The sequence below is a fragment of the Polaromonas sp. P1_A2 genome (assembly GCF_056406895.1).
The window spans coordinates 224,324-453,372 of the sequence record NZ_JBFTZI010000002.1; the positions used below are offsets into that span (position 1 = coordinate 224,324).

The following is a 229,049-nucleotide window of genomic DNA, read 5'->3' on the forward strand; positions in this document are numbered from 1 at the left end:
CGCCGTTTTGCGAGGGGAATTCGACGGAGAGGTTTTCTATTTCTAACAATGCCATACGAAATCTTTCAGCGCTTCAGCTTGGGGTCGAACGCGTCGCGCAGTCCGTCGCCCAGCAAATTGAAGGCCAGCACAGTGATCAAAATTGCGAGGCCGGGGAAGGTGACAACCCACCAGGCGCGCAGCACGAATTCGCGGGCATCGGCCAGCATGGTGCCCCATTCGGGGGAGGGCGGCTGCGCGCCCAGGCCCAGGAAGCCCAGGGCGGCCGCGTCCAGGATGGCGGTGGACACGCCCAGCGAGGCCTGCACGATCAGCGGCGCCGTGCAGTTGGGCAGGATTTCGCTGAACATCAGGCGGATGCGGCTGGCACCGCTCATGCGCGCGGCGGTCACGTAGTCGCGCGAGGTCTCGGCGATCACCGCGGCGCGCGTGATGCGCACGTAGTGCGGCAGCACCACGATGGCCACGGCCAGCATGGCGTTCATCAGGCCGGGGCCGAGGATGGCGACGATCACGATGGCCAGCAGCAGGCTGGGCAGGGTCAGGATGATGTCCATCAGGCGCATCACCGCGATCTCGAAGATGCCGCGGAAAAAACCCGCGAGCAGGCCCAGCACCGTGCCGACGATGACCGACAGCGCCACCACGGCCAGGCCTATGACCAGCGAGAGGCGGGCGCCGTACATCAGGCGCGAGAGGATGTCGCGGCCTATGGCGTCGGTGCCCAGGGGGTAGGTCCAGGAGCCGCCCGCCTGCCAGGCCGGCGGCTTGAGGAACACCGAGTTGTCGGTGATGTTGGGCGCGTGCGGCGCCAGCAGCGGCGCGAACAGCGCGACCAGCAGCACGCCGACGACGATGGCCAGGCCGATCACGGCGCCGTTGTTGGCGCTGAAGTAGTTCCAGAATTCGCGCAGCGGATGCGGCGGCGCGGGCGCGGTAGCGGGTTTCAAGGTGGCCGTGCTCATCGCTGGTGCCTGATGCGTGGGTTAATGATGCCGTAGGTGATGTCCACCAGCAGGTTGACGGCCATGACGATGGCGCCCAGCAGCAGGATGCCGCCCTGCAGCACGGGGTAGTCGCGGCGGCTGATGGCTTCGATCAGCCACTTGCCGACGCCCGGCCAGGAAAAAATGGTTTCGGTCAGGATGGCGCCGGTGAACAGCACGCCGACCTGCAGGCCGATCACGGTGACCACCGGGATCAGCGCGTTGCGCAGCGCATGCAGGGCCACCACTCGCAGGTTGGACAGCCCCTTGGCGCGCGCGGTACGGATGTAGTCCTCCCCCAGCACCTCCAGCATGGCCGAGCGCGTCATGCGCGCGATCACCGCCAGCGGGTTGGTGCCCAGCACGATCATGGGCAATATCAGGTGCGAGGCCGCCGACCAGAACGCGCCCTTGTCGTCCGAGAGCAGCGAGTCGATCAGCAAAAAGCCGGTGGTGGGCTCGATGAAGTACTGCACCGACAGCCGGCCCGAAACCGGCGTCCAGCCCAGTTGCACCGAGAACAGCAGGATCAGCAGCAGGCCCCACCAGAAAATCGGCATGGAGTAGCCCGTGAGGGACACCCCCATGACGCCGTGGTCGAGTATGGAGTTTCGCTTGACCGCCGCCAGGATGCCGGCCGGTATGCCGATCAGCAGCGCGAACAGGATGGCGCACAGGGCCAGCTCGATGGTGGCCGGAAACAGCGTGAGGAACTCGCGCAGCACGGGCTCCTGCGTGATCAGCGATTTGCCGAGGTCGCCCTTGAGCACGCGGCCGATGTAAATGCCGTACTGCACCATAACGGGCTGGTCCAGGCCGTATTCCTTGAGCAGCTGGGCATGGCGCACCGGATCGATGCCGCGTTCGCCCGCCATGGTTTCAATCGGGTCTCCCGGCACCATGCGGATCAGGAAAAAAGCCAGCAGTGTCATCCCCAGGAAGGTGGGAATGATCAGGCTCAGACGGGTAAAGATGAAGCGCAGCATTATCGCGAGATGGAAAAACGCGGGATGCTAAAGCAGCGTGCAACGCATGCAGGGAAATTTGCGTCGCGAAGGCGACAGGTGGGGCGCGCGGAAATATCCGCCGCCCCGGTCTTCAAATGCAGTGGCATCAACATGGGGAATCTTGTCTTGTCTAGTCAGGCCCGGGGCAGTGCCGCGGGGAATTTTTTATCTTAGCAACATTAGCTTCATTTTTCGGCACTGCCGCCGCCGGCGGGCTACCGAGTAACCCTATGGCATCAGCATGCCTACAGTGGCGCTTGCGGCGCTAATGAAGCCTGCCTGGAAGGCGAAAAGAGTAATGCAGGATGCGTGCCAGAGGGCATGTGCCGCGCCTTGATGCAGGAAGAAGCGGGCACAAAAAAAGGCCGGTGAAACCGGCCTTTTCGAAATCGGCAAAAGCCGATTACTTGACGTGCTTGCCGATCAGGCCAGCCATCTCGAACATCGACACTTGCGCCTTGCCGAAAACGGCGCGCAGTTTTTCGTCGGCGTTGATCATGCGCTTGTTGATCTTGTCCTGCAGGCCCTTGGATTTGATGTAAACCCACAGCTTGCTGACAATCTCGGTGCGTGGCAGAGGCTTGTCGCCCACCACGGCTGCCAGTGCGGGGCTCAAGGTCAGCGCTTTCATGAACGCTGCATTGGGCGTGCGCTTTTTGGCGGGCGCTTTTTTCGCTGCTGGCTTTTTGGCCGCAACCTTCTTGGCGGGAGCTGCTTTCTTCGCGGCTACCTTTTTCGCGGGCGCTGCCTTTTTCGCAGGAGCCTTCTTCGCTGGAGCTGCTTTCTTCGCAGCTACTTTCTTTGCCGGAGCAGCCTTTTTAGCAGGCGCTTTTTTAGCCGGAGCTTTTTTTGCAGTTGCCATGATTGATTTTCCTTCTAGAAGTTGATAAATCACCACCCGGATAACTACTTCCTTGTGGCAATGCGGATGCTACTGGAGAAAAACGCAGTTTCCTAGCGAAAAACCACTTTATTTGCGCCTGGATGTTGCAGATTTACCTCTGAAAATCAGGAAAACGCCCATGAGAATCACGCCGCAGGCGGCCCATTCGCCCCCTGTGACCCGCTCTCCGGCGAAAAAAGCACCCAGGAAAATCGCGATCAAGGGGTTCACAAAGGCGTAGCTGGTGGCCACCGCGGGGGAGGCATTGGCCAGCAAATACAGGTAGGCGCTGAAGGCGATCAGCGAGCCGAACACCACGAGGTAGAGCCAGGCGAGCAGCGCCTCGGGCTGCGCCGGCCAGTTCGCGGCGGCCTCGCGGTGCTCACCCAGTGCAAGAGAAATCAGCATCAACACCGCGCCGCCGCACAACATTTCGCTGGCAAAACCCGCGGGACCGGAGGCCAGCGGCAGGCGCGTGGCGGACAGCACCGAGCCCAGCGACCACAGCAGCGTGGCCCCCGCGATGCAGGCCAGGCCCACCGGCGCCGCACCGAAACTCGCGCCCCGCACCAGCATCAGCACGCCGGCCAAGCCCACCGCCATGCCGATGAACTCCAGCCGGCTGGGCCGCTGGCCCAGCAGCAGGCCCCAGGCCGACACCAGCATGGGCACGATGGCGATGAAGGTGGCGATCAGGCCGGAGCCGATGTGGACCTCGGCCGAGGCCGTCAGCCCCATGCCGCCGCCCAGCATCAGCGTGCCGATGACGGCCGCGTGGACCCATTCGCGCCGGCTGGGCAGCTTGTGGCCGCGCGCCAGCACCCAGGCCATCAGCAGCACACCGGCCGCCAGGAAGCGTGTGCCCATCTGGAAAAACGGCGGAAAGCTGAGCAGCGCGAAGCGTATCGCCAGGTAGGTCGAGCCCCAGACCAGGTAGCAGGCGAGCAGGGCAGGGATCAGCAGCGCCGGCGCCTTGCCGGCGGCGGGGGAGGAGAGGGTGGTGGAAGTCATGCCGGGATGTTAGGTTGCCCTGCGCGCCCGGGCCATGCAAAATTAACGGCAAAACCGCAAGCGGCCTTTGAATTTAAAGCTTGAAACCCACTATGACCGAAACCACCGAATGGGACCACTACGACAGCCGCATCCTCGGCGAGCTGCAGCGCGATGCGCGCATCACCATGGCCGAGCTGGGCCGCCGCGTGCACCTGAGCCAGCCGGCGGTGACCGAGCGCGTGCGCAAGCTCGAGCTCGGCGGCGTGATCAAGGGCTACCGGGCCGAGGTCGACCTGGCCCGCCTGGGTTACGGCATACGCGCCATCGCCCGCGTGGGGCGGGTCGAATACGCCCGCGTGGTCAAGCTGATCGAGCAGACGCCCGAGGTCATCAATGCCTACAACGTCACCGGCGAGGACAGCTGGGTGCTGGAAATCGCGGTGATCGACGTCGCCCACCTGGACGCGGTGGTGACCAAGTTCTGCATCCTCACCGAGACCTCAACGTCCATCGTGCTCAATGCCCCGCGCGAAAACGCCGTCGTGCTGCCGGCGCGGCGTGAAGACATCAAGCCCGTGATCAAGAAGGTTACGGGGAAATAGGCCCATCGGCCAAGCCGCCACCCATACCAGCCAGGGCCGCGGAACCGGCTTTGCCGGGCCGCAGGCGCAGCGCCCCCTCGGGGGGCAGCGCATTACACGGAGCCGAAGGCGAAGTGAAAAGCGTGGGGGCTAACCCCTTATGCCTTTGTAGAGCATGTAGGCCGCCAGGACGTAGAGGATGCTCGCAAACACCCGCTTGAGCTTGCCCACGGGCAGGTTGTGCGCGGCCTTGGCGCCCAGCGGTGCCGTGAGGAAGCTGCACACGGCGATCACCAGCAGCGCCGGCAGCCAGATGTAGCCGAAAGAGTTGGCCGGCAGGTCCTGCACGCTCTGGCCGCTGATCACATAACCCAGCACATTGGCCACGGCGATCGGAAAGCCCAGCGCCGCCGAGGTGGCCACCGCGCTGTGGATGGCCACGTTGCACCAGGTCATGAAGGGTACGCTGATGAAGCCGCCGCCCGCGCCGACCAGGCCCGACAGAAAGCCGATAAAGCCGCCGGCCGCGAACTGGCCCGCCGTGCCCGGCATCTGCCGCGTCGGTTTGGGTTTTTTGTCCAGGAACATCTGCGTGGCGGAGAAACTCACGAACAGGCCGAAGAAGATCGCCAGGTAGGAGCCCTTGAGCAGCGCGAACACGCCCAGGCTGCCGATGATGCTGCCGATCACGATGCCGGGCGCCAGCCGCTTGACGATGTCCCAGCGCACCGCGCCGCGCTTGTGGTGCGCGCGCACGCTGGAGATCGAGGTGAAGATGATGGTGGCCATCGAGGTGGCGATCGCCATCTTGACGGCCAGGTCCGGCGCCACGCCGCGGTTGGACATGATGATGGTGATGAAGGGCACCATCAGCATGCCCCCGCCTATGCCCAGCAGTCCGGCGAGAAACCCGGTGCCCACGCCCAGCAAGGCCAGTTCAACAATCAGGAGGGGTTCAAGCATCATGGGGCGTCAGGCATGTGGCCGCGGGCCTGCCGCGCTTCGCGGGAAGCGCTGCGGCACACGGTGGGGTTGGAGGGGGGACGGAGGGCGCAAGGCGATGGCGGGAATAAGGTGTCTGCGAGTGCCACTGGACCGTCATCCTGAACCGGGGTTCAGGTGGGCGAGGGCAGTCGGGTTTCGGGTTCGTCTGACGCGAGACGATCACACCTGCCGGACAATTTACCAAGCCCGTGCTCGTAGAGCATTGGTTCAAGGAAATATAAAGCCCAATACGCATCGCAGACGTCTTCATTGTAGGCCTTCGCGGCCTCGCGCGGGGCGATGTGAAGAGATCCGCGGCGGGATGCGGGGGCAAGCACCGCTGCCGGCTTCAAAGCAGGCGGCCGTCTATGCCCAGGGCGGTGTCCAGACGCTGCAGCAGGGCCGCGAGCTGCGGGCTCTCGGCATTACCGGCAGCGGCCGGCGCTGCCGCCGGCACGGGAGCGGCGCCCGGCGTGCGCTCGGGAAGCTCGAAGGCCAGGTTCAGCGCCGCCAGCACGGCGATGCGGTCGCGCGCCTTGATTTTTCCGGCGTCGCGGATCCGGCACATGGCCATGTCGACGCGGTTGACCGCGTCCAGCATGCGGGCGTCGCCGTTTTCGGGGCAGCCCAGCAAATAGCTTTGGCCCATGATCTGTACTTCGAGCTGCTTCATGACTCGCTTCCCGCGGTGGTTTTATGGCCGTGGCCGCTGCTTTCGGGCAGGCGTTCGAGCAGGGCATCGACACGGGCGCGGGCCGCGCCCAGGCGCGACTTGAGGGAGTCGCGCTCCTGCGTCAGCAGGCCGACCTGTTCGGCCAGCAGCTCGTTGGTGCGCTGCAATTCCTCGTAGCGCAGCAACAGGCGCTCGACGCGTTCGGTGATCTGGTCGATTTGGGTTTGGTTCGCCATGGCAAGCCCGATTGTAGGGTTTGCGGCCTGAACTGGGGAAGGGCCGCGTAGAATCGCCCCTGTTGGTGCCCGCAGTGTGGTTCACATGCTGCAGTTCAACGGGAAGCAGGAGAGCGTCAAAGCCAGGCATACCGGGTCAAGCCCGAAGGCCGGCGCCCAGACCTTCAACCTGCGCTGCCCCCGCAACGGTAAAACGGACGAATGCGCTTTCCCGGCCTCACGGCCAGGGCGCATTCAGCTTTCATCATCAGCCACTGAGCGCCTTGAACAAGCGTTTGGGAAGGCGATGGAGGCGGTTCCGTCAGCCCGGATACCGGCCAACAAGGTGAACGCGCACGTCCAGTCCCTGGACTGGGTGTTTGTAACGCTCACACACCGGCGGGGAAGCCGGTGAGGGCCCATTGCTGACTGTTGATTCATGAAAATTGCTCCCCACGCACGCCTGGCCGTGCTCCCGACGGCGCTGGCCGCCGCATTCCCGCTGGCCTCTCTGGCTTTTCTGGCGGCTTCTCCCGCCCTGTCGCAGACCACCCCAGCCGCGCAAACCGTTGTTGCGCCGCAGCTCAAGGAAATGGTGGTGAGCGCCACGCGCAGCGCCCAGCCCATCGGCGACGTCGTTGCCGACGTCACCGTCATAGACCGCGAAACCATTGAACGCGCCGGCCCGGTCGGGCTGGCCGACATCCTGGTGCGTGTGCCGGGCATACAGATCACCCGCAACGGCGGCACTGGCGCGAACACCAGTGTGTTTGTGCGCGGCGGGGAAAGCCGCCACACCCCCGTCTTCATCGACGGCGTGCGGGTGGAGTCGCAGGCGACGGCCGGCGGCGCCTCCTGGAGCAACATTCCGCTGTCGCTGATCGACCGCATCGAGGTCTTGCGCGGCCCCAGCAGCGCCATCTATGGCTCGGACGCCGTGGCCGGCGTGATCCAGATCTTCACCAAGCGGGGCGAAGGCCCTTTCTCGCCCTCCGTGTCGGTGGGCTACGGCTCCTACAACACTAGCCGGGTCGAGCTTGCCGCCAGCGGCTCGGCGGGCGCTTTCGACTACGCGCTGGGCCTGAGCCAGGGCCAGAGCGACGGCTTCAACGCGCGGACCATCGCCGGCCAGAACCCCGATGCCGATGGCTACAAAAGCCTGGGCGCCAACGCCAAGCTGGGTTTGCAAGTCAATACCGACCACCGCATTGAAGCCAACCTGATGCAAAGCCACACGGACTCCCAGTACGACGGCGGCCCCACCCGCGACTACCGCCGCATCGCCGACCTGCAGACCCTGGGCCTGCAGTGGGAGGCCAAATGGTCCGACCGCTACAGCACCAAGCTGGCCCTGACCCAGGGCACCGACTCCGGCGAAGAGGGCCTGAACGGCTCGACGCCCCAGATTTCCTACGACAAGAGCACCATCAGCACGCTGCTGTTCCAGAACGAATACCGCCTGGGCGCCCACCTGCTGAGTGCCGCGCTGGAAAGCCGTCGGGACGTGTTCCGCCTGGTCGGCTCCGCGGTCATACCGGGGGGCGCGAGTGTGCTCAACAAGAACCGTTCCCTGGACGGCGTGAGCCTGGGCTACGGCTGGAGCGGCGGCGCGCACACCGTGCAGCTCAACGCCCGCCACGACAGGGACAGCGAATTCGGCGGCAAGACCACCGGCTCCGCGGCCTATGCCTTCGCGCTCACGCCGCAGTGGAAGGTGTCCGCCTCCGCGGGGACGTCTTTCCGCGTCCCCACGCTGTACCAGCGCTTCAGCATTTACGGCACCTCGACCCTCAAGCCCGAGTCCGGCCGCAGCGTGGAGGCAGCGCTCAAATACAGCCAGGGCACATCGCAGTACGGCATCACGGTGTACCGCAACCGCCTGACCAACCTGCTGAGCTTTGTCACGGGCAACGGCCCTTGCGTGAACGGCGGGCCGCCGACGGTGCTGGCCAACCGCGGCTGCTATGCCAATACCGCGCAGGCCCAGTACACCGGGCTGACGCTCACGGCGGCCGAGACCGTCGGCAATGTCCGCATCCACGGCTCACTCGATTTGCAGAATCCCAAGAACCGGATCACCAACCGCACCCTGCAGCGCCGCTCGCGCCAGTACGGCACGCTGGGCGCCGAAATGCCGCTGGGCGGCTGGCAGCTGGCGACCGACCTGGTGATGGCCTCGCACGCCTTCGACAGCGAGACCAGCAACGTGGTGCTGCCCGGCTACTCGGTCATGAACCTCAGCGCTACGACGGCGCTGTCCCCCGACTGGAAACTGGTGGCCAAGCTGGAGAATCTGACCGACAAGATTTACCAGACCGCCAACACCTATGCCACCGCCCGGCGTAATCTCTACGTCGGTGTGACCTGGGCACCCCGCTAAACCTTTATCCCTCCATCCATGCCACAAACCGTCCGCTGTCCCGCCATCCTCGTTGCCGCCCCGGCCTCCGGCCAGGGCAAGACGACGGTGGCCTGCGCGCTGGCACGGCTGCATACGCGCCAGGGGCGGCGCGTGCGGGTCTTCAAGTGCGGGCCGGATTTCCTGGACCCGTGCTGGCACGCCCTGGCCAGCGGCGCGCCGGTGTACCAGATGGACCTGTGGATGACCGGCGAGGCCGATTGCCGGGCGCGCCTGCATGAGGCCGCGCAGGAGGTGGACCTGATCATTGTGGAAGGCGTGATGGGCCTCTTTGACGGCGAGCCCAGCGCGGCSGACCTGGCGCAGCGCTTCGGCCTGCCGGTGCTGGCGGTGGTGGATGCCTCCGGCATGGTGGCGACCTTTGGCGCGCTGGCCTTCGGCCTGCAGCACTACCGCCCCCACATGCCCTGGGCCGGGGTGCTGGCCAACCGCGTGGCCAATGCGCGCCATGCGGCCATGCTGCAGGCCAGCGTGGCGCCCGAGCAGTGGCTGGGCGCGGTGCTGCGCGATGCCGCCATGAGCCTGCCCAAGCGCCACCTGGGCCTGACCGTGGCCGCCGAGGTGACGGATGCCATGGAGCGCCTGGATGCCGCGGCCGACGCGCTGGCCGACACGCCGCTGGGCCGGATGACGCTGGAGGATTTGCAGCGCTGGGCGGTGGACTTCGCGGCCCCCGAGACCCCTGCGCCCATAAATCTGGCGCTGAGCGGCAAGACGATTGCCGTCGCGCGCGACGCCGCCTTTTGTTTTATCTACGCCGCCAACCTCGACACCCTGCGCGCGCTGGGCGCCGAGCTGGTGTTTTTCTCGCCGCTGGCCGACGCGGCGCTGCCCGCCTGCGACGCGCTGTGGCTTCCCGGCGGCTACCCCGAGCTGCATGCGGAGACGATTGCCGCCAACACCGCGCTGCGGGACAGCCTGGTCGCGCACGTCGCTGCGGGCAAGCCCGTCTGGGCCGAGTGCGGCGGCATGATGGCGCTGTTTGACACCCTGGTCACGCTGGACGGCCGGCGCCATGCGCAGTGGGGCGTGCTGGCCGGTGAGGTGAGCATGCAAAAGCTGCTGGCCGGCCTGGGCCCGCAGCAGCTGCAACTGGCCGGCGGCACCTTGCGCGGCCATACCTTCCATTACTCGACCACGGCCACGCCTTTGCAGCCCGTGGGCCGTACCTCGCGGCCCGGCACTACCCCGGCGCCCGACGCGGGCGAGGCCGTGTGGCAGCATGGCGCGGTGCGCGCCAGTTATTTCCACGCCTGGTTTCCCTCTTGCCCCGAAGCCGTGGTGGAACTGTTTACCGCGCCTGCCGGAGTGCCCGCATGAGCGCCGACCTGCTGCATTTCAACCCCGGCCCGCAGCGCATCGTCTGCCTGACCGAGGAGACCACCGAGTGGCTCTACCTGCTGGGCCAGGAGCGGCGCATCGTGGGCATCTCGGGCTACACCGTGCGGCCCAAACGCGCGCGCGACGAGAAGCCGCGCGTCAGCGCCTTCCTGAGCGCCAAGCTGGACAAGATCATGGAGCTGCAGCCCGACTGCGTGCTGGGCTTTTCGGACCTGCAGGCCGATATCGCGGCCGACCTGGTCAAACGCGGCGTGCAGGTCACCATCTTCAACCAGCGCAGCGTGGCCGAAATTTTTTCCATGCTGTTCCAGCTCGCGGCCATGGTGGGCGAAGCGGAGCAGGGCGCCCGGCGCATCGCGCAGATGCAGGACGGCCTGCGCGTCATGCAGGCGGCCGTGGCGGCCAGGGTGGCCGCCGGCGCGCGCCGCCCCAAGGTGTTTTTTGAAGAGTGGGACAGCCCGCACATCAGCGCGATCCGCTGGGTGTCCGAGCTGCTGGGCATCGCCGGGGGCGACGATTGTTTCCCCGAACTGGCGGCGCAGTCTCTCGGCAAGAACCGCATCATCGCGGATGGCGCCGAGATCGTTCGCCGCAACCCCGACATCATCCTGGGCTCCTGGTGCGGCAAGAAATTCCGGCCCGAGAACGTGGTGGCGCGCGAGGGCTGGAGCGCCGTGAACGCCGTGCGCCACCAGCAGCTGTTTGAAATCAAGTCGCCCGACATCCTGCAGCCCGGCCCGGCCGCGCTGACCGACGGCGTGGCCAAGATGCACCAGATCATCCTGCAGTGGATGGATGCGGACCAGTCCGGAGCGTTCAAGCCGTGAGCGAATTGCACATCGCCCGCAGCGAACTGGTCCTGGGCGGCCAGAAAAGCGGCAAGTCGCGCCGGGCCGAATTGCTGGCTGGGCAGTGGCTCGCGCAGTCTCCCGGCCACCGTGCGGTCTTTATCGCCACCGCCAGGCCCTGGGACGAAGAGATGCGCGAACGTATACGCCGCCACCAGCAGGACCGCGCCGAGCGTCTGCCCGGCATGGCGACCGTGGAAGAGCCGGTTCAGCTGGCCCACGCCCTTGCCCGGCACAGCGCCGCCGATACCCTGGTCGTTGTCGATTGCCTGACGCTGTGGCTCACCAACCTGCTGATGCCCGCGCCGGGCCTGGAACTCAAGGACCCCGCCCAGGCCGCGCGTGAGCAGGCGGCCCTGCTGGTCAAGGTCGTCGCCTCCGCCCCCGGGCCACTGGTGCTGGTCGGCAATGAAATCGGCCTGGGCGTCATTCCCCTGGGCCGCGAAACCCGTGCCTTTGTCGATGCGCTGGGCCTGCTGAACCAGCAGGTGGCAGCCGCCTGCGAGCGTGTGACCCTGATGGCCGCCGGTCTGCCGCTGACCTTGAAAGCCCCTTTGTGAATTTTGTGAAACGCATCGCCTTTCTTTTGTTGTTGCTCAGCCTTGCCCTGGCATCGCCCGCGCGCGCGCTGCAGCTGACCGACGACCGCGGCGCGACCATCACGCTGCCCCGGGCGCCGCAGCGCATCGTCAGCCTGCTGCCTTCGCTGACCGAGACCGTCTGCGAGCTGGGCCGCTGCCAGAACCTGGTCGGGGTGGACCGTTATTCCAACTTCCCCGCCAGCGTGCAAAAGCTGCCCCAGGTCGGCGGCGGGCTGGACCCCAACATCGAGATGATCGTCGCGCTCAAACCCGATGTGGTGCTGCTGGCCACCTCTTCGCGCGCGGGCGACAGGCTGCGGGCCCTGGGCCTCAAGGTGGTGGCGCTGGAGCCCCGCAGCCATGCCGACGTGCAGCGCGTGATGCTCAAGCTGGGCCAGTTGCTCGAAGTGCCCGATGCCGCGCGCATCTGGCGCGCGGTCGATGCCGGTGTCTCGGCCGCGGCCCAGTCGCTGCCGCCCAGCGTGCGCGGCACGCGGGTCTACTTCGAGGTCAACCAGGGCCCGTATGCGGCGGGGGAGTCGTCTTTCATCGGCGAGACGCTGGCGCGCCTGGGCGTCAAAAACATCGTGCCGGCCAGGCTCGGGCCCTTTCCCAAACTCAACCCCGAATACATAGTCCGCGCCAATCCCGACCTGATCATGGTCGGCCAGCGCAGCGCCGACGGCCTGCAGGCACGGCCCGGCTGGCAAGGCATGCGCGCGCTGCGTGAGCAAAGGATTTGCATCTTCCCGACCGAAGAGGCCGATGTGCTGGTGCGCCCCGGCCCGCGCATGGCCGAGGGCGCGCGCCTGATGGCCCGCTGTTTAGCCGATAAAGCACCCAAGGGGGCCAAACCATGATGCAGGCCCGCGTGTGGTGGCTGGTCTGGGCCGGTGTGCTGGGCGCGCTGGCCCTGGTGGCGCTGGGCATCTGCGTGGGCAGCGCCGGGCTGGAGAACCTGATCGGGCCGCTGCTCAATCCCGCGCAGGATCCGCCGCAAACCGCGATGGCGCAGCAAATCATCTGGCAGATCCGCTTGCCGCGCACCCTGGGCGCCTGGGCTGCCGGCGCCTTGCTGGGCCTGGCCGGTGCGGTGGCGCAAGGCCTGTTCCGCAACCCGCTGGCCGATCCCTACCTGCTGGGCAGCGCCTCGGGCGCCTCGCTCGGTGTGGCACTGGCCTTGGCCGCCCTGGGCGGCGGCGCCGGCATGTTGGGAGGATCGGCGGGTGCAAGCATGATGAACGGCGGCGTGGCCGTCAGCGTCTTCTCCAGCAGCCTGTGGGTGCGCCTGGGCCTGACCGGCGCGGCCTTCCTGGGCGCGGTGTTCGCGGTGATGCTCACGCTGGTGCTCTCGCGCGGCGTGGGCCATACCCTGCGCCTGCTGCTGGCCGGTGTGGTGGTGGGCGTGGTGCTGGGCGCCATGACACACCTGGTGCTGCTGTTTTCGCCCGAATCGCTGCAGGCCATGCAGGCCTTCATGCTGGGCTCGACCGCTTTTGTCGGCTGGACCTCCTGCATCCTCATGGCCAGCGTGTGGGGCGTGTGTGTGCTGGCCGCCTGGCTGCTGGCGCGCGTGCTCGACGGCCTGAGCCTGGGCGATGCCACGGCCATCAGCCTGGGCCTGCCGGTGGCGCCCATGCGCGCGGCGCTGGTCGCGGTGCTGGCGCTGGCCACGGGCACCGCCGTGGCGCAGACCGGGCTGATCGCTTTTGTCGGCCTGGCCGCGCCGCACCTGGTGCGTTCCGTGGTCAAGACCACGCATGCCCACCTGATGCTGCTGTCCAGCCTGATGGGCGGCGTGCTGCTGATGGCCGCCGACACGCTGGCGCGCGGGCTGATGGCGCCGCAGGAACTGCCCGTGGGCATGCTCACCGCGGTGCTGGGCGGCGGCTACCTGCTGTGGCTGATGCACCGCAGCAGCAGCCTGGGCGGAGGGCGCGCGGCATGAGCACGGTGACGACTCCCATCGCCCTTGGCGCGCAGTCCATCGCGGCCAGCCTGGGCCATGGCGTGCAACGGCAGCAGGTGCTGCACGGCATAGACCTGGACATCGCCGCGGCGCGCTGGACCAGCATTGTGGGTCCCAACGGCGCGGGCAAGTCCACCTTGCTCAAGGCCCTGGCCGGCGTGCTGCCGCACAGCGGCAGCGTCGCGCTGCTGGGCCAGCCCCTGCAGCAGCTGCCGCACCGCGAGCGCGCCCGCCAGCTGGCCTGGCTGGGCCAGAATGAAACCTCGGCCGATGATTTGACCGTGTGGGACGTGGCCATGCTGGGCCGGCTGCCGCACCAGGCCTGGCTGGCGCCGCCCAGCGCGGCCGACCGTGCGGCGGTGGAGCAGGCCTTGCGCGCCACCCGCGCCTGGGACTGGCGCCAGCGCGCCCTGGGCCAGCTGTCGGGCGGCGAGCGCCAGCGCGTGCTGCTGGCCCGTGCCCTGGCGGTGCAGGCCCAGGTGCTGCTGATGGACGAGCCGCTGGCCAACCTGGACCCGCCGCACCAGGCCGACTGGCTGGATGTGGTGCGGGCCCTGGTGGCCGAGGGCAAGACCGTGGTCAGCGTGCTGCACGAGATCACCATGGCGCTGCAGGCTGACAGCCTGGTGGTGATGGCCGGAGGCCGCGTCACCCACCAGGGTCCCTGTGCCGACCTGGCGACCCACCGGGCCCTGGAAGATGTCTTCGACGGGCGCATTGCCGTCCACCCCTTGCAAGGGCAGTGGATCGCATTGCCCAAAGTTACCCAACCTCCCAAGAGGGCTCCCATGCAAATTGAAACCCCACCTTCGGCCACCCCCTACGAAAAACCCACCGGCGAGCGCCGCGGCCTGGTCCTCATCAACACCGGCCACGGCAAGGGCAAAAGCACGGCCGCCTTCGGCCTGGCCCTGCGCGCCCACGGCCGCGGCAAGGCCGTCAAGGTCTACCAGTTCATGAAGGTGCCCAGCGCGCGTTTTGGCGAGCACCGGCTGTTTGAGCAACTGGGCATCCCGATTGAAGGCCTGGGCGACGGCTTCAGCTGGAAGAGCCGCGACCTTGAGCATTCGGCCCAGCTGGCGCTGGACGGCTGGGCCCGGGCCGAAGCCACGATACGCGCGGGCGAGCACTTCATGGTGGTGCTGGACGAAATCATGTACCCGCTACGCTACGGCTGGGTTCCGCTGGAAGCCGTGCTCACCTGCCTGCGCGAGCGCCCGCCGCATGTGCACGTGGTGCTGACCGGCCGCAATGCGCCGGCCGAGTTGGTGGATTTGGCGGATACCGTTACCGAGATGACGCTCATCAAACACCACTTCAAAGCCGGCGTGCCGGCCCAACGCGGTATAGAGGATTAAGGCCTTGTTTTCTTCCGCTTCCCATTCGGTCATGCGCCTGCTGCCTTCGGTGTCGGCCCTGGCAACCCTGGGGCTGCTTTCCGGCTTCGCGGTGGCGCAGGGCACGCAGCCGGTATCGCGCATCGTCACGCTGGCGCCCTCGCTGACCGAGGCCGTGTGCGCGCTGGGCCACTGCGCGCAGCTGGTGGGCACGGACCGCCATTCGACATGGCCCAATTCGGTGCTGGTGCTGCCCAAGGTGGGCGGCCTGGAAGACGCGCAGATTGAACGCATCGTGACCCTTCGCCCCAACATGGTCCTGCTGGGCCCGCGCAGCCGCGCCGGTGAAAGGCTTAAGGCCCTGGGCGTGCCGGTCATGACGTTTGATGCCCGCACCCATGCCGATCTCAAGCGCATGCTGCTCAAGCTGGGCGACACGCTGGGCGAGCCGGCGCGTGCCACTGAACTGCTGGCGCGTATGGAAACCGAACTCGACGCCGCGGCTGCCCGCATGCCCGCCGCCCTACGCGGGCGCAGCGTGTATGTGGAAGTCGGGGCGGGCTCGTCCGCCGCCAGCGACAAGAGTTTTATCGGCGAGACCGTCGCCAGGCTGGGCCTGGTCAACGTCGTGAGCGGCGATCTGGGCCTGTTCCCCCGGATCAACCCCGAGTTGTTGCTGCGCCGCCCGCCCGACATCATCATCGGCCCGCGCGCCACGCTGTCCAACCTGTCGGACCGCCCCGGCTGGAGCACGCTGCCCGCGGTGCGCCAGCAGCAGCTGTGCCTGCTGGACACCGATCGCATGGACCTGCTGTCGCGCCCCGGCCCGCGCCTGGGCGAGGCCGCGCAAATGCTGGTGGAGTGCCTGAGCGCATTGCCGCCCCGTTAATTCGTCCTGTCAATTTTTTAACCGAGACACATCATGCAAACCCGAAAAATCCCCGCCACCATCGTCACCGGCTTTCTGGGCAGCGGCAAGACCACGCTCTTGCGGCATCTGCTGGCCAATGCGCAGGGCCGCCGCATCGCGGTCATCGTCAACGAGTTCGGCGAGCTCGGCATAGACGGCGAACTGCTGCGCGGCTGCGGCATAGGCTGCGACGAGAACGGCGAAGAAAACGGCCAACTCTATGAACTGGCCAACGGCTGCCTGTGCTGCACCGTGCAGGAAGAGTTCGCGCCGGTCATGGAAAAACTGGCCGCGCGCCGCGACCAGATCGACCACCTGATCATCGAGACCTCGGGCCTGGCCCTGCCCAAGCCGCTGGTGCAGGCTTTCCAGTGGCCCACGCTGCGCAACACCTTTACCGTCGATGCGGTGGTGACCGTGGTCGACGCACCCGCGGTCGCCGCCGGCGACTTTGCCGACGACCCGGTGGCCGTGGATGCCCAGCGCCGCGCCGACGACAACCTGGACCATGAGTCGCCGCTGCACGAGCTGTTTGAAGACCAGCTGGCCACAGCCGACCTGGTGGTGGTGCACAAGACCGACGGCTTGACGGCCGAGCAACTGGCCGGTGTGGAAACCGCGATCCGTGCCGAGACCGCGCCCGGCGTCAAGCTGGTGCAGGCCCAGCACGGCCGCATTGACATCGGCGTGCTGCTGGGCCTGGAGCGCGCGGTGGAAGACGTCATCGACCAGCGCAAGACTCACCACGACGAGGAGGAAGACCACGACCATGACGCCTTCGACTCGGTGCAGGTGGCGCTGGACGTGCCCGGCCGCGATGCGTTGCTGGCGGCGCTGCGCGGCGTGGTGGAGCGCCATGAAATTTACCGCGCCAAGGGCTTTGTGGCCTTGCCCGGTTCGGCCATGCGCCTGGTGGTGCAGGGCGTGGGCAGCCGTTTCGACAGCTACTTTGACCGCCCCTGGCGTGAGGGCGAAGCGCGGCAATCGCGGCTGGTGCTGATCGGCTCCGGGCTTGATGCCGCGGTGTTGCAGGCCGAACTGGGCGCGGCACTGGCGGCGCCTGTCGCGGCATAACGGCAAATAACACGCCATGCATCTGCTCTCCACCCGCCCCGGCGGCCACGTTGAAGACGGTGGCCAGGGTGTGGTGCGCGTGGAGCAGACGCCGGGCGACATTGTGGTGCTCAGCGCGGCCGACACCACGCTGTCCCTGCTGGCCGGTGCGGCGCAGCAGTTGCCCGCCGGCTTTCCCGCGGTGCGCCTGGCCAACCTGATGTGGCTGCGCCAGCCCGCCTCGGCCGATATGTATGTGGACGAGGTGTTGCAGCATGCGCGTGTGGTGGTGATAGACCACCTGGGGGCCGCCAGCGACTGGGCTTATGTGGTGGAACGGGTGCGCGAGCTGGCGAGTGCGCGCGGCCAGTGGCTGGCCCTGTTCTCGGGCGATGCCGCCGAAGACCTGCAACTGCTGCTGCGCAGCACCGCCCCGCATGAAGACTGCCGCGAGCTCTGGCGCTGCCTGCGCGAAGGCGGCCGCGACAACGCCCGCACGTTTTTTGACCTGATAGGCCATGCCGCCTTCGGCCTGGGCGCGCGCCCCGCGCCGCCCGAAGTGCTGCCGCCCGCCGTGGTTTACCAGCCGCTGGAGAGCTCTCCTTGGCGAGACGGCGCCCCCGCGGCGCTGCTGGTGTTTTACCGCGCCCACTTGCAGGCCGGCAACACGGCAGTCTTTGATGCCATGCTGGCCGCACTGAGCGCTGAGGGCCTCAACACCGTGGCCGTGGCGGTCGATTCGCTCAAGAACCCGGCCAGCCTGGCGCTGCTGCGTTCGCTGGCCGCTCAACACGGCGTGGGCGTGGTGCTCAACGCCACCAGCTTCGCGATTACCGCACTCGATGGCGATGACCAGGACAGCGTGCAGGGTGCGCAGATGGAAGCCCTGGCCGGCGATGCCCCGGTGCTGCAGCTGATCACCGCGGGCTGCTCGCAGGAGCAGTGGCAGGCCGACCCGCACGGCCTGGCGCCGCGCGACCTTGCGATGCAGGTGGTGCTGCCCGAGGTGGACGGCCGCATAGGCACACGCGCCATCAGCTTCAAAGGCCTGGCCTGGCGCTGCGAGCGCACCGAGGTGGACGTGGTGCGCTACCAGCCCGAGCCCGAACGCATGGCTTTTGTGGCCGAACTGGCGCGCCGCTGGTGCGCGCTGCAAAACAAACCCAACGACACCAAGCGCGTGGCGCTGGTGCTGGCCAACTACCCCAACGACGACGCCCGACTGGCCAACGGTGTGGGCTTGGACACCCCGGCTTCCACCGTGGCCTTGCTGCGCGCCATGCGGGAGGCAGGCTACGCGACGGGCGAATTGCCCGAAGGCGGTGACGCCTTGATTGCCGCGCTGGTGGCCGGTGTCACCAACAACCTGGACGCCAACCCCCTGCGTCCCGCCGGGCAAAGCCTGGCCATGGCCGACTACCTGCAGGATTTCAATTGCCTGGACGCGGCCAGCCGGGATGCCGTCAATGCACTATGGGGCCCGCCCGAACAGGACCCGATGGTGCGCGGCGGCCGTTTTATGGTCTCCGGCCTGCGCCTGGGCCATGTGTTTGTCGGCATACAGCCCGCACGCGGGCGCGACCTGGACCTGGTGGCGACTTACCACGATGCCGACCTGGTGCCCACGCACAACTACCTGGCCTTCTACTTCTGGCTGCGCCGCCAGTTCGCGGTCGACGCGGTGGTGCACGTGGGCAAACACGGCAACCTCGAATGGCTGCCCGGCAAAAGCGTGGCCTTGGGCGCGGCCTGCTGGCCCGATGCCATCCTGGGACCGCTGCCGCACCTCTATCCCTTTATCGTCAACGACCCCGGCGAGGGCAGCCAGGCCAAGCGCCGCACGCAGGCCGTCATCATCGACCACCTGATGCCGGCGCTCACGCGCGCGGAGACCTACGGCCCGCTGCAAAAGCTGGAGCGGCAGATGGACGAGTACTACGAGGCCCTGTCGCTGGATCCGCGGCGCGCGCGGCGCCTGCGCGAGGACATCCTCGCGCATGTGCTCGCCGAAGGCCTGCATGCCGACCTGGGCTTTGCCAAACCCGCCGACGACGCGGGCCGCGAGGCGCTGCTGCAGCGGCTGGACGCTTACCTCTGCGAGATCAAGGAATCCCAGATCCGCGACGGCCTGCACATCCTGGGCGCATCGCCACAGGGCCGTCAGCAGGTCGACACGCTGGTGGCGCTGGCGCGGTTTCCGGGCGGCGCGGCCGCCGGCCAGCGCAGCCTGCTCGCGGCGCTGGCCCAGGACCTGAAACTGGAGGGCGTGGACGGCTTTAACGCACTGAGCCCCGAGTGGGCCGCGCCCTGGAACGGCCCACGCCCCGCCTTGCTGCAGGCGCAAAGCGAGGAGGCCTGGCGCCATGCCGGCCACACACGCGAGCGCTTGGAGTTGCTGGCCCGGCAGCTGGTGGCCGGCCATGTGGTGGCCGGTGCGGCATGGGATGAAGCCGCCTGGCCGCAGGGCACGCCGGTGCTGCGGCGCATGCGCGAGGTCCTGCGCCCGCGCCTGGACGCCTGCGGCCCACAGGAGATTGCCCAGTGCCTTCGCGGCCTGGCCGGCCGTTTTGTGCCGGCCGGCCCCAGCGGCGCGCCGTCTCGCGGCCGGCCCGACGTGCTGCCCACGGGGCGCAACTTTTATTCGGTGGACACACGCGCTGTGCCCACGCAGACCGCCTATGCCATGGGCGCGGCCGCCGCCGAACGTGTGGTCGAGCGCCACCTGCAGGACCACGGCGAGATGCTGCGCTGCCTGGGCCTGTCGGTCTGGGGCACCAGCACCATGCGCACCGGCGGCGAGGACATCGCCCAGGCCTTTGCCTTGCTGGGCGTGCGGCCCAAGTGGGCCGAGGGCAGCAGCCGTGTGGTGGACATCGAAGTGCTGCCCATGGCCATGAAGCACCGGCCGCGTGTGGACGTGACCTTGCGTGTGTCGGGTTTCTTCCGCGACGCCTTTCCCAATGTGATAGACCTGTTCGACACCGCGGTGCGGGCCGTGGCCGCGATCAGCGAAGAGGACGAACCCGACGAGGTCAATCCGATCCGCGCCCGCGTGCGGCGCGAAACCCAGGAGGCGCAAGCCAGGGGCCTGGGCGCCGAGGCGGCCGAGCGCGAAGCCAGCTGGCGCGTGTTCGGCCCGCGTCCTGGCGGCTATGGCGCCGGCTTGCAGGAAGTCATGGCCAGCGGCCGCTGGAATGATGGCGCCGACCTGGCCCAGGCCTATCTGCGCGCCGGCGCTTTTGCCTACGGCCAGGGCGGGCATGGCGTGGCCGCGCGCGGCAGTTTTGAACAGCGCCTGGCCGGCCTGGACGCCGTGCTGCACAACCAGGACAACCGCGAGCACGATGTGCTCGATTCGGACGACTACTACCAGTTCCAGGGCGGCATGGCTGTGGCCGTCGAGGCCCTGACCGGCGAGCCCGCCGCGCTTTACCACGGCGATTTCAGCGTGCCGGGCGCGCCGCGCATACGCACGCTGGGCGAAGAGGTGGCGCGCGTGGTGCGTTCGCGCGCCGTCAACCCCAAGTGGCTGGAGGGCGTGCGCCGCCACGGCTACAAGGGCGCGTTCGAGATGGCGGCCACGGTGGACTACCTGTTCGCCTTTGACGCCACCACCGGCGTGGTGGGCGACCACCAGTACGCGCTGGTGGCCCAGGCCTACCTGCACGACGACACCAACCGCGAATTTTTGCGGCAGCACAACCCGCTGGCCTTGCGCAGCATCGGCGAGCGCCTGCTCGAGGCCATGCGGCGCGGCCTCTGGGAAGAGCCGGGTGAGCACCGCGACCGCATTGAAGAGCATTTGCTGGCGCTGGAGCGCCGGCTTGAAGAATACGGAGAAGGACCCCTGGCATGAATACTCCCGAACTGAACATCACTGTCGAGCCCGCCGAGCGCGCGGCCTTTCCGTTTACCGCGCTGGTCGGCCAGCCGCAATTGCAGCGCGCGTTGCAGCTCGCGGCCATAGACCCGGGCATAGGCGGTGTGCTGATCAGCGGCCCGCGCGGCACGGCCAAATCCACCGCGGCGCGCGCGCTGGCGGCGCTCTTGCCCGGCGCACCCTTTGTCACCTTGCCGCTGGCCGCCAGCCTCGAGCAGCTGGTGGGCACGCTCAATGTGGAAGACGTTCTGCGCGACGGCCGGGTGCGCCTGGCGCCTGGCCTCTTGGCGCGCGCCCACGGCGGCGTGCTCTATGTGGACGAGGTCAACCTGCTGCCCGACGCGCTGGTCGACGCCTTGCTCGACGCGGCCGCCAGCGGCGTGAACACGGTGGAGCGCGACGGCATTTCGCGCCAGCATGCCGCGCGTTTTGTGCTCGTGGGCACCATGAACCCGGAGGAGGGCGAACTGCGCCCGCAACTGCTGGACCGCTTCGGCCTGTCGCTGGTGCTGGCCAATCCGGTGGATGCCGCGCAGCGCACCGCCATCCTGCGCGCGCGCCTGGGCTTTGACGAAGATCCCGCCGCCCTGGCGCATCAACATGCGCAGGAGCAGGCCGCCTTGAGCGCCGCGCTGGTGGCCGCCCGCGCCGCGCTACCGAGCCTGGCCTGGTCCGACGAGGTGCTGCAGCATGCGGCGGCTTGCGCGATCGCCGCCGGTGTGGACGGCATGCGCGCCGACCTGGTGATGCTGCGCGCCGCGCGCGCGCTGGCGGCGCTGCAAGGGCGCGGCGAAGTCACGCCGGCCGATGTGGATGCGGTGGCCGAATTGGCGCTGGCGCACCGCCGGCCCGAGGGCCGTGCGGCCCAGCCGCCCGGTGCAAGCGGCCAGGCGCCACAAACCCCGCAAGCCCCCGAGCGCCCGCAAGAAAAGCCGCCTGCGGCATCCGTACCGCAAGGCGACTGGGGCGCGCTGCCGGCCCAGCCCGAAGGCACGGCCAAGGTCCAGGCGATCGCGGGGTGGCCGCCAAAAAAAGCCTAGGCCACCGCAGCCGCCGCCCGCGCAAAGGGCCCGGCAGCTGGCGGTGGCCTCCCTCGCACACGCCTCTCACAACAGCCGCGACGCCCGGTGCCAGGCAGCGCAGCGCCGCCATCGCCTGGCTGCCCACGGTTGTGGCCAAGGGGCAGTCGCCGCTCAAGCGCGAGCACCTGCGCCGCCAGCCCGTGGCGCTGCGCCCTGGCCGGCTGCATTGCATCGTGCTCGACACCTCGGGCTCCATGCGCCGGCACGGCCGCCTGGCCCTGGCCAAGGGCCATGCCGCGTTCATGATCGAGCAGGCCGCACGCCTGGGCGACGAGGTGGCGCTGCTGCGCTTTGGCGGGCAGGGCGTGGAACTGCTGCTGCCGCCCGGCCCCGCACGTGCCGCCGGCAGCCAGCGCCTGCGCCCCGTGGGCGGCGGCGGCGGCACGCCGCTGGCCGAGGCCTTGGCGCAGGCCGGCCGCCTGTTGCAGCGCAGGCTTCAGCGCAACGGTCCCATCGAATGCTGGCTGTGGCTGCTGACCGATGGCCGCACGCTGGAGCAGCCGCTGGCGCCGGCTGCGCAGCATCTGGTGATCGTGGATTTTGACGATGCCAGCAAACCCCTGGGCCGCTGCGCCGCCTGGGCGGCCCGCTGGGGCGCGGAGCACCGCCTGGCGCTGCCCGCCGCATGAATCACTGACCGACTTGAACCTTTCCACACCGATGCCCGATACCGAAATCATTGTCTGCACCACCTGCCGCCCGGCTGGCGCATCGCGCGAGCTGCCCGCCCATGGCCTGGCGCTGTTCGAAGCCGTGCAGGAGGCGCTGCTGGTCTGCGAACTCGACACTGGGCAGCACAAAGGCCTGCAGCTGCGCGGCCTGGCCTGCATGAGCGGCTGCTCGCGCGCCTGCACCGTGACGCTGCAGGCGCAGGGCAAATTCAGCTATTACTTCGGCGACCTGGTTCCCGACGCCGAAACCGCGGCCCAGGTGATTGCCTGCGCGCAGTTGCACAAGCACAGCACCGACGGCAACCTGGCCCGCAACACGCGGCCCGAGCGCCTGCGCGGCGGCATACTCGCGCGCTTGCCCCCCGTCGGCCTGGGCTCGACATGACGGGCCGAATCCATTACGTTTGCACCAATCAAGTTTCTTTTTTCACCCACCAACCCTAGCAACCCAAGGAGATCGCCATGACCGAACCGACAACGCTGACCCACAGCCCTTCCGACGTCCTGAACCCCGGCCTGGCCGTGCTGCGCCCGCTGTTGGGCGCCGCCGCGCTCGGCCTGGTCGTCCTGTACGGCGTGGCTTTTGCCGAAAGCCCGCTCGCGCATAACGCCGCGCACGACGTGCGCCACATCACCGTCAAACCCTGCCATTGAGCAGCCCCCGGGAGACATCCATGATTTTTCAACGACTGATCTGGGCGGCCCTGGCCACCGCGGTGGTGGTGGGCAGCCTGCAAACCGGCGTGCAGCGCTGGCAGGCCGCTCCGCTGATTCTGGCGGCCGAGGTGTATGAGGAACAAAAGGCCGAGGCGCCCAAGCCGGCCGAAGCGCCAGCGGCCCATGTGCACGCCGCGGGCACCGCGCCTCATGACCATGAGCATCCGCAAGGCGCGGCCAAGGAATGGGAGCCCGCCAACGGCGCCGAGCGCACCGGCTGGACCTGGGTGGCCAATATGCTGCACGCCTTCAGCATGGCGCTGCTGCTGTTCGCGGTCATGGGTGTATGGCTTTACCAGCGCGGTGCCACGGTGGCCTCGCTGCGCCTGGCCGGCGTGGTGGCGGCGGCCGGCTGGCTGAGCTTTCACTTCTGGCCCTCGCTGGGCCTGCACGCGGAAGTGCCCGGCATGGAAGCTGCGCCGCTGCAGGCCCGCCAGCTCTGGTGGGTGCTGGCGGTGGCCAGCGCGTCCGGCGCCTGCGCCGTGGCCGGCTTCTCGCGCACGTCCTGGCGCTGGCTGGTGGCCGCGGCCCTGCTGGCGCTGCCTTTTGTGGTGGGCGCGCCCAAGCTGCAGGGCGATGCCCTGGCCGGCTTCGGCCCTGAAGCCCACGCCGCGCTCGAACAACTGGGTGCGCAGTTCATCTGGGCCACCACCTGGGTGTCCCTGTCGTTCTGGGTGAGCCTGGGGCTGGCGGGCGGATGGGCTTTCCAGCGCTGGGTGCGCCCGGCTTTGCTGGCGGCGCTGCAGCGCGCCGATGCGCCCGCCGTGGTCGCCGTGCAAGCTCCGCAGTGAGTGCTCCGGCGGGTTCTGTGTCCACCGTCGGGGCTGGCCCGGTCGATCCGGCCGTGCCCGCTCACGCCTTTAGCGCCGCCGAGCAGCAGGCGGTGTACCGGGCCATCCACGAGCGGCGCGACATGCGCCACTTCAGCGGCGGCACGGTGGCCGACGAGCTGCTGCAGCGCCTGCTGTCGGCCGCGCACCATGCGCCCAGCGTGGGCTTCATGCAGCCCTGGCGCTTTATCCGTGTGCGCAGCCGGCCCCTGCGCGAGGGCGTGCATGCGCTGGTTGAGCAGGAACGTGTGCTCACGGCCAAAGCCCTGGGCGAGCGCGAAGAGGAGTTCATGAAACTCAAGGTACAGGGCGTGCTGGACGCCGCCGAGGTGTTGGTGGTGGCCCTGCCGCCGGGCCGCGAGCAGCATGTGTTCGGCCGCCGCACCCTGCCCGAGATGGACCTGGCCTCGGCGGCCTGCGCCATCCAGAACCTCTGGCTTGCGGCCCGTGCCGAAGGGCTGGGCATGGGCTGGGTGTCCATCTTTGATCCGCAACAGCTGGCCGCGCTTTTGCGCATGCCCGAAGGCAGCAAGCCGGTGGCCGTGCTGTGCCTGGGGCCGGTGCAGGCCTTTTACGAGCAGCCTATGCTGCAGGCCGAAAAGTGGGCGCGCCGCGCGCCGCTGGCCGACATGGTGTTTGAGGACCTTTGGGGTGCCGCGCCTTCCTCCCAAGAATCCCAAAAAGCGCCATGATGGCCTGGACCGGCCTCTACCTTTTGCACAGCCTGCCTTATGTCGCCGGCTGCATGGTGCTGGCCCTGGGCCTGGCGCTGTGGATAGACAAGTACATGGGTGAGCCGCCTTCGCCCGTCCACCCGGTGGTCTGGATGGGCAATTACCTCAAGGCCTGCGGCAGCGTGACGGTGCGCCGCGCGCCGCCGGCGGCATTTGTGCTGGGCGCGCTGGCCTGGTGGCTGGGCGCGGCCCTGGTGGGCGCCATCGCCTGGGGCGCGCAGGCGCTGGTGTTCTGGCAACTGGCCGGTTATGCCGCGGCGCCGGCCTGGCAGGCCGCCATCGACACCGCGCTGCTGGTGGTGCTGATGGCCTGGCTGCTCAAGTGCATGCTGTCCTGGCGCATGCTGCGCGAAGAGGTCGGCGCGGTGGAACTGGCACTGGGCCAGTCGCTGGAGGCCGGGCGCGAGCGCCTCTCGTGGCTGGTGAGCCGCGACACTACGCAACTCAGTGCCAGCCAGGTGCGCGAAAGCGCGATTGAATCGCTGGCCGAAAACCTCAACGACTCGGTGGTCGCGCCCATCTTCTGGTTTGTGCTGCTGGGCCTGCCGGGGGCCGCCGTCTACCGCTTTGCCAACACCGCCGATGCCATGTGGGGTTACCGCGGCATTTACCGGGGCAAGAACTGGGAGTGGGCCGGCAAATGGGCCGCGCGCGCGGACGATGTGCTGTCCTGGCTGCCGGCGCGCCTCACGGCCTTGCTGCTGGCGCTGGCGGCACGCGGCCTGCCTTTTCACGCCTTGTGCCGCGAAGCGCGCAGGACGCCTTCGCCCAACAGCGGCTGGCCCATGGCGGCCATGGCGCTGGCGCTCGGTGTTTCGCTGGGCAAGCCGGGCGTCTACATATTAAATCCCCGGGGGCGGGCGCCCGAGGCGGCGGACACCGCGCTGGCCCAGGGCCTGGCCGCCCAGGCGGTGTTTGCGCAGGTCTTTCTTGCCATGGCGGCGATGCTGCTGGTGGCGATGGCGGCGGCATGAGCGCCAAGCCATCGCGCATCCACGGTGGGCCTGACGGCCTGGGTGTGCCGCTGCATGATTTTTCGACCAACAGCAATGCCTGCGGGCCATACCCCGCGGCGCTGGCCGCCGTGCGGCAGGCCGACGCCACGCGTTATCCCGATGCCGGCTACACGGCCTTGCGCGCGCGGCTGGCGGCCTTTCATGGCGTGGATGAGGCGCGTGTGCTGCCGGCCGCGAGCGCCAGCGAATTTATCTTTCGCATCACGGCCCTGGCGGCGGGGCAGGGCGCGCGCGCTGTCTGGCTGCCGCCCCTCAGTTATGGCGATTACGCGCAGGCGGCTGCCGCGCATGGCCTTGCCATCACCAGCAAGCCCGGCAATGCGCAACTGCTCTGGGCCTGTGAGCCTTCCAGTCCGCTCGGGGCTGCGCAGGATGGTTTGAGCGCGCTGGCCGATGGCCGCCAGGAACAGGCGTTGCTGGTGCTGGACCGTGCTTACGAACCCCTGCGGCTCAGCGCCGCGCCCACATTAACGAAGCGGCAACTCGACAGCGTCTGGCAGCTCTGGACACCCAACAAGGCGCTGGGCCTGACGGGCGTGCGCGCGGCCTACGCGATTGCGCCACTGGAGCAAGAGGGCAGCGCCGCCGCACTGGAGCAACTGTGCCCCTCCTGGCCCGTGGGCGCACATGGCGAGGCCATGCTGCAGGCCTGGGTCGGTCATGAGGCGCAGGACTGGCTGGCTGCCAGCCTCAAGACTTTGCGCGAATGGAAGGCCAGGCAAATCGCCGTCTGCGAATCCCTGGGCTGGCACTGCCTGCCCAGCGAGGCGAATTTTTTCTGCGCGCAGCCGGCCTTGCCTGAGGGCCTGGGCCTGCAAGAGGCGCTGGCCGCGCTGCGCATCCAGGGCATCAAGCTGCGCGACACCACCTCCTTTGGCCTGCCCGGCCATGTGCGCCTGGGCGTGCAGCCGCCCGCCGTGCAGGATGCGCTGCACAATGCATGGCAACAACTCTCTTCTCAAACCCGTTCATGAGCGCAAAAAGTGTGATGGTGCTGGGCACCACCAGCGGCGCCGGCAAAAGCTGGCTGACCACCGCGCTGTGCCGTTACTACGCGCGCCAGGGGCTCAAGGTCGCGCCCTTCAAGGCGCAGAACATGAGCAATAACGCCAGGGTGGTGTCTGAAGGTGAAATCGGCAGCGCCCAATACTTCCAGGCGCTCGCGGCCAGGGCCGTGCCAGACGTGCGTATGAATCCGCTGCTGCTCAAGCCCGAAAAAGACACCCAAAGCCAGGTTGTGCTGATGGGCCAGGTCAATGCCGAGCTCTCGCGCATGGAGTGGCGCGGCCGCAGCGCCTCGGTCTGGCCCGTGGTGTCACGCGCGCTCGATGAGCTGATCACCGAGAACGATGTGGTGGTGATGGAGGGCGCGGGCTCGCCCGCCGAGATCAACCTCAAGGCCAGCGACATCGTCAATATGCGCGCGGCCCAGCATGCCCATGCATCCTGCTTGCTGGTGACCGATATAGACCGCGGCGGTGCCTTTGCGCACCTCTACGGCACCTGGGCCATGCTGGACGAAGCCGAGCGAAAACTCATCAAGGGTTTTGTGCTCAACAAATTCAGGGGCGACGCCAAACTGCTGGCGCCCGGCCCGCAGATGCTGCAGGACATGACGGGTGTGCCCACGGTGGCCACCTTGCCGATGTGGTGGCAGCACGGCCTGCCCGAGGAAGACGGTGTGTTTGATGACCGCAGCGTGGCCAGCGGCGCTGTGACCCGAACCGTTGCGGTGATTGCCTATCCGCGCATCAGCAACCTCGACGAATTCCAGCCGCTCAAAAACGTGCCCGGCCTGCGCCTCAAGTGGGTGCGCAGCCCGGCCGATCTTATGGGCGCCGATTGGGTCATATTGCCCGGCTCCAAACACACCAGCGGTGACCTGGCCTGGCTGCGCGCCCAGGGGCTGGACCAGGCCGTGGCCGCGCACGCGGGGCGCGGCGGCGCCGTGCTGGGCATTTGCGGCGGCCTGCAGATGCTGGGCGAGGCGCTGATAGACCCGCACGGCATAGACGGCAATGCGCCCGGCCTGGGCCTGCTGCCGGTGGTCACGGTGTTTGACGAAGCCAAGACCGTGCGGCACCGGCAGGCCGCTTTCACGCCGCTGCGCGGGCTGTGGGCCGGCTTGTCGGGTGTGGGTGTGCAGGGTTATGAAATCCACCACGGCCAGACCGCGCCGCATTCGGCCATGGCGGCGGCCGGTGATATCGCGCATGCGGTGATGCCCGAAGGCCTGGCCTGGCAGAACCAGGCCGGCAATGTGCTGGGCCTGTACCTGCACGGCATGTTCGAGGACCCGCGCGTACTGCAAGCCTTGTTCGGCGCGGCCGTGCCCACGCTGGACTCGGTGTTTGAGGGGCTGGCCGACTACATCGCCGGGCATTTCGCGCCCGGCGTCTTGCAGTCACTGATCAGCGACTGCTGATCACTGCACCCGCTTGAGCGGCCCGAAGCAGGCCTCGAGTGACGCGGCCTTGCAGACGATGAACTGGTCCTGTTTGGGGCTGAACTGGATAAAACGAATCACGCTTTCGTCACCGTCCGCATGCAGGTCGCCCGAGCAGTCGTGCTTGCCGTTGCTGCTGGTCACGGTTTCGGTCAGCGGGTAAAAGCCCGTCGTTGTGGGCTTGGCCGGCACCTGGTAGTCGCCCTGGGTGACTTCCTCACCGCTGGTGCCCAGGCGCCTGCCGTCAGTGCGGTATTGCCAGGTTTCGGTGCAGGTCTTGCCGGGCAGGGTCCAGCTCCAGGTGCCCACAATCGGATGGGCTGTGGCGGGGCCAGGGCTGGCAGGCTGGGCCTGCGCGAAGGCGCAGCACAGCAGGGCGGAAAGAATGCTTGATCGCAAAAAAAGGTTCATGGCGGCGTGTGGGCTCCAAAGGCTATTCCGCGATTATGAAGACGCGGTGTAAAGCGCCGGCGGGCCGCGCAGCCAAAGCCCTTGCCCGCTACGGGCGTTTTTCCGGCAGCCTCAGCGTCAGCGTGGTGCCCGCGGCCGAGGAGTGCAGCAAGAGCTCCGCGCCTATGGCCTGGGCGCGGCGCTGCTGGTTGGCCAGGCCCTTGCCGCCGCCGGCCAGCGCCTCGCTGATGGAAAAGCCGCCGCCGTTGTCGGCGATGATGACGCTGACATAACCGTCTTCGGCGCCCGTCATCACCCTGATCTGCGTGGCGCGGGTGTGCTTGAGGGTGTTGGTGAAGGCCTCCTGCAGGATGCGCAGTATGTGCAGCGCGTTGCGCGGGTTCAGCCAGTCCAGCGGCGGCACATCGGAAACCTCCCAGCGCAGCGAGATGCCGGCGCCCGCCAGGCGTGGGCCCAGGCGAAAGCGCAGCGTGGCCAGCAGGAGCAGCAAATCGGCCTCGACCGGCTCCATCGAATCTATGGTCAGCTTGAGGTCGTCTATGCAGCCCTTGAGGACCTCGGCCACCTCGGCCTCGCCGAGCCTGCCTCCCTCGACCACGCGCAGCGCGCTGACCAGCGAGGAGCCCAGGCCGTCGTGCATGTCCTGCGTGAGGCGCTGGCGCTCCTGGCTCAGCAGCTCGCGCTGCTCGACCTCGCGTAGCCTCTCGTAACTCGCTGCGAGTTCGGTCTCGCGGTTCTTGAGGCTTTCTTCCAGCCCGGTATTGAGCTGCTCCACGGTGGCCAGGGCGCCCACATACTGGCGGAACATGATCACCACAAACACGCCGAACAGCAGCATGGCCGCGTAAGGCGTGAGGTAGTAGCTTTCCAGGTCGACCACGTACTTGAGGCGGGCCCAGTCGTAGACGCCGAACACATAGTTGACCAAAAAGGCGGTCGACAGCATCTTCGCGTCCAGCGAGCGGCTGCGCCATGAATGCCACAGCCCGATGACCGCGATGACCGTGGCCATGCTGATCAGCAGCAGGTGGGCATAGGGCCGCAGCGCCAGCAGGCTGGGGAAGACGGAGGCAAAGGGCAGCGTGACGATGGAAAACACCACAGCCATTGCCAGCATCACGCGGCTGGTCCGGGGCATGGCGCGGCTGTGCAGGAACTGCAGGAAATAGTGGGTGACCAGCGACTGCCACATCAAGGCATTGAGGGTCAGCCAGATAAACCAGGCGTCGCTGACGATGAGTTTTTCGGGGCCCAGCTGGAAATGCCAGCGGCGCGTGGCGTTCAGCACCGCCATGGCGAACAGGTAAAGGCTGGCGGGCTGGCGGCGCACCACCCAGACCGCCAGCGAAAACAGCCCCACTGCGAGGAAGGCCGCGCTGCACATAAAGGGCAGCTGGTTGGCCAGCCAGTCGCGCCTGCCGGCCATTTCGACCAGGCTGTCGGAGTCTCCCGCATAGAAGGAAGAAATCCCGGCCTCGGGCGAGGGCAGGCTGTCCAGGCGTATCAACAGGGTTTTCGGCGGCGGGCTGTCGGCGGTCAGGTTCAGCGGCAGCAGCAGCGCGGGGTGGCTGAAGAGGTTCCAGACCGGGCTGCCGGTGGAGCGGTAGCGCAGCCGGCCGTCGGCATACACCGCGATCTGGCCGGCCGCGAGCCAGCGTATCAGGTAGAAATGCTGGGGGCCCTTGCTGCCTTGCAGCTCATCGAGGTGTATGCGCAGCCAGGTGGTGACCACCGGCCGTTTGCCGGTGTCCGAAGCCGCCGGTGTTTCAATCACGCGCGGCAATGCCACCTGTGTCCAGCTTCCGGGCAGGGCGCTGTCGTCGACCGTGGCCGCCAGCGGCTTGAAGCTTGCCGCTTCTTCACGCAGCATCTCGGCCTGGGTGTAGTGCACGACAGTCCCCGCGGCCCAGGCGGCGGAGCCGCAGGCCAGCAGCCAGGCGCACAGCAACAGCCAGCGAAGCATGCCCCCGCGCACCTCAGGCCGCCAGAATGCCCTGGTTCCTGGCTTCATAAATCGCTTCGGCTCGCGAATTCACATTGAGCTTGCTGTAAATGCGCCGCACATAGGTCTGCACCGTGTGCTGCGACACCTGCATCAGGCGGGCGATCTCGTCGGCGGTAAAGCCTTTGGTGATCAGTTCCAGCACTTCCTTTTCGCGGCTGGACAGAACGGCCTGCTCGCCGGCGGCTGGGGCCGGCGCGGTTGCCGGCACCACTGGAGGCGCGGCACGAAAGCGCATCAGGATCTGCCGGGCGATCAGCGGGCTGATCGGGCTGCCGCCGCCGTGCAGGCTGCGGATCTCGTGCAGCATGTTCTCGGGCTCGCTGTCTTTGAGCAGGTAGCCCGATGCGCCGGCTTCTATGGACTGCAGCACATGCGCTTCGTCGCCGAAGGCCGTGCACACCATCACCGCGCAGGTCGGCCATTGCGCGTGCGCCGCGCGTATCACGTCGATGCCCGAGCCGTCGGGCAGGCCCAGGTCCACCAGCAGCACATCGGCGGGCGCGCCCTGCAGCGACTGCAGGCCTTGCGCGCGCGTGCTGGCCAGGCTCATCAGGCGTATGTCGGGCGAAGCCGAGATGGCGGTCACGATGGCGTTCTGGAAAAGGACGTCATCCTCCACGAGCGCCACGTGGATGGGTGACGGGGCTGGACTGGGCTGCATATCGGTTCCTGCGTTGGCGCATGCCTTGTGCATGCATGGACGTGCTACCCGCGGGACGGGAAGCGGACGGCCGGAAATATTGCCATTTTGCTTCAAGGCCGGGCCGGCGCGTGTCCCCATATCTAGGGACAGTTTGGATGCCTTGCGGCGCGGAATTCCGGCCTTGTCGCCGGAAAGAGGGACAACAGCGTATCGGCGGATGACGGTGTTAACGCTTTTGTTGCAATCGGCGGAATCACATGGTTGCGGGGCGCTTTTCCGGCAGGCGCAAGGTCAGCCGTGTGCCGCTGGCTGAAGATTCCCAGTTCACCTCGCCGCTTATGGCCCGGGCGCGGCGCTGCTGGTTGGACAAACCTTTGCCGCCGCTTTGCAGCGCCTGGTCAACCGCGAAGCCCTTGCCGTTGTCGGTAATACTGACGCTGACCCAGCCGTCGGCCGCGCTGGTGGCCACGCGTATCTCGCTGGCCTGGGCGTGCTTGAGTATGTTGGCGAAAGCCTCCTGCAGGGTGCGCAAAATGTGCAGCGCGCTTGAAGGGTCCAGCCAGTCCAGCGCGGGGAGTTCCTGAACTTCCCAGAGCAGCGTGATGCCGGTGCCTTCCAGCCGGGGCTCGAGCCGGAAACGCAGTGTGGCCAGCAGCAGCAACAGGTCGGCTTCAACCGGCTCCATCGAGTCGATGGCGAGCTTCAGGTCGTCCATGCAGTCCTTGAGGGTCTGCTTCACGCGTTCGTCGCTCATGCCGCCGACTTCGACGGAGCGGATGGCGCTGATCAGCGTCGAGCCCAAGCCGTCGTGCATGTCCTGCATCATGCGCTGGCGTTCGTGGCTCAGCATCTGCTGCTGGGCGATCTCGCGCAGGCTGCGGTGGCTGGCTTCAAGTTCGGCTTCGCGCACCCGCAGGCGCTCGGCCAGGCTGGCGTTGACCTGCTCGACCTCCGCAATGGCGCCGGTGTAACGGCGGTACATCACGTAACCGAAGACGCTGAAGGTGATCGCGTTGGTATGCGGGCCCAGATACCAGTTTTCGGGGCTGATGAAATTGTTCTGTACCAACCAGTCGGTCGCGCTAAAGAGCGTGGCCAGCACCGTCCCGATGGCCACTACCATGGCGTCGCGCGAGCGCCCCCAGGCGTTGACGATGCCCGCCACGCTGACGCTCACGCCCATCAGTGCGGCCACCACGTACAGCATGGGCGTGGTCCTCGGCGTGTTGGGCAGGGCCGGCCACAGGGGCAGGGTCAGCAGGGCCATCAGCACGGACGCGGTAATCAGTGCCCGCGTCAGCCACAGTTGCCGGCGCCGGTGCAGCAGGCCGATTGAAAAGTGCACCACCGTGACCAGCCAGAACAGCGAGTTGACGGTGAACCAGGCAAACCAGTCGTTGGCAATCGGGAAGTTCACATAAAAATGCAGGCCCCGGATGAAGGACATGGCCGCCAACACAAAAAACAGCAGGTAGCCCGGCTCATGCCGGCGCCGCAGCCACACCAGCAAGGCGAAGATGCCGACAGCGAGGAAAGCCGAGCTGAACATGCCCGGCAATTCCTGCTGCAGCCATTGGCGGCCGTGGTAGCGCCAGCTGATGGCATCCACCGGGCCCAGCCACAGTGACGACAGCGCCACCTGCGTCGCAGCCGTGTGCTCGATGCGCAGCGTGATCTCGCGCGGCGGGCGGCCATCGGGTGATTTCTCCAGCAGCACCCACAGCGGCGTGTGCGGGCTGTTCCATAACGGGCCTTGCTGCTGTGCGGTGTGTATCAGGTGACCGTCGGCGTACACCGCGAGGGTGCCGTCGGTGCGCACGCGGGCCGCATACAGCGCCAGCGGCGCGGACGATGCCGGGACCGGCGGCACGGTCAGTCGAAACCAGCTGGTGCGTGTGACGGGTGCCACGCCGGCGGATGCTGCAGCCCGGGCCTGTCCCAGCACCGAGACGGGCAAGGCGTGCGGCAGCGCAACGGGTTGCCAGTGGTCCAGCAGGGTTTGGCCGTCGAGGGTGAGCGGTGGCGAGGTGAAGCCCGCATCGGTTTGCACCTGCCAGTCAGCCTGGGTGAGATGCAGGGCCGCCGCGCTGGGGGAAGCACCCGCGCGGGTGTCCGCGGAGCCACAGGCGACAAGACCCGTCAGCACCGCGGCTGCTGCCAGCAGCGCTACGCGGGGCAAAAAACGCAGGAGCCGGTGGTTATGAAAGGGCATGCGCACGGGCAACTACTGCGACAGAATGCCCTGGTGCCTGGCTTCGTAGATCGCTTCCGCCTTGGAGGTGACCTTGAGTTTGCTGTAGATGCGCCGCACAAAAGTGCGCACCGTGAAGGGCGACAACTCCATCAGCCTGGCAATTTCCACCGCGGTGAAACCTTTGGTGATGTAGTCCAGCACTTCCTTTTCACGCGCCGACAGCAGCGAGGACGCGTCGATATCGGCGGGCGTCGTGCCGGCGCCCGCTGCGGTGCTGCGGCGAAAGCGCGCCAGCACCTGCCGGGCGATGATGGGGCTGATCGGGCTGCCGCCGCTGGCCAGGCTGCGGATCTCGGCCACCATCTTCAGCGGTGAGCTGTCTTTCAGCAGGTAGCCGGCAGCGCCGGATTCGATCGACTGCATCACATGCGTCTCGTCGCCAAAATTGGTACTCACCATGATGCTGCAGGCCGGCCACTGCTGGGAAGCCGCGCGGATCACGTCGATGCCTGAGCCATCGGGCAGGCCCAAATCAACCAGCAGCACATCGGCCGGCGGTTGCTTGAGCATCTGCAAGCCTTCGGCGCGGGTGCCCGCCGCGCCCACCAGGCGCATGTCAGAAGCGCCCTGCACCACGCGACTCAGCGCTCCGCGAAAGCCCGGATCGTCCTCGACGATGGCGACGTGGATTACGGGCAGGTCTTGTTCAGCGGGAGGTGCATTCATCAGGCGACATTTTGCGACGGTTTCGGTCGCACGACTCGCTATTCGTGTAGATTGTTTGTTCTACATGCAAGCCGGTAACCGGTGGCTGGTCACCGGCAAGGCCTGTTCGCTGTCCCGTCGGTGCCGGGATCAAGCCACCCGGACGACCCATGTGCTATTGTTTTGATAGCTATTGGCGCCCATTTCTGCTGCTCTTAGGTCCAATATTGTGTCCGGGAGCGGCCCCTGAAGATATCTGGGTGTAGCGAATATGTGCGACAGACAGCGGCTTTCGTGTTTCGTACGATGACGGCCGGTCAGGCAGGCGTTCCACAACAGCGGGTGGCGCTGGCCCGACTGATTGGCGAGCAACCTGGTTCGCTGCAAGTCCCGCCCGTCAACGAAAGCTTCCATGAAAAGCCACGCCAGCATGAACCGTATTTACCGCCTCGTCTGGAACACCGCCCTGAGCCTGTGGGTGGCTGTGGCTGAGAACGTCAGAGGCAAAAGCAAGGGCGGCTCGGTTCGCTCAAGTGTGGATTGCAGTTCGGTTCATCAAGGTGATGGCGGGCATGGAGGCGAAGGTGGTAGCGGGTTCACGCTTAACGCCGTCTGCAAGGCGGCTCTTGGTGTTCTGTTTTCTCTCATCCTTATGGTTCCCCAGGCGCACGCTGCAGATGCGGCCAATGCGGCCGTCGTCGCAGGCGCAGGCACCGTCGCCACCGCGGGCAACGTCACCACGATCAACCAGGCGACGCAGAGGCTGGCGATTGACTGGACTTCACTGTCCACCCGTGCCAATGAGGCTTTGGTATTCAACCAGCCCAACGCGCAGGCGATTGCACTGAACCGCATCACCGGCAGCAGCCCCAGCGAGCTGCTCGGCAGCCTCACGGCCAATGGCCAGGTGTTTATCCTGAACCCGAACGGCGTGCTGTTTGGCGCCGGCTCCCAGGTCAATGTCGGTGGCCTTGTTGCATCGACCTTGAACATGAGCAATGCCGACTTCATGGCTGGCAACAACGTGTTCACGGGCTCCGGCGGCTCGGTGGTGAATCAGGGCACGCTGAACGCAGGGCAGGGCGGCTACCTGGCGTTGCTGGCCCCCGAAGTGCGCAACGAAGGTGTGATGACCGCCACGCTGGGCACTGCGCTGCTTGCCGCTGGCAACAAGGTCACGTTGAACCTCGACAACGGCAGCCTGCTGGGCTACAGCATTGACCAGGGCGCGATCAATGCCCTGGCCGAGAACAAACATTTGATCCAGGCCAACGGCGGGCAGGTGCTGCTCTCGGCCAGGGCCCTGGACAGCCTGACCACCGGCACCGTGAACAACACCGGCATCATTGAAGCGAAGACCCTTGCCAACAAGGCCGGCCGCATCATGCTGATCGGCGACATGGAACACGGCATGGTCCATATCGGCGGCACGCTGGATGCCTCGGCCCCCGATGGCGGTGACGGCGGCTTTATCGAAACCAGTGCCGCGAACTTCAAGATCCTGCCGGGCTTCAGGGTCAATACGCGGGCGCCGCAAGGCAAGAACGGCAACTGGCTGCTGGACCCGGCCACGATGACCATCGCGGGCGGCTCCGGTGCGGCGGCCAACACCATTTACGAGGACACGCTTGAAGCCGCGGGTTCCGACATGACCATCCAGGCCACGGATTCGATCAACACGACGGGCAACTTCAGCAATGCCGATGTGGAAATGCCCAGTGGCCTGAACCTCATCATCAAGACCACCGGGGCCAGCGGCACCGGCATCGACCTCACGGGCAGCGGGGACGGCACCGCCCTGACCTTCAAGGTCTCCGGCGGCGGCACGATTAACGTGAACACAGCCTCGGCCACCCAGGCCATCAAGAGCTCCGGGCTCGCCGTGACCGGCGGCTCCGGCACGATCACCGTCAACTCCGCAGGCGCGCTGGATATCAGCAACGCGGCTGTGCAGACTGCCGGAGGGGCGATCTCGCTGACCGGGGCGGGCCAGGCCGGAAACTCGGGCGTGCTGGTGTCCCAGAGCACCGTGAACGCAGGCACCGGCGCCCTCGCCATCAATGGCATCACGGCGGACACGGCGCAGTACGGCGTCCTGCTGGACCGTGCCACCCTCATCAGCGGCAATGCCAACATCAGCAGCGCCAGTTCAGCCATCAAGCTGGCCGGCAGCAGTTTGACCAGCAGCGGAAACATCAGCATTGACGCATCCAATACCAATTCAGACAATCACGCGGTCGAGCTGGTCAACAGCGGGGCCACACAAACCAACGTCAGCACCACCGGCAGCGGCACCATAGGCATCACCGGCAAGCTCAAGAGCGGCGGCGCCGCTGCTGTCGCCGCCAGCGGCTCGGCGGCAGGCGTGGCCATCACCAACTCCAACGTCGCAGGCGGCGCCGGCACCGTCACCATCCTCGGCGAGTCGGGCTGGGGCACAACCATTGCCCAGGCGGCCCGCGGGGTGCGGCTGGACTCACTGGCCAAGGTCACGGGTACGGGCAACATCGCCGTCACCGGCAATGCACAGACCACTGCGTCGGCCCTCAACGTCGCCGTTGAGCTGGGCACCGGCTCCGAGGTGTCCAGCACCGGCGGCAACGTGGAGGTCAGGGGCCAGATCCTCAGTGCCCTCGCCGCCGCCACGGATACCAGGGGCATCATTGCAAAAGGCAAGCTGCAGTCCGGCGCGGCCAGTCGCATCTTGCTCGACGTCGTCGCTGATATGGACGCTGGCACGACCGGCATCGGCATCCTGGTCGATGCCGGCGCCGACCTGATCGCGGGCACGGGCGGGCTCTCCGTTTCAGGTGCTGGGGTGGGCCTCTCGACGACGGCAACGTTCACGGGCATCTCCATGGCGGGCGGCAGCCTCAGCTCGACCGGCGCGATTAGCATGGACGGCCGCGGGAATTCGGCGGTGGTACACGCCGCCGGTTCCCAGGGCCTGAGCCTGACCGGCGGCAGCATCAACTCCAACGGCGCGGCCATGTCGCTGCTCGGGTCGGGTACGGCGCCGGCCTCGCCGGCCACCAACTTTGACCTGAACATCAACGGCACTGGCATCAACAGCGGGGGCGGGGATATCGCGCTGCAGGGTGACCGTGTCAACATCGGCAGTGCCGTCAACGCGGGCGCGGGCAGGGTGACGATCAATACGAACAGCAGCTTCCGGGCGATCACGCTTGGCGGGGCGTCTGAAACCGCCGCCATGAACCTGCGCAATGACGAGCTCAACCGGATCACCGCTTCGGGGATCGTGATCGGAAGCACCATCAACACCGGCGGCATCGTGATCGGCAACACCGGGGGCGATATCAACCTGGCCAGCTCGCCGACCCTGAGCCTGATCAACAACAACATCACGGGCGCGATCAGCCAGACGGGGCCGACGGCCTTCACCGTCGCCAACCTGAAAGCCGATGCACGAAGCGTCATTCTGGCCAACGCTATCAACCAGATCAGCCAGGTCAGCGGGCGCGCCTACGGCACGGGCAATTTCCAGGTCCGCTCCGGCTCTGCGCTGTCTGTGGGAACGGTGGACGGAACGGCCGGCATCACCCACTCCGGAACCGGTATGGTGATTCTGAACAGCAGCGGCGCCCTGTCACAAACCCAGGCCATCGTCGCGAACACCTTGCAGGCCACCAGCACCGGCGGCATGACGCTGGCCAACGCAGGCAACCAGATCCAGAATTTCAGCAGCCTGCGCAACAATACATCAGGCGACCTCACCATTCGCAACACCGCCGCCACTGCCAGCTTCCTGAACTTCAACCTCAACGCCGGCCCCGGCCGCGTCGACATTGCCAACACAGGCGATATCTCCCTGGCTGCGAATCTCTTCCAGAATGGAAGTAACGCCACGGGTACCACTGCGGGCACCGCCGCCATGAGCATCGTGGCCACGGGCGGCATCAGTGTGCAAGGACCCTCGACGCACATCCTCAACATCGGCTCTGGCTCGGTCTACCTGGAGGCAGGCAACGGCAGCATAGGCGTCAACCCGGCCGGCGCAATCGGCATCAACAACACCACCCCGGTCGTGGCAGTGGCGAGCGGCGCCGGTTCACAGGTCAACCTGCGATTTGTTATGGACGGCGGCATCCTGGAAAACATCAGCGCGACGGGCGCGGTGAACATCACAGCTCTCAGCGACCTGACGGTCAAGGCGGTGGCCGGCAGCTCGGTCACCCTCAGCAGCAGCTTTGGTGCCATCCTTGATGCCAACGGCGCGGCCAACAACGTCACCGCCACCACACTCAACGCAACTGCCGCAAACGGCATCACGCTGGGCACCAATGTGACCGGCCTGCAAACGCTGGCGACCACAGAAGCTGGCGCTGCGGGCGATATCAGCCTCACCGCCGCCAACGCGCTGAGCACCAGCAACCTCGCCATCAGCACCGCCGCCGGGTCCGCGCAGACGGTCAGCGTGTCATCCGCCGCCGGCATCACGGTCGACAACGCCTTCGGCAATGCGCAGGACAAGCTCAAGCTGACCACGACCGCCGGTAACATCGCCATCAACGGTGCGCTGACGGCCAGTGAACTCACGCTGAACACCGCCGGCACCAGCACTCAAACCGCGGCCATCACCGCGACTGGCCTGGAACTGCTGGGCGCGGGAACGCACACCCTCAACAACGCGGGCAATGCGGTGACGACGCTGGCCGGCAACACCGGCAATGCCGAGTACTCGCAAGCCGGCGCGCTGACTGTCGGCACGGTCAACACCGCAGGCCTCACGGCCAGCGGCAAGGTGCTGGTGCGCACCACGGGGGCGGCCAGCGACCTTACTTTGAACAACGGCGTGAGCTCCGGCAGCGCGGCCAACGATTCGCTGGTGCTGGCCGCCGGGCGCAACTTTGTGAACAACGCGGGCGCCGGCGCGCTCAACCCAGGAGCGGGCCGCTTCCTTGTCTATTCGACCAGTCCTGTTGCCAGCACCCTGGGCGGCCTGGTTTCCACCGGCAACGCCTTTGGCCGCACCTTTGCGGGCAACCTGCCGTCGGACGCCTCCATGACTTCGCTGAGCGGCAACCGCTTTGTCTACAGCGTTGTGCCTACGCTCAATGTGAGCGGCGACAACCAGAGCAAGGCATATGGCGGCGCCGACCCGGTACTGACCTACACCGTCAACAGCGGCCTGGTGGCGGGCGACACCGCGGCCAGCGCGCTGAGCGGCGCCTTGTCGGCGCCCACAGGCGCCGCCGCGACCGGCCCCGCACATGCGATTACGCAGGGCACGCTGGCATCGGCCCTGGGTTACAGCATCGCCTATACCAGCGGCACCTTGACGGTGACGGGTGTGCCGTCCCCCGCACCTTCACCGACGACGCCTTCTCCCGGCGTGGGCGCGGCGCTGGAGGGGGCTTATATGACCGCGCTCAACACCATTGCCGGCACGGACAAACTCCTGGGCAACAGCATCGACAGCGAATCGAAGGTGCTGGATGACGCCGCGCTTATCAAGGCGCTGAATACGGCTGCTGCCGAGGCCGAGGGGCAGGACAAAGCCGAATAGGCCGCGCCGTTTTTGAGGGCCGCTGGCCCCCATCCCAACCTTCCCCCAGAGGGGGAAGGAGTACATGCAGCTCTTGCTCCCTCCCCCCGCTGGGGGAGGCTAGGGTGGGGGCTTGCCGCAGTGTCACCAGAACTGGGGACAGACAGTTCAGCGGCCCTTTGCCACAGTAGGGCAGTCATCAAGTCCGGCGCCGGGCCGTGTCCTTGTTGCCCAGGCCTGGAGAAGCTGGATTGAACTGCTGCCCCACCACCGTCTTGCTTGCCGGAGGCGACGCGCTGATGCGTGACGGCCTCAGGATGCTTTTGTCCGGCCAGGCCGGCTTTGAGGTCGTCGCCGAGACCGGCGACGGCGAGGCCGTGCAGGCGCTGGTGCACCGGCTGTTGCCCCAGCTGGTGCTGTTGGACATGGACCTTCCCGGCGCGCCAGGCCTGGAAATCGTGGCCGCCATCAGGGCCGGCTTCGGCGGTGCCGTCAAGGTGCTGCTGCTGACCGGCGAGCTGCAGCCCGCTATCCTCAGGCGGGCGCTATTGGCGGATGCCGACGGCTATGCGCACAAAAGCGAGGACGGCGACGAGTTGCTGTGCGCGGTGCACGCCGTGCTGGCCGGCCACCAGCATGTCAGCCGCGGCATCGCGGCGGTCTTTTTGCCGCGCTCCCTTCGCATGGAGAGGGCCGGTGAAGCGCAGACGGCCACGCCGCGCCAGCGCGAGATCATGTCGCTGGTGGCGCACGGCCTGGGCAACCGCGAGATCGCGAAGCTGCTGGCCATCAGCGTGCTCACGGTGCGCACCCACCGGCAAAACCTGATGGAGAAATTCCGGCTGCACAACGCGGCCGAAATAACCGCCTGCGCTGTGCGGCGCGGCTATTACACGCCGCACTGAAGGGGGCCTGCCGGAGCAAGACCCGGCAGATCAAGCCGGAACGTAATAACCCCTCTGCACCGCATAGGCAGTAATCTCCGCCGCATTCCGCAAAGAAAACTTCTCCATCAAGTTCTGCCGATGCGTCCGTACTGTCAGCACACTGATCGTCAGCAACTCGGCAATCTCGCGGTTGCTCAGGCCGCGCGCCACCAGCGACATGATCTCGCGTTCGCGAGGTGTCGCGACCAGCTTGTCGCCGGCGTAGTCCACCAGCCGCGCGCGCGGCGAAAAGGCCGCGGCGATATTGCGGCTCACATACTGCCGACCGGCCAGCACGGCATGCACAGCCAGCAACAGCTCGGCGCTGTCCTCGCTCTTGTGCACATAGCCGTCGGCACCTGCCGCCAGTGCCTGCCTGACGGAGTCGGCCTGCAGGTCGCCGGTGAGCACCAGCACCTTGACGGCTTCACCCAATTCGGCCTTGATGCTGGCGGCGATCTTCACGCCGTGCTGGCCGGGCAGTCCCAGGTCCAGCAGCAGGAGCTGGGGATTGAACTGCCTCACCAGTGCTTCAACTGCCATGCCGTCGCCGGTTTCCGCGACAACCTCAAAACCTGGCTGGGTGCCCAGCAGCATCTTCAGGCCGTCGCGCATCAGCACATGGTCTTCCGCAAGAAGGATTCTGGTGGTCGCGATGGTGGAGGGGGTGGAGAGGATGGATGTCATGGTGATGCTCATTGAATGCTTTTCATCAACGCGGCCAGCACGCGCGGCTCCACCGGCTTGTAGAGCAGGCGCAAGCCGTTGCGGGCCGCCTCGGCAACCGTTTCGGCGGAAGTATCGCCGGTGATGATGACGGCGGACACCTGCCGGCCCAGGCGGCGCTCCACCGCCTCGACGATCTCGGTGCCGGTGACGCCATTGCCCAGGTGGTAATCCGTAAGCACCAGTGCCAGCGAGTCCGCCAGATCGGCCGCGGCGTTGATCGCCTCCCCCAGCGTGGCGGCCACACGCACCGGGTGGCCCCATTCGGTCAACAGGCGCTGCATGGACTCGCGCACCTCGGGATCGTCGTCAACCACCAGCACGCTGCCGGTGAAATGGTCGCGCAGGTCCGCGGGGACCGTGGTCGCGAGCTCGGGCGCCGCCGCGCGCGGCAGCATGACGGAAAACACCGAGCCCTTGCCGGGCGTGGAGCACACATCGACCTGCCCGCCCAGCAAGCGCACCGAGCGCAACACAATGGCCAGGCCCAGGCCCAGGCCGTGCTCGCGGTCGCGCGCCACATTGGGCACCTGGTAGAACTCGCCGAAGATGCGTGCGCGCTCCTCGTCGGCGATGCCTATGCCGGTGTCAAACACCTGGAACTCCAGCATGTTGCCGCGCGGCCTGCATCCGACCAGGATGCGGCCCTGCTCGGTGTAGCGCACCGCGTTGGCGACCAGGTTGGACAGCACACGCGCGAACACCAGCGGGTCGGTGTCGACCCAGAGGCCACGCGGCGCAAAGACCTTGAAACCCAGGCCCTTGGCCCCGGCCGGCCCGGCGAAGGCGTTGTTCAGTTCCGCCAGCAGTTGCGCCACCTCCACCGGCCGCCGCGCCACTTCCACCGTGCCGCTGTCCAGCCGCGACAAATCAAACAGGCCGTTGAGCAAGCGGCCCAGCCCGTTGAGCGCCAGCTGCAGGCGCTGCGCGATGTGGCTCACTTCCGTGCCGGGGATCTGCGCGCGCCCGGCCATGGCCTGCAGCGTGGCCACGAACAGGCTCAGCGCCTGTATGGGCTGGCGCAGGTCGTGGCTGGCGACCGCCAGGAACTGCGACTTGGCGCGGCTGGCCGCTTCGGCATGCTCCTTGGCGCTGCGCAGGTTTTCAGCGGCGCTGAGCGCGCGCAGGCGGCGGCGCAGCAAAACCCAGGTCAGCAGCGCCGCCATCACGCTGGCCGCGGCGCCCAGGCGGGCCACCAGCTGCAGCTTGCTGATGGCGATGGCGGTGGTGAAATTGGGCAGGGAGCGCGCCGTCAGCGTCCAGCCGTAGCCGCCCACCTCCACCTGCTGCGTCGCGTAAAACAGCTTGACGGCCGACTCGCCGCCCACGCGGTCGCTGTAGGTGTCTATCAACTGGTCATCGTCCTGCCCCGCGCCGTCGTAGACCTCGACGGTGATGTTGGCGCGCTCGCCCAGGATGTTGTCCATCAGGCCGTCCATGCTGAAGGCGGCGTAAATCCAGCCCACGATGTTCGCGCGGCGCTCGGCCAGCGTGCCCTGCGGTTTGCCGTTTTTATAGACCGGCAAATACATGCGGTAGCCGGCCTGGACCTGGGCCGCGTCCTCCTCGGGCAGCCTGACCTTGTTGGACACCGCGATGCCGCCGCTGTCGCGCGCGGCCTCCATCGCGGGCCTGCGCGAGGGCTCGGCGAAATAGTCCGTGCCCAGCGTGCTCAGGAAGGAGGAGCCGGTGGGCTCGAAGTACAGCGCCGAGGTGCTGGCGCCGCTGTCGCCGGGTGCTTGCACCGTGTAGGCCGGGAAGCCCTGGCTGCGCACCGCGGCGATGTGGCGCTCGCGCTCGCTGGGCGGCACGATGAGCGCGAAACCCATGCCCTGCAGGCCCGGGTGGTTCTGGATGCGCAGGTTGGCGACAAAAGACTGGAAGTCGCCGCGCTGCACCTGGTCGGAGGTGGCGAACAGGCCGTGCGTGGCGCGCAGCGCCTGCTCATAGGCCAGCATGCGCTCGCGGAAAAGGCTGGTGGTCTCGCGCACCCGCGCATCGAACTCGCCCTGCAGCACCTGCTCGATCTCCCGGCGCTCGCGCTCCCAGAAATACCAGGCGGCGGCCAGCGCCAGGCCCAGCACCACACAGGGCAGCAGGTAGCTGAAAAAGCGCAGCCGCCTGAGCGCCGCGGGCCGGGCTTTGGGCACGCCGGGTGAAGAAAGCACTTGATCTGCCATGGGTTAACGCTGTTAACGTTGGTAGGGCAGCAGGATGCGCTCGGCCTCGGCCTGCGCGTCCTTCAGGGCCTGTTGCGGCGTCTTGGCGCCGGTAAGCGCCGCCGCCAGGCCGGCGTTGAGCGCGCGCGTCACACGCTGGTTCTCATGCGTGGAAAGCTCGGCCACGGCCTGCTGCAGCTGGTCGCGCGCGATGGCCGCCTTCGGGAAGTCCATCACATGGTCCCTCATGGTGCGTGTCTCCCAGGCGGCCGGGCTGACGGCGATATAGCCCGAATCAATGCTCCAGCGCGCGGTGCGCTCGGGCGCGACCATCCACTGGATGAAGCGGAACGCGGCTTTTTGCCGCTCCGGCGTGGTTTTGCGGAACACATAAAAATTGCCGCCGCCCGTGGGCGAGCCGCGGCGCGTGTTGCCGGGCAACATGCCCACGCCGAAGTCAAAACCGGCTTTGGCCTTGAGGTTGCCCAGGTTGCCGCTGGTGGTCCAGATCATCGCGGCCTTGCCGCCCAGGAAGTCGTTGGGCGTGCCGCCCCATTCGACGATGCCCGGCGGGTGCACCTTGCGCTCGCGCGACAGGCCTACCCAGTATTGGAGCGCCTCCACCACGGCGGGCTTGTCGAAATAGGTGCGGGTGCCGGCCGCGTTCATGAGTTCGGCGCCGTTGCCCGTGGCCAGCCCCTGGAACAGCCAATAAGGAAATCCCGAGGACGGTATCTGCACGCCCCACTGCGTGGTGTTGCCCTGCGCATCGCGCCGGGTCAGCTTGCGGGCGTAGTCGGCCATCTCGGCCCAGTCGGCGGGCGGCCGCTCCGGGTCCAGGCCGGCCTGTTTGAAAAGCTCCTTGTTCCAGTAGAGCAGTATGGTCGAGCGCTGGAAGGGAATGCCCCAGGTCTGGCCGGCGGCACGGCTGTTGTTCATCAAGGCCGGGTAAAAACCGCGCAGCCAGGCCACATCGTCGGCGTTGGCGACCAGGTCGTCGAACGCCACGATGGCATTGGCGTCGATCAGCGTGTACATGTCGACGGCAAACAGCACGGCCGCGTCGGGGGGCGTGCCGCTCTTGTGCGCCGTCAGCGCCTTGACGATGGAGTCCTTGTAGGTGCCGGTGTAGACGGGCTTGACACGGATGTCGGGATGGCTGTTTTCAAAATCGGCCGCCAGCGCCGAAATGCTTTTGGCGACGGGACCGCCCACCGCGATGGGGAAATAAAAAGAGATCTCCGTCGGCTCGGCACGGCCGGCGCCCGCAACAGCCAGCGCCGCCAGCAGCAGCGCGGCTTTCAGAATATTCGACATAGCGCTTCCCGGCCCTCGTTATTGTCTGCCCGCGACTTCCCGCCGGCTTGCCTCGGCGGTGCATGGCTGCCGCCGTTGCCACACAGCATACACAGCACCGTGCAAGCACCATGCCAACAATCATGCGCGTACACCCTCCGGGTCGCAGGCATGGTATGCCGGGCTGGCGTTGCTGTCTGTCCCCAGTTTTGGGGACAAGCCATAGCACTCTCCCCACTATCTCCACCCATCAACCCACCACTACTGCATCGGCAGTATTGCCGCCAACAAGCTTGTTACACAGAATCGCCCGCATGTGATCAGAGTCCATGCCTCCCGCCATCCGGTGAAGAGTTGAAGAGGTGATGAAAGTGCGCGGCCCGAAAGGGAAATTTTCACATGGGCGCGGCCGCGGTGTCCCCATAACTAGGGACATACAGGCGGGGAGTGGACTTTTACGATTTGCACGTTTTGTCACAGGCGTGCGCCTCGCGCGCGCCTGGCCAGTAGTCGCCTTGGTCCTATTTTTTCGGAAGTCCTCATCATGAAAAGCCACGCCAGCATGAACCGCATCTACCGTCTTGTCTGGAACGCCGCCCTGAGCTTGTGGGTGGCTGTGGCGGAGAACGCCAAGGGGCGCAGCAAGGGCGGTTCGGCGCGCGGCAGCGTGCAGTGGGATGACGTAGAGGCGCAAGGAGGAAGTGATGGCGGCGGCGCGGGCTTCAGGCTCAATACCGCCTGCCGGGCGGCATTGGTACTGCTGGCTTCGCTGGCGGTGCTCACGCATGAAGCGCATGCGGCCGATGCGGCCAATGCCAGTGTGTCGGCTGGTAGCGGCAGTGTCTCCACGCTGGGTAACACCACCACGATCAATCAGGCCAGCCAGCGGCTGGCGATTGACTGGACCTCGCTGTCCACCGCGGCCAATGAAGCACTGCGATTTAACCAGCCGAATGCGGCGGCCATTGCGCTGAATCGCATCACCGGCAGCAGCCCGAGTGAATTGCTGGGCAGCCTCACGGCCAACGGCCAGGTGTTTATCCTGAACCCCAACGGCGTGCTATTTGGCGCGGGCTCGCAGGTCAACGTCGGCGGGCTGGTGGCTTCGACGCTGTCCATGAGCAATGCCGACTTTATGGCCGGCAACCATGTGTTCAGCAACAACGGCGCGAGCGGTTCCGTGGTGAACCAGGGCACGCTGACGGCGGCCAACGGCGGCTATATCGCCTTGTTGGCGCCCGAGGTGCGCAACGAGGGCGTGATAGGCGCGACGCTGGGCACGGCCCTGCTGGCGGCCGGCAACAAGGTCACGCTCAATATCGACAACGGCAGCCTGCTGGGCTACAGCATCGACCAGGGTGCAGTCAATGCGCTGGCCGAGAACAGGCAGCTCATCAAGGCCGACGGTGGGCAGGTGCTGCTCTCGGCCAAGGCCATGGACAGCCTGACCACGGCCACAGTGAACAACACCGGCGTCATTGAAGCCAAAACGATTCAGAACAAGGCCGGCCGCATTTTGCTGATGGGCGACATGGAGGCCGGAACGGTCCATGTGGGCGGCACGCTGGATGCGAGCGCCCCCAATGGCGGCGACGGCGGGTTTGTTGAAACGTCTGCCGCGCATGTCAAGGTGGCCGACAGCGCCAGGGTCACTACGCTGGCCGCTGAAGGCAGTGGCGGCCGCACCGGAAAATGGCTGATAGACCCGAACGACTTCACCATCTCCGCCACGGGCGACATGTCTGCCACGGCCGTCCAGGCCGCCCTGACCGGCGGCAATTTTGAAATCGCCACCGCCACCATGGGCACGGCCGGCGGCAACGGCGACATCCATGTCAACCAGGCCATCAACCGGACGGACAGCAACACCTTCACCTTGACCGCTGAGCGCGACATCAATATCAACCAGGCTATCGGGAAAAGCGCTGGAGGCGCGGCTGGTTTGACAATGACCGCCGCGGGCAATATCGGTTTTAACGCCAATGTCGCTTCCTCCTCCGGCGCCCTGGCGCTGACGGCCAACGCCGGCGGCGACATCACCGGCGGCGGAACCCTGAACACGAACACCGGCGCGATAGACATGACGGCCGGCGGCAGTATCGGCGACCTGGGGCAGATCAATGCAGGCAGTTTGAAGCTGAAAGCCACCACGGGTGAACTGATCGTGAATAGCGGCGTGGACTGGCGAGCCAGCTCCTTCGACCTGTACGCGGGCACGAACATCCGGGGAAGCGACCCCAACTCCGCCGCCAACGTCATGGTCTTGGGCAACGGCAACTTCACTGCGTCAGCGGGCAACACGGGCACCGGCCGAATACGCGTGAACGCCTCCAGCGGCGCCATAGGCACGCTCAACCTGACTTCGCAGGGAACGGGCGGCGGCGGGCAGATCGATTTCAGCAGCGACTCGGCCGTCGGCAACCCGCTCATCACCGCCGCCCATGACGTGAGCGTCAGCGTGAGCGGCAACCTTGACTTCAACGCCCTGACCCTGACGGGCGTCAACCAGAACGTCAACATGGCGGCCAACGGCGGCACTCTGACGCTGGGTGCCTTTAATGCCGGAACGGGCAACCTGACTTTGTCGGGCGGCTCCATTGCCATGGGCGGCGCCCTGAGCGCCAAAGACCTCAGCCTGAGCGCGACCAACGGCCTGAACATCAACCAGGACCTCACGGCGACCGGCAACCTGGCGCTCGCCGCGAGCAATGCGGCCATCCAGCAAACCGCCGGTGCCCTGGTGGTAGGCGGTGCGACCAGCGTCAACGCCGGCGCGGGCCAGGTCAGCCTGACCGGCGCCAACAGTTTCACCGGCGCGGTCAGCGTCAGCAACCTTGGCGCGAACAATGTCGCCATCAACGCCGGCAGCGGCTCGCTTACGCTGGGCGCCTCATCGGTCGGCAGTGGCACGCTGGCTCTGAGTGCGACCGACGCCGCCGCGGGCGACATCACCATCGCCAACGGCGCAACCGTCAGCGCCAATGGCGGCAATGTGCAGCTCACCGGCCGCGACATCACCTTCAACGGTACAGGCGCTGTCACCACCACGGGCGACGTCTATCTGGCCGGGCGGAACATCCGGCAGGGCGGCACCGGCGTTGCCGTCACGGCCAACAACCTGGCGATACGCTCCAGCGGCTACGTCGGCAACAGCGGCGCTGCGGACAAGCTCAATACCCAGGTGAACAAGCTCTCTGCCGTGGCGCCGGGCGCGATCTCGGTGAGCAACACCGGCGCGCTGACGGTTGACACCGCCACTTTCGCGGGTTCGACGGTTCCGGGCGGCGCCATCGCCGGCGTGAGCAGCACGGGCGGTGCGATCTCGCTGGCTACCGTCGATACCGGCGGGACGACGGACAACCTGACACTCAACCAGGCCGTCACCACCATCGGCGGCAGCGCCAACACCATCACGCTGGCAGCCGACGACCACTATGCGCAAAACGCGCTGACGGTGTCCACCGTGGGTGCGAACGTGGCCATCAGTGCGGGCCGTACCCTGACGGCCACGGGCAGCGGAGGCGCCGCCATCAGGACTTCGGGCGCGGCCAGCAGCATGGACACCAACGGCTCGGACGCCGGCAACATCCAGCTCAGCACCAGTGGTGCCAATGGCGGCTCGATCACCGTGACTGGCGACCTCGCCGCGCAAGGCACCAGCGGAAATGCGGGCAGCACCACGGCCAGCAACAACGCCACTTCCGGTGGCAAGGGCGGCAATGTGAGCGTGACCACGGCCACCGCCGGCGCCGGCATCGCCATCTCGGGCAATGTGCTGGCCAATGGCGGCAATGGCAGCGGTGGCGGCACCAACTTTGCCTGGATGTTCGGCACGGGCGGCAACGGCGGCAACATCACGCTGAGGAACACGGGCAACAGCGGCGCCGGCAGCATCAGTGTGGGCAATCTCTCCGCCCAGGGCGGCCAGGCGGGATACATCGGCAATGGCGGCAGCGGCGGCACCGTCCTGGTGACAACGGCCGGCACGGGCGCGGCTTCCATCACCACGGGGACCATAGGCACCTGGGGCGGCAAGTACGTCGCCAACTCCCAGCCCGGCAGCAATGGCGGCAATGCCGGCAATGTCACGCTGGGCACGGTGGGCGCGGGCGCCACCATCCAGTTCAGCAACCTCGATGCCCACGGCGGCGCGGGCTCGCTCAACCGGGTCAACACCAACTATGGCAGCGCGACCATTGTGTCGGGCACCGGCGGCACTGTCAGCATCACCACCACGGGCGCCAATTCCGACATCACCGGCAGCGGCAATGTTTCCAGTTATGTCGAAAATGCCGGTTGCAGCAACGGCGCCACTTGCTCCATAGGCGCCGCGGGCAACATCACCCTGAACGCCAGCAACGGCAGCGTGAGCCTGGCCGGTAACGCCAATGCCAAGGGCGGCAATGCCCTGGGTGGCGCCGCCGTGGCCAACAACGGCGGCGCGGGCGGCAGCGTGACCGTGATTGCCGGCAACGCCAACCACAATGTCTCGATTGGCGGCATTGACGCGACGGGTGGCACCGCCCTGGCCGGCGGCACCGCAGGCGCCGGCAAGGCGGTGGTCGTGACCGCCGCGGACGGCTATGTACAGCAGGTGCCCGGCAGCTGGTTCAACGGCTCCTCGGTGGCCGTGTCGGCCAACCGCGGCATAGGCGCCGGCACGGGGGCGGGCGACCTGAGCCAGCGCCTGGGCATCATCCCGGTGACGGGAACGGCGCGCAATGCGATCAGCGGCGTCTTCACGGCCACACGCCAGGGCAACACGCGCGTCATCTACGGCGGCGGCAACGTGTCTTTGGCCGGCACCCAGGTGCAGAACCTGTTCACGACGGGCGACATCGACATTGCCACCAGCAATGGCTCGCTCACGGTGAACGGCCTGGGCCGCAACGGCGCCGGCAACATCAGCCTGAGCGCGGGTGGCGGAAACGACCTGACCATCAACACCAGCGGCACGCTGTCGGCCGTCAACGGCAATATCCGGCTTGAAGCCGGGCGTGACGTCATCTTCTCGAACAACGCAAGCGCCCAGACCACGACCGGCGACATTTACGTTTCTGCCGGCGCGAACGTCCAGCAGGCCGGTACCTCCACGGCGTTGACCGCCAACAACCTGGCGGTCCGCGCCGGCGGCTACATCGGTGACGGCGCGGGCGGTGACAACGCGCTCAATACCAGTGTCAATGCGCTCTCGGCCGTGGCCGGCAGCAACATTGGCATCAGCAACAACAATGCGCTGGTAATCGACCAGGTGACGTTTGGCGGTGGCACCGTTCCCGGCGGCGCGATCAACGGTGTGTCGACCACGGGCACCGGCAATGTCGCCGTCGGCACCACGGGCGGCGCGCTGACGGTGACGGCACCTGTTTCCGTGGCCGATGGCACGCTGGCCCTCAGCGGAACGACTGACCTGGCACTCAACAACACCGTCAGCAACCCTACACGCGCGGTGCAGCTCACCGCCGGCAGCGGCAGCATCAGCGGCACGGGCCAGGTGACGGCTGGCGCGCTGACGGCCACCGCGGCCACCGGCATCAGCCTCGGAGCCGATGCGGCGGCACTGACCGCCACCAGCACTACAGGGCCTATCGCCGTGACTTTGGCCAACGGTGGCGGTATCGAAAATGTCGCCACCACCGGCACGGTGGACCTGACGGCCACGGCCGGCAGCCTGGATGTGAAGACTGTTTCCGGTTCAGACGTGACGCTGACCGCTTCGGCCGGTGCGATCACCGATGCCAACGGCGGCACCAACAACATCACGGCCACGACGCTGACCGCCTCGTCGCGGGACGGCATCGCGCTGGGCGCCAACACCACCGGCCTGCAGAGCTTTACCACCACGGGTGCCAGCGGCGACATCGCCGTGGCCACCGACAATGCGCTGGACACCGCCAACTACAGCATCAGCACCGACAGCGGCTCCGTGCAAAACGTCAGCCTGACGTCCAACTCCACCTCGGGCATCACGGTGGGCAATGCCTTTGCCTCCACCAACGACAACATCAGCCTGACCGCCACGGCGGGCGACATCAGCCTGGGCAGCGCCATCGGCGCCGCGGGACTGGCGCTCCATGCCCAGGGCAGCATCAACGCGCCGGCGGCCATCAACGTCAGCGGTGTGTTTGAACTCAAGGGCGGCACTTTCAGCCAGGTTGGCACCTTGCCCACATTCTCCGCAGGTGACTTCCGCATCAGCGGCGGAACCTTTGTGCGCGCGCTGGGCGGTGACGGCCTGAGCACCAACACGGCCTACCGGATTGCCGACATCTACGGCCTGCAGGGCGCGGGCTCCGACGGCATGCTGGACAAGAACTTCAAGCTGGCCAACAACATTGATGCCAGCGGCACCGTGAACTGGAATGCGAGTGCGGGCGTCAAGCCGATAGCCGCCGGTACGCTATTTACCGGCAGCCTGGACGGTGGCGGCCATGTGGTCGACCAACTGGTCATCAACAGGCCTGGCGACAGCAACGTTGGTTTAGTCAGTTACCTGGATGGCGGGACGGTCTCCAACCTGGGGCTGACGGGCGGCAGCGTCACCGGCAACGGCGCTGTAGGCGCGTTGGTGGGCAGCAGCGCTACTGGGACGATCACCAACAGCCATAGCTCTGCGGCTGTGAACGGCATGCAGCTCACGGGCGGGTTGGTCGGTGTGAACAATGGGACCATCAGCAACAGCTATGCAAGCGGCAATGTGACCGCCGGGAATGATGTGGGGGGCTTGGCGGGAGTCAACAACGGAACCGTGAGCGGCAGCTACGCCACCGGCACCGTGGTCGGTACCAATGCCAATGCCGGCGGGCTGGTGGGATCCAACAACAACGGCGGCACCATCGCCAACAGCTATGCCAGTGGCGCTGTGAGCACCAGCAGCGACAATACGACGGGTGGCCTTGTGGGCACCAACAGCGGCACCATCACCAACAGCTATGCCACCGGTGCTGTGGCGGGAACCTCCAGCGCAGGCGGCTTGGTGGGCTTGGACAACAGCGGCACGGTGACCGGCAGTTTCTGGGACACCCAGACCACGGGCCAGGCCACCACCGCGGGCGGCGGTACCGGCATACTCACGGCGGACATGATGAAGGCCCAGACCTTTATCGACGCCGGCTGGAACGCCAGCAACGTGGGCGGCGACGGAACCATCTGGCGCATCTATGAAGGCAACACCGGCCCGCTGCTGCGCAGCTTCCTGACTGCGCTGAACCTGGGCGACACCAGCTTGACTTACAACGGCGGCACGCAGACGGGCCCCGTCATCGCCGTCGTTGGCGTGTCGGGCAGCAACGCCAGCGGGCGCAATGCGGGCAGCTACCGCACGGGCTATTACTCGAACCAGCAGGGTTACGACATCATCGGCGGCGGGCTGAGCATCGCCAAAGCCGACCTGACGCTGAGCAGCAGCAATGTGACCAAGACCTACGACGGCACGCTCTCAGCCGCCGGCACGGCGGTGGCCGCGGCGGGCACGGCACTGCTGGGCGGCGACACCGCCAGCGGCGGCAGCTTTGCCTTTGCCGACAAGAATGCGGGCACGGGCAACAAGACGGTGACAACGGCCGGCGTGACGGTCAATGACGGCAATGGCGGCAACAACTACAACGTCAGCTATGCCGACAACACGACCAGCACCATCAACAAGGCCAACCTGACGCTGTCCACCAGCAACGTCACCAAGACCTACGACGGCACGACCAGCGCGACGGGTGCAGTTGTGGTGACGGCCGGTACGGTGTTCGCCGGCGACAGTGCCACGGGCGGAACCTTTGCCTTTACCGACAAGAATGCCGGCAGCGGCAACAAGACGGTGACCACGACGGGCGTGACGGTAGGCGATGGCGTGAACAACGCCAACTACAACGTCAGCTATGCCGACAACACCACCAGCACGATCAACAAGGCCAACCTGACGCTGTCCACCAGCGACGTCACCAAGACCTATGACGGTACGACAGGCGCCACAGGCGCGGTGGTGGTAACGGCTGGCACGGTGTTCGCAGGTGATAGCGCCACGGGCGGAACGTTTGCCTTTACCGACAAGAATGCCGGCAGCGGCAACAAGACGGTGACCACGACGGGCGTGACGGTGGGCGATGGCGTGAACAACGCCAACTACAACGTCAGCTATGCCGACAACACCACGAGCACCATCAACAAGGCCAATGTGACGCTGTCTACCAGTGACGTCACCAAGACTTATGACGGTACGACAGGCGCCACAGGCGTGGTGGTGGTAACGGCCGGCACGGTGTTCACCGGCGACAGTGCCACGGGCGGAACCTTTGCCTTTACCGACAAGAATGCGGGTACCGGCAACAAGACGGTGACCACGACGGGCGTGACGGTGGGCGATGGCGTGAACAACGCCAACTACAACGTCAGCTATGCCGACAACACCACCAGCACCATCAACAAGGCCAACCTGACGCTGTCCACCAGCAACGTCACCAAGACCTACGACGGCACGACTGGCGCGACAGGCGCGGTGGTGGTGACGGCCGGCACGGTGTTCGCAGGTGACAGCACCACCGGCGGAACCTTTGCCTTCACCGACAAGAATGCCGGCAGCGGCAACAAGACGGTGACGACCAGCGGCGTGACGGTGGGTGACGGCGTGAACAACGCCAACTACAACGTCAGCTATGCAGACAACACGACCAGCACCATCAACAGGGCCAACCTGACGCTGTCCACCAGCAACGTCACCAGGACCTACGACGGTACCACCGGCGCGACAGGCGCGGTGGTGGTAACGGCCGGAACGGTGTTCGCCGGCGACAGCACCACCGGCGGAACCTTTGCCTTTACCGACAAGAATGCGGGTACCGGCAACAAGACGGTGACGACCAGCGGCGTGACGGTGGGTGACGGCGTGAACAACGCCAACTACAACGTCAGCTATGCCGACAACACCACCAGCACGATCAACAGGGCAAACGTGACGCTGTCCACCAGCGACGTCACCAAGACTTATGACGGCACGACCAGCGCGACGGGCGCGGTGGTGGTAACGGCCGGCACGGTGTTTGCAGGTGATAGCGCCACGGGCGGAACCTTTGCCTTTACCGACAAGAATGCGGGTACCGGCAACAAGACGGTGACGACCAGCGGCGTGACGGTGGGTGACGGCGTAAACAACGCCAACTACAACGTCAGCTATGCCGACAACACCACGAGCACCATCAACAAGGCCAATGTGACGCTGTCCACCAGCGACGTCACCAAGACCTACGACGGCACGACCAGCGCGACGGGTGCAGTTGTAGTGACGGCCGGTACGGTGTTCGCCGGCGATAGCGCCACGGGCGGAACCTTTGCCTTTACCGACAAGAATGCGGGTACCGGCAACAAGACGGTGACGACAACAGGCGTGACGGTGGGCGATGGCGTGAACAATGCCAACTACAACGTCAGCTATGCCGACAACACGACCAGCACCATCAACAAGGCCAACCTGACGGTGACGGCCAATGCGGTGACCAGGACCTATGACGGCACGCTGAGCGCCACGGGTACCGGTACTGTCGCTACCCTGGCAGGTGCCGGAGCGGGTGAGGTCGTGAATGCCGCTGGTAGCCAGGCTTTCCTCGACAAGAACGCCGGCACGGGCAACAAGACGGTGCGCGCCAGCGGCGTGACGATCAAGGACAGCGGCAATGCCGACGTGACCGGCAATTACAACATTGCCTATGTTGACAACACGACCAGCACCATCAACAAGGCGAACCTGACGGTGACGGCCAATGTGGTGACCAAGACCTATGACGGCACCACCAGCGCCACGGGTACAGGCACGGTGGCCGCGCTGGCCGGGGCTGGCGCGGGTGAGGTGGTCGATGCCGCCGGCAGCCAGGCCTTCCTGGACAAGAACGCTGGTGCTGGCAACAAGACGGTGCGCGCCAGCGGCGTGACCATCAAGGACAGCGGCAATGCCGACGTGACGGGCAACTACAACATTACCTATGCCGACAACACTACGAGCACCATCGACAAGGCCAACCTGACGCTGTCCACCAGTGACGTCACCAAGACTTATGACGGCACGACCAGCGCGACGGGCGCGGTGGTGGTAACGGCCGGCACGGTGTTCGCAGGTGACAGCACCACCGGTGGAACCTTTGCCTTTACCGACAAGAATGCGGGTACCGGCAACAAGACGGTGACGACCAGTGGCGTGACGGTGGGTGACGGCGTGAACAACGCCAACTACAACGTCAGCTACGCCAACAACACGACCAGCACCATCAACAAGGCCAACCTGACGCTGACGACCAGCGACGTCACCAAGACCTATGACGGCACTCTGGCCGCTTCCGGCACCGCAGCGGTAGCCAGCGGCACCGTGTTCAGCGGCGACAGCATCTCGGGCGGCAGCTTCGCCTTTACCGACAAGAACGCCGGTGCGGGCAACAAGACCGTGACGACCAGCGGGGTGGCGGTCAACGACGGCAATGGCGGCAACAACTACAACGTCAGCTACGCCGACAACACCACGAGCACCATCAACAAGGCCAACCTCACGGTGACGGCCAATGCGGTGACCAAGACCTATGACGGCACCTTGAGCGCCACGGGAACGGGCTCGGTCGGTGTGCTGGCGGGCGCCGGTGCGGGCGAAGTGGTCAACACCGCCGCCACGCAGGTCTTTACCGACAAGAACGCGGGCAGCGGCAACAAGACGGTGCAAGCCAGCGGCCTGACCATCAAGGACAGCGGCAACGTGGATGTCACGGGTAACTACAACATCGCCTATGTCGACAACACGAGCAGCACCATCAACAAGGCCAACCTGACCTTGTCGACCTCCGACGTCACCAAGACCTATGACGGCACGACCGGCGCAGCGGGCATGGTGGTGGTGACGGCCGGCACGGTGTTCGCCGGCGATAACGCCACGGGCGGTACCTTTGCCTTCACCGACAAGAACGCCGGCACGGGCAACAAGACGGTGACGACCAGCGGCGTGACGGTGGGTGACGGCGTGAACAACGCCAACTACAACGTCAGCTATGCCAACAATACGAGCAGCACCATCAGCCAGGCCAACCTGACGGTATCCAGCGCCAACGTCACCAAGACCTATGACGGCAACACGACCGCGGCAGGCAGCGCGACCGTGACCGGCGGCACCCTGTTCAGTGGCGACAGCCTGACGGGCGGCAGCTTTGCCTTTACCGACAAGAACGCCGGCAATGGCAACAAGACGGTGACGACGGTGGGCGTGACGGTGGGCGATGGCGTGAACAACGGCAACTACAACGTCAGCTACGCCGACAACACCACCAGCACCATCAATCCCTTTGCGGTGAGTGTTTCGGGCACGCGCAGCTATGACGGCACGGCCAACGTGGCGGCCGGCGTGCTGAATATCGGCCCGCTGGTGGGCAGCGAAACCCTGGGCCTCACGGGCACCGCCACCATGGCCGACAAGAATGTGGGCGCCAACAAGGCGCTGACGGTCGCCGGCCTGAACCTGGTGGATGGCAGCGGCCTGGCCAGCAACTACACCTTCACCGGCGGCACGCAGCAGGCCAGCATCACCCAGGCCAGCCTCACGGTGGGCAGCAGCAACGTCACCAAGACCTATGACGGCAACCTGTCGGCGGCAGGCACCGCCACCGTCACGGCGGGCACGCTGTTCAGCGGCGATAGCCTGACCGGCGGCAGCTTTGCCTTTACCGACAAGAACGCCGGTACCGGCAATAAGACCGTGAGAACCAGCGGCGTGACGGTGGGCGATGGCGTCAACAACGGCAACTACGCCGTGAGCTACGCCAACAACACGACCAGCACCATCAACAAAGCCGACCTGACTGTGACAGCCACGGGCGTGAACAAGGTGTACGACGGCAGCACGGTGGCCGCAGTCACGTATGGCGACAACCGCGTGGCCGGCGATGTGGTCGGCATCACGGGAACCGCCACCTTCGCCGACAAGAATGCCGGCACAGGCAAGGCCGTCGGCGTGAACGGCATCAGCACTTCAGGCACCGACGCCGGCAACTACAACCTGCTGAACACCAGCACAAGCACCACGGCCAGCATCACACCCAAGGCGCTGACCGTGACGGCCAACGGCGACACCAAGCTGTATGACGGCTCGGCTTACCGAGGCGGCAACGGCGTGAGCTACAACGGCTTTGTGGCGGGCGACACCTCGGCTGACATCGGTGGTGCGCTGGCCTATGGCGGCTCCTCGCAGGGGGCCGTGGCCGCGGGCAACTATGTGATCACGCCAGGCGGGTTGAGCTCGATCTCGGGCAACTATGCGCTGGGCTTTGTGGATGGCGCGCTCAGCATCACGACTTCCAATGCCAGCACCGCGGCGCTGGGGAATGCGGCGCTGGTCAGCTCCTATGACGCGGCCTTGCAAGCCGTTGCCGGCCTTGGCGGCTCGTCGGGTGGCGGCTTTGGCGGTGGCGCTGGTGGTTTTGGTGGCGGTGGTTTCGGCGGTGGCGACGCCGCTGCCGATGCGTTGGCGGCGGCTGCTGCTGAAGCCGGCAGGACTGGCGAGGAGTAAAGGTGGGGGCCGGGTCTTGCTCCGGTCTTGCGCGCTTTTCCTTCTCATCCTCCTCCTTCCTCTTCTTGGTTCAGCTGGCCGGGTCTCGCCCCGGCGGGCGACCTACTTTCTTTTGCTTCGCCAAAAGAAAGTAGGCAAAGAAAAGGCGACCCGCAGTCTGGGTCCCTCCGCTGCGCTACGGGCAACCTGTGGTGCTCGAGCCAAGCGGGGTCCGGCTAAACTCGCTTCGCTCAGACAACGCCGGCCCTGATCCGCTTGTCTCTGCGCTCCTCGGCCCAGCCAGGACGGGGCAATCGGGAGCGGGGACAGAAGACAAATACCAAAGAACAAACCAAGACAAACAAGGACTCGCCACGGCGAGTCCTTGTCTCTTCAGGTATTGGTATTCCTTCCCCACCCCTTCTGGATGCGCCGAGGAGCGGAGGTCCAGACGGATCAGGGATCGCGTTGTTTGAGCGAAGCGCAGCGTAGCGAGTTTAGCGAGACCCCGGCTGGATCGAGCACCGCAGGTTGCCCGTAGCGAAGCGAAGGGACGCAGCAAGTAGGGTCGCCTTTTCTTTTGCTTACTTTTGGTGTTTGCGTAACTTCGCTGCGCGAAGTGAGCAAACCCCGCGCGCGTAGCGCGCCTTTTGGCGAACAAAGAAAACCCGCTTTGCGGGTTTCGCTAAAAGTGAGTTGCCGCCGGGCAACCCCCGGCCAACCGCCCTCAGCAGAGAGAGATAAAAAGAGAACAAGAGAAGGAGGGGGAGGAGGGGAGGCGCGCCCGCCGGAGCAAGACCCGGCTCAATTTCATTTGTAATGTTCCCCCTCTGGGCGAGCAGCACCAAGAGGCATACCATCGCTGGCAGGCAAGGAGGAATCATGAAAAGCCACGCCAGCATCAACCGCATTTACCGCCTGGTCTGGAGCCCGGCCACCAATAGCTGCGTTGCCGTGGCGGAGAACACCAGGGGCCATGGCAAGACGGCTATTTCCCTGGGGATGGCCGGTCTGGTGCTTGCGCTGGCATGCCTTGCGCCGCAGGCCAGGGCCGCCGATGCGGCCAATGCCACGGTGTCGGCCGGTGCGGCCGGCATTGCGACTGTGGGCAACACCACGACGATCAACCAAAGCAGCCAGCGTGTGGCGATCGACTGGACCCGCCTGTCAACCCGCGCCAACGAGGCGCTGGTCTTTAACCAGCCAAATGCCTCGGCCATCGCCCTGAACCGCATCATCGGCAGCAGCCCCAGCGAGCTGCTCGGAAGCCTGACGGCCAACGGCCAGGTGTTTATCCTGAACCCCAACGGTGTGCTGTTTGGCGCGGGCAGCCAGGTCAACGTCGGCGGCCTGGTGGCTTCGACGCTCGGCATGGGCAATGCCGACTTTATGGCGGGCAGGCATGTCTTCACGGGTTCGGGCGGCTCGGTTGTCAACAAGGGAAACTTGAACGCGGGGCAGGGCGGTTACCTGGCGCTGCTGGCGCCTGAAGTGCGCAACGAAGGCGTGATGACGGCCTCGCTGGGCACAGCACTGCTGGCGGCCGGCAACAAGGTCACGCTCAAGCTCGATAACGGCAGCCTGCTGGGTTACAGCATTGACCAGGGCGCCATCAATGCACTGGCTGAGAACAAACAGCTGATCCAGGCCAATGGCGGCCAGGTGCTGCTGTCGGCCAGGGCCATGGACAGCCTGACGACCGCCACGGTCAACAACACCGGCGTGATTGAAGCCAGGACGATACAGAACAAGGCCGGCCGCATTTTGCTGATGGGCGATATGGAGAGCGGCACGGTCAATGTGGGTGGGACGCTGGATGCATCGGCACCCACGGGGGGCAGCGGCGGCTTTGTCGAAACCAGCGCGGCCCACGTGAAGGTGGCCGACGGCGCCGTCATCACCACGCTGGCCGCAAGCGGCACGCACGGCACCTGGCTGATTGACCCGACAGACTTCAGCATCGCGGCGGGCAGCGGCGGCCTGACCGGCAGCGGCATAGGCGCGACGACGCTGGGCAACAACCTCAACCTGGGCAACGTCGCGCTGGCAACCAACAATGCGGGCGGCAGCGAGGCCGGCGACATCCATGTCAACGCCGCCGTAACCTGGAGCGCCGGCACCACGCTGACCCTGAGTGCCTGGCGCAACATCAACATCAATGCCTCCATCACCTCGCAGCATGCCAACGGCAAGCTGGCACTGGAGTACGGACTGGGCGCGCTCAATGCGGGCAACACGGCGACTTACAACGTGCGCGCACAGGTCAACCTGCGGGCCGGCGACAACTTCAGCACCCGGCTGGGCAGCGATGGCGTGACCGTGCCGTACAAAGTCATCACCAGCCTGGGCGCGGCCGGCAGTACCACCGGCACCGACCTGCAAGGCATCAACGGCAACCCCACGGGCAACTATGTGCTGGGCGCCGACATCGACGCGAGTGCCACGGTGAACTGGAACGCCGGCGCGGGCTTTGACACCCTGGGCGGCGTGGGCGCGCCCGGCATTTTCGAGGGGCGTTTTGACGGCCTGAACCACAGGATCAGCAACCTGTTCATCAACCGCCCTGGCGACAACTTTGTCGGCCTCTTTGGCCTCACACAAAGCACCAGCATCCAGAACCTGGGGCTGGTGGGCGGCAGCATCACCGGCGGTGACTTTGTGGGTGCCATCGCGGGGCAGGGCTGCTGCACCACCTTCCGCAATGTCTACAGCACGGCAACGGTGCGGGGCAGCGACTATGTCGGCGGCCTGGTGGGCGAACTCAGCGACGGCGGCATCACCGACGCCTACGCCGGCGGCGCCGTGACGGGCAATGACAGGGTCGGCGGGCTGGTGGGCAGCTCGCTGGACGGCACCATCACACGCGCCTACAGCACCGGTCGCGTCAGCGCCACCGGCATGGTGGGCGGGCTGGTGGGCGAGGAGTTCGGCACCGCGGTGACCCGCGACAGCTATTGGGACATCGACAGCTCGGGCCAGACCGGCAGCGCGGGCGGCACGGGCAGGGCCAGCGGCCAGATGCTGCAGGCCGCCACCTTCAGCGGCTGGGACATCGCCACGCAGGGCGGCACCACGGCCACCTGGCGTATTTACGAAGGCCAGACCGGCCCGCTGCTGCGCAGCTTTTTGCAGCCGCTCACGCTGCCCGATACCAGCGTGGTCTTTAACGGCGCGCGGCAGTCGGGCGTTGGCGCGCCGGGCGTCGCGGCCGCCAGCGGCGTCAACCTCGGCATCTACAGCCCCTGGTCCGGCCAGCAAGGGTTTGACATCACGGACGGCAGGCTGATCATCCGGCCCGCGGAGCCGGGGCCTGTCTTCGTGATGGACGAGGCCTACCGCAGCGCCATGGTTTACCTGGCCGGCGTGGGCCGCCCGGCAAATGCCCAGGCCGGCCGGGACCCCTGCGCCATGGCCGATGCCTTGTCCGCCGCCGGGGTGGAGGCGGGCGACGAGGCCGGCCAACAGGCCCTGGCCGTGCTGCAAGGGGCTTGCCGTGGTGCAAGGCCTCGAGGCTCCTGATGCGCCTGCGCCAGTGCGCTTTCCACGCCAAAGCCCTGGGCGTTGTCGTCTATGTCGCTAAAAATAGGGACATACAGGCCGGCCGCGCTCTGCGACAGTGCGGGAGCGGCGCATCTGCTGCATTTGCAGTATGGCGGCGCGGTTCGGGAATACAGAAAATCGTGGGATGCCGGGAGGACATGGCTGGCGGCCCTGGGGTGGCGGCCGTTGCCGTGTGAAGCCGCGTGAGCGTTCAATCGAAATGACAAAGATGAAATTCAATTCCTTGCCTCTTTCCACCCTGGCTTCGGCGGTCCTGCTGGCAACGCATGGCGGCGCCTGGGCCCAGACGCCGCCCGATGCCGGCCAGGTGCTGCGCGACTTGCGCCAGGCGCCGGGCCTGCCGCCGCAGCAGGCGGCGCCGCTGCAGCGCATCGAGGAATCGCCCGACCTGAGCCAGCAGGGCCAGGCCAAGGTGCTGGTCAAGTCCATCGCCATCACCGGCAACCAGGAAATCCCCACGGCGGAGCTGCAGCCCCTGGTGGCCAGCCTGGTGGGCGCCGAGCAGTCGCTGAGCCAGCTCAATGCCGCCGCGCGCCGCATCACCGCCTACTACCGCAGCAAGGGTTTTGCCGTGGCCCGGGCGTTTCTGCCCGCGCAGGACATCACCGACGGCGCCGTCACCATCCGCGTCATCGAAGGCCGCATCTCCAGCCACAAGATCAACAACCAGTCGCTGCTCAGCGATGAGCGCGCCCAGGCCTACCTGGGCCAGGTCAAGGATGGCGACGTCATCAAGAGCGACCAGATAGACCGCGGCCTGCTGCTGCTGCAGGACACGCCCGGCGTGAGCACCTCGCGCGCCACCTTGCAGCCCGGCGCCAGCGTGGGCACCTCCGAGCTGCTGATTGAAGTCAACCCGGCCCAGCCCTACAGCGGCAGCGTGGTGGCCGACAACTATGGCAGCCGCTACACCGGCGAGTTCCGCCTGGCCGGCACCTTCAACCTGGTGAGCCCGCTCAGGATAGGCGACCAGCTCACGGCCAATGTGCTGACCGCCGGTTCGGGCCTCAGTTTTGCGCGCCTGGCCTACCAGCTGCCCGTGGGCAGCGACGGCCTCAAGGTGGGCGCGGCCTATTCCGACATCCACTACAAGCTCGGCAAGGAATTTGAAGCCCTGCAGGCCCACGGCACGGCCACCAGCAGCAGCGTGTTCGCGAGCTACCCCTTTATCCGCAGCCAGTTCAAAAACCTCAGCGGCACGGCCTCGTACGAAGACAAGAGCCTGAAGGACTATGTGGACGGCACCGCCACCTTCACGCCCAAAAAAGTCCGCGTCACCAGCCTGGGCCTGTCGGGCAGCCTGCAGGACGCGCTGGGCGGCGGCGGCATCACCAGCCTGGACCTCAGCATCGCCTTCGGCAACCTGAGCATCAACTCGCCCACTGCCCTGGCCATAGACGCGGCCTCGGCCCAGTCCAACGGCAGCTACACACGTTTCAGCTACGGCGCCAATCGCCTGCAGCGCTTTACCGACAGCACCTTTCTGGCGCTCTCGGTGGCCGGCCAGACCGCCAGCAAAAACCTGGACTCGTCGGAAAAATTCTCGCTGGGCGGCATCAATGGTGTGCGCGCCTATCCGCAGGGCGAGGCCAGCGGCGACGAAGGCTACCGCGCCACGGTGGAACTGCGTCACAACGTCATGCCCAATGTGCAGGCCACGCTCTTCTACGACGTGGGCAAGGTCACCATCAACCGCAATCCCTTCGGCGCGCCGGCCTCCAACAGCCGCAACCTGGCCGGTGTGGGTGTGGGCGTGAATGCCGCCCTGGGCCCGGTGCAACTGCGCTCGTCACTGGCCTGGCGCACCGACGGCGGTTTGCCTACGTCGATCCCCGCATCGGCGGCCAAGCGGCCTACGCTGTGGATGCAGGCCTCGGTCGCTTTCTGATTTAGTTCCCTCCCCCGCTGGGGGAGGGTAGGGTGGGGGCCAGCGGCGTTCCAATCACGCACGGCCAAGCATCAAGCATCGCCAGCCCCCATCCCAACCTTCCCCCAGCGGGGGAAGGAGCAGAAACCAAACTCCCTGACTTCACTCCCTTTCCCTCTGGGACAGGCCAGGGGTGAGGGCTGGCGGCGGCGCTGAAAAGTAGCGCGCGGAAGTCTCCAGCACACGCCGCGCATTGAGCTCCATATCAAAACAGGGCGGCCGCGGCGCCTGCACATAAAAAGGCCAAGGCGCCGCGAGCGCGCGGCCTGTTTGCGGGCGGGCCGGCGGCGTGGCGGCCCGGGGCTGGGGTGGGTGGGAAAGCTGCATGTCTGTCTGTCCTTGGCCCCGGGTGCAGGGCAGTTTTGTTGTTCTCCAAGAGCCTTCATCGTACTGTATGAACATACAGTTATAGCCCCTGATTTACCCCTGGAAACAATGACCCGAGCGCCCGCGGATGGCGCCGGGCGCGCAGCTCCGTTCAGCGCTGCCGGGGTGCCATCCCTTTAAGTCAGTTTTGTGAAAAATTCACAAAAAATCGTTACCACTTTGTCCGCCAAAACACAAAGTGGCCCCCTGATTTTTCCTCGCCTGCCTATTCTTGGTTCATATGAGTAGAACTTAAAAGCTAATAACAAATAGAACCATGGCTTTTGAGTAATGGAAAAGGCGTCTCAATTAAGGATTTGTACAACTTAAGAATGAGATGGGTATTGACCAGGCAGCAAGGAGACCGGCATGAGTACTTTGTTAATACCTCTCTTCTCTGGGGGCCGGTGCTTTCCCCTCCATGCATGGCACGGCGCCTCTGCCGCCCGCCCATCTTCCTGAAGGAGGCCGGCCATGAGCACGCCCCACACCTTCCCCGCGCCCGCCGCTGACAAATTTGCCATCCTCGGCAAGCTGGCCTGGCTCTGGATGAACTCCCCCCTGCACCGCGACTGGACGGTGGACCTGCTCAGCCGCTTCGCCCTGCCGCCCATCGAGCTGGGCCAGTACCTGCTGCTCGAGCGCGGCGGCATGCCCGTAGCCTATTGCAGCTGGGCCCACTTGAGCAGCCGCGCCGAGGCCGCCTACATGCTGGACGCCGGCAATATCCCCCTGGCCGACTGGAATGGTGGCGACCACCTGTGGTTCGTCGACTGGGTCGCGCCTTTCGGCAAGGCCGACTCCTGGGACATGAAAAAGCGGCTGGAAGAAAAATTCCCGACCTCGGTGGCGCGCGCCCTACGCGTCAAGCGGGGCAGCCGCAGCGGACGCGTCATGGAGTTCCGCGGCCGGCACATCGAGCCCCAGGCCGCGCGGCAAATCCTGGCGCGGCATTTTCAGGACTTCCTCGCGCATTTTGATAAAGCGCGAAAGCTGCAGGCAAAAAAACCGGGCGCGGAGGCGCTGCATCCCGACAAAACGGCGGCCTGAGCAGGCCTTGAAACCCGTCATCCATTTGAAACCCGTCATCCCCATCCGGAGGCCGCCATGCCACTGACCAATGCCGAACTGACAGAGCTTCTTCGCAGCGGCCGCTTGCCGCAACTTGGCGAGCACACTGCTCTTGAAATTTTCGCGAAGTTGATGGAGGGGAGCAATCCCTACGGGACCTACAGCATGGTGGATCGCGTGGCGAATGTGTGGGTCCGGACTTATTCAGTGATAGGCCTTGACAGGTTCAGGGCGCGCCTGGACAGGACTGTAGAAAGGCCACCCGGGTTTATTGGTCCCTTGGAGCCCCTGGTGCCGACGAGCTTGCGCGAGGGTTTGAAATATCTATTCGAAATGCAAAAACGATGCGACGGTCGGCAACTGGGACAGGCTGCGTTTCGGCAACTACATTAACGCCGACCAGTTGTGGTTCCGCCACAGCGGCAACGACCTGGAGGTCAGCGTCATAGGCACCAGCGACAAGGTGACAGTGAGCAACTGGTACCTGGGGGACGCTTATCACGTCGAGGAACTGGATGTCTTTGAGTTTGATCGCGGCACGTACACAGGGGCGAAGTACCTGCATCATGCCGACGTCGACAAGCTGGTGCAGGCCATGGCCGCCTTCACACCGCCGCCCGCAGGGCGGACCACGTTGCCGTCGGAGTATCAGGCTGCACTCGCCCCCGTGATCGCAGCCAACTGGCATTCATATTGATAAGGTGGTTGGGCCGCGGCGCGTGAGCCGCGGCCTTTTTTTTCTTCTTCTTCTTCTTTATCCTGCCTGCGTTTTATTTCTTCATCGCATCCTTGCCCATGGCATCTTTCTGCATGCCGTCCTTGGCCATCGCGTCTTTTTTCATCTTGTCTTTTTTGGCCATGGCCATCTTGTCGCCGTCATGCTTCATGCCGTCTTTCGCCATGGCATCTTTTTTGGCCATCGCGTCTTTCGCCATGGCGTCCTTCTTCATGCCGTCCTTGGCCATGGCGTCCTTGCTGGCCATCGCATCCTTGCCCATGGCGTCTTTTTTCATGGCGTCCTGCGCCAGGGCGCTGCCGCCGGCGGCGAGCAGGCAGGCGGAGAGAATGGCGGCGGTCAAAGTTTGGGTGTTCATGATGGTGTTGTCCTTGATGAAAGAGTGTTGGAAAAGTTGTTGAAGAAAAACGGCGGGCACCCTGAGCTGAATGCCTTATCGCCGGTGTTGGGGGGCACCTGAGCGGGCTCAGCTGCCTCCGAACCAGTTGTAGCCCTGGTCTTCCCAGTAGCCGCCAGGGTAGGTGTTGGTGACAAAAATCGCCTGGATGTGTTTGGGGTTCTTGTAGCCGAGCTTGGTGGGCATGCGCAGCTTCATCGGGAAACCGTATTTGGGCGGCAGCACCTGGCCGTCGTAAGTCAGCGCCAGCAGGGTTTGCGGGTGCAGGGCGGTGGCCATGTCTATGCTGGTGAAGTAGTCGTCGGCGCACTTGAAGCCGACGTATTTGGCCGTGGTGTCGGCGCCCACCTTGCGCAGGAAATGAAAGAAGGGCACGCCACCCCATTTGCCGATGGCGCTCCAGCCCTCGACGCAGATATGGCGTGTGACCTGGTCGGCCTGGGGCATGGCGCGCAGCTCGGGCAGTGACCATTTGCGCCTGTCGGCGACCAGGCCGGCGACCTCGAGGCGATAGCTTTCTTCGTCCACCTCGCGCACCTCGTCTTCGCCGTAGTAGGCGTTGAAGGGAAAGGGCCGCGTGATCATGGAGTCGGGGTAGGTGGGCGCCAGCCGGTTCGGGTCGAACAGTGATGCCTGCACGTCGTCGTTGAGGCGCGAGATGCGGCTCAGCGCGGTGTTGACGGATTCGCTGTCGTCGAGCATGCAGCCGCTCAGCATGGCCAGGCCGCCCAGGCTGAGCGAGCCGCGCAAAAAGTTGCGGCGGGCGGTCGAGAGCTTGTGGGCCGAGGCGATGCGGTCCACCGCTTCTTTGAGGACGTCGTCGCCGTCTATGTGGTGAAGGCGCCTGGGGCGTTGGATGTTCATGGTTGGTTCCTTGAGGTATGCGGGCCGGTGTTCAGCGGCCGCGCAGCATGTAGACCAGGGTCTTGGGCACCAGGGCCACCATGACCAGGTGCACGGCGACAAAGCCGGCCAGCGCGGCCATGGTGAAAAAGTGGACCAGGCGCGCGCCTTCATAACCGCCCATGAGTTCACGCAGCAGCGGGAATTGCACGGACTTCCAGAGCACCAGGCCAGAGAGCACGATGAGCACGCTGTCGGCCATCACAAAAAGATAGGCCAGGCGCTGCACCATGTTGTAGTGGCGCGGGTCTTCATGGGCCAGCTTGCCTTTGAGGGCGGCCAGCAGGTCGGCCGTGATGCCTTTGATGGACAGCGGAAAAAACTTGCGGAACAGCCGCCGCGTGAAGAGGTTGAAAGCCAGGTAAAGCATGCCGTTGAAGAAGAGCAGCCACATGGCGGCAAAGTGCCACTGCAGCGCGCCGCCCAGCCAGCCGCCCAGGGTCAGCTCTTTGGGAATCGTGAAGCCGAGGAAGGCGGTGGCGTTGTAGATGCGCCAGCCGCTCATCATGAGCAGCACAACGGCCAGTGCATTGAGCCAGTGCATGGCGCGCAGCCAGCCGGGGTGTATGGCGTTCGGTCTTGTTTTCATCAGGTGCTCCTCGGGGTGCCGCAAGGCCCGGCTGCCTGGGAAGAAGCAGGAAGCCGGGATTTCCGCCGCAGTTTTGCTGCGTGTTGGGCTTTGGTCGGGCGAGCTTGGCGTTTCTTACACGATGGCGAAATTTATTTACCTGCCGGCTGCGGTAGCCGCTCTTCAGCGTTCGCGCTGCACGGCGAAGTCAAACGAATGGGCCTGGCGCACCAGCACCGTGGTCTTGGCGGGCTCGCGCAGGACCGGGCCCCAGGGCAGGGGAATGTTGTCGGGTGAGACTTCGATGAGGTGTTCGCCGGCCGCGACCGCCGGGAATTCATAGCGGCCCTGGGCGTCGGTTTGCGCGGCGTAGCGGCGGTCCAGGACGACGGTGACGCCGGGCACGCCGGCTTCGGAGGCTTCGCGGCTGCCGTTGGCGTCGGCGTCAAAAAAGACGGTGCCGGCCAGGCTGCCGGCGCCTGTCCCGGGCAAGCCGCCCAGCGGGGCGCTCGCCATGCCGGCATGGTCCTGGTAGCGCAGCAGCAGCTGCAGGCTGCGGTTGGCCTGGGGGTTGATGGGTGCTTGCAGTGTCGCGGCGGTCAGGGCCGATACGACCAGGGCCTGCGGGGCTTCCTCGCCGCGCGACTCGGTGTAACGCAGGCTGAGCGACCAGTTGCGGGCCGCCTGCCAATTGAGGCCTATGTTGGTATTGAGCGATTCGCCGCCGCCGCTGCGCGTGCCGCGCAGGGAAGCGTCCATGGACCACTGGGGCCAGGGCGACAGGGTGGCGAGCAGGCCCCAGACCAGGCCGGTGCCGGGGTTGCTGCCTCCGCCTAAACGCTCCAGGGCCAGGGAGGTGCTGAGCAGGGTGGTCCACAGCGCCGGCCAGCTGTGGTCCACGCCCAGCCGCAGGCTGCGGCTGCCGGATGTTTTGGCGAGGTCGGCGCGCCATTGGGTCTGGCCCCAGTCGCCGCTGCGGTTCCATGAGAGCTGCAGGGCCTGCCCGGGGCTGCTGATGGCGCGAAAGCTCAGGGCCGCGCCCAGGGCGTTGTGGGTGTCCAGCAGGTAGCGGCCGTTGAGGTTGACGAAGGCGCTGCCGCCGGAAGCGATGCTGCCCGCCTGGCCGCCGCTGACGCTGTCGCTCAGCTCGGCGGCAAAACCGGCCTGCCACCTTCGTGTGGAAGTGTCGGCCTGCCAGTAAAGGCCTTGCAGGTCGCCGGCCAGGCCCGTCGTGCCCCAGCGCAGCTTGGGTTCGAAGCGAAAGAGGCCGGCCGCCTGGCGCCAGCGTTCGCTGCGCCAGGTGGCGTCCAGCCAGAGGCCGGTGGCGCCGCCGCTGCGGGTGCTGCTGCTTTGCACGAGGTTGCCTTGCAGGCGCAGGCCGCCCACACGCTCGTTGGCCGCGCCATAGCCAGGGGCGAGGCCGGACCCCCAGGGGGAGGGGCCTTCCCAGGACGCGGCGGCGAACCAGGCGCGTGTGTCCTGGCTCAGGCCGGAGGTGGCGCTGTCGGGGATGTTTTTGCCCTGGATGAGCTGAAATGCGATGTCGCTGCGTCCAGCGGCTGCGAATGCCGCGCGGGTGGGCAGGCGAAACTGCGCGCCGGCCGAGGTGATGCTGCTGGCGGAGGTTTCAAAGCCGGCGCCGTCCATCCCGCTGAACAGGCCCGCGCGCCCGCTGGCGGCGTTCAGGTCCAGGCTGTCCTGCAGGTACCACTGGCCGCTGAGGCCGTGGATGGGCGTTGTCGGCAGGGACACCCGGCCGGTGCCGCGCGCCAGCCGGGTGGCGATGGTGTTGACGTTGCCCGCGTGGTGGTTGGCGAACCACCCGCCGTCCAGCGGCAATGCGCGCTGGTCCATGCGCCAGTCGTGTTGGCCTCCCGCGGCCTGGGAGGCGTAGCCGCCCGAGCCCTGCTGCGCGAGCCCTGCATGGAATGAGAGGGCGCCGTGGTTGGGGGTGTCCAGGTATCCGCCGAGGTCGATGGCGCGGGTGGCGGTATTCCCGCCCGATTGCTTGAAGACCGAGTAGTCGGCATGCCAGCTGCGCGGCCAGCCGCTTTCGTTGTAGCTGCTGGTCTTGAGCTGCAGGCCGCCGTCGAGTTCGGGCTGCCCGTCCATGACGCGGTCAAGGTAGGGAGCGGGAGAGTGCGAGGCCGCGGCGGGTGTGGCGGCCGTCTGGCCTTGCGCCGCCGCTGTCGCCGCCGCCAGGCCGGCGCAGATTGCCGCAAGCGCGCGGCGGCAGCATGGGGGACAAGAATAGAGGAGGGCGGCCGGCGTCTGCGCCTGCCGTGTCATGGCGCGAAGCGCTGTTCGAAGTCCTGCACCTGGCCTTTACCCCATTCAAGCTTGCCGCGCACGGTGACGGGATAGCGGACGGCCGCGGCGCTGTCCGGGTCGCCGGGGCGTGTGGCGCTCAGGGCCACGCTGCGTGTCTCCCCGGGCAGTATCGGCGTGTTGGCGGGGGAAAATTCGAGCGAGGTGTTGGCGGCGTCGGTGCCGGTCAGGAAGCCGCCGATGCGGCCGTGGGCCGCGCCGCTGTTGCGCACCTGCAGGACCGGCGTGGGCTGGCCGTTCAGGGTCTGGACGCCGGCGCCGGCGATGCTCAATTGCGGCGCGGCGCCTGCGATGGCCGCATAGACCACGATGCCCAGGCGGGCCGAAAAGGGAATGGGCGGGCCCGATGCCATGCGCGTGAGCTGCTCCTGGCCTTCGAGCAGGATGGCGAAACGGCACTCGCCGGCCGGCGCATCGGCAGGCACGCTGACTTCAAAACGGAAGCGGTAGGGGCGCCCGCCCGCCATGATGAGTTCGCGCCGCTCGATGGCAACCCAGGGCCGGCAACTGCCGGGCTGCAGTTCGTCGAGAAAGGTGACGGCATTGTCCATGCCCAGGCGCCAGTCGGCGGTCTTGATGGCCAGGCTGGTGGAGGCGGGCGATGCGTTGGTGATTTCAATGACTTGCCGGCTTCGCTCGCCGGGCTTGAGTTCGAGTTCAAAACGCGGGGGCGACACCGCCAGCGCGAATTCGCCGGCCGCGGCGCAGGATGCGGCCAACACCAGGGCCAGGTAAAAAAGGCCTGCCGCGCAGTGCCGGGCAAGCGCCAACCGGGGACTGTTCATGGGGTATCCACCTCGAAATAAAACTGCAGGGCCTGCGCTGAAACCAGGGCCCTGCCGTCGGTGCTGAGCGTGAGCTCTATGGTTTCTTCCAGTGATGCCGCACTGGCGAGGCCTTCAAACACCAGCGCGCGCGCGCCGCTTCGCAGGTTGCCCGGCAGCAGACGGCCCTGGGTGCGCCAGCTGGCATGCACGGGCTCACCGGCCACGGGCGCCAGGCCCATATACAGCTTGACGGGCTGGTTCAGCCAGCGCGAGAGGTTCAGGCGCAGGGCCACGCGCAGGCTGGCTTCCACCGAGTTGTCGGCCGCGCGGCCCGGCACCAGCTGCCGCCAGCGCATGGGAACGACACCCTGGCTGACGACGGTGCCGCTGTCATCCACGCGCGCCGTGCCGGCCGCCGTTGATTGCGCGGCACACAGGCAGGCCGCCAGCAGGCAAGGCGCGAGAACGGTGCCCGCCAGGCGCGGCGGCCGGGCCATCATGGCGCCGTCAGGGTGTAGCTGACCCTGCCGGTGAAACTGCCGGATCCCACCAGCTGGGTGTTCGCGTAGCTGAACTGCAGGCAGCTTTCAAACCAGGTGTTGCGCGAGATGCCCAGCAGGGTTTGCGATGCGCCGCCGACAAATGTGCCGTTGGCAATCGTGGTTCCCGAGTCGGCGATGCCGGCGGAAACCCAGGACACCGTGCTGAAAGCAATGGTGTTGCCGCTGGCGTTGGTCAGTGAGGCCGGAGCCGTCGCGGTAAGAGCGGCGCTGGAGGCCCCCATACCCGGTGCGCGGTAGAAGCCGCCCACATACACCTGCGCGGGCACCGTGCAGAACGCACGCCCGTTGTAGGGGCTGGCCGTCACGGTGCTGTCGCTGCTCATGGCAAGGGAGCCGCCCCCCAGGCTGGCCGCGGGAACGGTGACGCTCACGCGGTTGATGGTGGTGTTGTTGCCGGGCGTGCCGCCGGAACTGAAGTTGCCCCCTGTCATGGTGCCGGCACCCACTTGCAGAAACAGTGAGCGGGTGCCGGGCGTGATGCTGACGGAAAAGGCCTGGGCACCGGTGCACATCAGCGCGCTGCATAGATAGATGAGCCCGCTCCAGCGGGACTGGCTGGCGCAGCAAGGGGAATGTGCAAAGGCAAGTAGGGCTCGCATGCGCATCGCTTTACGCCGGCCTGTCAGCCGGCAAAAGAATGGCCTCGTGAATGGAGGCCATTGGAAGAGGTGGCGAAAACTCAGAGCTGGGTGGCGGTGTAGGTCACGCGGCCGTTTTTGGCGACCGTGCCGCCGTAGGTGCCGGCGGCGGGAATGCCTGTGTTGAGGTAGCTGTAGGTCCACTTGCCTTCGACACGGACCAGGCGGTTGGTGGCGGTCAGGGTGGAGGCCGTGCCTGCACCGCCGGAAGCGCCGGTGTTGAAGGCGGGATGGGTGATGGCCGCGTTGGTGAAGCCAGCGGTGGTGGCGGCCAGGGCGCCGCCCGTGACGCCGATCTGGCTCCAGGGAATGGTCTCGCCGGCGGTACCGGTGGTCAGCGGGCCGGTGGTGGTGGAGTTCAGGCTGACGTTGCCGCCGTTGCCGTAGACCCGCACCGTTACGGCGCCGGCCGTCAGGTCGCCACCGACGCCGGCGATGGCGCCGGCGTCGCCCACATTGGCCGCGGGCACCGTGAATGTCGTTGAATCAATGGTGCCGTCGGTCGCCGTGTTGCCGGAACTGGTGCCGACGCGCAGAAACAGGACTTGCGGAATGACGATGCTGAAGTCCACCCGCCCCGTGGCGGTCGAGCCGGTGGTTGCCGGCGCGGTGTAGGTGGATTCAGCGTGGGCGAGGGCCGCCAGCGATGCGGCGAGGCCCAGGGCGCTGAGGGGAAGCAGTATTTTTTTCATGAAGGCTCCTGTTGTTGATGCTTAGAGTTGGGTGGCGGTGTAGGTCACGCGGCCGTTTTTGGCGACCGTGCCGCCGTAGGTGCCGGCGGCGGGAATGCCTGTGTTGAGGTAGCTGTAGGTCCACTTGCCTTCGACACGGACCAGGCGGTTGGTGGCGGTCAGCGTCGTGGCCGTGCCGTTGCCGCCGGAGGCGCCGGTATTGAAGGCCGGATGGGTAATCGCCGCATTGGTGAAGCCCGAGGTCGTGGCGGCCAGGGCCGCGCCCGTGACGCCGATCTGGCTCCAGGGAATGGTTTCGCCGGCCGTGCCGGTGGTCAGGGGACCGGTGGTCGCCGAATTGAGGCTGATGTTGCCGCCGTTGCCGTAGACCCGCACGGTCACGGCGCCGGCCGTCAGGTCGCCGCCGACACCGGCGATGGCGCTGGCGTCGCCCACGTTGGCCGCGGGCACGGTGAAGGTGGTGGCGTCAATGGTGGCGGTGGTCGAGGTGTTGCCGGCGCTGGTGCCGACCCGCAGAAACAGGACTTGCGGAATGACGATGCTGAAGTCCAGGCGTGCCGTCGCGGTCGAGCCGGTGCTTGCGGGACTGGTGAAGGTGGATTCGGCATGGGCCGGCATCGCGATCAGGCCGGCGAGGCTCAGGCTGCTGAGTCCAATGATTTTTTTCATGAAGATTCCTCGGGAGGAATGGAAGGCAAACGGGGATGGCACAACTGAAAAAACACGGAATCGAGATTAGCGATATTTGTTGCGAAGTTGTAAGCAATGGTCCGTGGAAAGACAATCTTTGCTTTTTGGGGCGCGAGTTTTGCGGCTCGTAGAGCCCGGCTGCGGGGATGGGGGGCGCCTAGAATCGGCTGGAAACTTCCGGCCAACGCGACAAACCCTCCCCAGATGCACCGCTTCAAACGCCTCGTTGCCGTGCTGGCCTTCCTGGGCCTGTTGCTGGCGCTGTTCCAGCTCTCGGGGCTGCGGGACAACTTCAGCCTGGTGTTTTTGCACCAGAAGTTTCTGGACAACGAGGCCAGCGGGCTGCTGATCTTTATTGCGCTGTTCGCGCTGGGCAACCTGGTCCAGATCCCGGGCTGGATATTCCTGGCGGCCGCGGTGCTGGCGCTGGGCGAAGCCTGGGGCGGCGTGGCGACCTATCTCGCGGCGGTGGTGTCCTGCGCTTTCACCTTCTGGCTGATACGCCTGCTGGGCGGTGATGCCCTGCGGCAGATCAAAGGCCGCTGGGTGCAGGGCGTGCTCGCGCAACTCGACGCGCGGCCTGTGGCCGGCATTGTGCTGCTGCGCACCTTGCTGCAGACGGCGCCGGCGCTGAACTATGCGCTGGCGATGTCGGGTGTGAAGTTTCGCGACTATCTATTAGGGACCCTGCTGGGCCTGCCGCTGCCGATCGCGCTGTATTGCGTGTTTTTTGACTACCTGGCGCGGCTGCTCAAGGTGCCGGGGTATTGAGGGGCTTGCGGGGAGCCCGCCGGCGGATGAAGCGAAGCAGAATGGCCAGCGCCAGGACCAGCAAAATCCCGGCGAGGATGAATTTTCCCACCGCCGCGGCGACAGCCGCCGTGGTGACAAACCCGAAGCCGACCACCATCTCGAGCAGGTACAGCCCGCTTTCAAAGAGCTTGCCTAGCCAGCTTTTAGACCAGAACATGTTGTTTGTGCGTTGCGGCAAGCTCAAGCCGCCGCACCCGCAAGCAGGCGCTCATAAACCGCGAGGTCCTGCGCCGAGAAGCAGCAGAACACCACTTCTTCCACGCAGGAGGGTTGTTGCAGGGCTTCGCGCACGCTGGCCACAGCGACCTGGGCGGCCAGTTCGATGGGATAGCCGTAAATGCCGGTGCTGATGCTGGGGAAGGCCAGCGAAGCGACACCTTCGGCGGCCGCGATCTGCATGGAGCGCCTGTAGCAGGAGGCCAGCAATTCAGGCTCGCCGTTGTTGCCGCCGCGCCAGACCGGGCCCACGGTGTGGATGATGTATTTGGCGGGGAGGCGATAACCTTTCGTGAGCTTGGCCTCACCGGTTTTGCAGCCGCCCAGCAGCCGGCACTCATGGACCAGTTCGGGGCCTGCGGCGCGGTGGATCGCGCCGTCGACACCGCCGCCGCCCAGCAGCGATGAATTGGCGGCGTTGACGATGGCGTCAAGCTGCAATTTGGTGATGTCGGCCTGGACGGCCCTGAGGGGGGCGGGCATCGCGCGTCTTCCGGCTGCTTTGTCTGAAGATGCGCGCGAGCCGTCCGCCGGCTTACAAGACCTTGCTCAAAAAGCGCTGGGTGCGCTCTTCCCTGGGGTTGTCGAAGATTTCGGCCGGCGAGCCTTCCTCGATCACCAGGCCTTCGTCGATGAACATCACGCGGTCGGCCACCTGGCGGGCAAAACCCATTTCGTGGGTGACGACCACCATGGTCATGCCTTCTTCGGCCAGGGCCTGCATGACGGCCAGCACCTCGCCGACCATTTCGGGGTCCAGCGCGGAAGTGGGTTCGTCGAACAGCATGATGCGCGGCTGCATGGCCAGCGCGCGGGCGATCGCCACGCGCTGCTGCTGCCCGCCGGAGAGCTGGTTGGGATAGGCGTCTATCTTGTCGAGCAGCCCGACCTTGATGAGCAGCTCGCTGGCGCGGTTGCGCGCTTCCAGGGCGGTGAGCTTGCGCACCTTGGTCGGGGCCAGCGTGATGTTTTCCAGCACGGTCTTGTGCGGGAACAGGTTGAAGCGCTGGAACACCATGCCGATTTCGGAGCGCAGGGCGTCGACGTCGGTCTTGGGTTCATGCACCGAGACGCCGTGCACCAGCACCTCGCCGCCGCTGGCCTCTTCCAGGCCGTTGAGGCAGCGCAAAAAAGTGCTCTTGCCAGAGCCGGACGGGCCTATGACGCAAACAACTTCGGTGGCCTTGATGGCGCAGTCGATGCCGCGCAGCACCGGCGTGTGGCCAAACTGCTTGGTCAGCCGGTTAACGCGAATCACCTCGTCCATAACGAGCCTCCAGTTTCTTGACAAGGTAAGCCAGGCCCAGCGTCAGCACCCAGTACATGACGGAGATGGTGAGGTAGGGTTCCCAGTAGCGTGAGTAGGCGCCGGCGACGGTGCGCGCGGCGTAGGCGAGTTCGGCAAGGCCGATGGCCGAAATCAGCGACGAGTCTTTCAGCAGCGAGATCGCGTTGTTGCCCAGGGGCGGCAGCATGCGGCGAAAGGCCTGCGGCAGCACCACGTGGTACATGGTGCGCGGGAAGGACATGCCCAGCGAACGCGAGGCCTCGACCTGGCCCTTGTCGATGGACTGGATGCCGGCGCGGAAGATCTCGGAGATATAGGCGCCGGCATTGAGCGTGAGGGCCACGATGCCGGAGAGGAAGGCGCCGTAGTTCTGCTTGATGTTGCGCGCGGCTTCACCCGAGATGACCAGGCCGTCGGACGGGTTGATGAACAGCGGCAGCACGGCGAAGTGGATCAGCAGGATCTGCACGAACAGCGGGGTGCCGCGGAAAAAACTGACGTAGACGGTGGCCGGCCAGCGCAGCGCGTATTTGCAGATCGCGCGCGCGGGCGAATGGCGGGACTCCGCCACGCGCGCCATGCCGATGGCCAGGCCCAGCAGCGTGCCCTGCACGATGCAGATCAGCGTGACCATGATGGTCATCTGCAGGCCGCGCCAGAACAGCACGCCGTATTCCGCGATGATGTCGGCCCGAAACCAGCCGAACCAGAGGACTTGCTCCATAGCGGGGAGGTCTCAGCGGTTTATTGCGCGGGCAACGCGGGTGCGTCGGCCTGGAACCATTTTTTGTAGATGGTGGCGTAGCTGCCGTCGGCCTTGACGGCGGCCAGGCCCGCGTTGAGCTTGGCCAGCAAGTCCTTGTTGCCCTGCTTCACGACGATGCCGAAGTATTCCTTGGGAAAGCTCGCGTCGCTGACGGTCTTGAGCTGCTTGTGCTCCTGGGTGCGGAAGGCGATCACGCCGTTGTCGCCGATGGCGGCGTCCAGTCCGTTGTTGGCCAGCTCGGAGATCACCACGGGGGTGCTTTCAAAGCGGCGGATGTCGGGGTTGGTCTTGCCGAACTCGCGGGAAGCCATGTCGTCGCCGGTGCTGCCGGTGACCACGCCGATTTTTTTGCCGGCCAGGTCCTTCAGGCCCTTGGCGGTGCTGTTGCTGTGCACGGCGATCAGCTGACGCGCTTCGAAGTAGGGGGTGGTGAAGTCGTAGGACTGCTTGCGCTTGTCGTTGATGGTGACGCCGGAGATGACCAGGTCCACGTCGCCGTTGTTCAGGGCCGCGAAGATGCCGGTCCAGGGGGTGTTGACGATCTTGATCTGCAGGCCGGCTTTCTGGGCGATGGCCTTGATCATGTCCACGTCGTAGCCGACGATTTCCTTGGTCGGGCTTTCATAGGCAAAGGGGCGGTAGGTGGCGCTGGAGCCGACGACCAGCTCCTTGTTCTGTGCGTGGACAGTACCGAGCGCGAGGGTGAGCAGGCCGGCGGTGGCGGCGATCTTGTGCAGGAAATTCATAGTCAGTGTCCAGAAAAGGAAGGGGAAAAGTGCTTGCCGGCCCGTGGGGGGCGGCGAAAAGCGAAAGTAGCCAATGGTAACGCCTGCAAAAGCCGTGCCCGGCGGCCGGCGGGCAGGGTTTTCGCGAAGAGGGGGACGGGCGGCGGGGAAAAAGCGCCTAAAGGAGCGCCTCCGCGGGTCAGGCCCTGAGTTGACGGTTGAAAAACGCGATGGTGCGCTCCCAGGCCAGCTTGGCGGCGGCCGCGTCGTAGCGCGGCGTGGTGTCGTTGTTGAAGCCGTGCTGGGTGCCGGGGTACTGGTAGGCGGTGTAGCTGGCGCCGGCCGCCTTCAGGGCCGCCTCGTAGGTCGGCCAGGAGGCGTTGATGCGCTCGTCGACCGCCGCGAAATGGATCAGCAGCGGGGTTTTGACCTTGGCGGCGTCTTCTGCCGGGGGCTGGTTGCCGTAAAAAGGCACGGCGGCGTTGAGTTCGGGCAGGCGGGTGGTCAGGGTGTGCGTCATGCCGCCGCCGTAGCAGAAGCCGACCACGCCCAGCTTGCCGCTGCAGTCGTCCCTGGCCTTGAGCCAGGTGACGGCGGCCACGAAGTCCTCGACGCACTTACGCTGGTCTAGTTTGGCGAACAGCTCGCGTGCCTTGTCCTCGTCGCCGGGGTAGCCGCCCAGCGGCGTCAGGGCGTCGGGCGCGAAGGCGAGAAAGTTGTCCAGCGCCAGGCGGCGTGTGATGTCTTCTATATGGGGGTTGAGGCCGCGGTTCTCGTGGATGACCAGCACGGCGGGCAGCTTTCCAGTGGCGTTGGCCGGTTTCGCGAGGTAGCCCTTGACGGTGCCGGTGCCGGCGGAAGAGGGGTAGCTGACGGTCTCGGTCTTGATGCGCCGGTCGCCCCTGGCGACCTGCTGCCCCGCGGCAAAGTTGGGGCTCAAGGCGGCCAGCAGGGCCGTGGCCGTCATGCCGGCGGTGGCGAACTTCTGGGCGCGCTCCAGGAAGCCGCGGCGGTCCAGGGTGCCGTGCACATAGGCGTCAAACAGAATCAGCAGTTCCTGGTCAAAGTCCTGGGCGGTCTTCATCGGCATGGCTCCCGCAAAAAAGCCCAGCATAGCGATTCAGGCGCCGCCTGGCAAAGGGTGCCGCGCGCGCGACACGGCGGCGGTGTTGTGCACGGGCCGGTTTGCTATGAAACAGATAGCTGCCGGCGCCCGCGCCGGCTGGGCCGGGAAGCCCTGTTGTGCGCCCGGCCGGTGGAAAGCCGGGAAAAACCTGCTTTAATAGCGGCTTGGGCCGCCGTGGCTTCAATTGACACGGCGGGCTTTCTGTGACTCACTGGGCCGACCGGGGCCACCCAGCCGCGACTGCCTTCAGGCGGCCGCGCCCCAAAATCACGAGGAGAACCGCATCTTGAACCTGATTTCATGGCTGATGGCATTGCTGGGCGTGGCCGTGGGCGCGCTGGCCGGCATCCTTCTGTACGCCCGCTGGTTGCGGCAACAGGCGAGTGAAAGGCTGCGTATCCCCAAAAAATGGCCGCTGGCCGCGCGCGGGATCGTGACCGACGACGAGCTTGAGGTCTGGAAATGGCTGCGCAGCGCTTTTCCCGAGCATGCGGTCATGCTCAAGCTGCCGGTGCTGCGCTTCACCATCCCGACCGAAAAAGACAAGGACAAGGAAAAAAACAAGGAAAAGAAGGAGCGCCTGCTTGAATTGCTCAACGGCGTGTACACCAGCTTCACCATTTGCACGCTGGATGGCACGGTGGTGGGCTGCGTCGACCTGCGCGGCAAGCGCGACGTGAGCCGCGCCAGCCGGGAGCTCAAGGAGACCCTGCTGTCCGATTGCGGCATCGCCTACACCACCATCAAGGCCGGTCGGCCGCCCACCGTGAGCGCCATGCGCGCGGCTTTCCTGGGCGAAATCCCCGAGGAACTGATGGAGGAGCACCAGGAAACGCGCGGCGGCGACAGCAGCTTCCACGCCGACCTGGAGTCTTTCACCCGCGAGCGCAAGCGGGCCGCCAAAGACGCCGCGCTCAAGGAACTCAACAAGGAAACCAAGCAGGAGGCCGCCCAGGCGGCCGCCAACCGCGACATCGGTTTCAACCCGGACGGCACAGGCGGCCTTCGCATCGACAAGAACAACCGCTTTTCGACCAACTGGGAGGACTCCTTCATCGAGCCTGCGGACGCGCGGCCGGCCAAGCTCGAATAGGCAGGGGGTTCATGAGATCGGCCTTCCAGCGGGCGTCGGCCCCGGCACGCCCCCGGCCCCCGCGACCCGTCGCCATGAAAACACCATCGTGAGCAGGCTGGGCCATACCCGGGACAAGATCTACAAGACCGTGGCGCGGCAGCTGCACGGCGTGGTGCCCTGCTGGGTCTGCGGCGAACATGTCACGCCCCAGGCCGCCACGCTGGAACACATCAAGCCCTTGAGTGAAGGCGGCAACAGCCACGTGGAAAACCTCGCCATCAGCCACGAAGTCTGCAACGGCCAGCGGCACGCCGCCGGTGCGGTGCCGGCTTCGGCGGCCGTGCCGGGGCGGGTGCTCAGGCGCGCCGACTCTGGCGTTTCCGCATGAGGCGAGCCTGGTTGCGCGGTGCGTGGCTGCTGCCGGCCGTGCTGCTGGCCAGCCTGGTATTTCCAGCCGCCGCGCAGAAGCCGAAAGCGCCGGCAACGGCAACAGCAAAGGCGCAAGCGCCCGCCGCCACTGTGGCGCAGGCCGACACCCCTGCAGATACCGGCCATGAACTCGCCATAGGCCGCGAAGGCCGCTATGTGCTGTCGCGTTCTTTCTCCTACCTGGAGGATGCCGGCGGCGAACTGGTGCTGGCCGACTTGCTCAAACCCGAGGCCCAGGCGCGCTTCCAGCCGGTGCCGCAAACCGGCCCGGCCACCAATTTCGGCCTGACCCGCTCGGCCATCTGGCTGCGCGTGACGCTGCGCCCTGAGCGCGACGCGCCGGCCGACTGGATGCTGGAGCTGGCCTACCCGCCGCTGGACCGGCTGGAGCTGTATGCGCCTGACGGCAAGGGCGGCTTCAGCCGGCAGGTGGGCGGCGACCTTTCACCCTTCGCTGAGCGGGCTGTGGTGCATCGCAACCACGTGATGCCTGTGCGCCTCAAGCCCGGCGCCGCTTCCACGCTTTACCTGCGCGTGAGTTCGGGCGGCACGGTGTCGGCCCCGGTGAACCTGTGGCAGCCCGCGGCGCTGTGGCGGCACGACCAGGCGGAGTACGCCACCATCAGCCTGTACTTCGGCCTGCTGATAGGCCTGCTGCTGTACAACCTGCTGCTGTTTTTTTCGGTGCGCGACCGGGCCTACCTGATTTACGTCGCCTTTGTGGCCTGCATGGCCGTCGCGCAGGCGGCGTTGACCGGTTTCGGCGCGCAGTTTTTGTGGCCGGGCCAGCTTTGGTGGAACAGCGTGTCCCCGCCCACCGGCATGGCCGCGACGGCGGTCTTCGGCCTGCTGTTCGCGCGCAGCTTTCTGTCCAGCGCGCTCAGGATGCCGCGCCTGGACCGGCTGATGCAGGCCCTGGTGGCGGGCTGGCTGCTGACCTTGCTGGCGGCGCTGACGCTGCCGTATATCGTGTCGTCGCTGATGGTGACGGTGCTGGCGGTCTTCAGCGTCGTCACCCTGGTGGTCGTGGGTGTGCTGAGCGTGCGCTCCGGCCACCCGGGCGCCAAATACTTCCTGGCGGCCTGGGCGCTGCTGCTGGTGGGCGTGGTGACGCTGGCGCTGCACAACACCGGCGCGCTGCCGTCCCATGCGCTGACGGCCAACTCCCTGCTGATCGGTTCGGCCCTGGAGATGGTGGTGCTGTCTTTCGCGCTGGCCGACCGCATCAACGTCACGCGCCGCGAGAAGGAGCAGGCGCAGGCGCGCATCATGGCCGAGCACGCCATGGTCGAAGCCCTGAGCGTCTCGCAGGAAAATTTCCGCACGCAGCTCAAGGAGCGCGAGATGATCCTGGAAAACTCCATCGTCGGGATCGCCTTCCTGACGCCGGACGGCCGCTTTCGCTGGGCCAACCAGGCCATGCTGGAGGTCTTCGGCGTGGGCAGCGATCAGCTGACCTCGATGGAGCCTTTCTACCTTTCGCGCGAGGAGTACCTGCGGGTGGGCGGCGAGGTGGCCGCCTGCGTGAGCCGCGGCGAGAACTACGAGGCCGAGATCCAGGTCAAGCAGCACGACGGCACGCTGATCTGGGTGTCGCTGTCGGGCAAGGCGGTGAGCGAGCGCGACCTGAGCCAGGGCACGGTCTGGGTCATCATCAACATCACGCGGCGCAAGGAACTGGAAGCGCAACTGGTGCGCACCTCGTCGGAGCGTGAAGCCATCCTCAACAGCGCGCTGGTGGGCATCGTGCTGTCGGTGAACCGCCGCCACGAATGGGTCAACGAGAAATTCGCGCAGATGATGGGCAGCCCGCGCGAGGCGCTGATGGGCCAGCCCTCGAGCTACATCCACCCCGACCTGGCCACCTGGGAGCAGTTCGGCAAGGAGGCGCGCGAGGCGCTGATCGCCACCGGCAGCTATATCAGCGAGCGCCAGCTGAGGCGCCGCGACGGCCAGCTCTTCTGGGTGCAGATGGCCGGCAGTTGCGTGCAGCCCAGGGAACCCGAGTCGGGCGTGATCTGGGCCTTCCTGGACATCACCGAGCGCAAGCAGTCGGAAGAGGACACGCGCGAGGCGCTGGAGCAGCAGCGCGCGCTCAATGAGCTGCGCACCCGCTTCGTGGCCATGACCAGCCACGAGTTCCGCACGCCGCTGTCGGGCATCCTGTCGGCCGAGGAGCTGCTGCGGCATTACGGCAGCCGGCTGCCAGAATCCGAGAAGCTGGAAATCCTCGACAGCATCGCCGCGGGCGTCAAGCGCATGACGCGCATGCTGGACCGCGTGCTGATGCTGGGCAAGGCCGATGCGCAGATGCTGGAGTTTGAGCCGCACCCGCTGGACCTGCAGGCGCTGTGCCAGCAGCTGGTCGAGGAAGCGCGCATGCAGCAGCCCGGCAGCCTGTGCGAGCTGCGCCTGGACTACACGGCCGGAATCGGCCAGGGGCTTTACGACGAGAAGCTGCTGCGCCATATCTTCAGCAACCTGCTGTCCAACGCGGTCAAGTATTCGCCGCTGGGCGGCCTGGTGCTGTTCCGCGTTCGCAGCGAGGAAGACATGGTGATCCTGGAAGTCGAGGACCAGGGCATAGGCATTCCCGAAGACGAACTGCCCCACCTGTTCGAGTCTTTCCACCGCGCCAGCAACGTGGGCACCATCCAGGGCACGGGCCTGGGCCTGGCGATCGTGCGCAACGCGGTCGACATCCACGGCGGCACCATAGACGTGCGCAGCAGCGCCGGTTCGGGCACCACCTTCACGGTGCGCCTGCCGGCCAGGCACTGAAGGCCGCGCGTATGAACACGCCGCTCGTGATCCAGAGGCGCCGGCTGCTGCAGTCGCTGGCGGCGGCGGGTGCCGGCCTGTACCTGCCGGGCAGGGCGGCCGCGCAGACACGGCTGGCCGGCGACCCCTTCACGCTGGGCGTGGCCAGCGGCTCGCCTACCCACGACTCGGTGGTGCTGTGGACGCGGCTGGTGCTGGACGGCGATGAGTCCTTGCGCCTGCAAGCCGGCCCGGTGGCTGTGCGCTGGGAGGTCGCGCATGACGAGGGCTTTACCCGCATCGCGCAGGCGGGCCAGGCGCAGGCCGTGGCCGGGCTGGCGCATTCGGTGCACGTGGAGGTTGAGGGCCTGGAGCCCGACCGCTGGTATTTCTACCGCTTCGCTGTGGGCCATGCCGTGAGCGCCACCGGCCGCACGCGCACCTTCCCCGCGCTGGGCGCCGAGGTGGCGCGCCTGCGGCTGGCCTATGCCTCCTGCCAGCGCTGGGAGCACGGCTACTACAGCGCCTACCGGCACATGCGGGCCGAGGACCTGGACCTGGTGATGTTCCTGGGCGACTACATCTATGAATACCCCAACGCCGGCCAGGCCGTGCGCAAGCCCACCGGCGGCTGGGTGCTGACGCTGGACGACTACCGCGCGCGCTATGCACTGCACAAAAGCGATGCCGACCTGCGGGCCATGCACGCGGCCTGCCCCTGGCTGGTGACCTGGGACGACCATGAGGTGCAGAACGACTATGCGGGGACGTCCCCCGGCTACAGCGGGCCGCCGGTGGCCGATTTTGCGGCCCGGCGCGCCGCGGCCTACCAGGCGTTTTACGAACACATGCCGCTGCGCGCCTCGGTGCTGACCCGCGCCATGGCGGGCCTGGCCGGCGGCGCCGAGATGCGCATTTACCAGCGCCTGCCCTATGGCCGGCTGGCCTCGCTCTACATGCTGGACGCGCGCCAGTACAAGGACGCGCAGGCCTGCACGCGTGAGGGAAGGGCCGGCTCCAGCACGCTGAACCCGGCCAACTGCCCCGCCTGGAAGGACCCGGCGCGCAGCATGCTGGGCGCGCAGCAGGAAAGCTGGCTGGATGCCGAATGGGGCAGCGCCGCGGCCAGGGCCGGCGGCTGGAACCTGGTGGGCCAGCAGTCGCTTTTCGGCCAGCGCGATTTTCGCCCGGGACCGGGCCAGGTGCTGTGGAACGACGGCTGGGACGGCTATGCGGCGGCACGCACGCGTTTCACCGATTCGCTGCGCAGGCATGCCGTGGCGAATCCGGTGCTGCTGGGCGGCGATGTGCACGAGAACTGGGTCGGCCACGTCAAGGCTGACTATGCCGACGCGGCCAGCGCGGCCGTGGGTACCGAGTTTTGCGGCACCAGCATCAGTTCGCGCTCGACGGACAAGGCCAGAACCCCCGAGGTCCTGGCCGAAAATCCGCACTTTGTGTTTGCCGACTCGGAACGCAGGGGTTACGGCGTGGTGGAGCTGACGCCGGCCATGCTGACGGCCACGCTGCGTGTGGTCGACGACGTCACGCACGCCGACAGCGGGGTGCAGACCCTGGCGAAGTTCGCGGTGCAGGCCGGGCGGCCGGTGCTTGAAAAAGCCTAGGCGCCGCTAGGCCTTGTAAGTCGCCGAAAGGCCTTTGTCCAGGAAGGCATTGTTGGCCTCGCGCACCTTGGCGGCTTCGTCGTCATAGAGGAAAGGCAGGAAGGCATAGCGCCGTCCGCGCGTCACCGTGGAAACGGCGTGCAGCAGCGAGCAGGAAAACACCAGGGCGCCGCCCGCCGGGGGTTTGAAGGACCTGGGGCCGTATTCCGGGAAGCTGACTTCGCCGCCCTCGAAGTCTTCGTTGAGGTTGATGGACACGGCAAAACGCCTGTGGGCCGTCCCTCGGGTGGTGTTGTCGCGGTGGGCGTTGAAATGCGCTTGCTGGTCGGCGCGGTAGCAGCCGATGATGTAGCGCTCCATGCGGGTGACCTTGAACTGGTGCACCTTGGTGATCTCGGGAATGATGCGGCGCTGTATCCAGGCGCGCGCCGCCTTCACGACGGCGAGGTCGGTGATGTCGTAGTCCTCACGCCGTTTGTGCCCGTGGTCGTGGGCCAGGACGGTTTTGCCGTTCTCCTCGCGCATGAAGCCCGACTCCTGGCCCCCATGGGTTTCGTAAAGGGCGATGAGCTCCCGGCAAAAGGCCGGCGGAAAGACGTTCGGCAGCATGAGGATGGGGGCCTGCAACTCCATGCCCGCGAAGCGCGAGGGCGGCGGCAGGCCGGCCAGGCAGGACAGAAGCGCCTGCATATCGCCGGAACCCGCCAGGGGCAGTACTTTTAATACCCTGAGGGTCGGATCCAGCACAAAACACAGGCGGCGGATGCCGGCCCGCTTTTGCGCCATGTCGGCATCATGCGGCACCACGCCATAGAGCTCGCTCACCTGCGCGTCAAAGTCCCAGAGGAAGCGGTAGCCGGGATAGCGGTCGGCGACGCGTTTTTCGCTTTCATCGCCCGGGTCCAGGCTGACGCCAAAAAAAGAGCAGTGCGCGTCGTTGAAGATGTCCCGCCGCTCCAGGGCCATTTCTATGGCCGTCCGGCCCAGGGGCTCGGCGGCACTGGCGAAAAAGCACAGCACGATGTAACGACCGGCCGCGGCATGGATCGAGTAGCGCGGATTCGCGAAGGACCTTTGCCGGAACCAGGGCGCCGGATCGCCCGCGAGAAGGTTGAAGTATTTGCCCATCTGTTTTCGGGGATTGCTAGGGGTTGCCTGCTTCCAGCAGCGCGTTGATGGCGTTCAGGTCCGCCTCGCCCAGCGTGGCGTTCGCGGCCTTCAGGCGCAGGCCCTGGAGCAGGGTCTCGGCGCGTGCCTTGTGCCAGTCGCGCTGGGCCGCGAACAGCTGCTGCTCGGCATTGAGCACGTCCATGTTGATGCGTGTGCCGACGAGGTAACCCACCTTGTTGGCGTCCAGCGAGCTTTTGCTGGAGGTGATGGCCGAGGCCAGCGCCTCGGTTTGCGCCGCGCCGTTGAGGACGCCCGCGAAGGCCTGGCGCGCCTGGGCCACCGCTTGCCGGCGCGCCGCTTCCAGCTCTTGCGCGGCCTTGCCCTTCAGGGCCACGGCTTCGCGCACGCGCGATTGCACGCCGCCGCCGGCGTAGAGCGGGATGGTCAGGCTCATGCCGACCTGGGTGGCGCGTGATCGCACCGAAATGTCGGACGGGGAGGTGATGCTGCCCGAGGTGAAGTTGCTGCCGTAGGATGCCGTCAGGTCCAGGGTGGGCGAATGCGCCGCCTGGTTTTTGGCGATTTCGTGGTCGGCCACCTCCAGCGTTGCCTGGGCGATGCGCACCTGGATGGATTGTTCCCGCGCGCTGTCCAGCCAGGGCTGCAGGCCCGCCGGCTCCGTGCGCGGCAGGGAGCCGTCCGCGCGCAAGCCCGCCAGGCGGGCATGGGAAATCCCCAGGATGCGCGTCAGCTCGGCCAGCTTGTTCTGCAGTTCATTGCCGGCCACCACCGCCTGGGCGCGCGCCAGGTCCAGCCGGGACTGGGCCTCATGCACATCGGTCACGGTGCCGGTGCCGCCTTCGAAGGTGCGGCGGGCCAGGGCACGCTGCTGCTCCATCGCGGCTGTCTGCAGGTGGGCCACACGCTCGGCCTCCTGGGCGACCAGTATGTCGAGGTAGGCTTGCGCGGTGCGCAGGATCAGCTCCTGTTCGGCCAGCCGGAACTGCGCCTCGGCCAGCAATTCCTGTTGCCCGGCCTGGTCCAGCGCCGCCGATGCGGTGGCGCGCCACAGGGGCTGGCTCAGCTGCAGGTTCCAGCTGCGGGTATGCACGTCGCGCGCCACGGCAGGCAACTCGCTGAAAGAAGCTTGCCCGGCTTGCCGGCTGGCGGCGCCGACCAGGTTGACCGCGGGCAGCAGCGCGGCGCGCGCCTGCGGCACCCGCTCGCGCGCTGCCTGCAGGGTGTAGACGGCGCCGAGGTAAACGGGGTCGCGTGCCTGCGCCTGGCGGTAGATCTCGAGCAGGTCGGCGGCCGGCGCGCGGAAGGAGGCCAGCAGCAGCGGCAAGCCGGCCAGCCACAGCCGGCTACTCCAGGCATTCGGTGCGCGCTGTGGGTTTGATGTTTGAAGTGTGAAGCGCGGCGTATGCACCGGCCTTGGTTCGGGGTCCTGCACCTCGACCTCCCTGCTGTAGTGTTCAAATTTGAACCATACGGGAGGCCATGGACGCTTCTGCCGTCAATTGTCCGCAGCCGGACTTTCATTGCAGGAAATACCCGCGCGGAACGCAGCGAACGCGCCGGTGCGCCACGGCTCAGGTGGCGAGTTCGGCTTCTTCTTCGAGGTTGTCGCTCAGGAAGCCGCCGCTCTGGTGGGCCCAGAGGCGCGCGTAGAGGCCGCCATTGGCCAGCAGCGTGCGATGGTCGCCCTCCTCGACGATGCGGCCCTGGTCCAGCACGATGAGGCGGTCCATGGCAGCGATGGTCGACAGGCGGTGCGCGATGGCGATCACGGTCTTGCCCTGCATCAGGGTGTTGAGGCTGCCCTGGATGGCGACCTCGACCTCGGAGTCCAGCGCGCTGGTGGCTTCGTCCAGCAGCAGGATGGGCGCGTCCTTGAGCATCACGCGCGCGATGGCGATGCGCTGGCGCTGGCCACCCGAGAGCTTCACGCCGCGCTCGCCCACATGGGCGTCGTAGCCGTGGCGGCCGTGTGGATCGGTCAGGTCGGTGATGAAGTTATCAGCCTCGGCGCGCCGTGCGGCCAGGCGCATGTCGTCGTCGCTGGCGCCGGGGCGGCTGTAGGTGATGTTGTCGCGCACCGAGCGATGCAGCAGCGAGGTGTCTTGCGTCACCATGCCGATGTGGCCGCGCAGGCTGTCCTGGGTAACGTGGGCAATGTCCTGGCCGTCGATCAGGATGCGTCCGCCATCGAGGTCGTAAAACCGCAGCAACAGGTTAACCAGTGTCGATTTGCCGGCGCCGGAGCGGCCTATCAGGCCGATTTTCTCGCCGGGCCTGACGGTCAGCGTGAGTTTATCGATCACGGACTTGTTTTTGCCGTAGCTGAAGTCCACGGCCTCAAAGCGCACTTCGCCGCGCGGCACGTCCAGCGCGGCTGCATCAGGTGCGTCCACGATGGTGTGGGGCCGCGACAGCGTATTGATGCCGTCCTGCACGGTGCCCACGCTTTCAAAGAGGCTGGTGGTCTCCCACATGATCCAGTGCGACATGCCCTGCAGCCGCAGTGCCATGGCGGTGGCCGCGGCCACCGCGCCCGCGCCGACCTGGCCCAGGTGCCAGAGCCACAGCGAGGTGCCGGCCATGCCCAGGATCAGGCCCATGCTGAGCGTGTGGTTGACGATTTCAAACGCGCTGACGAGGCGCATCTGGGTATAGCCGGTCTTCATGAACTCCCCCATCGCGTCGCGCGCGAAGCCGGCCTCGCGCCGGGTGTGCGAGAACAGCTTGACGGTGGTGATGTTGGTGTAGGCATCGGTGATGCGGCCCGTCATCAATGAGCGGGCGTCGGCCTGCTGCTTGCCGATACGGCCCAACCGCGGCACGAAGTAAAAGAGGCTCGCGATGTAGAGCGCCAGCCAGACCAGGAAGGGCGCCACCAGTTTCGTGTCGAAGGCCGCGGCCAGCACCGTCATGGTGGCGATGTAGACGCCCATGGCCACCAGCACGTCGGCCAGCACGAAGAGCGTGTCGCGCACCGCCAGCGCGGTCTGCATGACCTTGGTGGTCAGCCGGCCGGCGAATTCGTCCTGGTAGAAGGACATGCTGTGCCCCAGCATGAGGCGGTGAAAATTCCAGCGCAGCCGCATCGGGAAGTTGATGGCCAGCGTCTGGTGCTTCACGGTGGTCTGCAGCGCCACGGCCGCGATGCTGGCCACCACGAGGAGCGCAAGCCAGCCCAGCGCAGTGCCGTGCTCGGCCCACAGCTTGGCGGGTGCCGTCGCACCCAGCCAGTCGACGATGCGGCCCAGCATCGCGAACAGCAAGGCCTCAAACACCGCCAACACCGCCGAGAGCAGCGCCAGCAGCAGGATGTAGCCGCGCGCGCCTTCGGTGCAGGCCCACAGAAAGGCCATGAAGCCCTTGGGCGGCAAGGCGGGGTCGGCGTCAGGGTAGGCGGGAAGCCGGCTTTCGAATCGTTTGAAAAAACCCATGGATGTCGGTGTCTTTGGTTTCAGGTGTCTGCTTATAAGGTGTTATGGCTGCAGGAGGGTTGATTTATTGGGGAAGGATTGATGCGCATCGCGCGATGCCGGCCACGCGGGCAGGTCAGCTGAAAAGCTCCAGCAGGCGGTCCAGGCCGCCTTCATTGATGGCCACCATGGCCTGCTCGCGCACGCGCGGCTTGGCGTGGTAGGCCACGGACAGGCCGGCCACGCCCATCATGGGCAGGTCGTTGGCGCCGTCGCCCATGGCGATGGCCTGCAGCGGGTTGATGCCCAGCTTGCCGCAGGTCTCGAGCAGCATTTTTTTCTTTTCCGCGCCGTCGCAGATGTCGCCCCAGGGCTGGTCCACCATGCGGCCGGTGAGAAAACCGTCCTCCACCTCCAGCACATTGGAGCGTGTGTAGTCGATGCCGAGCTCGTCGCGCACGCGGTCGGTGAAAAAAGTGAAGCCGCCGCTGACCAGCAGCACCTTCATGCCGGCCTGCTTGCAGGCCTTCACCAGCTCCGCCGCGCCGGGATTGAGCTGGAGGCGCTCGCGGTAGACCTGCTCCATGCTGGCCACGCTGACGCCCTTGAGCAGGGCCACGCGCTGGCGCAGGCTTTCCTTGTAGTCGGTGATTTCGCCGCGCATGGCCGCCTCGGTGATGGCCGCCACCTCGGCCTTGCGGCCGGCGGCATCGGCGATCTCATCGACGCATTCGATGTTGATCAGGGTGGAGTCCATGTCGAAGGCGATCAGCCTGAAATCGACTAGCTTGAGCTCGGGTGTGGCGACGTTGACGACGAGGCCGGGGGAGATTTCTGCGGGAGTCATGCGGGCGTGGTTTCCTTGGTGGGTTGTCCGAGTGAACGCAGGACGTCGCGCACCAGCTGGGCGCGGTCCTTGGGGTTTTCGAGCTCGCGCTCTATGCGCAGCTTGTCGTTGCCGGCCAGCCGGATATGCCGGTTCTTCTGGATCAGCTGCATGATGGCCATCGAGTCGATGGGCGGGTCCTTCTTGAAGGTGATGCTGATGGCACCGGGCGCGGCATCGACCTTGACCACGCCGTAAGGCCTGGCGATCACGCGCAGGCGGTGCACGTCGATCAGCGTCTGCGCCTGCGCCGGCAGCTTGCCGAAGCGGTCGACGATTTCTTCGAGCAGCGCGTCGATCTGGTCGGTGTTCTTGGCGGTCGCCAGCTTCTTGTAGAAGGACAGGCGCAGGTGCACGTCGCCGCAGTAGTCGTTGGGCAGCAGGGCCGGGGCGTGCAGGTTGATTTCGGTGGTGACGCTCAGCGGCGAGAGCAGATCAGGCTCGCGCCCGGCCTTGAGCGAGGCCACGGCTTCGCTGAGCATCTCGTTGTAAAGCTGGAAACCGACTTCCAGCATGTTGCCGCTCTGGTTTTCGCCCAGCACCTCGCCGGTGCCGCGGATTTCCAGGTCGTGCATGGCCAGGTAAAAGCCCGAGCCGAGTTCCTCCATCTGCTGGATGGCCTCCAGCCGCTGGCTGGCCTGCTTGGTCAGGCCCTCGATGTCGGGCACCATCAGATAAGCATAGGCCTGGTGATGGCTGCGGCCCACGCGGCCGCGCAGCTGGTGCAGCTGCGCCAGGCCGAAGCGGTCGGCGCGGCTCATCACGATGGTGTTGGCGGTCGGCACATCGATGCCGGTTTCGATGATGGTGGAGCACAGCAGCAGGTTGTGGCGCTGGGCGATGAAGTCCTTCATCACGCGCTCGAGCTCGCGCTCGGGCATCTGGCCGTGGGCCACGGCGATGCGGGCTTCGGGCAGGATTTCTTCGAGCTTTTCGCGCCGGTTCTGGATAGTCTCGACTTCGTTGTGCAGGAAGTAGACCTGGCCGCCGCGCTTGAGTTCACGCAGCACGGCTTCGCGGATCACGCCGTTGTTTTCGCTGCGCACAAAGGTCTTGATGGCCAGGCGGCGTTGCGGCGCGGTGGCGATCACGCTCAGGTCGCGCAGGCCCTCGAGCGCCATGCCCAGCGTGCGCGGAATCGGCGTGGCCGTGAGCGTCAGCACATCGACCTCGGCGCGCATCGCTTTCATGGCCTCTTTGTGGCGCACGCCGAAACGGTGCTCCTCGTCGATGATGAGCAGGCCCAGGCGCTCGAACTTCACGTCCTGGCTCAGCAACTTGTGCGTGCCGACCACGATGTCGACCGTGCCGTCGCCCAGGCCCTTGATGGCGGCGCTGATTTCCTTGCCGGAGCGGAAGCGGCTCATCTCGGCGATCTTGACCGGCCATTTGGCGAAACGGTCCACCAGCGTCTGGTAGTGCTGCTCGGCCAGCAAGGTGGTGGGCGCCAGCAGGGCCACCTGCTTGCCGCCGGTGACGGCGATGAAGGCGGCGCGCAGCGCGACCTCGGTCTTGCCGAAGCCCACGTCGCCGCAGACCAGCCTGTCCATGGGGCGCGGGCTGATCATGTCCTGGATTACGGCGTGGATGGCGGCGCGCTGGTCGGCGGTTTCCTCGAAACCGAAATCGTTGGCAAAGGTTTCATAGTCGCCGGGCGAGTAGCGGAAGGCATGGCCTTCGCGCGCGGCGCGGCGGGCGTAGATGTTGAGCAGCTCGGCGGCCGAGTCGCGTATCTGTTCGGCGGCCTTGCGTTTGGCTTTTTCCCACTGGCCGCTACCCAGCTTGTGCAGAGGGGCTTCTTCGGCGCTGACGCCGGTGTAGCGGCTGATCAGGTGCAACTGGCTGACCGGTACGTAGAGCGTGGCCTTGTCGGCGTATTCGAGGTGCAAAAACTCCTGCAGCAGTGGCGTGCCGTCGGCATTGGTGCCTTGGCCCAGGTCCATGTTGATCAGGCCGCGGTAGCGGCCTATGCCGTGCGCGCTGTGCACCACCGGGTCGCCGACGTTGAGCTCCGAGAGGTCCTTGATCAGCGCCTCGACGTCGCTGACCTGTTCCTGCTTTTTGTTGCGGCGGCGCACGGTGGCGCCGGCGGCAAACAGCTCGGTCTCGGTGATGAAATCGATGCCTTCTTCCAGCCAGCTGAAGCCGGTGTTGAGGGCGGCGGTGGCGATGCCCAGTTTTTCGTCGCTGGCCTGGAAGTCGGCCAGTGAGTCAAAGGCCGGCGGGCTGACGCTGCTGGCGCGCAGGAAGTCCAGCAGGCTTTCGCGCCGGCCTTCGCTTTCGGCCAGCACAAGTACACGGTGGGCGGTGTTGCGCACATGGCCCTTGAATTTGGCCAGCGGGTCTTCGGCGCCGCGCACCACGGCCATTTCACCGAGTTTCTGGAACTGGGCGTTGTCGGCCACGTCTTCCACTGTGGCGCGTATCGCCAGCTGGGCGTAGTCGTTGGCGCGCGCGTAGAACTGCTCGGTGCCCAGGAACAGGGACTCGGGCGGCAGCGCCGGGCGGTCGGGCGCATCGCGCACCAGGCGGTAGCGGTCCTTGGTGTCCTGCCAGAAGCGCTGGAAGGCCGGCTCCAGGTCGCCGTGCAGCACCACGGTGGCGTCATGGCCCAGGTAGTCGAACACCGTTGCGGTTTCTTCGAAGAACAGCGGCAGGTAGTACTCGATGCCGGCGGTGGCCACGCCGTTGCCCATGTCCTTGTAGATGCGGCTCTTGGTCGGGTCGCCGTCCAGCAGTTCGCGCCAGCGGCTGCGGAATTTGGCGCGCGCATCGTCGTCCATGGGAAATTCGCGCCCGGGCAGCAGGCGCACTTCGGGCACGGGGTAGAGGCTGCGCTGGCTGTCGGGGTCGAAGGTGCGGATGCTGTCGATCTCGTCGTCAAACAGGTCGACGCGATAGGGCACGGGGCTGCCCATGGGGAACAAGTCGATCAGCCCGCCGCGCACCGCGTATTCGCCGGGGCTGACCACCTGGGTGACGTGGCTGTAGCCGGCCAGTGTGAGCTGGGCTTTGAGGCGCGTTTCGTCGAGCTTTTGTTTGACCTTGAAATGGAAGGTGTAGCCGGCCAGGAAGCTGGGCGGCGCCAGCCGGTACAGCGCCGTGGTGGCGGGCACGATGACCACGTCGGCGCCGGTTTCCTTGTCGCGCTGCTGGATGCGCCACAAGGTGGCCAGGCGCTCGCTGATCAGGTCCTGGTGCGGCGAGAAGGTGTCGTAGGGCAGGGTTTCCCAGTCGGGAAACAGCGCGCAGCGCAGGTCGGGCGCGAAGAAGGCGATCTCGTCCATCAGGCGCTGGGCCGTGGTGGCGTCCGAAGTGACGATGGCGGTGAGCTTGCCGGCGGCTTTCTCGCGCGTGCCCAGGCGTGCCAGCAGCAGGGCATCGGCGGAGCCGGCGGGCTGGGGCAGGGTGTAGCGTTTGCCGGAGGCGAGTGGGGGTAGCTGCATGAATCGGTGCGACGGTGAGGGCGGGTTCAGTCAATCGGAAATGATTCGGCAAAAGCCAGGCACCCCAAACCATCCGGAGTGGGGTGCCTGCATATTTAGTCTTGGATTTTAGAATCTATGATGAAGTTATGACGACAAGCCCTGCCAATACCCGTCCTGAACCCCGTTTTTTTGTGCTGATCCCCTGTGCGGGGCAGGGAAGCCGGGCCGGAACGGCCAAAGCCAAGCAATACCAGCTGATTGACGGGCTGCCCATGGTGAGGCATACCGTGCAGGCTTTCCGGGCGCTGCCGGATACTTTTGCCGCCGTCTGGGTGGTGATTTCGCCGTCTGACGATGACTTTCTCGAGGTGTTTCCTGATTTCAACCTGGGCAATGAAGTCCTGCTGGTGGGCGGGGGCGCCACGCGGGCGGCGACGGTGCTCAACGGCCTCAAGGCCATGGTGGAGCAGCCCGGCGGCGCGGCCCTGGGCGACTGGGTGCTGGTGCACGATGCGGCGCGCTGCCTGGTCACGCCCGAGCAGATCAAGGCTTTGATCCGCGAATGCCGCAACGATGCGGTGGGCGGCCTGCTGGCGCAAAAGCTGCCCGACACGCTGAAAACCGAACGCGAGGGCCGTGTGGCCTCCACCCTGGACCGCAGCGACAAATGGCTGGCGCAAACGCCGCAGATGTTTCGCATCGGGGCCTTGATCGACGCCTTGCGGCAGGCCGGGGATGCCGTCACCGACGAATCCAGCGCCATGGAGGCGGTGGGCTTTTCACCCCGGCTGGTGAGCGGCAGCGCGCAGAACTTCAAGGTCACCTATCCCGAAGATTTTGCGCTGGCTGAAGCCATTTTTGAGCGGCGCAGGAAATAGCACATGGCGACCCCGTCAACCCCATTCGACCTACTTCTTTTTTGTAAGGCCCCACGATGACCACCATGAACTTTCGAATCGGTGAAGGCTGGGACACGCATGCCCTGGTGCCCGGGCGCAAGCTCATCATAGGCGGGGTCGATATTCCGCACGCCGTAGGCCTGCTCGGCCATTCGGATGCCGATGTGCTGCTGCACGCGATCACCGATGCGCTGCTGGGCGCGGCGGGGCTGGGCGATATCGGCTCGCATTTTCCGGACACTGACGCGCGCTTCAAGGGCGCGGATTCCTCGGTGCTGCTGACCGAGGTGGGGCGGTTGCTGGCCGAGCGCGGTTGGAAGATCGTCAATATCGACAGCACTGTGATTGCCCAGGCGCCCAAGCTCGCTCCGCACATTGCCGCGATGCGCGGCAATATCGCCGCCGCTTTGGGGCTGGACGCCGGGCAGGTCAATGTGAAGGCCAAAACCGCCGAGAAGCTGGGGCCGGTTGGCCAGGGCCTGAGCATGGAGGCCCGCGCTGTGGTGCTGCTGCAGGGCTGACTAGCTGCGGCGCAGCTTGATGTGCGCGGCCAGGCCGCCCGAACCGGTGTTGGCCAGGCCGAACACGCCGCCCATGCGGTGAATGGTTTTTTCCACGATCGCCAGGCCCAGGCCCGCGCCGGTGGCGGCCGTGCGAGCGGCATCGCCGCGGAAGAACGGCCGTGTGAGTTTTGAGAGGGTTTCGGGCGCCACGCCCATGCCGTGGTCGCGCACCTTGATCAGCACCCACTGGTCGCGGCTCTTGGCGGCGATATCGACCAGCGCGATGCCGGTCTCTGGCGTCTTGCCGTAGCGCCTGGCGTTTTCCAGCAGGTTGGCGATCACGCGGGACAGCTCGACCTCGTCGGCCAGCACGGCCATGTCGTCGGGAATGGCGACGGTCACGCGCATGTCCTCGTAGTCGGCCACGGCATAGACCGCGGCATCGACCACCGCGTTGAGCGACACCCGTTCCAGCCGCGGCGGCTCGGGCCGGGCGTAATCGAGGAATTTGTCGATGATGGCGTCCAGCTGGGTGATGTCGGCGGCCATGTGTTCGCGCGCGTCGGCATCGGTGACGCTCATCTCGGTTTCCAGGCGCAGGCGCGCCAGCGGCGTGCGCAGGTCGTGCGAAATACCGGCCAGCATGATGACCCGGTCCTGCTCGATCTTGGAGAGCTGCTCGGCCATGCGGTTAAAGCCGATGTTGACTTCACGGATCTCGCTGGTGGCGACCTTCTCGTCGAGCAGGCTGGCGTCGAAATCGCCGTCGCGCATACGGCTTGCCGCAAAGGACAGCTGCTTGAGCGGCCGGTTGATCAGCCGGGCGATAAAGGCCGCCCCCGCCAGCGACAGCACAGCCGCGGTGATCAACCAGATGACCCAGGTGCTGTTGCGGGACGGGCCTATCTTGGATGGGTCGGTAAGCAGCCAGTAGGAGTCGCCGTCAATGGCGAAGCCCACCCACAGGCCCTTCTGGCCGTTGACGCTGCTGGCCACGACGGTGCCGCTGCCCAGCCGCGCCTTGAGCTCCTCGGCGGTGCGCTCGCCGAGCTCGTCGCTTTCGAACAGCTCGAACTTGTCCTTGGGTTCGCGCGGCGTGATGCGCACGCGCTCTTCGTCGGCCAGGGTCTTGATCAGCGAGACGCGGGCGATGGCGTCGGAATAGCGCAGGGCGGCCCGGCTCAGGTTGACGAGGGAGGCCAACTGCTGCGCGCTCTGGATGGCGCGCGGCTCGGATTCAAGCGCCCGGAAGGTCTGCAACCAGGCCACGATGGAGCCGAACAGCAGCAGGGACAGAAAGAAAAATGTCCGCCAGAACAGGCTGAAGCCGCGCCGTGGGCGCATTTCCAGCGGTGCCGGTGCGGTTTCAAGAGGGGCCGGGTTGGTGGCGTCCATAAAAAGTGGGTACGTGCCGGGTGGGCGGGCTGGAAATGGACGTTAGCACGATACGCTCGCGCCACGGCAGACAAGCTGTAGCCGCCTGTTGCACGCGCACGTCATGTGGAGTTTTTCCAGCATGAGCCGCAGGGCCGGCTTTGCCGGACTGCAGGCGGGCGGCCCCCTCGGGGGGCAGCGCATTACACGAAGCCGAAGGCGAAGTGAAAAGCGTGGGGGCTAGTTAGTGCCGTCCGGCACGAACACGTAGCCTATGCCCCAGACCGTCTGGATGTAGCGGGGCACCGCCGCATCGACTTCGATCAGCTTGCGCAGGCGCGAGACCTGCACGTCCAGGCTGCGGTCAAAAGGCTCGAACTCGCGGCCGCGGGCCAGCTGCGCCAGCTTTTCGCGCGACAGCGGCTGGCGCGGATGCCGCACCAGGGTCTTGAGCATGGCGAACTCGCCGGTGGTCAGGGGCAGTTCCTCGCCGTTTTTGTGCAGGGTCCGCAGGCCCATGTCGAAAGAGAAGGGGCCGAAGGTGATGACTTCCTGGTCGCTGGACGGCGCGCCGGGCACTTCGGCGGTGGGGCGGCGGCGCAGCACGGCGTGGATGCGGGCCAGCAGCTCGCGGGGATTGAAGGGCTTGGCGAGGTAGTCGTCCGCGCCGACTTCCAGGCCGACGATGCGGTCCACGTCTTCGCCCTTGGCGGTCAGCATGATGATGGGGGTGCGGTCGTTGGCCGCGCGCAGCCGGCGGCAGATGGACAGGCCGTCTTCGCCGGGCATCATCAGGTCCAGGACGATCAGGTCGACGGCGTCCCGCAGCATGATGCGGTTCAGGGCCTTGCTGTCTTCGGCCAGGATGACTTCGAAACCCTCCTGGGCGAGGTAGCGGCGCAACAGGTCGCGGATGCGGGCATCGTCGTCAAGGATCAGGATTTTGTCGGCACGGGCGTTAGGTTGGGCTTGGGTCATAGTCGTCTGGTAATTTGTAACAGAGCCATTTTGAAGGCTGAAAACACGAGATGTCTCGTTTTTCAGTCGGTTTGACACACTGTTACAAAAGTTGCGGCGCTGTGCAACTGTGAGCGCGGCTGCAGGCCTTGTTGTCGCAATGCTCCTACAGGCATAGGCGAAATCACATGCAAAAATGGGCGGCCGTTTCTGCGCACCTGTTGCTGCAGGGCGTTACCCGCCGTAAACAGAAACCGGCCAAGCCCAAAAACGGGCATAGGCCGTCGTCACCTTGGGGCTCCGAATGACTTGCAAAAGCCATAAAAAGCGCGCCAGCCCTGACGGATGTTTATGGGTTTTTTCTCTTTTTCAGCCCAGCGCTGAGAACACCCCTCGAAAGGTTTTTCTGATGCGAACTCCCACCCTGATCGCCGCATGCGCCCTGTTTGCCGGCGCCGCGCTGGCCTCCAGCGCCATGGCCCAGACCCTGCAGCATGAAACCCTGCAGAACGTGGCCCAGCTGTCGGCCAGCGGTTCCGTCGAGGTGCAGCAAGACCTGCTGTCAATTTCCCTGAGCACCACGCGCGACGGCAGCGACGCCGGCGTCGTGCAGAGCCAGCTCAAGCAGGCCCTGGACAGCGCGCTCACGCAAGCCAAGCAGGCGGCCGCGCCGGGCCAGATGGACGTGCGCACCGGCAATTTCAGCCTCTACCCGCGCTACGGCAAGGACGGCAAGATCAACGGCTGGCAGGGTTCGACCGAGCTGGTGCTGGAAGGCAAGGACTTTCCGCGCATCACCGGCACGGCGGGCAAGATCCAGACCCTCACCATGAGCAACGTGAGTTTTGCCCTGAGCCGTGAGCAGCGCGCCAAAGTCGAGGGCGAGGCCCAGGCCCAGGCGATAGAGCGCTTCAAGGCCAAGGCCGGTGAAATCGCGCGCGGCTTCGGCTTTTCCAGCTACAGCCTGCGCGAGGTCTCCATCAACGCCAACGACCAGGGTAGCCCGCCGCGCCCCCGCATGATGGCGATGGCCAAGGCTGAAATGGCCGATGCCGGCGTTCCGGTGGAGGCCGGCAAGAGCACGGTGCTGGTCAATGTGTCGGGTTCGGTGCAGATGAAGTGATGAAACGGGGCGGCCAGGACCGCCCCGGACCGCTCAGGCCGCCGAGGCGCAGGCTTGCTGCTTGCGGCGGCGATGGCGGGCGACGACCTTGGCGCGCAGGTGGTCGTATGCCCAGTTGAAGCCGAAGGTGTAGGGCAGGAAAAACAGCACGATCGCGATGTCCAGCACAAAGGCTTCCCACAGGCCTATGTCCAGCCACCAGGCGGCCAGCGGCACCACCGCCATGATCAGGCCGATTTCAAACAGCACGGCATGCACGGCACGCGCCGCCAGGGTGCGTTCAAAACCCATGCGGCGCTGCGCCCGGTCGAACAGGGCGTTGAACAGCATATTCCAGCTCATGGCCATGAGAGAGACCATCAGGGTCAGCAGGCCCATGTGCGCCAGCGAATAGCCGAGCAGCCAGGCGCCCAGGGGCGCGCAGATGGCGATGGCCAGGACTTCAAACCCGAGGGCGTGGAAAAAACGTTCTTTGAGGGATTTCTGCAGACTCACGATGCACTTCACTTTCTGACTGTTCGGGCCCCATCAGCATGGATGCTGGGTGGCCATGAGGGTATTTTCATCGTTATTTCGAATACATTAAAATCAATAACTATCGTAAAAATAGATATAAAGCCGTCCTATGCGCCACTCCCCGGAAGCCCTGACCGCTTTTGCCGAGGCTGCCACCCTGGGCTCGTTTTCGGCCGCGGCGCGCAAGCTGGGCAAAAGCCAGTCCACCGTCAGCAGTGCCATCGCCAACCTGGAAATTGACCTGGGCATCACGCTGTTTGACCGCAGCAGCCGCAAGCCGGCCCTGACGGAGCACGGCAGGGTCATGCTGGGCAAGGTGCAGGAAATCCTGGCGGCCAGCGACCGGCTGGACCGCGCCGCCAGCCAGCTGGGCGGCGGCATGGAGCCCAAGCTCAGCGTGGTCTGGTCCGACACCTACCAGTCCGACCGGTTTGAGGAAATGCTGCTGGCGTTCGAGCAGCGCTTTCCGGACCTTGAGTTCGAATGCCTGATTGCCGAGCACGGCGACCTGGTCTCGCTGGTGCAGACCGGGCGGGCGCACATAGGCGTGGTGGCCGCGCAAAACGCCTACCCGCCGGACATCGGCTCGGCCACCATTGCCGAGCAGTCTGAAATCACGCTGTTTGTGGCCACAGGCCACCCGCTGGCCGGCATGAAGGACATCACGCCCGAGCTGCTGGCCGGCTTCAGGGAATTGCGGCTCGATACATATATAGAGGGAGAGCAGGGCGCCCAGGGCCTGCCCCAGTCGCGCCGCGCTTGGTCGGCGCCCAGCTACCTCATGCTGATGGAAATGGCGGTGCTGGGTTTTGGCTGGGCGGCGATTCCGCGCTGGATGGTGACGCGTTTTGCCACCGGCAAGCTCAGCGAGCTCGACGCGCGCGGCTGGCCGCGGCGCGTGCCCGTCGATGCCGTGTGGTCGCGCCAGCGTTCCCTGGGCCGCGCCGGCACCTGGCTGTTGCAGGAAATGCTGGCGCCTGCAGGGCCCGCAAATCCGGCCGGGATTCCGGTCGAGATGTGAAAAAGCCCGCAGCCTGGGCGGGCATGCGGGCGGGCGGGTGGCGACGGGCGCGGCAAGCGCGCTTGCGTCAAGGCCGGTCAGAAGCGGTAGCGCAGGCCCAGGCTGGTGGTGCTGACGCGTTCCTTGCCGGTGCCGACGAACTTCAGGTTATGTTCGTCCCATGCCAGCACGGCCGACAGGGCCGGGGTAAAAGCCCATTCGGCGCCTATGCCGTAAGACACGCCCCAGTTGTTGTCGCTGCCGGAGGCCAGGCCGGAAGCCGGCGAGGCGGACACGCGGGTGTGCCCGTAGGTCGTTCCCAGCTTGCCCAGCAGGTTGAAGGAGTTGCTCAGCGGCAGGCGTCCGACCAGGCTCAGGCTGATGCCTTGCGCTTCGGTCTGCCCGCCGCCGCGGTTGGCCTTGCCGAAATCGGTGTAGCCCAGTTCCAGGCCGAAGTTGTTGTTGAAGTAGCTGCCGCCGTAGAGGTTGTACGAGGTGTCCTTGTTGTCAGACGGGAAACCGCCGGCACCGCTGGGCAGCGAGAAGTCCGACTGGCCCACGTTCAGGCCGAAATAGCGCGAGCCCGGCGCATAAAAGGAATAGTTGCTGCTGCTCGACATGCCGGTGCTGGAGCTCGAGCTGCTCTGGGCTTGCGCGCCGGTGGCGGCCGCCAGCGCGGCCGCGGCCAGTAAGGTGGCGGAAAAGGTTTTTGTCAAAGATGGCATGGTGCTTCCTTCAATGGATTTCAATGGATGAATGGGCGGCGTCACGCTTGTGGCAAAACGGCCGCAAGTTGTTGATTTCCGTCGTGAAATTTAAGATGCGCCCGGGTGCACTTTTGTGGGTGCAAAAGTTAAATCCCTGTAGGACAAGCGGAAGTTTGCCCGCGGAGTTTGCGCACAGCAGGACGCAGTGGCGCGGCGCAATGCGGGGCTTCTGAGCCGATTTTTGCGGTGCTAAAGTCAGGGCATGCCGCTCATTACCTACCTGCCCGGAAGCACAGCGCTGGTCCTGGATTCTCCCCACAGCGGAACGGTCTATCCGGCGGATTTCCGGCACGCCTGCGAACTCGCCGTGCTGCGCAGTGCCGAAGACACCCATGTCGAAAAACTCTACGACTTTGCCCCCGCGCTGGGCGTGCATTGGGTGGAGGCGCACTTTCCGCGCAGCTACCTCGACGCCAACCGCAACACCACGGAAATGGACGTAAGCCTGCTGGACGGGCCCTGGCCCGGACCGGTGGAGACCGACCCCAAAATATTGTCCAAGGTGCGCCTGGGCAAGGGCCTGATCTGGCGCACCACGGATGAAGGCGTGCCGCTGTACGACCGCAAGCTGGGCGTGGCGGAAATCCAGGCGCGCATAGAGCAGTGCTGGAAGCCCTACCACGCGGCCGTTGCGCGCGCGATTGACGCCGCCCATGAGGCGCACGGCTACAGCATCCACATCAACTGCCATTCCATGCCCGCGGTGGCCTCCAGCAGCGCCACGGATTTTCCGGGCGAGGCGCATGCCGACTTCGTGGTGGGCGACCGCGAAGGCACGACGGCCAGCAAGGCCTTGTCCAGGCTGGTGTGCGAACACCTGAAGGCGCGCGGCTACAGCGTGGCCTACAACCACCCCTACAAGGGCGTGGAACTGGTTCGCCGCTACAGCCGGCCCGCCGAACACCGGCACAGCATCCAGCTCGAAATCAACCGCAAGCTGTACATGGATGAAAGCAGCTTCGCGCTGACACCCGGCGCCGAATCGCTCAAGGCCAGTTTGCACTCGCTGGTCGAGCGGCTGCTTAAAACCGACCCCCGCGCAATGTGAAAGCCCGCGGGCCGCCGTCCGCATTTTTTGCCCAAAACCCGCCGCCATGCTTACCTTTTTCAGCGACAGCCACCATGCCCATGCCCCGCAGCACGAATTTTTCCGCGGCGAGCGTGTGCCCTGTTTTGAAACACCGGCGCGCGCCGAATATGTCAAAGCCCGTTTGAGCGAACGCGGCCATGTGCTGCAGACGCCGGATGCCGACAGCCGCGCGGTGCTGGCCCAGGTGCACAGCGCCCGCTACCTCGCGTTTCTGGAGCATGCCTGGCGCGACTGGGTGCAACTGGAAGCCGGCAACGAACAGCGCCAGCCCTTTCCCTCGGTATGGCCGGTGCGCTCGCTGCGCAGCGACGTGGAGCCGCTCAACTTCACCGCGCGGCTGGGCTTGTATTCGATGGACAACGGCACGCCGCTGTCGGCCGGCACCTGGCAGGCCGCCAAGGCCGGCGCGGATGCCGCCGCCAGCGCCGCGGCTTTGCTCACGGCAGGCGAGCGCGCCGTGTTCTGCTGCAGCCGCCCGCCCGGGCACCACGCGGGGCCAGACTTCATGGGCGGCTATTGCTTTTTGAACAACGCTGCCGTGGCCGCCCAGGCATTGCGCGATGGCGGCGCGGCGCGCGTGGCGGTGCTGGACGTGGATTACCACCACGGCAACGGCACCCAAAGCATTTTTTACGACCGTGCCGACGTACTGTTTGTGAGCCTGCATGGCGACCCCATGACCGAGTACCCGTTTTACCTGGGCCATGCCGACGAGACCGGCACGGGCGAGGGCGCGGGCTTTAACCTGAATCTGCCGCTGCCGGCGGGCTGCACGGCGGCGCGCTGGTTCGAGGCGCTGGAAGCGGCCTGCCTGCGCATCGCCGGCTTCAAGCCGCACGCGCTGGTGGTGTCGCTGGGGCTGGACACCTTTGCCGGGGACCCGATCTCCAAATTCGCGCTGCAGCCGGACGACTTCATCCGCCTCGGCGAACGCCTGGGCAAGCTGGGCCTGCCCACGGTGTTTGTGCTCGAAGGCGGCTACGCGGCTGCCGAACTGGGCACCAATGCGGTCAACGTCATTGAAGGTTTTGAAGGCCGCTGATGGACAAAGTCGATTGTGTGGTGATAGGTGCGGGTGTGGTGGGCCTGGCCGTGGCGCGTGCGTTGGCGTTGCGGGGCAGGGAGGTCATGGTGCTGGAGGCCGCCGATGCGATAGGCACGGGCACCAGCTCGCGCAACAGCGAGGTGATACACGCCGGCATCTATTACCCGCAAGGCTCGCTCAAAGCCCGGCTGTGCGTGGAAGGCAAGGAACTGCTGTATGCCTACTGCGCCGAACGCGGCATAGGCCACAGGCGCTGCGGCAAACTGATTGTGGCGACCAGCCAGGCGCAGGTCGCGCAGCTGCAGGGCATACGCGACAAAGCCGAGGCCAACGGGGTGAACGACCTGGTGCTGCTGACGCGCGAAGAAGCGCGTGCGCTGGAGCCGCAGCTCGAATGTGTGGCCGCACTGCATTCACCCAGCACCGGCATCGTCGACAGCCACGGCCTGATGCTGGCGCTGCAGGGCGACCTCGAGAACGCGGGCGGGCTGGTTGCGCTCAATTCACCGCTGGCCCGGGCGGAATGCCTGCAGGGTGCCATCCATCTCACAGCGCAAGACGGTACGGCGCTTGAAGCCACCACCGTCGTCAACGCCGCGGGCCTGCAGGCCCAGCAACTGGCCGGGCGCTTTTCCGGCTTATCCCCGCAGCATGTGCCGCCCAGCCACTACGCCAAGGGCAACTACTTCACGCTGCCCGGGCGCTCACCGTTCAACCGCCTGATCTACCCCGTGCCCGAGGCCGCCGGCCTGGGCGTGCACCTGACGGTGGACATGGGCGGCCAGGCCAAGTTCGGCCCCGATGTGCAGTGGGTGGATTCGCCCGACGACCTGGTGGTGGACCCGGCGCGGGGCGAGGCTTTTTACGCCGAGGTGCGCAAGTACTGGCCGGCGCTCGCCGATGGGGCGCTGACGCCGGGGTATGCCGGTATACGGCCCAAGATCCAGGCGCCCCATGAGGCCGCCAAGGACTTTCTCATCCAGGGGCCCCGCGATCACGGCGTGGCGGGCCTGGTCAACCTCTTCGGCATTGAATCGCCGGGGCTCACGAGTTCGCTGGCGATCGGTGATTACGTGAGCCGGATGCTGTAAAGCCGCTTACTGCGCCGCCCAGCCGCCGTCCATGTTCCAGGCCACGCCGCGCACATTGTTGCCGGCCGGTGAGCAGAAAAACACCGCCAGCGCGCCCAGTTCTTCGGGCGTGGTGAACTGCATCGAGGGTTCTTTTTCGCCCAGCAGTTGTTTGGTGGCCGCCTCGTTGCTGATGTTGCCGGCGGCGGCCTTGGCGTCCACCTGTTTTTGCACCAGGGGCGTGAGCACCCAGCCGGGGCAGATGGCGTTGCAGGTGACGCCCGTGGTGGCGTTTTCGAGTGCGGTGACTTTGGTCAGGCCCACGATGCCGTGCTTGGCGGCTACGTAGGCGGATTTTTCGGCCGAGCCGACCAGGCCGTGGACCGAGGCCACGTTGATGATGCGGCCCCAGCCCTTGCCGCCGTTGGCCGCCAGCATGGCGGGCAGGGCCAGGCGGGTGGCATGGAAGGCGCTGCTCAGGTTGATGGCGATCACGGCGTCCCAGCGCTCGACCGGGAAGTTCTCGACGCGCGCCACGTGCTGGATGCCGGCGTTGTTGACGAGAATGTCGACCTGGCCGAACTGCGCGGCGGCGTAACGCATCATGTCCTCGATGTCGGCGACCTTGCTCATGTCGGCGCCGTGGTAGGCCACGCGCGCGCCCAGCGCTTCCACTTCGGCCTTGGGGCCATCCACGTCGCCGAAGCCGTTGATCACGATGTTGGCGCCCTGCGCCGCCAGCGCTTTGGCGATGCCCAGGCCTATCCCGCTGGTCGAGCCGGTGACGAGGGCTGTTTTACCTTTGAGCATATTGTTTCTCCGGATGATTTACGATGGTTGAACTGGGATCCCGAACCTCGCGCCGTGCACCTGGCGCCGGGCTGATTTCTCAAGCAATTATCAAGCCTTTGAATTGAACCGCCGCACCATGACCCAACCTACGCTGAACTACGTAAACTGCCCCGATGCCGGCGGCGGCCACCGCATGGCTTACTGGCAGTGGGGCCGGCCGGACAGTGCGCACCTGATCGTCTGTGTGCACGGCCTGTCGCGCCAGGGGCGCGATTTTGACGTGCTGGCGCGGGCGCTGTCCGGGCAGGCCGATGTGCGCGTGGTCTGCCCCGATGTGGTGGGCCGCGGTGAAAGCGACTGGCTCAAGGACCCCATGGGCTACCAGCTGCGCACCTATGCGGGCGACATGCTGGCGATGCTGGGCCAGTTGCACGCCCAGGCGCCGGCAGCCTCGCTGGACTGGGTGGGTACCAGCATGGGTGGACTGATCGGCGTGGCGGTGTGTGGAACGCCCAACCTGCCCTTGCCGGTGCCGGTGCGCCGGCTGGTGCTCAATGACGTGGGGCCGGCCATCGAGTGGCAGGCGATTGTGCGCATAGGCACCTACCTGGGCCAGGCCGGCCACTTCGGCTCGGTGCAGGAAGCGGCCGATGCGATGTGGGCGATCTCCCAGAGCTTCGGCCCGCACACGCCCGAGCAGTGGCTGGCGCTGTCGCGCCCCATGCTCAGGCGCGTCTCCGAAGCCGCCGATGCCAAGTGGCGCCTGCACTACGACCCGGCCATCGCCGTACCCTTCAAGCAGGAAACCGAGGAATCCGCGCGCCAGGGCGAGGCCATGCTCTGGCAGCTCTACGACAATATCAAGGCCGAAACCCTGGTGATACGGGGCCGGCAATCCGACCTGCTGAGCCCGCAGACAGCCCTGGCCATGACGCAGCGCGGGCCGCGTGCCCGCGTAGTGGAATTCGAAGGCGTGGGACATGCGCCCACGCTGATCGCGCCCGACCAGCTCGCCGCCGTGACGGGCTTTTTGCTGGGCTGAGGCCGCGCAACCATTTGACTGAAGTTTCATGAAAAGCAACGTGGTCGGGCCCGGTGGCCCGACAGCCTCCCAGGGGGCGAATGCCTCCATCGTGACCGCCACGGCCGACAGCCTGCCCGACCAGCCGCATGCGCTGGCCCGCGCCCGCGCGTTCGCCGAGCCCCTGATCGCCAGCGAAACGCATGACACGGGTGAAAACATCCTCGCCCATGCCGACGCGGTGGCGGCCATCCTGAAGACCATAGGCGGCTCCGAAGCCATGCAGGCGGCCAGCTACCTGGTCTATGCCTGCCAGCATTTGAACAAGCCGCAGGAAGTGATCACCAAGGCCTTCGGCGCCAACTATGCCGCGTTGGCGATGGAGACCACCAAGCTGGTCCAGGTGCAGCGCCAGGCACGTTCGGCGAATGCGAAAGCCCAGCTGCTGGACGACCCGGCCGCGCAGACCGAAAACGTGCGCAAGATGCTGCTGGCGTTTTCGCGCGACCTGCGGGTGGTGATGCTGCGCCTGGCGTCCCGCCTGCAGACCCTGCGCCACTATGCCGCGACGCGCCAGACCGCGCCGCTGCCGCTGGCCTACGAGTCGTTGCATGTTTTTGCGCCGCTGGCCAACCGCCTGGGCATCTGGCAGATCAAATGGGAGATGGAAGACCTGGCCTTCCGTTTCCTGGAGCCGGAAACCTACAAGCAGACGGCACGCCTGCTCGACGAAAAGCGGGTGGAGCGCGAAGGCTTTATGGAAGCCCTGCGCGCGCAGCTGGAGCGCGAACTCAACCAGAACGGCATTGCCGCGCTGGTGCAGGGCCGGCCCAAGCACATCTACAGCATCGTGAAAAAAATGCGCGGCAAGTCGCTGGACTTCGAGCAGGTCTTTGACATACGCGCGCTGCGCGTGATCGCCGCCGATGTGAAGGGCTGCTATGCGGCGCTCGGCTACGTCCATTCGCGCTTCACGCCGGTGGACGGCGAGTTCGACGACTACATCGCCAAGCCCAAGAGCAACGGCTACCAGTCGCTGCACACCGTGGTGCGCGACGAGGCGGGCAGGGCGGTGGAAATCCAGGTGCGCACCCAGGCCATGCACGACCATGCCGAGCACGGCGTGGCGGCGCACTGGGCTTACAAGGAGGCCGGCACCAAGGGCTACGGCGGCGTTTCGGCCAGCAGCGAGTACGACGCCAAGATCGCCGTGCTGCGGCAACTGCTGGCCTGGGAGCGCGACCTCTCAGGCCCGGCGGCCCAGCGCGCGCGCGACGACAAGCAGGGCTTGTTTGAGGACCGTATCTACGTGCTGACGCCTGATGCCGCCATCGTGGAGCTGCCGCAGGGCGCGACCACGGTGGACTTTGCCTACAGCGTGCACACCAGCCTGGGCCACCGCTGCCGCGGCGCGCGCATCGACGGTGTCATGGTGCCGCTGAACACACCGCTGCAAAACGGCCAGACCGTGGAGGTGATCACCGTCAAGGAGGGAGGGCCCTCGCGCGACTGGCTCAACCCTGAACTCGGTTTTCTGAGCAGCCATCGTGCGAAGTCCAAGGTGCGTGCCTGGTTCAACGCGTTGGCCATGGAACAGACCGTGGCCAGGGGCCGCGAGGCCGTGGAAAAACTGCTGCAGCGCGAAGGCAAGACGGCGATGAAGCTGGACGACCTGGCGGCGCAGCTCGGCTTCAAGGCGGCGGATGATTTGTTTGAGGTGGTGGGCAAGGACGAGTTGTCGCTGCGCACGATAGAGAACATGCTCAGGCCGCCCGAACCGGTCCTGAGCCAGGACGATTACGTGCTGGCAAAAAAAGCCCGGGCACCCAACCCGAACGCCAAGAAGGCGGCGGGCGGTGTGCTGGTTGTCGGCATGGGATCCCTGCTCACGCAGCTGGCCAAATGCTGCAAGCCCGCGCCGCCCGACGAGATCCTCGGCTTTGTCACCAAGGGCAAGGGCGTCAGCATTCACCGCAGCGACTGCAGCAACTTCCGCAACATGGCCGCCGGCAGCCCGGACCGTGTGATCGAGGTGCAATGGAATTCGCCCAAGACACCCGACGGCGCGGTCTACCCGGTGGACGTCGCCGTCGAGGCGGCCGACCGGCAGGGCCTGCTGCGCGATATTTCCGAAGTCTTCGCCAAGGAAAAGATGAACGTGATCGGCGTGCAGACGCAGTCGGTGAAAGACAACCGCGGCGGCACGGCCTGGATGACTTTCACCGTGGAAGTGGCGCAATCAGGCCGCCTCAACCAGGTGCTGGCCGTCGTCGCCGAGGTGCCGGGCGTGCGCTCCGCGCGCAGGCGCTGAGTTGCGAGTTGCGTTGGGAATCTGTTTTCACCAGCATGAGCCGCGGAACCGGCTTCGCCGGGCCGCAGGCGCAGCGGCCCCCGAGGGGCTGGAGCCCGCGGCTCCAAGCCTGCCTGCGCAGGCTTGGACAGAGGCGAAGCGTCTCGCGAGCCGCGGCCTGCAAGGCCTCGGGAGCGACACGAAGTGCGCGACCGTGGGGGCCAAATTTACGTGCTATACTGCTAGCTTCGAACAGTCCTTAGGCGCGTAGCTCAGCTGGTTAGAGCACCACCTTGACATGGTGGGGGTCGTTGGTTCGAGTCCAATCGCGCCTACCAATTCCCTCGAAACGGTTCCTGTCCAGGCCTTCGCATCCATGATGCGGGCCCATCACACAGGGTAAACCAAGGGGATTGTGTACATCAGAATTCCTAGAATGTATTGAACCCCGGCGCTTGGTCGCTGGCCGTCATTCAGAGGAGAAATCAGTGCCAAAAAGCAAATCCACCAGCCCGGCATCCGGCCTTCCGCCTTCACAGGGCGATGCGGCTGCCGACGGCAATTCCGGCGCCAGAAGCGCCCGGGCTGCCGGCAAGGCTGCGGCGTCCCGCGTGATCAAGAAGTACCCGAACCGGCGGCTCTACGACACCGAGACCTCGACCTACATCACGCTCACCGAAGTGCGGCAACTGGTGATGGAGAGCGCCGATTTTGTGGTGCGCGATGCCAAGACCAACGAAGACCTGACGCGCAGCATCCTGCTGCAGATCATTCTCGAGGAAGAGACCGGCGGCGCGCCCATGTTCACCGAGGCCGTACTGGCCAACATCATCCGTTTTTACGGCAACGCGATGCAGGGCTTCATGGGCGCCTACCTGGAGAAAAATGTCCAGAGCTTCATGGACCTGCAGGTCAAGATGGCCGAGCAGTCCAAGGGGCTGACACCTGAAATGTGGGCGCAGTTCATGAATGCGCAGTCGCCCATGATGCAGGGCATGATGGGCACCTATGTGGAGCAATCCAAGAACGTTTTCACGCAGATGCAAGAGCAGATGCAAAAGCAGAGCGAGCAGATGCTGCAAGCTTTTGGCTTGAAAAAGTGAACTGAACGCGGGGCCTTGTGCCCGCGCGAATACAGGCCGTTGAAGGCCATCCGGGGTTCACGGTTCGCCCTGACGCTTACCCTGAGACAATAGACCCCATGAGCGACGTAATTTCCCCCTCCGCCCCTGCCAACGCCAAGGCCGCGCCCCGCGTCGGTTTTGTCAGCCTGGGCTGCCCCAAAGCCCTGACCGATTCCGAGCTGATCCTCACGCAGCTGAGTGCCGAGGGCTACCAGACCTCCAAGACCTTTGAAGGCGCGGACCTGGTCATCGTCAACACCTGCGGCTTTATCGACGATGCGGTCAAGGAAAGCCTGGACACCATAGGCGAGGCGCTGGCCGAGAACGGCCGGGTCATCGTCACCGGCTGCCTGGGCGCCAAGGCCGGCGAGGACGGCGGCAACCTGGTGCGCCAGATGCACCCCAGCGTGCTGGCCGTGACCGGCCCGCACGCCACGCAGGAAGTCATGGATGCGGTGCACCTGAATTTGCCCAAACCGCACGATCCTTTTGTGGACCTGGTTCCCAACGCTTTCGGTGTTGCGGGCATCAAGCTCACGCCCCGGCACTACGCCTACCTGAAAATCAGCGAAGGCTGCAACCACCGCTGCACCTTCTGCATCATCCCTTCGATGCGCGGCGACCTGGTGTCGCGGCCCATAGGCGACGTGCTCAACGAGGCGCGTGCACTGTTTGAGGGCGGCGTCAAGGAATTGCTGGTGATCAGCCAGGACACCTCGGCTTACGGCGTGGACGTGAAATACCGCACCGGTTTCTGGGACGGCAAACCCGTCAAGACGCGCATGCTGGAGCTGGTGCAGGCGCTGGGCGAGATCGCCGAGCCCTATGGCGCCTGGGTGCGCTTGCATTACGTCTATCCATACCCCAGTGTGGATGAGGTGCTGCCGCTGATGGCCACCGGCAAGGTGTTGCCGTACCTGGACGTTCCGCTGCAGCACAGCCATCCGGATGTGCTCAAGCGCATGAAGCGGCCGGCCAGCGGCGAGAAAAACCTCGAGCGCATTGCGCGCTGGCGCGAAATCTGCCCCGAGATCGTGATCCGCAGCACTTTTATCGCCGGTTTTCCCGGTGAGACCGAGGCTGAGTTCGAGCACCTGCTTGATTTCATGCGCGAAGCCAAAATCGACCGTGCGGGATGCTTTGCCTACAGCGCCGTGGAAGGCGCCACGGCCAACGACATTCCGGGCATGCTGCCCATGGAATTGCGTGAAGAGCGGCGCGCCCGTTTCATGGCCGTGGCGGAGGCGGTGTCCAGCCAGAAGCTGCAGCAGCGCATAGGCGCGACCATGCAGGTGCTTGTGGACTCTGCGCCCGCGATGGGCCGAAAGGGTGGTATCGGACGTTCTTATGCCGATGCACCCGAGATCGACGGCGTGGTCAAGCTGCTACCGCCCGAAAAAATCAGCAAGACGCTGAAAGTGGGCGAATTCACCCGGGCCCGCATCGTCGGAACCCAGGGCCACGACCTGGTGGCCGTGCCTGTTTGAGCCGACTCACGAGAAACCGGGCTGCAAGGCGGGGCCCGGAAACAAAAAAAGCCACTGGGTCACAGTGGCTTTAATCTTGCTTTCTTCCAGAGCTCGTTTCAGAGTCTGGCAAAGCTGTTTGGTGTATCTGGTGCCCGGGAGAGAACTCGAATCTCCACATCTTGCGATACACGGACCTGAACCGTGCGCGTCTACCAATTCCGCCACCCGGGCACAGCTAGCAGTGTACCATTACTTGAACGCATTCTGAGGCCCCGGCCCACAAATTTTCCTGAAATATTTCGGCTGCATACTCAAAACCAGCAGCCCCAACAAAAAGAGACTTTTTATCAAAACAACTCATTCCCATACGGGCGGATCGTCCGCCCATTCCTCCGGTCTGCTCGCTGAATTCGAGGGCACCGTTTCCGGCCACCGCGACGGCCATGGTTTCGTATTGCGCGACGACGGCGAGGCCGATATTTACCTGCCGCCCAATGAAATGCGCGCGGTGCTGCACAAGGATCGCGTCAAGGCGCGCATCGTGCGGCATGACCGCAAAAACCGGCCCGAGGGCCGCGTGACCGAGATCATCGAGCGCTCCTCCAACCCCATCATCGGCCGCCTGTTGCAGGAAAGCGGCGTCTGGCTGGTCGCGCCCGAAGACAAGCGCTACGGCCAGGACGTGCTGATCCCCAAGGGTGCCACCGGCACGGCCAAGGCCGGCCAGGTGGTGGTGGTGCAACTCACCGAGCCGCCGGCGCTGTTCGGCCAGCCCGTGGGCCGCGTCAAGGAAGTGCTGGGCGAGATCGACGACCCCGGCATGGAAATCGAAATCGCGGTGCGCAAATACGGTGTGCCGCATGAATTCAGCGACGAGGCGCTCGCCTTGGCCCGCGCCTTGCCGGATGCCGTGCGGCCCGCCGACAAAAAGCACCGCATCGACCTGACCGACGTGCCCTTGGTCACCATAGACGGCGAAGACGCCCGCGACTTTGACGATGCCGTGTATTGCGAGCCGGCCAAGGTCGGCCGCGGCAAGGGCTGGCGCCTGCTGGTGGCGATTGCCGACGTGAGCCACTATGTGGAAACCGGCAGCGCCATCGACATCGACGCTTATGACCGCGCCACCAGCGTGTACTTCCCGCGCCGCGTGATTCCCATGCTGCCGGAGAAACTCTCCAACGGCCTGTGCTCGCTCAACCCCAACGTCGAGCGCCTGTGCATGGTCTGCGACATGCTGGTCAACGCCAAGGGCGAGGTCCACGCCTACCAGTTCTACCCGGCGGTGATGTTCAGCCATGCGCGCTTCACCTACACCGAGGTCGCCGCCATCCTGGCCAACACACGCGGCCCCGAAGCCGCGCAGCGCAAGGCGCTGGTGCCGCACTTGCTTGACCTGCATGACGTTTACCAGGCCTTGCTCAAGGAGCGCGGTGTGCGCGGCGCGGTGGACTTTGAAACCACCGAAACGCAAATCGTCTGCGATGAAGCGGGGCGCATTGAAAAAATCGTGCCCCGTACCCGCAACGTGGCCCACCGCCTGATCGAGGAGGCCATGCTGGCCGCCAACGTCTGCTCGGCCGACTTCATCTCGCAGAGCAAGCACGTGGGCCTGTACCGCGTGCACGAAGGCCCGACGCCCGAGAAGAAGGAGATGCTGCGCAACTACCTGAAGGCTGCCGGCGTCGGCATGACCATCGGCGACGACCCGGAGCCCGGCGAGTTCCAGCGCATCGCGCTGGCCACCAAGGACAGGCCGGACGCGCAGCAAATCCACTCCATGCTGCTGCGCTCCATGCAGCAGGCCATCTACACGCCCATGAACAGCGGCCACTTCGGCCTGGCTTACGAGGCCTATACGCACTTCACCAGCCCGATCCGGCGCTACCCCGATTTGCTGGTGCACCGTGTCATCAAGGCGGTGCTCAACAAGGCCAAATACCAGTTGCCGACCCTGCCCACCCCGGGCGAGGCCGAGGCCAAGCTGTCCAAGCGGCTGGCCTCGCGCGTCAAGGAACCCACGCAAAAGCCCAAAAAAGCCAGCGCCGACGAACTCGCCTGGCAGGCCGCCGGCCTGCATTGCAGCGCCAATGAGCGCCGTGCCGACGAAGCCAGCCGCGACGTCGAGGCCTGGCTCAAGTGCAAATACATGCGCGAACACCTGGGCGAGGAGTTCGGCGGTGTCGTCACGGCGGCCACCGGCTTCGGCATCTTCGTCACGCTGGACGCGATGTACGTCGAGGGCCTGGTGCATATCACCGAGCTGGGCGGCGAATACTTCCGCTTCGATGAAGCACGCCAGGAACTGCGCGGCGAGCGCACCGGCATCCGCTACGCCATCGGCACGCGGGTGAGGGTGCAGGTCAGCCGGGTGGACCTGGACGGCCGCAAGATCGACTTCCGGCTGGTGAATGAAGGCCAGGACCTGGTCGGCCGCGCCATGAAGGACAAGACCGGCGGCCATGCCACGGAACTACCGGCCCAGGAGCGCGGCGCCGCGCGCCATGCCGCCGAGCCCCGGACCGGCAAGGCCGGTAAAAAAACGGCCGGCAAGCGCACGGAAACCCGCTCCGGCAGCCGTGGCAGCAGTTCGGGCCGCAGCGCCGGCAGCGAGCGCACGCCCAAGTCACCCATCCAGGCGCTGAAGGCCGCCGTCAAGAAGGCCGCCGGCAGCGCCGGGCGCAAGCAGGGCAAGAAGCCTCGCCGCTAGGAGTCCAGGAAATAGCCATGGATTGTTTTCCCCATCTTCTCTCGCGCAGGGCGGGCCGCGCATGCTGATCCGCATCCTGTCGTTTCTTCTTGAAACCATTTTTTTCCTGCTGATTGCCGCGGCCCTGCTGCGCGCCTGGATGAACTGGGTCCGGGTCAACATGAGCGCCCAGCCGGGCAGCTTTGTCATGGCCTTGACTGATTGGCTGGTCAAGCCGCTGCGCCGGGCATTGCCCAGGTCGCTGGCGCAGTCGCGGGTGGACTGGGCCAGCGTGATCGCCGCCGCCGTGCTGGCACTGGCCTATGCCTTGCTGTGGGCCCTGCTGTTCGGGCTGCTGCTGGGTGCGCTTGAGTGGGCGCCCGTGATCCTGCTGACGCTGCTGTCTTTTGCGCTCAAGATGCTGGTGCGCGTGGCGTTGCAAACCCTGTTCATCCTGGTGCTGGGTTTTGCCATTCTTTCGTGGGTGCAGCCCGGCTCCCCGGCCTACGCCTTGCTGGGCCGCCTCACCGAGCCCGTGCTGGCGCCGCTGCGCCGGGTGATCCCCGTCGTGGGTGGGGTCGATATCTCGGCGCTGGTGCTGATCGTGCTGCTGCAGATTGCCTTGATGGTCCTGGTTTAGCGGCCTGGCGATCTAGGCGTTGGCCAGCGCCGACGCTGTCAGCGCCTGCCCGCCGGCGGGCCATTCATCGGCCAGGCGGCCGTGGACGAACACGGCGCCGCATGCCGCTTCAAAAGCCTCCAATCCCCCGGCCATGCGGGCCCCCAGCATGCCGGCCAGCACATCGCCCGTGCCCGCCGTGGCCAGAAGGGCATTGCCGCTGCTGTTGATGGCGCTGGCCTGTCCAGGCGCGGCGATCACGGTTCCTGAACCCTTGAGCACCACGACGCACTGAAAGCGCTCGGCCAACTGGCGGGCGTGAACCAGGCGCTTGGCTTGCACTTCTTGGGCGCTGGTCCCGGCCAACCGGGCGGCTTCGAGCGGATGGGGTGTGAGCACCGTCGCATAGCCGCGGCGGTGGCGGGCCGCGAGCTGGGTCTGCAGCTGGGTGTCCCCGGCGATGGCGTTGAGCGCGTCGGCGTCCAGCACCAGCCGCGGCGCGGCCGACAGCACCTTGGGCAGCACGGCGCGCACGGCATCGCCGCCGCCGCAGCCGCACACCACCACCTGCCGTGCCAGGTCCAGCGCCTCCGGGGCGCGGAACATCAATTCGGGTTGCTGGGGATCCGTGCTGAGCACCGGGCTGCCGAGCAGTGCCACATACACACGGCCCGCGCCCGCATGCAGCGCGGCCCGCGCGGCCAGCAGGGCGGCGCCCGCCATATGGCTGCGAGTTGTGGATTCCCCGCCCAGCACCGCCACGTCGCCAAAGCTGCCTTTGTGGCTGGCATGCGGGCTGGCATGCCTGGGCGCGCGCGAAGCCCGGTCGGCGCCCAGCAGCCAGGCATTGGGCGCCGGCGCGCCGGCGGTCGCCGTGCCCAGGTCGTCAAACCACACCTGGCCCGCATAGTCGCGGCCGTTCGCGGTGAACAGGCCCGGCTTCAGGGTCAAAAGGCTCAAGGTAAAGACATCTGAGGCTATGGCGGGCCCGGCGTTGAAAGTCCCGGTGTCGGCGTCCAGGCCGGTCGGCAGGTCCACCGCGAGCCGTGGGGCGGTACCGGCCTGCATACGCGCCAGCCATTCCCGCATCAAGGCCGAACCCGTCCGGGCCGGGTCCAGCGTGCCGCCTATGCCTAGTAGCGCGTCTATGCAGAAATCGAAGTCCTCGGGCGGCTGCGCGGCCATGGGCACGCCGGCGGCCAGGGCCCGTCCGCGCGAGGCCTGGGCATCGGGCGGCTGGCCGGTTTTTCCGGGTGGCAGGCCGGTCCAGGTCAGGGTCACGTTTTTGCCCCAGCGGTGCAGGTGCATGGCGGCCTCGAAGCCGTCGCCGCCGTTGTTGCCGGGGCCGCAGGCGACCCAGATACGCCGCGCGTGCGGCGCCAGGGCCAGCGCCAGGCGCGCGACCGACAGGCCGGCTCGCTGCATCAGCGTGTGCGGCGGCAGGCCGGTGGCGGCCAGCCGTTCAAATTTGCGGGTGGCCGCCACGCCGTGAAGCGGCTCGCTGAGGGCACTGGAAATTTTTCGCATGGCCCGATTGTGCGGCCGCGGGCGCAAAAAGCCCGACGGGCCGGGTTCAAGCCAGGCGCGCGACGCCCAGGCCTTCCATGTCGATGTCGGTGTTTTTGCCGGCCATGAGGTCGGCCAGCGCGCGCGCGCTGCCGCAGCTGAGCGCCCAGCCGCTGGAGCCATGGCCCAGGTTGAGCCAGAGGCCGGGGATGCCGCTGTCGCCGATGACGGGCGGCCCGTCGGGCAGCATGGGGCGCGCGCCTTTCCATTCCTGCACGCTGGAGCCGGTGTTGGAGAGCTGGGCCGCGCCGGGAAACCAGTCGTGCAGAACCTTGTAAAGGGTTTGCAGCGAGGCGGCGCGCTTGTTGTCCAGCGATCCGCCGATTTCGGCGCTGCCGGCCACGCGCACGCGGTTGCCCATGCGCGAAATCGCAACTTTGTAGCGCTCATCCATCAGCGCGCTGCGCGGCGCGTTCAGGGGTTCGCGAATCGGCGCGCTGATGGAGTAACCGTAGACCGCTGCCATCGGGATCTTCAGGCCCAGCGGCCGCAGGAGCTGCGCCGAGGCCAGGCCCGCGCACATGACCACTCGGTCGAAGCCGCGCGGCGTGCTTTCACCGACGATGGCCAGGCTGGCGGGTTGCGCCTGCTCCAGCCGGGCCACCGTGGTGTTGAACTCAAAATTCACGCCCAGGCGCTGGGCCTCGTTCTTCAGCAGCAGCGCGAACTGCCGGCAATTGGCGACCTCGTCGTTGGGCAGGTGCACGGCGCCCAGGAAGGGTGTGTCGGGGTTCAGGGCCGGCTCGATCTTGAGGACCTCCTCGGGGCCGATTTCCTTGAAGGCCACGCCCGCGTCGCGCAGCACCGCCAGGCCGGGTTGCACCAGCTTGCTGTCTTTTTCGGAACGCAGCAGCACCATGTAGCCGGGGCTGCCGTCGTATTCGAGCTGGAGCTCGGCCGTCAGGTGGTGCAGCCTTTCGCGGCTGTAAAAAGCCAGGCGCTGCATGCGGGCGCGGTTGGCCAGGTAGGTGTCCAGCTTGCAGGCGCGAAACCACTGCCACATCCACGCGAGTTCGCCGGCCGACAGCGGCAAGCCGAGCTTGACCGGGGCGTGGCGGCTGAACAGGTGGCTGAGGACCTTGCGCGGCATGCCGGGCGCGGCCCAGGGCGTGACGTAACCGGGCGCGACCAGGCCGGCGTTGGCAAAGCTGGTTTCCTCGGCCGCCGCGCCGCGGCGTTCGAACACCGTGACCTCGTGGCCGTCCAATGCCAGTTCGTAGGCGGTGGTGATGCCGATGATGCCGGCGCCAATGACGGCGATCCTCATGCGAAAGCTCCGCGACGGCATGGCGTGGATGCGGGGCGTTTGGGGCGGGAAATCTTGTGGTGCATTGTTTTTTTTATGGATGAGCAGGCCGCGAGCCCGATCAGGAGGGAAGAGGGGTTTGCGGCGGTTATTGTTGTAGCGACTGCGCCAGGGCGGTTTCCACTTGCAGGGCCAGGTCCAGCACCACGTCGTCATGCAGGGCCGCATGCCACAGCATCAGGCCCACGGGCAACTGGCCGGGCGTGTGGCAGGGCAGGGAAATCGCGCAGCCGTCGAGCATGTTAACCACCGAGGTGTTGCGCAGCAAAAGGCCGTTGACCCTGAAAAACTCGGTGTCGTCGTTCAGCAAACCGGCGATGGGTGGCGCGACCAGAGGCACGGTGGGCGACAACACGGCGTCAAAGCCGTCCAGGCGCGCTTCCATGCGGCCTATCCAGTCCTTGCGCGCCGCCAGCAGGTCGATGTAGTCGGCCGCGCTCATGCCGGCGCCGCGCAGTATGCGCAGCGCGACACGCGGGTCGTAGCCGGCCTGGCGCTCGGCGATCAGCTTGCGGTGCCAGGCGTAGCTTTCGGCCGCCGACAGGCCGCCGGTGGCGTTGATGGCCGCCAGCTCGGTGATTTCCCCGAGCGGGATTTCCACGATCTTCGCGCCGGCCTCGCGCAAGACCTGCAGGCTGCGCTCAAAGGCCTGGGCCACCGTGCGGCTCAGCGCGTCCTGCATCAGCGTGCCGGCCACGGCCAGTCGGTATCCGGACAGGGGCTTGCCGGTCAGCCCGACCTGGCGCGCCGCCAGCACCTCGTGCACGGTGATGGCATCGCGCACCGAGCGCGTCAGGGCGCTCACGGTGTCCAGGCTGGTCGACAGCGGCAGGGCGCCCGCGGTCGGCACCAGGCGGGCCGTGCTTTTGAAGCCGACGATGCCGCACAGCGCCGCGGGAATGCGGATGGAGCCGCCCGTGTCCGAGCCCAGGCCTACCAGGGCGGCGCCGGTGGCCACCGACACCGCCGCGCCTGACGAAGAACCGCCCGGGATGCGCGCCGTGGCCGGGTCGGCCGGATTGGCGGGCGTTCCGTAATGCGGGTTGATGCCCACGCCCGAAAAGGCGAACTCGACCATATTGGTGCGGCCCACCAGTGCCGCGCCGGCGGCCCTGAGCCGGGCCACCGCGGGGCAGTCGGCCTGGGCCGGGGCGGCTTGCGCCAGCACGTTGGAGCCGGCGGCGGTGACCTGGCCGGCCACGTCGAACAGGTCCTTGATGGACACCGGAATCCCGGCAAGCGCCAGTCCGGCATCGCCGGAGGGCGTGTTTTTGAGCGTTTCAGCCGGGTTTGCCGGCGAACCGGGCATAAAAACATGGCGGCAGGCCTCGCTCTGCGCGGCCAGGGCGGCCTGCGCCAGGATGTCCGTGGTTTGCACATGGCCTTCCTGGAGTGCCAAGCGGGCGGCATGGAGGTCGCCGGGGAAGGGGGGCTGGCTCATGGGATGGGAGGGGGCTCAGGAGAGGAGGGCGGAGGGATGTTATACTCGACAGGCTTTGCAAATGACGATTTTGTTGTTTGCAATGCAAATCGCAAATCAGCCACCCAAGGTGTTGTCCCGACAAGGGCGATAAGCGCTGATTTTAGACACAACCTTTTGGAGTATTTTTATGTCGACCACTATGCGCGAAATGCTGGAAGCAGGCGTTCATTTCGGACACCAAACCCGCTTCTGGGACCCCAAGATGGCCCCCTACATCTTCGGCCATCGCAACCGTATTCACATCATCAACCTGGAAAAATCGCTGCCGATGTACCAGGAGGCGATGAAGTTCGCCAAGCAGCTGTCCGCCAACCGCGGCACCATCCTGATGGTGGGCACCAAGCGCCAGGCCCGCGAAATCGTCGCCACCGAAGCCAAGCGCGCCGGCGTTCCCTATGTTGACCAGCGCTGGCTGGGCGGCATGCTGACCAACTTCAAGACGGTCAAGACCTCGATCAAGCGCCTGAAAGAGATGAAGGCCCAGCAGGAAGCCGGCCTCGAGTCCATCAGCAAAAAAGAACAGCTGACCTTCAAGCGCGAAATCGAAAAGCTTGAAAAGGACATCGGCGGCATCCAGGACATGAACGCCCTGCCGGACGCCATCTTCGTGATCGACGTGGGTTTCCACAAAATCGCGATTCTGGAAGCCAAGAAGCTCGGCATCCCCCTGATCGGCGTGGTTGACTCCAACCACTCGCCCATCGGCATCGATTACGTGATCCCCGGCAACGATGACTCCTCCAAGGCTGTGGCGCTGTATGCCCGCGGCATCGCCGACGCGATCCTGGAAGGCCGCGCCAACGCCGTGAACGACGTTGTCAAGGCGGTTTCCGCCGAGAGCTCGGACGAGTTCGTGGAAGTGGACAACGCAGCCTGATAGTTTTCGGCTCTGCGCCAGACGCGAAAAAGGGGCTCGCGTAGCCCCTTTTTCACAACTTAAACATCAAGAAGGGGTGGGCCCTGTCGGCCCGTCCCCGTGAACACGATAAACGGAGAATCAAAATGGCAATTACTGCAAGCATGGTCGCTGAACTGCGCGCCAAGACCGACGCCCCGATGATGGAGTGCAAGAAGGCGCTGACCGAGGCCGAAGGCAATTTCGAGAAAGCCGAAGAAATCCTGCGCGTCAAGCTCGGCAGCAAGGCCGGCAAGGCCGCTTCCCGCGTCACCGCCGAAGGCGTGGTGGCTGCGCATCGCGAAGGCGATGTGGGCGCGCTGGTTGAAGTCAACTGCGAAACTGACTTCGTGACCAAGAACGACAGCTTCCTGGCTTTCACCAAAGGCGTGGTCGAAGGCATCGTCAAGAACAACCCAGCCGACGTGGAAGCCGTGGGCGCCATGCCCCTGTCGCTGGACGGTTTCGGCCCCACGGTCGAAGACGTGCGCAAGGGCCTGATCGGCAAGATCGGCGAAAACATGAGCGTGCGCCGCTTCAAGCGTTTTAGCGGCAGCAAGCTGGCTTCTTACCTGCACGGCACGCGCATTGGCGTGGTGGTGGAGTTTGAAGGCGACGAAGCCGCCGCCAAGGACGTCGCCATGCATGTGGCTGCGATGAAGCCCGTGTCGCTGTCCAGCGCCGAAGTTCCCGCCGAACTGGTTGCCAAAGAGCGCTCGGTGGCCGCTGCCAAGGCCGCTGAAGATGCCGCCAAGGCCCAGGCCGAAGGCAAGCCCGTGCAATCCGCTGAAATTGTTGCAAAGCGTATCGAAGGCGGCGTGCAAAAATACCTGAAGGAAGTCAGCCTGTACAACCAGACTTTCGTCAAGAACGACAAGCAGACCGTCGAGCAGATGCTCAAGGAAAAAGCGACCACGATCAAGTCCTTCACGCTGTACGTGGTGGGCGAAGGCATCGAGAAGAAGGTCGACGATTTCGCCGCCGAAGTCGCCGCCCAGGTCGCAGCCGCCAAGGCCGCTTAAGCACTCAGCCTAGCCGGAAGGCCGCTAAACTCCCCTTCACTTCAACCACAGAAAGCCCCTCACATGCCAGCCTACAAGCGAATCTTGTTAAAACTGTCAGGTGAGGCCTTGATGGGGGACGATGCCTTCGGCATCAACCGCGCCACCATCGTGCGCATGGTGGAAGAAATCGCCGAGGTCACCCGCATGGGTGTCGAGGTGGCGGTGGTGATTGGCGGCGGCAATATTTTCCGCGGCGTGGCGGGCGGCTCGGTCGGCATGGACCGCGCCACCGCCGACTACATGGGCATGCTGGCCACCGTGATGAATGCCCTGGCTTTGGGTGACACCATGGACAAGGCCGGCCTCATCGCCCGCGTGATGTCGGCCATCGGCATTGAGCGTGTGGTCGAGCCCTATGTCCGCCCCAAGGCCTTGCAGTACCTCGAAGAGGGCAAGGTCGTTATTTTCGCGGCCGGCACCGGCAATCCTTTTTTCACCACCGACACGGCGGCAGCGCTGCGCGGCGCCGAGATAGGCGCCGAGATCGTGCTCAAGGCCACCAAGGTCGACGGTGTGTACACTGCGGACCCCAAGAAAGACCCGAAGGCCACGCGCTACACCAACATCACCTTTGATGAAGCCATGGGCAAAAACCTCGAGGTCATGGATGCCACCGCCTTCGCGCTGTGCCGCGACCAGAAGCTGCCCATCAAGGTGTTCAGCATCTTCAAGCACGGCGCGCTCAAGCGCGTGGTACAGGGAGAAGACGAGGGAACGCTGGTTCACGTCTGAGCCTGCAGGGCTTGCTTTTTTTCGCCATAAAAATCCGGAGATCCGACCATGAGCATTGCTGACGTCAAGCAGCTGGCAGAGCAAAAAATGCTGCAGTCCATCGACTCGTTCAAGAACGGCCTGACCAAGATCCGCACCGGCCGCGCCAACCCCGGCCTGCTCGACACCGTGCATGTCGACTACTACGGCTCCATGGTGCCGATAAGCCAGGTTGCCAACGTGTCGCTGCTCGACGCGCGCACCATCAGCGTCTCGCCCTGGGAAAAGGGTATGGGCGCCAAGATTGAAAAAGCCATTCGCGACTCTGACCTCGGGCTCAACCCCGCGGCGCAGGGCGACCTGATCCGCGTCCCCATGCCGCCCATGACCGAAGAGCGCCGCAAGGAGCTCACCAAGGTCGTGCGTTCCGAGGGCGAGCACGCCAAGGTCGCGATCCGCAACCTGCGCCGCGATGCCAACGACGGCATCAAGAAACTGGTCAAGGAAAAGCTCGCATCCGAGGACGATGAGCGCCGCGCCCAGGACGACATCCAGAAGTTCACCGACCGTTTCATTGCCGAAGTCGACAAACTGGTCGCCGGCAAGGAACAAGACATCATGGCGGTTTGACGCTTCAGCGTCTGGCCTGAATTGTCCATGGCCACCACCTCCCATCCGGTCCCGCACCACATTGCCATCGTCATGGACGGCAATGGCCGTTGGGCGACCAAACGGTTTTTACCCCGCATCGCAGGCCACAAGCAGGGCGTTGATTCGCTGAGCCGTTGCGTGCGCGCCTGCCTGGAGCGCGGCATCGGCGTGCTGACGGTGTTCGCGTTCTCTTCGGAAAACTGGAACCGGCCTTCCGAAGAGGTGTCGGGGCTGATGGAGCTGCTGGCCCTGTCGCTGGCCAAGGAAGTGCCCAGCCTCAATGAAAACGGCGTGCAACTGCACTTCATCGGCGACCGTGAGCGGCTCTCCGACAAGGTCAAGGCCGGCCTGGCAAAGGCCGAAGGGGATACCTCTGCCAACAGCCGGCTGGTTTTGAATGTCTGCTTCAACTACGGCGGCCGCTGGGACATCGCGCAGGCCGCGCAGAAGCTGGCCAGCCGCGGCGAGGCCATCACCGAGCTGTCGCTGGACCGGGCCATGGCGATGGCGCACGTGCCCGACCCGGACCTGCTGATACGCACGGGCGGCGAACTGCGCATCAGCAACTTCCTGCTGTGGCAGGCGGCCTATTCGGAGCTGCATTTTTCCGACAAGCTCTGGCCCGAGTTCGATGAGGCCGCACTGGATGAGGCGATTGCCGTTTTTCGCACCCGCGAACGGCGCTTTGGCCAGACCTCCGCGCAGGTCAGCGGCCAGGGCAACAACCACAATGCAAAGGCGGCTTGATGCTTAAACAGCGTGTCATCACGGCGATTGTCCTGCTGGCCATCCTGCTGCCCGCACTTTTTTACTCCACCTCCCAGCCCTTTTGCGCCGTGGCGCTGCTGCTGATCGCAGCGGGTGCCTGGGAGTGGGGCCGGCTCAACGGCTACGGGCAGGGCGTTTCGCTGGGGCTGGGCCTTGTGAGCGTGGCGGCCTGCGCGCTGTCCTGGTACGCCGGCTTGCTGGATAAGTCCTTGCCCATGCTCTGGGCCGCCGCCGGCGCCGCCTGGGTGCTGGCCGGCGGCTGGTTGCTGCGCAAGGGCGTGGCCGGCTGGCCGCACATTCCCAAGGCACTGCGGCTTACTGCGGGGCTGGTCGCGCTGTGGCTGGCCTGGCTGGCCGTCGCCCAGGCGCGTGTCGCCGGTATCAATTTCCTGCTGTCCGTGCTGCTGCTGGTCTGGGTGGCCGATATCTTTGCCTACTTCGCCGGGCGCACTTTCGGCGGCCGCTTCAGCAAGGGCAAGCTCGCGCCTTCGATCAGCCCAGGCAAAAGCTGGGAAGGCGTCTGGGGCGGCATGGCCGGCGTGGTCGCGCTGTCGCTCGCCTGGGCCTATGCGGGCACCGCTTCGGGCGGCGCCGGCTTTTGGGGCGAGGCCACGCTTTACAGCCGGCTGGTAGCCAACCACGGTTTGTGGGTCATGCTTTTGGCGGTCATTTTCCTGGCAGCCATGAGTGTGGTGGGCGACCTGGTCGAATCGCTGATCAAGCGCAGCGCGGGCGTCAAGGACTCCAGCGGCCTGCTGCCCGGCCACGGCGGGGTGCTGGACCGCGTTGACGCCCTGCTGCCCACGTTGCCCCTGGCGATGATGCTGGTCACCCTTTAAGTCCGCCATGTCCTTCAGCAAGCAGCGCATCACCGTTCTGGGCTCCACCGGGTCCATAGGCGTCAACACGCTGGACGTGATCGCGCGCCATCCCGAGCGTTTTGAAGTGTTCTCGCTCAGCGCGGCGACCCAGGTCGACCTGATGCTGGCCCAGTGCGCCCAGTTCAAGCCGCGCTATGCCGTGATGGCGAGCGAGCCGCATGCCCGCCAGCTCGCCGACAAGGTCAAGGCCCACCAGTTGCCCGTGCAGGTGCTGTCGGCGCCCGATGCGCTGGAAATGATCGCCTCGCATGAGTTGGTGGACACCGTCATGGCGGCCATCGTGGGTGCGGCGGGCCTGGCGCCCTGCATGGCGGCGGCCCGCACGGGCAAACGCCTGCTGCTGGCCAACAAGGAAGCGCTGGTGGTAGGCGGCGAAGTCTTCATGCAGGCGGTGCGCGCCGGCGGCGCCAAGCTGCTGCCCATAGACAGCGAGCACTCGGCCATCTTCCAGTCCCTGCCGGAAGACGCCACGACCTGGGGCGAGCGCGTCGAAAAAATCATCCTGACCGCTTCCGGCGGGCCCTTCCGCACGCGCGACGCCGCCAGCCTGCGCCATGTCACGCCCGACGAGGCCTGCGCTCACCCGAACTGGGTGATGGGCCGGAAAATCTCGGTCGACTCGGCCACCATGATGAACAAGGCCCTGGAGGTGATCGAAGCGAAGTACCTGTTCGGCCTGGCGCCGCAGCAGATCGAGGTCGTGATCCATCCCCAGAGCATCATCCATTCCATGGTCCAGTACCGCGACACCTCGGTGGTGGCGCAGCTCGGAACGCCCGACATGCGCGTTCCCATCGCCTACGGCCTGGCCTGGCCGGACCGGGTGGTGTCGGGGGCCAAGGCCCTGGATTTCAGGTCGCTGGCCACCATGACCTTCGAAGTGCCCGATGATGCGCGCTTCCCGGGGCTGCCGCTGGCCTGGGAGGTGCTGAACGGCCCCGTGGGCAGCACCGCCGTGCTCAATGCGGCCAATGAGGTGGCCGTCGCCGCCTTTCTTGAAAAACGCATACGTTTTGACCATATTCACCATGTAAATCACGCAACTTTGGAGGCCCTGGCGCCCTCAGAGGTAAGTGATATTGAAGGTCTGCTCGGTCTGGATGGGCAGGCTCGCCGCCTTGCCCTTCGCATTGCCGGACAACTGGAGCCCTGACATGCTGACCCTGGTTTCTTTCGTTGTGACGCTGGGAATCCTGATCGCCGTGCACGAATACGGACACTACCGCGTGGCCGTGGCCTGCGGCATCAAGGTCCTTAAGTTTTCGATTGGATTCGGCAAGCCGATTTACAGCTGGAAGCTCAAGAACAAGTCCACCGAGTTTTCCATCGGCATGCTGCCCCTGGGCGGCTACGTCAAGATGCTGGACGAGCGCGAAGCGCCCGTCGACCCGGGCGAGCGCCACCTGGCCTTCAATACCCAGCCGCTGAAATCGCGTGCCGCCGTGGTGGCGGCAGGCCCGGCGGCCAACCTGCTGCTGGCCGTGCTGCTGTACGCCATCCTCAACTGGAGCGGCCTGCAGGAGCCCAAAGCCGTGCTCGCCAGTCCCGTGGCCGGATCGCTCGCGGAAAAAGCCGGCCTGCGCGGCCAGGAAACAGTGGCGCAGGCGGCTTTTGAAGGCGATGAACTCCAGGACGTCCGCTCTTTTGAGGACTTGCGCTGGCGCCTGACCCAGGGCGCACTTGACGGCCGTGACCTCACACTGGTGCTGGGCGCAGACACAGCCGGCGCCGGGCAAATGGTGCGTTTGCCGCTCAGTCGCCTGGGCGCTCCCGAAGCCGATGCCCAGCTGTTCCGCAAAATCGGCATCCTGGGGCCCTGGACCCGCCCCGTGATCGGGGATGTCATGCCCGGGGGCGCGGCCGAAAAATCCGGCCTGCATGCCGGCGATGTGGTGGTACGCATTGGCGATACCGCCATCGTGGACGGCCAGCATTTGCGTGAAACCATACGGACCTCGGTTCCGGTTTCCAGCACGGGCGGGGCTGCGGTAGCGCCCCAGAACTGGCAGGTCGTTCGCGCCGGCCGGACGCTGGCGCTGCAGGTCACCCCGGAGCTCAAGACCGTGAACGGGACGCTGGTGCCCCGTATCGACGCCTATGTGGGGACCGCGCCTGAACTCGTGACGGTGCGCTACGGCTTTGTTGACGGCCTGTGGCAAGGGGCGGTGCGCACCTGGCAGGTGTCCGCGCTCACGCTGCGCATGATGGGGAAAATGCTGACCGGCCAGGCCTCGCTCAAAAACCTCAGCGGGCCGCTCACGATTGCCGACTATGCGGGTAAATCGGCGAGCCTGGGCTGGAGCTATTACCTGACCTTCCTGGCGCTGATCAGCGTGAGCCTGGGCGTCCTGAATTTACTCCCGCTGCCGGTTCTGGATGGGGGGCACCTGATGTATTATCTTTGGGAGGGGATCACTGGCCGAGGCGTGTCTGACGCCTGGATGGACCGGTTGCAGCGCGGTGGCGTTGCGATCCTGCTGGGCATGATGTGTGTTGCCCTGTTTAACGATGTCACCCGGCTCTTGGGCTAATTCCATACATTTCATGCAAAAACAAATAAATCGCTTCAAAGTTCGCGCAGTTTGCGCCATAGCCGCCGGTCTTTTTGCAGCCAGCACCGCCTGGGCGGTTGACCCTTTCACGGTGCGAGACATTCGGGTTGAAGGTTTGCAGCGCGTGGAGCCTGGAACCATTTTTGCGTCGCTTCCCTTTCGTGTCGGCGAAACCTACAACGACGACAAGGGCTCAACCGCCATTCGCGCGCTGTTCGGCCTGGGTCTGTTCAAGGACGTGAGGCTGGAAGTCAGCGGCGACGTGCTGGTGGTGATTGTGGAAGAGCGCCCGACCGTGGCCGACGTGGATTTCGTCGGAACCAAGGAATTCGAAAAGGACGCGCTGAAAAAAGCGCTGCGCGAAGCGGGCGTCGCCGACGGCCAGCCTTTCGACAAGGCGCTTGCCGACAAGGCCGAGCAGGAGCTCAAGCGCCAGTACATCAACAAGAGCCTGTACGGCGTCGAGGTGATCACCACCGTCACGCCGATTGAGCGCAACCGCGTCAACCTGACCTTCAGCGTGGTGGAGGGCGAGGTCGCGAAGATCAAGGAAATCCACATCACCGGCAACAAGGCGTTCAGCGAGTCCACGCTGCTGGGCCTGTTTGACCTGGACACCGGCGGCTGGCTCAGCTGGTACACCAAGTCCGACCGTTACTCGCGCACCAAGCTCAATGCCGACATCGAGACCCTGCGTTCCTACTACCTGTCGCGCGGCTATCTGGAATTCAAGGTCGACTCGACCCAGGTTGCGATCTCTCCCGACAAACAAAGCATTGCCATCACCGTCAATGTGAGCGAAGGCGAGCGTTTTGTGGTGTCGGGCGTCAAGCTCGAAGGCAATTACCTCAACAAGGAAGAAGAGTTCAAGACCCTGGTGAAGATTGAACCGGGCGAGCCCTACAACGCCGACCAGGTGGCCGAAACCACCAAGGCCTTCACCGACTATTTCGGTACCTTCGGATTTGCGTTTGCGCGCGTCGAGGCGGTGCCCGAGATCGACCGCAGCAACAACCGCGTGGCCTTTGTGATCCAGGCTGACCCCTCCCGCCGCGCTTATGTGCGCCGCGTGAACGTGGCCGGCAACAACCGCACGCGCGACGAAGTCGTGCGCCGCGAGTTCCGCCAGTTCGAGTCGTCCTGGTATGACGGCGACAAAATCCGCCTTTCGCGCGACCGCGTGGACCGCCTGGGCTACTTCACCGACGTCAACATAGACACGCAGGAAGTCCCCGGCACCCAGGACCAGGTCGACGTGACGATGAGCGTGACGGAAAAGCCCACCGGCAACCTGCAGCTCGGCGCGGGTTACTCCAGCGCGGACAGCGTCTCCCTGCTGTTCGGCATCAAGCAGGAAAACGTCTTCGGTTCGGGCAATTACCTGGGTGTTGAGATCAATACCAGCAAGTCCAACCGCCAGATTGTGCTGAGCACCATAGACCCTTATTTCACGGCCGACGGCATTTCGCGCACGATCGACGTTTATGACCGCACCTCCAAGCCGCTTTCCGGCCAGGGCGGTGATTACAGCCTGAAAACCCGCGGCGCCAGCATCCGTTTCGGGGTGCCGTTCACCGAGAACGATACCGTCTATTTTGGCAGCGGTTACGAGCAATTGACCATTGTTCCCGGCACCAATCTGCCGGCCAGCTACCAGACCTATGCCAATCAATTTGGTTACAAAAGCGACTCGATTCCCCTGACGATCGGCTGGTCCCGCGACAGCCGGGACAGCTCCCTGGTTCCCACCACGGGCCGCTACCAGCGCGTGTACGGCGACTGGGGTGTGGCCGGCGACATCAAGTTCGTGCGGGCCAATTACCAGATCCAGCAGTACATTCCACTGAACAAGCAGTTCACCGTCGCCCTGAATGGCGAGTTCGGCTGGGGCAAGGGCCTGAACGGCCAGCCCTATCCGCTGTTCAAGAACTACTACTCGGGCGGCCTCGGATCGGTGCGCGGTTTCGAGCAGGGCTCCCTGGGCCCGCGCGATGCGTCCGACCTGGCCATTGGCGGACCGAAAAAACTGACCCTGAACGCCGAACTGGTCGCACCGTTTCCGGGCGCGGGCAATGACAGAACCCTGCGTTTGTTCGGTTTTGTCGACGCCGGCAACGTGTTCGGGGAAAAAGAGCAATACAAGCTGAATGACCTGCGTGTCTCAACCGGCGTCGGCATCAGCTGGATTTCCCCGTTGGGGCCTTTGCGGCTCGCCATTGCCACGCCCCTGCGTAAAAAGCCAGGCGATAGAATAGAGCGGTTGCAATTCCAAATCGGTACATCTTTCTAATGAAGCATCTTTCACACAAAATTTTCCTCGGCCTTGTTGTCGCGTTGGCGGGCTTCTCCGCGAGCGCGCAGGAGTTCAAGGTTGGTGTCGTCAATCTGGACCGGATTTTCCGCGAAGCCAATTCCGCCAAAGCCGCCCAGACCAAGCTCGAGCAGGAATTCAGCAAGCGTGAAAAAGAGCTGAACGACCTGGCGAACCAGCTCAAGACGCTGTCCGACAAGTTTGAGCGCGAGGCGCCCACCCTGGCCGAAAGCCAGCGCAACACGCGGCAAAAACAGCTGGTGGACCAGGACCGGGATTTCCAGCGCAAGCGCCGCGAATTCCAGGAAGACCTGAACACCCGCAAGAACGAAGAACTCCAGCAGGTGATTGAGCGTGCCAACAAGGTCGTGAAAACCCTGGCTGAAACCGAAAAGTACGACCTGATCCTTCAAGAGTCGGTGTACGTCAACCCCAAACACGACATCACCGACAAGGTGATCAAGGCGCTGAACGCTGCCCGTTGATGGCGGGGGTGTTCACCACGACCACCATCGCCAAAACGGCAGGCGCAGTGTGACACTCCGTCTTGCCGATATCGCCCAGTTCCTCGCCGGCCTCAATGCCGAATTGATCGGCGACCCGGGCCTGCAGATTGAGCGGCTCTCCACCCTGGAGGCCGCCGGCCCCCAGGACCTGAGCTTCCTCAGCCATCCCAAATACCTGGCCAAGCTGGCGCAGTCCGCGGCGGCCTGCGTCATCGTGGCGCCGGCCGCGCGGCAGGCCGCTGTGTCCCGGGGCGCCTGCATCGTGGTGGACGACCCCTATCACGCCTTCGCGCTGGTCACCCAGCTCTGGAAGCAGCGGCATGCCCCGCAGGCCGCGCCGCAGATTCACCCCAGTGCCTTTATTGATCCCACGGCTTCGCTGGCCCCCGGCGTGTCGGTGGGCGCGTTTGCCTGCATAGGGGAGGGCGCGGTCATAGGCGAGGGCGCCCGCATCGCCGAGCACTGCGTCATCGGCAGGGGCGCGCAGGTCGGCACCGGCAGCCGCCTGTCGGCGCGCGTCACCCTGGCGGACGGTTGCCGCATGGGTGCGCGCTGCATTGTGCACCCGGGCGCAGTGATAGGCGCCGACGGTTTCGGTTTCGCCTTGCACCAGGGGCAATGGGTCAAGATAGAGCAACTGGGCAGCGTGTTGATAGGCGACGACGTGGAAATCGGGGCCAACACCTGCATTGACCGCGGTGCCCTGCAGGACACCGTGCTCGAAGACGGCGTCAAGCTCGACAACCTGGTGCAGATCGGCCACAACGTGCGGGTGGGCAAGCACACCGCCATGGCGGGCTGCGCGGGTGTGGCGGGCAGCGCCACCATAGGCGCCCACTGCACGGTGGGCGGCGGTGCCATCGTGCTGGGCCACCTGAGCCTGGCCGACCATGTGCATGTGTCGGCGGCGTCCGTCGTGACTCGGTCTATCCTCAAGCCTGGAAATTACACCGGGCTCTTTCCCATCGACGACAATGCTGTCTGGGAAAAAAATGCCGCGACCCTCAAGCAGCTCCACACATTGCGCGAGCGCCTGCGGCTGGCTGAAAAAGCCATTCTGAACTCTGGACACATTGAAGAAAAATCATGATGGATATCCACCAAATTCTCAAGCAGCTTCCGCACCGCTATCCCATCCTGCTGGTGGACCGCGTACTCGAAATTGAAAAAGGCAAAAGCATCAAGGCGCTCAAGAACGTCACGATCAACGAGCCGTTTTTTATGGGCCATTTCCCGCATCACCCGGTCATGCCCGGTGTGCTGATGCTCGAGGCCATGGCGCAGGCCGCCGCCTTGCTGGCCTTTGAAACCCTGGGCGTGACGCCCGACGACAAGACGGTGTATTACTTCGCGGGCATAGACGGCGCGCGCTTCAAACGCCCCGTCGAGCCGGGCGACCAGTTGATCATGGACGTCACCCTGGACCGCATGAAGGCCGGTATTTTCAAATTCAAGGGCGTGACCCGCGTCGGCGACACCGTCGCCTGCGAGGCCGAACTGATGTGCACCATGCGCACCATTGCGTGAGCCGGGCCGTGACCATCCAGGCGAGCGCGACATGACAGCATCCCCTCACGCGCCGGGCATACACGCCACGGCCATCGTGGACCCGCAAGCCCAGCTCCATGAGTCGGTGAGCGTCGGGCCCTACACCATCATCGGGCCGCACGTGAAGATAGGCGAGGGCACCACCGTCGGCGCGCACTGCGTCATCGAAGGCCACACCACCATAGGCCGTGACAACCGCATTTTCCAGTTCAACTCGCTGGGCGCGATTCCGCAGGATAAAAAATACGCCGGCGAGCCCTGTGAGCTGGTCATTGGCGACCGCAACACCATCCGCGAGTTCTGCACCTTCAACATCGGCTCGCCGGGCGACACCGGCGTGACGCGCGTGGGCAACGACAACTGGCTCATGGCCTATGTGCACCTGGCGCATGACTGCTCGGTCGGCAACAACACCATTTTTGCCAACAACTCCCAGCTGGCCGGCCATGTGCATGTGGGCGATTGGGTGATCCTGGGCGGCTTTACCGTGGTCCACCAGTTTGTCAGGCTGGGTGCGCACAGCATGACGGCCATGTGCTCGCTGCTGTTCGCCGACCTGCCGCCTTTTGTCATGGTGCAGGGCCAGCCCGCCGAAGCACGCTCCATGAACTTCGAAGGCTTGCGCCGGCGGGGGTTTTCGCCCGACCGTATTTCCGCCGTCAAGGCCATGCACAAGGCCTTGTACCGTGACGACCTCACGCTGGAGCAGGCGCGCGCGCGCATTGCCGAACTGACCGGGAAGCATCCGGAGGCTGCGCCTGATGTGCAGATGATGCTCTCCTTCCTGGAGCACACCTCGCCGCAACGCGGCATCGTCCGGTAAGGCCTATGTCTCTCGAGACCAGCCCTCTGCCAGTCCGTGGAGAGGCTGGCGGCCCCACGGCAAGGCCCCAGGTGGCCATGGTCGCCGGGGAAACCTCCGGCGATCTGCTGGCGGGCTTGCTGCTTGACGGCCTCAAGGCCCGCTGGCCGGCGTTGTCTTCCAGCGGCATAGGCGGCACGCAGATGGCCAGGCGCGGGTTTGAAGCGGCGTGGCCCAGCGAAAAGCTGGCCGTGCGCGGTTATGTCGAGGTGCTGCGCCACTACCGCGAGATCGTCGGCATACGCGAACAGCTCAAACAGCGCCTGCTGGCACAGCGTCCCGATGTTTTTGTCGGTGTGGATGCACCCGATTTCAACCTGGACCTGGAGGCCGCGCTGAAAGCCCAGGGCATCAAGACCGTGCATTTCGTCTGCCCCTCCATCTGGGCCTGGCGCGCCGACCGCGTCGAAAAAATCCGCCGCAGCGTGGACCACGTGCTGTGCATCTTTCCCTTCGAGCCGGCCCTGCTGGCCGCCCACGGCATCGCCGCGACCTATGTTGGCCATCCGCTGGCCAACGTCATTCCCCTGCAGCCCGACCGTGCCGCCGCCCGGCGCGCGCTGGGCTTGCGGGATGAGGACACCGTGATTGCCATCCTGCCGGGCAGCCGGAAGTCGGAAATCCAGTACCTGGCCCGCAGGTTTTTCGCGGCCGCCGCCCTGATCCGGCGCGCGCAGCCGGCCGTTCGCTTCGTTGTACCCGCCATTCCCGCCTTGAAGGCCGCCATCGAACGCATCGCGGGCGAAGCCGGCATGCGGGACCAGCTGCAAATTCTCGAAGGCCAGTCGCACACCGCGCTGGCCGCCTGCGACTTCACGCTGATCGCCAGCGGCACCGCCACGCTGGAGGCGGCGCTGTTCAAGCGGCCCATGGTCATCGCCTACAACATGAACTGGCTGTCCTGGCAGATCATGCGGCGCAAAAAACTGCAGCCCTGGGTGGGCTTGCCCAATATCCTGTGCCGCGACTTTGTGGTGCCCGAGTTGCTGCAGGACCAGGCCAGCCCCGAAGCGCTGGCCGCGTCCGTCCTGCAGTGGGTGGAGGCAAAATCGTCGGCACCTGACAAAATAGCGGCTGTCGAGCAACGATTCGCCGCGCTGCATACCGAACTGCGGCGGGATACTTCAACATTAGCGACCGATGCGATCCAGCAAATTCTTGAAAGCTGAGCAAACCGCGCTGTCCTGGGACATTCCCGGGCTGGTGGCCGGTGTTGACGAAGCGGGGCGCGGCCCCCTGATGGGGCCGGTCGTGGCCGCCGCCGTCATTCTTGACGAGTTGAACCCGATCAAGGGGCTGGCCGACTCCAAAAAGCTCACGGCCCTGCGCCGCGAACGGCTCTATGACGAAATCCGCGCCAAAGCCCTGTGCTGCTCGATTGCCCAGGCCAGCGTGGAAGAAATCGACAGCATCAACATCCTGCAGGCCACCATGCTGGCCATGAGGCGCGCGGTGGAGGGCCTGCGCCTGAAACCCAACAAGGTGCTGGTCGACGGCAATCGCCTGCCGACGCTGGCGATTTTGTCGGAAGCCATTGTGGGCGGCGATGGGCTGGTGCCCGCCATCTCGGCGGCCTCCATCCTGGCCAAGGTGCACCGTGACCGCTGGTGCGCCGAGTTTCACCTGGAATACCCGCAGTACGGCTTTGCCGACCACAAGGGTTACGGCACGGCCGAGCACCTGGCCGCTTTGCGCGAGCACGGCGCCTGCCCGCAGCACCGCAAGTCCTTCGCGCCGGTGGCCGAGGTCCTGCGGTGAGTTCAGGCTTGGCCCCCTCCGGCGGGGCGTCCACCGAAGCCACGCACCTCACCTCGCGCGACAACCCGCTGATCAAGGACTTGCGCAAGCTGTCCCAGGACAGCACGGCCTACCGCAAGCAGGGGCGCGTCTGGCTGGAAGGCGACCACCTGTGCCGCGCGGCGCTGGCGCGCGGACTCAAACCTGCGCTGGCCGTTTTCGCCGAGTCTTATTGGCCCGCGGCACCCGCGGAATTTACGCGGGCGGCGGCCAAAAGCATCGTGATCCCCGACGCCTTGCTGCCCGAGATCAGCGGCCTGGAGTCGCCCGCGCGCATGGGTTTTGTCCTGGGCCTGCCCGCAGTGGCCGGCCTGCGGCCCAATGCGGCCTCGGTGATCCTGGACCGGGTGCAGGACGCCGGCAATGTCGGCTCCATCCTGCGCAGCGCGGCGGCCTTTGGTTTCGGTCAGGTCATCGCCCTCAAGGGCACGGCGGCGCTGTGGTCGCCCAAGGTGCTGCGCGCCGGCATGGGCGCCCACTTTGCCCTGCAGCTGGTGGAAGGACTGGAGCCCGAGGCCCTGGCGTCCCTGGCGGTGCCCATCGTCGTCACCAGTTCGCACCACGGCGGCTTTTTGCACCAGCAAAAACTCCCCATGCCCTGCGCCTGGGCCATGGGCCACGAAGGGCAGGGCGTCAGCGACGAGCTGATGGCCAGGGCGGCGCTCAAGGTCCGCATAGACCAGCCGGGCGGCGAAGAGTCTCTCAATGTCGCCGCCGCCGCCGCGATTTGCCTGTACGCAAGTTCGTCGGTGAAGAACTCTTAATTCCAGCCGGGGCCGCGGAACTGGCTTTGCCAGGCCGCAGGCGCAGCGGCCCCTCTCGTGATGAAAGGGGCAGGGAGATGCCGCAGGCTCACGCAGTGAGCGACCGTGGGGGCCACGGCCTAGGCTATAATCAGTGGCTTTTCAAAACACAGCTTCGCCCGAGCGCATACAAAGCCACCACCCTCTCAAAAGCAGCCTGCAAGAGTCTTGACCGAGACGTATCTTGTGCACGCTTGGGCGAACCGTAACCAACCCGGAGAACCCAGTGCTTTTGTCTCTACAGGGAAACACCCCTCACGCCATCCTGGCGCTCGCAGACGGCACGGTCTTTATCGGCAATTCGATTGGAGCCGCGGGCTCCACGGTCGGCGAAGTGGTGTTCAACACCGCGATGACCGGCTACCAGGAAATCCTCACGGATCCGAGCTACTGCCAGCAGATCGTCACCCTCACGTACCCGCACATCGGCAACTACGGCGTCAATGCCGAAGACGTCGAGGCCGAAAAAGTCCACGCCGCGGGTCTGATCATCAAGGACTTGCCGCTGCTGGCCTCGAATTTCCGCAAATCCATGACCCTGTCCGAATACCTGGTCAAGGAGAAAACCGTCGCCATCGCCGGCATAGACACGCGCCAGCTCACGCGTCTGCTGCGCACCAAGGGCGCGCAAAACGGCTGCATCCTGGCCCTGCCCGCGGGCGAGGCGGTGAGCCAGCCCGCGATCGAAAAAGCCATCGCGGCCGCCCGCGGCGCGCCCAGCATGGCCGGCCTGGACCTGGCCAAGGTCGTCTCGGTCAAGCAGACCTACGAATGGACGCAGACCGAGTGGAAACTCGGCGCGGGCTACGGCGTGCAGATCACGCCCAGGTTCCACGTCGTGGCCTTCGACTTCGGCGTGAAGAAAAACATCCTGCGCATGATGGCCGAGCGCGGCGCGCGCATCACCGTGGTGCCGGCGCAAACCCCCGCCGCCGACGTGCTCAAGCTCAAACCCGACGGCATCTTCCTGGCCAACGGCCCGGGCGACCCGGAGCCTTGCGACTACGCGATCACCGCGGTGCGTGAACTGATCGAAACCGGCATCCCGACCTTCGGCATCTGCCTGGGCCACCAGATCATGGCGCTGGCCAGCGGTGCCAAGACCTTCAAGATGAAGTTCGGCCACCACGGCGCCAACCACCCGGTCAAGGACCTGGACAACGGCCGGGTCAGCATCACCAGCCAGAACCACGGTTTTGCGGTCGATGAGAAAAGCCTGCCCGCCAACCTGCGGCCCACGCACGTCAGCCTGTTCGACGGAACGCTGCAGGGCCTGGCCCGCACCGACAAGCCGGCGTTCTGCTTCCAGGGCCACCCGGAAGCTTCGCCCGGCCCGCACGATATTTCATACTTGTTTGACCGTTTCACCGCGCTGATGGAACAGGCCGGGGAGAAGAAGAATGCCTAAGCGCACAGACATCAAAAGCGTCCTCATCATAGGCGCCGGCCCCATCATCATCGGCCAGGCCTGCGAGTTCGACTACTCCGGCGTGCAGGCCTGCAAGGCGCTGCGCGAAGAGGGCTACAAGGTCATCCTGATCAACAGCAACCCCGCCACGATCATGACCGACCCGGCCACCGCCGACGTCACCTACATCGAGCCCATCACCTGGCAGACGGTTGAAAAAATCATCGCCAAGGAGCGTCCGGACGCCATCCTGCCGACCATGGGCGGGCAGACCGCGCTCAACTGCGCGCTGGACCTCTGGCACAACGGCGTGCTCGACAAGTACAAGGTCGAGCTGATTGGCGCCAAACCCGAGGCCATCGACAAGGCCGAAGACCGCCTGAAGTTCAAGGATGCGATGACCAAGATCGGACTGGGTTCGGCCCGCTCCGGCATCGCGCACAGCATGGACGAAGCCTGGGCCGTGCAAAAGAGCGTCGGCTTCCCCACCGTGATCCGCCCCAGCTTCACGCTGGGCGGCACCGGCGGCGGCATCGCCTACAACTCCGAAGAATTCGAAGTCATCTGCAAGCGCGGCCTCGAAGCCTCGCCCACCAATGAGCTGTTGATCGAGGAATCGCTGCTCGGCTGGAAAGAGTACGAGATGGAAGTCGTGCGCGACACCGCCGACAACTGCATCATCGTCTGCTCCATCGAAAACCTGGACCCGATGGGCGTGCATACCGGCGACTCCATTACCGTCGCCCCGGCCCAGACGCTGACCGACAAGGAATACCAGATCCTGCGCAACGCCTCGCTGGCCGTGCTGCGCGAGATCGGCGTGGACACCGGCGGCTCCAACGTGCAGTTCTCCATCAACCCGGTCGACGGCCGCATGGTGGTGATCGAAATGAACCCGCGCGTCTCGCGTTCCTCGGCGCTGGCCTCCAAGGCCACGGGCTTCCCGATCGCCAAGGTCGCGGCCAAACTGGCCGTGGGCTACACGCTGGATGAGCTGCGCAACGAGATCACGGGCGGCGCCACCCCCGCGAGCTTCGAGCCCAGCATCGACTACGTGGTCACCAAGATTCCGCGCTTCGCGTTTGAAAAATTCCCGGCCGCCGATTCGCGCCTGACCACGCAGATGAAGTCCGTCGGCGAGGTCATGGCCATGGGCCGCACCTTCCAGGAGTCCTTCCAGAAAGCGCTGCGCGGCCTGGAAGTCGGCGTGGACGGCATGAACGAGAAAACCCAGGACCGCGAGGTGCTCGAGAAAGAACTCGGCGCGCCCGGCCCGGACCGCATCTGGTACGTGGGCGATGCTTTCGCACAGGGCATGAGCGTCGACGAAGTGTTCGCGCTGACCAAGATCGACCCCTGGTTCCTCATCCAGATCGAGCAGATCGTCAAGATCGAGCTGGAGCTCGAAACCACCTCGCTCGACAAGATTGACGCCGTCACGCTGCGCGCACTCAAGCAAAAGGGCTTTTCCGATCGCCGCCTGGCCAAGCAGCTCAAGACCACCGACACGGCCATCCGCGAAAAGCGCCGCGCGCTGGGCGTGCGCCCGGTCTACAAACGCGTGGACACCTGCGCCGCAGAGTTCGCGACCAACACCGCCTATATGTATTCGACCTACGAGGCCGAGGGCAGCGAATGCGAAGCCGCGCCCACCGACAAGAAAAAAATCATGGTGCTGGGCGGCGGGCCCAACCGCATCGGGCAGGGCATCGAGTTTGACTACTGCTGCGTGCACGCTGCGCTGGCCATGCGCGAAGACGGCTACGAGACCATCATGGTCAACTGCAACCCCGAGACCGTCTCCACCGACTACGACACCAGCGACCGCCTGTATTTCGAGCCACTGACGCTGGAAGACGTGCTCGAGATCGTCGACAAAGAGAAGCCATTGGGCGTGATCGTGCAGTACGGCGGCCAGACGCCTTTGAAGCTGGCGCTGGACCTCGAAGCCAACGGCGTGCCCATCATAGGCACCTCGCCCGACATGATCGACGCGGCCGAAGACCGCGAACGTTTCCAGAAGCTGCTGCACGAATTGAAGCTGCGCCAGCCGCCCAACGCCACGGCGCGCACCGAGCCCGAAGCACTCGAAAAAGCCGCCGCGCTGGGCTACCCCCTGGTCGTGCGCCCCAGCTACGTGCTGGGCGGCCGCGCCATGGAAATCGTGCATGAGCAGCGCGACCTCGAGCGTTATATGCGCGAAGCGGTCAAGGTCAGCCATGACTCGCCCGTGCTGCTGGACCGTTTCCTGAATGACGCCATTGAATGCGACGTCGACTGCCTGCGCGACCCCGAGGGCCGCACCTTCATAGGCGGCGTGATGGAACACATCGAGCAAGCCGGCGTGCACAGCGGTGACTCGGCCTGCTCGTTGCCGCCGTACTCGCTGAGCGCGGAGACCGTCACCGAAATCAAGCGCCAGACCGCGGCCATGGCTGAGGCGCTGACGGTGGTGGGCCTCATGAACGTGCAGTTCGCGATCCAGAACATCGATGGCAAGGACGTGATCTACGTGCTGGAAGTCAACCCGCGCGCCTCGCGCACCGTGCCCTTCGTCAGCAAGGCCACCGGCATCCAGCTGGCCAAGGTGGCGGCGCGCTGCATGGTCGGCCAGTCGCTGGCGTCCCAGGGCATCAAGGACGAAGTCACGCCGCCTTACTTCAGCGTCAAGGAAGCGGTCTTCCCCTTCGTCAAATTCCCCGGCGTGGACACGATTCTCGGCCCCGAGATGAAATCCACCGGCGAGGTCATGGGCGTGGGCAAGACCTTCGGCGAAGCCTTCGTGAAGTCCCAGCTGGGCGCGGGCACCAAGCTGCCGACTTCGGGCAAGGTCTTCCTGACCGTCAAGAACAACGACAAGCCGCGTGCCGTGGAAGTCGCGCGCGCGCTGGCCGCGCAGAAGTTCGAGCTGGTGGCCACCAAAGGCACGGCGGCCGCCATCCAGGCGGCGGGCATTGCCTGCACCGTGGTCAACAAGGTCACCGAAGGGCGGCCGCACGTGGTGGACATGATCAAGAACAACGAGATTGCCCTGGTCATCAACACCGTCGAAGAGCGGCGCAACGCGATCACCGATTCGCGCCAGATCCGCACTTCGGCGCTGCTGGCCCGCGTGACGACCTACACCACGATTGCCGGCGCCGAAGCGGCCGTGGAGGGCATGAAGTACCTGGATAACCTGCCGGTCTATTCCGTGCAGGAACTGCACGCCCAGTTGGCCTGAAAGGGCCTGAAAGCCCGGGCCCGGCCACCGGTTTTTCCCGGATTTCGCCGAGCCCGATTTGCATTAAACTTGTTTCATTGAAGTTTTGAATTCAAGCGCCGCCGCCAGGTGACTGGTGGCGGTTTCGCTTTTGCAGGAGCAAAAAACATGGCCACCATCCCCATCACCAAACGCGGCGCGGAAAGCCTCAAGGCGGAACTGCACCAGCTGAAAACCGTGGACCGCCCCTGGGTCATCAATTCGATTTCCGAAGCGCGCGCCCAGGGCGACCTCAGCGAAAACGCCGAATACGATGCCGCCAAGGACCGCCAGGGCTTTATCGAAGGCCGCATCCAGGAAATCGAAGGCAAGCTTTCCGCCGCGCAGATCATCGACCCGTCCGAGCTGGACGCGGGCGGCAAGGTTGTGTTCGGCTCCACCATAGAGCTGGAAGACGAAGACACCGGCGACAAGGTGACCTACCAGATCGTCGGCGAAGACGAGGCCGACATCAAGCTGGGCCGCGTCAACATCAGCTCGCCGATCGCGCGCGCGCTGATCGGAAAGGACGAGGGCGACACGGCCGAAGTCCAGGCACCGGGCGGCATCAAGCGCTACGAAATCATTGCGGTGATGTATATCTAGGTTTTACCGATGAAGCAGCGCTTCACCGTGATGGTGGCTGCCCTCTGGTGGGGCAGCCTGACCGCTTTGGGTTTTGTGGTGGTTCCCATGCTGTTCGCCAACCTGGGCACGCCCGCCGCGGCTGGCGCCATGGCCGCCAAGCTCTTTACCGCGCAGACCTGGCTCAGCACGGGCTGCGCTATGCTGCTCTTGCTGGTGCTCAATCAAAAAGACGATGCGGCCCTCGCTTTGCAGGCGCAGGCCGCCATGAAATTCGTGGTCGCCGGCTTGCTGCTGGCCTTGCTGGTGGAGTTCGGCATCGCGTCGCGCATCGTCAGTGCGCGCGCCGAAGGCGGCAACCTCAAGCTCTGGCACGGACTGGGAACGGCCCTCTATGTCGTGCAGTGGCTGTGCGCCGGGCTGGCGCTGTGGCGCCTGGTGCCGGCATCGCAAGCCGGCCAGCCGCCCGCCGCGGACTAAGCGGGTCAGCCGCGCTCAGCGGCTTCCAGTGTATTGACCAAGAGCATGGTGATGGTCATCGGGCCGACACCGCCGGGCACCGGCGTGATGTAGCCGGCGACTTCCTTGACACCCTCAAAATCCACGTCGCCGCAAAGCTTGCCTTCATCATTGCGGTTCATGCCCACGTCGAGCACGACGGCGCCGGGCTTGACCATGTCGGCCGTCAGCACATTGCGTTTGCCGACGGCGGCCACGACCACGTCGGCCTGCAGTGTCATGGCCTTGAGGTCCTTGGTGGCGCTGTGGCAGATGGTGACGGTGGCGTTTTTTTGCAGCAGCATCAGCGCCATGGGCTTGCCGACGATGTTGCTGCGGCCTATCACCACGGCATGCTTGCCCTTGAGGTCGTAGCCAATGCTCTCCAGCATCTTCATGCAGCCGTAAGGCGTGCAGGGCCAGAAGCCGGGCTGGCCGACCATGAGTGCGCCGGCGCTGGCGACGTGAAAGCCGTCCACGTCCTTGGCCGGCGAGATGGCCTCGATAACCTTGTGCGCGTCGATGTGCGCGGGCAGCGGCAGCTGCACCAGGATGCCGTGGATGGCCGGGTCCTTGTTGAGCGCGTCCACGCGCGCCAGCAGGTCGGCTTCGCTGAGGGTGGCGGGGTATTTTTCGAGCACCGAATGCAGGCCGCTGTCTTCGCAGGCCTTCACCTTGTTGCGCACATAGACCTGGCTGGCCGGGTTTTCGCCCACCAGCACCACGGCCAGGCCCGGCGTGACGCCGCGCGCGCGCAGGGCGGCGGCCCGCCGGGCGACATCGGCGCGCAATTGTTTGGAGAGGGCGTTTCCGTCAATCAGCTGGGCGGTCATTTTTGAATCGGGTTTTTAAAGTAAAAACGCCCGCTGGTCCAATCAATACGGGCGTCAAGGGCTATCGGAAGGACAGCGAAGGAGCGGTCAGCCTTTGGGCGCGTTGGACCCCAGGGCAATTTTGAGCAGGTCGGCCACGGTGTTGGCGTTGAGCTTTTCCATGATGTTGGCGCGGTGCGCCTCCACCGTCTTGATGCTGATGCCCAGGTCGTCGGCGATCTGCTTGTTGAGCCGGCCGGCCACGATGCGCTCGAGCACCTGGGCTTCGCGCGAGGTCAGCTTGGCCAGCAGGGCGTCGCGGCTGGCGGACTGCTGGAACTCGCTGAAGGCTTCCTTGGCCTGCTCCAGCATGCGTTCGACCAGGTTGACCAGGGCTTCTTCCTGGAAAGGCTTCTGGATGAAATCCATCGCGCCTTTTTTCATGGTGTTGACCGCCATGGGCACGTCGCCGTGGCCGGTGATGAACACGATGGGCAGCGGCGACTTGCGCTCGACCAGGCGGTCCTGCAGTTCCAGCCCGGTCATGCCGCCCATGCGGATGTCGACGATCAGGCAGGCCACTTCGCGCGGGTCGTAGCGGGAAAGGAAGGTTTCGGCCGAGTCGTAGCAGCGGACGCGGTAGTCCTTGCCCTCGAGCAGCCACTGCAGCGAGTCGCGCACGCCCTCGTCATCATCAACGACGTAGACGGTACCTTTTTTGGGAATCAAGCTCATGCCAAACTTTCTTTCGTGAACTTCTCAAGAGACGGTTCTTGAAGGGCTTTCAGTGAACGCCTGCGTTCCTGGCTGCCGCGCTGTCGCCGGCTGGCGCCGTTGGCAGGATCAGGGGTGTCACAGGGATCCAGAAGGTAAACCGGCACCCCACCACTTCGTCCCCATTGTAGAGGTTCTCTGCCTCCATTCTTCCCTGGTGGGACTCGACGATGCTGCGGCACAGCTTCAGGCCTATGCCCATGCCTTCGGCTTTGGTGGAGTAGAAGGCCTCATAGAGCCGGCCCATGACTTCGGGCGACAGGCCGCGCCCGGTATCGAGCACCGAAAACTCCACCACGGCCTGGTCTTCGATCTGCTTGGGCACCACGCGCAGCTCGACGCTGCGGCGCGCTGTGGGCAGGTGGGCCTGCTCGATCGACTCGGCCGCGTTTTTCATAAGGTTGATCAGCACTTGCTCGATCAGTATGGGGTCCACCATGATTTCAGGCAGGCGGGCCGCGATGTAATGGCTCAGGCGCACATGGTGGCGGCGCAGCTCGATGTCGGCCAGCTCCATGGCATTGCTGACCATGGTGGCCACATCGGCCGCCATGCGGTTGGGCTCGCTGCGTTTGACGAAGGAGCGTATGCGCTGGATGATCTGGCCGGCGCGATGCGCCTGCTTGGCGGTCTTGTCCAGCGCGATCAGCAGGTCTTCGTTGCTGATCTGCTTGCCCTTGATGCGCGAGACCATGCCGTTGCAGTAGTTGTTGATGGCCGTGAGCGGCTGGTTCAGCTCGTGCGCCACGCTGGAGGCCATCTCGCCCATGGTGATCAGGCGGCTGGCGGTCTGGGCCCGCTCGTTCTGCTGGGCGGCCTGTTCCTCGGCATGGCGCCGCGGCGTGATGTCGGTGGCGATCACCATCTGGGCCAGGCGGCCGTCCACCCAGGTCAGGTAGCGCGAACGCACTTCCAGCCATTTGCTGAGTTCGGGCACGTAGATCTCGGCGTTTTCCGTCTGCGCCGCCGTCAGCGTATCGGTCGGGAAGCCGGCCAGGCCGTCGACCGCGTCCAGCGTGTCGTCGGTGGGCACGGCGCTGGGCACGCCGGCCTGCGCGATCAGGTTCAGGTGGCCCGACACCTCGCCGCCAAACCAGGAGCGGTACAGCTTGTTGGCGAACAGCAGCTCTTCGCTGCCCAGCGGCGCCACGGAGACGGCCGCGTCCAGCCCTTCAAGCACCGTGGTGAAGCGCTCGTAGGAGGCGGTCAGTTCCTCGCGTATGCGCTTGGGCTCGGTGATGTCCGTCATGGAGGTCATCCAGCCGGTCTGCTGGCCGCGCGGATCGATCAGCGGCGAGACGTACATGCGGGCGTCGAAGATCTGGCCGTTCTTGCGCTTGACGCGCACCTCGAAACCGCCCGGCGGCGTGCGGCCGTGCAGCTCGTCGTCCAGCCGCTGCATCAGGGTGTCGATCTCGCCTTCCGGCCAGTGCGGAAACGGCGGCGTGCGGCCCACCAGGTCGCCCTCGGTCAGGCCCGTCATCTGGCAGAAGGCCGGGTTGACGTAAGTGATGCGGCCCTGCAGGTCGAGTGCGCGCATGCCGGTCAGCATGGAGTTTTCCATGGCGCGGCGGAAGTTGGTCTCGGCGATCAGCGCCTGCTGGGCCTGCACGCGGCGGCGCGTGTGGCGCCAGGTGCCCAGCAGCATCCACACCGTGAGCGCGCTCAGCGCGCTGACCAGCCAGAAAAAGCCGCTGCCCACCACGCCCAGCGAGGCGCGGTAGCCCTCGGCGCGTATCAGCAGGCCGTTGCCGACCGGTGAGACCGGTATCTCGTATTCGGCCGCGCCGTCGGACCAGGGCAGCAGCCGGGCCGCGGGATTGCGCGGCGGCGGCAGGTTGCCCGCCAGCACCTGGTTTTTGTCGTCGATCAGGGTCACCGCGTATTTGGCGGTGACCTCGGTCGGCACGCCGAAGCGCAGCAGCCCGTCGATGGAGTATTCGCCCATGATGACGCCGGCGAATTTGCCCTGGTCGTCCAGCGGCACCTGCAGCTGCAGGGTGGGGGCGTTGTAGCCGCCGGCTTCCTTGGGCGTCAGCGGCCGCGAGTACACCGGCTGGCGCAGGTCCCTGGCCAGCTCGTAGGTGCCGTCGGTCTCGCCGACCTTGAGCTGTTCGCCCACGCCGCGCAGCTGGCTGCCGTTGGCGCTGGGCGATACATAGGCCACCTTGATGCGCCGCTTGCTGTCCACCCAGGTCACCGCCATGAGTTCGGGGTACTGGTTGACCAGCGACTCGGCCTGGGTGATGAATTCTTCGGTGTCGACCTCCTTGTTGGAGACGTCGCGGCCTATGCGCATGAGCTGCTCCTGCCGCTCCAGCAGCCGCAGCCGCAGCCGCTGCTGCGCGTATTCCACGTCGCGTTTGACGGCCTGCTGCTCGCGGTCGATTTCCTCGATGCGCAGGTAGCCGAAGGCGGCGATCACGGCCGCCAGAAAGAGCGCGACGGCCAGCAACGGGCCCAGTGTGATGAATCGGTCCTGGCGCGACGGCGACTGCCGCCGCCACCAGCGGCGCCACAGGGCCAGGGGAGCGGGGGTCACCGCGGATTCGGCGAGGGCAGGGGCTTGCTGGGTCATAGGAGGAATGGTGCAGTTTAAGGGAGATGCCCCGTGCGGGGCAGGGTTGTCCCTGATTCTTGAAGGTGAAGCGCGGCGCGGCGATGCGGCGGCAATGCCGCGGCAATGTCGAGGAACGGCTTGCCCCAGACCCCTCGATGCGACGTATGCTTATTTTTAAATTTCTTAATGTGAAATCAATAAGCACTATTTGAAATCTCACAAATATTATGAGAAACTAGGGACTTGAATCTAATTTGCGTTTACAACACGTTTAGACCCAAGTTGGACACAGGCACTGTGAGTGGCCGGGCAAGAGGCCGCATCGCAGCGTAAACAAGCTTTATCAGGCTACTCAGGAGACAAAAATGGCTGCCAACCCCACCCAAGCCGGCGACAACTTGCGCGCCGCCGCCAACGACGCACTGGACAAAGACAGCCAGGAAACCCGAGAGTGGATGGACGCCTTGTCCGCCGTCATCGAAAGCGAAGGCCCGGAGCGCGCCCACTTCCTGCTGGAGCAACTGCTGGAGCACGCCCGCCAGAAAAGCATAGACATGCCTTTCTCGGCCAACACCGGCTACGTCAACACCATCGAGACCGACCAGGAAGAGCGCTCGCCCGGCAACCTCGAGATCGAGGAGCGCCTGCGCGCCTACATGCGCTGGAACGCCATGGCCATGGTGGTCAAGGCCAACCGCCTGCACCCCGCCGACGGCGGCGACCTGGGCGGCCACATCGGCTCCTTCGCCTCGCTGGCCAGCCTGTTCGGCGCCGGCTTCAACCACTTCTGGCATGCCGAGAGCGAAAACCACGGCGGCGACTGCCTCTACATCCAGGGCCATGTGTCGCCCGGCGTCTATGCCCGCGCCTACCTTGAAGGCCGTCTGACCGAAGAGCAACTGCTCAACTTCCGTCAGGAAGTCGACGGCAAGGGCCTGTCCAGCTACCCGCACCCCAAGCTCATGCCCGAGTTCTGGCAATTCCCCACCGTCTCCATGGGCCTGGGCCCGCTGATGGCGATCTACCAGGCGCGCTTCCTCAAATATCTGCATGCCCGCGGCATCGCCAACACCGAAAACCGCAAGGTCTGGGCCTTCCTCGGCGACGGCGAGATGGACGAGGTTGAATCCATGGGCGCCATCGGCCTGGCCGCGCGCGAAAAGCTCGACAACCTGGTCTTCGTCATCAACTGCAACCTGCAGCGCCTGGACGGCCCGGTGCGCGGCAACGGCAAGATCATCCAGGAGCTGGAAGGCGAGTTCCGCGGCGCCGGCTGGAACGTCATCAAGCTGCTGTGGGGCAGCAACTGGGACCCGCTGCTGGCCCGCGACAAGGACGGCGCGCTGCGCAAGGTCATGATGGACACGCTGGACGGCGACTACCAGGCCATGAAGGCCAATGACGGCGCCTATGTGCGCAAGCATTTCTTCGGCCAGGACCCGCGCACGCTCGAGATGGTCGCCAAGATGAGCGACGAGGACATCTTCAACCTGCGCCGCGGCGGCCACGATTCGCAAAAGGTCTATGCCGCTTTCCACAAGGCGGTCAACCACAAGGGCCAGCCCACCGTGCTGCTGATCAAGACCGTCAAGGGCTTCGGCATGGGCAAGATCGGCGAAGGCAAGAACAACGTCCACCAGACCAAAAAACTGGCCGACGAGGACATCAAGGCCTTCCGCGACCGCTTCAACATCCCCATCCCCGACAGCAAGCTGGCCGACATCCCCTTCTACAAGCCGGCCGACGACACGCCCGAGATGCGCTACCTGCACGAGCGCCGCAAGGCCCTGGGCGGCTACCTGCCGCACCGCCGCGTCAAGGCCGACGAGCAGTTCACCGTGCCCGCGCTGGAGACCTTCAAGTCGGTGATCGAGCCCACGGCCGAAGGCCGTGAAATCTCCACCACCCAGGCCTATGTGCGTTTCCTCACGCAGCTGCTGCGCGACCAGGCCCTGGGCCCGCGCGTCGTGCCCATCCTGGTGGACGAGGCCCGCACCTTCGGCATGGAGGGCCTGTTCCGCCAGATCGGCATCTACAACCCCGACGGCCAGAAATACACGCCGGTCGACAAAGACCAGGTGATGTACTACAAGGAAGACAAGCAGGGCCAGATCCTGCAGGAAGGCATCAACGAGGCCGGCGGCATGAGCAGCTGGATCGCGGCTGCCACCTCGTACAGCACCAACAACCGCATCATGGTGCCCTTCTACGTGTACTACTCCATGTTCGGTTTCCAGCGCATCGGCGACCTGGCCTGGGCGGCCGGCGACATGCAGGCGCGCGGCTTCCTGCTGGGCGGCACCTCGGGCCGCACCACGCTCAACGGCGAAGGCCTGCAGCACGAAGACGGCCACAGCCACATCCTGGCCGGCACGATTCCCAACTGCATCAGCTACGACCCGACCTTCGCGCATGAAGTCGGCGTGATCCTGCACCATGGCTTGAAGCGCATGGTCGAGAAACAGGACAACGTTTACTTCTACCTCACCCTGCTCAATGAGAACTACGCCATGCCCGGCCTCAAGCCCGGCACCGAAGAGCAGATCATCAAGGGCATGTACCTGTGCAAAGAGGGCGCCAAGCTCACGCCGCGCGTGCAGCTGCTGGGCTCCGGCACCATACTGCGCGAATCCATCGCCGCGCAGGAACTGCTCGAAAAGGAATGGGGCGTTGCCGCCAACGTCTGGAGCTGCCCGAGCTTTAACGAACTGGCCCGCGATGGCCAGGGCGCCGAGCGCTGGAACCTGCTGCACCCGGCCGAAAAGCCCCAGGTGTCCTTCGTGGCCCAGCAGCTTGAAAAGCACACCGGCCCCGTCATCGCGTCGACCGACTACATGAAGGCCTATGCCGAGCAGATCCGCCCCTTCATCCCCAAGGGCCGCACCTACAAGGTGCTGGGCACCGACGGCTTCGGCCGCAGCGACTTCCGCAGCAAGCTGCGCGAGCACTTCGAGATCAACCGCCATTACATTGTTGTGGCGGCCCTCAAGGCGCTCAGCGAAGAGGGCACGGTGCCGGTCGCCAAGGTGACCGAAGCCATCAAAAAATACGGCATCAATGTCGACAAGATCAACCCGCTTTACGCTTGAGTTAAAACCCTGACGTAGACGCACAGACGCCTGAAGCAAACGGAGACAAGATATGGCAGTGGTAGACATTCAAGTTCCAGATATCGGGGATTTCGACGAAGTGACCGTGATCGAATTGCTGGTCAAGCCCGGCGACACCGTCAAGGCCGAGCAGTCGCTGATCACCGTGGAGTCCGACAAGGCCTCCATGGAAATCCCCTCCAGCCACGCGGGTGTGGTCAAGGAACTCCGGGTCAAGCTGAGCGACAAGGTCAAGCAGGGCTCGGTCGTGCTGACGCTGGAGGTGGCCGGCGCCGAAGCCGCCGCACCGGCTCCCGCCGCAGCGGCCAAACCGGCCGCCGCGCCGGCAGCCCCCGCAGCCGCTTCGCCCGCACCGGCGCCTGTAGCGGCCCCTGCGGCCTCCGGCCCGGTTGAAGTCCGTGTGCCCGACATCGGCGACTTCAAGGACGTGTCCGTCATCGAAGTGCTGGTCAAGCCCGGCGACACCATCAAGGCCGAACAATCGCTGGTCACCGTCGAATCCGACAAGGCCTCGATGGAAATCCCGTCCTCGGCCGCCGGCGTGCTCAAGGAACTCAAGGTCAAGCTGGGCGACACCGTCAACATCGGCGACCTGCTGGCCATTCTGGAAGGTTCTGTCGCCGCGGGCGCAGCGCCCGCTGCGGCACCGGCCCCTGCGCCAGCACCTGCTCCCGCCGCAGCAGCGGCAGCCGCGCCCGCACAGGCGGTCGCATCGGCTCCCGCCAGCCAGCCGGCCCACGACCCCACCACGGCGCCGCAAGGCAGCCTGCCGCATGCCTCGCCCTCGGTGCGCAAGTTCGCGCGCGAGCTCGGCGTGCCACTGGCCGAGGTCAAGGGCTCCGGTCCCAAGGGCCGCATCACGCAGGACGACGTGCAGGCCTTCACCAAGTCGGTCATGGACGGCAGCATCCGCACCCAGGCGCAGGCCGCCAAGGCCCCGGCGTCGTCGGGCGGCGGTGCCGGCCTCGACCTGCTGCCATGGCCCAAGGTCGACTTCACCAAGTTCGGCCCGGTCGAGCGCAAGGACATGTCGCGCATCAAGAAGATCAGCGGCGCCAACCTGCACCGCAACTGGGTGATGATCCCGCACGTCTGCAACCACGACGATGCCGACATCACCGAGCTCGAAGCCTTCCGCGTGCTCATGAACAAGGAAAACGAGAAAGCCGGCATCAAGATCACCATGCTGGCCTTCCTGATCAAGGCCTCGGTCGCCGCGCTCAAGAAATTCCCCGAGTTCAACGCCTCGCTCGACGGCGACCAGCTGGTGCTCAAGCAGTACTACAACATCGCCTTCGCCGCCGACACCCCCAACGGCCTGGTCGTGCCCGTCATCAAGAACGCCGACCAGAAGGGCATCGTGCAGATCTCGCAGGAGATGGGCGAACTCGCCAAGAAAGCGCGCGACGGCAAGCTGAGCCCGGCCGACATGTCCGGCGCCTGCTTCACGATCTCGTCGCTGGGCGGCATAGGCGGGCGCTACTTCACGCCCATCATCAACGCGCCGGAAGTCGCCATCCTGGGCGTCTGCAAGAGCTCGACCGAGCCGGTCTGGGACGGCAAGGCCTTCCAGCCGCGCCTGATGCTGCCGCTGTCGCTGAGCTGGGACCACCGCGTGATCGACGGCGCCGCCGCCGCGCGCTTTAACGCCTACCTCGGACAGATCCTCGCCGACTTCCGCCGCGTCCTCCTTTAATCCAGAAGATGACAACGCTTGTAGTCGTCAAAAAGGCGGGGCAGGTTGCCATCGCCGCCGACACGCTGGTCACCTTCGGCGACACCAGCCTGGGCCACCGCTTCGAGGCCAACGGCAAGATCTTCAAGGTCGACACGCCCGCCGGCATGAGCTACGTCGGCATGGCCGGGACGGTGGCGCATTTCCCGGTGCTGCGCAAGGCCATGGCGGCCCTGCCCAAGGACCAGCTCAAGCTGGGTTCGCGCGACGAGGTCTTCGACACCTTCGTCAAGCTGCACCCGCTGCTCAAGGAAACGTTTTTCCTGCAGACCAAGGAAGACGACAACGACCCCTACGAGTCCAGCCAGTTCACCGTCGTCATCGCCAATGCCAGCGGCATCTACGGCCTTTACAGCTACCGCGAAGTCTTCGAGTTCAAGGAGTTCTGGGGTATAGGCTCGGGCCGCAGCTTCGCGCTGGGCGCCATGCACGCCGCCTGGGACAAGGCCAAGACCGCGCGCGAAGTGGCCATGGCCGGCCTCAATGCGGGTTGCGAGTTCGACAAGAACTCCGCCGGACCCGTCGACATATTCACCCTTAAATTGAAAGCCTCCAAATGAGCGCATCCAGCCTGGTAGACATCAAGGTGCCGGACATTGGCGATTTTGACGAAGTGTCCGTGATTGAAGTGCTGGTCAAGGCCGGCGACACCATCAAGGCCGAGCAAAGCCTGATCACCGTGGAAAGCGACAAGGCCTCGATGGAAATTCCGTCCTCCGCCGCTGGCGTGGTCAAGGAAGTCAAGGTCAAGCTCGGCGACAAGGTCAAGCAAGGATCGGTCGTGCTGACGCTGGAAGCGTCCGGCGCCGCTGCACCGGCGCCTGCACCTGCACCCGAGAAGAAGGCTGCCGCCCCGGCCGCAGCCGCGCCCGCCCCAACGGCCGCCAGCTTCAGCGGCTCCGCCGACCTCGAATGCGACGTGCTGGTGCTGGGCGCCGGCCCCGGCGGCTACTCGGCCGCCTTCCGCGCCGCCGACCTGGGCCTCAAAGTCGTGCTGGTCGAGCGTTACGCCACGCTGGGCGGCGTCTGCCTCAACGTCGGCTGCATTCCCTCCAAGGCACTGCTGCACGTGGCCGCCGTGATGGACGAGGTCAAACATTTCGATAGCCTGGGCGTGAGTTTTGGCGAGCCCAAGCTCGACATCAACAAACTGCGCACGCACAAGGAAAAAGTCGTCGGCAAGCTCACCGGTGGGCTCACGGCGATGGCCAAGATGCGCAAGGTCACCACCGTGCGCGGTGTGGGCCAGTTTGTCGGCGCCAACCACCTGCAGGTCGAAGAAACCGCTGGGGCAGAGGGCCAGGAAAAGACTGGCAAGAAGCAGACCATCGCCTTCAAGAACTGCATCATCGCTGCGGGTTCGCAAGCCGTGCGCCTGCCTTTCATGCCGGACGATCCTCGCGTGGTGGACAGTACCGGCGCATTGGCCCTGAAGGAAGTCCCCAAGCGCATGCTGATCCTGGGCGGCGGCATCATAGGCCTTGAAATGGGCACTGTGTACTCCACCCTGGGCGCGCGCCTGGACGTGGTCGAAATGATGGATGGCCTGATGCAGGGCGCCGACCGCGACCTCGTCAAGGTCTGGCAGAAGATGAATGCGCCGCGTTTTGACAACATCATGCTCAAGACCAAAACCGTGGGCGCCAAGGCGACCAAGGCCGGGATTGAAGTCACTTTCGAAGGCGAGGGCGCCCCGGCGCCTCAGACCTACGACCTGGTGCTGCAGGCCGTGGGCCGCACACCCAATGGCAAAAAAATCGGCGCCGAGAAGGCCGGCATCAGCGTGAGCGACCGCGGCTTCATCCCCGTCGATATCCAGATGCGCACCAATGTGCCCCACATCTTCGCCATCGGCGACATCGTGGGCCAGCCCATGCTGGCGCACAAGGCCGTGCACGAAGCGCATGTGGCCGCCGAGGTCATCGCCGGTGAACTGCAGGGCAACAAGGAACTGGCCAGCGCCGCCTTCAATGCCCGCGTGATCCCCAGCGTGGCCTACACCGACCCCGAAATCGCCTGGGTGGGCCTCACCGAAGACCAGGCCAAGGCGCAGGGCATCAAGGTCAAAAAGGGCTTGTTCCCCTGGACGGCCTCCGGCCGCGCCATCGCCAACGGCCGCGACGAAGGTTTCACCAAGCTGCTGTTCGACGACAGCCCCGAAGCCCACGGCCACGGCAAGATTCTGGGCGGTGGCATTGTCGGCACGCACGCCGGCGACATGATCGGCGAGATCGCGCTGGCCATTGAAATGGGCGCCGACGCCGTCGACATCGGCAAGACGATCCACCCGCACCCCACGCTGGGCGAAAGCATGGGCATGGCCGCGGAAGTGGCGCACGGCAGCTGCACCGACTTGCCGCCGGCGCGCAAGTAAGCCGCGTATCACGCACAAAAAGCCCGGGCATGCCCGGGCTTTTTGCTTTGAAGGGCGGCTCAAGGCCGCACGCCCGGCGCCTCCATGGCCATGCCTTTGGCGCGCGCCTTGAGGTAGAGCTCCAGTTCCACCAGTTCCTGCGCGCCATAGGCAAAGGGTTCGGCGCGCACGCCGCTCATGCAGCCGCGCAGGCGGCGCTGCAGCGAGCCCATGGCCTGCCATTCGAGGCGGTACACCGGGTAGCCCGTCGGGTGCGCTTCGGGGATCAGGCTGCCGGCCAGGCGTTTGCCGGGCAGGCCGTCGTGGCATTGCGCGCAGGACAGGTTGAGCTGGCCCATGCGCTGCGTGAACAGCTGCTGGCCGCGTTGGCGGAAGGGTTCCAGCCTGGCATCGTCGGGCGGTGCCAGCGGCAGGCTGCGCGATTGCAGTGCGACATAAGCTTCCAGGCCCAGCAATTCCTGGCTTTCGGGGCGCAGCGGCGCGGCCTGCTGGTGCTGCTGGCGGCATTGGTTGATGCGCTGGCTCAGTGTGACGGGACGGCCCAGGACGGCATCAAACGCCGGGTAACGCGCCGCCACGCCGCGCATGCTGCTTGGCGCCGCCGCGTGGCAGCTGAGGCAGGCCTTGCCGCTGGTACCCGCCGGCTGCTTCCACAGTGCCTCGCCGTCCTGCACCCACAGCATGCCGGGGTTGAGCGCGTCGTCTTTCTGCATGGCCTGGGTGGCGGCGCCCATGTCTTCAAAGCCCGAGCGGCGGCTGTCCTTGCCGGCGGTGTTTTGCGCGCAGGCATTTCCAAGGGATAAAGACAGCAGAAGGCAAACCAGGATGCGCGTCATGCCGTGACGGCCAGCAGGATGCTTTCCGCCTGCGAAAAACCGTTGTCGCCTTCCCAGCTGAGCACCAGCGTGCCGCTCTCGGTGGCCACGGTATGGAAGGCGATGTAGGGATTGGCCGAGACGGCCGAAAACAGCTCGGCGCTGAAGACCAGCTCACCGTTGTAGCGGCAGCTGAAGGTCTGGATGATGTTGCGCGGCAAGACCTTGCCGTCCTCGCCGGCGCGAAAGCCGGTTTCCATGGGGTGGCCTATGGTGGCGCATATCTCTATGACCTCGCCGCGCCTGGCGGTGGAAGGGGCGTTGATCAGGGTACGGGCCATCAGGGATCACCTTCTATACAGGCTGCGAGCGTGACGATGACGTTGACCGTGTGCGACCAGTAGCTGCCGTCGCTCATCTGTGCGACGGCCACCAGCTGCTGCGAGGTGGCCAGCCGTATGCGCGTGCTCACGCTGGCCTTGCCGGTGCGCGGACCCAGCGTGAAGCGGGCCACGTCGCGCTGGGGATTTTTCTCATTGAAGACGGCGATGCTTTTGACATGGTCGGCGGCCGTCATGGGGCTGTCCACCGTGACGGTGATGGGCACCACATTGCCGTTGTCCACCAGTTCGGCAATGTCGAGCTTGACCTTGCCCGCGCGAACCGGCGCGCCCTGGGTGTAAGCCGCCACGGCCACCGCCAGGTCGCCCGCGGCGGCGGACGCGGGACGCAGCACCACCCCCATGGCCAAGCCGGTGGCGCCGGCCAGGATGTGGCGCCGGCGGGGCAGGGCGGGTGGGTGCAGGGGCAGCGTCATGGCCGTCTCAGTTTCGCAGCGTGCGCAAGAAGGCCACCACGTCTTCAATTTGCTGTGGGTTCATGATGGGTTTGCCCTGCCAGGCGGTGCCCACGCGCACCAGGCCCTCACTGCGGTAATAGGCCGGCATCATGCTGGCCGGGTTCAGGCGCTGCGCGTCGGCGATGCGCAGGCGCAGCTGGCCTTCGCTCCAGCGCGAGCCCGCGCCCGCCAGGTCGGGCGCCAGGTTGCCCTGGAAGCGCTCTTCGGGAATCGGCCCGCTGTGGCACAGCAGGCACAGGCCCAGTTGCCGGCTCGCGACGATGGCACGGCCACGCGCCGGGTCGCCGGGTGTGGCCGTCAGTGCCTGCGGGATTGCGTCGCCGACGACCTGCAACGGCGGCTGCGGCTGCGGCGGCTGTTGCGCGAAGCCGGTCCAGGGCGCCACCATCATCATCCCGCCGGCGATGGCGCCTTGCCAGTTCATGCCTTCTTGAGGTCGTGGTTTTTCAGCGGCAGCTCGCGTATGCGTTTGCCCGTGGCCGCGAACACGGCATTGAGCACCGCCGGCGCGGCGACCGCGATGGTCGGCTCACCCACGCCGCCCCAGAAGCCGCCCGAGGCCACGATCAGGGTTTCCACCGCGGGCATGTGCTGCATCTGCACCACGGGGTAGGTGCTGAAGTTGTCCTGCTCCATGCGGCCGTCTTTTTGCGTGCATTCGCCGAACAGTGCCGCGGACAGGCCGTAGGCGAAAGAGCCTTCGACCTGGGCCTCGATCTGCTGCGGGTTGACGGCGTAACCCGGATCGGTGGCCGCCACGATGCGGTGGACCTTGAGCACACCGTCCGGGCTCACCGACACCTCGGCGCAGGCCGCCACATAGCTGCCGAAACCCATGGTCTGGGCCAGGCCGCGGTAGACCTTCTGGCCGCCCACGTCGGGCGGCGCCACGCCCCACTTGACGCGCTCGGCCACCGCGTTGAGCACGGCCAGGTGCTTGGGGTGGTTGCCCATGAGCTTGCGCCGCAGGGCCAGCGGGTCCTGCTTGGTGGCGAAGGCGATTTCGTCGATGAAGGACTCGAGGTAGATGGTGTTCTGGTTCAGGTTCACGCCGCGCCAGAAACCGGGCGGCACGCTGGGGTTGCGCATCGCATGGTCTATCAGCAGGTTGGGAAAGCTGTAGCCTATGGAGGCCTCGGGCCCCGGCGCGTTCAGGCCCTGGAACTGCACCGGGTCCAGCCCGTTGCGGATGTTTTGCGGCGCCACGCCGGCCAGGATGGACTGGCCCGAGATGCGCATGTGCAGGGCCGTGACATTGCCCTGCGCGTCCAGCCCGGCCTGCAGCTTGCATTGCGTCACCGGGTGGTAGCGGCCGTGCAGCATGTCTTCCTCGCGCGTCCACAGCAGCTTGACCGGCACGCCCGGCATTTGTTTGGCGATGTCCACGGCCTGGCGCACCCAGTCGTGCACCGCGCCGCGGCGGCCGAAGCCGCCGCCCAGGTGGATTTTGTAGACCTCGCACTTGGCGACCGGCAGCCCGGCGGCTTCGGAGGCCGCGGCCAGCGCCGCCTCGCCGTTCTGGGTCGGCGTCCAGACCTCGCAGCGCTCGGGCGTCCAGCGCGCCGTGGCGTTCATGGGCTCCATGGTCGCGTGGTTCTGGTGCGGGTAGGCGTACACCGCTTCTATGCGCCTGGCCGCCGAGGCCAGCGCGGCCTTGGCGTCGCCGTTCTGGTTGCCGACCACCGCGTCGTTCGCGTCCAGCCCGGCCTTGAGCATCTGGGCCACGCTGGCGCTGGAGTTGGCGGCGTTGGGGCCGTTGTCCCATTCGATGGGCAGCGCGTCCAGCGCGGTCTTGGCGCGCCACCAAGTGTCGGCCACGACGGCCACCGCGCTGTCCCCGACCGCCAGCACCTTCTTCACGCCGGGGCGTTTTTCGATCGCGGCGGCATTGAAGCTTTTGACCTTGCCACCGAACACCGGGCAGTCCTTGATGGCCGCGTTGAGCATGCCGGGCAGCTTGAGGTCGGCGCCGTAGACCTGCTTGCCCGTGACCTTGTCCTGCGTGTCCAGGCGCGCCAGGCGCTTGCCCACGAGTTTCCAGTCCTTCGGGTCCTTGAGCGTGACGTCGGCCGGCGGCGCCAGCCTGGATGCCGCGACCGCGACCTTGCCGTAGCTCACGCTGCGGCCGCTTGGCGTGTGCGTGATGAGGCTGTTGGCGGCGCGGCATTCGGACACCGGCACCTTCCATTCATTGGCCGCGGCCTGCACCAGCATCATGCGTGCGGTGGCGCCGCCCTTGCGCACGTAGTCGTGCGATTCGCGTATGCCGCGGCTGCCGCCAGTGGAGAAATTGCCCCAGGCCCGGTTGCGCGCGAGGTTTTGCCCCGGTGTCGGGTATTCGGTGCTGACTTTCGCCCAGTTGCATTCCAGCTCTTCGGCCACGAGCTGCGCCAGGCCGGTCAGGCTGCCCTGGCCCATTTCAGAGCGCGCGATGCGGATCACCACCGTGTCGTCGGGGCGCACCACGACCCAGGCATTGATCTCCTGCGTGTCGGCGCCCTGGGCCGCGGCCTTGCCGGCGAAGGGAATGTGGAAGGCGACCACCAGGCCGGCCGATGCGCCTGAGGCCAGGAAACGGCGGCGCGACAGCCGGGGCGATGCCAAAGCGGAAGAGGAGGGCAGGGTGGTGGTGCTCATGTCGTGCTCCCGTCGGTGTGCTGGATGGCGAGCGCCGCACTCTTGGTGTTGCCGCCCGCGGCGACGACCTTGATGGCGGCGCGTATGCGGTTGTAGGTGCCGCAGCGGCAGATGTTGGTCATGGCCTCGTTGATGTCGGCGTCCGTCGGGTTGGGCTTGGCCTTGAGCAGCGCCGCCGCCGCCATCACCATGCCGCACTGGCAGTAGCCGCACTGCGGCACGTCCAGCGCCACCCAGGCTTTTTGCACCGGATGCGAGCCGTCGGGCGACAGGCCTTCGATGGTCACGATTTTTTCGGCTGCGCCGACGGTGGAGACGGGCCGCACGCAACTGCGCGTGGGCACGCCGTCGATGTGCACGGTGCAGGCACCGCAGGCCGCGATGCCGCAGCCGTATTTGGTGCCGGTGAGCCCGAGCTGTTCGCGCAGGACCCACAGCAGCGGTGTGTCGTCCTCCACTTCAAACTCACGCACGGTACCGTTGACGTTCAGCTTTGCCATGGATGCGCTCCTCACAATTGAAAGAACCTGGATGGGCCGGAAGATAGTAGCGCCGGCGCATGTCGAATGCACCAGGGACTTCTATACCTGAGTAATGTGCTGACCCCGACAGCCCTGAAAAGTTTGACCGGGTAAACCCTTGTGATGAAGGCCTCAGCTGACTTCCGCCAGCGGCAAGCCCATGAAAGCCGCATAGCGCTGTGCGGCCAGCCGCAGCGCGCTGGCGCTGCCGCGCGGCAGCGGCGCGAAGGGCGCGGCGGAAATGCTGAGCCCGCCTTTTTTGGCTTCCGCCTGCCAGGTGCCGGCCACGCGCCCGCCAAGCAGCAGCGCGGGGCGGAACAGGCCGTTGGGCGTCATGAGCTTGCCGGCATGCGCGGTGTCGATGATGGCCTGGCGGTCGGTGTAGCCCAGCACATATTCGTCAAAACCCGCCAGCAGCTGCAGCAACGGCTTGCCGGCTGGCTGGGCAGGCGCCTGCGTGTGTTTGGGCCACCAGACGGTGCCGCCCTCAAACAGTGCATGCGCGAGGCCGGGGCCAGCCATTTCCAGCGCCGCCCGGGCTTCGCCGGCGGCCAGTCCGGACCACCAGCTGAAGTCCGCCAGCGTGGCGGGGCCGTGGCTCGCAAAATAACGTTGCGCGAGTTTTTTCAGCGCGTCTTCGCGGGGCAACTCGGGCTGCGCTGGCAACCACTCATCGAGCAGTGCGTAGCGGGCCTGCTTGCCCTGCGGATCGCCGAGGCAGATCAAGCCCGTCTGCGCCGCGCGGTACAGGATGCGCCCGCCGCGATGGCCCTCGGTGTCTATGCGACGGCGCGCGAGTGACGTGAAAAGTTCCTCGCGCGTCAATTGCTGGCCGCCTTGCAGGCATTGGCGAATGGCCGGCAGGATTTTGCGGAAGGCGGCCTCATCAAGATTCACCTCGCGGTAGGCGGCCGCGGTACGGGTCAGCAAGGCCGGCGCGGCCAGGGCCAGCAGCCAGCGCAGGTCGGCGGCGGCCGTCAGGTGCAGCGTGCCGCGCAAGACCCAGCTGCGCACCACCTTGCGCTGCGCCAGCGCCTCTTCAACGGACGCGTCGGTGGTGGCGGCGTCGTGCGGCATGCGCGATGCGACGGCCCATCGCGAGTGGGCATATTCCTGCGCCTGCACCGCGCCCATCCATTGCACGGCCTGGTCGATCCGCTTGAAGCCGGCTGGCTTGGACGGTGTGGCGGCGAGGCGGTGGCTGGCCAACCGCAGCGCGATCAGCTCTTGCCGTGACATCTCCGCCATGCTCAGGCCATGCTTTCAATCATCGCCAGCATGCGGCTTTGCCAGGCTGCCGGCGAAAAACGCTCGCGCAGCAGCATTTGCGATGCGCGCACCATGGCTTCGCGCCGCGGCACATCGGCCAGCAGTTCCGCGCAAGCCTGCGGCAGGTCTTCAAGTTCCGCCAGCACCATGTGCTCGCCGGGAACGATGCCGAAATCTTCCCAGCCTTCAAAACTGTCGGAGACCACCGCCGTGCCGGCCGCCCAGGCTTCAAAGGTGCGGAACTGGTCGAAGTAGCGCAGCTCGGAATCGGCATGCACATTAAGGCTGATGCGCGCGCCGGCGCGGCAGGCGTCGCGCGCCGTGCCCCAGAGGCCGCTCCGGATGAACTCGGCCTTCAGCGGCCCTGGGCTCGCCAGGAACAGGCGCTCGGCTTCGCGCCGCCTGGCCGTGTCGCCGCCCAGCATGACGATGTCCCGCGTCCTGTCCGTTTCAGGCAGCGGCGCGTGCAGCTGTTTGTCCGCGACCAGGTAGGGCAGGCGCAAGCTTGTGAGGGCTGGGAAGTGCTGGGCCAGATAGCGCTCCATGGACGCATCCATGGCCATCACGGCATGCAGGCCGGGCGCGATCGCGTCGAAGAGTTCGGCCTTGTGCCGGTGCACTGTGGCTGAGGCGTTGCGCGTCAGCGGGTCGAACATCCAGAGCACATGCTTGCCGTGACGCGGCATGCCGTGTTTGGCAAAGCGCTCAAAGGCGTAGATGCCTGCGACAAGCAGGTTGACGTCGCAAGGGCCCACATCGGGCAAGGGCGCGTCGGTGCTGTGGCCCAAGTCGATGAACTCGACCTCGTGCCCGGCTTGCAAGAGAACGTCCATCCACAGGCGGATGGCGCGGCCGAACAGCGTGTCTATGTCGGTGTAGAGGTGGATTTGCAATGCAGGTCTCGTTCTTCTTGTTTGCCTTCGCCGTTTAGACATTGAACAGGCTCTTATAGCGCAATTTTGCGACGTGCCAGGGAGAGCGGAACAGCGCGAGTAATTCACTGCGGACGGCCGGGTAGCTGCTGTGCATCGCAGAGGGCTTTTTCGCATTGGCTGAAACGCTTGTGACGCCGGCCGGGCTCAAAACGGCCGGCGACGGGGTTAACGGCGGCTTTCACAAAAACTTTACACAGCAGTTCAAGTTTTTTCCGGACCATCCGGGCTCGCTCGAGGCTGCGGAAAAAAGCAATGCAGTAAGCCGCAAGTAGCAGAAGACATCCAAAAAAATTCAGAAATCCAGAAAAAAGTCAAAAAGTGTAAGTAACAAGAATTCGTTGCCAAAAATTCAGGGGTGACTTGCTGCCAAACGCGGCTGGTTATTAATCACTTTTTCTTCCTTGTATCGAGTTTCACAATTGGTTACCGTGAACTAATTCACGAAAAATGCTGCTTTATAAGTAAAGCAGTTGGTCCGGAAGTTTGTAACTCTCGATTTTTCAGTGGGATGCAGCAATGAAGCGTACTGATGGTGCAGGCATGCACGAAGTTCTTTCTTTTGCCCTTGCCTTGCATTTGGCACTTCCGGCCGTCGCTCTGGCACAACAGCAGCCCTCCACCATCGATCCGGGGCGCCTTCGCGAACGCTTCGACATCCAGCCCGAAGCCGCGCCCGCGCCCCCGCCGGCACAACTCAAGAGCGAGGCCGCCGAGCCTCTGCCGGATTCGCTCAAGGCCATACGCGTCACGCTCAAGGAAGTCCGCATCGAGAGCGCCACCGTGCTGCCGGGCAATGCGCTGCAGGTGCGCGCCGACAGCTACACGGGACGCGAAATCACGGGCGCGGACGTCCTCGAACTTGCGTCCTCGCTGACCGCGATGTACCGCAACGCGGGCTACATTCTTTCGCTGGTCGTGGTGCCGCCGCAGTCGCTCGCGGACGGCACGCTGACACTGCGCGTCGTCGAGGGTTACATCGCCCGCGTGAACGTCCAGGCCGGGCCGGGCGTGAGCGCCCATGTGCAGGAACAGCTCATGCGCCTGGGCGAAAAGATCCAGGCCTCCAGGCCCATAGAGGGCCCGGTGCTGGAGCGTTACCTGCTGATCGCCAATGATTTTCCCGGCGTGGAACTGCGCAGCGTGCTCGCGCCTTCGCAGGCGCCGGGGGCGGCCGACCTGACCCTGGTTGCCAACGTCAAGACGGTGGAGGGCTTTGCTTCCATCGACAACTACGGCTCCAAATACCTCGGACCCACCCAGCTGACCCTGGGCGTGGTCGGCAACCAGCTGCTGGGCGTGAACGACCAGTGGCGTTTTGTCGGCGTGGGGACCGGCAACTCCGAGATGGCCTATACCCAGCTTTCCTACGGCCAGGTTGTCAGCACCGAAGGCCTGCGGCTTTCCGCCGCTGTCTCCCGCGCGCGCACGCAGCCCGGGGACGTGCTCACGCCGTTTGATGTGCACGGCAGTGCCGACACGGTGTCGCTGTCCGCCGCCTATCCCTTGCTGCGCGGCCGCAACGAAAGCCTGACCGCGCGCGCGGCCTACGACCATTCCGACGTGCACACCGAGGTGCTGGGCACCCGCGTGATCGAAGACCGCATACGCGCGCTGCGCCTGGGCCTGAGCTGGCGCGTGCTGGACAGCTTGGACGGGCAGAACGCGCTGGACGTCGATTTCAGCCAGGGGCTGGGCGGCACGCAGGAGTCCGATGTGCTCAAGAGCCGGGTGGGCGCCAAGGGCGTGTTCAACAAATTCAGCTTTGACTACGAGCGCTCGCAGTTTGTCGGATCGAATTTTTCCTTCACCGTGGGTGTGGGCGGGCAGTGGGCCAACACGCCGCTGCTGTCGTCGGAGCAGTACGCGCTGGGCGGGCGGCGCTTCGGCCGGGCCTATGAGCCGGCGGAGCTCGTGGGCGAACGCGCGCTGGCCTTTCGCATCGAGCCGCGCTACGCCGGCGGCGGCGCCGGTATGCCGGGGCTCAAGTCCTGGCAGCTGTTCGGCTTCTACGACATCGGCAAGGTCTGGAAGGTCGGCAGCGTCACGCCCGGAACGCCCGCCAGCCAGAGCCTGGCCTCCGCCGGCCTGGGCCTGCGGCTCTTTCTTGAAAAAAACGTGGTCGCCACGATCGAGGCGGCTTGGCCCTTGACCAAATCCATCGCGAGCTACCAGTCGGGCGGCAAAGACCCGCGGCTGATGGGCTCGCTGCTGGCGCGGTTTTGATGATGTTCACTGGATCCGTCCCTGTTGTGCTTTGTCTTTTTTGCGTTCAAGAGGTGATTCCATGCAAGCCAAACTCCCTGCCCAGCGTCTGCGTCCCCCCGAACGGCGGCGGTCGTCCTTCGCACTGAAAACCCTTCCCGCCGCGGCGGCGCTGTTGTTCGCGCCGCCCGGCTGGACCGTGGACATCGTGGGCGCGGCGGGCTTGCCGCAAAACGGCACGGTGTTTTCGGGCTCGGCTTCGGGCTCGGTGGCGGGCAACCAGATGACCATCACCCAGGCTTCCAACCGGGCCGTGCTGGACTGGGGTTCCTTCAACATCAATCCGGGCAAGTCGGTTGAGATCGTGCAGCCCAACGCTGCGTCGGCCATCCTCAACCGCATCAACGGCGACACCAATGCCACGCGCATCATGGGCAGCCTGTCGGCCAACGGAATGGTGATGCTGATGAACCCCAATGGCGTGATGTTTGGGCCGAATGCCACGGTGAATGTGGGCTCGCTGATCGCCACCACAGGCACGATTGACGCGAACAACTTCATGAGCACCGGTGGCGCGCAGATCACGGGCGCTGCGGGCAGCATCACCAACCAGGGCAGCATCACTGCGCAAGGCGGTATCACCGTGCAGGGCGCCGGCCTGGTGGCATTGGTTGCGCCTTCGGTGAGCAACCAGGGCAGCATCATCGCGACCGGCGGCACGATTGCCCTGGCCGGCGCCACGGCCGCCACGGTGTCTCTCAACGGCGGGCTGTATGAATTCGCCATCGCCGGCGGGGCGACCGGCAGCAGTGTGTCCAACGAGGCCGGCGCCAGCCTGAACGGCGCGACCTTGCGGCTGGGCGTGGGCGACGCGGCCAACCTGCTGTCGGGCGTGATCAACCTCGAGGGGGTGCAGCAGGCCAGCAATGCCATCGTCGTGAACGGCAACGCGGTGGTGCTCAAGTCGGCGCTGCAGGGGCCCAGCGTCAGCGGCAATTCCAACCATATCGACGTCTATGGCGGCGCGCGCATCCAGGATGCGGTGAACATCGCCAAGACCGGCACACCCGGGGCGGGCGCGGCCGTGGACGTGCACGGAGGCACATACACCGAGCAGGTCACCCTGAACAAGGCCAACCTGACGCTGACGGGCATGAATGGGGCCAATATCGACGTGCTCGAGGGAAAAACCGGAGTAGACATCACCGCGAATGGCGTGATGGTTGAAGGCATGCAGGTCACAGGCCCCTACAGCCAGAACTTCGCTGCCATCAACTGGACTGGCCTGAGCACGACGGGGGTGAGGATTGCGTCAGGCGTGACCGGCGCGACCGTACGCAACAACACCATCAAAAATATCCGAACCGGGATTCAGGTCACCAACGCAACTGCCAATATCACCGGAAACCTGATTGAAAACACCAAGGGCGCCATTCTTGTGCGTTCGAACAATGTGACCATGTCGGGCAATTCCAGAGGGTTGTTGGGCAATGAATGGGACATCGTTTTTCTGGACGGCGTAGCGAACGGCTCCTATTTTGTGTCTCCGCATGTCAGCGAAGCGCAGTATGGGGCCGGCGTGATGGCCATGTCTGCGGCCAACGGTGACATGCATATTCTTGATCGCCGCTACGGCGTCAACGGGCTCCTGGGCTCCACGCCGCAATTTGGCAACCGCTCGCACGTTACCGTCAGTTCGGGCGCTAATTTCACCGCCGCCGACGACTTCAACCTCGGCAATGGCCTTGGTAACGACCGGCAGCCACTGGGCACGATCCAGGCCGGCATGAACGCCGTGGTTGCGGGAGGCACGGTGAATGTGACAGCAGGGACCTATGTCCAGCCCGCAACCCTCGTCATCAACAAGAGCCTGACTCTGTCCGGGGCCGGCGAGTCCGCCACCGTGATTGATTCCCGTGGTGTCAGTGGCTACGGCATACAGGTCAAGGCCGACAACGTGAATCTGCAGAATTTCACGCTTTACGGGCCCAGCGCCAACGTCGCTTCGGCCTACGGCATCAAGGTGGCGCCTGCAGGCGGCGCCTCGGCCCGGCTGCACAACTTCACGATCCGCAACGTGACCAGCCGCGGCGCGGGCCGGGCCGAGCTGGACCTCAACGGCGTGGACGGCGCGACCATCGACCATGTCACGGCCAACGGCGCGCCCGTGGGCAATGACGCGGGCAGCACGCAGGGCGCGGGCATCCAGCTGACCGACAGCGCCAATGTCACCATCAGCAATTCGACCACACGCAACAACGACTGGGGCGGCCTGGCGCTTTACCAGGCCAACCGCTTCTACGACCAGCAGATGAACAACATCACGGTGGCGAGCAACAACAGCTTCACCGAGCGCAACCCGGTCTATATGCAGGACGAGTCGGCCAGCAACAACTTCGGCACGCTCAGCATCGCCGGCTTCGATTTCGCGGTGCGCAACGCCAGCAGCGCGGGCAACAACAACCAGTACACCTGGCTGCAGGCCTCGCAGCAAAACGCGTTTGACTATGCCGTCAACCTGGGCAGTTCCGCCTCCAGCTATGTGCAGGGCTGGAACGGCGCGCAGGCCACGCAGGACTTCCACGTCGGCATCGGCAGCCTGCTGGGCGGCGGCACGCAGGCCCTATCCATCAACACGGCGCTGGGCAACGCGGGCAACGGCGCCAACATCCGCGTGGGCTCCGGCACCTATGCCGAGAACGTGGTGGTGAACAATCCCTACAACCTCTACTTCAGCGGCAGCACCCTGCACAGCCTGGTGCTCAATGGCGGTGCTGGCGGCTCCGGCATCGCCGGCACGGTGACGGCCGACGGCGCTGGCGGCATTGTGTTCAATGCCGCGGCCAACTTGCTGGGCGACACCACGCTGGCCACCCTGGGCGCCGATATCTCGCTCAACCGCGACATCCAGAACGCCGGCGGGACGGCTCGCGCGCTGAGCCTGCTCGCTGGCTCCGGCACCAGCCGCGGCAATGTGCATATGCTGTCGGGCGGCACCGAGGCCAATGCGCTGGGCCAGTTCGAGGTGGTGTCCAACGCCTTCAGCCTGGACAGCACGCTCTGGGTCAAGGGCTATGGCATCAATGCGCTGGGCAATGTCGCGTTGAGCAACCACACCCTGCGCGGCCAGGACGCCAGCGCCACCAACACCCTGAACGCCGGCGGCGACGTCAGCGGCTCCACCATCAGCCAAGGTGCCGTCCAGGTCACCAGCGGTGGTGACGTCTCGGCCAATGTGACGGCCAGCGAAGTGGCGGTGGCCGCAGTGGGCGACGTCAGCGGCACCACCACCAGCCAGGGCAATGTGCAGATCAGCAGCACCGCCGGCGACATCAGCGGCAACATCAGCGGCAGCAATGTGACCGTGCAGGCGCAGGGTGACATCAGCGCCACCACCACCAGCCAGGGCAATGTGCAGGTCAGCAGCACCACCGGCAACGTCAGCGGCAGCATCAGCGGCACCAGCGTGACCGTGCAGGCGCAGGGTGACATCAGCGCCACCACCACCAGCCAGGGCAATGTGCAGATCAGCAGCAGCACCGGCAACATCAGCGGCAACATCAGCGGCAACAACGTGGTCGTGCAGGCGCCACAGGGCGATGTGAATGTGGTGGTGGTGGCCTCGGGCTCCGCCTCGCTGGCCGGCGACTCGGTGGTGGCCAACGTCGTGGCGCCCGTCGTGTCGGTGGCCGCCGTCGGCGAGGCCCAGGTGACAGGCTCGTCCTCCCAGGTCACGGTGACGGCGACCAGCGGCAGCGTCAGCGGCAATTTCGGGCAGGTGACGAATTCGGGCGGCGGCCTGGTCAACGTCAACGGCAAGCCCCAGGGCAATCAGCAGCTGTCGTCCAATGCTGAAAACAACCGCGTGATCCCGTCCGGCAGCAACGTGGCCGAAGGCGCCCCGGCCGAGCAGCCCGTGCTTCAGCTGGCCAAGGCTGCCGGCCTGGTGGGCGATACCGAGGTGCGCACGGTGCGGAGCTCACCGTCCGGCGCCGGCGAGGCCCTGGACAACGGCCAGGCGGTCGAGCTCGACATGTCGCCTAAAAACGAGCGGGAGAAGGAGTAAGAGAAGGAAGGCCCCGGGGAGATCCGGAGAAGGGCGAAGGGGAGACGGGGCGAAAAAAAACCGGCTCAGCGCCGGTATTGTTCCTGTGTCTGCTGTACCTGCAGACTGGCGGCGAGCGGCGGGGTCGCGGTTTGCGCGGCCTGGATTTCGGGGACGCGGGCCGCCGCCTGGGAAAGCGGCAGGGCCGCCGTGCGCTCGGTTTCCGGCAGGGGGGTGCCCGTTGCCTGCACGCGGCGGGCGCCGTCAAAGCGGCGCTGCCAGTAGCTCACACCCATGCTTTCGACGCGCACTTCGGCGCCGGGTTTGGGAGAGTGGATGAATTTGCCGTCGCCGACATAAATGCCGACATGGCTGAAAGCGCGCCGCATGGTGTTGAAAAACACCAGGTCGCCGGGCTGCAGCTCGTTTTTCTCGATGCGCTGGGTGGCTGCGGCCTGTTGCTCGGCCCGGCGCGGCAGCAGCAGGCCGACGCTTTGTTCGTAGATGGCGCGCACAAAGCCGCTGCAGTCGAAACCGGTTTCCACCGTATTGCCGCCGCGTTTGTAGGGAACCCCCAGGAAACCCATGGCATTGACCACGAGCTCGGACGCCTTGTTGCTGACGCTTTGGCGGACCTGGCCGATTTGCGTGAGCAGGCCTTTGTCGGCCAGCAGCTTGTCCATGTCATCGTTGGAGTTGCCCGGCGCCGCATGCACGCCGGCTGCCAGCAGAGCGGCAGAGGCAATGATGAGGGCAGGGGCAATTTTTCGCATGGCGCCTAGGATACTTGACAGATCTGTCCTACGTCAACCTCAAGTGGCTTCTTGATAAGCTTTACAAACCATTGATTTGTAACGAGTTTATCTACGGGAAAACCCCTTTTTACGCTCCAGGTCCTATGTTTGCATATGAAAAAGGCGCATTGGCGGGCTGCCAGGGCCCGGTGCCGTGGCCCGAACCGCGGCCGCCGGCTCTGGTTTGATTCAGGGAGTGAAATATGAACAAATTCAACGCTGTATCTACAAAGTTTGCTCTTGTTTTAATAGCAATTTTCACGATGGGCGCGCCTGTCCAGGCCCAGGCCGTCCGCCCGGAAACCGTGGCCAGCGGCCTGGAAAACCCCTGGGGCCTGGCTTTTTTGCCGGGCGGCCGTTTTCTGGTGACCGAGCGCCCTGGCCGCTTGCGGGTGGTCGCGGCTGACGGCAGGCTTGGGCCGCCGGTGGCCGGGCTGCCGGAAATAGCCGCCGGCGGGCAGGGCGGGCTGCTGGACCTCATCACCGACAGTGACTTTGCCCGTAACCGCGCGGTATTTTTCTGCTTCTCGGAACCCGGCCCCGCCGGCCGCGGTAACAGCACGGCGCTGGCACGGGCGACCCTGAGCACCGACGAGGGCCGGCTGGAAAACCTCAAAATCATCTTCAGCCAGAAGCCCAAGGTGGCCAGCAGCGCGCACTTCGGCTGCCGCATCGTCGAAAGCCGGGCCGCCGCGGGCAGCGCCGCGGACGGCAAGCTTTTTCTCACGCTGGGCGAGCGCTTTTCGCGCAAGGAAGACGCCCAGGCGCTGGACAACCACCACGGCAAGATTGTGCGCATCCACAAGGACGGCTCGGTACCGCAAGACAACCCCTTTGTCGGCAAGGCCGGGGCCCTGCCTGAGATCTGGAGCTACGGCCACCGCAATGCCCAGGGCGCGACGCTGGCACCCGACGGCACCTTCTGGATGCATGAGCACGGACCGCAGGGCGGTGACGAAATCAACCTCCCCAAGCCCGGCGCCAACTACGGCTGGCCCGTCATCACCTATGGCGAGAATTACGGCGGCGGCAAGATAGGCGAGGGCATCACCGAAAAAGCCGGCATGCAGCAGCCCCTGCACTATTGGGTGCCGTCCATCGCGCCTTCGGGCATGGCCTTTTTGAGCAGCGAGCGCTACGGCAAGGCCTGGCAGGGCAACCTGTTTGTCGGCTCGCTCAAGTTCGGCTACCTGGACCGCATTGAGCTGTCGGCGCCTTTTGCCGGCAAGGTGGTGCGCGAAAGCAAGCTGCTCGCCGAGCTCGGCGAGCGCATACGCGACGTGCGCCAGGGCCCGGACGGGCTGCTGTATGTGCTGACCGACAACAGCAACGGAAAACTCATCCGCTTGCTGCCGGGGAACTGATCAGTTCGGCGTGACGGCAGCGATCAGGTCCAGCTCGACCGCCGCGTTCTTGGGCAGTTGCGCCACGCCCACCGAGGTGCGCGTGTGCGTGCCGGCACCGCCCAGCACCGCATGCAGCAGGTCTGACGCGGCATCGGCTACCTCGCTTTGCTGGCTGAAGTCGGCGGCGGACTGTGTGTACACCGTCACGCGCAGGATTTGCTGGATGCGGTCCAGGCTGCCCAGGCTTTGCCGCAGCAGCACCAGCGCGCGCATGGCGCAGACCCTGGCGGCCAGCTGGGCCTGGGCCAGCGAAACGTCGGCACCGACGCGGCCGGTGACCACCACGGTGCTGCCCACGCGCGGCACCTGGCCGCTGACGTAGACCACGTCGCCGTGCCGCACGGTGGACACGTAGTTGCCGCCTATCTTGAGTTCACCCTCAAAGCTGTAGCCGAGGGCGGTTTCCTGGGCGGCAAAACGGGCATCGCGTGAGTCTTCCATGGCAGGGGCTTTCTTTCTGGGTGTTTATATATAGAGGGAGGCGGGGATCCGGGGGAGTCAGCTTGGGCTTTTGAGCCGCAGCAGGCTCAGCCCCAGCAGGCCAAAGGCGCCGCCGCAGAGGCGGTTGAACACCCGGGCCCGGTGCGGCGTGCCGAACCAGCGGTGCGTGTGGCGCGCCAGCAGCACGTACACCATGTGGGAGCTCAGCACACAGGCGGCAAACGCGCTGGTCAGCGCCAGGAACTGCGGCAGCACGGGCGCTTCGGGATGGATGAACTGGGGAAACAGCGCGGTGAAAAACAGAATGCTTTTCGGGTTGGTCAGCGCCACCAGCAGGCCCTGGCGGAACAGCGCGGCATTGCTTTTGCCGGGCTGCGATTGCTCCGGTAGCGGCGTGTCGAACATCGAGGTCTTGCTGGTCCACTGGCGCCAACCGAGGTAGACCAGGTAGACCGCGCCCACAGCCTTGAGCACCGCGAACAGCCAGGCCGAGGTGTGCAGCAGCGTGCCCAGGCCGGCCATCGCCGCGGCCGAGACCGAGAACACGCCCAGCACATTGCCCGCCGAGCTCCACAGCGTCTTGCGCGGCCCCCAGGCCACGGCGTTGGAGACCGCCAGCAAAATGCCCGGCCCGGGGCTGAGCGCGGTCACAAGTGAAATGGTGATGAACAAAAGCCAGGCGGAAGTGGTCATGGGCGTGGGTCAAGAGTGGAGGGAACGAAGATCGAATTTAGCGCGGCGGCCTCAAACCGGCTTGGCGCTGCGGTATCGCCCGCGCGCGGCCTGGGTGATTCCCGACAGCCGGTGCAGCCATTGTTGGGCCGCCGCCGCCAGCCTTTGCGGCAGCGTCACGCGGGCCGGCTGGTTCAGGAGGCAGGCCGCGCCGCCGTGCTGGGCGGTGACCGTGATCCAGCCATCCTCGGCGACGGTGTGTGATTGCCCGGGTTCCAGCGCCGCGGCGTCGCGAAACACCTGCTCGCCCAGCCAGCGCGGCGCGCCCGTCACCAGCAGCGTGCCCGAGGTGCTGATCAGCGCGCTGCCGGCCTTGCTGTGGAAGAACAGGGATTCACCGGCGTCAAGCTCAAGGTGGCGAAGGGCGGGGCGGTGCTGCATGGCGGCTCCAATCAAGGGCGGTCGGTCGGCGAGGGCATGGCTGCAAGATTAAGGAAAGCGCCCCATTCCCGACAGATGCACACAAGCTCTTTCTGTATCGGTACAGAGGGCTATTTCCTCATCTGTTATGGTCTGGTTTTGCCCCATCTGTGGCTGTGTCGCCGCAGCCCCTTCACGGATCATTCAGCCCATGGACGTGTCACCCCTGGCCCCCGCCCCCGCGCAAGCTCCTTCGCAGCCGCTTTACCTGCGGCTTTCCAGCCATTACCGGCAGGCGATACAGTCCGGCGTGCTTTTGCCCGGCGAACGCATGCCCTCGGTCAGGGCGCTGACGCGGCTGCACCAGGTCAGCCTGTCGACCGCGGTCGAGGCCTGCCACACGCTGGAGGACGAAGGCCTGCTCGAGGCGAGGCCGCGGTCCGGCTACTTTGTGCTCAAGCGCCGGCGCACCGACCTGCAGCCGCCCAGCGAGCCCGAGTCCGGCCGCAAGCTGGACCCGGCCCAGTACGTCGGCGTGCACGACCGCGTCTCGGACTTTGTCGCCAAATGCGACGTTTACCCGCTGGTCACCAACCTTGCGGGCACCTATGGCACGCCCGCGATGTACCCGGCCGAGGCGCTGAAAAACGCCGCCACGCGGACCCTGCGCAAACACCCCTTTTTGCTGGTGAGCGCGCCCGACTTCCTGCACGACTCGCCGCTCAATGCCGTGCTGGCCAAGCGCGCGCTGGAAGCCGGCATGCAGCTCGCGCCCGAAGACATCCTGGTCACCCACGGCTGCATAGAGTCGCTCAACATCGCCCTGCGCGCGGTGGCGCAGCCGGGCGACACCGTCGCGGTGGAATCGCCCACCTACCACGGCCTGCTGCAAATCCTGGAAAGCCTGGGCCTGCGCGCGCTGGAGATTCCCACCAGCCCGCAGCAGGGCATTTCCGTCGAGGCGCTGGACCTGGCCCTGCGCACGCACGACAGGATTCGCGCCGTGGTGGTCATGCCCAACTTCCACAACCCGCTGGGCAGCGTCATGCCCGATGCCGAAAAAGAAAAGCTGGTGCGCCTGTGCGAGCGCCAGCGGATCGCGGTGATCGAAGACGACACCTACGGCGCCCTGGGCCCCGACGACATTCCCCTGAAGGCCGCCAAGGCCTGGGACCGTGACGGCTCGGTGATTTACTGCGCCTCGCTGCGCAAGACCCTGGCGCCCGGCCTGCGCCTGGGCTGGGTCGCCGGCGGCCGCTGGCAGGCCCGCATCCAGATGATCAAGTACGCGCAAAGCCGCGCCAATGAAGTCCTGGCCCAGTACACCGTGGCCGAGTTCATGGCCTCCAGCGCCTACGACCGCCACATGGCCAGGCTGCGCCGCATGCTCAATGTCCAGCGCGAGCAGATGGCCGAGGCCATCGCGGCCCACTTCCCGGCCGGCACCCGGCTGTCAGTGCCCAGGGGCAGCATGATGTTGTGGGTGGAATTGCCGGCTGGGACATCGGCGCAGGCCGTGTTCGACATCGCCATACGCCAGGGCATACGCGTCGCGCCGGGCTCCATGTTTTCCAACTCGAAGCGTTTCGACAACTTCTTGCGCATCAGCTGCGGCGAGCCGTTTTCCAGCCAGGTCGACGAGGCCTTGCGCACGCTGGCGGCGATTGTCTCGGCCCAGGCCCCAAAGGCCTGACGCTCGAAGGCTTAGAGCCGCTCACAAAACCCAGCGGAGCGGTCCTGGCTAGGCGCGACGCCGCAGACAGTGCATCAGCACGGCAAGGCGGCGCAACAACGCCAGGAGGGTTTTGTGAGTGGCTCTTAGTGCACCGCCGCGTGGCTGCGCTTTACAAAGAACAGGCCCGCGCCCACCGCCATCAGCATGCCGCCGAACACCCGGTTCTGCAGCCGGATCGCGCGCGCATTCCTGAACAGCGTCTGCAGCCGGCTGGCCGCAAAGGCATAGCCGTGCATCACCACGGTATCCACCGCCACCGTGGTCACGGCCATCACCAGCAGCTGCGGCCACAGCGGCCGGCCGGGGCTGATGAACTGCGGCAGCACCGCCACCATGAACAGAATGCCCTTGGGGTTGGTCACATTGGTCAGCAGGCCCGTGAGGAAGCGGCGTTTCGCCGAGAGGCTGTTGCTATCGGCCACACCGGCCTCGCCATCCGCCGTGAGGCCGTTCGACGAGCGCCACTGCGCCCAGCCTATGTAGATCAGGTAGGCCGCGCCCAGGATTTTGACGACGCTGAAGGCCAGCTCCGACGCCACCAGCAGCGAACCCACACCCGCACCCGCCACCAGCAGGATCACCACCAGCCCGATCTGCAAACCGGCAATCGTCGCGCGCGTGCGTCGCATGCCGAAGCTCAGGCCATGGCTCATGGCCAGCACGGCGCCCGAACCCGGGGACAGCGCGATCAGGATGGAGGCGAGGAAGTAGGCGGTCCAGGTGTCTAGGGCCATTTTTGAAGTGGTGATGGAATGAAGAAAAGGGAGGCGGCGAACGGAGCCGTCCGCGAAGCGCCTTGATGGTACACGGAGGAGGCCGGCCCTCGCATCTTGCGGGTTTGTGTCCAGGGGCTTTGGGCCAAGGTCGTCGTGTTGGCATCCTGTGCACCTTGTTCAGGGCCTTTCAACCGAACATTGTCCGGCTGCGGACGAAGTTGGCTGGGCGGCCAATGATTGCTTCGCATAATCCAGCGAATTTTCATCAAGGCTGATTCCGCCTCTTCTAACGGAGAGCAGATATACCGACAACCATCCGGGATGGGGCGGGCCCGTAGTGTCGACGACTTTCTCGGACGGTGTCGTGATGCACGCTCGTCCTGACACTTCCATCGGCCGGAACACCGTCATTGGCGGCCAGATACTGGGATGGGGGATGGCCGTGCTTAGTTCATCTGGGAACGGCTATGGGGCAACTATTGGCCCTGTACCTGCCAGTGTTTGGAATGACACCTGGTATGGGAAATTTGCTGGTCATATAGCGGCACCGCTTGCATTGTTCACTGAAAATAATCGCAATCCGCTGACCGGCTATATTGAGAATTTCAACGGCGATAAGAGAGCGGAAGCCGCAATTGGCCTGGCGACACTGGGTCTCGGCTTGGGGCCTCGTGCGGAGACATTTGCAGCGAGAGAGCTTAATAAAGCTGTAAAGGAAGTGACTACCGTTGCTCGAGAGTTAACTAAGCAAGAAATAAAAAGTATTTGGTCATTGGAGGTTCAAATCTCTAAGCACGAAAGCAAACTCGCGGAATTTAAGAGTAATCCGACAGTGCGACCAGGAATGGAAAATTTACCCGCTGATGTGATTCAACAGCAACAGCAAACACGCATTGATCATCTTTTGACTGAAATTCAGACTTTTAAAAATAAAATTCAAAAAATCCTTGGAGAGGATCTGTGATGAATTTAATTCGCGAGTATTCAAACGGAAGGTCGTTACTCATTTCAAATAAAAATGAAGTGATCCAAGATCTTGCAATCAGTGGCATGTCCCCCTTTGTAGTTTTGATGACTGCTTGGACTCTGGAGTCTGTCCGAGTAGCACAGTTGTTGGTACAAGAGTTGCTGCAACTTGGTTGTGAATATTTCGTTTGCGCTGGATCCCATGCGGAAAACTTGCATGACTTTATAGATGAACTGGTTGAAGCAGGTGGAGAGCAATTCGTCAGCATCACAACGACCTACCATGACGATGAGCCTGCCGACCTTGTGGTCAATTTTTTTGTAAACACCATCGACGTTTCAAGAAAAATTTCCACTGGATTGGTGGCTATTTTGAATGAGAGCTCTCCAGAGGATGATGTTATTAGGGGGGCATTGTTGGGGGCTTGATTTGCGATCGCAACAACGAGAACAAGAGCGGAAGTCGGCATCTGTTACGAATAACTTGTTGCTGCATTGAATGAGTGCTTTCAATTGGATAGAGTTCAAGGAGAGTTGCTCAAAATGCACCGTGGTCTCATCGATGCGCGCTTAGTGTCATGTGGCGTCGTCATTTGATGGCGATGAAAAGAGACGTTTTTGTAATAGAGGCTATCGTTTGCATAAGCAGGTGTCATGGTGACCACCGGCCGACCCGCAGGTATCATCCCCGGATGGCTTCCAGGGGATACGCGCAAAGTCGACTCACGCAAACCGGCCGTGCCGCACAGCTGTGGGTGATCGAGTGGTGGCGGCTGGTGCACCTGGGAGCGATCATCCTGGTGCTGACGCTGTCGCCGTCCAGTTACAGCCCGCAAAGCCGGGCGATTCTGGCGCGGCACATCTACGTCAACACCGCGCCGATTCTTTTGTGGTTCACGGTGCTGTGCGCGCTGGTGACGGTGGTGCTGACGCGCATCGTGCTGGTGACGGCGCTCAGCTATGGGCTGTCGCAGTATGCGCTGCAGGTGGTGATACGGGTGCTGGTGCTGGAGCTGATCCCGCTGACGGCGGCGCTGTTTGTGGCGCTGCGCTGCACGATTCCCGACGGCGCCGAACTGACGGCCATGCAGGCCAGCGGCGAGCTCGACGAAATGCGGCGCCAGGGGATTGAGCCGGTGCGGCGCGAGGTGCTACCGCGTGTGGTGGCGGGCATGTTCTCGGGCATCACGCTGGCGGCGCTGAGCTGTGTGGTGGCGCTGGTGGTGGCCTATATCGCGACCTACGGCTTTGCGCTGTCGGGCCTGGCGGCCTATACCCGGCTGTTCGGCCAGGTGTTCAGCCCGGCGGTGACGCTGATCTTTGTGCTCAAGACATTGTTTTTCTGCCTGGCCGTGTCGCTGATTCCCATGGCCTCGGCGCTCTACGGCATGTCCGAGGCCAGCGTGCGCACCAGTGCCGAGATGCGTGGGTTGGTGCGCATGTTCGCGGTGATCCTGCTGATTGAGGTGGCATCGCTGGTCGGCAATTACTATTGACCCCACAAGAAGAAAACAAACCCATGAGTTCACCCCACGACAATCCCAACCCGCCGCCCGGCAGGCCGGACCCGCTGCAGCCGGCGCGCGAGGCCCAGCAGTCCTCGCCCGCGGAAATCCGCAGCCTGGAGTTCAAGGCCAGGCTGCTGCTGCTCTTCATGCTGCTGCTGGTGTGCGGCTCGGCCCTTTACGTGATGTATGCGCGCGGCGCGTTTGAGTCCACGCAGCGCCTGGTTCTGATCGCCGACGATTCCGACGGCGTGGTGGTCGGCATGGACCTGACCTTCTCGGGTTTCCCCATAGGCCGGGTCAACCGCGTGGAGCTGGCGCCGGACGGCAAGGCCCGTATCCTGGTCGACGTCGCCGCCAAGGACGCCCACTGGCTGCGCACCAGCAGCGTGTTCACGCTGGTGCGCGGCCTGGTCGGCGGCACCGCCATACGCGCTTACACCGGGCTGCTCAACGACCCGCCGCTGCCCGAGGGGGCGGAGCGCACCGTGCTGCTGGGTGATGCCGCCGCCGAGGTGCCCAAGGTGATCGCCGCGGCCAAGGACCTGATCGAAAACCTCAACACCCTGACCGGCGAGGGCGGTTCGGTGGGCGCCAGCCTGGCCAACCTGAAAACCCTGACCGACAGGCTCAACGGCCCGGGCGGGGCGCTCACGGTGCTGCTGGGCAGCGAGGCCGAGGCCAAAAAATTCGCCGCCACCCTGGACCGCACGAATGCCTTGCTCACCAAGCTGGACGGCCTGGCCGCCAAGACCGACACCCAGGTCTTCGGTGACAAGGGCCTGATGCCCGAAACCCGCGCCACCGTGGTACAGCTCAACACCATGTTGGGCGAGGCCCGCACCAGCCTCAAAAAGGTCGATGCGCTGCTGCAGGACGCCCAAGCCGTGACCCGCAATGCCAAGGACGCCACGGCCGACCTGGGCGCGCTGCGCGCCGACGTGGAGGCCAGCCTGCGCAAGGTGGAAGGCCTGATCAACGAGATCAGCCGCAAATGGCCTTTCGCCAAGGATGCGAGCCAGGCGGAGATGAAACTGCCATGAACATCACCACCATGAAACCCGCCGTATGGCTGGCCGCCGGGCTGCTGGCCGCCTGCTCCAGCGGACCGCGCGCTCCGGACTGGCAGTTCGAAGCCAAGGGATCGATGGACCGCTCTGTCGCCGCCTATATGGAAGGCAACAGCCGCGTCGAGATGGCCGAGCTGGAGCGCGCGCGCGGCCAGCTCACGCGCTCGGGCCGTGCCGATCTGCTGGCCACGGCCGAGCTGCTGCATTGTGCGACGCGTGTCGCCAGCCTGGTGCTGGACGAGCCCTGCACAGGCTTTGAAAAACTGCGCCCCGATGCCACCGAGGCCCAGCGCGCCTATGCGGACTACCTCAGGGGCCAAGCGCTGCCGCCGCAGGCCATCGCGCTGCTGCCTGAAACCCAGCGCGCCGCCGCGGCCGGCAATGCGGGCGCGCTGGCCGGCATCAGCGATCCGCTGTCAAAACTGGTGGCCGCCGGCGTGCTGCTGCAAACCGGCAAGGCCGATCCGGCCGTGATCCGCCAGGCGATAGACACCGCCTCAACCCAGGGCTGGCGGCGCCCATTGCTGGCCTGGCTGGGCGTGGAGCTGCGACGGGCGGAGCGGGGCGGCAATACGGCCGAGGCCGACCGCCTGCGCCGCCGTATCGAACTGACGCAAAACACGCCAGCGCCCGCCAAGCCGTGAGGGAAACACTGTGAGTTACCGGCTCAGGCTGTACGCTTATGAAGATGCGTCCGAGGGAGAACTGCAGGCGGCCGAACAGCGCTTTCGCACGGCGCTGGAGGACGCGCTGGGCCATGAAAGCCTGGTGCTGCCGGTCTACAACGTCTATATGCGGCTGGTCGCGACCTATGGCGAGTCACCGGCGGAAGATGTGCTGTCGGCCGACGAACTGGAGGTCTTCAGCCAGTGGCAGGCGGCGGAGCTGGCGGCCGTGACGGCTGCCCTGGGCCCGCACCGTTATATGGGCGATGCGCAGTTCGAGATTCGCCCGGCTTAGACCGGTTCAGGGTGAGCGGCTAAGACGCGGCGAGGCCAGGGCCTGCAACTGGTCGGAAATCGCCGTCTCCACACCGGGGAGCTGCTTGAACAGCTGGGCTTTTTCCAGCGTGGCGTGCAGCTGCCGCAAATCCTTGCTGCTGGTGGTGGCCTTGATCTGGGCGATGGCCGCCGTCGTGTTGCCGCTTTTGAGCACCGCCAGCATTTTGCTGACCCATTCGCTGGCGGCCGGTCGTTTCTGGTTCATGCGGGCATTGTAGGGTTGGCCTCAAGGCGGCAGTGTTTTTTTCCATGGCGGCGCTTGACCTTGAGTGCACTCAAGGATTTTTAATCCCTGCAAGCCCTCGCGACCTGCGGGGCCCCACGCCCGGTGCGACGGGCATTCCAGGAGATTCCTCATGAGCACAGCATCCACCACCGAAGCCAACCGGCAACGCATACGGCAGGTCATGGCCGAACTGGACAAAGGCAATGGCAAGCCCTTTGTCGAGGCCATGGCCGACGACGTTTCATGGACCATTCCCGGCGACACGCCGTGGTCGCGTACCTACAGCGGCAAGCAGGCGGTCGTCCATGAACTGCTGCGGCCGCTGTATGCCCAGTTCGCCACGCCTTATGTCAGCAGCACACGCCGCGTGATGGCCGACGGCGACATGGTCATCATCGAGTTTGACGGCCGGGTCGGCACCAAAGCCGGCAAGGCCTACAACAACCGCTATTGCTATGTCTGCCGCATGGAGGGCGGGCGGATCAGGGACTTGATGGAGTACCTGGACACCGCGCTCGTGAACTCGGCGCTGGAGGCGCCGCCAGCGCAGGCGCTTGCCGCCTGAGCGGCAGGTTCTATAGTGATGCATGGCTGAAACCTTCCTGATCGGGCAACTCGCCGCGCGCACCGGGCGCAGCGTGCACACCATACGCTGGTACGAGGCGCAGGGCCTGATCCCGGGCGTGGCGCGCGACGGCGGGCGCCGCCGCGTCTACGGCGAGCTGCACATCAGCTGGCTGGAACTGATGGACAGGCTGCGGCGCACCGGCATGTCGATTGCCGAAATGCGCGAATACACCGCGCTGGTCAAGCAGGGCAGCGGCACGCTGGCCAAACGGCAGGCGCTGCTGTCGGCGCACCGCGAGCAGGTCAGGGACATGATTGCCGAGTGGCAGCTGGCGCTCAAGCTGCTGGACAGCAAGATCGATTTTTACGACGAATGGGTGGCCTCGGGCAAACGGCCGGCGGTCAAGGTGGCGCAGCGCGTGGGAACGGCGCTCACGTCCCGGCCCAAGGTGAAAACGCGCCGGCCTGCGAAGGCTTAACCGGCGGGAGCTTCCAGCGCATCCAGCAGTACGCGCAAGCCGGCCAGCGCCGCTTCGCCGCCTTCCATCTGCGCCCGCACGATGGCGCCGTCCACGGCCAGCGCCGCTGCGCCGGCAATGGCTTGCTGGCGCGGGCCGGCCGGCAGCAGGCCGGCAATGGCCTGGCGCATCTCGTTTTTGTGGTTTTGCACGATCTGCGCGACGCCGGGCAGGGCGCCCGCTTCGGCCGTGGCGTTGATGAAGGCACAGCCGCGAAACAGCGGGTCGGCAAACCATTCGGCCAGCGCGGGCAGCAGCGGCGCCAGGCCGCCGCCGGCTGTTGCGCCGTGCCGCCCCAGGGCGTCGACAAACCAGGCCATCCAGCGCTCGTGGCGGTAGTCCAGGAAGGTGCGTATCAGCTCGTCCTTGCTGGGAAAGCAGCGGTAGAACGTGAGCTTGGCCACGCCCGACTCGGCAATGATGCGGTCTATGCCGGTGGCGCGCAGGCCGTCGCGGTAGAACAGGTCGTGCGCGGTGAGCAGGATGCGCTCGCGCGGGGAGGGGGCTGAAACGTCCATGGCCCGATTGTAGACAAGTCTGTCTACCTGTGCCAGAATTCCGGCAGGTAGACAGACTTGTCTACTTTTCTATCCCCACCACCCTTCAAAGGATGCATCCATGGAAACCCGGCCGCCGCTTCCGCCCTTCACCCACGACACCGCCGTTCAGAAAGTCCGCGCCGCCGAAGACGGCTGGAACACGCGCGACCCGCAGCGTGTGTCGCTGGCCTACACGGCGAAAAGCCGCTGGCGCAACCGCGCCGAGTTCGTCACCGGCCGCGAGGAAATCGTCGGGCTGCTGTCGCGCAAATGGGCGCGCGAGCTGGACTACCGCCTGATCAAGGAGCTGTGGGCCTTTGGCGGCAACCGCATTGCCGTGCGTTTTGCCTACGAGTGGCATGACGATGCCGGGAACTGGTTCCGCTCCTACGGCAATGAAAACTGGGAATTCGACGAAACGGGCCTGATGGCGGTGCGCCACGCCAGCATCAACGACCTGCCCATCAAGGCGGCAGATCGCAAGTTTCACTGGCCGCTGGGGCGCCGGCCCGACGACCACCCGAGCCTGAGCGACCTTGGCTTGTGAAGGGGTGGGGGCGGGGCTGTAGAATCCGTGTCCCCCATGCGCACCGTGTTGTTTGAAGGCGGTGCGTGACCTGAATTTGCCCCCGGCCTGCCGCCGGGGCGCCCGACCCGAGTGATCCGCCTTGACTGACTCCCACACCCCGCCGGCCGGCCCGGACGACGAATCCGCCCACGACGACCAAGCCGTTCTCCAGGAGCCGCGGCTTTGGCGCGGCGACGGCTGGACGGCCAAGGTCATCAAGAACGAGGACGACGACGGCTGGGCCGTTGCCATGATCAAGGACGGCGAGCCCGAGCCCGCGCTGGTCGGCCCCTGGACCATGGGGCGCGACAAAAAGAATCCCAAGCCGCTGGACGGCCCCGCCTTCAGCACGCTGGTGAAAACCGCCTCGGAATTCGTGCGCAGGCACGAGCAGCAGCTGCATGCCACGCTGCACCAGAGCATCACGGTGACCGCCCATGCGGCGCGTGTCACGGTGACGCTGGACATCGTTCCCGACGAGGACAACCCGCACGGCCTGCTCAGCGCCGCCGACGAGGCCGGTGAACAATTGGCCCAGGTGCGCGTGGCGCCTTCCTTCAAGCTCAACCGCGCCAGCGCCGTGGCCTGGGCTGAAAGCGGCTTCGCCAAGCCGGCCGGCCGGTGAGCGCGCCCCAAGCCTGCGGCATAGACTTCGGCACCTCCAATTCGACGGCGGGCTGGAGCCGGCCCGGCTTGCCCGCGCTGCTGCCGCTCGAGGGTGGCAAACCGACGCTGCCTTCCGTGGTGTTTTTCCATGCCGAGGACGAGCATGTGAGCTACGGCCGCGCGGCGCTGGCCGACTACCTGGCCGGTTATGAAGGGCGCTTGATGCGCTCGCTCAAAAGCCTGCTGGGCACGGCCATGATCGACGACCACACCGAGGTCGGTGGCCGCGCGTTGCCGTTTCGCGTGCTGCTGGCGCAGTTCATCGGCGAGCTCAAACACCGCGCCGAAAAAGCCGCCGACCAGTCCTTCAGCCAGGCGGTGCTGGGGCGCCCGGTGTTCTTTGTGGATGACGACCCGCAAGCCGATAAAAAAGCCGAAAACACGCTGGCCGAGATCGCCCACGCGGTCGGCCTCAAAGACATTGCCTTCCAGTACGAGCCCATCGCGGCGGCCTTCGACTACGAATCGCAGATCCGGCGCGAAGAGTTGGTGCTGGTGGTGGACATAGGCGGCGGCACCTCGGACTTCGCGCTGGTGCGCCTGTCGCCGGAGCGCGCGCAAAAGGCCGAGCGGCGGGATGACATCCTGGCCAGCGGCGGCGTGCACATAGGCGGCACCGACTTCGACAAATACCTGAGCCTGGCCAGCGTCATGCCCACGCTGGGCCTGGGCAGCCGGCTGGTGAGCGGGCTGGAGGTGCCCTCGGCCCAGTACTTCAACCTCGCGACCTGGCACACCATCAACCAGGTCTACAGCAAAAAGTCCTGGACGCAGATCAGCGACATACGGCGCGGCGCGGTCGACAAGGACAAGCTGGACCGCCTGCAGAACCTGGTGCGCGAGCGTGCCGGCCACTGGCTGGCGATGCAGGTCGAGGCGGCCAAGATCGCGCTGTCCGATGCACCCGAGACCGTCATGGACCTGGGGCGCATCGCCCCCGGCGAGACCCTGACTTTGCACCGGCCCGATTTTGACCGCGCCATCGGTGAACTGGTGGGCACGGTGTCGCGTACTGTCCTGGGCCTGCTCAAGGACGCCGGCGTCGACCCTGACACCATAGACACCGTGTTCTTCACCGGCGGCTCCAGCGGCGTGCCCCTGCTGCGCGAGCAGATTTCCGCCTTGCTGCCCCAGGCGCGCAGCGTGGAGGGCGACCGCTTCGGCAGTATTGGCGCAGGGCTGGCGCTCGACGCGGTGCGCAAGTTCGGCTAGCGGCCGGCGGCAAGGACGCTGCTGGCAACAGCCGTGGCGTCAAACTCATACAACGATATTTAACTATCTATCATTAATAGAAAGATAGTTAAGTATTGATTTAAAATATCAAAATAGATAAAATGCTATCGTTAGTTTAAAAAACGATATTTTTCTATTTATGAAAACATTGTCTGAAATGGCGATCCTCCTCGAAGCGGAGCGGCAGCGCCTGATGCTGGACTACCAGGCCCTGGCCGAAAGGACGGGCCTCACACCCCTGGCGGTGCGCAACGTGCTCCAGGGGCGTAGCGCGCCGCGCATCACTACCTTGATGGCGATTGCCGACCAGCTGGGCCTGGAGGTGCTGTTGCTGCCCAAGGTGGCGGCCGCCGGCCTGCAGGCGCACAGCGTCCAGGAGCCTGCGCCGCCCGTCTTGTCGCGGGTGGACCGCATCGTGGCCGAAACCTCGCAGCTCGCCGCGGCCGCCGCAGGTGGAAAAAGGGCCAAGGGCGAGCGGCCATGAACGTCCTGGCGCTGGATATCTACCTGGGCTCCCTGCGCGCCGGGCTGCTGTTCCAGTACGGCACGGGCAGCACGGCGCTCACGCGCTTCATTCCCGACGAGGCCTTCTGGTCGAATCCGGCATCGCCGGTGTTTTCCTGGGCCGCCACGGACGACGACGCGCAGCGCCGCGAGATTTTCTGGCGCAGCTATGTCAACACCCCGTTCTTCAATGCCGAAGGCGGGCGCCTGCCGGCTTTTTTCCAAAACCTGTTGCCCGAGGGGCCGCTGCGCCGCCACCTGGAGCAGCTGCGCGGCTGCGGACCCAACGACCATTTCGACATGCTGGCCGCCTGCGGCACCGACTTGCCGGGCAATGTCTATGCCTACCCGGCACACCTCGATGCCCAGGCGCTGGCCGGTGTGGTCACCCAGCACCATGACGCGCTGGAGATGTCCGTCAGCGCCGACCCTTTGCCCGGCGCCACCTCGCTGTCTGGCGTGCAGCCCAAGCTCGCGCTGGTGCAGCAGCAGGGCCGCTATGTGGCGCGCACCCGCGATGCGCAGGGCCTACACATCATCGCCAAGCTGCCCACGGCGGAGTTCGCTCTGCTGCCAGAGGTGGAAGAGCTTTCGCTGCGCCTGGCGCGGGCCGCGGGCGTAAACGTGTGCGAAGCCTGGCTGGCACCCCTGGACGAGATCACGGCCGGCCAGCCTTTTGTGCTCGGCGAGAGCCGGCATTTCCTGGCCGTCAAACGTTTTGACCGCGGCCCCCAGGGGCATATCCACTGCGAGGATTTCGCGCAGATCCTGCGCATACAGCCCGAAGAAAAATACACCCACCCGGCCGCGAGTTATGCCGCCATGGCCAGGACGCTGCGCGAAGGCATGAGCCTGCCGGCCCAGGTGGGCGAGGGCGCCGCGCAAGAACTGGTACGCCGCGTCATGGTCAATGAAATGCTGGGCAACTACGACGCCCACGTCAAGAATTTCGGCGTGCTGTACCGCGACGGCCGCACGCCCGAACTGTCGCCGGCCTACGACGTGGTCGCCTATGCGGCCTACCTGGGCGGGCGCGGCCATGCGCTGCGCTTTGTGCCCGGCGGCGAAAAGCAGGCCAGGCTCACGGCCCAGACCTTGCGCAGCTTTTGCAATGCCACCGGCATGTTTGAAACCCGCGTGCGCGGCGTGCTCAATGAGGCGGTGGGAAGGGCTTGCGAGGCATGGCCGCAAATGATTGAGGCCAGCAGCCTGCTGGAGCGGCAAAAGCAGAACCTGCTCAAGCACTTCGAGGCCTGCGACGCGGTGAAGAGCTGGCGGGCCCGGCGCGCGGCGGGCGCCAGGCGCAGGGCGGCGTCCATGCCGCCATGAAACAGCGGCCCTTGTGCAGCCCGCATGACAAAATACCCCATCGCCAACCCATGACGCCCGGAGCCCCTGCATGAATTTCGCGCCCGACCTTGCCACGGTCACCCACGGCATCCAGCTGGCCGTGGCGCCGGTGTTTCTGCTCACCGCCGTCTCGGGCATGATCGCCGCCGTGGCCGGCCGCCTGGCCCGCATCATCGATCGCGCGCGCTTTCTGGAAAACCGGCTGGAAGCCGGCGGCGTCGAAGATACCCGCGCGCAGCGCATGTATGCCGAGCTGCGCGAACTTCGCCACCGCGGCTGGCTGGTCAACATCTGCATCGCCTTGCTGACTTTTTGCGCCATCCTGATCGGCAGCACCATCATCCTGCTGTTCCTCGGCGAGACCAGCGAGTTGCCCACCTTGCGGATCGCGACGGTGTGCTTTCTGTCGGGCGTGGTTTGCTTCCTTCTGGCCCTGGTGTGTTTTCTGGCCGAGACTTTGCTGGCGACGCGATTGCTGAAATTCGCGGAGCCTTCGAGCTAGGGCTGCGCTGCCTGAATGTGAGCAAATGTAGGACGCGGCTTCAGCTTGTTGCCCTACAGGCCTTTTCCTTTCCCGATGGCGAGAATGGGTAAAGCCCCGTCAACGGCCGGACAAGCCCTCCGTTGAACAGTCAGGCATGCGGCTAACGCCCTGTTTGCTGCAAGCCCTTGTCAAAACCACCGGAGAACCATAATGAAAACCACCACGATGACACGCAGCCTTGCACTGCTGATGGCCGCGACCCTGGCCTGTTCCACGAGTTTTGCCGAGAAACCCGAATGGGCAGGCGGCGGCAAAAACAAAGGCAACAAGCACGAGCAGCAGGCGGAGCAGTCCGACCAGGGCAACCAAGAATCGGGCGGCAAAAAAGCCAAGAAAAACAAGCAGGCCGCCGAGGTCAAGGTCGGCGGCTATTTTGTGCCGCAGCAGCGTGTGGTGGTCCAGAACTACTACGGCAAGCAGTTCAAGGCCGGCCATTGCCCCCCGGGCCTGGCCAAGAAAAACAACGGCTGCCTGCCCCCAGGCCAGGCCAAGAAATACGCCATAGGCCAGCCGCTGCCGCGCGACATCGTGTACTACCCCGTGCCCGCGGCTGTGGTGGTGCAGCTGGGTGCTCCGCCCGCGGGACACAAGTATGTGCGGGTTGCGACCGATATTTTGTTGATAGCGGTAGGGACTAGTATGGTGGTGGATGCCATCCAGGATTTGGGTTCGATTTAGGCTCTTCAGGTCGGGTCTTGTTCCTACGGGCGCTCTCCCTGCTGAGAGTTACTGGCCGGGGGTAGCCCGGCAGCTACTCACTTTTATCGAAACCCGCAAAGCGGGTTTTCTTTTGTTCGCCAAAAGGCGCGCTATGCGCGCGGGGTTTGCTCACTTCGCACAGCGAAGTTACGCAAACACCAAAAGTAAGCAAAAGAAAAGGCGACCCGCAGTCTGGGTCTCCTGCGCTTCGCTACGGGGCAACCTGCGGTGCTCGACTCCGGCGGGATCTCGCGCAAACTCGCCTTCGGCTCAAACAAGCGCGATCCCTGATCCGCCTCCGTCTGCGCTCCTCGGCCCAGCCAGGACGGGGCAATCGGGAGCGGGGACAGAAGACAAATACCAAAGAAAAAATCAATACAAACAAGGACACGCCATGGCGTGTCCTTGTTTCTTCAGGTATTTGGCTGTTTGGTATTCCTTCCCCACCCCTTGTGTATGCGCCGAGGAGCGCAGGTTCAGGCGGATCAGGGCTCGCGATTGTCTGAGCGCAGCGAGTTCGAGCGAGACCCCGCCTGGACCGAGCACCGCAGGTTGCCCGTAGCGAAGCGAAGGGACGCAGACACCAGGGTCGCCTTTTCTTTGGTGACTTTCTTTTGGCGAAGCAAAAGAAAGTTACTTGCCGCCGGGCAACCCCGGCCAGCAGAACCAAGAAGAGGAAGGAGGAGGTGGAAGGAGGAGAGGGGGGAGGCGCGCCCCGCCGGAGCAAGACCCGGCCACCAAACCTTGCCCTTACATTTAACCATCCGCTCCTTAATTATTTCCAGGAACCCCTCCATGCTGCTCGATGCCGACGACTCCCAACTGGTGCTGGTGGACTACCAGTCCCGCCTCATGCCCGCCATTTTTGAGAACAGCCTGGTGCTGGCCAATGCCGTGAAGCTGGCCCGCATGGCCAGGTTGTTGGAGGTACCGGTTTGGGGCACGGCCGAAAATCCCGGCAGCCTGGGCCCTCTGGTGCCCGAAGTCCAGGCCACCATCGCCGCCGCCGGCGGCCGCGTGCTGGACAAGATGTCCTTTAGCGCCGTGGCCGACGGCCTGTCCGACCTGCTGCGCCCGCCGGTGCGCCAGCCCAGCCAGGGCCGCAATGCGCGCAGCCTGCCCAAGCATCTGCAAAAACCGGCGCCCGAGCCGGAAGAGGGCCGAAGTACCATCGTCATTGCCGGCTGCGAAGCCCATGTCTGCCTGCTGCAGACCGCGCTTGACCTGCTCGAGGAAGAGTTCGATGTCTGGGTGGTGACCGATGCCTGCAGCTCGCGCAGCGAACGCAACCGCGACGCGGCCTTTGACCGGCTGGCTGGCAACGGCGCCGAACTGGTGACCACCGAGATGGTGGCGTTCGAGTGGCTGCGCACGGCTGAGCATGAGGCCTTCAAGGATGTGCTGGGGTTGGTGAAGTGAGGCAGGCCGGCTTCGTGCTTGCTTATGCCATGCGCTTGTCATGGCTGGTTCTTTTGATGCTTGTGGCGAGCTGTGCCTCCGGCTCGGACGAGATTGTGCAGCCCGCGAGTCAGGCAAATTCGCCCAGGCCTGGATACCCCACCATCTCCAGGCGCCTTGGGGAGCAGGGCCGCGTGACCTTGCGGGTGCAGGTGCTGGCCAGCGGCGACCCCGGCGAGGTGCAGCTTCAGAAAAGTTCAGGCTTTGACAGACTGGACGCGGCTGCGGTGGCGGGCATGAAGAAGTTCAAATTCAACCCCGCACGAACCCGGTCGGGCCGTGCCGTGGATTCGTGGTCTATCCAACCGATCCAGTTCATCCTTGATTGACTGAGCCGTTCATTCACTGCTAAAACTCGCATGTTCCGCACCGTCCCAACACTCCTTCACCTACCCATTCGCCATGCGTAACTCATTCCTTCTTTCCCTGCTGCTGTCCGCCTCCATCGCCTGCTCTGCGGCGCCTGCGTCGACCGAGTCGATCAACACACTTCTCACCGTGACCAAAACCGAGGCGCTCATCGCTGGCATGCACGGCCAGGTTGACCAGATGATGGGCCAGGCGCTGGGGCAAATGCTGGGTGGCCGGCAACTCTCGCCGGAGCAACAACGGATGATCGACGCTGCGCGCAGGGAGTTCTCCATCGTCATGAAAGAAGACCTTTCATGGAGCCGGATGCGGTCGATGTACATCAGCATCTACCAGGAGACTTTCACCCAGGAGGAGATCGACGGGCTGATTGCCTTTTACCGCAGCCCGGCCGGCGCTGCCTTTGTCGACAAAATGCCTCTTGTCATGCAGAAGTCCGCCCTCGCCATGCAGGCGCGCATGCCGCAGCTGATGGAAAAAATGAAAGCCGCGATGCAAAAGGCGATGGCCGAGGCGGGCGTCGCGCGATAGTTTGCAGGCGCGTCGCGCGTGGATTGCCGCCGTGGCCGGGCGGCAGTACAGTAAGCCCTCCAATTCCGCACCGACCTGCGAGGGCCCATGCCATCCACCCACGTCCTGCTGTTTGCCCTGACCTTGCTCGCGGCCCTGGGCAGCGCGCTGATTGCCGGCATCTTCCTGGCGTTTTCCAACTTTGTAATGAAGGCCCTGGCCCGCGTGGCACCGGCCTCGGGTATCGCGGCCATGCAGTCCATCAATGTGGTGGTGCTCAATCTCGGTTTCCTGGGCCTGTTCATGGGCACGGCCCTGGTGTGCGCCGTGCTGGTACTGGTCGCCCTCTGGCACTGGCAGGCGCCCGGCGCCTTCTGCCTGGGGGCGGGCAGCCTTCTTTATTTACTGGGCACCTTCGGCGTGACCATGGCCTTTAATGTCCCGCGCAACAACGCGCTGGCGCGGCAGGATGCGGCCAGCGCCGAGGCCGCCGGCTTCTGGCGCGGCTATGTGGCCGGCTGGACGATGTGGAACCATGTGCGCACGCTGGCGGCGCTGGCCGCGGCGGTATTGCTGCTTTATCCGCTGGTCCGGTTTCCGGCCGGCGCATAGCCCGAAGGGGAGTGCGCTGTGGCGTGTGGGCTGGTTGATGTTGTCCAATCGGGGGCCGGCTGATGCCAAGCGCCATGGCAGCGGATGAAAAAACTGTAGTCCGCGCACCTCAAGCTTCTTGGGGCTGACGCTATAGTGCAGGTACCGTATCCTGCTCCCTCAGCTGATCAAGCAGGCAGATGGACTGCAGCGGAGGGGTGCCGGGTTTCATGGGCTTATTGATACCGGCATAAAAATGCGGCGTATTTGCTGCAATGCCAATAAACAAGAGGGTTCCGGGAGGGTTCGATGTCCAAGTTAAACCGCAGCCGCCAAGTTGTATCGCAGGGTTTGCAGATTAAATTACGCTAATTAGCGCATTTGAGACTATGACTTCGCTCGGCGCATTTTTACTTTCCTGGTTTGGTGCAGTTGCGGTCGCGAGCGTCGTTCTTGGCTGCGTCGTTGCGGCATCAAGAAGTGCCAAGGTCAGGTTCGCTTCGATTGTTCTGATCGGTGCCGCGTGGTCTTCGCCATTCTTCGCTCTGTTCCTGAAATTTGTATTCGAGGGAACAGTCTTTGAAATTGGCCCCCCATTCACAAGGCATCGGGGAAATGACGTGGCCTATGTAGCCCTCGCCGTGCTATTTGGCGCAAGCATACTCTGGGCTTCCATTCTGGCGGCGCGCTCCGACGCGGCAAGCCCGGCGATTGCAAAGACACCTGGCGAATAGAGGCATGCGCTTTAAAACGCCAATCGACACGGACCCACTACAGCAGTGGGCGGCTTTGCCGCAAACGGTGGTGGCCTGGTCATCTTCGTCAGGCACCCTCAGCATCGCCCCCGTTTTCCCTTAACAACCCATGGCAGCTTTAGACTCCGGCCCTTTTTTCCATGGCACGAAAGCCCAATTGCAGCCAGGCGATTTACTGAGGCCAGGCTTTACGTCGAATTACGACGAAAGCGTCGTGATGAATCACATTTATTTCACGGCCATCGCCAAAGGCGCGGGGCTTGCCGCGGAAATAGCCAAAGGCAGCGGCGGGCCGCGTGTCTACGTCGTTGAACCCACGGGGGAGTTTGAGAACGATCCCAACGTGACCGACAAGAAATTCCCAGGCAACCCGACGCGGTCCTATCGAAGCAAGCTGCCTTTAAAAGTGGTGGGCGAGCTTCAATCCTGGGAGCCGTATGACCCGGAGTTCATTCAGCAACTGAGAACCCGCGTAGCGAAGGGCATGGGCAAAATCATCAATTAATGTGGGCGCCCTGTGAAACAAGTCCTCGCCTCTTCAGCCGGATCTTGAGCTGTTGAACAGGAGCTGTGGGTGCTCGTCAGCCTCCTGAAAGCCCGTTATCCATAATTAAGAATTCAGTTTTACCGATTTTTCAGCATTTCTGGCCCTGAGACAAGCAACCCTCTGGAGACAACACCGTGTTCAAGTCCCTTTTGCTCAGCAAGTCCGAGGCCGGGTTTTTGGCCGCCATGGCCGACACCGATGAAGCCCAGCTTCCCGCCGGCGACGTGCTGGTGCAGGTCGAATATTCCACCCTCAATTACAAGGACGGCCTGGCCATCACCAACAAGGGGCCGGTGGTGCGCAGCTGGCCCATGGTCGCGGGCATTGACGGCGCAGGCACGGTGCTCGAATCCACCCACGCGGGTTGGAAGGCCGGCGACCGGTTTGTGCACAACGGCTGGGGCCTGGGTGAAACGCGCTGGGGTCTGATGGCCGAACGCGCGCGCCTGCAGGGCGACTGGCTGGTCAAGCTGCCGGCGGCCTTCACCACTCGCCAGGCCATGGCCATAGGCACGGCCGGTTATACCGCCATGCTCAGCGTGCTGGCGCTGGAGGCGCACGGCATTAAGCCCAATGACGGCGAGGTGCTGGTCACGGGCGCTACCGGCGGCGTGGGCAGCGTGGCGGTGGCCTTGCTCGGCAAGCTGGGCTACAGCGTGGTGGCTGCCACCGGCAAGGCCAGCGAAGAGGCTTACTTGAAGCAGCTGGGTGCCAGCAGTGTGATGGACAGGGCCGAGCTCTCGGCGCCCGGCAAGCCGCTGCAAAAAGAACGTTGGGCCGCGGTGGTCGACGCCGTAGGCTCGCACACCCTGGCCAATGCCTGCGCGCAGACGCGCTACGGCGGCGTGGTGACGGCCTGCGGTCTCGCCCAGGGCGCGGATTTCCCGGCGACGGTGATGCCCTTCATCCTGCGCGGCGTGACGCTGTGCGGCATAGACAGCGTGATGGCGCCGCTGGCAAAGCGCCAGCAAGCCTGGGAGCGCTTGGCCCGCGACCTGGACCCGGCCAAACTGGAAGCCATGGTCGAGGAGGTGCCGCTGGCCCGTGCCGCCGAAAAAGCGGCCGACTTGATGTCAGGCAAAGTGCGCGGCCGTGTGGTCGTCAAAATCTGAAGAATCCCAAAAATAAAACGGAGACAAGACATGACGAGTTACGCAGACTTTTACCGCCAGTCCATAGAGCAGCCCGAGGCCTTCTGGACCGAGCAGGCGAAATTGATCGACTGGCACAAGCCCTTCACCCGCGTCTGCAACGACGACAAGCCGCCTTTTGTTCAGTGGTTTGAGGGCGGGCAAACCAATCTGTGCCACAACGCGGTCGACAGGCACCTCAAGGATCGGCCCGACCAGGCCGCGCTGATCTACGTCTCCAGCGAAACCGGTGCCGAAAAAACCTACAGCTTCAAGGAACTGCATGCCGAAGTGCAGCGCATGGCCGCCAGCCTGCTGGCCATGGGCGTGGTCAAGGGCGACCGGGTGCTGATCTACATGCCCATGATCCCCGAGGCCGCCTTTGCCATGCTGGCCTGCGCGCGCATAGGCGCCATCCACTGCGTGGTGTTCGGCGGTTTTGCCAGCGGCTCGCTGGCTTCGCGCATCGACGATGCCACGCCGCGCGTCATCATCAGCGCAGACGCCGGCTCGCGCGGTGGCAAAGTCGTGGCCTACAAGCCGCTGCTTGACGAAGCGATTCGCCTGGCGAAGCACCAGCCCGAAGCCGTGCTGCTGGTGGACCGCGGCCTGGCGCCCATGCCCATGGTGGCCGGCCGCGACCTGCATTGGGAAACCCTGCGCGCCAAGTACATGCACGCCCAGGTGCACTGCGAATGGCTGGATTCCAGCGCCATCAGCTACACCATTTACACCAGCGGTACCACCGGCAAGCCCAAGGGCGTGCAGCGCGACACCGGTGGTTATGCGGTGGCGCTGGCCGCCAGCATGAAACACATCTTCGACGGCCGCGCCGGCGAGACCTATTTTTCGACCAGCGACATTGGCTGGGTGGTCGGCCACAGCTACATCGTCTACGGCCCGCTGATCGCCGGCATGGCCACCATCATGTACGAAGGCCTGCCCACACAAGGCATGGACCAGCAGCCCAACGCCGCGATCTGGTGGAGCCTGGTCGAGAAATACAAGGTCACCGGCATGTTCAGCGCGCCCACCGCGGTGCGCGTGCTCAAAAAGCAGGACCCGGGCCTGCTCAGAAAACACGACCTCTCCAGCCTGCGCGCCTTCTTCCTGGCCGGCGAGCCGCTGGACGAACCCACGGCGCGCTGGATCAGCGAGGGCCTGAACGTGCCCATCATCGACAACTACTGGCAGACCGAATCAGGCTGGCCCATCATCACCATCGCCAATGCCGTCGAAAAAAAGCCCAGCCGCTTCGGCAGCCCCGGCGTGCCCATGTACGGCTACAAGGTCAAGATACTGCACGAGTCCACCGGTGAGGAGCTGACCCAGCCCAATGAAAAAGGCGTGGTCGTCATCGAAGGCCCGACACCGCCGGGTTTTATGCAGACCATCTGGAAGGACGACGCGCGCTTCCTCAACACCTACTGGAAGAGCGTGCCCGGCAAGATGGTGTATTCCACCTTTGACTGGGGCATACGCGACGAGGACGGCTACTTTTTCATCCTGGGCCGTACCGACGACGTGATCAACGTCGCCGGCCACCGCCTGGGCACGCGCGAGATCGAGGAAAGCATTTCAGGCCATGCCGGCGTCGCCGAGGTGGCGGTGATCGGCGTGGCCGATCAGCTCAAGGGCCAGGTCGCCATGGCGTTTGCCGTGCCCAAGGATTCGAGTGCGCTCACCGACAACGCGGCGGCGATGAAGCTCGAAGGCGAAATCATGAAACGCGTGGACGGCGACCTGGGCGCTGTCGCAAGGCCGGCGCGTGTGCACTTCGTATCGGCCCTGCCCAAAACCCGCAGCGGCAAGATGCTGCGGCGTGCGATTCAGGCGGTGTGCGAGGGCAGGGACCCGGGGGACTTGACGACCATGGATGACCCGGCGGCGCTGCAGCAGATTCGGGATCGGGTGGCGGGGTAACTCACAACAACTGGATACGAATTCCCGAGGGGGCGAGGTTCACATGTCATTGCTGCGTCACGCGCGATGTTCACAGTGAACTTTTCGCAATTTCCCCCGTAATGACTCCATCACCATGTACCCGATTTCTTCGTCCCGACGACCTTGCCGCGCTGATGCGATTGGAGCGGCGCCAGTGGAATGAGCAACAAGCCGCTGATGAAGAAGCCTTGCGCCAGCGGATAGACCACTACACCGGGCTCTGCGTGGGCGCTTTTTGCCCTGGCACCGGCGAAGCACTTGCCTCCCTGTTCATGAAACCGGTGGACCTCACGGACATCCGGAACGCCAGTTCATGGGCTGATTGTTCAGCGCCGGGCCGCGGCAGCGCACCCGCTGCACCCAGCCGCCTCTTTGGCATCAGCCTGACCAGCGTTGATCCACGCGCCGCCGCCTCGGTGTTCGAGTTCTTTTGGCCCTATGCGTTGAAACAAGGTTATCGGGAGATCTACCTTGGCTCTCCCATACCCGGCCTCAAGCGCGCATTGGCCGATGACCCAAGCCTTGGTGTCGAAGACTACGTGTATTCGCGCCGCGAGCAGTGGCCGCGCGATGCGCAGCTTCGCTATTACTACCAAAAGGGTTTTCGTGAGATCGTGGCGGTGCTCCCGAACTACTTTCCCCACCAGCAGTCCCTTGATTACGGTGTCTTGCTGCGAGGCAAGGTGCCGCTGTCGCGCTTGTGCTTTTTGTGGAAAGCCATGCCTCTCGGGATGCTGCGATGGGTACTGGGGCGTATAGCCGGCATGGGTAAAAAAATACCAGGCCGGCCGGCAGTGCGAGGCGGGGCCGGCGCGTGACGCCGGCACCAGCTTCTGCCGATGCGGGGCTTGCGGGCCTGTGGTGGAACGATGGCGATGCCTTTCGTTCCAGGCTCTTTGACAGCGTCTCGCTTCTGCTTCCCAGCGGAGAGCAGTTTGTCATGGATGCAGTGTCGGATTGGCTGCGGGAGGCGCAAAAGCCCGCCGTGTCGCCGGCACTGCGGGACGAAGTGAACCGGTTTGTCCGCGAGGAAGCGGCCCACCAACGCGCCCACCGGCTCTATAACGACCGGCTGGCCGAGCACGGGCCGGCGCAAGGTTTGGAGCAGCGCATTGCGTCGGCAGTCGCTGAAATCGCATCCAGGAGCCTGGCCACGAGGCTGGCATTCGCCGCGGCGTTTGAGCAATTGACGGCCTTGCTGTCCGAGGAAATTCTGCGCCCACGCAGCCCGTGGCTGGGGAACGGAACGGCGCCGCAGCTTCGCCTCTGGCGGTGGCATTGCGCAGAAGAGATCGGCCACCGCCATGTCGCGCTTGACGTGTTGACCGCGGCCCAGGTGAGCCGTGGCCGGGGCGTGCTGGCCATGCTTGCCGCATCGCTTTACCTGGCGATGGACTTGACCGCCTGTCTTGCCACCTTCTGCCTGCACGATGTCCGGGCGGGTCGTATTGGCGTTTGGCGCCTGGCCGTGCAAGGCTGCAGGTTTGCGATTCGTGCCACGCCCGGCGCATTGCGAATGGCCTGGGGTGGCCTGCGCTACGTGGCTGCACCGGCGAGATGAAGGGAGAAGCCTTCATGATGCCTCTTGCTGACGCCGCATTGGGCGGAGCCGGCCAGTTGTGCCGCCATCGGACTCCTGCAGTGTTCAGGGGCCTCGCCGCCCACTGGCCTGCGGTGAAACAATGGACTTTCGCGGGTCTTGCCGTGAAGGCACCCGATATGCCGGTGCGACTCGTTTCCGGCGATCGGGAGCGGGGGAGCACAAATTTTGTGGCGTCCACGCTGCGCCTCTATCTTGAATCCCTGCAAGAAGATGGAGTCAGCGAAAGCCAGTCCTTGTACCTCAAAGAGTTTGACCTGCTCGACGCCATGCCGCGATTGCGGCTTGACCTCATGCATTCAGAAATATTCCCGCCCCGGTCCATCCGCTCGCTGCAAAGCTGGATTGGACCGGCCGGGGCGCGCACGGGGCTCCACCATGACTACCTCGACAACCTCGCGGTTCAGGTCGTGGGCAGGAAGCGCTTTCACCTTGTGCGCCCCGGGACGGTGGAGCGATTGGGGGCGGTAGCGGCCAAATACGATTCATGGGCAAGGCTGTCCAGGGCCGGCGCGCTTGAACTTGCGGCCTCAGGCGCTCCGCAAGGAGACTTTCTGGTGGTCGACCTGGAACCCGGGGACGTGTTGTACATACCTGCCCGCTGGTGGCACGAAGTGCTCAACCTGGCCCCCTGCATCCTGTTCGGAGGGTTTTACGGGCCGCCTGCGCAGGTGCTGGCGCGATGGGCATGGGTGCGGTCACGCGACCTGCTGCACCGCGCCGGGTGGCTGGGGCTCAATGGCTGCACCTGTCATCCGGGAAGCTGATCGGGACCAGCCCTGGCGCGTCAATCAGGTCCCCATGTCTCATCTTGAGAAAACTTCTCGACACTTTGTTTCAGCCAAGGGTTTCTACCCGGATACCCCCTTGTGCCCGGTCGTAGCATCAGTCGCGCAAGGCCCTCGGGTAGTAGCTGACTGATTTCTGGGGGCCCTGCCATATTCCAAAAAAGGGGACTCCAGATGACAACCAAACTCAACGTGAACGGCCGGGCCGTTTCCGTCAATGCCGAACCCGACACACCCCTGCTGTGGGTGATACGCGATGAGCTGGGCATGACCGGCACCAAGTTCGGCTGCGGCGCGGCGCTGTGCGGCGCCTGCACCGTGCACCTCAACGGCAATCCTGTGCGCTCCTGCCAGACGCCGCTGTCGGCGGCGGCGGGGCAGAAGGTGGCGACAATTGAAAGCCTGTCGCGCAACAACACGCACCCGCTGCAGGTGGCGTGGATCAAGCATGACGTGCCGCAGTGCGGCTACTGCCAGTCGGGCCAGCTGATGAGCGCGGCGGCCCTGCTCACGGCCAACAAGAACCCGAGCGACGCCGACATCGACGCCGCGATGAGCGGCAATATCTGCCGCTGCGGCACCTACCCGCGCATCAAGGCGGCGATCAAGGATGCCGCTTCCACCATGCGCAAAGCCTGAGGAGAACGATCATGACTACCAACACACTGGTCTCCCTTGATCGCCGCAGCTTCCTCAAGACCTCATCGGCCCTGACCGTCGCGGGCAGCGGGCTGATGCTGGGCGTCACGCTGGGCGTGCCCTCGGCCGTGCAGGCCGCCGGCACGCTGTACACCCCGAATGCCTGGGTACACATTGCTGACGACAACACCATCACGCTGATCTCGGCCCGCTCCGAGATGGGGCAGGGCGTCTACACCTCCATGCCCATGCTGATCGCCGAGGAGCTCAACGTCGATATCCGCAAGGTCAAGGTCGCGATCGCGCCGCCGGGCAAGGTCTACACCAATGCCTTGCTGGGCGCGCAGATCACCGGCGGTTCGACCTCGGTGCGCGACGGCTGGGAGAAGCTGCGCATTGCCGGCGCCCAGGTGCGCAGCATGCTGGTCTCCGCGGCGGCGGCCAAATGGAATGTGGACGCTTCGACGCTCAAGGCCGAGAACGGCATGGTCATAGGCCCCAAGGGCAAGAAGGCGACTTACGGTTCGCTGGCCGAGGCTGCGTCCAAACTGCCGGTGCCCGAGAAGGTGGCGCTCAAGGACCCGAAGGACTTCACCGTGGTCGGCAAGCCCACCAAGCGGCTGGACACGCCAATGAAGGTCAACGGCACGGCGGAGTTCGGCATCGACGTGAAGCTGCCGGGCATGGTGTATGCCAGCCTGCAGCAATGCCCGGTGATAGGCGGCAAGGTCACCAGCTTTGACGCCGCCAAGGCCAAGGCCATGCCCGGCGTGATCGACGTGGTGCAGATTCCCGACGGCGTGGCGGTGGTGGCCGACAGCTACTGGCATGCTTTCAAGGCGCGCCAGGCGCTGACGGTGCAGTGGGACGAAGGCCCGGTCGCGGCCATCAGCAATGCCAGCATGCTGGACGGCATACGCAAGGCGGCCGACAGCGGCAAGCCGATTCCCATCGTGGCGCCCAAGGGCGATGCCGCCGGCGCGATGAAGGGCGCGGCCAAGACGCTGAAGGCCGAGTACGTGTCGCCGCTGCTGGCGCATGCCACGCTGGAGCCCATGAACTTCACGGCCGACTACAGGAACGGCAAAATCCTGCTGATAGGCCCGACGCAGTTCCAGCAGGGCGCAGAAGGCAGCGTGGCCGCGGCGCTGGGCATCAAGCCCGAGGACATCACGCTGAAGACCACCTTTCTGGGCGGCGGCTTCGGCCGGCGGCTGGAGCTGGACTTTATCGTGCAGGCGGCGCAGATCTCCAAGGCCGTGGGCAAGCCGGTCAAGCTGCTCTGGAGCCGCGAGGACGACACCACGCACGACTTTTACCGGCCCATGGCGGTCAACCAGCTTTCGGCCGGCCTGGGGGCCGACGGCAAGCCGGTGGCGCTCAACTTCAAGGTGACGTCGCAGTCCATCACGCAGCGCGCCTTCGGCCTGCCCAAGGACACGCTGGACCCGTTCATGGCCGAGGCCGGCGTCATGCCTTACGACATCCCGAACACCCAGTACGACCTGGTGATCCACGACAGCGGGCTGCGCGTGGGCTACTGGCGCTCGGTGAGCCATGCGCTCAATGCCTTTGCCAACGAGAGTTTTGTGGACGAAATGGCGCTGGCCGCGGGCAAGGACCCGTATGCCTACCGCATGTCGCTGCTCGAGAAGCAGCCGCGTTTTGCCAATGTGCTCAAACTCGCGGCCGACAAGTCCGGCTGGGGCACGCCGGCGCCGGCCGGCCGCAGCCGCGGCATCGCGCTGATGGAGGGCTACGACACCTATATGGCCCAGGTGGCCGAGGTGTCGGTCAAGGACAACCAGGTCACGGTGCACAAGATCACGGTGGTGGCCGACCTGGGCCGCATGGTCAATCCCGACACGGTGCAGGCGCAGATCCAGTCCAGCATCGTCTTCGGCCTGTCGGCGGCGCTGAACAACCAGATCACGCTGGACAAGGGCCGGGTGCAGCAGAGCAATTTCGGCGACTACCCGGTGCTGCGCATGCACGAAGCGCCGGTGATGGACATTACGCTGGTGCCCAGCACCGAAAAGCCCGGCGGCATCGGCGAGCCGGCGACGGCGCTGGTGGCGCCGGCGGTGGCCAATGCGGTGTTCGCGGCCACCGGCAAGCGGGTGCGCACGCTGCCGCTGAACGACAACCTGGCCAAGGCATGAGGGAATTGGCGATGGGCCGAGGCGGAAATGGGCACGGGCTGCTAGCATCCGGCGCATGGACAATATAGACCTCGAAGTTCTGAAAACCTCCTCGCAGTGGCTGGCCGCGGGCCTGCGCTGCGAGCTGGTGACCGTGCTCAAGACCTGGGGCTCCAGCCCGCGGCCCGAAGGCTCCATGCTGGCGATCTGTGAAGACGGCCGGGTGGTGGGTTCGGTCTCGGGCGGCTGCATTGAGGACGACATGATTGACCGGGCGCGCCGCGAGGGCCTGGACCGCGCGCGGCCGGCCATCGTCACCTACGGCGTTTCGGCCGACGAGGCACGCCGCTTCGGCCTGCCTTGCGGCGGCACCATAGAGCTGGCCATAGAGCCGCTGTCGGCGGCCAGCCAGGTGGACGAGCTGCTGCGGCGCTTGCAGGCCGGCGAGCTGGTGGCGCGCCGGCTGGACCTGCATACCGGCGCCGTCACCCTGGGCACGGCCCAGCCCAGCCAGTCCATGCAGGTGTCCGAAGCCGCGCTGGTGACCCTGCACGGGCCGCGCTGGCGTTTGCTGATCATTGGCGCGGGGCAGCTCTCGCGTTTTGTGGCGCAGATCGCCCAGGGCATGGACTACGCCGTGACGGTGTGCGACCCGCGCGAGGAATACCGGGACAGCTGGCAGGTCGACGGCGTGGAGCTGGCCACCGGCATGCCCGACGACGTGGTGCAGGCCATGAAGCTGGACGCGCGCTGCGCGGTGATCGCGCTCACGCACGACCCCAAGCTGGACGACCTGGCGCTGATGGAGGCGCTGCGCTCGCCGGCTTTTTACGTGGGCGCGATCGGTTCGCGCCTGAACAACCAGCGCCGCCGCGAGCGCCTGGCCGAGCACTTTGACATGACTGAAGAGGAACTGGGCAAGCTGCACGGCCCCATAGGCCTGTATATCGGCAGCAAGACGCCACCCGAGATCGCGATTTCCATCCTGGCCGAGCTCACGGCGGTGAAAAACCAGGTGGCCTTGCCGCGCGCTGTGGGCATCGCTGAAGCCAAGGCCCAGGCCGGCCTGGCGCCCACGGGCGAGGTGTGTGAGCTGCCCGTGCCGGCCGGTAAATCCGCCGCCTGAGCGCCAAGCACCCTAAGCGGCGGCTACGTCAAAGGCCGTGGGCGGCAGCCCGGCGCGTGAGCGCTCGGCCATCGCGGCCCAGGCCGATTCCCATTCGCGCACGCGTGCCGGCAGGTCAAACAGCGGCGCCGCGGCCTTGCCCGCCTGCAGGCTTTGCCGCAGCTGCTGCAGGGCCTGCGGGTCGCGTCCCAGGCGCAGGGCTTCGGCCACATAAGCCGGCCGGCTCTCCATCACGCATTGCGGCAAACCCGCCGCGCGAATGATGCTGCCGCCCAGGCGCGAAGCCATGCTCTCGCCGGCGCAGCTGAGAGCCGGAACCCCCATGCGCAAGGCGTCTTCCAGGCCCAGGTTGGCGTTAAAGCGCAAGGTGTCCAGGAACAGGTCGGCATGCCGGAGGCAGGCCAGGGACTGGGCGCGCGTGAGCCTGTGGGTAAAGATGAGGCGGCTTTCATGCACACCGGCGGCATTGGCCTCGCGCACCAGGTTGGCGGCGATGGCCAGGCTGTAGGCAGGCAGCCACAGCACCGCGTCGGGCAGCGAGCGCAGGATTTTCATCCAGGCGGCGAAGCTGGCAGGGTCCAGCATGACCGAGGGCACGGTGGCGCACAGCACCAGCGCGTCGGCCGGCAGGCCGGCCTGCTCGCGGCTGTCCCAGCCGGGTTCCGGCGTCTCGTCATGGGCGGCCAGCCAGCAGCTGTGCGGCAGGCGCACGACGGCGCCGTAGGGCGCGAGGTCCAGCCCGTCGGGGTGCACAAAGCGGTCGGACATGTTGTAGTCGCAGGGCCTTGGCGGGTTGTGGCGGTGCCAGGTGAGCTGGCGCAGCTGCACGGGCGCGACGCGCAGCTCGGGTATCTCGGGCCGGCACCAGGCGGTGTCGAAGGCCATGTCGACAAACAGGTCGAGCTGGTCCAGGCGCATGCGGCCGGCGGCCTCGACGTCCGACATATGGGCGATCTCGGTGACGCTGGCGGCATGCGGCTTGAGCATCTCGGCGTGTGCAAGCTCCGGGTGCCGCGTGGGCGAGTAGACATGGATGGCAAAGCGGCTGCTGTCGTGCAGCGCGAGCTGGCGTTTGAGCGCGTGGGCATGGCGCTCGTCGCGCAGGCTTTGTACCGCCATGCCGACCTGGATGCGCTCGTCGCGCCGGCCCACCGGCGCGGCGCGGCGCGCGAAGGGCGGCAGGGCCGTTTTCACGCTTTCGCTGATTTTCGCGACCGAGACATTGCGCACCTGGGCGAGCTCGTTCTCGTCCATGTCCAGCATCAGGCCGTAGAACTGCGCGTCGCGCCAGTCGCGGCGCCGGCCGGTGCGCAGGCATTCGTCCAGCATCTGGCGCAGCGTGGCCGTGAGGCGTTCGTTCTCCCGCCAGTCGCAGACCGTCATGGCCTCATAGACCTGGCCGCAATAAAGCTGCCGGGCGTCGGGGAGCTCGCCCTGCGGCAGCCGCAGCTTGTGGTCCAGGTAGGCCGGTGCGATGGCGCGGCCCAGGAAGTCGCGAAAGTAAGCCAGGGTGTCGGCATCAAAGCGCTGGCTGGCTTCGCGGGATGCGTCGAAGTCGCCATTGAAGGCCAGCACGGCCGCGCCGCGTATGCGTATGTCCAGGTCGTGCGGAAAGCGCAGGGCCGCCGCTTCGAGCGCGGCCAGCGCCTCGGGGTAGCGCCGGGCGCCGCACAGGTAGTCGCTGAGGTTGACGTGGTAGGGCGCGTGGCCGGGGTCTTGCGCCAGGCATTTGCGGGCGCAGGCCAGCGCGGCCTCCCACTGGCCCTGCGCGGCGGCCATCAGCCCGACGTTGTTGAGGGCGCGCGCATGCAAGGGGTCCAGCGCCAGCGCGCGCTGGTAGGCCATGCTGGCGCGGGCCAGGTCGCCGCAGCTTTCGGCGGCGATGGCCAGGTTGGCCGCGCCGTCGGCGGTCTGCAGCAGCGCGGCCTCGACCGAGAGCAGCGCCTTGTAGGCGGCCGCGGGCCGGGAGAGCGCGGACAGCAGCGTGGCGCAGGCCGAGGCGGCGTTGACGTCATCGGGTGCCAGCGCCAGGGCCTGCTCAAACGCGATCAGGGCCTGCTCGAGCCGGCCCTCGGCATGCAGCTGCGCGCCGCGCTGCATCCAGCTTTGGCTGTCTTCGGGAGCGCTCGCAGGCGTGTTGTGCATAGCCCGGATTATGTGGCAGCGGCCCCCTTGGCAACGGGGGATCGCAGGGATAATCGGCGCAGCATGAATGCTCCCTCCGCACAGCCCACCACCCTGCACCTGCTCGGGCGTTTCAGCGAGGCCTTTACCGGCGCGGAACGCGAGCTGCTGGACATACGCCGCTTGCTGGAGGGCCGCCGGCCGGTCAAGCTCTGGTCCGACGTGCCGCCGCATCCGGCCTACGCGGGGCAGGGCGTCGCGACCATACAGCCCTTTGCCCAGCAGTTTCCCCGGGGCGGCACCTTGCTGATTGCCGGCGTGCACATGCGGCCAGGCATCTGGCTCAAGTACGCCGGTTTTGAAAAAATCATCCTGTTCTACAACCTGGCCAACCACGCGCAGCTGTTTGCCGCGATGGAGGCCTTGCGCGACAGCACGGGCCTGGACCCGGAACTGGTGTTCGTCTCCAGGATGCTTCAGCTCAGCGTGGGCCTGCCCGGCCGCATCGCGCGCAGCCTGATGGACCTGCAGCCTTTTCTCGCGGTGGCGGATGAGCGTTTCGCGCGGGCAGCGGACCGGCCTTTTACCGTGGGCCGCGTCAGCCGCGACGCGCCGGACAAACACCATCCGCAAGACCCAGCGCTCTACCGCATGCTGGCCAGCCGCGGCCTCAAGCTGCGCATCATGGGGGGAACCTGCCTGGCGGCCGCGTTGCAGGGTGTCGAGGGGGTGGAACTGCTGCCGGCCGGCACCGAAAGCGCGGCCGATTTTTACCGCTCGCTTGACGCCTTCTTCTATCGCACGGGGGCTTCCACGGAGGCTTACGGCCGGGTGGTGGTGGAAGCCATGGCGGCCGGGCTGCCGGTGGTGGCCCATGCCCGCGGCGGTTATGCCGAAGTCATGGAACACACGGTGTCGGGCCTGCTGGTCCAGTCCCAGGAGGAGGCCTATGACGCGGTGACGCGGCTGGCGGGCGACGCCGGGCTGTGCCGGCGGATGGGCGAGGCGGGCAGGGCGCAGGCGCTGGCCGTGCATGGCCCCGAGGCCACGCAGCGCGAGATCGCTTTCTACCTCGAATCTGCTGCGGCTTCTTAAGGCGCCTGGAAGATCGCAGTGCCGGAATACGAGCCGGCGGGCGACAAGCTGCCGGTGTAGACCAGGCCGGCGCGGTTGGCGTTCGAGCCGGTGAACATGCCCTTGACGGCGCCGCTGCCGCTGGCAAAGCTGGAGCTCGAGAAGTAGACAAAGTTTTCCACCACGTTGCCGAAGGAGGTGTTGATGTTCACGCTGAGCATGGGCCCTCCGGCCTGGACCGGGTCGAAGTTGACCGAGAAGGTCGCGCTGTTGAGCGTTCCGCTGGTGCCGGTGTAGGACGTGGGTGCCGAACCGCCGATCAGGGTGTAGCTGGAGATGCCCACGGTGGTGGGCAGGACCGGCGTGGCCTGGCCCACGATGTAGTGCAGCTGGGCCAGGTTGGTGGCACCGTTCTTGGAGCCGCTGGCCCAGTTGCCCCAGCCGATGAAGTCGTTGTTGGCCATGGAGCCGAATGAGCCGGCCGCGGTATTGACAGTGGGCGTGAAGACGTTGCCGGACGACTCGAATTCGCTGACCTTGCCGGTGTTCATCACGACGGAGGCGGACGCCACCGGGCCGGTGAAGCTGCCGTTGGGGTCGGAGGTGACCGGCGGAAAGTGGTAGTGGGCGACAGCCGTCAGGTTGGTGAAGGTGCCGGTGTTGGGGTCGGGTGGCGGGGGCGGTGGGGGAGGCGCGGGCGGCGTGGGGGGGGGTGGCGTTACGGGCCCGACGGACTTGACCAGCTCGGGTTTGCCCTTGTCGTCGACCTTGTCGCCCACGGTGACCGGCTCGCGTTCCGGTGCGGGCGTGGGAACATTGGCCCGCACGTTGGTGCGCACGGGCGCATCCGTGCTGTTGACGACCCGCACCGATTCGCCGGCCGTCAGGCCCACGCAGCCGCCGGCGTTGCAGACCTCGATGGCATCCAGCTCGGTCGTGACGCCCAGCGAACCGTCGGGGTTGTAGCCCACATTGAAGCCGGAGCCGCGTATGCCTATGGTGGCCGTGGTGGTGGTGACCTTGTAGTTTTCGCGGTTGCGCTTGCCGATCAGGCCGGTGATGGCGCGCATGCTGCCGCGCAGCAGGTCAACCAGGAAACGGTCTTCCTTGGGATCGGCCTTGTCGACATAGTTGGCCACCTTGAATTCGGTGTTGGGCTGCAGGGACACCAGGCCGCCGTCGGTGAAGCGCACTTGCGCGCGCCCGCTGGCGCCGGTCAGTATGGCCTGGCCGCTTTCGATGTCCTTGCCTTTGACCAATGCCGTGGTGGCGCCGTCCGCGCGGCGCACGTTGACATCGCCGGAGATGAACTGGGCCACGCCGGCGGAAGGCGCGGCAAAAGCCTGCAGCGGGTAAATGGCGGCCAGCGCCATGGCCAGGGCGGTGTGTTGGAGCTTGATATGCGGGGTCATGGTGGTTTCTCCGGGTATTTTTTGGCGGTTCGCACTGGGCTGCTGTGGGGGAGCTACGGGGGCGGCCCTGCTCAGAGCGGCGGTCTCAGGACCAGGTTGATCTGCTGGAAAACGGCCGCGCCTGAAACCTGGCCGGTGCTGGGGCCCGTGCCGGTTACCGACGGGGCGCTGTAGACCAGCGCGGCGCGGCTGGCATTGTTGCCGGTGAAAAAGCCGGTGACATTGGTGCCCGAGGTGTTGGTGATTTTCGAGTTGTTGATGTCGACGTTGCTGCTGATGCCGTAGTCGTTACCGCCGAAGCGCGTGGTGAGGTCCAGGCTGCCATAGCCCTGGCCCGGGCTGTAGGCGCCGAAGTTGGCGACCAGCGAACCGCCGACAAGCTGGCCCGCGCCCAGCAGGCTGGAGAAAGCGGTGCCGCCGGCCAGCTGGTAAGTGCCCTGCATGTTGTCGGCCGGCATCTGGGCCGTCGGCGTCGGCCGGCCCATCACGAAGTGAACGGATTCAATCGCGGTGGTCGAGCCCGACACGATTTTTTGTCCCGTCACCCAGCTGCCCCAGCCGACGAAGTCGGGATCGGACGGCACGCCCAGCGCGCCCTTTTCCATGCTGGTGAGGCCGGGCGTGCTGCGGAACTGGGTCCGGACGTCGCGGCTGTCTATGCTGTCGAAGTCGATAGGCTTGCCGCTCAGAAAGCTGGTCAGCACGGCGGTGCCGGCCTCGGGGTAGTAGCTTTCGACCACCGAGCTGGTCGTCGTGCTGTCGGTGAACGCAACCGCCGCGGCCAGGTCGGTGAACACCTGTTTGACGGGCGCCGGTGTGACGGGCGTCTGCTTGGGAGGGGGTGGAGGAGGGGGAGGGACGACGGTGGGTGTGCCCTTGTCGTCGACCTTGTCGCCCACGGTGACCGGCTCGCGTTCCGGTGCGGGCGTAGGCACATTGGCCCGCACATTGGTGCGAACCGGTGCTTCGGAGCTGTTGATGACCCGCACCGATTCGCCGGCCGTTAGGCCCACGCAGCCGCCTGCGTTGCAGACCTCGATGGCGTCCAGCTCGGTCGTGATGCCCAGGGAGCCGTCGGGGTTGTAGCCCACGCTGAAGCCTGAGCCGCGTATGCCTATGGTGGCCGTGGTGGTGGTGACCTTGTAGTTCTCGCGGTTGCGCTTGCCGATCAGGCCGGTGATGGCGCGCATGCTGCCGCGCAGCAGGTCGACCAGGAAGCGGTCCTGCTTGGGGTCGGCCTCGTCGACATAGTTGGCGATCTTGAACTCGGTATTGGGCTGCAGGGACACCAGGCCGCCGTCGGAAAACCGCACCTGGGCACGGCCGGCCGTGCCCGTCAGTATGGATTCGCCGCTCTCCAGCGGCTTGCCCTTGGCCAGGGGCTCAGCCTTGCCGTTGGCGCGCAGCACGTTGACGTCGCCGGCGATGAACTGGGCGACGCCGGCCGAGCCGGCGGCGAAGGACTGGGCGGGGAAGGCCGCCGCAACCACGACCGACAGGGCGGCGCGTCTGAGGGGAAATTCCCGTCGGGTTTTCATGGGGCTGTCTGGGCGGGGGCGGGCGTGTTCAGTCGGCACCGCGGTTCAGAAATCGCGGCGCACCGTCACCGAGAACAGGCTGCGCTTGTAGTCGGAAATCGCGACGTTGGATTTCACCGAGGTCAGGGCCAGCTGGGGCGTGACGCGCCACAGCTTGGCGGGCACCCAGTTCAGGCCGATGTTCAGGTTCCACTGCTTGTCATGGCGGGTGACGAGGAAGAGCGGGTCGGCGCCGCCGTATTTGCGGTCTTCATAAGCGAGGCTGCCGAACAGCGCCAGCGCGTCCGAAAGCGTTTTCTGGATGCCGGTGCGCAGGCCGACAAGGTCATGGCCCAGTTGCGGTACGCCCGCGGCGTGCTCTTTTTCCGTGCCGATGTAGCCGCCCGCGAAGACCACGATGTTGCTGTCGCGGAAGGCATGGGCATAGGAGGTGCCGACCACCGTGCGGGTCGCGTCGCGCAGCGACTGGCCGGGGTAGCTCAGGTCGCCCCACTGGATGTAGGTGCTCCACTGGCGAAAGCCGTCGATGCGGTAAGTCCATTCGCCGACCAGGCCCAACTGGTCGCGGGCGCGCGAGCCGGCCACGGTGTAGGTCCCGGCCTGCACCACGCCCGAGAACTCGTGTTTGTCGTAGCGGTAACTGGCGCCGAAATTGACATCGACCTGGCCGGTGTTGAAGTCGTTGTATTTGCTGTTGACGCGGGCGTTGCCGTAGACGTTGCCGATCAGCGACCAGCGCGGATCCACCACGTAACGGGCCGACAGGCCGCCGCCCAGGCTCATGAAGGCGTCCTTGGTTTCGACGCCGGCGGGATTGAGCGTGAAGATCAGGCCGCCGAAAGCGGGCACGGCCACGTTCGGGTTGCCGGGGCCGCTGTTGATGTTGGTGTCGTAGCCTACGCTGGCTTCCAGGAAGGGCTTGACCGACGAGCGGGCGGCTTCCTCGGTGCGGTCTATGGCCTGCAGGAACTGGTCGATGGTGGCAGCGGCCTCGGCCGGGATGTTGTCCTGCTTGGTTTCCAGCAGCACTTGCCGCGAGGCCTTGGTGTCACCGACGGAGAACAGCGCGCGGCCGAGTTCGGCGCGTGCCCGGGAGTTGCTGGGCTGCACGGCCAGCACGCGTTCCAGGGCGAATACCGCGCGGGTGTACTGGCCGGTCTCGTTGGCGGCAATGCCCAGCACGGTGTCGAAATCCGGGTCGCCCGCGCGCGCCGCCTCTTGCGGCTCCAGCAGGTCGAAGGCTTTTTGCGCCTGGCTTTGGTCCAGCAGGCTGCGGGCGTTGCTGACCAGTGCGTCGACTTCCGCGTGCGCCGGGCCGTTGGCCAGGATGGCAAGAAGAACAGTGATCCCGCCCGAGAAAAGTTTGTTTTTTGAATACATAAGTATTATTTTATAAAGGTCCCAGGTAACAACCCGTAAGCAACAAAAGTTTTATATCACGCGGGGATGACTTTCAGGGGTTTATTACACCTGCTACAGAGGGAGGAAGTGCGGCGCGGCAACACCTTTTTCGGGCTTTGGCACCGACTTGGTGATATTCACCAATTTCAGGGGGCGGCCAAGGGTATTCACGGGGGACGCCCTCCTGGTTTATCGGAATAATATTAGTCATTGCTTATATTAAGAAGAAGTCACTATGGACGAGATGATCCAGGCCAGTGCCCAGGTGGAACGGGGCCGGGTGTTTGAGCTGGCCGCCGAGCTGTTCGCCGTACTCGCCACGCCCATGCGTTTGCGCGTGCTCAGCGCCCTGTGCGAACGCGAAAAATCCGTCAACGAGTTGCTGGCCGAGATCGACACCACCCAGCCCAATCTTTCCCAGCACCTGGCCGTGCTGTACCGCACCGGTGTGCTGGCCAAGCGCAGGGAAGGCACCCAGGTGATTTACCGGGTGCAAAGCGAAAAAGCCGTGGCGCTGTGCCGCAGTGTCTGCACCCAGATCGCCATCGAACTGGACGAGCCGGGCGCGCTGCCGCCGGGGCAAAGCCTGTCGCCGCGCCCCGGCCTGCAGGACGCCTGAACCGAAAGACGCCACCCATGCTGAACAGATTCCTACAGCGCGCGCCCGAAAACTTTCTTTCGCGCGAGCAGATACAAGAAGTGCGGGCAGGGCGCCGCGGCTTTCTGGCCGGCGCCTTTGCCGCCGCGGCCGGCACCGTGGCCGCGGGCCGGGCCGTCGCGCAGGGCGCGGCGATGCCCGCCGAAGGCGAACCTGAAATCCTGAACCTTCCGCCGCACAGCAAGGGCCTGGGCCAGCCGGTGGCGGCTCGCGGCTACGGCCTGCCCAGCGAGTTCGAGAAAAACCTGCAGCGCCGCGAAAGCCCGGGCCTGACGCGCGTGAGCCAGGCCAGCGTGAGTTTTTGCCCCTTGCAGGGCCTGTTCGGCATCATCACGCCCAGCGGCCTGCACTTTGAGCGCCACCACCAGGGCTGGTGGGACATAGACCCCTCCAAACACCGGCTGATGCTGAACGGCTCCGACAAGGCCATGCTCAAGCGCCCCATGGTCTTCAACATGGACGAGCTGATGCGCTTGCCCAGCGTGAGCCGCATGCACTTCATCGAGTGCGGCGCCAACACCGGCATGGAGTGGGGCAATGCCGCCGTCCCGACGGTGCAGTACACCCACGGCATGCTGAGCTGCAGCGAATTCACCGGCGTGCCGCTGCGTACCCTGCTGGAGCTTTGCGGCGCCGACCTCAAGCGCGCCAAATTCATCCTGGCCGAAGGCGCCGACGGATCGGGCATGACACGCACCATTCCCATGGGCCTGGTGATGAGCGGCGAGGTGCTGGTCGCCTACGGGCAAAACGGCGAAATGCTGCGGCCCGAAAACGGCTACCCGCTGCGGCTCATCGTGCCCGGCGTGCAGGGCGTGAGCTGGGTCAAATACCTGCGCCGCATCGAAGTGGGCGACATGCCCTACGGCGCCAAGGACGAAACCATCCACTATGTGGACCTGCAGCCCAGCGGCCTGCACCGGCAGTACACCAGCATCCAGGAGGTCAAAAGCGTGGTCACCTCGCCCAGCGGCGGCCAGGTGCTGCTGCAAAAAGGCTTTCACAACATCACGGGCCTGGCCTGGAGCGGTCGCGGCAAGATACGCCGGGTCGATGTCTCGGTCGACGGCGGGCGCAACTGGACGCAGGCGCGGCTTGAAGGCCCGGTGCTGGCCAAGTGCCTCACGCGTTTTAACGCCGACTTCGTCTGGGACGGCAAGCCGGCGATTTTCCAGAGCCGCGCGGTGGACGAAACCGGGCAGATCCAACCGAGCTACAACGAGCTGCGCAAGGTGCGCGCCTCGCGCAGCATCTACCACAACAACGCCATCCAGTCGTGGTCGCTGGAAGAAAACGGCGAGGTGAAAAATGTCCAGGTTTAAACGCGCCCGGTGCTCGCTGCTGGTGCTCGTCTGCCTTTGCACGATGGGCACGGCATTCGCGCAAACGCAAGCCGCCGCGCGGCAGGCGGCGCTGGCCGGCGTCGGCCGGACCGCCACGCCCGCCGAAGTCAAGGCCTGGGACATCGACGTGCGGCCCGATTTCAAGGGCCTGCCCAAGGGGCAGGGCTCGGTGCGCCAGGGTGAAGTGCTGTGGGAGGCGCAGTGTGCCTCCTGCCACGGCAGTTTTGCCGAGTCGTCCGAGGTGTTCACGCCGATCGCCGGCGGCACCACGGCGCAGGACGTGAAAAGCGGCCGGGTCGACGGCCTGATGCCGGGCGCCAACCAGCCCAACCGCACCACGCTGATGAAAGTCTCCACGCTGTCGACGCTGTGGGACTACATCAACCGCGCCATGCCCTGGACCGCGCCCAAGACGCTGACGGCCGATGAGGTCTATGCCGCGACGGCCTACATCCTGTTCCTGGGCAATGTGCTGCCGGAAGACTTCACGCTGTCGGACGCCAACATTCGCGAGGTGCAGGAGCGTCTGCCCAACCGCAATGGCATGACGACGGCGCACGCGATGTGGCCCGGCAAGGAACTGGGCGGCACGGCCAGGCCCGACGTGCAGGGCTCGAACTGCATGGTGAACTGCAAGGCCGAAGTGGTGGTCAAAAGCTTTTTGCCCGACTATGCGCGCAACGCCCATGGCAACCTGGCCGAGCAGTCCCGCGGGGTGGGCGAAAGCCGCGGGGTGGACACGACAAGGCCGGCCTCGGCCGCGGCGGCACAATCGGGCAGCGCCGTGGCGCAGGCCGAGCGCCCGCCCGCCGCGATCCCGGTGGCGGCCGTGGTGAAGACGGCGGCCGCCGGCGCTGCGTCGGTGATGCCGCTGCTGCAGAAAAATGCCTGCGTGGCCTGCCACGGCATGGACAACAAACTGGTGGGGCCGTCCTTCAAGGATATAGCCAACAAATATAAGGATCGTGCCGACGCGGTGAATTACCTCTCGGGCAAAATCAAGGCAGGCGGGCAGGGTGTCTGGGGTGCGGTTCCGATGCCGCCGCAGGCTTTGAGCGCGGCGGAGTCGGCGCAGATTTCCCAATGGCTGGTGCAGGGCGCGGCGAAGTAGGGGCGGCGGGCCGGCGGTGTTTTTTTGAGGCATGCTTGGGAGAAATACCCTCCCGGATTTTTCGGTTTTTGGTGTCCAATCGGGCTAAGTTTTTAAGACATTCAAGTTATATAAAAGAGGAGTTCAACCATGGAACGTCGTGATTTTTTGGCCAGCAGTTCCGGTGCCACGGCGCTGGCGCTGGCAGCCGCCTCGGGCCTGAGCCCGGCCTACGCGCAAAACGCCCCGGGCTGGAACAAGGCCGCTTTTGAGAGCAAATCCCTGGCCGACGCGGCCAAGGCCATGGGCGCCACCAGCGCGCCGGTTGAAAGCAAGGACCTGCTGCTGCAGGCGCCCGAGATCGCCGAAAACGGCAACGTGGTGCGCGTGGGCGCCCAGAGCAATATCGCCAATACCACACAGATCGCTCTGGTCGTTGAAAAGAACCCCAGCGCGCTGGCCGCCATGTTCGAGATCCCGGCCGGCACCGATGCCAATGTCTCGACCAATATCAAGATGGGCCAGTCCTCCAATGTCTATGCGCTGGCCAAGGCCGGCGACAAGTACTTCTATGCGGTGAAGGAAGTCAAAGTGACCCTGGGCGGCTGCGGCGGCTGAGCCTCGCGACCCTAACGACTGAAAGGAACAAGATATGTCAGACCCAATGCGGATCCGGGCCCAGGCCCAAGGCGATAAAACCACGGTGCGTGTGCTCGTGAGCCATGAAATGGAAAGCGGCCAGCGCAAGGATGCCGCCGGCAAGACCGTGCCGGCCTGGTTCATCCAGAACATCAGCGCCACCTGGAACGGCAAGACCGTCATGAGCGCCCAGTGGGGCACGGCCGTCTCCAAAAACCCCTTTGTGCAGTTCAGCTTCAAGGGTGGCAAGGCCGGCGACAAAATCGCTGTGAGCTGGACCGACAACCACGGCGACAAGCGCACCGACGAGGCCGTCATTTCCTGAGTTCCCCGCCGGTTTGCGCGCTGCGGCCCCGGCCGCCCACAACGATATTTGAGGAGAGAGCACGATGAAATTGAGCCTGTTTGGGCTGGCGGCCCTGGCCGCCGTATCAGCCTTGCCGCTGCCGGCGGCGGCGCAAAAGAGCACGGCCGAAGGCATTGCCGAATACCGCGCCATGCTGGCCGACGGCAACCCGGCCGAGCTCTACGAAGCCAAGGGCGAGGCTCTCTGGAAACAGGCGCGCGGCCCGAAAAACGCCTCGCTGGAAAAATGCGACCTGGGCAAGGGGCCGGGCGTGGTCAAGGGCGCTTTTGTCGAGTTGCCGCGTTTCTTCACCGACACCCAGCGCGTGCAGGACCTGGAGTCGCGCCTGCTGACCTGCATGGAACAGTTGCAGGGCTTTAGCGCCGCCGAGATCGCCAAGACCCCTTTCGGCGCGGGCGAGCAGAAATCGATCGAATCCCTGGTGGCCTATATCTCGGCCGAGTCGCGCGACATGGCGTTCAATGTGCCGCAGTCGCATGCCAAGGAAAAACTGATGTACGAAGTCGGCAAGAAGGTGTTTTACCTTCGCGGCGGCCCGTATGACTTTTCCTGCGCGTCCTGCCACGGCGAGGACAACAAGCGCGTGCGCCTGCAGGACCTGCCCAACCTGACCAAACAGCCCGGCGCCGGCAACGGCTTCGGCGCCTGGCCGGCCTACCGCGTCTCCAGCGGCGACCTTTGGAGCATGCAGCGCCGCCTGAACGACTGCTACCGGCAGCAGCGCTTTCCCTTCCCGGGCTACGCCTCCGATGCCACCATCGCCCTGGGCGTGTACATGGGCGTCAACAGCAAGGGCGGTGTGTCGATCGCGCCCGCCTTGAAACGTTAATCCGGCAGGACATCCCCATGAACACTTCCTACACACAAGCAGCGCTGTCCGCGGCGGGCCTGGCTTTCGCGGCTTTTTTCCTGTCCAGCTGCGCCACCGCGCCCACGGCCCAGCAGGTCGATGAAGCCACCCAGCAGGTGCTCAAAAGCTCCTTCCGCGAGCAGGGCATCGCCAAGATGGACCGGCTGACGCTGGACGCCTCCAACCAGGCCTGCTCGGAAGCGGCCGGCAAGCCGCTGGACGAAAAACTGGCCAAGTCCATTGAAGAGGCCAACCTGCAAACCGTGAAGCCGCCTTCGGACGGCAAGTACCTGGGCAACTGGAGCGAGGGCGAAAAAATCGCGCAGAACGGCCGCGGCCTGACCTGGAGCGACAAACCCGGCGAGGCCAACGGCGGCAGCTGCTACAACTGCCACCAGATCAGCAAGGCCGAGCTGTCTTTCGGCTCCATAGGCCCCAGCCTTTACAACTACGGCAAGCTGCGCGGCGTGAGCAACCCGGCTTCGCCCGAAAGCAAGCCCATCGTGGACTACACCTGGGGCAAGCTCTGGAACGCCAAGGCCTACAACGCCTGTTCCGACATGCCCCGCTTCGGCCACGCGTCCATCCTGAGCGAGCAGCAGATCCGCGACGTGATGGCGCTGCTGCTGGACCCGAACTCACCCGTCAACAAGTGACCCGCGGCGCTCCGGCGCCCGGACCGACCGCAACCTGAAAGCATGCCTGGCGCGCCGGGCAGGATGACCAACGCCATGAATCTCTCCCGCCGCGAATTCGCAAGTGTCATGGCGGCCGCCCTGGCCGCCGGTTTCCCCCTGCAGCGCGAGGCCGGCGCCGCCCAGGCGGCGGGCCTGTACGAGCTGCCGCGCAGCGGCAATGTGCACCTGCTGCACATGACCGACTGCCATGCCCAGCTGCTGCCGATTTATTTCCGCGAGCCCTCCGTCAACCTGGGCGTGGGCGCCATGCGCGGGCAGGCGCCGCACCTAGTGGGCGAGCACCTGCTCAAGGCGGCCGGCCTCAAGTCGGGCACGCCCCAGGCCCACGCGCTGACTTTCCTCGACTTTGAACGGGCCGCGCGCCAGTACGGCAAGGTGGGCGGCTTCGCCCATCTCGCCACCCTGGTCAAACAGCTCAAGGCCGGGCGCCCCGGCGCCTTGCTGCTCGACGGCGGTGACACCTGGCAGGGCAGCGCCACCGCGCTCTGGACGCAGGGTCAGGACATGGTGGACGCGGCCAAGCTGCTGGGCGTGGATGTGATGACCGGCCACTGGGACTTCACCTACGGCGAGGAGCGCATCAAAAAAATCGTCGAACAGGACTTCGCCAGCAAGGTCGATTTCATCGCGCAAAACGTCAAAACCAGCGACTTCGGCGACCCGGTATTCAAGCCCTACGTGATCAAGGAAATGAACGGCGTGCCGGTGGCCATCGTCGGCCAGGCCTTTCCCTATACGCCGATTGCCAACCCGGGCTGGCTCACGCCCAACTGGACCTTCGGCATCCGCGAAAGCGAGATGCAGGAGACCGTCAACGAGGCGCGCGCCAAGGGTGCCCAGGCCGTGGTGCTGCTGAGCCACAACGGCATGGACGTGGACCTCAAGATGGCTTCGCGCGTGAGCGGCATAGACGCGATCCTGGGCGGCCATACCCACGACGGCGTGCCGGTGCCCGTCATCGTTAAAAACCCGGGCGGCCAGACCATCGTGACCAACGCCGGCAGCAACGGCAAGTTCCTGGGGATGCTGGACCTTGAGGTCAAGGACGGCAAGGTGGCCGGCTTCAATTACCGGCTGTTGCCGGTGTTCGCCAATCTGTTGCCGGCCGACGCAGCCATGAACGAACTGATCGCGAAGGTGAGGGCGCCTTACAGCGCCAAACTCGGCGAAAAACTGGCAGTGACAGAAGGCACGCTCTACCGGCGCGGCAATTTCAACGGCAGCTTCGACCAGCTCATCCTCGATGCGCTCATGAAGGTGCGCGGCGCCGAGATCGCGTTCTCACCGGGATTCCGCTGGGGCACCTCGCTACTGCCCGGCCAGGCCATCACGCGCGAGCATGTGATGGACCAGACGGCCATCAGCTATCCCTGGACCACGCTGACCGATATGCGCGGCGACATGATCAAGACCATCCTGGAAGACGTGGGCGACAACCTGTTCAATCCCGACCCGTACTACCAGCAGGGCGGCGACATGGTGCGTGTGGGCGGCCTCACCTATACCTGCGAGCCCGGCGCCAAGATGGGCGAACGCATCCAGGACATGCGCCTGGGCGGCAAGCTCATTGAAGCCGGCAAGACTTACAAGGTGGCCGGCTGGGCGCCGGTGGCCGAAGCCAGCAAAAACGCCGGCCCGCCGGTCTGGGAGGTGGTGGAGAGCTACCTCAAGATGCAAAAAGTCATCAAACCCGTCAAGCCCAACACGCCAAAGCTGCGAGGCGTGGCGGGTGATCCGGGCCTTGCCGCCTGAGTTTTTGCCCCAATCTGTCAAACAGCTGTCAACGCCGGGCATGTGAAGGCTTGTAAAAGTCCATTCAAGATACGCATAACCACGGTCTTTCGGCTGTCACAGTTCGGTGGCACAATCTGGGGTGTTTCTGAAGGCCCTTCCTGCCACAGTCGCATCCGCTAATCGGTCCAGCCGTGTTGCGGAAGGTTAATCAACCAGCTTTAACCAGCTAATGTTTCCTTAAGGGAAACGGAGGTCAGCGGATATGAGTTCCAGCCCGACGGCATCGTCCGTCTATTCAGCCTATCAAGGCAATACCTACCTCTTCGGCGGCAATGCGCCCTATGTCGAAGAGATGTACGAAAACTACCTCGCCAACCCCGGCAGCGTGCCCGACAACTGGCGCGAGTATTTCGACGCACTCCAGCATGTTCCCGCCGTGGACGGCAGCAATGCCAAGGACGTTCCGCACCTGCCGGTCGTCAATGCCTTCGCCGAGCGCGCCAAGCAAGGCCAGACCAAGGTCGTGGTCGCCAGCGGCGCCGACTCCGAAATGGGCCGCAAGCGCACGGCCGTCCAGCAGCTGATCGCCGCCTACCGCAACGTCGGCGCACGCTGGGCCGACCTGGACCCCCTCAAGCGCGCCGAACGCGACAAGATTCCCGAACTGGAGCCCTCGTTCTACGGCTTCAGCGACGCCGACCAGGAAACCGTGTTCAACACCAGCAACACCTTCTTCGGCAAGGACACCATGAGCCTGCGCGAGCTCATGAACGCGCTGCGCGAAACCTATTGCGGCACGATTGGCGCGGAATACATGTACGCCACCGACCAGAACCACAAGCGCTGGTGGCAGCAAAAGCTCGAATCGATCCGCAGCAAACCCAATTTCGCCAAGGAAAAGAAGCTCCACATCCTGGATCGCCTGACGGCCGCTGAAGGCCTGGAGCGTTTCCTCCACACCAAGTACGTCGGCCAGAAGCGCTTCTCGCTGGAAGGCGGTGAAAGCTTCATCGCCAGCATGGATGAACTGATCCAGCAGGGCGGCATCAAGGGCGTGCAGGAAATCGTGATCGGCATGGCGCACCGCGGCCGCCTCAACGTGCTGGTCAACTCCCTGGGCAAGGTCCCGGCCGACCTGTTCGCCGAGTTCGACCATACCGCCCCTGAAGACCTGCCCAGCGGCGACGTCAAATACCACCAGGGCTTCAGCTCCGACGTGACCACCCCCGGCGGCCCGGTCCACCTGACCCTGGCCTTCAACCCCTCGCACCTGGAAATCGTCAACCCCGTGGTGGAAGGCTCGGTGCGCGCCCGCATGGACCGCCGTGCCGACCCGCAGGGCAAGCAGGTGCTGCCCGTGCTGGTGCACGGCGACGCCGCCTTCGCAGGGCAGGGCGTGGTCATGGAAACGCTGGCGCTGGCCGAAACCCGTGGCTACTTCACGGGCGGCACGGTGCACATCGTGATCAACAACCAGATCGGCTTCACCACCAGCGACCCGCGCGACAGCCGCTCGACGCTGTACTGCTCCGACGTCGTCAAGATGATCGAGGCACCGGTGCTGCACGTCAACGGCGACGATCCCGAAGCCGTCGTGCTGGCCACCCAGCTGGCGCTCGAATTCCGCATGGAGTTCCACAAGGATGTCGTGGTCGACATCATCTGCTTCCGCAAACTGGGCCACAACGAGCAGGACACCCCCGCGCTGACCCAGCCGCTGATGTACAAAAAGATCGCGCAGCACCCCGGCACGCGCAAGCTGTACGCCGACAAGCTGGCGGCCCAGGGCATGGGCGACACGCTGGGCGATGACCTGGTCAAGGCCACGCGCGCGGCGCTGGACGCCGGCAAGAGCACCTTCGACCCGGTGCTGACCAACTTCAAGAGCAAGTACGCGGTTGACTGGACCCCTTACCTCGGCAAGAAGTGGACCGACGCCGGCGACACCGCCATCCCCATGGCCGAGTGGAAGCGCCTGGCCGACAAGATCACCGCCATCCCGTCCACCGTGGCGCCGCACCAGCTGGTCAAGAAGGTGTACGACGACCGCGCCGCCATGGGCCGCGGCGACATTCCCGTGGACTGGGGCATGGGCGAGCACATGGCTTTCGCTTCGCTGGTGGCCAGCGGCTACCCGGTGCGCCTGTCCGGTGAAGACTGCGGCCGCGGCACCTTCACGCACCGCCATGCCGTGATCCACGACCAGAACCGTGAGAAGTTCGACACCGGCACCTATGTGCCGCTGCAGAACGTGGCCGACAACCAGGCCCCCTTCGTCGTCATCGACTCCATCCTGTCCGAAGAGGCGGTGCTGGCGTTTGAATACGGCTACGCCTCCAACGACCCCAACACGCTGGTGATCTGGGAAGCCCAGTTCGGCGACTTCGCCAACGGCGCGCAGGTCGTGATCGACCAGTTCATCGCCTCGGGCGAGGTGAAGTGGGGCCGCGTCAACGGCATCACGCTGATGCTGCCGCACGGCTACGAAGGCCAGGGCCCCGAGCACAGCTCGGCTCGCCTGGAGCGCTTCATGCAGTTGTCGGCCGACCTCAACATGCAGGTGGTGCAGCCCACCACGGCCAGCCAGATCTTCCACGTGCTGCGCCGCCAGATGGTGCGCAACCTGCGCAAGCCGCTGGTCATCATGACGCCCAAGTCGCTGCTGCGCAACAAGGACGCGACCTCGCCGCTGTCCGAGTTCACCAAGGGCGCTTTCCAGACCGTGATCCCCGAGAACAAGGAAGAGATCAACAAGAAGGCCGACAAGGTCAAGCGCATCATCGCCTGCTCGGGCAAGGTCTATTACGACCTGGCCAAGAAGCGCGAGGAAAAAGGCGCGGACGACACCGTCATCCTGCGCGTCGAGCAGCTCTATCCCTTCCCGCACAAGGCCTTCGCCACCGAGCTCAAGCGCTACCCGAACGCCACCGACATCGTGTGGTGCCAGGACGAGCCGCAAAACCAGGGTGCCTGGTTCTTCGTGCAGCACTACATCCACGAAAACATGCTTGATGGCCAGAAGCTGGGCTACTCAGGCCGTGCCGCCTCCGCGTCGCCGGCCGTGGGCTACTCGCACCTGCACCAGGAGCAGCAAAAGGCGCTGGTGGATGGCGCCTTCGGCAAGCTCAAGGGCTTTGTGCTGTCCAAGTAAGGCCGGCCACTTCACCATACAGAACACAAGAACGTACACGAAAGAAACAACATGGCTATCGTAGAAGTCAAAGTCCCCCAGCTGTCCGAGTCCGTGGCCGAGGCCACCATGCTGCAGTGGAAGAAAAAAGTCGGTGAAGCAATCGCCATCGATGAAATCCTGATCGAAATCGAAACCGACAAGGTCGTGCTCGAAGTGCCCGCGCCTTCGGCCGGCGTGCTGACCGAGCTGGTGGTTGCCGACGGCGGCACCGTGGTGTCCGACCAGGTGATCGCCAAAATTGACACCGAAGGCAAGGCGGGCGCTGGTGCACCCGCCGCTGCTGCGGCGGCCGCACCGGCTGCCGCGGCAGCTTCGGCCCCGGCTCCTGCCGCCGCTCCCGCAGCGGCGGGCGGTTCCATGGCCGGCGTTCCCATGCCCGCCGCCGCCAAGCTGATGGCCGACAACAACCTGGCCGCCGGCTCCGTGCCGGGCACCGGCAAGGACGGCCGCGTCACCAAGGGCGATGTCCTGGGCGCAACCGCCGGCGGCGCCAAGCCCGCCGCCGCCGCGATTCCCACGGGCGCGCCGACCACGGCCCTGCCGCAGGTCGCGGCTTCGGCCAAGCCCGCCGACCTGGGCGAGCGCCCCGAGCAGCGTGTGCCCATGAGCCGCCTGCGCGCGCGCATCGCCGAGCGCCTGCTGCAATCGCAAGCCACCAACGCCATCCTGACCACCTTCAACGAAGTCAACATGGCACCCGTCATGGAAATGCGCAAGCGCTTCCAGGAAAAGTTCGAAAAAGAACACGGCGTGAAGATCGGCTTCATGAGCTTCTTCGTCAAGGCGGCTGTGCATGCCCTGAAGAAATACCCCGTGCTCAACGCCTCGGTCGACGGCAATGACATCGTCTACCACGGTTATTTCGACATCGGTATCGCCGTCGGTTCGCCGCGCGGCCTGGTGGTGCCCATCCTGCGCAATGCCGACCAGATGAGCTTTGCCGACATCGAAAAGAAGATCGCCGAATACGGCGCCAAGGCGCGCGACGGCAAGCTGGGCATTGAGGAAATGAGCGGCGGCACCTTCTCGATCTCCAACGGCGGCGTCTTCGGCTCCATGCTGTCCACCCCCATCATCAACCCGCCCCAGTCGGCCATCCTGGGCGTGCATGCGACCAAGGACCGTGCCGTTGTGGAAAACGGCCAGATCGTGGTGCGCCCGATGAACTACCTCGCCATGAGCTACGACCACCGCATCGTGGACGGCCGCGAAGCCGTGCTGGGCCTGGTGGCCATGAAGGAAGCGCTGGAAGACCCCGCACGCCTGCTGTTCGACATCTAAGACTGTCGTCGATGCGCCGCCTCGTCGCCTGCCTGGCTTGCACCTTGAGTGTGGGCCTGGCTGCGGCCGCGGCGCCGGCCGGCGACAGCTGGAGCGGCCATTACGGGCTGCAGTGGCTCAGCGTTGCGCAGGCAGGGTCCCGGGTGGTACTGGCAAAAGCGCCGGATGCCGACCCCGGGAAGCTGGTTGAACAATACCAGTCGGACCTGGTCCGCTGGACCATTGCCGATATGCGGACCCCCACCGAGACCGTCACTCTGCGCCGCTTCCTGGCGGAGGAGTACGAGGGCTTTGGTTGGGCAGCGCTGCATGCCGCCGGCCGGATTGAATGCCTTGATGCCAGGCATCTGTTTGTCTGCAGGACCACGCCCGGTACGACCGTGAAAATCGGCCGCGATGGCCCCCAGCAAGAAAGCCTGCTGGCGAGCACCGGTGTATTTGGAATCGTCCTCCACGCGGGGGCGTTTGAACTCAAGAAGGAATAGAAAACATGTCTAAACAATTCGACGTCATCGTCATCGGCGGCGGCCCCGGCGGCTATATTGCCGCCATTCGCGCAGCGCAGCTGGGTTTTAACACCGCCTGCATCGACGAGTGGAAAAACGCCAAGGGCGGCCCCGCACTGGGCGGCACCTGCACCAACGTGGGCTGCATTCCCTCCAAGGCGTTGTTGCAGTCGTCTGAGCACTACGAGCAAGCCGGCCACCACTTCGCCGACCACGGCATCGAGGTCAAGGGCCTGGGCCTGGACGTCGCCAAGATGCTGGGCCGCAAGGACACCGTCGTCAAGCAGAACAACGACGGCATCGTCTATCTGTTCAAGAAGAACAAGGTCACCTTCTTCCACGGCCGCGGCTCCTTTGCCGCCGCCAAGGACGGCCTCTACGACATCAAGGTCACTGGCGCAGCTGAAGAAACCATCTCCGGCAAGCACATCATCGTAGCCACCGGTTCCAATGCCCGTGCATTGCCCGGCGCGCCGTTTGACGAGGAAAACATTCTCTCCAACGATGGCGCACTGCGCATTGGCGCGGTGCCCAAGAAGCTGGGCCTGATCGGCTCCGGCGTGATCGGCCTGGAAATGGGCTCGGTCTGGCGCCGCCTGGGCGCCGACGTGACGGTGCTCGAGGGCCTGCCGACCTTCCTGGGGGCGGTGGACCAGCAGATCGCCAAGGAAGCCCACAAGGCTTTCACCAAACAAGGCCTGAAGATCGAGCTCGGCGTCAAGGTCGGCGAGGTCAAGTCTTCCAAGAAAGGCGTGTCGGTCGCCTATGTGGATGCCAAGGGACAGGCGCAGACGCTGGAAGTCGACAAGCTGATCGTCTCCATCGGCCGCGTGGCCAACACCATTGGCCTGGCGCCTGAAGCCGTGGGCCTCAAGCTCGACGAGCGCGGCGCGGTGGTGGTCGATGATGCCTGCAAAACCAACCTGCCCAATGTCTGGGCCATCGGCGACGTGGTGCGCGGCCCCATGCTGGCGCACAAGGCCGAGGAAGAGGGCGTTGCGGTGGCCGAGCGCATTGCCGGCCAGCACGGCCACGTCAACTTCAACACCATTCCCTGGGTGATCTACACGAATCCCGAGATCGCCTGGGTGGGCCAGACGGAAGAGCAGCTCAAGGCTGCCGGCCGCGCCTACAAGGCCGGCACCTTCCCCTTCATGGCCAACGGCCGCGCGCGGGCGCTGGGCGACACCACCGGCATGGTCAAGATGCTGGCCGACGCCGCCACGGACGAAATCCTGGGCGTGCACATCGTCGGGCCTTTCGCCAGCGAGCTGATCGCCGAATGCGTGGTGGCCATGGAGTTCCGCGCCAGCAGCGAGGACATCGCGCGCATCTGCCACGCGCACCCCTCGCTCAGCGAGGCGACCAAGGAAGCCGCGCTGGCGGTGGACAAGCGCACGTTGAACTTCTGATCTGGTCGGGCACGGGTCCGTGGCTCAACCGGTACGCGCGGCGTATGACGCCGAACTGGCGGCGCGGGGTTATGTCAGCGACCCCGCGCAGCTGCGCGCCGTCGAGGCGCTGGAACGCTGCGCCTCTGAATGGGCGGATTTCAAGGAGCAGCGCTCCAACGCCTTCAAGAAGCTGATCAACCGGCCCGACATTCCGCGCGGTGTCTACATGTACGGCGGGGTAGGGCGCGGCAAAAGCTTTTTGATGGACTGCTTTTTCGGGGCCGTTCCGTTGCGCCGGAAGGTCCGGCTGCATTTTCACGAGTTCATGCGCGAGGTGCACCGTGAACTGCAGGACCTGCAGGGCACGGCCAACCCGCTCGACGAGCTGGGCCGGCGCATTGCCAAGCGCTATCGGCTGATCTGCTTTGATGAGTTCCACGTGGCCGACATCACCGACGCCATGATTCTTCATCGCCTGCTCTCGGCCCTGTTCGAGAACGGCGTGGGCTTTGTCACCACCTCCAACTTCCACCCGGACGAGCTCTATCCCAACGGCATGCACCGGGACCGCGTGCTGCCGGCCATTGAGCTGCTCAAGGCCAACCTGGAGGTCCTCAGCGTCGACAACGGCACCGACTACCGCAGGCGTACCCTGGAGCAGGCCAGGCTCTATCACACGCCGCTGGGGCCCCAGGCCGATGCCGAAATGACGGCAACTTTCAACGCGCTGGCGGAGTCCCAGGATGAAAACCCGGTGCTACAGATCGAGTCCAGGCAGATCCAGGCCAGGCGCAAGGCGGGCGGGGTGGTGTGGTTCGACTTCAAGACGCTGTGCGGCGGGCCGCGTTCGCAGAACGACTACCTGGAGATCGCGACCCAGTTCCATACCGTGCTCTTGAGTGACGTGCCTTACATGCCCTTACGTATGGCCTCCGAAGCCAGGCGTTTTACTTGGCTGGTGGATGTGCTGTATGACCGGCGGGTCAAACTCATCATGTCGGCAGAAGTCGCTCCCGAGGCGTTGTACACCGAGGGCCCACTGGTGCACGAGTTCCCCCGCACCGTCTCCCGGCTCAATGAAATGCAGTCCAAGGAATTTCTGGCGCTTGACCGCCGCAACGTGGATACCACCCTCACATGAAAAAATTCGCCGCCGCATGCTTTCTCGCCACCCTGGGCGTGCTTGCGAGCGCGCAACCCGCGGCGCAACAGCCGGCCGCGCCCGCCGAGGCCCCCCGTAGCATCGATGCCGAGCGCGCCAGGATCAGCGCGGAACGCGCCCGGCTGGAGGCGGGTTTCCTGGCCGAAGACGCCGAGTGCTATAAAAAATTCGCCGTCAACAGCTGCCTGGGCAAGGTCAACGAACGCCGCCGCGAAGTGATGGGCGACCTGCGCCGCCAGGAAATCCTGCTCAATGATGAAGAGCGGCGCAACCGCGGCGCCGAGCAGATCCGCAAGACCGAGGAAAAGGCTTCACCCGAAAACCAGCAGGAAGCCGCCGACCGCCGGGCCAAAGCCGCAGCCGACTACCAGTCACGCCTGGAGCGGGAAAAGAAAAAGAACGAGGACCGTGCCGCCGCCAAGGCCGGTGAGCAGGGCAACAGCGATGCCAGCGCCGCCAGGCTCAAGGGCAGCCAGGACAAATCCCAGGCCAGAGTCGGCAAACAGGCCACGGCGGCGGAAGAAGCAAAAAAATACAACGACCGCGTGAAAGAAGCGCAGGAGCGCAAGGCCCAGCATGAAAGCGACCGGCTCAAGCAGACCAAGCCGCCGGCCAAGTCCCTGCCTTTACCCCAGGACTAAGCGGGGCGGTGGCTCAGGCGCCAGGGGTTCGAGCTTGACGATCACCAGCGAGAGGTTGTCGCCGCCGCCGCGCGCACGCGAGCGGGCTTTCTGGATCAGGAACTCGGTGGCTTCGCGCGGTGACAGCATGGACAGGGCGGAGCCCATTTCGCTGGCGCTGAAATAGTGCCAGACGCCGTCGCTGCAGGCCAGCAGCACGTCTTCCGGGCGCAGCTGGGGGATGAAGTGATGCGTGATGGGTGGAGCGTCTTCAGTGCCCAGGCAGCCCATCAGGATGTTGGACTGGGGATGGACATTGGCTTCCTCCTCGGTGATCTCGCCCTTGTCGACCAGCGTCTGCACGTAGGAATGGTCCACCGTCCGGTGCACCAGTTTGCTGCCCTGGTAGTGGTAGATGCGGGAGTCGCCGGTGTGCACCCAGTGGCAGTCGCCGCCCGGATTGATCAGGAAGGCCGCCAGCGTGCTGTGGGGTTCCTGTTCGGCCGAGATCGCCGTGAGCTTGATCACGATGTGCGCTTCCTCGACGATCTGTTTGAGCATGGCGGGGGCGTCGTCGGTCTCCGGCGCGTAGCGGTCAAAGAGCTGCTTGGCGGTCAGCATGACCTGGTCGGAAGCCTTGCGTCCGCCGCTGCGGCCCCCCATGCCGTCAGCCACGATGCCCAGCATGCAGCCGGGAATCCGCGAGTGGCTGAACAGGTTGACCTGGTCTTGCTGGTAGTCCCGATCCCCTTTATGGATACCGGTGGAAGCTGTGATTCGATAACCTTTGGACATTGTGTGGTCGTTCGGGCGCGAGGCTCGATTTATGGTCGCAATCGACGTATTATCAAGCGAAGCGGCGCGTACGGATAAAAAACCTTGGACTTAAATTTACATTCCCCGGAACGGCAGCTGATTGAACTCAGGATGGAGCATGCGGACCTCAACGCGCTGGTGGACATCGCGGCGCACACCATGCCCATCGACGAACTGCTGCTCAGGCGCCTTAAAAAACGGCGCCTGCAGCTGCGTGACCAGATCGCTCAACTCGAGTTGTCGCTGGACCCCCCCGAGCCCGCCTGATGACGCTTGCGCTTGAAGTCGAAGAGGCTTTTGCGCCCGGCGGCGTGCTGTCGCGGGCGGCCGAGCACTTCACGCCGCGCAGCGGGCAGACCGAGATGGCCCTGGCCGTGGCCCGCGCCATTGAGGGCGCCTACCCCCTGGTGGTCGAAGCCAGCACTGGCGTGGGTAAAACTTTTTCCTACCTGGTCCCGGCGCTGTTGAGCGGCGAGCGCGTGCTGCTATCGACCGCGACCAAGGCCTTGCAGGACCAGCTGTTCGGCCGCGACCTGCCGCGCCTGGTCGAGGCGCTGGGGCTTCCCGTCAGCACGGCCTTGCTCAAGGGGCGGGCCAGCTACCTGTGCCTGCACCGCATGGAGATGGCCCGCCAGGAGGCCTACCTGCCCGACGGTGTTTCCGTGCGCGCCCTGGCCAGGATTGAAGAATGGTCCAAGGTGACGCGCACCGGCGACCTGGCCGAGCTGCCGGGGCTGGACGAACGCTCCCCCATGATCCCGTTGGTGACCTCCACGCGCGAAAATTGCCTGGGTGCCCCATGCCCGCGTTTTCGGGCCTGCCACGTGAACCTGGCCCGCAGGGAAGCCATGGCGGCCGACGTGGTGGTGATCAACCACCACCTGTTTTTCGCCGACCTGGCGGTGCGTGAATCCGGCGTGGCCGAGCTGCTGCCTTCGGTGCGCATCGCCATCTTCGATGAGGCGCACCAGCTCAACGAAACCGGCGTGCAGTTCCTGGGCGCCAACCTGACCACCGGCCAGCTGCTGGATTTCGCCAGGGACATGCTGGCCACCGGCCTGCAACTGGCGCGCGGCCTGGTCGATTGGCAGGAGGTGGTGTCCGCCGTCGAGCATGCCGCGCGCGAGCTGCGCCTGTGCGCCGGCAAGCAATACCCCGGAACCAAGCTCAGGTGGGTGGACGAATCCCCCGAGGGCCTGGATGCGGACGAATGGAACGGCGCTTTGCAGGCCGTTCACGCCTCCTGCGAGCAGGCCTGCGCGGCCCTGGATACGGTCAGTGAAATCGCCCCCGACTTTGTTCGCTTGCATGAGCGTGCTACGGAACTGGCCGAACGCGCCCGGCGTTTTGTCCATGCTTGTGAGCCGGGCTGCGTGCGCTGGGCCGACGTGGGCACCCAGCTGCGGCTGGTTGAGTCGCCGCTGGATATTTCCAAGGCCGTCAAAAGCAAGGTGCTGGGTGCGGGCAATGGCACCGATAAAACCTGGGTGTTCACCTCGGCCACGCTGGGTGACGACGACAAGCTCAGCTGGTTCACTCAGCCTTGCGGGCTGGAGGAGGCCGAGGTTTTGCGCGTCGGCAGCCCTTTTGACTATGAACGCCAGGCGGCGCTCTACGTGCCGCCGGCCTTTCCCAAGCCGGGCGATCCCGCCCACACGGTGAAGGTGGCCGAGTCCGCCGCCAGGTGGTCGCGGCACCTGGGCGGCCGCACCATGGTACTGACCACCACGCTGCGGGCCTTGCGCACCATTGGCGACGCGCTCAGGGAGGCTTTCCGGGAGTCTTCCGACATGGAGGTGCTGGTGCAGGGTGCCATGCCCAAGCGCGTGCTGATAGAGCGCTTTCGCGATGGCAACGCCAACGGCGGCAAGGGCTGCGTGCTGGTGGCGTCAGCCTCGTTCTGGGAGGGCATAGACGTGCCAGGCGACGCGCTGCAACTGGTCATCATCGACAAGCTGCCTTTTCCGCCGCCCAATGACCCGCTGGCTGAGGCCCGCTCCAAACTGCTGGAGTCACAGGGGCGCAGCGCGTTCAATGATTATTTTCTGCCCGAGGCGGCTGTGGCGCTCAAGCAGGGCGCCGGCCGGCTGATACGCCGTGAAACCGACGAGGGCGTGCTGGTGGTGTGCGACAGCCGCCTGGCCTCCATGGGCTACGGCAAGCGCTTGCTGAGGGCGCTGCCGCCCATGCGGCGCCTGGCGTCAGAGCAGGAGCTGACGGACAGGCTGGAGGCCCTTACCAGAACTTGTACCAGGGATTGTCTGCAGCCTTGAAGCCTTTGGTGAGGTAGGGGCTCTGCGGATAGTTCTTTTCCATGATGCGGCGGGTGTCGTCGCGCAGCTCGGCCATGCCCAGGGCATCATAGGATTTGTAGAGGATGTAGACGGCTTCTTCCAGTGCGGGCACGTCGCGGTAGTCGGCGATCGCGGTCTGCGCGCGGTTGATGGCAGCCACATAGGCGCCGCGGGAATAGTAGTAGCGCGCCACATGCACTTCCGATTGCGCCAGCGAGTTCACGATATAGCTCATGCGCAGGCGGGCATCGGGCGTGTACTTGGATTCGGGGAAGCGGGTTACCAGCTCCCGGAATGATTCAAACGATTCCTTGGCGGCCTTCTGGTCGCGTTCGGACAGGTCCTGGCGCGAGATGAAACCGAAAATGCCCAGGTTGTCGTTGAAATTGACCAGGCCCTTGAGGTAGAGCGCATAGTCGAAAGCGGGGCTGGCGGGATGCAGCTTCATGAAGCGGTCCAGCGTCGCGATGGCCTGGGCCTGCTCGCCGCCCTTGTACTGGGCATAGGCTTTTTCAAGCTGGGCCTGCTGGGCCAGCGGGGTGCCCGCCGCGCGGCCTTCGAGCTTTTCATACAGGGGAATCGCCTTGTCGTAGGCGCCCGAGCTCGCTTCGTCCTTGGCTTCGGCGTAGATCTTGTTGGGGCTCCAGGTGGCCGTCTTGTCGGGAGCCGGTGTGCTGGAGCAGCCGGCGATCACGAAGGACAGGGCGCAAACGGCTGCAAGAAGCGGCATTGCATTGGGAACAACCGATAATTTGGTGGAAAACATTGCAATCGACCTTCTTGATGACTGATTCAGAACAAAGCAAATTGATTATATCGGCCGCTGCTGCGCCCGAAAGCGTCCTGGACGAGGCCCAGGAGGAGGGGGACACGGCGGCCGAGATGGAATTGCGGCAGGTGACGGTTCCCGCCGAGAGCCACGGCAGCCGGCTTGACCGCGCTTTGGCCGCCATTGTGCCCGAGTTCTCGCGCACTTATCTGCAGCAATTGATTGAGGGCGGCATGGTGAAGCTGGCCGGTGCGCCGGCGACCAAGGCCTCGGCCAAAGTCAAGGCCGGGGATGAACTCCTGATCGAGTTGCGCCCCACGCCGCAAAGCCAGGCTTTCAAGCCCGAGGCCATGGCACTGGACATCGTGTTTGAAGACGCTCACCTGATGGTCGTCAACAAACCGGCGGGGCTGGTGGTGCACCCCGCACCGGGCAACTGGAGCGCAACCCTGCTCAACGGCCTGCTGGCGCATGACTCCCAGGCCGTGTTCCTGCCGCGCGCCGGCATCGTCCACCGCCTCGACAAGGACACCAGCGGCCTGATGGTGGTCGCGCGCCAGCGAACGGTGATGGACCAGCTGGTCGGCCTGATCGCCGCCCGCGAGGTAAGCCGGGAGTATGTGGCCCTGGCCCACGGCGCCTGGCAGGGCGCAAAGACCCGCCAGGTCGACGCCCCCATAGGCCGGGACCCGCGCAACCGGCTGCGCATGGCGGTGGTGGACCTGGAGAAAAACGCCGGCAAGACGGCCTCCACGGTGGTGTCGCTGCTGCAGAGCACCGGCAAGCACTGCCTCGTCAAGTGCAAATTGCATACCGGGCGCACCCACCAGATCCGGGTCCACATGGCGCTTCTGGGCCATCCGCTGGTGTCCGACGAGCTTTATGGCGGGGCACTCGCCGGGGGCCTGGGCCGTCAGGGCCTTCACGCCTGGCGCCTGGCCTTCAACCATCCCGTCACGGGCAAGGCCATGGAGTTCCGGGCCGAGCCGCCGGCCGACCTTCAGGCCGCCATAGCCGGTTTGGGCCTGATATACAATCAAATTCAGTAGTCTCCAGCTACCTGCACCATGGCTCCTGACCAGGAGATTGCGCATGGATGCATGCGCGAACAAGCGCCGAACCTACGTTTTCCCGGCCTTTTTTTCCGCCCTTTTTCGGAACGACCACAATCATGAATACGACGGATGCAAAGCGCGTCCTCGAAACAGCACTTATTTGCGCGCAGCAACCGCTGCCATTGCGTGAAATGGGTGTGCTGTTCAACGGGGTACTGACTGCCGACAGCCTCAAGCTGGTACTTGAAGAATTGCAGAACGACTGGTCGGGCCGTGGCGTGGAACTGGTGCACGTCGCGACAGGCTGGCGCTTTCAAAGCCGGCCCCAGATGCGCGAGTACCTGGACCGGCTGCACCCGGAAAAACCCCCGCGCTACAGCCGTGCAACGCTGGAAACGCTGGCCATCATCGCCTACCGCCAACCCGTGACGCGCGGCGACATGGAAGACATTCGCGGCGTGACGATCAACAGCATGATCCTCAAGCAGCTGGAGGATCGCGGCTGGGTCGAGGTCATAGGCCATCGCGAGACCGTCGGGCGGCCCGCGCTGTACGCGACCACCCGGCAATTCCTGGACGACCTGGGGGTGGAATCGCTGGACCAGCTTCCGGTCATGGAAAGCAACGCCTCAACGCCGGCCGCCATGCTTGAGCAGATCGAGTTCGGCATGGCCGGACTGGCGGACGGCGAGGCGCAACTCGAAGGCCTGGAGCTTGCCGTGCAGGCGCAGGATGCCGACCTTGTGGAGGGGCCAGCCGGCGTGAGCGAATCCCCGGAACCGGACGCCGTGGGCGAAGCCCATGAGCCGGCTGGCGATGCCGAGGCGGCTGACATTGAAATGCCCGAACCCGTGGAAGCGGCTACCGAGGCCTTGCAGCCGCAGGCCCATGGTGATGGCGATGCCGAGGCTTCCGGGCAGGATGACGTCGATTTCCCCGTACGAATGTAAAAAATGACCCAACAAGATCCTCCCGTCTCGCAACCCGTGGAAGTGCCCGCTGGTGAAGACCAGGTCAAGACGCTGCCCCAGGAGCAGCCCGCGCAGGAGGCTCCCGAGCTGATCACGCCGGCGCAAGCCGATGCGCCGCCGCCCGCGCGGCCTGCCAGGGGACGCAACGCCGCCCCCGCCGCCGGCGCGATACGCTTTGAAGACGTGGTGACGGGGCAGTTTGACGCCGACGAAGAAGACGTCGCCCTCGCGCCGCCCAAGCGCGTGCTGTCGCCGCAGCCCGAGACCCCCAAGCTGCACAAGGTACTGGCGCAGGCCGGCCTGGGTTCGCGCCTGGAGATGGAGCAGTTGATCCTGGAAGGGCGGATTTCAGTCAATGCCGAGCCGGCCCACATCGGCCAGCGTATCCAGTTCGGCGACACCGTGAAAGTCAACGGCAAGCCCATCCGCGTGCGCATAGACCCACCGCCGCCGCGCGTGATCGCCTATCACAAGCCCACGGGCGAGGTCGTCACGCACGACGACCCGCAGAACCGCCCGACGGTTTTCCGGCGCCTGCCCAAGCTGTTCCAGGGCAAATGGCAATCGGTGGGGCGGCTTGACCTGAACACCGAAGGCCTGCTGCTGCTGACCAGTTCCGGCGAATTGGCCAACAAGCTGATGCACCCGCGCTTCGGCCTGGAGCGCGAATACGCGGTCCGCGTGCTGGGCGCCCTGAACAACGAAGAGAAAAACCGCCTGCTCGACGGCGTCACCCTGGACGACGGCGTCGCCCAGTTCGGCTCCATCGAGGCCGGCGGCGGCGAAGGCGCCAACTGCTGGTACCGGGTCACGATTTCCGAAGGGCGCAACCGCGAAGTGCGGCGCATGTTTGAGGCGGTCGGCCACGCCGTGAGCCGCCTGATCCGCATCCGTTACGGGGCCATGGTGCTGCCGCGCGGCCTCAAGCGCGGTGCGTTTGTTGAGCTGGACGAGCGCGACATCTGGGCCCTGACCAATGCCGTGGCGCGTTCCGAATCCCGCGCCGATCCACGCGCATCCGCGGCAGGCCCCCAGGCGGGCGCGCCGGGCGGCGAAGGTGGCGAGCCGCGCCAGGGGCGGGGCCCGCGCAGGAACGAGCGGCCGCGCGGCGGGCGCGACCGGTTTGCTGCGCCACCGGCGGAGCTTCCTTCCGGGGCCAATGCGCAGGGCGGTGCCGACCAGGAGCCCGACGACTCGCAGCCGCCGCTTCCGCGAAACGATTCCGCGCCTCGCGGCAACCGGCGCCGTGGCGGAAAAGGCCGCGGCCAGGGCGGCAATGCCGGTCCCGGCCCGCGCAACGGGCCGCCTCCCGGCAATGGCATGCAGGGGCAAAAACGGCGCGACGACCGCGGTGACCGCGGCGACAAGCTTCCCGGCGGCGCCCAGCCCGACCCCATGAAAACCTCGTTCGGCTATATCGGCGCGGACACCTTCACGCGGCAACGCCAGGGCCAAGGCCAGCAGCGCCGCGGCGGCTCCGGCATGGGTGGTGGCGGCAATGCCGGCGGCCAGCGCCGTGGGGGCGGAGGCGGAAACCGGGGTGGCGGCAATCGCGGCGGTGGCAACCGTGGCGGAAACCGCTGAGCACCGCAGAAGCACTTTGAATCACAGGGTTGATCTGCGGTGGAAAGCCCGCAGGTTAAAATCATGGGCTTTATTCAATTTTTGAATAATTTAAAAATCCAAAAAATCTCAGTTAAGGAACTTTCATGGCTATCGAACGCACCCTCTCCATCATCAAACCCGACGCAGTGGCCAAAAACGTGATCGGCCAGATCTACGCGCGTTTTGAAGCCGCCGGCCTGAAGGTTGTGGCCGCCCGCATGGCCCACTTGTCGCAAGGCGAAGCCGAGGCTTTCTACGCCGTGCACAAAGAGCGTCCTTTCTTCAAGGACCTGGTGTCCTTCATGATTTCCGGCCCGGTCATGATCCAGGCGCTGGAAGGCGAGGGCGCCATCCTGAAGAATCGCGACCTGATGGGCGCCACCGACCCGAAGAAGGCCGCTCCCGGCACCATTCGCGCCGACTTCGCCGACAGCATTGACGCCAATGCCGTGCACGGCTCCGACGCCGCGGAAACCGCCAAGGTGGAAATCGCCTTCTTTTTCCCCGGCATGAACGTCTACTCGCGTTAAACCATGTCCGACCCCATGCTTCGCTACCCTTTGCCGGGGCTGTCGCTTGCCTGGGGCGGTTCAGCCGCTTGCCTGCTGCGATGACGGCCAACCTTCTTGACTTCGATCTCGATGGTTTGGCCGCCTTCTGCGAGCGGCTCGGTGAAAAGCGCTTTCGCGCCACCCAGCTTTTTCGCTGGATCCATCAAAAAGGGGCGACCGATTTCACGCAGATGACGGACCTCGCGAAGTCCCTGCGCGAAAAGCTCACCGGTTCGGCCCATATCCAGGGACCCAAGGTGGTCTCCCGCCACGATTCCGCCGACGGCACCGTCAAATGGCTGTTTGACGTCGGTGCGGGCGATGTCATTGAAACCGTTTTCATCCCGGAAACCGACCGCGGCACCCTGTGCATTTCCTCGCAGGCCGGCTGCGCCGTGGGCTGCCGTTTCTGCTCGACGGGCCATCAGGGCTTCAGCCGCAACCTGACCACCGGGGAAATCATCTCCCAGCTGTGGTTTGCCGAACACTTCCTGCGCCAGCACCTGGGCCGCGAAGACCGCGTGATCTCCAATGTGGTCATGATGGGCATGGGCGAGCCCTTGCAAAATTACGGGCAACTGGTTCCGGCCCTCAAGGTCATGCTGGACGACCACGGCTACGGCCTGTCGCGGCGCCGCGTGACGGTCTCCACCTCCGGCGTGGTGCCCATGATCGACCGGCTTGCGGGCGATTGCCCGGTGGCCCTGGCCGTCTCGCTGCATGCGCCCGAAGACGCGCTGCGCGACAACCTCGTGCCGCTGAACAAAAAGTACCCCATCGCGGAGTTGCTGGAGGCCTGCACCCGCTACCAGGCCTCGGCCCCCCGGGACTTCATCACCTTCGAATACTGCATGCTGGACGGCGTGAACGACCAGCCCGCGCATGCGCGCCAGCTGGTGGCGCTGGTCCAGGCGCACGCGGCGCGCGGCCTGTCCTGCAAATTCAACCTGATTCCCTTCAACCCTTTTCCGGCCTCGGGCCTCAAGCGCTCCGACATGCCGCAGGTCGCCGCATTTGCGAAAATCCTGATGGACGCGGGCATTGTGACCACGGTGCGCAAAACCCGGGGAGACGATATCGATGCGGCTTGCGGGCAACTCGCGGGCGATGTGCAGGACCGCACGGGCGTGGAGCAGCGCATGGCCGCCCAGCGGCAGGGTATGCTCGGGGGAATTAAAGTCGTTGTGGCCAAGGGGATGGGTGTATGAGGTTTTTCTCCAATGTGTTCTGGTTGCCGGCGTGCTCGCTGGTCGTGATGCTGGCAGGATGCGCCAACCAGCAAGGCGCTCCCGGAGCGGCTGGGGCTTCCAGCGGCCGCGCCGACATCATCACCGAATCGGATGAGCCCGACGGCCGCCGGCGCGCAAGGCTCAGGCTTGAACTGGCCTCGGGCTATTTCGAGCAGGGCCAGACCAATGTGGCGCTCGACGAAATCAAGCAATCGCTGCAGGCCGACCCGAGCTTCGGGGATGCCTACAACCTGCGCGGCCTGGTGTATATGCGCCTGAACGACACCCCGATGGCCGAGGACAGCTTTCGCCGCGCGCTCGCGCTGAACGCGCGCGATGCGGACGCGGCGCACAACTACGGCTGGCTGATGTGCCAGCAAGGGCGCTACAACGACGCCCTGCGCTTGTTCGGCCAGGCGGTGTCCAATCCCAACTATGGTGGCAGGGCCAAGACGCTGATGACGCAGGGGGTCTGCCAGGTTCGCGCGGGGCAGCGCGCCGAAGCCGAGCAAAGCCTCATGCAATCCTACGAGCTGGACGCGGGCAATCCCGTCACCGGCTACAACCTGGCCCATCTTTTGTATGAGCGCGGCGAATTGACCCGCGCCCAGTTCTACATTCGCCGCATCAACAACAGCGACCTGGCCAACGCCGAGAGCCTGTGGCTGGGCATCAAGACCGAGCAAAAGCTGAACAACCGCAACGCGGTGCTGCAACTGGGCGACCAGCTGAAAAAGCGGTTTGCGCAGTCCCGCGAAGCGGCGGCCTATGAGAAGGGCGCTTTCAATGAGTGAGCTTGACCCGGTACCCCTGGGGCCCTCGAGCAGCGAAGCGGCACCCTCCGGCTTCAGCCACAGCGGCATGCCGGCCCCCGGCGCGACGGCCGGCAGCCTGCTGCGCGAGGCCAGGGAAGCTGCAGGCATACACATTGCCGCGCTTGCGGTGTCGCTCAAGGTCCCCGTGAAAAAACTCGAGGCGCTTGAGCAGGACCGCTTCGACCTCTTGCCCGATGCGGTTTTCGTGCGGGCGCTGGCCTCCAGCGTGTGCCGCACCCTCAAGCTCGACGCCGCCCCGGTGCTGGGCCTTCTGCCCCAGACCAACGCGCCCAAGCTGACCTACCAGGGAACGAGCATCAATGCCCCGTTCCGCTCGCCGGGCGAAGGCCCCGGGCCTTCGATCTGGACCCAGGTTTCCAGGCCGGCCGTCCTGGCGGGCCTGCTCCTGCTGCTGGCGGCCCTGGTCCTGATTTTCCTGCCGGCCGTCAAGCATGACGGCAGCAGCGGCAAAGCCGAAAGCGCCGACGCGACCATGCCGCCGGGCGGTGCTGATGCGGGCAAGCCCCTGCCTGTGGCCATTGCCGGCTCCGGCCTTGCCAAACCTGCCACCCCGGCCGAAGCCTCCAACGCGCCCGATGCAGCCGCCGGCACCGCGGCAACGGCGGCTTCTTTGTCCATCGCGGCGCTTCCGCCGGCGGTGGTCAACCCCGCGCCGCCGGCAGCCAGCGCCTCCGCACCTGCCGCCGTAGCCGTGGCACAGGCAGCTCCTGCGGCACCAGCCGCGCCGGCTCCCGTCGCCGCCGCCTCGCAGCCCATGCCTGCGGGCATCGTGACCTTCAGTGCCAAGGGCGAATCCTGGGTGGAAGTGACCGATGCCAGGGGCACGGTCGTGCTGCGCCGCACCCTGACGGCCGGCGAGGTCGCCGGCGCATCCGGCGTATTGCCCCTGGCCGCCGTGGTCGGCAAGGCCGATCTGACGCAGGTGCAGGTGCGCGGAAAGGCCTTCGACCTGAACGCCGTCGCCAGGGACAACGTTGCCCGCTTCGAGGTGAAATAGTGCCGCAGGCCAGCCTTCCCATTGAATCCGCCTTTCCCAAGGCGCGGCGTTCCCTGCAGGCGCAGGTCGCCTGGGGCTCGCGCATCGTCACCGTCGGCGGCGACGCGCCGGTGCGTGTGCAGTCCATGACCAACACCGACACGGTGGACGCCATAGGCACCGCCATCCAGGTCAAGGAGCTCGCGCTGGCGGGCTCCGAAATGGTCCGCATCACGGTCAACACGCCCGAAGCTGCCCAGGCCGTGCCCTATGTGCGCGAACAGCTTGATCGCATGGGCATAGATGTGCCCCTGATCGGCGACTTCCACTACAACGGCCACCGGCTGCTCACCGACTATCCGGACTGCGCCCAGGCATTGTCCAAATACCGCATCAATCCCGGCAATGTCGGCAAGGGCGACAAGCGCGACCGCCAGTTCGGCCAGATGATAGAAGTCGCCATGCGCTGGAACAAGGTCGTGCGCATAGGCGTGAACTGGGGCAGCCTGGACCAGGAACTGCTGGCCAGCCTGATGGACGAAAACAGCGCGCGCGCGGTGCCCTGGGATGCCAAGCAGG

The 229,049-nt window shown here is 65.5% G+C and carries 197 protein-coding genes, 2 tRNA genes, 2 pseudogenes and 1 riboswitch (2 of these 202 running past the window's edge); of the genes and pseudogenes, 132 read left to right on the forward strand and 69 right to left on the reverse strand.

Annotation, left to right across the window (positions count from 1 at the left end):
* The 5 genes from AC1D09_RS08045 to yedA form a co-directional block, all read right to left on the reverse strand.
* Window positions 1-55, reverse strand: partial view of an ABC transporter ATP-binding protein gene (locus tag AC1D09_RS08045; RefSeq protein WP_477663189.1) — the 5' portion only. It extends 962 nt beyond the left edge of the window; the window shows 55 of its 1,017 coding nt (coding positions 1-55); its start codon is at window positions 53-55; its stop codon lies beyond the left edge, outside the window.
* 10 nt (window positions 56-65) lie between these two features.
* The gene (locus AC1D09_RS08050) at window positions 66-965 is read right to left on the reverse strand and encodes an ABC transporter permease subunit (RefSeq protein WP_007873180.1); all 900 of its coding nucleotides are present in this window, start codon (window positions 963-965) and stop codon (window positions 66-68) included.
* Complete coding sequence (locus AC1D09_RS08055) at window positions 962-1,972, reverse strand: ABC transporter permease subunit (RefSeq protein WP_477663188.1); 1,011 nt, start codon at window positions 1,970-1,972, stop codon at window positions 962-964. The genes AC1D09_RS08050 and AC1D09_RS08055 overlap by 4 nt, the downstream gene beginning before the upstream one ends.
* Before the next feature lie 424 nt (window positions 1,973-2,396).
* The gene (locus AC1D09_RS08060) at window positions 2,397-2,855 is read right to left on the reverse strand and encodes an SWIB/MDM2 domain-containing protein (protein WP_036840065.1); all 459 of its coding nucleotides are present in this window, start codon (window positions 2,853-2,855) and stop codon (window positions 2,397-2,399) included.
* Between the two features lie 108 nt (window positions 2,856-2,963).
* On the reverse strand, window positions 2,964-3,887 hold the full coding sequence (yedA, locus tag AC1D09_RS08065; RefSeq protein ID WP_477663187.1) for a drug/metabolite exporter YedA: 924 nt from the start codon (window positions 3,885-3,887) through the stop codon (window positions 2,964-2,966).
* Between the two features lie 92 nt (window positions 3,888-3,979).
* On the opposite strand from yedA, the gene AC1D09_RS08070 reads away from it, so the two are divergent.
* Window positions 3,980-4,471, forward strand: a complete 492-nt coding sequence (locus AC1D09_RS08070) for an Lrp/AsnC family transcriptional regulator (protein ID WP_007873193.1) — start codon at window positions 3,980-3,982, stop codon at window positions 4,469-4,471.
* A 129-nt stretch (window positions 4,472-4,600) separates the two neighbouring features.
* On the opposite strand, the gene AC1D09_RS08075 is transcribed toward AC1D09_RS08070, so the two are convergent.
* The 3 genes from AC1D09_RS08075 to AC1D09_RS08085 all read right to left on the reverse strand — a co-directional run bounded on the left by AC1D09_RS08075 (window position 4,601) and on the right by AC1D09_RS08085 (window position 6,343).
* Window positions 4,601-5,416 (reverse strand): sulfite exporter TauE/SafE family protein, encoded by an 816-nt coding sequence (locus tag AC1D09_RS08075; protein WP_007872126.1) that lies wholly within the window; start codon window positions 5,414-5,416, stop codon window positions 4,601-4,603.
* A 367-nt stretch (window positions 5,417-5,783) separates the two neighbouring features.
* Window positions 5,784-6,107 carry a cell division protein ZapA gene (locus tag AC1D09_RS08080; protein WP_477663186.1) on the reverse strand — a complete coding sequence of 108 codons (324 nt, stop codon included), beginning with the start codon at window positions 6,105-6,107 and terminating at the stop codon, window positions 5,784-5,786.
* On the reverse strand, window positions 6,104-6,343 hold the full coding sequence (locus AC1D09_RS08085) for a DUF904 domain-containing protein (protein WP_074575200.1): 240 nt from the start codon (window positions 6,341-6,343) through the stop codon (window positions 6,104-6,106). Before AC1D09_RS08085 ends, AC1D09_RS08080 begins: the two co-directional genes overlap by 4 nt.
* A gap of 46 nt (window positions 6,344-6,389) precedes the next feature.
* Window positions 6,390-6,678: riboswitch (cobalamin riboswitch) on the forward strand.
* An 83-nt stretch (window positions 6,679-6,761) separates the two neighbouring features.
* Here AC1D09_RS08085 and AC1D09_RS08090 point away from each other — a divergent pair.
* From AC1D09_RS08090 to AC1D09_RS08185, 20 genes and pseudogenes are all read left to right on the forward strand, one after another.
* Window positions 6,762-8,702, forward strand: a complete 1,941-nt coding sequence (locus AC1D09_RS08090; protein ID WP_477663185.1) for a TonB-dependent receptor domain-containing protein — start codon at window positions 6,762-6,764, stop codon at window positions 8,700-8,702.
* Between the two features lie 18 nt (window positions 8,703-8,720).
* Complete coding sequence (locus AC1D09_RS08095; RefSeq protein ID WP_477663184.1) at window positions 8,721-10,061, forward strand: cobyrinate a,c-diamide synthase; 1,341 nt, start codon at window positions 8,721-8,723, stop codon at window positions 10,059-10,061.
* Window positions 10,058-10,909, forward strand: coding sequence for an ABC transporter substrate-binding protein (locus tag AC1D09_RS08100; protein ID WP_477663183.1), 852 nt, complete (start codon window positions 10,058-10,060; stop codon window positions 10,907-10,909). Before AC1D09_RS08095 ends, AC1D09_RS08100 begins: the two co-directional genes overlap by 4 nt.
* A 5-nt stretch (window positions 10,910-10,914) precedes the next feature.
* Window positions 10,915-11,490 carry a bifunctional adenosylcobinamide kinase/adenosylcobinamide-phosphate guanylyltransferase gene (gene cobU / locus AC1D09_RS08105; protein ID WP_477663212.1) on the forward strand — a complete coding sequence of 192 codons (576 nt, stop codon included), beginning with the start codon at window positions 10,915-10,917 and terminating at the stop codon, window positions 11,488-11,490.
* Window positions 11,491-11,495: 5 nt separating this feature from the next.
* Window positions 11,496-12,371 (forward strand): ABC transporter substrate-binding protein, encoded by an 876-nt coding sequence (locus AC1D09_RS08110; protein ID WP_477663211.1) that lies wholly within the window; start codon window positions 11,496-11,498, stop codon window positions 12,369-12,371.
* The gene (locus AC1D09_RS08115) at window positions 12,368-13,459 is read left to right on the forward strand and encodes a FecCD family ABC transporter permease (RefSeq protein ID WP_477663182.1); all 1,092 of its coding nucleotides are present in this window, start codon (window positions 12,368-12,370) and stop codon (window positions 13,457-13,459) included. Before AC1D09_RS08110 ends, AC1D09_RS08115 begins: the two co-directional genes overlap by 4 nt.
* A pseudogene (locus AC1D09_RS08120) lies at window positions 13,456-14,241 on the forward strand (ABC transporter ATP-binding protein); the annotation flags it as partial. The gene AC1D09_RS08115 and the pseudogene AC1D09_RS08120, both read left to right, overlap by 4 nt.
* A gap of 27 nt (window positions 14,242-14,268) precedes the next feature.
* Window positions 14,269-14,838: a cob(I)yrinic acid a,c-diamide adenosyltransferase gene (gene cobO, locus AC1D09_RS08125; RefSeq protein WP_477663210.1), complete on the forward strand. Its 570-nt coding sequence runs from the start codon at window positions 14,269-14,271 to the stop codon at window positions 14,836-14,838.
* A 4-nt stretch (window positions 14,839-14,842) separates the two neighbouring features.
* A complete protein-coding gene (locus AC1D09_RS08130) occupies window positions 14,843-15,706 on the forward strand; it encodes an ABC transporter substrate-binding protein (protein ID WP_477663181.1) in 864 nt (287 codons plus the stop codon).
* A gap of 33 nt (window positions 15,707-15,739) precedes the next feature.
* The gene (gene cobW / locus AC1D09_RS08135; protein WP_477663180.1) at window positions 15,740-16,801 is read left to right on the forward strand and encodes a cobalamin biosynthesis protein CobW; all 1,062 of its coding nucleotides are present in this window, start codon (window positions 15,740-15,742) and stop codon (window positions 16,799-16,801) included.
* Window positions 16,802-16,817: 16 nt separating this feature from the next.
* The gene (cobN, locus tag AC1D09_RS08140; protein WP_477663179.1) at window positions 16,818-20,636 is read left to right on the forward strand and encodes a cobaltochelatase subunit CobN; all 3,819 of its coding nucleotides are present in this window, start codon (window positions 16,818-16,820) and stop codon (window positions 20,634-20,636) included.
* Window positions 20,633-21,700, forward strand: coding sequence for a magnesium chelatase ATPase subunit I (locus AC1D09_RS08145; protein ID WP_477663178.1), 1,068 nt, complete (start codon window positions 20,633-20,635; stop codon window positions 21,698-21,700). The genes cobN and AC1D09_RS08145 overlap by 4 nt, the downstream gene beginning before the upstream one ends.
* Window positions 21,679-22,371 carry a vWA domain-containing protein gene (locus AC1D09_RS08150; RefSeq protein WP_477663177.1) on the forward strand — a complete coding sequence of 231 codons (693 nt, stop codon included), beginning with the start codon at window positions 21,679-21,681 and terminating at the stop codon, window positions 22,369-22,371. The genes AC1D09_RS08145 and AC1D09_RS08150 overlap by 22 nt, the downstream gene beginning before the upstream one ends.
* A gap of 13 nt (window positions 22,372-22,384) precedes the next feature.
* Entirely contained in the window at window positions 22,385-22,798 is a 414-nt protein-coding gene (locus AC1D09_RS08155; protein WP_477701005.1) for a DUF1636 family protein, read from the forward strand.
* A gap of 77 nt (window positions 22,799-22,875) precedes the next feature.
* Window positions 22,876-23,067, forward strand: coding sequence for a CbtB domain-containing protein (locus AC1D09_RS08160; RefSeq protein ID WP_074575189.1), 192 nt, complete (start codon window positions 22,876-22,878; stop codon window positions 23,065-23,067).
* Window positions 23,068-23,087: 20 nt separating this feature from the next.
* The gene (locus AC1D09_RS08165) at window positions 23,088-23,921 is read left to right on the forward strand and encodes a CbtA family protein (RefSeq protein WP_477663175.1); all 834 of its coding nucleotides are present in this window, start codon (window positions 23,088-23,090) and stop codon (window positions 23,919-23,921) included.
* 53 nt (window positions 23,922-23,974) lie between these two features.
* On the forward strand, window positions 23,975-24,652 hold the full coding sequence (gene bluB, locus AC1D09_RS08170) for a 5,6-dimethylbenzimidazole synthase (RefSeq protein ID WP_477663174.1): 678 nt from the start codon (window positions 23,975-23,977) through the stop codon (window positions 24,650-24,652).
* Complete coding sequence (gene cbiB, locus AC1D09_RS08175; RefSeq protein WP_477663173.1) at window positions 24,649-25,668, forward strand: adenosylcobinamide-phosphate synthase CbiB; 1,020 nt, start codon at window positions 24,649-24,651, stop codon at window positions 25,666-25,668. Before bluB ends, cbiB begins: the two co-directional genes overlap by 4 nt.
* The gene (locus AC1D09_RS08180; protein WP_477663172.1) at window positions 25,665-26,684 is read left to right on the forward strand and encodes an aminotransferase class I/II-fold pyridoxal phosphate-dependent enzyme; all 1,020 of its coding nucleotides are present in this window, start codon (window positions 25,665-25,667) and stop codon (window positions 26,682-26,684) included. Before cbiB ends, AC1D09_RS08180 begins: the two co-directional genes overlap by 4 nt.
* Entirely contained in the window at window positions 26,681-28,135 is a 1,455-nt protein-coding gene (locus AC1D09_RS08185) for a cobyric acid synthase (protein ID WP_477663171.1), read from the forward strand. Before AC1D09_RS08180 ends, AC1D09_RS08185 begins: the two co-directional genes overlap by 4 nt.
* Here AC1D09_RS08185 and AC1D09_RS08190 read toward each other — a convergent pair whose 3' ends face one another.
* From AC1D09_RS08190 to AC1D09_RS08210, 5 genes are all read right to left on the reverse strand, one after another.
* Window positions 28,136-28,567: a hypothetical protein gene (locus AC1D09_RS08190; RefSeq protein ID WP_477663170.1), complete on the reverse strand. Its 432-nt coding sequence runs from the start codon at window positions 28,565-28,567 to the stop codon at window positions 28,136-28,138.
* Between the two features lie 88 nt (window positions 28,568-28,655).
* Window positions 28,656-30,530, reverse strand: a complete 1,875-nt coding sequence (locus tag AC1D09_RS08195) for a sensor histidine kinase (RefSeq protein ID WP_477663169.1) — start codon at window positions 30,528-30,530, stop codon at window positions 28,656-28,658.
* 13 nt (window positions 30,531-30,543) lie between these two features.
* The gene (locus tag AC1D09_RS08200; RefSeq protein WP_477663168.1) at window positions 30,544-31,233 is read right to left on the reverse strand and encodes a response regulator transcription factor; all 690 of its coding nucleotides are present in this window, start codon (window positions 31,231-31,233) and stop codon (window positions 30,544-30,546) included.
* A gap of 235 nt (window positions 31,234-31,468) precedes the next feature.
* Complete coding sequence (locus AC1D09_RS08205) at window positions 31,469-33,427, reverse strand: sensor histidine kinase (RefSeq protein WP_477663167.1); 1,959 nt, start codon at window positions 33,425-33,427, stop codon at window positions 31,469-31,471.
* A 12-nt stretch (window positions 33,428-33,439) separates the two neighbouring features.
* Window positions 33,440-34,135 carry a response regulator gene (locus tag AC1D09_RS08210; RefSeq protein WP_477663166.1) on the reverse strand — a complete coding sequence of 232 codons (696 nt, stop codon included), beginning with the start codon at window positions 34,133-34,135 and terminating at the stop codon, window positions 33,440-33,442.
* 409 nt (window positions 34,136-34,544) lie between these two features.
* Here AC1D09_RS08210 and AC1D09_RS08215 point away from each other — a divergent pair.
* From AC1D09_RS08215 to AC1D09_RS08225, 3 genes and pseudogenes are all read left to right on the forward strand, one after another.
* A pseudogene (locus AC1D09_RS08215) lies at window positions 34,545-34,640 on the forward strand (ESPR domain-containing protein); the annotation flags it as partial.
* A gap of 126 nt (window positions 34,641-34,766) precedes the next feature.
* Window positions 34,767-39,641: a beta strand repeat-containing protein gene (locus AC1D09_RS08220; RefSeq protein WP_477663209.1), complete on the forward strand. Its 4,875-nt coding sequence runs from the start codon at window positions 34,767-34,769 to the stop codon at window positions 39,639-39,641.
* 197 nt (window positions 39,642-39,838) lie between these two features.
* Window positions 39,839-40,525 carry a response regulator gene (locus AC1D09_RS08225; RefSeq protein WP_477701006.1) on the forward strand — a complete coding sequence of 229 codons (687 nt, stop codon included), beginning with the start codon at window positions 39,839-39,841 and terminating at the stop codon, window positions 40,523-40,525.
* 30 nt (window positions 40,526-40,555) lie between these two features.
* On the opposite strand, the gene AC1D09_RS08230 is transcribed toward AC1D09_RS08225, so the two are convergent.
* From AC1D09_RS08230 to AC1D09_RS08240, 3 genes are read right to left on the reverse strand one after another with little or no spacing between them, the layout of a single operon-like run.
* Window positions 40,556-41,233, reverse strand: coding sequence for a response regulator (locus tag AC1D09_RS08230; RefSeq protein WP_477663164.1), 678 nt, complete (start codon window positions 41,231-41,233; stop codon window positions 40,556-40,558).
* An 8-nt stretch (window positions 41,234-41,241) separates the two neighbouring features.
* Window positions 41,242-43,452: a CHASE domain-containing protein gene (locus tag AC1D09_RS08235; protein ID WP_477663163.1), complete on the reverse strand. Its 2,211-nt coding sequence runs from the start codon at window positions 43,450-43,452 to the stop codon at window positions 41,242-41,244.
* Window positions 43,453-43,464: 12 nt separating this feature from the next.
* On the reverse strand, window positions 43,465-44,748 hold the full coding sequence (locus AC1D09_RS08240) for an ABC transporter substrate-binding protein (protein WP_477663162.1): 1,284 nt from the start codon (window positions 44,746-44,748) through the stop codon (window positions 43,465-43,467).
* A 523-nt stretch (window positions 44,749-45,271) separates the two neighbouring features.
* On the opposite strand from AC1D09_RS08240, the gene AC1D09_RS08245 reads away from it, so the two are divergent.
* The 6 genes from AC1D09_RS08245 to AC1D09_RS08270 all read left to right on the forward strand — a co-directional run bounded on the left by AC1D09_RS08245 (window position 45,272) and on the right by AC1D09_RS08270 (window position 64,851).
* Window positions 45,272-57,250 carry a YDG domain-containing protein gene (locus AC1D09_RS08245; RefSeq protein ID WP_477701007.1) on the forward strand — a complete coding sequence of 3,993 codons (11,979 nt, stop codon included), beginning with the start codon at window positions 45,272-45,274 and terminating at the stop codon, window positions 57,248-57,250.
* 861 nt (window positions 57,251-58,111) lie between these two features.
* Window positions 58,112-60,748 (forward strand): two-partner secretion domain-containing protein, encoded by a 2,637-nt coding sequence (locus tag AC1D09_RS08250; protein WP_477664721.1) that lies wholly within the window; start codon window positions 58,112-58,114, stop codon window positions 60,746-60,748.
* Window positions 60,749-60,998: 250 nt separating this feature from the next.
* The gene (locus AC1D09_RS08255; protein WP_477664722.1) at window positions 60,999-62,678 is read left to right on the forward strand and encodes a ShlB/FhaC/HecB family hemolysin secretion/activation protein; all 1,680 of its coding nucleotides are present in this window, start codon (window positions 60,999-61,001) and stop codon (window positions 62,676-62,678) included.
* A gap of 879 nt (window positions 62,679-63,557) precedes the next feature.
* A complete protein-coding gene (locus AC1D09_RS08260; RefSeq protein ID WP_477664723.1) occupies window positions 63,558-64,133 on the forward strand; it encodes a toxin-activating lysine-acyltransferase in 576 nt (191 codons plus the stop codon).
* Between the two features lie 57 nt (window positions 64,134-64,190).
* A complete protein-coding gene (locus tag AC1D09_RS08265; protein ID WP_477664724.1) occupies window positions 64,191-64,547 on the forward strand; it encodes a hypothetical protein in 357 nt (118 codons plus the stop codon).
* A 10-nt stretch (window positions 64,548-64,557) separates the two neighbouring features.
* Window positions 64,558-64,851, forward strand: coding sequence for a calcium-binding protein (locus tag AC1D09_RS08270; protein WP_477664725.1), 294 nt, complete (start codon window positions 64,558-64,560; stop codon window positions 64,849-64,851).
* A 73-nt stretch (window positions 64,852-64,924) separates the two neighbouring features.
* Here the strand turns inward: AC1D09_RS08270 and AC1D09_RS08275 are convergent, their stop codons facing one another.
* The 9 genes from AC1D09_RS08275 to AC1D09_RS08315 form a co-directional block, all read right to left on the reverse strand.
* On the reverse strand, window positions 64,925-65,248 hold the full coding sequence (locus AC1D09_RS08275) for a pentapeptide MXKDX repeat protein (RefSeq protein ID WP_477664726.1): 324 nt from the start codon (window positions 65,246-65,248) through the stop codon (window positions 64,925-64,927).
* A gap of 108 nt (window positions 65,249-65,356) precedes the next feature.
* Window positions 65,357-66,151 carry a molybdopterin-dependent oxidoreductase gene (locus AC1D09_RS08280; RefSeq protein ID WP_477664727.1) on the reverse strand — a complete coding sequence of 265 codons (795 nt, stop codon included), beginning with the start codon at window positions 66,149-66,151 and terminating at the stop codon, window positions 65,357-65,359.
* Window positions 66,152-66,182: 31 nt separating this feature from the next.
* On the reverse strand, window positions 66,183-66,779 hold the full coding sequence (locus tag AC1D09_RS08285; RefSeq protein ID WP_477664728.1) for a cytochrome b/b6 domain-containing protein: 597 nt from the start codon (window positions 66,777-66,779) through the stop codon (window positions 66,183-66,185).
* Between the two features lie 162 nt (window positions 66,780-66,941).
* On the reverse strand, window positions 66,942-69,047 hold the full coding sequence (locus tag AC1D09_RS08290; RefSeq protein WP_477664729.1) for an SdrD B-like domain-containing protein: 2,106 nt from the start codon (window positions 69,045-69,047) through the stop codon (window positions 66,942-66,944).
* Entirely contained in the window at window positions 69,044-69,871 is an 828-nt protein-coding gene (locus AC1D09_RS08295; RefSeq protein WP_477664730.1) for a COG1470 family protein, read from the reverse strand. Before AC1D09_RS08295 ends, AC1D09_RS08290 begins: the two co-directional genes overlap by 4 nt.
* Window positions 69,868-70,353 (reverse strand): hypothetical protein, encoded by a 486-nt coding sequence (locus AC1D09_RS08300; protein WP_477664731.1) that lies wholly within the window; start codon window positions 70,351-70,353, stop codon window positions 69,868-69,870. The genes AC1D09_RS08295 and AC1D09_RS08300 overlap by 4 nt, the downstream gene beginning before the upstream one ends.
* Entirely contained in the window at window positions 70,350-70,928 is a 579-nt protein-coding gene (locus AC1D09_RS08305) for a hypothetical protein (protein ID WP_477664732.1), read from the reverse strand. The genes AC1D09_RS08300 and AC1D09_RS08305 overlap by 4 nt, the downstream gene beginning before the upstream one ends.
* A 167-nt stretch (window positions 70,929-71,095) precedes the next feature.
* Entirely contained in the window at window positions 71,096-71,746 is a 651-nt protein-coding gene (locus AC1D09_RS08310; RefSeq protein WP_477701008.1) for a hypothetical protein, read from the reverse strand.
* 21 nt (window positions 71,747-71,767) lie between these two features.
* Window positions 71,768-72,415 (reverse strand): hypothetical protein, encoded by a 648-nt coding sequence (locus tag AC1D09_RS08315; RefSeq protein WP_477662678.1) that lies wholly within the window; start codon window positions 72,413-72,415, stop codon window positions 71,768-71,770.
* A 225-nt stretch (window positions 72,416-72,640) separates the two neighbouring features.
* On the opposite strand from AC1D09_RS08315, the gene AC1D09_RS08320 reads away from it, so the two are divergent.
* Entirely contained in the window at window positions 72,641-73,207 is a 567-nt protein-coding gene (locus tag AC1D09_RS08320) for a VTT domain-containing protein (protein WP_477662679.1), read from the forward strand.
* Here AC1D09_RS08320 and AC1D09_RS08325 read toward each other — a convergent pair.
* The 6 genes from AC1D09_RS08325 to AC1D09_RS08350 all read right to left on the reverse strand — a co-directional run bounded on the left by AC1D09_RS08325 (window position 73,188) and on the right by AC1D09_RS08350 (window position 77,334).
* On the reverse strand, window positions 73,188-73,433 hold the full coding sequence (locus AC1D09_RS08325; protein ID WP_477662680.1) for a hypothetical protein: 246 nt from the start codon (window positions 73,431-73,433) through the stop codon (window positions 73,188-73,190). The two genes, AC1D09_RS08320 and AC1D09_RS08325, sit on opposite strands and share 20 nt — an antisense overlap.
* Entirely contained in the window at window positions 73,430-73,948 is a 519-nt protein-coding gene (locus tag AC1D09_RS08330; protein ID WP_477662681.1) for an O-acetyl-ADP-ribose deacetylase, read from the reverse strand. The genes AC1D09_RS08325 and AC1D09_RS08330 overlap by 4 nt, the downstream gene beginning before the upstream one ends.
* 52 nt (window positions 73,949-74,000) lie before the next feature.
* Entirely contained in the window at window positions 74,001-74,732 is a 732-nt protein-coding gene (locus tag AC1D09_RS08335) for an amino acid ABC transporter ATP-binding protein (protein WP_139201082.1), read from the reverse strand.
* Window positions 74,710-75,477, reverse strand: coding sequence for an amino acid ABC transporter permease (locus AC1D09_RS08340; protein WP_074579902.1), 768 nt, complete (start codon window positions 75,475-75,477; stop codon window positions 74,710-74,712). Before AC1D09_RS08340 ends, AC1D09_RS08335 begins: the two co-directional genes overlap by 23 nt.
* Before the next feature lie 20 nt (window positions 75,478-75,497).
* Window positions 75,498-76,265: a basic amino acid ABC transporter substrate-binding protein gene (locus AC1D09_RS08345; RefSeq protein WP_477662682.1), complete on the reverse strand. Its 768-nt coding sequence runs from the start codon at window positions 76,263-76,265 to the stop codon at window positions 75,498-75,500.
* 178 nt (window positions 76,266-76,443) lie between these two features.
* The gene (locus tag AC1D09_RS08350) at window positions 76,444-77,334 is read right to left on the reverse strand and encodes a dienelactone hydrolase family protein (protein WP_477662683.1); all 891 of its coding nucleotides are present in this window, start codon (window positions 77,332-77,334) and stop codon (window positions 76,444-76,446) included.
* A 322-nt stretch (window positions 77,335-77,656) separates the two neighbouring features.
* Between AC1D09_RS08350 and AC1D09_RS08355 the strand changes: the two genes are divergently transcribed.
* The 4 genes from AC1D09_RS08355 (at window position 77,657) to AC1D09_RS08370 (ending at window position 83,259) form a co-directional block, all read left to right on the forward strand.
* On the forward strand, window positions 77,657-78,463 hold the full coding sequence (locus AC1D09_RS08355; protein WP_477662684.1) for a DUF2726 domain-containing protein: 807 nt from the start codon (window positions 77,657-77,659) through the stop codon (window positions 78,461-78,463).
* 88 nt (window positions 78,464-78,551) lie between these two features.
* On the forward strand, window positions 78,552-78,833 hold the full coding sequence (locus AC1D09_RS08360) for an HNH endonuclease (RefSeq protein WP_477662685.1): 282 nt from the start codon (window positions 78,552-78,554) through the stop codon (window positions 78,831-78,833).
* Window positions 78,830-81,655: a 7TM diverse intracellular signaling domain-containing protein gene (locus tag AC1D09_RS08365; RefSeq protein WP_477662686.1), complete on the forward strand. Its 2,826-nt coding sequence runs from the start codon at window positions 78,830-78,832 to the stop codon at window positions 81,653-81,655. Before AC1D09_RS08360 ends, AC1D09_RS08365 begins: the two co-directional genes overlap by 4 nt.
* An 11-nt stretch (window positions 81,656-81,666) precedes the next feature.
* Window positions 81,667-83,259 (forward strand): alkaline phosphatase D family protein, encoded by a 1,593-nt coding sequence (locus tag AC1D09_RS08370; protein ID WP_477662687.1) that lies wholly within the window; start codon window positions 81,667-81,669, stop codon window positions 83,257-83,259.
* 6 nt (window positions 83,260-83,265) lie between these two features.
* Here AC1D09_RS08370 and AC1D09_RS08375 read toward each other — a convergent pair whose 3' ends face one another.
* The 5 genes from AC1D09_RS08375 to mfd form a co-directional block, all read right to left on the reverse strand.
* A complete protein-coding gene (locus AC1D09_RS08375) occupies window positions 83,266-84,387 on the reverse strand; it encodes a 2OG-Fe(II) oxygenase (protein ID WP_477662688.1) in 1,122 nt (373 codons plus the stop codon).
* 16 nt (window positions 84,388-84,403) lie between these two features.
* Entirely contained in the window at window positions 84,404-85,822 is a 1,419-nt protein-coding gene (locus tag AC1D09_RS08380) for a TolC family outer membrane protein (RefSeq protein WP_477662689.1), read from the reverse strand.
* Between the two features lie 139 nt (window positions 85,823-85,961).
* A complete protein-coding gene (locus tag AC1D09_RS08385) occupies window positions 85,962-87,821 on the reverse strand; it encodes an ABC transporter ATP-binding protein (RefSeq protein WP_477662690.1) in 1,860 nt (619 codons plus the stop codon).
* A 115-nt stretch (window positions 87,822-87,936) separates the two neighbouring features.
* A complete protein-coding gene (gene serB, locus AC1D09_RS08390; RefSeq protein WP_477662691.1) occupies window positions 87,937-88,647 on the reverse strand; it encodes a phosphoserine phosphatase SerB in 711 nt (236 codons plus the stop codon).
* Complete coding sequence (gene mfd, locus AC1D09_RS08395; protein ID WP_477662692.1) at window positions 88,644-92,132, reverse strand: transcription-repair coupling factor; 3,489 nt, start codon at window positions 92,130-92,132, stop codon at window positions 88,644-88,646. The genes serB and mfd overlap by 4 nt, the downstream gene beginning before the upstream one ends.
* Window positions 92,133-92,260: 128 nt before the next feature.
* On the opposite strand from mfd, the gene ispD reads away from it, so the two are divergent.
* Window positions 92,261-92,992, forward strand: a complete 732-nt coding sequence (gene ispD / locus AC1D09_RS08400) for a 2-C-methyl-D-erythritol 4-phosphate cytidylyltransferase (RefSeq protein ID WP_477662693.1) — start codon at window positions 92,261-92,263, stop codon at window positions 92,990-92,992.
* A gap of 56 nt (window positions 92,993-93,048) precedes the next feature.
* The gene (gene ispF, locus AC1D09_RS08405; RefSeq protein ID WP_477662694.1) at window positions 93,049-93,534 is read left to right on the forward strand and encodes a 2-C-methyl-D-erythritol 2,4-cyclodiphosphate synthase; all 486 of its coding nucleotides are present in this window, start codon (window positions 93,049-93,051) and stop codon (window positions 93,532-93,534) included.
* Here the strand turns inward: ispF and AC1D09_RS08410 are convergent, their stop codons facing one another.
* Together AC1D09_RS08410 and ompR are read right to left on the reverse strand one after the other, a co-directional pair.
* The gene (locus tag AC1D09_RS08410) at window positions 93,535-94,911 is read right to left on the reverse strand and encodes a sensor histidine kinase (protein ID WP_477662695.1); all 1,377 of its coding nucleotides are present in this window, start codon (window positions 94,909-94,911) and stop codon (window positions 93,535-93,537) included. It abuts the gene before it with no gap.
* 219 nt (window positions 94,912-95,130) lie between these two features.
* Window positions 95,131-95,868 (reverse strand): osmolarity response regulator transcription factor OmpR, encoded by a 738-nt coding sequence (ompR, locus tag AC1D09_RS08415; protein WP_007866319.1) that lies wholly within the window; start codon window positions 95,866-95,868, stop codon window positions 95,131-95,133.
* Window positions 95,869-96,256: 388 nt separating this feature from the next.
* Between ompR and AC1D09_RS08420 the strand changes: the two genes are divergently transcribed.
* Window positions 96,257-96,970: an SIMPL domain-containing protein gene (locus tag AC1D09_RS08420; protein WP_477662696.1), complete on the forward strand. Its 714-nt coding sequence runs from the start codon at window positions 96,257-96,259 to the stop codon at window positions 96,968-96,970.
* A 33-nt stretch (window positions 96,971-97,003) separates the two neighbouring features.
* Here AC1D09_RS08420 and AC1D09_RS08425 read toward each other — a convergent pair whose 3' ends face one another.
* Complete coding sequence (locus AC1D09_RS08425; protein ID WP_477662697.1) at window positions 97,004-97,465, reverse strand: multidrug/biocide efflux PACE transporter; 462 nt, start codon at window positions 97,463-97,465, stop codon at window positions 97,004-97,006.
* Window positions 97,466-97,595: 130 nt separating this feature from the next.
* On the opposite strand from AC1D09_RS08425, the gene AC1D09_RS08430 reads away from it, so the two are divergent.
* The gene (locus AC1D09_RS08430) at window positions 97,596-98,507 is read left to right on the forward strand and encodes a LysR family transcriptional regulator (protein ID WP_477662698.1); all 912 of its coding nucleotides are present in this window, start codon (window positions 97,596-97,598) and stop codon (window positions 98,505-98,507) included.
* A gap of 77 nt (window positions 98,508-98,584) precedes the next feature.
* Here the strand turns inward: AC1D09_RS08430 and AC1D09_RS08435 are convergent, their stop codons facing one another.
* The gene (locus AC1D09_RS08435) at window positions 98,585-99,211 is read right to left on the reverse strand and encodes an outer membrane beta-barrel protein (protein ID WP_477662699.1); all 627 of its coding nucleotides are present in this window, start codon (window positions 99,209-99,211) and stop codon (window positions 98,585-98,587) included.
* 244 nt (window positions 99,212-99,455) lie between these two features.
* Between AC1D09_RS08435 and AC1D09_RS08440 the strand changes: the two genes are divergently transcribed.
* From AC1D09_RS08440 to AC1D09_RS08450, 3 genes are read left to right on the forward strand one after another with little or no spacing between them, the layout of a single operon-like run.
* Window positions 99,456-100,301 carry an N-formylglutamate amidohydrolase gene (locus AC1D09_RS08440; RefSeq protein ID WP_477662700.1) on the forward strand — a complete coding sequence of 282 codons (846 nt, stop codon included), beginning with the start codon at window positions 99,456-99,458 and terminating at the stop codon, window positions 100,299-100,301.
* A gap of 46 nt (window positions 100,302-100,347) precedes the next feature.
* Complete coding sequence (locus tag AC1D09_RS08445; protein WP_477662701.1) at window positions 100,348-101,385, forward strand: histone deacetylase family protein; 1,038 nt, start codon at window positions 100,348-100,350, stop codon at window positions 101,383-101,385.
* Window positions 101,385-102,479: an NAD(P)/FAD-dependent oxidoreductase gene (locus tag AC1D09_RS08450; RefSeq protein WP_477662702.1), complete on the forward strand. Its 1,095-nt coding sequence runs from the start codon at window positions 101,385-101,387 to the stop codon at window positions 102,477-102,479. The genes AC1D09_RS08445 and AC1D09_RS08450 overlap by 1 nt, the downstream gene beginning before the upstream one ends.
* 6 nt (window positions 102,480-102,485) lie before the next feature.
* Here AC1D09_RS08450 and AC1D09_RS08455 read toward each other — a convergent pair whose 3' ends face one another.
* A complete protein-coding gene (locus tag AC1D09_RS08455; RefSeq protein WP_436154227.1) occupies window positions 102,486-103,268 on the reverse strand; it encodes a 3-hydroxybutyrate dehydrogenase in 783 nt (260 codons plus the stop codon).
* A gap of 118 nt (window positions 103,269-103,386) precedes the next feature.
* Here AC1D09_RS08455 and AC1D09_RS08460 point away from each other — a divergent pair, with 118 nt between their 5' ends.
* The 5 genes from AC1D09_RS08460 to rimO all read left to right on the forward strand — a co-directional run bounded on the left by AC1D09_RS08460 (window position 103,387) and on the right by rimO (window position 109,172).
* Entirely contained in the window at window positions 103,387-104,292 is a 906-nt protein-coding gene (locus AC1D09_RS08460) for an alpha/beta fold hydrolase (RefSeq protein WP_477662703.1), read from the forward strand.
* Between the two features lie 28 nt (window positions 104,293-104,320).
* A complete protein-coding gene (locus tag AC1D09_RS08465) occupies window positions 104,321-106,582 on the forward strand; it encodes a RelA/SpoT family protein (RefSeq protein ID WP_477662704.1) in 2,262 nt (753 codons plus the stop codon).
* 240 nt (window positions 106,583-106,822) lie between these two features.
* Window positions 106,823-106,899: transfer RNA gene (locus tag AC1D09_RS08470), tRNA-Val, on the forward strand.
* A 273-nt stretch (window positions 106,900-107,172) separates the two neighbouring features.
* Window positions 107,173-107,664, forward strand: a complete 492-nt coding sequence (gene phaR, locus AC1D09_RS08475) for a polyhydroxyalkanoate synthesis repressor PhaR (protein WP_051001938.1) — start codon at window positions 107,173-107,175, stop codon at window positions 107,662-107,664.
* Window positions 107,665-107,762: 98 nt separating this feature from the next.
* Window positions 107,763-109,172 carry a 30S ribosomal protein S12 methylthiotransferase RimO gene (rimO, locus tag AC1D09_RS08480; RefSeq protein WP_477662705.1) on the forward strand — a complete coding sequence of 470 codons (1,410 nt, stop codon included), beginning with the start codon at window positions 107,763-107,765 and terminating at the stop codon, window positions 109,170-109,172.
* Between the two features lie 128 nt (window positions 109,173-109,300).
* On the opposite strand, the gene AC1D09_RS08485 is transcribed toward rimO, so the two are convergent.
* Window positions 109,301-109,385, reverse strand: a tRNA-Leu gene (locus AC1D09_RS08485).
* 166 nt (window positions 109,386-109,551) lie between these two features.
* On the opposite strand from AC1D09_RS08485, the gene rnr reads away from it, so the two are divergent.
* A complete protein-coding gene (rnr, locus tag AC1D09_RS08490) occupies window positions 109,552-111,864 on the forward strand; it encodes a ribonuclease R (protein WP_477662761.1) in 2,313 nt (770 codons plus the stop codon).
* Window positions 111,865-111,925: 61 nt separating this feature from the next.
* A complete protein-coding gene (locus tag AC1D09_RS08495; protein ID WP_074579926.1) occupies window positions 111,926-112,483 on the forward strand; it encodes a YggT family protein in 558 nt (185 codons plus the stop codon).
* 12 nt (window positions 112,484-112,495) lie between these two features.
* Here AC1D09_RS08495 and AC1D09_RS08500 read toward each other — a convergent pair whose 3' ends face one another.
* From AC1D09_RS08500 to AC1D09_RS08510, 3 genes are all read right to left on the reverse strand, one after another.
* Window positions 112,496-113,989, reverse strand: a complete 1,494-nt coding sequence (locus AC1D09_RS08500; protein ID WP_477662706.1) for an NAD(P)H-hydrate dehydratase — start codon at window positions 113,987-113,989, stop codon at window positions 112,496-112,498.
* A 46-nt stretch (window positions 113,990-114,035) separates the two neighbouring features.
* Entirely contained in the window at window positions 114,036-115,295 is a 1,260-nt protein-coding gene (locus tag AC1D09_RS08505) for a D-amino acid dehydrogenase (protein ID WP_477662707.1), read from the reverse strand.
* A gap of 127 nt (window positions 115,296-115,422) precedes the next feature.
* Window positions 115,423-116,775, reverse strand: a complete 1,353-nt coding sequence (locus tag AC1D09_RS08510; protein WP_477662708.1) for an amidase — start codon at window positions 116,773-116,775, stop codon at window positions 115,423-115,425.
* Between the two features lie 169 nt (window positions 116,776-116,944).
* On the opposite strand from AC1D09_RS08510, the gene rpsB reads away from it, so the two are divergent.
* The 20 genes from rpsB (at window position 116,945) to AC1D09_RS08610 (ending at window position 137,880) form a co-directional block, all read left to right on the forward strand.
* Window positions 116,945-117,694, forward strand: coding sequence for a 30S ribosomal protein S2 (gene rpsB, locus AC1D09_RS08515; RefSeq protein WP_413329170.1), 750 nt, complete (start codon window positions 116,945-116,947; stop codon window positions 117,692-117,694).
* A gap of 125 nt (window positions 117,695-117,819) precedes the next feature.
* The gene (tsf, locus tag AC1D09_RS08520; RefSeq protein ID WP_477662709.1) at window positions 117,820-118,734 is read left to right on the forward strand and encodes a translation elongation factor Ts; all 915 of its coding nucleotides are present in this window, start codon (window positions 117,820-117,822) and stop codon (window positions 118,732-118,734) included.
* A 63-nt stretch (window positions 118,735-118,797) separates the two neighbouring features.
* Complete coding sequence (gene pyrH, locus AC1D09_RS08525) at window positions 118,798-119,508, forward strand: UMP kinase (protein WP_036838012.1); 711 nt, start codon at window positions 118,798-118,800, stop codon at window positions 119,506-119,508.
* Window positions 119,509-119,556: 48 nt separating this feature from the next.
* The gene (gene frr, locus AC1D09_RS08530; protein WP_007866405.1) at window positions 119,557-120,117 is read left to right on the forward strand and encodes a ribosome recycling factor; all 561 of its coding nucleotides are present in this window, start codon (window positions 119,557-119,559) and stop codon (window positions 120,115-120,117) included.
* A 27-nt stretch (window positions 120,118-120,144) separates the two neighbouring features.
* Window positions 120,145-120,885, forward strand: a complete 741-nt coding sequence (uppS, locus tag AC1D09_RS08535) for a polyprenyl diphosphate synthase (protein ID WP_477662710.1) — start codon at window positions 120,145-120,147, stop codon at window positions 120,883-120,885.
* Window positions 120,885-121,745 carry a phosphatidate cytidylyltransferase gene (locus tag AC1D09_RS08540; RefSeq protein WP_477662711.1) on the forward strand — a complete coding sequence of 287 codons (861 nt, stop codon included), beginning with the start codon at window positions 120,885-120,887 and terminating at the stop codon, window positions 121,743-121,745. The genes uppS and AC1D09_RS08540 overlap by 1 nt, the downstream gene beginning before the upstream one ends.
* Before the next feature lie 7 nt (window positions 121,746-121,752).
* Window positions 121,753-122,940 (forward strand): 1-deoxy-D-xylulose-5-phosphate reductoisomerase, encoded by a 1,188-nt coding sequence (gene ispC, locus AC1D09_RS08545; protein ID WP_477662712.1) that lies wholly within the window; start codon window positions 121,753-121,755, stop codon window positions 122,938-122,940.
* 1 nt (window position 122,941) lies between these two features.
* On the forward strand, window positions 122,942-124,318 hold the full coding sequence (rseP, locus tag AC1D09_RS08550; RefSeq protein ID WP_477662713.1) for an RIP metalloprotease RseP: 1,377 nt from the start codon (window positions 122,942-122,944) through the stop codon (window positions 124,316-124,318).
* 13 nt (window positions 124,319-124,331) lie between these two features.
* Window positions 124,332-126,629, forward strand: a complete 2,298-nt coding sequence (gene bamA / locus AC1D09_RS08555; protein WP_477662714.1) for an outer membrane protein assembly factor BamA — start codon at window positions 124,332-124,334, stop codon at window positions 126,627-126,629.
* On the forward strand, window positions 126,629-127,135 hold the full coding sequence (locus tag AC1D09_RS08560; protein WP_007866425.1) for an OmpH/Skp family outer membrane protein: 507 nt from the start codon (window positions 126,629-126,631) through the stop codon (window positions 127,133-127,135). The genes bamA and AC1D09_RS08560 overlap by 1 nt, the downstream gene beginning before the upstream one ends.
* A 49-nt stretch (window positions 127,136-127,184) precedes the next feature.
* Window positions 127,185-128,246, forward strand: a complete 1,062-nt coding sequence (lpxD, locus tag AC1D09_RS08565; RefSeq protein WP_477662715.1) for a UDP-3-O-(3-hydroxymyristoyl)glucosamine N-acyltransferase — start codon at window positions 127,185-127,187, stop codon at window positions 128,244-128,246.
* A complete protein-coding gene (gene fabZ, locus AC1D09_RS08570; protein WP_007866435.1) occupies window positions 128,243-128,683 on the forward strand; it encodes a 3-hydroxyacyl-ACP dehydratase FabZ in 441 nt (146 codons plus the stop codon). Before lpxD ends, fabZ begins: the two co-directional genes overlap by 4 nt.
* Before the next feature lie 31 nt (window positions 128,684-128,714).
* On the forward strand, window positions 128,715-129,527 hold the full coding sequence (gene lpxA, locus AC1D09_RS08575; protein ID WP_477662716.1) for an acyl-ACP--UDP-N-acetylglucosamine O-acyltransferase: 813 nt from the start codon (window positions 128,715-128,717) through the stop codon (window positions 129,525-129,527).
* Between the two features lie 5 nt (window positions 129,528-129,532).
* Window positions 129,533-130,735 (forward strand): lipid-A-disaccharide synthase, encoded by a 1,203-nt coding sequence (gene lpxB / locus AC1D09_RS08580; RefSeq protein WP_477701009.1) that lies wholly within the window; start codon window positions 129,533-129,535, stop codon window positions 130,733-130,735.
* Entirely contained in the window at window positions 130,707-131,324 is a 618-nt protein-coding gene (gene rnhB, locus AC1D09_RS08585; RefSeq protein ID WP_477662718.1) for a ribonuclease HII, read from the forward strand. Before lpxB ends, rnhB begins: the two co-directional genes overlap by 29 nt.
* Window positions 131,325-131,332: 8 nt before the next feature.
* On the forward strand, window positions 131,333-132,127 hold the full coding sequence (locus AC1D09_RS08590) for a TrmH family RNA methyltransferase (RefSeq protein WP_477662719.1): 795 nt from the start codon (window positions 131,333-131,335) through the stop codon (window positions 132,125-132,127).
* Between the two features lie 265 nt (window positions 132,128-132,392).
* Window positions 132,393-133,574, forward strand: coding sequence for a glutamine-hydrolyzing carbamoyl-phosphate synthase small subunit (gene carA / locus AC1D09_RS08595; RefSeq protein WP_477662720.1), 1,182 nt, complete (start codon window positions 132,393-132,395; stop codon window positions 133,572-133,574).
* Window positions 133,567-136,797: a carbamoyl-phosphate synthase large subunit gene (gene carB, locus AC1D09_RS08600; RefSeq protein WP_477662721.1), complete on the forward strand. Its 3,231-nt coding sequence runs from the start codon at window positions 133,567-133,569 to the stop codon at window positions 136,795-136,797. The genes carA and carB overlap by 8 nt, the downstream gene beginning before the upstream one ends.
* 147 nt (window positions 136,798-136,944) lie before the next feature.
* Window positions 136,945-137,421 (forward strand): transcription elongation factor GreA, encoded by a 477-nt coding sequence (gene greA / locus AC1D09_RS08605; protein WP_074579943.1) that lies wholly within the window; start codon window positions 136,945-136,947, stop codon window positions 137,419-137,421.
* Between the two features lie 9 nt (window positions 137,422-137,430).
* On the forward strand, window positions 137,431-137,880 hold the full coding sequence (locus AC1D09_RS08610; protein ID WP_477662722.1) for a DUF4149 domain-containing protein: 450 nt from the start codon (window positions 137,431-137,433) through the stop codon (window positions 137,878-137,880).
* A gap of 5 nt (window positions 137,881-137,885) precedes the next feature.
* Here AC1D09_RS08610 and folD read toward each other — a convergent pair whose 3' ends face one another.
* The 3 genes from folD to AC1D09_RS08625 form a co-directional block, all read right to left on the reverse strand.
* Complete coding sequence (gene folD, locus AC1D09_RS08615) at window positions 137,886-138,731, reverse strand: bifunctional methylenetetrahydrofolate dehydrogenase/methenyltetrahydrofolate cyclohydrolase FolD (RefSeq protein ID WP_477662723.1); 846 nt, start codon at window positions 138,729-138,731, stop codon at window positions 137,886-137,888.
* A gap of 87 nt (window positions 138,732-138,818) precedes the next feature.
* Window positions 138,819-139,445: a response regulator transcription factor gene (locus AC1D09_RS08620; protein ID WP_007866460.1), complete on the reverse strand. Its 627-nt coding sequence runs from the start codon at window positions 139,443-139,445 to the stop codon at window positions 138,819-138,821.
* A 49-nt stretch (window positions 139,446-139,494) separates the two neighbouring features.
* A complete protein-coding gene (locus AC1D09_RS08625; protein ID WP_477662724.1) occupies window positions 139,495-142,062 on the reverse strand; it encodes a PAS domain S-box protein in 2,568 nt (855 codons plus the stop codon).
* A 347-nt stretch (window positions 142,063-142,409) separates the two neighbouring features.
* Between AC1D09_RS08625 and aceE the strand changes: the two genes are divergently transcribed.
* Genes aceE through lpdA (AC1D09_RS08645) form a run of 4 tightly spaced genes read left to right on the forward strand, consistent with a single transcriptional unit; the run spans window position 142,410 to window position 149,263 of the window.
* Entirely contained in the window at window positions 142,410-145,133 is a 2,724-nt protein-coding gene (gene aceE / locus AC1D09_RS08630) for a pyruvate dehydrogenase (acetyl-transferring), homodimeric type (RefSeq protein ID WP_477662725.1), read from the forward strand.
* 52 nt (window positions 145,134-145,185) lie between these two features.
* On the forward strand, window positions 145,186-146,850 hold the full coding sequence (gene aceF / locus AC1D09_RS08635) for a dihydrolipoyllysine-residue acetyltransferase (protein ID WP_477701010.1): 1,665 nt from the start codon (window positions 145,186-145,188) through the stop codon (window positions 146,848-146,850).
* Window positions 146,851-146,858: 8 nt separating this feature from the next.
* Complete coding sequence (locus AC1D09_RS08640; protein ID WP_477662727.1) at window positions 146,859-147,449, forward strand: MFS transporter; 591 nt, start codon at window positions 146,859-146,861, stop codon at window positions 147,447-147,449.
* Entirely contained in the window at window positions 147,446-149,263 is a 1,818-nt protein-coding gene (gene lpdA / locus AC1D09_RS08645; protein WP_477701011.1) for a dihydrolipoyl dehydrogenase, read from the forward strand. Before AC1D09_RS08640 ends, lpdA (AC1D09_RS08645) begins: the two co-directional genes overlap by 4 nt.
* Before the next feature lie 59 nt (window positions 149,264-149,322).
* Here lpdA (AC1D09_RS08645) and soxA (AC1D09_RS08650) read toward each other — a convergent pair whose 3' ends face one another.
* From soxA (AC1D09_RS08650) to AC1D09_RS08685, 8 genes are all read right to left on the reverse strand, one after another.
* Window positions 149,323-150,099, reverse strand: a complete 777-nt coding sequence (gene soxA, locus AC1D09_RS08650; protein ID WP_477662729.1) for a sulfur oxidation c-type cytochrome SoxA — start codon at window positions 150,097-150,099, stop codon at window positions 149,323-149,325.
* Entirely contained in the window at window positions 150,096-150,419 is a 324-nt protein-coding gene (soxZ, locus tag AC1D09_RS08655; RefSeq protein ID WP_477662730.1) for a thiosulfate oxidation carrier complex protein SoxZ, read from the reverse strand. Before soxZ (AC1D09_RS08655) ends, soxA (AC1D09_RS08650) begins: the two co-directional genes overlap by 4 nt.
* Complete coding sequence (locus AC1D09_RS08660) at window positions 150,419-150,895, reverse strand: SoxY-related AACIE arm protein (RefSeq protein WP_477662731.1); 477 nt, start codon at window positions 150,893-150,895, stop codon at window positions 150,419-150,421. Before AC1D09_RS08660 ends, soxZ (AC1D09_RS08655) begins: the two co-directional genes overlap by 1 nt.
* A gap of 7 nt (window positions 150,896-150,902) precedes the next feature.
* Window positions 150,903-151,361 (reverse strand): sulfur oxidation c-type cytochrome SoxX, encoded by a 459-nt coding sequence (gene soxX / locus AC1D09_RS08665; RefSeq protein ID WP_477662732.1) that lies wholly within the window; start codon window positions 151,359-151,361, stop codon window positions 150,903-150,905.
* Window positions 151,358-153,574: a xanthine dehydrogenase family protein molybdopterin-binding subunit gene (locus AC1D09_RS08670; RefSeq protein ID WP_477662733.1), complete on the reverse strand. Its 2,217-nt coding sequence runs from the start codon at window positions 153,572-153,574 to the stop codon at window positions 151,358-151,360. Before AC1D09_RS08670 ends, soxX (AC1D09_RS08665) begins: the two co-directional genes overlap by 4 nt.
* Entirely contained in the window at window positions 153,571-154,074 is a 504-nt protein-coding gene (locus AC1D09_RS08675; RefSeq protein ID WP_074579955.1) for a (2Fe-2S)-binding protein, read from the reverse strand. Before AC1D09_RS08675 ends, AC1D09_RS08670 begins: the two co-directional genes overlap by 4 nt.
* Before the next feature lie 153 nt (window positions 154,075-154,227).
* Complete coding sequence (locus tag AC1D09_RS08680) at window positions 154,228-155,343, reverse strand: winged helix DNA-binding domain-containing protein (protein ID WP_477701012.1); 1,116 nt, start codon at window positions 155,341-155,343, stop codon at window positions 154,228-154,230.
* Window positions 155,344-155,345: 2 nt separating this feature from the next.
* Window positions 155,346-156,257 (reverse strand): glycosyltransferase family protein, encoded by a 912-nt coding sequence (locus tag AC1D09_RS08685; RefSeq protein ID WP_477662735.1) that lies wholly within the window; start codon window positions 156,255-156,257, stop codon window positions 155,346-155,348.
* Between the two features lie 155 nt (window positions 156,258-156,412).
* On the opposite strand from AC1D09_RS08685, the gene AC1D09_RS08690 reads away from it, so the two are divergent.
* The 3 genes from AC1D09_RS08690 (at window position 156,413) to AC1D09_RS08700 (ending at window position 162,567) form a co-directional block, all read left to right on the forward strand.
* Complete coding sequence (locus AC1D09_RS08690; protein WP_477662736.1) at window positions 156,413-156,571, forward strand: hypothetical protein; 159 nt, start codon at window positions 156,413-156,415, stop codon at window positions 156,569-156,571.
* 244 nt (window positions 156,572-156,815) lie between these two features.
* Window positions 156,816-158,522: a ShlB/FhaC/HecB family hemolysin secretion/activation protein gene (locus tag AC1D09_RS08695; RefSeq protein ID WP_477701013.1), complete on the forward strand. Its 1,707-nt coding sequence runs from the start codon at window positions 156,816-156,818 to the stop codon at window positions 158,520-158,522.
* A gap of 61 nt (window positions 158,523-158,583) precedes the next feature.
* Window positions 158,584-162,567: a beta strand repeat-containing protein gene (locus AC1D09_RS08700; protein ID WP_477662738.1), complete on the forward strand. Its 3,984-nt coding sequence runs from the start codon at window positions 158,584-158,586 to the stop codon at window positions 162,565-162,567.
* Between the two features lie 65 nt (window positions 162,568-162,632).
* On the opposite strand, the gene AC1D09_RS08705 is transcribed toward AC1D09_RS08700, so the two are convergent.
* Window positions 162,633-163,319 (reverse strand): C40 family peptidase, encoded by a 687-nt coding sequence (locus tag AC1D09_RS08705; RefSeq protein ID WP_477662739.1) that lies wholly within the window; start codon window positions 163,317-163,319, stop codon window positions 162,633-162,635.
* Between the two features lie 284 nt (window positions 163,320-163,603).
* On the opposite strand from AC1D09_RS08705, the gene AC1D09_RS08710 reads away from it, so the two are divergent.
* Window positions 163,604-164,704, forward strand: a complete 1,101-nt coding sequence (locus tag AC1D09_RS08710) for a PQQ-dependent sugar dehydrogenase (protein ID WP_477662740.1) — start codon at window positions 163,604-163,606, stop codon at window positions 164,702-164,704.
* On the opposite strand, the gene AC1D09_RS08715 is transcribed toward AC1D09_RS08710, so the two are convergent.
* The 3 genes from AC1D09_RS08715 to AC1D09_RS08725 are packed head-to-tail and all read right to left on the reverse strand — an operon-like array spanning window position 164,705 to window position 166,300.
* Window positions 164,705-165,187, reverse strand: a complete 483-nt coding sequence (locus tag AC1D09_RS08715; protein ID WP_477662741.1) for a RidA family protein — start codon at window positions 165,185-165,187, stop codon at window positions 164,705-164,707.
* A gap of 57 nt (window positions 165,188-165,244) precedes the next feature.
* Window positions 165,245-165,880, reverse strand: a complete 636-nt coding sequence (locus AC1D09_RS08720; protein ID WP_477662742.1) for a LysE family translocator — start codon at window positions 165,878-165,880, stop codon at window positions 165,245-165,247.
* 51 nt (window positions 165,881-165,931) lie between these two features.
* Window positions 165,932-166,300, reverse strand: coding sequence for a hypothetical protein (locus AC1D09_RS08725; RefSeq protein WP_477662743.1), 369 nt, complete (start codon window positions 166,298-166,300; stop codon window positions 165,932-165,934).
* A gap of 190 nt (window positions 166,301-166,490) precedes the next feature.
* Between AC1D09_RS08725 and AC1D09_RS08730 the strand changes: the two genes are divergently transcribed.
* The gene (locus tag AC1D09_RS08730; protein WP_477701014.1) at window positions 166,491-167,972 is read left to right on the forward strand and encodes an aminotransferase-like domain-containing protein; all 1,482 of its coding nucleotides are present in this window, start codon (window positions 166,491-166,493) and stop codon (window positions 167,970-167,972) included.
* A gap of 125 nt (window positions 167,973-168,097) precedes the next feature.
* Here the strand turns inward: AC1D09_RS08730 and AC1D09_RS08735 are convergent, their stop codons facing one another.
* On the reverse strand, window positions 168,098-168,748 hold the full coding sequence (locus AC1D09_RS08735) for a LysE family transporter (RefSeq protein ID WP_477662745.1): 651 nt from the start codon (window positions 168,746-168,748) through the stop codon (window positions 168,098-168,100).
* Between the two features lie 349 nt (window positions 168,749-169,097).
* Here AC1D09_RS08735 and AC1D09_RS08740 point away from each other — a divergent pair, with 349 nt between their 5' ends.
* The 6 genes from AC1D09_RS08740 to AC1D09_RS08765 all read left to right on the forward strand — a co-directional run bounded on the left by AC1D09_RS08740 (window position 169,098) and on the right by AC1D09_RS08765 (window position 173,231).
* Window positions 169,098-169,694: a hypothetical protein gene (locus AC1D09_RS08740; protein ID WP_477701015.1), complete on the forward strand. Its 597-nt coding sequence runs from the start codon at window positions 169,098-169,100 to the stop codon at window positions 169,692-169,694.
* The gene (locus AC1D09_RS08745; RefSeq protein ID WP_477662747.1) at window positions 169,694-170,125 is read left to right on the forward strand and encodes a DUF7684 family protein; all 432 of its coding nucleotides are present in this window, start codon (window positions 169,694-169,696) and stop codon (window positions 170,123-170,125) included. Before AC1D09_RS08740 ends, AC1D09_RS08745 begins: the two co-directional genes overlap by 1 nt.
* Before the next feature lie 263 nt (window positions 170,126-170,388).
* Window positions 170,389-171,192 (forward strand): MlaE family ABC transporter permease, encoded by an 804-nt coding sequence (locus AC1D09_RS08750; RefSeq protein WP_477662748.1) that lies wholly within the window; start codon window positions 170,389-170,391, stop codon window positions 171,190-171,192.
* A gap of 23 nt (window positions 171,193-171,215) precedes the next feature.
* The gene (locus AC1D09_RS08755) at window positions 171,216-172,244 is read left to right on the forward strand and encodes an MlaD family protein (protein WP_477662749.1); all 1,029 of its coding nucleotides are present in this window, start codon (window positions 171,216-171,218) and stop codon (window positions 172,242-172,244) included.
* Complete coding sequence (locus tag AC1D09_RS08760; RefSeq protein WP_477662750.1) at window positions 172,241-172,915, forward strand: hypothetical protein; 675 nt, start codon at window positions 172,241-172,243, stop codon at window positions 172,913-172,915. The genes AC1D09_RS08755 and AC1D09_RS08760 overlap by 4 nt, the downstream gene beginning before the upstream one ends.
* Before the next feature lie 10 nt (window positions 172,916-172,925).
* Window positions 172,926-173,231: a hypothetical protein gene (locus AC1D09_RS08765; protein WP_477662751.1), complete on the forward strand. Its 306-nt coding sequence runs from the start codon at window positions 172,926-172,928 to the stop codon at window positions 173,229-173,231.
* 6 nt (window positions 173,232-173,237) lie between these two features.
* Here AC1D09_RS08765 and AC1D09_RS08770 read toward each other — a convergent pair whose 3' ends face one another.
* A complete protein-coding gene (locus AC1D09_RS08770; RefSeq protein WP_007866853.1) occupies window positions 173,238-173,477 on the reverse strand; it encodes a hypothetical protein in 240 nt (79 codons plus the stop codon).
* A gap of 151 nt (window positions 173,478-173,628) precedes the next feature.
* Between AC1D09_RS08770 and AC1D09_RS08775 the strand changes: the two genes are divergently transcribed.
* Entirely contained in the window at window positions 173,629-174,063 is a 435-nt protein-coding gene (locus AC1D09_RS08775) for a nuclear transport factor 2 family protein (protein ID WP_477662752.1), read from the forward strand.
* Window positions 174,064-174,085: 22 nt separating this feature from the next.
* Window positions 174,086-174,544 carry a MerR family transcriptional regulator gene (locus AC1D09_RS08780; RefSeq protein ID WP_477662753.1) on the forward strand — a complete coding sequence of 153 codons (459 nt, stop codon included), beginning with the start codon at window positions 174,086-174,088 and terminating at the stop codon, window positions 174,542-174,544.
* Here AC1D09_RS08780 and AC1D09_RS08785 read toward each other — a convergent pair.
* Complete coding sequence (locus AC1D09_RS08785; protein ID WP_477701016.1) at window positions 174,541-175,101, reverse strand: TetR/AcrR family transcriptional regulator; 561 nt, start codon at window positions 175,099-175,101, stop codon at window positions 174,541-174,543. The genes AC1D09_RS08780 and AC1D09_RS08785 overlap by 4 nt on opposite strands.
* Window positions 175,102-175,201: 100 nt before the next feature.
* On the opposite strand from AC1D09_RS08785, the gene AC1D09_RS08790 reads away from it, so the two are divergent.
* From AC1D09_RS08790 to AC1D09_RS08890, 21 genes are all read left to right on the forward strand, one after another.
* Window positions 175,202-175,669 carry a nuclear transport factor 2 family protein gene (locus AC1D09_RS08790; protein WP_477662755.1) on the forward strand — a complete coding sequence of 156 codons (468 nt, stop codon included), beginning with the start codon at window positions 175,202-175,204 and terminating at the stop codon, window positions 175,667-175,669.
* 121 nt (window positions 175,670-175,790) lie between these two features.
* Complete coding sequence (locus AC1D09_RS08795) at window positions 175,791-176,315, forward strand: hypothetical protein (RefSeq protein ID WP_477662756.1); 525 nt, start codon at window positions 175,791-175,793, stop codon at window positions 176,313-176,315.
* The gene (locus tag AC1D09_RS08800; protein WP_477662757.1) at window positions 176,312-177,568 is read left to right on the forward strand and encodes an Hsp70 family protein; all 1,257 of its coding nucleotides are present in this window, start codon (window positions 176,312-176,314) and stop codon (window positions 177,566-177,568) included. Before AC1D09_RS08795 ends, AC1D09_RS08800 begins: the two co-directional genes overlap by 4 nt.
* A gap of 178 nt (window positions 177,569-177,746) precedes the next feature.
* Complete coding sequence (locus AC1D09_RS08805) at window positions 177,747-178,073, forward strand: helix-turn-helix domain-containing protein (protein ID WP_477662758.1); 327 nt, start codon at window positions 177,747-177,749, stop codon at window positions 178,071-178,073.
* Window positions 178,070-179,422: a type II toxin-antitoxin system HipA family toxin gene (locus AC1D09_RS08810; protein ID WP_477662759.1), complete on the forward strand. Its 1,353-nt coding sequence runs from the start codon at window positions 178,070-178,072 to the stop codon at window positions 179,420-179,422. The genes AC1D09_RS08805 and AC1D09_RS08810 overlap by 4 nt, the downstream gene beginning before the upstream one ends.
* A 70-nt stretch (window positions 179,423-179,492) precedes the next feature.
* Window positions 179,493-179,945: a DUF2721 domain-containing protein gene (locus AC1D09_RS08815; RefSeq protein WP_007866882.1), complete on the forward strand. Its 453-nt coding sequence runs from the start codon at window positions 179,493-179,495 to the stop codon at window positions 179,943-179,945.
* A 192-nt stretch (window positions 179,946-180,137) separates the two neighbouring features.
* Window positions 180,138-180,665 (forward strand): hypothetical protein, encoded by a 528-nt coding sequence (locus AC1D09_RS08820; protein WP_477662760.1) that lies wholly within the window; start codon window positions 180,138-180,140, stop codon window positions 180,663-180,665.
* 816 nt (window positions 180,666-181,481) lie between these two features.
* A complete protein-coding gene (locus tag AC1D09_RS08825) occupies window positions 181,482-182,105 on the forward strand; it encodes an isochorismatase family protein (protein WP_477661622.1) in 624 nt (207 codons plus the stop codon).
* A 14-nt stretch (window positions 182,106-182,119) separates the two neighbouring features.
* Window positions 182,120-182,473, forward strand: a complete 354-nt coding sequence (locus tag AC1D09_RS08830; RefSeq protein WP_477661623.1) for an energy transducer TonB — start codon at window positions 182,120-182,122, stop codon at window positions 182,471-182,473.
* A 73-nt stretch (window positions 182,474-182,546) separates the two neighbouring features.
* The gene (locus tag AC1D09_RS08835; protein ID WP_477701017.1) at window positions 182,547-183,044 is read left to right on the forward strand and encodes a DUF2059 domain-containing protein; all 498 of its coding nucleotides are present in this window, start codon (window positions 182,547-182,549) and stop codon (window positions 183,042-183,044) included.
* A gap of 87 nt (window positions 183,045-183,131) precedes the next feature.
* Entirely contained in the window at window positions 183,132-183,635 is a 504-nt protein-coding gene (locus tag AC1D09_RS08840; protein ID WP_477661625.1) for an anthrone oxygenase family protein, read from the forward strand.
* A gap of 368 nt (window positions 183,636-184,003) precedes the next feature.
* Window positions 184,004-184,348: a hypothetical protein gene (locus tag AC1D09_RS08845; protein ID WP_477661626.1), complete on the forward strand. Its 345-nt coding sequence runs from the start codon at window positions 184,004-184,006 to the stop codon at window positions 184,346-184,348.
* Window positions 184,349-184,478: 130 nt separating this feature from the next.
* Window positions 184,479-184,874 carry an NAD(+)--rifampin ADP-ribosyltransferase gene (gene arr, locus AC1D09_RS08850; RefSeq protein ID WP_477661627.1) on the forward strand — a complete coding sequence of 132 codons (396 nt, stop codon included), beginning with the start codon at window positions 184,479-184,481 and terminating at the stop codon, window positions 184,872-184,874.
* A 176-nt stretch (window positions 184,875-185,050) separates the two neighbouring features.
* A complete protein-coding gene (gene acuI, locus AC1D09_RS08855) occupies window positions 185,051-186,028 on the forward strand; it encodes an acrylyl-CoA reductase (NADPH) (protein ID WP_477661628.1) in 978 nt (325 codons plus the stop codon).
* Between the two features lie 30 nt (window positions 186,029-186,058).
* The gene (locus tag AC1D09_RS08860) at window positions 186,059-187,969 is read left to right on the forward strand and encodes a propionate--CoA ligase (RefSeq protein ID WP_477661629.1); all 1,911 of its coding nucleotides are present in this window, start codon (window positions 186,059-186,061) and stop codon (window positions 187,967-187,969) included.
* Window positions 187,970-188,070: 101 nt separating this feature from the next.
* Entirely contained in the window at window positions 188,071-188,808 is a 738-nt protein-coding gene (locus tag AC1D09_RS08865; RefSeq protein WP_477661630.1) for a hypothetical protein, read from the forward strand.
* Window positions 188,805-189,551: a metal-dependent hydrolase gene (locus AC1D09_RS08870; protein ID WP_477701018.1), complete on the forward strand. Its 747-nt coding sequence runs from the start codon at window positions 188,805-188,807 to the stop codon at window positions 189,549-189,551. The genes AC1D09_RS08865 and AC1D09_RS08870 overlap by 4 nt, the downstream gene beginning before the upstream one ends.
* Window positions 189,548-190,357, forward strand: coding sequence for a cupin-like domain-containing protein (locus tag AC1D09_RS08875; RefSeq protein ID WP_477661632.1), 810 nt, complete (start codon window positions 189,548-189,550; stop codon window positions 190,355-190,357). Before AC1D09_RS08870 ends, AC1D09_RS08875 begins: the two co-directional genes overlap by 4 nt.
* 195 nt (window positions 190,358-190,552) lie before the next feature.
* Window positions 190,553-191,017: a (2Fe-2S)-binding protein gene (locus tag AC1D09_RS08880; RefSeq protein ID WP_477661633.1), complete on the forward strand. Its 465-nt coding sequence runs from the start codon at window positions 190,553-190,555 to the stop codon at window positions 191,015-191,017.
* An 11-nt stretch (window positions 191,018-191,028) separates the two neighbouring features.
* The gene (locus tag AC1D09_RS08885) at window positions 191,029-193,179 is read left to right on the forward strand and encodes a xanthine dehydrogenase family protein molybdopterin-binding subunit (protein WP_477661634.1); all 2,151 of its coding nucleotides are present in this window, start codon (window positions 191,029-191,031) and stop codon (window positions 193,177-193,179) included.
* A gap of 55 nt (window positions 193,180-193,234) precedes the next feature.
* On the forward strand, window positions 193,235-194,284 hold the full coding sequence (locus AC1D09_RS08890) for an XdhC family protein (protein ID WP_477661635.1): 1,050 nt from the start codon (window positions 193,235-193,237) through the stop codon (window positions 194,282-194,284).
* Between the two features lie 12 nt (window positions 194,285-194,296).
* Here AC1D09_RS08890 and AC1D09_RS08895 read toward each other — a convergent pair whose 3' ends face one another.
* Window positions 194,297-196,429 (reverse strand): O-linked N-acetylglucosamine transferase, SPINDLY family protein, encoded by a 2,133-nt coding sequence (locus tag AC1D09_RS08895; RefSeq protein WP_477661636.1) that lies wholly within the window; start codon window positions 196,427-196,429, stop codon window positions 194,297-194,299.
* Window positions 196,430-196,492: 63 nt separating this feature from the next.
* Here AC1D09_RS08895 and AC1D09_RS08900 point away from each other — a divergent pair, with 63 nt between their 5' ends.
* Window positions 196,493-197,503, forward strand: coding sequence for a glycosyltransferase family 4 protein (locus tag AC1D09_RS08900; RefSeq protein ID WP_477661637.1), 1,011 nt, complete (start codon window positions 196,493-196,495; stop codon window positions 197,501-197,503).
* Here the strand turns inward: AC1D09_RS08900 and AC1D09_RS08905 are convergent.
* From AC1D09_RS08905 to AC1D09_RS08915, 3 genes are all read right to left on the reverse strand, one after another.
* Complete coding sequence (locus AC1D09_RS08905) at window positions 197,500-198,894, reverse strand: FecR family protein (RefSeq protein ID WP_477661638.1); 1,395 nt, start codon at window positions 198,892-198,894, stop codon at window positions 197,500-197,502. The two genes, AC1D09_RS08900 and AC1D09_RS08905, sit on opposite strands and share 4 nt — an antisense overlap.
* 71 nt (window positions 198,895-198,965) lie before the next feature.
* On the reverse strand, window positions 198,966-200,432 hold the full coding sequence (locus AC1D09_RS08910) for a FecR family protein (protein WP_477661639.1): 1,467 nt from the start codon (window positions 200,430-200,432) through the stop codon (window positions 198,966-198,968).
* A 45-nt stretch (window positions 200,433-200,477) separates the two neighbouring features.
* The gene (locus AC1D09_RS08915; protein ID WP_477661640.1) at window positions 200,478-201,812 is read right to left on the reverse strand and encodes a surface lipoprotein assembly modifier; all 1,335 of its coding nucleotides are present in this window, start codon (window positions 201,810-201,812) and stop codon (window positions 200,478-200,480) included.
* Between the two features lie 256 nt (window positions 201,813-202,068).
* Here AC1D09_RS08915 and AC1D09_RS08920 point away from each other — a divergent pair, with 256 nt between their 5' ends.
* The 14 genes from AC1D09_RS08920 (at window position 202,069) to AC1D09_RS08985 (ending at window position 217,389) form a co-directional block, all read left to right on the forward strand.
* Window positions 202,069-202,452: an ArsR/SmtB family transcription factor gene (locus AC1D09_RS08920; RefSeq protein WP_477661641.1), complete on the forward strand. Its 384-nt coding sequence runs from the start codon at window positions 202,069-202,071 to the stop codon at window positions 202,450-202,452.
* Window positions 202,453-202,469: 17 nt separating this feature from the next.
* The gene (gene soxC, locus AC1D09_RS08925; protein ID WP_477661642.1) at window positions 202,470-203,813 is read left to right on the forward strand and encodes a sulfite dehydrogenase; all 1,344 of its coding nucleotides are present in this window, start codon (window positions 202,470-202,472) and stop codon (window positions 203,811-203,813) included.
* A complete protein-coding gene (locus AC1D09_RS08930; protein ID WP_477661643.1) occupies window positions 203,800-204,945 on the forward strand; it encodes a c-type cytochrome in 1,146 nt (381 codons plus the stop codon). The genes soxC and AC1D09_RS08930 overlap by 14 nt, the downstream gene beginning before the upstream one ends.
* A gap of 129 nt (window positions 204,946-205,074) precedes the next feature.
* Entirely contained in the window at window positions 205,075-205,542 is a 468-nt protein-coding gene (gene soxY, locus AC1D09_RS08935) for a thiosulfate oxidation carrier protein SoxY (RefSeq protein WP_477661644.1), read from the forward strand.
* Window positions 205,543-205,576: 34 nt separating this feature from the next.
* Window positions 205,577-205,888 (forward strand): thiosulfate oxidation carrier complex protein SoxZ, encoded by a 312-nt coding sequence (gene soxZ, locus AC1D09_RS08940; RefSeq protein WP_007871154.1) that lies wholly within the window; start codon window positions 205,577-205,579, stop codon window positions 205,886-205,888.
* A gap of 64 nt (window positions 205,889-205,952) precedes the next feature.
* Window positions 205,953-206,759 carry a sulfur oxidation c-type cytochrome SoxA gene (soxA, locus tag AC1D09_RS08945; protein ID WP_477661645.1) on the forward strand — a complete coding sequence of 269 codons (807 nt, stop codon included), beginning with the start codon at window positions 205,953-205,955 and terminating at the stop codon, window positions 206,757-206,759.
* A 17-nt stretch (window positions 206,760-206,776) separates the two neighbouring features.
* Window positions 206,777-207,436 (forward strand): sulfur oxidation c-type cytochrome SoxX, encoded by a 660-nt coding sequence (soxX, locus tag AC1D09_RS08950; RefSeq protein ID WP_477701019.1) that lies wholly within the window; start codon window positions 206,777-206,779, stop codon window positions 207,434-207,436.
* A 75-nt stretch (window positions 207,437-207,511) separates the two neighbouring features.
* Entirely contained in the window at window positions 207,512-209,230 is a 1,719-nt protein-coding gene (soxB, locus tag AC1D09_RS08955; protein ID WP_477661647.1) for a thiosulfohydrolase SoxB, read from the forward strand.
* A 244-nt stretch (window positions 209,231-209,474) separates the two neighbouring features.
* Complete coding sequence (locus tag AC1D09_RS08960) at window positions 209,475-212,363, forward strand: 2-oxoglutarate dehydrogenase E1 component (RefSeq protein ID WP_477661648.1); 2,889 nt, start codon at window positions 209,475-209,477, stop codon at window positions 212,361-212,363.
* Window positions 212,364-212,414: 51 nt separating this feature from the next.
* Window positions 212,415-213,686 carry a 2-oxoglutarate dehydrogenase complex dihydrolipoyllysine-residue succinyltransferase gene (gene odhB, locus AC1D09_RS08965; protein ID WP_477661649.1) on the forward strand — a complete coding sequence of 424 codons (1,272 nt, stop codon included), beginning with the start codon at window positions 212,415-212,417 and terminating at the stop codon, window positions 213,684-213,686.
* Window positions 213,687-213,697: 11 nt separating this feature from the next.
* On the forward strand, window positions 213,698-214,171 hold the full coding sequence (locus AC1D09_RS08970; protein ID WP_477661650.1) for a hypothetical protein: 474 nt from the start codon (window positions 213,698-213,700) through the stop codon (window positions 214,169-214,171).
* Window positions 214,172-214,176: 5 nt separating this feature from the next.
* Window positions 214,177-215,604 (forward strand): dihydrolipoyl dehydrogenase, encoded by a 1,428-nt coding sequence (gene lpdA, locus AC1D09_RS08975; protein ID WP_477701020.1) that lies wholly within the window; start codon window positions 214,177-214,179, stop codon window positions 215,602-215,604.
* A gap of 19 nt (window positions 215,605-215,623) precedes the next feature.
* Window positions 215,624-216,727: a cell division protein ZapE gene (zapE, locus tag AC1D09_RS08980; protein ID WP_477661652.1), complete on the forward strand. Its 1,104-nt coding sequence runs from the start codon at window positions 215,624-215,626 to the stop codon at window positions 216,725-216,727.
* A complete protein-coding gene (locus AC1D09_RS08985) occupies window positions 216,724-217,389 on the forward strand; it encodes a hypothetical protein (protein WP_477661653.1) in 666 nt (221 codons plus the stop codon). The genes zapE and AC1D09_RS08985 overlap by 4 nt, the downstream gene beginning before the upstream one ends.
* Here AC1D09_RS08985 and AC1D09_RS08990 read toward each other — a convergent pair.
* Window positions 217,375-218,163, reverse strand: a complete 789-nt coding sequence (locus tag AC1D09_RS08990; protein WP_477661654.1) for a PP2C family protein-serine/threonine phosphatase — start codon at window positions 218,161-218,163, stop codon at window positions 217,375-217,377. The two genes, AC1D09_RS08985 and AC1D09_RS08990, sit on opposite strands and share 15 nt — an antisense overlap.
* A gap of 84 nt (window positions 218,164-218,247) precedes the next feature.
* Between AC1D09_RS08990 and AC1D09_RS08995 the strand changes: the two genes are divergently transcribed.
* Together AC1D09_RS08995 and AC1D09_RS09000 are read left to right on the forward strand one after the other, a co-directional pair.
* The gene (locus AC1D09_RS08995; protein WP_007871178.1) at window positions 218,248-218,451 is read left to right on the forward strand and encodes a DUF465 domain-containing protein; all 204 of its coding nucleotides are present in this window, start codon (window positions 218,248-218,250) and stop codon (window positions 218,449-218,451) included.
* Window positions 218,451-220,457 carry an ATP-dependent DNA helicase gene (locus AC1D09_RS09000; RefSeq protein WP_477661655.1) on the forward strand — a complete coding sequence of 669 codons (2,007 nt, stop codon included), beginning with the start codon at window positions 218,451-218,453 and terminating at the stop codon, window positions 220,455-220,457. Before AC1D09_RS08995 ends, AC1D09_RS09000 begins: the two co-directional genes overlap by 1 nt.
* Here the strand turns inward: AC1D09_RS09000 and AC1D09_RS09005 are convergent.
* Window positions 220,420-221,244, reverse strand: a complete 825-nt coding sequence (locus AC1D09_RS09005; protein ID WP_477661656.1) for an outer membrane protein assembly factor BamD — start codon at window positions 221,242-221,244, stop codon at window positions 220,420-220,422. The genes AC1D09_RS09000 and AC1D09_RS09005 overlap by 38 nt on opposite strands.
* Window positions 221,245-221,261: 17 nt before the next feature.
* Between AC1D09_RS09005 and AC1D09_RS09010 the strand changes: the two genes are divergently transcribed.
* The 8 genes from AC1D09_RS09010 to ispG all read left to right on the forward strand — a co-directional run.
* Window positions 221,262-222,296 carry an RluA family pseudouridine synthase gene (locus AC1D09_RS09010; RefSeq protein ID WP_477661657.1) on the forward strand — a complete coding sequence of 345 codons (1,035 nt, stop codon included), beginning with the start codon at window positions 221,262-221,264 and terminating at the stop codon, window positions 222,294-222,296.
* Window positions 222,297-222,418: 122 nt separating this feature from the next.
* Window positions 222,419-223,252 carry an SMC-Scp complex subunit ScpB gene (gene scpB, locus AC1D09_RS09015; RefSeq protein WP_477661658.1) on the forward strand — a complete coding sequence of 278 codons (834 nt, stop codon included), beginning with the start codon at window positions 222,419-222,421 and terminating at the stop codon, window positions 223,250-223,252.
* A 3-nt stretch (window positions 223,253-223,255) separates the two neighbouring features.
* The gene (locus AC1D09_RS09020; RefSeq protein ID WP_477661659.1) at window positions 223,256-224,857 is read left to right on the forward strand and encodes a pseudouridine synthase; all 1,602 of its coding nucleotides are present in this window, start codon (window positions 223,256-223,258) and stop codon (window positions 224,855-224,857) included.
* Window positions 224,858-224,982: 125 nt separating this feature from the next.
* Window positions 224,983-225,408 (forward strand): nucleoside-diphosphate kinase, encoded by a 426-nt coding sequence (gene ndk, locus AC1D09_RS09025; protein ID WP_007871196.1) that lies wholly within the window; start codon window positions 224,983-224,985, stop codon window positions 225,406-225,408.
* A gap of 80 nt (window positions 225,409-225,488) precedes the next feature.
* Window positions 225,489-226,637: a dual-specificity RNA methyltransferase RlmN gene (rlmN, locus tag AC1D09_RS09030; RefSeq protein ID WP_477701021.1), complete on the forward strand. Its 1,149-nt coding sequence runs from the start codon at window positions 225,489-225,491 to the stop codon at window positions 226,635-226,637.
* Window positions 226,634-227,452 carry a type IV pilus biogenesis/stability protein PilW gene (gene pilW / locus AC1D09_RS09035; RefSeq protein WP_477661661.1) on the forward strand — a complete coding sequence of 273 codons (819 nt, stop codon included), beginning with the start codon at window positions 226,634-226,636 and terminating at the stop codon, window positions 227,450-227,452. Before rlmN ends, pilW begins: the two co-directional genes overlap by 4 nt.
* A complete protein-coding gene (locus AC1D09_RS09040; RefSeq protein ID WP_477661662.1) occupies window positions 227,445-228,491 on the forward strand; it encodes a helix-turn-helix domain-containing protein in 1,047 nt (348 codons plus the stop codon). Before pilW ends, AC1D09_RS09040 begins: the two co-directional genes overlap by 8 nt.
* A gap of 20 nt (window positions 228,492-228,511) precedes the next feature.
* A protein-coding gene (ispG, locus tag AC1D09_RS09045; RefSeq protein ID WP_238541138.1) for a flavodoxin-dependent (E)-4-hydroxy-3-methylbut-2-enyl-diphosphate synthase crosses the window boundary here: on the forward strand, window positions 228,512-229,049 show its beginning. It continues 719 nt past the right edge of the window; only the first 538 of its 1,257 coding nucleotides appear in the window; the start codon lies at window positions 228,512-228,514; its stop codon lies beyond the right edge, outside the window.

Excerpts from the sequence above, each read along its gene's own strand:
- AC1D09_RS08050 (WP_007873180.1), bottom strand. The coding sequence starts at position 965 with ATGAGCACGGCCACCTTGAAACCCGCTACCGCGCCCGCGCCGCCGCAT.
- AC1D09_RS08055 (WP_477663188.1), bottom strand. The coding sequence starts at position 1,972 with ATGCTGCGCTTCATCTTTACCCGTCTGAGCCTGATCATTCCCACCTTC.
- AC1D09_RS08060 (WP_036840065.1), bottom strand. The coding sequence starts at position 2,855 with ATGGCAACTGCAAAAAAAGCTCCGGCTAAAAAAGCGCCTGCTAAAAAG.
- yedA (WP_477663187.1), bottom strand. The coding sequence starts at position 3,887 with ATGACTTCCACCACCCTCTCCTCCCCCGCCGCCGGCAAGGCGCCGGCG.
- AC1D09_RS08070 (WP_007873193.1), top strand. The coding sequence starts at position 3,980 with ATGACCGAAACCACCGAATGGGACCACTACGACAGCCGCATCCTCGGC.
- AC1D09_RS08075 (WP_007872126.1), bottom strand. The coding sequence starts at position 5,416 with ATGATGCTTGAACCCCTCCTGATTGTTGAACTGGCCTTGCTGGGCGTG.
- AC1D09_RS08080 (WP_477663186.1), bottom strand. The coding sequence starts at position 6,107 with ATGAAGCAGCTCGAAGTACAGATCATGGGCCAAAGCTATTTGCTGGGC.
- AC1D09_RS08085 (WP_074575200.1), bottom strand. The coding sequence starts at position 6,343 with ATGGCGAACCAAACCCAAATCGACCAGATCACCGAACGCGTCGAGCGC.
- AC1D09_RS08090 (WP_477663185.1), top strand. The coding sequence starts at position 6,762 with ATGAAAATTGCTCCCCACGCACGCCTGGCCGTGCTCCCGACGGCGCTG.
- AC1D09_RS08100 (WP_477663183.1), top strand. The coding sequence starts at position 10,058 with ATGAGCGCCGACCTGCTGCATTTCAACCCCGGCCCGCAGCGCATCGTC.
- AC1D09_RS08115 (WP_477663182.1), top strand. The coding sequence starts at position 12,368 with ATGATGCAGGCCCGCGTGTGGTGGCTGGTCTGGGCCGGTGTGCTGGGC.
- cobO (WP_477663210.1), top strand. The coding sequence starts at position 14,269 with ATGCAAATTGAAACCCCACCTTCGGCCACCCCCTACGAAAAACCCACC.
- cobW (WP_477663180.1), top strand. The coding sequence starts at position 15,740 with ATGCAAACCCGAAAAATCCCCGCCACCATCGTCACCGGCTTTCTGGGC.
- cobN (WP_477663179.1), top strand. The coding sequence starts at position 16,818 with ATGCATCTGCTCTCCACCCGCCCCGGCGGCCACGTTGAAGACGGTGGC.
- AC1D09_RS08145 (WP_477663178.1), top strand. The coding sequence starts at position 20,633 with ATGAATACTCCCGAACTGAACATCACTGTCGAGCCCGCCGAGCGCGCG.
- AC1D09_RS08160 (WP_074575189.1), top strand. The coding sequence starts at position 22,876 with ATGACCGAACCGACAACGCTGACCCACAGCCCTTCCGACGTCCTGAAC.
- AC1D09_RS08165 (WP_477663175.1), top strand. The coding sequence starts at position 23,088 with ATGATTTTTCAACGACTGATCTGGGCGGCCCTGGCCACCGCGGTGGTG.
- cbiB (WP_477663173.1), top strand. The coding sequence starts at position 24,649 with ATGATGGCCTGGACCGGCCTCTACCTTTTGCACAGCCTGCCTTATGTC.
- AC1D09_RS08180 (WP_477663172.1), top strand. The coding sequence starts at position 25,665 with ATGAGCGCCAAGCCATCGCGCATCCACGGTGGGCCTGACGGCCTGGGT.
- AC1D09_RS08185 (WP_477663171.1), top strand. The coding sequence starts at position 26,681 with ATGAGCGCAAAAAGTGTGATGGTGCTGGGCACCACCAGCGGCGCCGGC.
- AC1D09_RS08190 (WP_477663170.1), bottom strand. The coding sequence starts at position 28,567 with ATGAACCTTTTTTTGCGATCAAGCATTCTTTCCGCCCTGCTGTGCTGC.
- AC1D09_RS08195 (WP_477663169.1), bottom strand. The coding sequence starts at position 30,530 with ATGCTTCGCTGGCTGTTGCTGTGCGCCTGGCTGCTGGCCTGCGGCTCC.
- AC1D09_RS08200 (WP_477663168.1), bottom strand. The coding sequence starts at position 31,233 with ATGCAGCCCAGTCCAGCCCCGTCACCCATCCACGTGGCGCTCGTGGAG.
- AC1D09_RS08205 (WP_477663167.1), bottom strand. The coding sequence starts at position 33,427 with ATGCCCTTTCATAACCACCGGCTCCTGCGTTTTTTGCCCCGCGTAGCG.
- AC1D09_RS08210 (WP_477663166.1), bottom strand. The coding sequence starts at position 34,135 with ATGAATGCACCTCCCGCTGAACAAGACCTGCCCGTAATCCACGTCGCC.
- AC1D09_RS08220 (WP_477663209.1), top strand. The coding sequence starts at position 34,767 with ATGGTTCCCCAGGCGCACGCTGCAGATGCGGCCAATGCGGCCGTCGTC.
- AC1D09_RS08230 (WP_477663164.1), bottom strand. The coding sequence starts at position 41,233 with ATGACATCCATCCTCTCCACCCCCTCCACCATCGCGACCACCAGAATC.
- AC1D09_RS08235 (WP_477663163.1), bottom strand. The coding sequence starts at position 43,452 with ATGGCAGATCAAGTGCTTTCTTCACCCGGCGTGCCCAAAGCCCGGCCC.
- AC1D09_RS08240 (WP_477663162.1), bottom strand. The coding sequence starts at position 44,748 with ATGTCGAATATTCTGAAAGCCGCGCTGCTGCTGGCGGCGCTGGCTGTT.
- AC1D09_RS08245 (WP_477701007.1), top strand. The coding sequence starts at position 45,272 with ATGAAAAGCCACGCCAGCATGAACCGCATCTACCGTCTTGTCTGGAAC.
- AC1D09_RS08250 (WP_477664721.1), top strand. The coding sequence starts at position 58,112 with ATGAAAAGCCACGCCAGCATCAACCGCATTTACCGCCTGGTCTGGAGC.
- AC1D09_RS08255 (WP_477664722.1), top strand. The coding sequence starts at position 60,999 with ATGAAATTCAATTCCTTGCCTCTTTCCACCCTGGCTTCGGCGGTCCTG.
- AC1D09_RS08260 (WP_477664723.1), top strand. The coding sequence starts at position 63,558 with ATGAGCACGCCCCACACCTTCCCCGCGCCCGCCGCTGACAAATTTGCC.
- AC1D09_RS08265 (WP_477664724.1), top strand. The coding sequence starts at position 64,191 with ATGCCACTGACCAATGCCGAACTGACAGAGCTTCTTCGCAGCGGCCGC.
- AC1D09_RS08275 (WP_477664726.1), bottom strand. The coding sequence starts at position 65,248 with ATGAACACCCAAACTTTGACCGCCGCCATTCTCTCCGCCTGCCTGCTC.
- AC1D09_RS08280 (WP_477664727.1), bottom strand. The coding sequence starts at position 66,151 with ATGAACATCCAACGCCCCAGGCGCCTTCACCACATAGACGGCGACGAC.
- AC1D09_RS08285 (WP_477664728.1), bottom strand. The coding sequence starts at position 66,779 with ATGAAAACAAGACCGAACGCCATACACCCCGGCTGGCTGCGCGCCATG.
- AC1D09_RS08290 (WP_477664729.1), bottom strand. The coding sequence starts at position 69,047 with ATGACACGGCAGGCGCAGACGCCGGCCGCCCTCCTCTATTCTTGTCCC.
- AC1D09_RS08295 (WP_477664730.1), bottom strand. The coding sequence starts at position 69,871 with ATGAACAGTCCCCGGTTGGCGCTTGCCCGGCACTGCGCGGCAGGCCTT.
- AC1D09_RS08300 (WP_477664731.1), bottom strand. The coding sequence starts at position 70,353 with ATGATGGCCCGGCCGCCGCGCCTGGCGGGCACCGTTCTCGCGCCTTGC.
- AC1D09_RS08305 (WP_477664732.1), bottom strand. The coding sequence starts at position 70,928 with ATGTGCACCGGTGCCCAGGCCTTTTCCGTCAGCATCACGCCCGGCACC.
- AC1D09_RS08310 (WP_477701008.1), bottom strand. The coding sequence starts at position 71,746 with ATGAAAAAAATACTGCTTCCCCTCAGCGCCCTGGGCCTCGCCGCATCG.
- AC1D09_RS08315 (WP_477662678.1), bottom strand. The coding sequence starts at position 72,415 with ATGAAAAAAATCATTGGACTCAGCAGCCTGAGCCTCGCCGGCCTGATC.
- AC1D09_RS08320 (WP_477662679.1), top strand. The coding sequence starts at position 72,641 with ATGCACCGCTTCAAACGCCTCGTTGCCGTGCTGGCCTTCCTGGGCCTG.
- AC1D09_RS08330 (WP_477662681.1), bottom strand. The coding sequence starts at position 73,948 with ATGCCCGCCCCCCTCAGGGCCGTCCAGGCCGACATCACCAAATTGCAG.
- AC1D09_RS08335 (WP_139201082.1), bottom strand. The coding sequence starts at position 74,732 with ATGGACGAGGTGATTCGCGTTAACCGGCTGACCAAGCAGTTTGGCCAC.
- AC1D09_RS08340 (WP_074579902.1), bottom strand. The coding sequence starts at position 75,477 with ATGGAGCAAGTCCTCTGGTTCGGCTGGTTTCGGGCCGACATCATCGCG.
- AC1D09_RS08345 (WP_477662682.1), bottom strand. The coding sequence starts at position 76,265 with ATGAATTTCCTGCACAAGATCGCCGCCACCGCCGGCCTGCTCACCCTC.
- AC1D09_RS08350 (WP_477662683.1), bottom strand. The coding sequence starts at position 77,334 with ATGCCGATGAAGACCGCCCAGGACTTTGACCAGGAACTGCTGATTCTG.
- AC1D09_RS08365 (WP_477662686.1), top strand. The coding sequence starts at position 78,830 with ATGAGGCGAGCCTGGTTGCGCGGTGCGTGGCTGCTGCCGGCCGTGCTG.
- AC1D09_RS08370 (WP_477662687.1), top strand. The coding sequence starts at position 81,667 with ATGAACACGCCGCTCGTGATCCAGAGGCGCCGGCTGCTGCAGTCGCTG.
- AC1D09_RS08375 (WP_477662688.1), bottom strand. The coding sequence starts at position 84,387 with ATGGGCAAATACTTCAACCTTCTCGCGGGCGATCCGGCGCCCTGGTTC.
- AC1D09_RS08385 (WP_477662690.1), bottom strand. The coding sequence starts at position 87,821 with ATGGGTTTTTTCAAACGATTCGAAAGCCGGCTTCCCGCCTACCCTGAC.
- serB (WP_477662691.1), bottom strand. The coding sequence starts at position 88,647 with ATGACTCCCGCAGAAATCTCCCCCGGCCTCGTCGTCAACGTCGCCACA.
- mfd (WP_477662692.1), bottom strand. The coding sequence starts at position 92,132 with ATGCAGCTACCCCCACTCGCCTCCGGCAAACGCTACACCCTGCCCCAG.
- ispD (WP_477662693.1), top strand. The coding sequence starts at position 92,261 with ATGACGACAAGCCCTGCCAATACCCGTCCTGAACCCCGTTTTTTTGTG.
- ispF (WP_477662694.1), top strand. The coding sequence starts at position 93,049 with ATGACCACCATGAACTTTCGAATCGGTGAAGGCTGGGACACGCATGCC.
- AC1D09_RS08410 (WP_477662695.1), bottom strand. The coding sequence starts at position 94,911 with ATGGACGCCACCAACCCGGCCCCTCTTGAAACCGCACCGGCACCGCTG.
- ompR (WP_007866319.1), bottom strand. The coding sequence starts at position 95,868 with ATGACCCAAGCCCAACCTAACGCCCGTGCCGACAAAATCCTGATCCTT.
- AC1D09_RS08420 (WP_477662696.1), top strand. The coding sequence starts at position 96,257 with ATGCGAACTCCCACCCTGATCGCCGCATGCGCCCTGTTTGCCGGCGCC.
- AC1D09_RS08430 (WP_477662698.1), top strand. The coding sequence starts at position 97,596 with ATGCGCCACTCCCCGGAAGCCCTGACCGCTTTTGCCGAGGCTGCCACC.
- AC1D09_RS08435 (WP_477662699.1), bottom strand. The coding sequence starts at position 99,211 with ATGCCATCTTTGACAAAAACCTTTTCCGCCACCTTACTGGCCGCGGCC.
- AC1D09_RS08440 (WP_477662700.1), top strand. The coding sequence starts at position 99,456 with ATGCCGCTCATTACCTACCTGCCCGGAAGCACAGCGCTGGTCCTGGAT.
- AC1D09_RS08445 (WP_477662701.1), top strand. The coding sequence starts at position 100,348 with ATGCTTACCTTTTTCAGCGACAGCCACCATGCCCATGCCCCGCAGCAC.
- AC1D09_RS08450 (WP_477662702.1), top strand. The coding sequence starts at position 101,385 with ATGGACAAAGTCGATTGTGTGGTGATAGGTGCGGGTGTGGTGGGCCTG.
- AC1D09_RS08455 (WP_436154227.1), bottom strand. The coding sequence starts at position 103,268 with ATGCTCAAAGGTAAAACAGCCCTCGTCACCGGCTCGACCAGCGGGATA.
- AC1D09_RS08460 (WP_477662703.1), top strand. The coding sequence starts at position 103,387 with ATGACCCAACCTACGCTGAACTACGTAAACTGCCCCGATGCCGGCGGC.
- AC1D09_RS08465 (WP_477662704.1), top strand. The coding sequence starts at position 104,321 with ATGAAAAGCAACGTGGTCGGGCCCGGTGGCCCGACAGCCTCCCAGGGG.
- rimO (WP_477662705.1), top strand. The coding sequence starts at position 107,763 with ATGAGCGACGTAATTTCCCCCTCCGCCCCTGCCAACGCCAAGGCCGCG.
- AC1D09_RS08495 (WP_074579926.1), top strand. The coding sequence starts at position 111,926 with ATGCTGATCCGCATCCTGTCGTTTCTTCTTGAAACCATTTTTTTCCTG.
- AC1D09_RS08500 (WP_477662706.1), bottom strand. The coding sequence starts at position 113,989 with ATGCGAAAAATTTCCAGTGCCCTCAGCGAGCCGCTTCACGGCGTGGCG.
- AC1D09_RS08505 (WP_477662707.1), bottom strand. The coding sequence starts at position 115,295 with ATGAGGATCGCCGTCATTGGCGCCGGCATCATCGGCATCACCACCGCC.
- AC1D09_RS08510 (WP_477662708.1), bottom strand. The coding sequence starts at position 116,775 with ATGAGCCAGCCCCCCTTCCCCGGCGACCTCCATGCCGCCCGCTTGGCA.
- rpsB (WP_413329170.1), top strand. The coding sequence starts at position 116,945 with ATGTCGACCACTATGCGCGAAATGCTGGAAGCAGGCGTTCATTTCGGA.
- tsf (WP_477662709.1), top strand. The coding sequence starts at position 117,820 with ATGGCAATTACTGCAAGCATGGTCGCTGAACTGCGCGCCAAGACCGAC.
- pyrH (WP_036838012.1), top strand. The coding sequence starts at position 118,798 with ATGCCAGCCTACAAGCGAATCTTGTTAAAACTGTCAGGTGAGGCCTTG.
- frr (WP_007866405.1), top strand. The coding sequence starts at position 119,557 with ATGAGCATTGCTGACGTCAAGCAGCTGGCAGAGCAAAAAATGCTGCAG.
- uppS (WP_477662710.1), top strand. The coding sequence starts at position 120,145 with ATGGCCACCACCTCCCATCCGGTCCCGCACCACATTGCCATCGTCATG.
- AC1D09_RS08540 (WP_477662711.1), top strand. The coding sequence starts at position 120,885 with ATGCTTAAACAGCGTGTCATCACGGCGATTGTCCTGCTGGCCATCCTG.
- ispC (WP_477662712.1), top strand. The coding sequence starts at position 121,753 with ATGTCCTTCAGCAAGCAGCGCATCACCGTTCTGGGCTCCACCGGGTCC.
- rseP (WP_477662713.1), top strand. The coding sequence starts at position 122,942 with ATGCTGACCCTGGTTTCTTTCGTTGTGACGCTGGGAATCCTGATCGCC.
- bamA (WP_477662714.1), top strand. The coding sequence starts at position 124,332 with ATGCAAAAACAAATAAATCGCTTCAAAGTTCGCGCAGTTTGCGCCATA.
- AC1D09_RS08560 (WP_007866425.1), top strand. The coding sequence starts at position 126,629 with ATGAAGCATCTTTCACACAAAATTTTCCTCGGCCTTGTTGTCGCGTTG.
- fabZ (WP_007866435.1), top strand. The coding sequence starts at position 128,243 with ATGATGGATATCCACCAAATTCTCAAGCAGCTTCCGCACCGCTATCCC.
- lpxA (WP_477662716.1), top strand. The coding sequence starts at position 128,715 with ATGACAGCATCCCCTCACGCGCCGGGCATACACGCCACGGCCATCGTG.
- lpxB (WP_477701009.1), top strand. The coding sequence starts at position 129,533 with ATGTCTCTCGAGACCAGCCCTCTGCCAGTCCGTGGAGAGGCTGGCGGC.
- rnhB (WP_477662718.1), top strand. The coding sequence starts at position 130,707 with ATGCGATCCAGCAAATTCTTGAAAGCTGAGCAAACCGCGCTGTCCTGG.
- carB (WP_477662721.1), top strand. The coding sequence starts at position 133,567 with ATGCCTAAGCGCACAGACATCAAAAGCGTCCTCATCATAGGCGCCGGC.
- greA (WP_074579943.1), top strand. The coding sequence starts at position 136,945 with ATGGCCACCATCCCCATCACCAAACGCGGCGCGGAAAGCCTCAAGGCG.
- AC1D09_RS08610 (WP_477662722.1), top strand. The coding sequence starts at position 137,431 with ATGAAGCAGCGCTTCACCGTGATGGTGGCTGCCCTCTGGTGGGGCAGC.
- folD (WP_477662723.1), bottom strand. The coding sequence starts at position 138,731 with ATGACCGCCCAGCTGATTGACGGAAACGCCCTCTCCAAACAATTGCGC.
- AC1D09_RS08620 (WP_007866460.1), bottom strand. The coding sequence starts at position 139,445 with ATGAGCTTGATTCCCAAAAAAGGTACCGTCTACGTCGTTGATGATGAC.
- AC1D09_RS08625 (WP_477662724.1), bottom strand. The coding sequence starts at position 142,062 with ATGACCCAGCAAGCCCCTGCCCTCGCCGAATCCGCGGTGACCCCCGCT.
- aceE (WP_477662725.1), top strand. The coding sequence starts at position 142,410 with ATGGCTGCCAACCCCACCCAAGCCGGCGACAACTTGCGCGCCGCCGCC.
- aceF (WP_477701010.1), top strand. The coding sequence starts at position 145,186 with ATGGCAGTGGTAGACATTCAAGTTCCAGATATCGGGGATTTCGACGAA.
- AC1D09_RS08640 (WP_477662727.1), top strand. The coding sequence starts at position 146,859 with ATGACAACGCTTGTAGTCGTCAAAAAGGCGGGGCAGGTTGCCATCGCC.
- lpdA (WP_477701011.1), top strand. The coding sequence starts at position 147,446 with ATGAGCGCATCCAGCCTGGTAGACATCAAGGTGCCGGACATTGGCGAT.
- soxA (WP_477662729.1), bottom strand. The coding sequence starts at position 150,099 with ATGACGCGCATCCTGGTTTGCCTTCTGCTGTCTTTATCCCTTGGAAAT.
- soxZ (WP_477662730.1), bottom strand. The coding sequence starts at position 150,419 with ATGGCCCGTACCCTGATCAACGCCCCTTCCACCGCCAGGCGCGGCGAG.
- AC1D09_RS08660 (WP_477662731.1), bottom strand. The coding sequence starts at position 150,895 with ATGACGCTGCCCCTGCACCCACCCGCCCTGCCCCGCCGGCGCCACATC.
- soxX (WP_477662732.1), bottom strand. The coding sequence starts at position 151,361 with ATGAACTGGCAAGGCGCCATCGCCGGCGGGATGATGATGGTGGCGCCC.
- AC1D09_RS08670 (WP_477662733.1), bottom strand. The coding sequence starts at position 153,574 with ATGAGCACCACCACCCTGCCCTCCTCTTCCGCTTTGGCATCGCCCCGG.
- AC1D09_RS08675 (WP_074579955.1), bottom strand. The coding sequence starts at position 154,074 with ATGGCAAAGCTGAACGTCAACGGTACCGTGCGTGAGTTTGAAGTGGAG.
- AC1D09_RS08680 (WP_477701012.1), bottom strand. The coding sequence starts at position 155,343 with ATGGCGGAGATGTCACGGCAAGAGCTGATCGCGCTGCGGTTGGCCAGC.
- AC1D09_RS08695 (WP_477701013.1), top strand. The coding sequence starts at position 156,816 with ATGAAGCGTACTGATGGTGCAGGCATGCACGAAGTTCTTTCTTTTGCC.
- AC1D09_RS08700 (WP_477662738.1), top strand. The coding sequence starts at position 158,584 with ATGCAAGCCAAACTCCCTGCCCAGCGTCTGCGTCCCCCCGAACGGCGG.
- AC1D09_RS08705 (WP_477662739.1), bottom strand. The coding sequence starts at position 163,319 with ATGCGAAAAATTGCCCCTGCCCTCATCATTGCCTCTGCCGCTCTGCTG.
- AC1D09_RS08710 (WP_477662740.1), top strand. The coding sequence starts at position 163,604 with ATGGGCGCGCCTGTCCAGGCCCAGGCCGTCCGCCCGGAAACCGTGGCC.
- AC1D09_RS08715 (WP_477662741.1), bottom strand. The coding sequence starts at position 165,187 with ATGGAAGACTCACGCGATGCCCGTTTTGCCGCCCAGGAAACCGCCCTC.
- AC1D09_RS08720 (WP_477662742.1), bottom strand. The coding sequence starts at position 165,880 with ATGACCACTTCCGCCTGGCTTTTGTTCATCACCATTTCACTTGTGACC.
- AC1D09_RS08725 (WP_477662743.1), bottom strand. The coding sequence starts at position 166,300 with ATGCAGCACCGCCCCGCCCTTCGCCACCTTGAGCTTGACGCCGGTGAA.
- AC1D09_RS08730 (WP_477701014.1), top strand. The coding sequence starts at position 166,491 with ATGGACGTGTCACCCCTGGCCCCCGCCCCCGCGCAAGCTCCTTCGCAG.
- AC1D09_RS08735 (WP_477662745.1), bottom strand. The coding sequence starts at position 168,748 with ATGGCCCTAGACACCTGGACCGCCTACTTCCTCGCCTCCATCCTGATC.
- AC1D09_RS08740 (WP_477701015.1), top strand. The coding sequence starts at position 169,098 with ATGCACGCTCGTCCTGACACTTCCATCGGCCGGAACACCGTCATTGGC.
- AC1D09_RS08745 (WP_477662747.1), top strand. The coding sequence starts at position 169,694 with ATGAATTTAATTCGCGAGTATTCAAACGGAAGGTCGTTACTCATTTCA.
- AC1D09_RS08750 (WP_477662748.1), top strand. The coding sequence starts at position 170,389 with ATGGCTTCCAGGGGATACGCGCAAAGTCGACTCACGCAAACCGGCCGT.
- AC1D09_RS08755 (WP_477662749.1), top strand. The coding sequence starts at position 171,216 with ATGAGTTCACCCCACGACAATCCCAACCCGCCGCCCGGCAGGCCGGAC.
- AC1D09_RS08760 (WP_477662750.1), top strand. The coding sequence starts at position 172,241 with ATGAACATCACCACCATGAAACCCGCCGTATGGCTGGCCGCCGGGCTG.
- AC1D09_RS08770 (WP_007866853.1), bottom strand. The coding sequence starts at position 173,477 with ATGAACCAGAAACGACCGGCCGCCAGCGAATGGGTCAGCAAAATGCTG.
- AC1D09_RS08775 (WP_477662752.1), top strand. The coding sequence starts at position 173,629 with ATGAGCACAGCATCCACCACCGAAGCCAACCGGCAACGCATACGGCAG.
- AC1D09_RS08780 (WP_477662753.1), top strand. The coding sequence starts at position 174,086 with ATGGCTGAAACCTTCCTGATCGGGCAACTCGCCGCGCGCACCGGGCGC.
- AC1D09_RS08785 (WP_477701016.1), bottom strand. The coding sequence starts at position 175,101 with ATGGACGTTTCAGCCCCCTCCCCGCGCGAGCGCATCCTGCTCACCGCG.
- AC1D09_RS08790 (WP_477662755.1), top strand. The coding sequence starts at position 175,202 with ATGGAAACCCGGCCGCCGCTTCCGCCCTTCACCCACGACACCGCCGTT.
- AC1D09_RS08805 (WP_477662758.1), top strand. The coding sequence starts at position 177,747 with ATGGCGATCCTCCTCGAAGCGGAGCGGCAGCGCCTGATGCTGGACTAC.
- AC1D09_RS08810 (WP_477662759.1), top strand. The coding sequence starts at position 178,070 with ATGAACGTCCTGGCGCTGGATATCTACCTGGGCTCCCTGCGCGCCGGG.
- AC1D09_RS08815 (WP_007866882.1), top strand. The coding sequence starts at position 179,493 with ATGAATTTCGCGCCCGACCTTGCCACGGTCACCCACGGCATCCAGCTG.
- AC1D09_RS08820 (WP_477662760.1), top strand. The coding sequence starts at position 180,138 with ATGAAAACCACCACGATGACACGCAGCCTTGCACTGCTGATGGCCGCG.
- AC1D09_RS08825 (WP_477661622.1), top strand. The coding sequence starts at position 181,482 with ATGCTGCTCGATGCCGACGACTCCCAACTGGTGCTGGTGGACTACCAG.
- AC1D09_RS08835 (WP_477701017.1), top strand. The coding sequence starts at position 182,547 with ATGCGTAACTCATTCCTTCTTTCCCTGCTGCTGTCCGCCTCCATCGCC.
- AC1D09_RS08840 (WP_477661625.1), top strand. The coding sequence starts at position 183,132 with ATGCCATCCACCCACGTCCTGCTGTTTGCCCTGACCTTGCTCGCGGCC.
- AC1D09_RS08845 (WP_477661626.1), top strand. The coding sequence starts at position 184,004 with ATGACTTCGCTCGGCGCATTTTTACTTTCCTGGTTTGGTGCAGTTGCG.
- arr (WP_477661627.1), top strand. The coding sequence starts at position 184,479 with ATGGCAGCTTTAGACTCCGGCCCTTTTTTCCATGGCACGAAAGCCCAA.
- AC1D09_RS08860 (WP_477661629.1), top strand. The coding sequence starts at position 186,059 with ATGACGAGTTACGCAGACTTTTACCGCCAGTCCATAGAGCAGCCCGAG.
- AC1D09_RS08865 (WP_477661630.1), top strand. The coding sequence starts at position 188,071 with ATGACTCCATCACCATGTACCCGATTTCTTCGTCCCGACGACCTTGCC.
- AC1D09_RS08875 (WP_477661632.1), top strand. The coding sequence starts at position 189,548 with ATGAAGGGAGAAGCCTTCATGATGCCTCTTGCTGACGCCGCATTGGGC.
- AC1D09_RS08880 (WP_477661633.1), top strand. The coding sequence starts at position 190,553 with ATGACAACCAAACTCAACGTGAACGGCCGGGCCGTTTCCGTCAATGCC.
- AC1D09_RS08885 (WP_477661634.1), top strand. The coding sequence starts at position 191,029 with ATGACTACCAACACACTGGTCTCCCTTGATCGCCGCAGCTTCCTCAAG.
- AC1D09_RS08890 (WP_477661635.1), top strand. The coding sequence starts at position 193,235 with ATGGACAATATAGACCTCGAAGTTCTGAAAACCTCCTCGCAGTGGCTG.
- AC1D09_RS08895 (WP_477661636.1), bottom strand. The coding sequence starts at position 196,429 with ATGCACAACACGCCTGCGAGCGCTCCCGAAGACAGCCAAAGCTGGATG.
- AC1D09_RS08900 (WP_477661637.1), top strand. The coding sequence starts at position 196,493 with ATGAATGCTCCCTCCGCACAGCCCACCACCCTGCACCTGCTCGGGCGT.
- AC1D09_RS08905 (WP_477661638.1), bottom strand. The coding sequence starts at position 198,894 with ATGACCCCGCATATCAAGCTCCAACACACCGCCCTGGCCATGGCGCTG.
- AC1D09_RS08910 (WP_477661639.1), bottom strand. The coding sequence starts at position 200,432 with ATGAAAACCCGACGGGAATTTCCCCTCAGACGCGCCGCCCTGTCGGTC.
- AC1D09_RS08915 (WP_477661640.1), bottom strand. The coding sequence starts at position 201,812 with ATGTATTCAAAAAACAAACTTTTCTCGGGCGGGATCACTGTTCTTCTT.
- AC1D09_RS08920 (WP_477661641.1), top strand. The coding sequence starts at position 202,069 with ATGGACGAGATGATCCAGGCCAGTGCCCAGGTGGAACGGGGCCGGGTG.
- soxC (WP_477661642.1), top strand. The coding sequence starts at position 202,470 with ATGCTGAACAGATTCCTACAGCGCGCGCCCGAAAACTTTCTTTCGCGC.
- AC1D09_RS08930 (WP_477661643.1), top strand. The coding sequence starts at position 203,800 with ATGTCCAGGTTTAAACGCGCCCGGTGCTCGCTGCTGGTGCTCGTCTGC.
- soxY (WP_477661644.1), top strand. The coding sequence starts at position 205,075 with ATGGAACGTCGTGATTTTTTGGCCAGCAGTTCCGGTGCCACGGCGCTG.
- soxZ (WP_007871154.1), top strand. The coding sequence starts at position 205,577 with ATGTCAGACCCAATGCGGATCCGGGCCCAGGCCCAAGGCGATAAAACC.
- soxA (WP_477661645.1), top strand. The coding sequence starts at position 205,953 with ATGAAATTGAGCCTGTTTGGGCTGGCGGCCCTGGCCGCCGTATCAGCC.
- soxX (WP_477701019.1), top strand. The coding sequence starts at position 206,777 with ATGAACACTTCCTACACACAAGCAGCGCTGTCCGCGGCGGGCCTGGCT.
- soxB (WP_477661647.1), top strand. The coding sequence starts at position 207,512 with ATGAATCTCTCCCGCCGCGAATTCGCAAGTGTCATGGCGGCCGCCCTG.
- AC1D09_RS08960 (WP_477661648.1), top strand. The coding sequence starts at position 209,475 with ATGAGTTCCAGCCCGACGGCATCGTCCGTCTATTCAGCCTATCAAGGC.
- odhB (WP_477661649.1), top strand. The coding sequence starts at position 212,415 with ATGGCTATCGTAGAAGTCAAAGTCCCCCAGCTGTCCGAGTCCGTGGCC.
- AC1D09_RS08970 (WP_477661650.1), top strand. The coding sequence starts at position 213,698 with ATGCGCCGCCTCGTCGCCTGCCTGGCTTGCACCTTGAGTGTGGGCCTG.
- lpdA (WP_477701020.1), top strand. The coding sequence starts at position 214,177 with ATGTCTAAACAATTCGACGTCATCGTCATCGGCGGCGGCCCCGGCGGC.
- AC1D09_RS08985 (WP_477661653.1), top strand. The coding sequence starts at position 216,724 with ATGAAAAAATTCGCCGCCGCATGCTTTCTCGCCACCCTGGGCGTGCTT.
- AC1D09_RS08990 (WP_477661654.1), bottom strand. The coding sequence starts at position 218,163 with ATGTCCAAAGGTTATCGAATCACAGCTTCCACCGGTATCCATAAAGGG.
- AC1D09_RS09000 (WP_477661655.1), top strand. The coding sequence starts at position 218,451 with ATGACGCTTGCGCTTGAAGTCGAAGAGGCTTTTGCGCCCGGCGGCGTG.
- AC1D09_RS09005 (WP_477661656.1), bottom strand. The coding sequence starts at position 221,244 with ATGTTTTCCACCAAATTATCGGTTGTTCCCAATGCAATGCCGCTTCTT.
- AC1D09_RS09010 (WP_477661657.1), top strand. The coding sequence starts at position 221,262 with ATGACTGATTCAGAACAAAGCAAATTGATTATATCGGCCGCTGCTGCG.
- scpB (WP_477661658.1), top strand. The coding sequence starts at position 222,419 with ATGAATACGACGGATGCAAAGCGCGTCCTCGAAACAGCACTTATTTGC.
- AC1D09_RS09020 (WP_477661659.1), top strand. The coding sequence starts at position 223,256 with ATGACCCAACAAGATCCTCCCGTCTCGCAACCCGTGGAAGTGCCCGCT.
- ndk (WP_007871196.1), top strand. The coding sequence starts at position 224,983 with ATGGCTATCGAACGCACCCTCTCCATCATCAAACCCGACGCAGTGGCC.
- rlmN (WP_477701021.1), top strand. The coding sequence starts at position 225,489 with ATGACGGCCAACCTTCTTGACTTCGATCTCGATGGTTTGGCCGCCTTC.
- pilW (WP_477661661.1), top strand. The coding sequence starts at position 226,634 with ATGAGGTTTTTCTCCAATGTGTTCTGGTTGCCGGCGTGCTCGCTGGTC.
- AC1D09_RS09040 (WP_477661662.1), top strand. The coding sequence starts at position 227,445 with ATGAGTGAGCTTGACCCGGTACCCCTGGGGCCCTCGAGCAGCGAAGCG.